The following is a 230,686-nucleotide window of genomic DNA, read 5'->3' as shown; positions in this document are numbered from 1 at the left end:
TGAGTAGTAGGTGGAGCGCGCCGCCGTGTCGCTCAGGACGTCGCCGTGCCGGAACGGCAGTGGTCCCTCATGCCAGTCAGGAGCTGTGGGAAAGGTGGCGTGGTAGATGGCGACGATGGCGGCTCTGGCCGGCCGTGTCATCGGTAGTAGGCCTCCACCTCGGGAAGGTCGAGGCGCACGATGTAGGTAGCCTCACCGGGCCGTTCGGGGTCGGTGATGAAGCGTACGCGTTCTCCGGTACGGATGGTCCGGAAACCCTCGGTGACGATGTCGGCATACATGAAGGTGTAATCGTCTCCGGTATCGACGTCGCGGACGACGTAGACGCCTGTGCGTCCGACGCTTCCGCTGCCGAACGGGCGTCGCTCGACGATGCGGCCGAGACGCTGCTGGGGGCGGGCGGATTCTCCGGTCATCCGAGATCCTCCACACAGCGGAAGCCGACGACGTTGCTGGCGCCCCGGCGGCGGTACAGCCCCTTGGAAGATGCGAGGACGGCGCGGAAGGGGTTGTCGTAGGAGCCGCCGCACATCACGATGTCGCCGGTCTCCTCGATGACGGTGGAGGTCAGCTCCCATATATTGCCGACCATCTGGCGGATTCCAAACGGCGACGTATTGTGCGGGTACGCGTCGACGGGCACGCGGGTCGCATCGCGAAGGCCGCCACGGTCGAGTTCTTCCTTCCATACCTCGTACGTGACCAGTGGCCGTCCGCTCCAGGTGTCGGCGCAGTTGACGGCGTCCAGGTCGACGTCATCGCCCCAGGGGAACAGGCGTCCGTCGTGGCCGCGGGCGGCGGCCTCCCATTCCAAAGAGGTGGGCAGGCGTTTCCCCTCGAAGCGTGCGAACGCGTATGCGTTCCACCAGTTGACGCAGACCGCCGGGTGATCCTCGTAAGCGGCGTTCTCGTAGTAGTCCGGTATGGCCAGCCGGTCCCGCCAGGGCTGATGGGTCTGCTCGGGCGGCATCTCCGGGTGATCCCACTGGCTGGATCCCTCGGGTTCGACGGCGGCGAGGAACCGCTTGTAGCGCCCCACGGTGACCGCGTGCCGGTCGAAGCGTACGGGCCTGTCGACGGTCCTGAGCATCAGGTGATGGCTCGGGCCGACCACATACGTTCCGGCTTCCAAGATGCAATCTTCGGCTCCGCTGTCGTGTCGGGACCGATAGTGCAGGAACGCGCGTGTCTGTTCCGACAGCAGCCGACCGGCGGCGCTGCGGTCGTGCCTGAGGTGTTCGGCGCTGAGCAGTTCCTGATAAGCGGAGTGACGGAACGCGATTCGTCCGTCGTCAACGGGCCGGAACAAGGCCCCTAACTTGAACGCCTCGAAGGTCAATTGATCACCCTCGAAGCAGTCGATGCCCAGGGCATTGAACACGTCGATCAGCGTGAATGTGGTGTGGCCCTGTAGCGCCGCGCCGCCGAAGTACTCGACGACACCGGGGAACTTCTCAGAGAGAGACGCGGCGGCCGTCACCCGTTCGAGGTGAGTCCACAACAGCTCAGGCAATGGCGCCGCCATGCCGAGCATGGCGGACAGACGCAGTTCGAGCGGCGAGCTGTCGGCTTCCCCCTCGCCGCGTTCGATGTCGTGCATGCGCAGGACCGAGAACCGCGGGATCTTCAGGGGGTCGACGCCCTGGGCATGCAGGTGCTGGACGAGTTTCTCCGACATCAGCGCCGATCCGTCGAGCAACCGGCGTACCTCGGGGGAATCTTCCAGGAACGACACGCGGGAACTCATGATGACCGCGGAGTCAGCAGACAAAATCTCTGACAGTTCGGCGAACAGGTCCAGGAACCCGGTCAGGGTGGTCTCGGATACGGCCTCGTCAATGCCGTCAAGCGCGCACACCACCGACCCGGAGCGGGCGAAGTAGTGAAAGACGTCGAAGACCCGTGATGTCTCGACCGCCATGCAGTCGGCGAGCGTACGGATGACGAAGTCTTCGAAGCTCTCGTCCTTGCGCTTGAGGCTCATATCGAAGTAGAAGCGGTAGCGCCGTACATTCGATTCGCGGCCGGCCGCGACCAGACGCTTGAGCAGCGTGCTCTTCCCGCTGCCCGAGCGGCCGACAACCAGGAGATTCCCGCCTGTCAAAGCCACCTCGGAGAGCAGATTCATCGCGTCGCCCAGGCGGGACAGCGTCATCTCGTTCGAGCGCTCGTCCGTGGTCAGCAGATCTGCTGAGAGCGGGAGACGCTCCTGCGCGGGTACGGCGTCGAGCGCCGGATGCGCTTCGGTCACCGTGTCGAGATGGGTTTCCAGGTCCACGACGGTGTCCATGAACCGGTCGTAGGTGACGACCCGATAGTCCTCGAACGCTTCGGCCTCTGCGTCTGTCTCGTCCACGACGAGGAATCGGGTGAGTTTGGGCAGCCGGGTCTGTAGCAGTTCTCCGCCCGTGCTCTCCAGCACCTGACGGAGTTCCCCGATACGCCGGGTCAACAGCAGCTCCACGTACTCGGTCCGCAGGCCGATCTCCCGACTGAACAACTGGTAGACCGTGTGTGCGGACAACTCGAAGCGCTTGGCCGGCCGGAAACCCAGCGTCAGATAGAGCCCCGCTAGAAACTCGGCCTTCTTCGCCACGAGCGGTGCGAGTCGGGGCACATCGCCGGTCAGTGCGGCGCTGCCCGTACCAGCGAACCAGACCAGGACATCGAGCAGCCGGCGTACGGCGGTCAGGCCGTCCTCTTCGGCGATCTCATAGCCGTCGTGCGCGGATCGGTTCCGCAGCCGCTGGATGTCGCCCAGCGCGTCGAGCACCGTGCCGCTGGAGATGTACGTACGACAGCCCTTGATCAGCTCACTGAGTGACTTCCCCGAAGGATCGCCGGGCACATCATGATGCCGCCACAGCTGCTTGAGGATCCGCTCGGTGATCTTCCCGACCCACGAGATCGCGTTCTCCGGGTAACCGTCCCCCAAGGACCGGATGGGGCGTTCGAAGTCCAGGCCGAGGTAGGTGGCGATCCGGGAATGATCGTCGAGCTCCGTCTTCAGACGGCTTAGCCGCTCGTCCAGTGCCGGGGTCATACTCGTGTCCCAAGAACGAAGGCGAAGCGATCCGGGAAGCTGAGGCGCTCCTCCTCGTGGCGCTGATCGATTTGCTCGATCCCGCGTTCTATCTGCTCATCGGTGAAGTTCGACAACAGCGACATGTATCGACTACGGACCATCGCCAGGTACTTCGTCTTGGTGAACGAAAGCGGAAACGACTCGTAGGTAAGTTCGGTCCGCAGGCCGTGCCTGCGCATGGCCGCCGCGACGTCCTCCGGATCTGGTTGGACCTGCTCAAAGAGTGCCAGGGCGTCGGCGAAAAGCGGATACTCGATGCTGACCGGGAGCATCACGACGAGCAGACGGCCCCCGTCCGCCAGTAACCCGGCAAGACCGTGCAGGACGCCTTGGCGGTCGTCTACGTGATGGATGGCCTCCTTGACCAGGATTACGTCGAGCCGGTCGTACGGCAGCCGAACGTCGCCGGATGCGATCTGTTCCGCAGACGCCTGCACCGGGAAATACGCATCTCCTGCGGGAAGCTGCTCCAGCATCTTCGCCGATGGATCGACGCACGCCACTCGGCCCGCGCGCTCGGCGAGACCTCGCGCGTACAGTCCAGTGCCACATCCGATGTCAGCCACTCGGTCATCGGTATCGACGCTGAGCCGGTCGACGATGCACTTGGTCATCCAGCGGATGAACTCAGGGCTGTATGCCCAGTTCTCGTCATATGTGTCCGCAAGCCGGTCGTAGTGAGCCCGCGTTTCACCCTGCACCGTGGGCAGCCCCTCCGCATTCCGACCGAACGTCCCACACACAGTAACCGCGCAGAGTGGACACCTCGTAACCCTGACCGCTCAAGGCCAGGAGGGAACCACAGCGGGGCGCAGACCACAGGTGGACGGCGACTGTTGACGCTGTTTTCGATCCGGGTGATGCTGGCCGGGTACGGCCAGGTCAAAGGATATTTCGCCTGGTCGCGGCGCCGGAGGTGGTTGGGATTCGTTTTGGGATCTTCTACGAGCACCAGTTGCCGCGGCCGTGGGAGGACGGGGCGGAGAGGCGGCTCTACCGGGACGCGCTCGAGCAGGTGGAGATCGCCGATCGGGTCGGGTTCGACTACGTCTGGGAGGTCGAGCACCACTTCCTCGAGGAGTACTCGCACTCCAGTGCCCCCGAGGTCTTCCTCGCCGCCGCCTCGCAGCGGACCAGGAACATCCGGCTCGGGCATGGGATCGTTCAGGTTCCGCCGCCCGTCAATCATCCGGCTCGGGTGGTGGAGCGGGTGGCGACGCTCGATCTCGTCTCCGACGGGCGGGTCGACCTCGGGACCGGGGAGGCCAGTTCGATGGCCGAGCTCGGCGGGTTCGGCGTGCCGCGGGGAGAGAAGCGTGCCATGTGGGAGGACGCCATGGAGGCGCTCGCCCGGATGTTCGTCGAAGAGCCCTTTGCCGGGTGGGATTCGAAGTATCTGCGGATGCCGCCCCGCAACGTGATCCCCAAATCCCTGCAGAAGCCGCATCCCCCCTTCTGGGTGGCCTGCTCGCGGCGCGAGACCATCCACTTCGCGGGGCGCAAGGGGATCGGGGCGTTGTCCTTCTCCTTCACCGAGCCGGAGGACGCCGGTGTCTGGGTGGAGGAGTACTACCGCCTGCTGGCATCCGAAGAATGCGTCCCCGCCGGCTTCGCGGTGAATCCGAACGTCGCGGTCGTGCTGCCGATGATGTGCCATGAGGACGAGGCCACGGCGATCGAGCGCGGCATCGACGGTGCGCACTTCTTCGGGTTCGCGCTCGCCCACTACTACGGGACCTCGCCCCATGAGCCCGGCCGTACGAGCGTCTGGGACGACTTCGTAAGCCATCGCGAGGCGCAGGGGTTCTCCCGGGAGGTCATCAGTGCCGACGACGCCCCGCTCGGGGTACGCGTCACGCGGCGGGGGACCGGGTCGCTGCGTGGTGCGATCGGTACGCCGGCGCAGGTCGCCGAGCTCGTCCGGCGGTACGAGGCGGTCGGGGTCGATCAGATCATCTTTGTGCTGCAGGCGGGGCCCAACAAGCACGAGCACATCTGCGAGAGCCTGGAGCTCTTCGGCGAACAGGTCATCCCGCGGTTCGCCGAGGGGCGGGAGGAGAAGGAGCGGGAAAAGGCGGAACGGCTGGCGCCCGCGGTCGAGGCGGCTCTGGCGCGCCGGGATCCGCCACGGCGGCAGGCCCCGTACCGCATCGACGAGGCCGCCGAACTGGCCCACGCCAGGCGTACCGTGCCCACCGGCGACAGGACACTCGGCGATCTCCTGACGGCCGGCCGTCAGGCTCTGCGGGCGAAAGGGCGGCGCGCGTTCGCGCGGTTCGTCTCCGCACGCTCCGATGACGAGCTCGAACGCGGGTTCGGGCCGGCCGCCCAGCGGGCCTTCTTCGCCGCCATGGTCCGCGCCTTCGACCCGGAGACGGCCATGGGGTTCAAGGGTGAGATCGAGTTCCGGCTCCGCCGTGCGGGCGTGGAGACGCCGTGGACCATCGAGATCACCGGGGACCGGGCGCGGGTACGGCCGGGCGCGGCCGAGGACGCGATCATCGGCATCCGCGGCGGTGTCGCGGACTTTCTCAGGCTGGTGGCCGGCGAGGCGCAGCCGCCCGCGCTCGTGCTCGAGGGCCGGCTGGAGATCGACGGAGATCTCGCGATCGCTCCGCGAATCGGGGAGATGTTCGGCGGCCCGTCGCCCTACTAGACCGTACGGCGAGGACGGATCCGGAAGGTCACCGACCGGCTCCGTAGTGCTCCGGTAAACCTTAAATCAGTAAATTTCGTGCCGAATCCTCAACTTCGTTGCCAACCGTTCACGCGATGACCGCGTCAGTTTCATGTACGCCGCAATGTTCGCGCGTACATGAAACGGGCAACGGAGGACACTGAATGCGAAAGTCGTTGATCACCGCTGGTCTTGCGGTGTCCATGCTCGTCGCCGGTTCGGCGTCGGCAGGCGCCGCGGCAGGCAGCGGCTGGCGGGTCACCTACGTGAGTCCCGAGACCGGCTACGACGACTTCGGCCTCTACGACGTCACCGCCACGAGTGCGAACGACGCGTGGGCCGTCGGGTCGACGCAGCAGGGCGGCGGCGGCGGAGGCGCTCTGGTGCGCTGGAACGGCAGCACCTGGAACGAGGTCACGGTTCCCGGCAGCACGGGTTCGTTCCTCAGCGTCGGCGGCTCGTCACCGAAGAACGTCTGGGTGATGGGCGTGACCGCCAACGGAGCCAGCGCCGCGTGGCACTGGAACGGCACCTCCTTCACGACCGCCTCCATCGGCGACTTCTTCACCTCGGACGTCGCCGTCCTGGGCCAGAAGAACGCCTGGGCCGTCGGGAACGCCGGGTCCGACGACGGTGCCGAGGGCAAGGCCCTGCACTGGGACGGCAGCACCTGGCAGAGCGTCGACACGCCGATGAGCGCGCGGAGGATCAGCGCGGTCTCGGCGAATGACATCTGGGCCGTGGGCGGGAACGACCAGCCCACCGCCATGCACTGGGACGGCACGGCCTGGACCATGTCGGACCTGCCGCAGGTCCCGATCCCCGAAGGGGAGAACGGCTTCTCCTACTTCAACGACGTCGTCGCCATCTCCTCCAGCAACGTCTGGGCGGTCGGGCGGCTCTACTGGGGCAGCGGTGAGGAGCTCCGCTCCGGGGAGCACAACCGGCCCGTGCTCATGCACTGGGACGGGCAGGCCTGGAGCCTGCAGCTCGGCCCCGAAGGAGACTTCCCGCTGAGCGCGGCCGCGGACGGCAACGGCGGCATCTGGTACTCCAGCATCAACAAGTCCTTCGTGCACATGGCCAAGGGCGGCAAGACCACGACCGTGCCCGTACCGACCGTCGACGGGCGTGAGGCGCCCGAGATCCGGCAGGTCGCCCACGTTCCGGGCGGCCCGACCATGCTGGCCGTCGGAGAGGTCGCACCCGCGCCCGGCGATGACGAGTCGTGGGATGCCATCGCCGAGCAGTACCGCTGACAGATCGGCCCCAAGGAGGACAACGATGCGAAGAACGTGGACGGCGTTCGCCGTGGCAGTGGCCACGGCGGCCGCGGTCGCCACGGTGGGCGGCGCCCAGGCGGAGCCCCGGACGAAGACTCCCAAGGCACCCACCTGGGGTGTCGCGCAGACCAACACCCTTCCGGGCGAGGACGGGATCAAGGCGATCACCGTCGCTCCGACCGGGAGCACATGGGCGGCCGGTTACCAGGCTGTGAGCGGCCACAGCGTCCCGCTCGTCCAGCACCTGCTGAGCGGGAAGTGGACCACCGTCAAGAGCCCGAGCAGCACGCTGGGTGAGATCAGCGCGCTGTCCGCGTCGTCGAGCAAGAGCGTCTGGGCGTTCGGCACCACCGACCCCGGCACGTTCGCCGCCCGTTGGAACGGCACGTCGTGGACCCGGTCCACGATGAGCACCGCCTACTACTACATCCAGGACGCCAGCGCCCTGAGCGCCTCCAACGTGTGGGCGGTCGGCGGCGACCAGACCAAGACCTCCTTCCACTGGACCGGTTCGAGCTGGAAGAAGGTCGCGCTCCCCGGTTCGGCCCGTTCGATCGCGGGTGTCTCCAGCACCCACGTGTACGCGGGCGGCACCTACAAGGGCCAGCCGGCCGTCATGCACTGGACCGGCTCGGCGTGGAAGGTCGCGGCCACGCCGAAGTTCACCCTTCCCCAGGCGGACGCCATGGGCGCGATCGACGACATATACGCGCCTTCGGCGAGCAACGTCTGGGCGTCCGGTGGCGTCGACTGGAGCTGCGGCGAGGACGGCGACAGCACCTGCACCCAGCCGGTCCTGCTGCACTGGAACGGCAAGAAGTGGTCCTCGATGACCTTCCCCGAGGGCTACGGCGCGTTCAACAAGATCACCGGTGACGGCGGCCTCGGCGTCTGGCTGCTGCGCGGCGGATGGGACCCGCAGCTCACGCACGTCGTCGGTGGTTCGGTCACCAACGTGACCGCACCGCGTCCGTCCGGCTACGACATCAACCTCACCACGCTGGCGAACCAGACCTCGACGGTCTGGGCGGGCGGCACCGCCTTCCCCGAGGGCGATCCGGACGACCCGACCGGCAACGGCCTGTACCTCCGTACCGGCTGATTTCCCACAACCTGCCAAAACAGGCCCGGTGCGCTCGTACCGGGCCTGTTTTGTGCCCAGCCGTCCCATGAGCGATGCTGTGAGCGTGTCAACGGAGACTCTCACCGGCGCCGAGCTGCGCCGCTTCCTGCACGGCCTGCCGGGCGTCGACCAGGTCGGTGCCGAGGAGCGGGCCGCACGCCTCGCCACGCGGTCGATCAAAAAGTCGGCCAAGGCGGAGGCGATCGACCTCGCCATCTCCATGGTGGACCTGACGACCCTCGAAGGCGCCGACACCCCGGGCAAGGTACGCGCACTGTGCGCGAAGGGAATGCACCCCGACCCGGGCGACGTGAGCGTGCCCAAGGTCGCCGCGATCTGCGTCTACTCCGACCTCGTCGCCGAGGCCGTACGCACGCTCGGGGACAGCGGTGTCGCGGTGGCCAGTGTCGCGACGGCCTTTCCCTCCGGGCGCTCGCCGCTGGAGGCCAAGCTCGCCGACACCCGGCAGGCCGTCCAGGACGGCGCGGCCGAGATCGACATGGTGATCGACCGGGGTGCCTTCCTGGCCGGCGACTACGACAAGGTCCACGATGAGATCGTCGCGACCAAGGCCGAGTGCGGCGAGGCGCATCTGAAGGTCATCCTGGAGACCGGCGAGCTGGTCACCTACGACAACGTACGCCGGGCGTCCTGGCTCGCCATGATGGCCGGGGCCGACTTCATCAAGACCTCCACGGGCAAGATGAGCCCGGCCGCGACGCCGCCGGTCACGCTGGTGATGCTGGAGGCCGTACGCGACTTCCGCGCCCGTACGGGCCGCCAGGTCGGCGTCAAGGCAGCGGGCGGTATCCGTACGACCAAGGACGCGATCAAGTACCTCGTGCTGGTCAACGAGACCGCCGGACCGGACTGGCTGACGCCCGAGTGGTTCCGGATCGGGGCGTCCTCGCTCCTCAACGACCTGCTGATGCAGCGTCGCAAGCTCACGACCGGCGTGTACGCGGGTCCCGACTACTTCACTCTGGACTGAGCCGATGTTCGAGTACGCGCCCGCGCCCGAGTCGCGCGAAATAGTCGACATCAAGCCCTCGTACGGCCTGTTCATCGACGGTGAGTTCGTCGACGCCGACAGGTCCTTCAAGACGGTCGACCCGGCGAGCGAGGAGGTTCTCGCCGAGATCGCCGAGGCAGACGCCGCGGACGTCGACCGTGCCGTCACCGCCGCCCGCAAGGCCTACGACGGTGTCTGGTCGCAGATGCCCGGCAGCGAGCGGGCCAAGTACATCTTCCGTATCGCCCGGATCATCCAGGAACGCTCGCGTGAGCTGGCGGTGCTGGAGTCGATCGACAACGGCAAGCCGATCCGCGAGTCGCGCGACGTCGACATCCCGCTCGTGGCCGCGCACTTCTTCTACTACGCCGGCTGGGCCGACAAGCTGGAGTACGCCGTACGTGACCCGCGGCCGCTCGGCGTGGCCGGCCAGGTCATCCCCTGGAACTTCCCGCTGCTGATGCTGGCCTGGAAGATCGCGCCGGCGCTCGCCTGCGGTAACACCGTCGTGCTCAAGCCCGCCGAGACGACACCGCTGACCGCGCTGGCCTTCGCGGAGATCTGCCGGCAGGCCGACCTGCCGCCCGGCGTGGTCAACATCGTCACCGGCGCCGGGGAGACCGGCCGGGCCCTGGTCGAGCACGAGGGCATCGACAAGGTCGCCTTCACCGGCTCGACCGACGTCGGGCGCCAGATCGCCCGCGCCGTCGCGGGCACGGACAAGCGCCTCACCCTCGAGCTCGGCGGCAAGGCCGCCAACGTGATCTTCGACGACGCCCCGCTCGACCAGGCCGTCGAGGGCATCGTCAACGGCATCTTCTTCAACCAGGGCCACGTGTGCTGCGCGGGGTCGCGGCTCCTGGTGCAGGAGTCCATCGCCGAGGAGCTCCTGGACCGCCTCAAGACCCGGATGGCGACCCTGCGAGTAGGCGACCCGCTGGACAAGAACACCGACGTCGGCGCGATCAACTCCGCCGAGCAGCTCGAGAAGATCCGGATGCTGTCGGAGGTCGGTGAGGAGGAGGGCGCGACCCGCTGGTCACCGCCGTGTGAGCTGCCCGACCGCGGCTTCTGGTTCGTGCCGACGATCTTCACCGATGTCGCCCAGTCGCACCGGATCGCCCGCGAGGAGATCTTCGGCCCGGTGCTGTCGGTGCTGACCTTCCGCACGCCACAGGAGGCCGTGGAGAAGGCCAACAACACCCCGTACGGCCTGTCCGCCGGTGTGTGGACCGAGAAGGGCTCGCGGATCCTGTGGATGGCGCAGCGGCTGCGCGCCGGGGTGGTGTGGGCCAACACCTTCAACAAGTTCGACCCGGCCTCGCCGTTCGGGGGATACAAGGAATCCGGCTTCGGGCGTGAGGGCGGACGTCACGGACTGGAGGCCTACCTGCGATGAGTGACCGGCTGAGTGTGCGCAAGACGTACAAGCTGTATGTCGGGGGAGCCTTCCCGCGATCGGAGTCCGGCAGGTCGTACACCGTGAACGATGCCAAGGGCGGTTTCCTCGCCAACGCCTCACGCGCCTCGCGCAAGGACGTACGCGACGCGGTCGTCGCCGCGCGCAAGGCCCAGTCCGGGTGGGCGGCCCGCACGCCGTACAACCGCGGCCAGATCCTCTACCGCGTCGCGGAGATGCTGGAGGGACGCCGCGAGCAGTTCACCGAGGAGCTGCGCTCCACCGGCCTGTCCAAGACCGCCGCACGCGCGGAGGTGGACGCCGCCGTCGACCGCTGGGTCTGGTACGCCGGGTGGGCGGACAAGATCGCGCAGGTCACCGGCACCGCCAACCCGGTCTCCGGGCCGTTCTTCAACTTCTCCACGCCGGAGCCGAGCGGCGTCATCGGCATCGTCGCCCCGGACGGCCCGCTGCTGGGTCTCGTGTCGGTGCTCGCCCCGGTGATCGCCGTGGGCAACACCGCCGTGCTGGTGGCCGCCGAGCCGTCCCCGCTGCCCGCGATCACGCTCGGTGAGGTGCTCGCCACCTCCGACCTGCCGGGTGGCGTCGTCAACATCCTCACCGGTCACCGCGCCGAGCTGGCGCCGTGGCTGGCCTCGCACATGGACGTCAACGGGCTCGACCTCACGGGGGTCTCCGGCGACCTCGCGACCGAGTGCGAACGGGCCGCCGCGGAGAACCTCAAACGGGTGCTCCGACCGGCTCAGTACGCGTGGACGGACGACCCTGGCACCATTCGGATGACCACATTCCTGGAAACAAAGACCGTCTGGCACCCGGTGGGCGTGTAGATCTTCGCCAATTGTGGAATAGATCCACCCGAAGCTGATCGAGCACGGGGGGATGGATCAGTGCCCACAAATACATTGACGCGTTCGACCGCCCGCCGTTCAACGGCGAGCACGAGCCGTACGAAGAGCGGCGCGGCCAAGAAGAAGGCCACACCTGCCAAGAAAACCACCAGCCGGACGGCTTCGGCGCGTAAGACCGCGCCGAAGACGAAGGCGACATCGCGGTCAACAACGGCCACGAAGTCGTCCGTCACTCCTGCGGCCGCGGCGACACGAGTGTCGTCCGCGGCCACGAAGGTGTCGTCCGCGGCGACCAAGATGACCGATGCGGCGAGCAAGGCGACGACCTCGGCGCAGGCGATGAACACCGCGATGAAGACGATGAACACCGCGACCAAGGCACTTGCCGTCGCGGCCGAGTCGCTCACCAAAGCGGCCAAGACCATCTCGGCCATCAAGCCACCGGCGGCGGCAGCGGCCAAGTCGGCCACGGCCGGCCGCAGCACCAGCCGTAGTACCACGGCCCGTAGGACGACCGCGGCGAAGAAGCCCGCCAAGTCCCGGACCACGGCGGCGAAGAAGACCACGACCAAGGCCAAGGCGACCGTGAAGAGGACGGCGTCGAAGGCCAAGTCGGCGGCCAAGCCGAAGGCTGCCGCCAAGCCGAGGGCCACCAAGCCCAAGGCGGCGCAGCCATCGTCGACCGGCACGGCCGTCGCTCGACCGTCGTCAGAGAGCGCCGGTGGCTTTCTGAACGGTCTCGTCGGCAGCAGGGGGCCGCTTTAGCCCCTGGTCAACACCGCCAACGCAGGCATTTCCGTCGTAGGCCGGGTCCAAGATGGGACCCGGTCGGGCGGATTGCCGATCTGCCACGGTCGATCTTCCACGACTCGGCCGCGGTGTGCGCCTTATGGGTGAGAGCTGCCACACTGTCCTCTTGAGGTGATCTGAACATGCAGGACAGTGAGATTCTCGGCCAGATCAACACCCTGGTGGACGAGGAGCACGCGCTCCGCGAACGCCTGCAACAGGGCGACCTGACCGCCAACGAGGAGCACCAGCGGCTGAAGAGCGTCGAGGAACAGCTCGACCAGTGCTGGGATCTCCTGCGCCAGCGGCGGGCCCGGCGCGACTACGGGGAGAACCCCGACGACGCGGCGTCCCGCCCTGCCGGTGAGGTCGAGGGCTACCTTCAGTAGCCCCGGCGATCAGTCGATCGGCCAGGTGTGGACCGGCGCGTTGGTGTGCATGTGCTCGATGTAGCGCTGCACCATCAGGCGTAGCGCCTCGGGCCGGTCACCGCCGATCGCATGGACCGTCCTGGCCTGCCAGGTGGCACCGTTGCGCCCGGCGATGCAGCGCTGCTCGATGATGCCGAGTAGCCGGTCGCGCACCACTCCGTCGACGCCCCACCGGTCGAGGCCGATGGCGGCCTGCGGCAGGAGCCGACGCAGCACCAGCTCGGTCACCGGGATCTCGCCGGCGCCGGGCCAGACCAGCATGGCGTCCATCCCGTCGCGCGCGCCGCGACGGAGGTTGTCGGCCGCGGAGGCGAACGACATGCCGCTCCACGGTGGCTCCTCCTCGTCGGCCAGGGCCCGGATGAGGCCGTAGTAGAACGCGCCGTTCGCCATGGTGTCGGCGACGGTCGGGCCGGCGGGCAGCACGCGGTTCTCCACCCGCAGGTGCGGCCGGCCCTGGGCGATGTCGTAGACGGGCCGGTTCCAGCGGTAGACGGTGCCGTTGTGCAAGGTGAGCTCGGCCAGGCTCGGCACCTCACCGCGCGCGAGCTGGTCCAGCGGGTCGTCCTCGTCGCACACCGGCAGCAGCGGCGAGAAGTACCGGGAGTTCTCCTCGAACAGGTCCAGGACCGAGGTGATCCAGCGTTCGCCGAACCACACGCGCGGCCGTACGCCCTGTTCCCGCAGCTCCTTCGCACGGGTGTCCGTGGCCTGCTCGAACAGCGGTATCCGGGTCTCGCGCCAGAGCTCGCGGCCGAACAGGAACGGTGAGTTCGCGGCGAGGGCGGCCTGGACGCCGGCGATCATCTGGGAGGCGTTCCAGTACGCGCCGAAGTCCTCGGGCCGTACCTGCAGGTGGTATTGGACGCTCGTGCACGCCGCCTCGGGCGAGATGCTGTCCGCGTGGGTCCGCAGCCGTTCGATCCCCTCGATGTCCAGGTGCATGTCCTCGCCCCCGCGTGCGGCAAGGATCTGCTCGTTCAGCAGCCGGTAGCGGGGGTTGGCGGACAGGGCCGACTCGGTGAGGTCGGCCTGACGCACGGTCGGCAGGATGCCCACCAGCATGAGCCGGGCGTCATGCCGGCGCGCACGCGCGTCCGCGTCGTTGAGCGCGTCGCGTACGGTCTGCTCGAGCGCACCGAGCGACTTGGCCGCCAGCGGGAACGGCGGAAGGTTCACCTCGATGTTGAACTGCGCCAGCTCGGTGGACCACTGCTCGTCGGAGATCGAGTCCAGAACGGCGGCATTGCGCATGGCCGGGCGGCCCGCGTCATCCACCAGGTTGAGCTCGATCTCCATCCCCATACTGGGCGGATCGGTCGCGAATCGTGAATCTCGCAGCAAAGCCGCGAATGCCTCAAGGCAGCGCTGCACCTTTTCGCGATACCGTCGCCGGTCCTCCGTGGAGACGGTGATCGCCGATACGTCCCTGCCCATACGCGCCTCCGGGATGTTGCTCTCACAGTGGCACGAATACCCGCAAATCTCCTAGGCCAAGACGGTGAGGATCACATCCCGGTCCGACGCGGCGTTCGCGATGAGTTTTCTGTGGCTGATGTGGCACTCTTTCAGCGCTTCGGCAATTATTCTCGCCTGCTGGGCGAGCCGTTCCTTGTCCTGTTCCGCCGCCTTGGTGGCCCGGCGCCGGTCACGCCACAGCTTGATCCAGATCGCGACGCCGACCAGGATCATCACGGCGGCCGGCACCGTGAGCATCGGGAGCCTGGCCACGATCGTGAGCACCAGGACCACGGCGCCGGTGATCGCCACGGCCAGTCCCTGTGACTCACCGGTACGGCTGATCGCGGCGGACCGGTCGATGGCCTCCAGGGCCTCCCCCAGCGCGGGCGCACCGTCCGGGCCGACAGGGAGGGCCTGACCGGACAGCCGTACGGTCACGGCGCCCGGCAGCGGGACCGACATCCTGCGGGCCAGGTCGTCGGCGATCGAGCGGATCCAGCGGCCGCCGACCCGCGCGGCCAGTGCGCGCGGCCCGCGGGCGGTCCGCTCGAACATGTCACCGCGCAGGAGGTCCAAGGTCGCGCCGGCGGGGGCGTCCCACGCCACGTGCCGCTCGGTGCTGCCCGTCTCGATGATCTGACGCAACTCGCGGGCGCGGGCCACCAGGTCCCGTTCGCCGAGGCTGCCCTCGTCGACGAGGGTGTTCAGCAGGTCGGCGAAGTCCGAGGCCGGCGCGGGCTCGAAGGGCCGCAGCGCCGCCTCCACGCGGGTCCGCAACACCGTCATACGCTCGGCCATGACGGGCGGTTCGGTCAGCGCGGTATCTCCCTGCAGCTCCCGCGGCAGTGACACCCGCGTCTTCCCGGCGGGGCCCGTGATGGCCTGCTGCCATCGGCCGAGCTCCCGGTCGGTGGCCTCGGGGGGCATCTCGTCGAGGAGCTCGGTCAGCCGCCGCTCGATGTGGTCGCGTCCCGGCTGGCCGAACGCGCCGTTGGCGCAGGCGATCCAGAGCTGCCGCTGCACGGCGGTCACCGTCGTGCCCAGAGACGGCAGCGACCGCGACAACCAGGGCACCGCCTCGTCGTGCCGCCCCGCCGTCGCCAGCCCGAGCGTGAGGAACAGCGTCGTACGGTCCTCGTCGCGGCTCACCGCCTCGGCGATGAACTTGTCCGCCGCCGCCTCATTGCCGCGTACGAGGGCGGACAGCGCCTCGGCGGCCGGGTTCAGCCAGTATCCGAGAGAGTCCTTCAGGTCCAGGGGCGGAGGGTCGGACGCGCCCTCGGCGAGCCCCATGAGGAGCCGGCGCGTACGGTGCCGCACGTCCGACTCACGGTCGAAGACCGCCAGCTCCAGCCGGATGTCGGAAAGCTCGACGAACGCGTCGAACGACGTCGCCAGCCGGTCGAGCCGGCGCTCGATCGTGCCCTGCACCTGTGACAGCTTCGACTGCAGCGCACGTGAGCGCTGCGCCGCATGGCTGCGGGCGGCCTCGACCTCGTCCTGAAGCTCTCTGATCCGGCGGTTCTGCCGGTAGTCGGTCCACCAGTCGTCGCTCATAGGCCCTTCCTCGCGTCGTTGCGGGACATATCGTCCCGGTTTATGCGACGTGAGGTGATCTACATGCGTTCCGGAGTGGTAACGCCCAGTAGATCCAGCCCCTTGGTGAGGGTATGCAACGTGAGCGCGCAGAGCGCGAGCCGCGACGCCTTCGTCTCCTCGTCCGACGCCTTCAGCACCGGGCAGTTCTCGTAGAACGTGGTGTAGGCGGAGGCGAGGTCGAACAGGTAGGCGCAGAGGCGGTGTGGCTCGGCGGCGTCCCCGGCGGCCTCCAGCGCACCGCCGAAGCCCAGCACGTGCAGCGCGAGCGCCCGCTCGGCGTCGTGGCCGATCGCGATCGGCCCGATGGCGTCCTCCGGAGTGAGGCCACCCCGCCGGAAGATCGAGCGGATCCGCGCCGCGGCGTACTGGAGGTACGGGCCGGTGTTGCCCCGGAAGGAGATCATCCGGTCGAAGTCGAAGATGTACTCGCTGTCGCGCGCCACCGACAGGTCGGCGTACTTGACCGCGCCGATGCCGACCGCCTCGACCACCTCGCGCCGGCTCACCTCGTCGAACGCCTCGTCGTGGGGTACGTCGTCGAACGCCGCGCCGGCCCGCTCGACGGCCTCGTCGAGCAGCTCGGTCAGCTTGATCGACTTGCCGCTACGGGTCCGGAAGATCTTCCCGTCGGCCCCGAGGACGTTGCCGATCTGGGCGTGCTCCGCGGCGACGTGCTCCGGCAGCCAGCCCGCCATCCGCGCCACCGCGAACACCATCTGGAAGTGCAGGGCCTGCTGCGAGCCGACGACGTAGATCATCCGGTCGGCGGTCAGCTTGTCGACCCGGTAGCGGATCGTGGCCAGGTCGGACGTGGAGTAGTTGTAGCCGCCGTCGCTCTTGCGGATGATCACCGGCAGCGGATCGCCGTCCCGGCCCGCGTAGCCGGGCGGGAAGACGCAGAGCGCGCCGTCGCTGATCACGGCGATGCCGTCCGCGCTCAGCTGGTCGGCGGTGTCGGCGAGCATGTCGTTGTAGAAGCTCTCACCGCGGATGTCGTCGTCGGTGAGCGTGACCCCGAGCCGGCCGTAGATCATGTGGAGGTAGACCTTCGACAGGTCGACCAGCCGTTCCCAGTGCCGCATCGTCTCGGGGTCGCCGGACTGCAGGCTCACCAGCCGCCGCCGTGACCGCTCGGTGAACGCCGGGTCGCCGTCGAACCTGGCCCGCGCCGTCTGGTAGAAGGCGTTGGGGTCGGTCTCCAGGAGCAGGCCCTCCTCGGAGTCCTCACCGACGTCGAGTAGGTGCTCGATCAGCATGCCGTACTGCGTGCCCCAGTCGCCGAGGTGGTTGTCGCGGACCACGTGGTGCCCGAGGAACTCCAGCACCCGCGCGATCGCGTCACCGACGATCGTCGTACGGAGATGCCCGACGTGCATCTCCTTGGCGACGTTGGGGGAGGAGTACTCCACGATCGTCGTACGCGGCGCGGCGACCGGCTCGACGGACAGCCGCTCGTCGCCGTGCATCAGCTGCGCCCGCCCGGCGATCCATTCGTTCCTCAGCGTCAGGTTGATGAAGCCGGGCCCGCTGATCTCCACGGTCTCGCACATGTCGGCGACGTCGAGGTGCTCGACGATCGCGGTCGCGATGTCGCGCGGCTTTCGGCCCAGCTTCTTGGCCAGTGGCAACGCCACGTTGGCCTGGAAGTCGGCGAACTGCGACGGCCGGATCACCGGATCCGCGTCGGGCTCCCCGAAGGCCGCACCCAGGGCGGCCTGGACACGAGCGGCGAGAACATGCTGCGGATCGGACATGAAGGGATTCCTCAGGAGTACGGCGTAGGCGACTCGGGCAGTGAAGTCGCGGAGTCCTTCAAAGCCTATCGGCGTAACCGCGCAGGGCCGACCTCATATCGCCCGGTCGGCCGCGTCCCGGCCGTGGGAAGGGCGGGACCACTCCGTACGTATGCGACAGACGTGACGGAACCGGCGGCAGGCTCCTTCGGCAAGTGAGGGCGACGGCGCGAGGACCAAGTGTCCGCCGATACCTGCCCTAGTCGCGGGTGCCGACCACGGTGAAGGAGAGGCCGGCGCGCTGGAGCCGCTCCAGCAGGGCGTCGCCCATCGCCTCGGCGGTGGTGACCTGTCCGGCGGTCTTGGGCAGGTCGTCATAGGCGAGGGACATGGCCGACTCGGCGAGCATCTTGGCGGTCTCGTCGTAGCCGGGGTCGCCGCCGCTGACCTTCGTGACGATCTTCTGGTCGCCCGCCTCGCCGATGAAGTGCACGCTGAACCAGCTCTTGGCACGCTTCTCGGCCGAGGGGCCGTCCCCGGGCTTCACCCGGCCGAGCAGCCAGCCGCGTACCGGCGGGATGCGGGTCGCGGTCATCAGGCCCGCCGCGCCGGCGACCAGCCCGGCCGCGGCCGGAAGGCGCTTCATCGCCACGAAGTGGCTGTAGGAGAAGTCGGGGCCGTACGCGTCGAGTGCCGCCGCCGAGCGCCGGACGATCTCAGGGTCGATGGTGGGCAGCGGCAGCGCCCAGACGCCCAGGCCGGAGTTGCGGTGCGGGCGGCCGGCCACCGCGCGGACGCGACGGTCCCGCAGCGAGGGCTCGGCCTTGCGGCGCCGCCGATGAGCGTCCTTGGTCTCGCCGCCGCGCGACAGCGCGTTGATCGCGGAGTGGTACGTCCCACCGGAGAACGTGGCGTCCACCCGCAGGTATCCGCGGACGTGCATCGGCAGGCCCGCGGGAAGCCGCTGGATCGTGAAGTAGACGCCCAGATCGTGCGGGATCGAGTCGAACCCGCACGCGTGCACGATCCGCGCGCCGGTCTCGACCGCGCGCTCGTGGTACTTGGTGTACATGAGGTCGACGAACTCCTGTTCGCCGGTCAGGTCGACGTAGTCCGTACCGGCCTCGGCGCAGGCCGCGACCAGCGGCTCGCCGTAGTGGAGGTACGGGCCGACCGTCGTCATGACGACGCGCGCCGACGAGGCGAGCTCGCGCAGGGAGTCCGGGTCGGTGACATCGGCCCGCAGCAGCGGCACGTCCACGCCGAGCCGGTCCCGCAGCGCCCCGAGCCGGTCCAGGTCGCGGCCGGCCAGCGCCCAGGTGCCCTCGGCGGGCATGTGCTCGGCCAGGTAGGCCGCGGTGAGCCCTCCGGTGAACCCGGTCGCGCCCATCAGCACCACGTCGTAGGACCGCTCCATGTGACCTCCCGTTGGTTACCGGTGAGTAAACCATGCGGGCCGCGGACTTGCCGTCAGGTCAGCGGGACTCCTCGCGGCGGGGGAGCCGATGCGGGCGGGTCGCCGCGATGCGCTCGCCGATCTGCTCGACGATCCGGCTCTCGGCCAGGTCGCGGGCCAGCACGCAGGCCGCGGCCACTCCGGGGGCGCGTGACGCGCCGTGGGCGATCACGACCGTGCCGTTCAGGCCGAGCAGCACCCCGCCGCCGTACGTCTCGGAGTCCAGCCGGTCGCGCAGGAGACGCAGACGCCGCCGCTGGAGCAGTGCGCCGAACTTGGCGCTGCGGCTGGCGGTCACCGCCTCGCGCATCTCGGCGACCACGAGCCGTACGGAGCCCTCGACCGTCTTGAGCGCGACATTGCCGGTGAACCCGTCGGTCACCACGACGTCCACCTTGCCGGCCAGCAGGTCCGAGCCCTCGACGTTCCCGGCGAAGTCCACGCCCTCCACGTCGCCGGTCAGCAGCTCGTGCGCTCGCCGGGTCAGCTTGTTGCCCTTGCCCGCCTCCTCGCCGATGCTCAGCAGCCCGACGCGTGGTGACTCGGTGCCCAGCAGGATGCGGGCGTACGCGGTGCCGAGCATCGCGAACTGCACGAGCATCTCCGGCTTGGCGTCGGCGGTGGCCCCCGCGTCCAGGAGCACCGTCGGGCGGGGCCGCGTCGGCAGCACGACGGCGATCGCGGGCCGCGTCACGCCGGGCTGGCCGCGCAGCCGCAGCCGGGACGTGGCGACGACGGCACCGGTCGACCCGGCCGACACCAGCGCCGACGCGTGTCCCCGCCGGATCAGCCGGCACGCGACGGCCACCGACGAACGCGGCCGGCGCAGGCCGGCCAGGGCGCCCTCATCCATGCCGACGACGTCCTCGGCGTTCACGACCGGGATCTCGTCGAGGGCCTCGTGCGCGGCGAGGATCTCGCGGATCCGCGCGGCATGGCCGACGAGTATGGGCCGTACCCCGTGCTCGCGTACGGCGGTGATCGTGCCGGCCACCACCTCGCCGGGCGCGTTGTCACCGCCCATCGCGTCCACGACGATGCGCTTGCTCGGGGCGCCGGTCCGCAGACTCATGCCGCCCCGTCCGATGGCTCGACGCTGCATTCGCGCAACGTACCGTGATCCCTGGTCCGGCCGTTCACCGGTCACGATCCTGACAGCCCTGGCCGAGGCAGTGGGTACGGACGACCTCGCGCCCGGCGACCGTGATCACGAACTCCTGGCGCGGATGTGCGGATCCGGCGTCGGAGGCGACCGCGTCCACCCGTACGGGCTCGTCACGTGTGGTACGGCCAAGGCACTGGACGCGGACGATGGAGATGGTGTCGGCCGACAGCGTCCGGCACTGCATGCCCTTCCTGATCGTGTAGCCGAGACCGTGCATCTCCTCCGTCGCGCCGCGGGCGGTCGCGTTCCGCAGCGAGCTCTCCGAGACCTTTCGTACCGGGTCGGTGCACGACGCGGTGGCGAGCGGCGGCAGGAGCAGCGGCACGAGCAGCAGGACCGCGCGCCTCCTCACAGCCGCTCGACCGCCTCGGCGACGACATCGGGCCGGTCGATCTGCACCAGGTGCCCGGTACGGGGCAGCACGACGTGTCCTCCGCGCGGGCTGAGCGCGGCGAGGTCCGCGTGCGCGCTCTTCCAGTCCTCGCCGTCGCCACGTACGTCGCCGAGTGCCGTGATCACCTGGAGCGGGACGTCCGGGAACGGCGCCGACTCCCGCAGGGCGAGAAGATCGGCGGCGGCCTGCCGGTACCCGGCGTTCTCGGCGAGGAGAGCGCCGAGCACGTGCGGCCGCGTGTAGACCGCCCGCACGAACTCCGGGGGCGCCACGTCGCCGGCCTCGGAGATCCTGCGCATCACCAGGCCGCGGATGCGCGGCCCCGCGAACCAGGCGATCCCGGTCAGACCCGCCGCCCGCCCGGCGAACCTGGCCGCGGGCGCGAGCCGGCTGAGCCGCCGGGCGTGCCGTGGCGCGTCCTGCTCGGCACTCGGATCGACCAGGACCATTCCGTACAGCAGGCCGGGGTACAGCCGTGCGAACGCCTCCGCGTGGAAGCCGGCGAGGGAGTGCGCGACCACGATCACCGGTGGCCCGGCCCAGCGGGCGAGTCCCGCGAGCCGGGCGGCCTCTTCGCGCAGGCCCGCCCGCCGGCGCGCCGGCGGGCTGCCGCCGAGGCCGGGCCGGTCGAAGGCGATGACCCGGTGACGGCCGCGGAGCCGCTCCATCACCGGAATCCAGTCGAACCACGCGCCGCCGAGTCCGGAGCTCAGCAGCACGGGAGGCGTGCCGGCCCCTTCTGAGACGGCGTGCAGGGTGTCCTCGCCGACGAGCACGAACTCGCCGGGAAGCTGGGCGTTCACGTTCTCGCGGCCTCCGTCGGAGGCCGCCCGGCCGATCGCCGTCCCGCGGGCGGCGCCGGGGGAGACGGCTTCGGACGGGTGCCGTGGGGACCGGGAGACGCCCGGTGCCCGGACTCGCGACGGGGGGACGGACGGTGGCGGTCGGCGTACAGCTGGCCGGCGATGACGAACAGCCAGAGCGACACCACCGCCACCTGGACACGCTCCATCACGCCGAGGAGGACGCCGAAGTACATCAGCGGCAGCGTCGCCAGGGCGGTGGCGGTCTCCGCCAGCAGAAGGAGCCAGCTCCATCGCGCGATCACCGGCCAGCGGCGGCTGCGCCGGGACGCGATGGTCAGCGCGATCAGGCTCACGATGCCCGCGGTCACCACGCACACGCTCGTCACGCTGTGGAACTGGTGGGCGAAGGAGACCTTTCCGGCGCGTTCGCGCAGTGCGCAGGTGGTGTCGGAGTTGGGCGCGCAGTCCATCGCGAACAGTGAGTCGGCGATCGAGAACACGCCGAAGACCACGAGCGCCAGCCAGCCCGCCAGCGCACAGCCGCGCGGTCGTACCCAGCGGAGCACGGTGACCACAACGGTGATCGTCAGGAGCCCGGAGACGAAGTCGCCGGCCGCGAACAGATAGTGGTGGGGCTGGTCGCTGGCGGAGAGTTCACTTACGTAGCCGTTGACCGGATCGAGGCCCGGGTTGAGGACGAACTGGAGCACCCAGGAGGCGTAGGCGACCCCCGCCAGGGCGGCAAGCAGCCACGCGAATGCCGGCACCGGCTCGCGTGAACCCCCCTGCGAGCTCACAGACTTGGTCTTCAAGGCTCCCCCCGCCCCGAGTCCAAGCATAGGTACCCAGGCGACGGTCGCGATGACCGCCCAGGGCCGTGACCTGCTTCGACGCGGGAGAGGGCGACCACAGAGCCCACACGGACAGGGCCGCACCACCGCACGGCGCCTAGGACACCGCTCGCCGTACGCGCCGGGGTCTCAGAACCCCTGGAAGATCTTTGTGAAGACTCCGGCGTCCTCGTCCAGGCCGCTGCACGTGTCACTGGTGACGCTCGTGGTGTCGGTGCAGGGCGTGTCGCGGGTCACCGACCACATCGACAGCCGTCCGAGGCCATGGGCGGTGGCCCACGTCATGACCTGGTCGGCATCGGTGGGGCGGAACTGCGCGCCGACCCCCGCGACGCCGATGATCGGCGTCAGGCCCATGCGCTGCCACACGTCGCCCTGGCGATAGAGACGCTGGAGCTGGCCGTGCGCGACGCCGGCGGAGGCGGTGACCGACTGCCCGGCACCGTCGGCCGGGACGAGGTTGACGATCGAGACCTGCACGCCGCCGTCGGCCGCCGAGCGCAAGGCGGCCAGGGCCTGCGCGGACAGCCCGGACCGATGCAGCGGAAGGGTGATCGACAGCGACCTGCCGCCATCGTCGCGCTGGACACGGGCGAGCGCCTCGGTCCTGCGCTGTACCGACGCGGTGTCGGCCAGCGCGCCGTCGGTGAGGTAGAAGTCCAGGCCCGCGGGATCGGTGGCGTCGATCGCCCTGCGGTACTGCTTGACCAGGTCACCGACCTTGCCGCAGCTCTGGGCGAGCTCGACTCCGTGCGGTCCGCCGAAGGACAGGACGACCTTGCCCGGGACGTCCTTGATCCGGTGGAGCGCGAACGCGGCGTCGACCGGGGACATTCCGCCCCAGGCGGCCGAGCATCCGCTGCCGGCCGAGACGAACCCCATCGTGAAGTCCTTCACGTGGGCCTCGGTCTTGGCCAGGTTCAGCGGCGGCCAGGCCAGCACGTCGGCGTACGGGGCGAACCCGATCCGCGGCCCGGGGGGCGCCGCCGGCGGTGTGGAAGCGCCGGAATCGCGAGGGGTGGGGGAGGGTGACGGCGTGCTCTCGCCGGCCTGGGGCCGGGTGGCCGATCCGCCCTCGATCGTTGCCTGATCGTCCGGTCTGCGCTGAGAGTTCGCCGATCGCCCGGCCGGTGTGCCGGGGTCGCTGGTGGCGGCGAACACCACGGCGCCGCCCGTCAGTGGTACGAGCAGGCCGGCCGAGACCAGCGCGATTCGGCGACTGACCCGGCGGGGGTGCCTCCGTTGCCGTTTACGGTGTCTACCCACGATCTCTCCACGTGGGGCGGCAGTCTCACCGTGGGGCCACAGTGAAATCTGTCGCGTAGCGGGATGTACCAACACAGTATGTCGCAGACCGCTTACCGAGATCACCCCTTTGGGGCGTGTCGAGCTGACACTTCTGGCCCGGCCGTGACGTTGACGGTTCAGTAGCCGACGGGCGTGCGTATCGATAAGCGCCCGCACGGGTATCAGATTCGTAAGAAACGGGAGATTCAGGGTTCAATGGGGTGGGGAGCGTGACGGCGCTGCGACCTGCGGCGCCGTAGTCGAGCTTGAGGAGGCGACACCAGGTACCAGCGAGTGTCCGTCCGTCCGTACGGGCGAGTGCGGTGCATCGCACGCTTTCCCTCGATTCAAAGGAGTAACAACACGTGACCTTGGTCAATGACGCGGCGCCGGCCGCTGTGCGATCCCCCGGCAGCCGATACCGCGCCTTCACGGCGAAACACCTGGACGAGCTCACCGCCCGCGCCGGGTTGACCGCCGAGCAACGCCTGGGCACAAGGGCCGTTGCCGCGGTTCTGCCGTTCCGTACGAACAGCTACGTCCTCGACGAGCTGATTGACTGGTCCGCGGCCCCCGACGACCCGATCTACCGGCTCGTCTTCCCCCAAGAGGACATGCTGCCCTCCGAGGACGTCGCGCAGCTGTCCGACCTGCTCCGCCGTGAGGCACCCAAGGCGGAGATCGAGGCCCTGGCCCACCAAGTACGGATGAAGCTCAACCCCCATCCGGCCGGTCAGCTGCAGCTCAACATCCCGAGCTTCCACGAGGAGCCGATGCCGGGCGTGCAGCACAAGTACCACGAGACCGTGCTGTTCTTCCCCAAGCAGGGACAGACCTGCCACGCCTACTGCACGTACTGCTTCCGCTGGGCGCAGTTCGTCGGCGAGCCCGACCTCAAGATGGCCGCCGACGACATCGAGCGTCTGAAGAGGTACCTGTCGAACCACCCCGAGGTCACCAGCGTCCTGTTCACCGGCGGCGACCCGATGATCATGAGCGAGACGGTGCTGCGGCGCTACATCGAGCCGTTGCTCGAGGTCGAGCAGCTCGAGTCGATCCGCATCGGCACCAAGGCCCTGGCGTACTGGCCGCAGCGCTGGGTGACCGACCCGGACGCCGACGACACCCTGCGGCTGTTCGAGCAGGTCGGCGAGGCCGGCAAGACGCTGGCGTTCATGGCCCACTTCACGCATCCGCGTGAGCTGGAGCCCGTCATGGTGTCCGAGGCGGTCCGCCGCATCCGCGACACCGGCGCCGTCATCCGCACCCAGGCGCCACTGATCCGCACGATCAACGACTCCCCGGAGATCTGGGAGACGATGTGGCGGCGCCAGCTCCGCATGGGCATGGTGCCGTACTACATGTTCGTGGAGCGTGACACAGGCCCGCAGGACTACTTCGCTGTGACGCTCGCGCGCGCCTACGAGGTCTTCCGTGACTCCTACAAAAACGTCTCCGGCCTCTGCCGTACGGTCCGCGGGCCCTCCATGTCCGCGACGCCGGGCAAGGTCTGCGTCGACGGCGTGGTCGAGGTCGGCGGCGAGAAGCTCTTCGTCCTGCACTTCATCCAGTGCCGTGACCCTGAGCTGGTGAACAAGCCGTTCTTCGCCAAGTACGACCCCGAAGCGGTGTGGCTCACCGACCTCAAGCCGGCCCTCGGCGCCGAGCGGTTTCCCTTCCAGGGCATGGCCATCGGCGGAGACACCTCGGCGCACGATCTCGCTGCCACCGGCCCGTCCGTGTGACCAGCACGGGCTCAACGAGCATCGCATCGGCTCTCGCCGGGCGATAGCGGACGCGAAGCGGAACGATTGCGCCGCGGTCCATCATGAGGTGGCCTGGGTCGGTGTGTGAACGGCGACCCAGGTCCTGATGTGACGGCGGCCGGCGTTTCCGGGGGTCCGGAGGTGACCACGGGGCCGGGACCCGGCCCGTACGTCGCATGAGCCCCGCGGGGTGCGCCGACGGGGCTTGGTTTCGGGGCCGTGCCCGACGAGGGTACGGCCCCGAGAACCTCAGAGCCTGTTCATCGCCCCACCGGCCCTAGCTTTCGTACTCCGGGACGATCTGGGCGCGGCCCAGCGTGTGCGACGTGATGTTGAAGCCGACCACGGCGGGTGCCGTGTCGTCGGACAGGCCCAGTGACTCGGTGTCCAGCGCGTGCACCGTGAAGACGTAGCGGTGCGGGGCGCCGGGCGGGGGTGCCGCACCGCCGAACTCCTTGTTGCCGTAGTCGTTGCGCGCGTGTACGGCTCCTTGCGGCAGGCCCTTGAAGGCGCCGCCGCCCGCACCGCCCGGCAGCTCGGTCACCGACGCCGGGATGTCGAACAGCACCCAGTGCCAGAAGCCGCTGCCGGTGGGCGCGTCGGGGTCATAGCAGGTGACGGCGAAGCTCTTGGTCTCGGCGGGGAAGCCCGACCAGCTGAGCTGCGGTGAGATGTTGCCGCCGCTGAAGCCCCAGTCGTTGAAGACCTGTGCGTCGGACAGCCGCGCGCCGTCCGCGACATCGTCGCTGGTCACCGTGAAGGATTGAACCTGGGGGAGAAAATCGTGCGGAAGGGGCGGCCTGCCGACCATGGCAACCTCCGGGGATCGTGGGTGTTCCGAAGCGCCCTGTCGCGGTGTCACGGGCCAGATGGCCGCCCGCCGGGCGCTCTCCTAAGTCCTATCAGGACCGGGTCCGCACCGTACGCCAGGCCCCTGACGGATCGGGGCGGTCGCGATGGTCAGTCGTGGTCCGATCCCATGACCAGTACGGCCACGAAGCGGTCGAGGAAGAGGCCGCACGCGACCGCGAGGGGGATCGCCACGAACACCGCGCCGGTCTGCACCGTCCGCCACAGCGCCGGGTCGCCGTTGCCGAGCCCGGCGGGCAGACCGGTGCTCACCGGCATCCGCGCGCCCGACCACACGAACGTCAGCGCGTACGTGAACTCCCCGGCGGCCAGCGTGAACGTCAGGACCACGACCGCCGCCACCCCGGGCAGCACCAGCGGCGTGACCACGCGGACGAACGCGCCGAGGCGGCTGTACCCGTCGACCATCGCCTGCTCCTCGATGTCCACCGGCACCGCACGCAGGAAGCCCGCGAGCAGCCACACCGACACCGGCACCGTGACGGTCGGATAGACCAGGACCAGCGACCAGACGGAGTCCGCCAGGCCGAGCGTCGCCACGACACGCGACAGCGACAGGAACAGCAGCGACGGCGGCACCAGGTAGACGAGCAGGATCGCGATCCCCGCCGGCGTGCCCCAGGACCGGTGCAGCCGGGTCAGCGCGTACGCCGCCGGCAACGCCAGCGCCAGCGTCACGACGACGACCAGGCCGCCCACGACCAGGGTGTTCACCACGAACGTCGTGAACGGCGTCGAGTGGAACAGCAGGCGGACATGCTCGGTGGTCGGCCCCGGCGCCGTACGCGCGGAGCCGCCGCCGTCATGCTCGAACGCGGAGATCAGGCCCCACAGGAACGGCGCCGCGCAGACCAGCGCCGCCGCGACCGCCACGGCGTAGACCGTCACGCGCACCACGACCTGCTGGGCGGCCGCCATCCGCCGCTGCCGCCCCATCTCACGCGCGGCCGTGCGTGCCGCCAGCCCGTTCACGGCCGATGCCCCATCCGCCGCATGACGCGAAGCACCACCATCACGCCGGCCAGGAACAGCGGGAACAGGAACAGGGCGATGGCGGCGCCGCTCCCGACGTCGCCACGGTCGACGCCGCGCAGGTACGCCAGGGCGGGCAGCACCTGCGTGGAGTCGCCGGGCCCACCGCCGGTGAGGACCCGCACGACGGCCATGTCGCCGACGGTGAAGGCCGCCGTGAACACCGCCGCCACCGCGGTCACCGGCAGCGTCAGCGGGAGAGTGACCCCGAAGAATCTCCGCCAAAAGCCCGCACCGTCGAGGTGGGCGGCGTCCCAGACACCGCGTGGGATCGCGGCGAGCCCGGCCATCACGATCACCGCGGCGAGCGGAGTCAGCCGCCAGACGTGCACCGCGACCACCGACACCATCGCCGACGGCGCACGCGCGAGCGGCGACTCCCCGCCGTGCAGCAGCGAGGCCTCCCGCAGGATCCGGTCCACCGGCGAACCGGCCGACCCGAGCAGCCACCGCCAGGAGATCGCCGACAGGGCGACGGGCGTCGTCCACGGCAGCAGGACGGCCGTGCGCACCGTACGGCGGAAGCGGAAGTCGGCGAGCAGCACGTTGGCCAGGACGGTGCCGAACACCACGACCAGGACGGTCGAGGCGGCGGTCAGCGCGAGAGTGTCGATGAGGGAGCGCCAGAAGACGTGGTCGCCGAAGACGACGCGGAAGTTGCGCAGCCCCGCGAACCGGTACGACGGTGCCTGACTGGTCGAGTGGGAGAACGCGAACGCCACCGTCAGCCCGAACGGCGCGACCACGAGCGCGGTCAGGTAGACGACCGAGGGCAGCAGGAACGCCCAGGCCAAGAAGCCCTCGCGGTCGGCGAGCCGCGCCTTCTGCCCGGTGCCCGCCTCACCCGCCCGCTCGTCCACGGCCACGCCCGTCAACCGCCGATCCGCACCGGCGCCGCACGGGTGCCGTACTCGGCGTCGAAGAAGCGCAGCCGGTCCGTCGGCACCGCGAACTCGTGCGTCTCGCCGACCGTCAGCGGTGTGATCACCGTCGCCGGCAGGCGGGCGATCACCCGCGTCTCCTGTCCGATCCTGGTGACCGTGCCGTAGACGTGCCGGTCGCCGGACAGGTACTCCATGCGCTCGATCCGCAGCGGCATCGTGACACGGGAGTCGTACGCGACGTTCTCGGCCGGCAGCAGATGCTCGGGCCGGAAACCGACGAGCCGGTCAACCCGCTGCACGAGGTTCATCGGCGGCGCCCCGACGAACGTCGCGACGAACGTGTCGGCCGGCTGGTCGTAGATGTCACGCGGCGTGCCGACCTGGCGCAGTCGCCCGGCATCCAGCACGGCGACGCGGTCGGCCAGTCCCATCGCCTCCTCCTGGTCGTGCGTCACGTAGATCGTGGCGGTGCCGATCTGCCGCTGGAAACGCTTCAGCTCATCGCGTGTGGTGGCGCGCAGCTTCGCGTCCAGTCCCGACAGCGGCTCGTCGAGCAGGAACACGGCCGGCTCGCGTACCAGGGCACGCGCCAGCGCGACGCGCTGGCGTTCACCCCCGGACAGCTGCCGGGGCCTGCGCGTCAGCAGGTCCGGGATGTCGAGCAGGTCCGCCGCCCAACGGACCTTGCGTTCCCGCAGATGGCGTGGCACGTGCTCGGCCTTCAGCGGGAACTCGATGTTGTCGTGGACGGTCTTGTGCGGATAGAGCGCGTACGACTGGAGCACCATCGCCACTCTGCGGGTCCTCGGCGGCAGCCCGTTGACGAGCTGCCCGCCGATGTAGACCTCACCCTCGGTCGGCCTCTCGAGGCCGGCGATGGTGCGGAGCAGCGTCGTCTTGCCGCACCCCGAGGGGCCGAGCAGGACGAGGTACTCCCCGTGGTTCGAGCTCAGATCGACGCCGTCGAGCGCGCGGACGCGCCTGTCGCGGGGCCCCTGGTACACCTTGACGAGACCTTTGGCCTCAACGGCCTTCGTGGCCGGCTCGTCGCGGCGCCTCACGGACGACTCGCCCGCCGGCGATGCCGGCCCCTGTGTTCGCCGGGCTCTTCGCCGGGCCGTTCGGTGGTCGGTCTCAACCCCTGCCTTCCTAGGAAGAGCGTCTACTTTGAAAGTAGATCGACATTGAGGGCTCATCTAGGGGCAGTTCGCCGCAGGCCTTCCAGTCGCGGGTTTTCTTTGGCCAAACGCGTCATTTCCGTGATGGGCACGCTACAGTCCGTGACCGTGCCGGACCAGGGTGAGCGTCCGGCCACCGACTCGCCCGGTCGGGACCCGCCGGGCCGCCGAAGCCGAGGAGAACAGCCCCCATGCGCCGAGTCACCGCCGCCACGGTCAGCACGGCTGCCGTCGCGAGCATTCTGGCGGTCGCCGCGGACGCCCACGCGGCCGTCACGACGCCCCTCACCGCCAGGAGACACGCGCCCTCGGTCGTCTTCAACATCCCCTCCGGCTCGCCCGAAGAGCAGAACGCCATCGGCTCCCACGTGGACGCGCTGGCCGCCGCGGTCCCCCGTGGAGGCCTGATCCGGATCGCGATCTACCGGTTCACCTCGCCAACGGCCGCGCAGACCCTCCTCGACGCCAGAAAGCGCGGCGTGCGCGTCCAGCTGGTGGTCGACGCGGGTGCGCGCGGCAGCGCGGCGTACCGCGGGCTCGCGAGGGCGCTCGGCACCGGCCGCCGCCGGTCGTCATGGGTGACGGCCTGCAAGAGGGGCTGCGTCGGCGACGGGGTCATGCACGACAAGTTCTTTCTGTTCTCTCGTACCGGATCGGCGCGCGACGTGGTCGTGCAGTCCTCGGCCAACCTGACCACGACCAACCGCGTGAACGCCTGGAACAACGCCGTCACACTCAGCGACGCGAGGCTCTACCGTGCCTACGGCCGTTATTTCGCGGCGCTGGCCGCCCGGCGTCACTACGCCTACCACGTGACCCGCAGCGGCGGCCGTACGCTCTACACGTTCCCGCGCGCCGGGCATGCGAAGAAGAGCGACACGCTCTACGGGCAGCTGGGCCACGTCGGCTGCGCCTCCCACACCGCGGTGCACATGACGGCCTTCTCCCTGACCCGCACCGACATCGCCCGGCGGCTGTGGTCGCTCGCCCACCAGGGCTGCGACGTGCGCGTCGTCTACACCAACCTCGGCCGCGCCGCCCGGAAGATCATCACGCGACGTGGAGGCCCGAGGCTGCTCAGCAGCCACTACAGCTATCTGGACCTGGACGCGGCCGGCGTGGTGGAGGCCTACGTCCACTCCAAATACGTCACCATCGGCGGCACCTACTCAGGGCACGACCGGCGGCTGGTCATCACCGGCAGCGCGAACCACACCGTCGCCGGGCTACGGCACAACGACGAGACGATGCTGGCGATCGAGAGCGCATCGGTGTACGGAGCGTATGAGACCAACTTCGCCGAGCTGTGGCGTACGGCGGCGAGCCGCTTCCCGCTCGGCGGTCACGTGGCCGAAAGATGACCTGACCGCCGAGCGTGCGGGGGACCTACTTGGCGTTCGCCTCGTTATAGGCGTCGACGACCGTCTGGGGGTCGCCGTCCATCACCATCGTGCCCTCGTCGATCCACAGGACCCGGTTGCACATCTCGAGAATGGAGTCGAGCTGGTGGGCGACCAGGAAGACGGCGCCCGCCTCGTTGCGCAGCTCGTCGATCTTCTTCGCGCTCTTGCGGCGGAACTTCGCGTCGCCGGTGGCCAGCGCCTCGTCGATGAGCAGCACGTCGTGGGACTTGGACGCGGCGATCGCGAACCGGAGCCGCGAGCCCATGCCGGAGGAGTAGGCCCGCATCGGAAGCTGGATGAAGCCCTCCTTGAGCCCGGCGAACTTCACGATCTCGTCGTACTTCGATTTGACCTGGTCGGGCGACATGCCCATGGCGAGGCAGCCGAGAACGATGTTGCGCTCGCCGGTCAGGTCGTTCATGAGGGCCGCGTTCACACCGAGCAGCGACGGCTGGCCGGACGTGTAGACGCCGCCGCTCTCCGGCGGCAGCAGACCGGCGATCGCTTTCAGCAGCGTCGACTTACCCGATCCGTTGGTGCCGATGACGCCGATCGCATCACCCTTGTACGCGACGAAGGACAGCCCGCGGATCGCGTGGACCTCCTTCATCGTCGGGCGGTGGTCGCGGCGCAGGACGCGAGAGAAGGCACTCGCCGCGTTGCCCTTACCGCCGGCGCCATACACCCGGTAGATGATGTGGAGATCGTCGACGACCACGATCGGCTCACGTGCCCGGTCGATCGTCACCGGAGGCGCGGAGTCCATGGGCTCCCCGGACACCTTGAACTTCTCCTTGACATCAGCCACGGCCGTACCTCTCCTCGGCGCGGAAGAAGAACCAGAACCCTACGAGGAACATCACGACGGCCCAGCCGATGCCGTAGTACCACAGGTGCATGGTCGACTCGTTCAGCGTCTGATGGACGTAGCCCCGATAGCTGTCCAGCAGCGCCAGGCGCGACAGCTCCACGTAGACGTAAGCGGGGTTGGCCTCGAGCACATGACCGATCCACGGGTGTTCGTGGATCTTGGAGGACTTCATCAGCCCGGAGAGGCTGTAGATGATGCCGGAGAAGTAGAGCCAGGTCCGCAGGAGGAAGGGCAGGAGCTGCTGGATGTCGCGGTTGAACGCGCCGATGCGGGCCAAGGTGAGGCTGATCCCGATGTTGAAGGTCAGCTGCATGATCAGCACCGGCACCAGCAGGAGCCAGTTGAACGTCAGCGGCTCACCGAAGCCCAGCACGATGACGAACAGCACGCACATCGAGATGAGCAGCTGCTGCAGCTCGATGAGGGTGTACGCCAGCGGAAGGCTCGCCCGCGGAAAGTGCAGGGCGCGGATCAGCGACAGGTTGTCGCCGACCGACTTGGCCCCGGAGTTCACCGACCGCTGGGTGAACGTGAAGACGAAGACCCCGCAGACCAGGAACGGGATGAACGTGTTGTGGGGCAGGCCGCGGCTCGTGTTGAGCAGCAGCCCGAAGATCAGGTAGTAGACCGCGGCGTTGAGCAGCGGTGTGAGAACCTGCCACACCTGGCCCAGCCGCGACTCGGTGTACATCGCGATGTTCTTGGCCGACGCGAACGCCCAGATGAAATGGCGACGCTGCCAAAGCTGACGGATGTACGAGCCCATTGGGGGGCGGGCGGCGCTCTGCTTGAGCCCGAATCCGGTGGCGAACTCGGCCAGCGAGGGATGCCCGTTCACCGAAGGGGGCTCCGCGATCGCATGTGCCGATCCACCACCCGAGGCTCCGAGCCGTTCCGGGTGACTCATGCGGATGAGCTTATTGCAGACACAGACCCGGCATCGACGTTCGGTGAGATGCATGACGAGAATGTGATCTTCCGCGTGATCCAGGACGGAACGGTGATAGTCGCGTTCTCGGCAGGCGGATGAGCGCTGACCTTGCCGGAACCCCGGACATATCTTGACCTCGACGGGGGATAGACGGTCGCATGCCCCTGTTGCAACGAGCAGGCCGACTCGACCAGCGCGCCTTCGACGCGGTGGCCGCGGCACGGCTGACCGGTTTCGAATACGTCCTTCCCCGTCTGTCCAAGGCGGCCGACCACTCGCTGTTGTGGATCGGCATCGCGGGCGGGCTCGCCGTGACGAGGCAGCCGCGACTGCGCCGCGCCGCGATGCGCGGAGTCTTCGCCCTCGGCCTGGCCAGCCCGATCGCCAACCTCGCGGGCAAGCAGATGTTCCGTCGCGGCCGCCCGCTGATCGAGCTGAGCGGCCTGCCGACGAGCATCGGCCGGGGCACCCTGATTCCGTCGGCGCGGGTCCGCTGGCGGCTGCCGACCTCCCCGTCCTTCCCGTCCGGGCATTCGGCGGCGGCCGCGGCCTTCGCCGGGGCGCTGGCGATGGAGGCGCCGAAGTCGGTCGCCGTGCCGGTGGCGGCGGCCGCCGCGGGAGTGGCCTTCTCCCGCGTCTACACCGGAGCGCACTATCCGGGTGACGTGCTCGCCGGCCTGGCGCTCGGCGCGGTCGCGGCGGCCACCACACGCATGGTGTGGCCCACACGCCCCGCGCCCGCCGCCGGTGTCTGGTCGATGCCGTCCGAGGCCGTCGCCGGCGTGTCCCCGGACGGGGCCGGCGTCGTCGTGGTGATCAACCAGGACGCGGGCGGCGGCGACGTCAGCCGTACCCTGCGTTCGGAGCTGCCGGCCGCGGAGATCGTCGATGCGGGCGAGGACCTGGGCAAGACCCTGCGGGACGCCGCGGACCGGGCGACCGTGCTCGGGGTGTGCGGTGGCGACGGCACGATCAACGCCGGGGCCGAGGTCGCGGTCGAGCGCAACGTGCCGCTGCTGGTGATCCCCGGCGGCACGCTGAACCACTTCTCCCGCGCGATCGGCCTGGAGACCGTCAAGGACGCGATCGAGGCGTACCGCTCGGGCGGCGTCCTGCGCGTGGATGTCGCCTGCGCGGGGGAGCGGCTGTTCCTCAACACGGCGAGCTTCGGCGCGTACACCGAGCTCGTCGACATGCGCACCCGGCTGGAGGGCCGCCTCGGCAAGTGGCCCGCACTGGCGGTGTCCGCGGTCCGCGTGCTGCGCCACACCGAGCCGACCGAGGTGAACATCGAAGGGCGGCGGCTGCGGGTGTGGTTCGCCTTCCTCGGCAACTGCCGCTACGGCTCGTACGGCGTCGCGCCGACCTGGCGGCGCCATCTCGCCGACGGTGTGGTCGACGTACGCCTGATCGGTGCGAAGCGGCACATCAGCAAGGCGCGCGCGGTCGCGGCGCTCCTGGTAGGGCACCTGCACCTGATGCCCGACTACAAGGCATGGCGCACCACCGGGCTGCGCGTCGAGGCCACCGAAGGCTCGCTGCGGTTCGCCTGTGACGGCGAGGTCCGCAGTACCGACGAGCCGATCATCATCACCAAGCAGCGTGCCGGCCTGGCCGTCTTCGGACCCGCACGGCTCGCCGAGCCCAGCAGGCGCCCCGTGCCCGAACCGGACACCGACCAAGCGCTCGGTCCCCGTTCCGACACGTTCTGACCAGTGCCTTCCGAGAGCGAGGGTTCGTAAGGGCCCGGCTCGGGTAAGGCGGCTCCAGGGGGACCGCGCGGCGGCCGCCCTATGCAAGGTGGAGCATTCCGGCGCTCGTCCCGCGAGGGAGGTCGATCAGGAACGCCAGCGCGTGGGGGCGCCTGAGAGGGCTACGCGAAAGGTGAGGTCTATGCACCGCGAGAGCGACAAGCAGGGTCCGGTCCGAGACCTGCGTAAGGAGACCGAAAGCCTGAGCAGGAGCGGAGTCGGCCGCACCAAGGAGAGCCGGCAAGGGGGCGGGGACACTCCGCCGGAGCGTCCGAGGACTCCACCGCGCGGCATGTCACCCGCCGACGTCGCGCGCCGTGCCGCGCTGACCCGGGCTCTACCGCCGGGTGAGTTCCCCGCCGACCGGGCACGCCTGCTCACCCACCTGAGGTCCCATCGGGCACCGGAGTCGGTCATCGACGCCGTCTCCGGGCTACCGGAGGGCAAGCAGTTCCAGACTCTGGGCGAGGTGGTACGCGCCATCGGCCTGCTCAGCGAACACTGAGATCCACATCGGAGCACGCCCCGGCGAGAGGTCTCGCCGGGGCTCGTGCGACGGCGTGCCGAGGCGTACCGTGACGAGCGTGGCACTCACCGAGGGTTCGCACGAGCTGGGTCCGGCGTCGGGAAGTCTCCTGGTCAAGACGGCACGGAGCGGCCTTGGCCGCCGTGCGGGTCACGACCTGACCCTGGAGGTCACCCGCTGGTCCGGACAGGCGTCCGTCGATCCCGCCGAGCCCGCGAACTCCGCCGTCGACGCCGAGATCGAGGTCGCCTCGATCGAGGTACGCGAGGGCACGGGCGGCGTGCTGGCCCTCACCGGCTCCGACCGGGACGAGATCGCGAAGATCATCCGCGAGAAGGTCCTGCGCACCTCCGCGCACCCGACGATCACCTTCCGGTCCACCCGCGTCCAGGGCACGCCCGAGGCGTTCACCGTCGAGGGCGATTTGACGATCATGGGCCGCACCGAGCCCGCCACCGTCCGCGGCCGGGTGTCCGGCGGCCGGCTGACGGGTGCGGCGACCGTCGTGCAGTCCCGCTGGGGCATCAAGCCCTACTCGGCGCTGTTCGGCCAGCTCAAGGTCGCCGACCCGGTCGAGATCGAGTTCGACCTGGAGCTGCCCGGCTGAGCCGGCGCCTCAGCGCGGGCGTTCGACGCGGGTCTCGTCCCAGACCGGCTCGGCGGACTCGTAGACCGACCCGTCCCCGCCGAACACCAGGAACCGGTCGAAGGACCTGGCGAACCACCGGTCGTGCGTGACGGCCAGCACCGTTCCCTCGTACGCCTCCAGGCCCTCCTGCAGCGCCTCGGCGCTGGCCAGGTCGAGGTTGTCGGTCGGCTCGTCGAGCAGCAGCAGGGTGCAGCCGCTCATCTCCAGCAGCAGGATCTGCAGCCGCGCCTGCTGGCCGCCGGACAACGTCTCGAACGGCTGGTCACCGCAGTACTGCAGCTCGTAGCGGGACAGCGCCGACATCGCCTCGTTGCGCAGCCGCGCGTGTTCGGTCATCAAGATCTCGGCCGGGGTACGGCCGCGCAGCTCCGGCCGGGCGTGGGTCTGCGCGAACAGCCCGGGCACGACCCGCGCGCCGAGCCGGGCCACGCCGGTGTGCGCGACGTCCTCCCCGGCGAGCAGCCGCAGGAAGTGGCTCTTGCCCGAACCGTTGGAGCCGAGCACCGCGACCCGCTCGCCGTACCAGACCTCGGTGTCGAACGGGCGCATCAGGCCCGTGAGCTCGAACTTCTCACAGATGACGGCGCGCTTGCCGGTGCGTCCGCCGCGTAGCCGCATCTTGAGGTTCTGGTCGCGCGGCGGGACCTCCGGCGGGCCCGCCTCCTCGAACCTGCGCAGCCGGGTCTGCGCCGCCTGGTAGCGGGAGGCCATGTCGGAGTTGTACTTGGCCTTCTGCTTGAACATCAGGACGAGGGCCTTGATCTTGGCGTGCTCCTCGTCCCAGCGGCGTCTCAGCTCCTCCAGGCGCTCGTTGCGGTCGCGCCGGGCCTGGGCGTAAGTCGCGAAGCCGCCGCCGTGCACCCAGACGTTGCCGGACTCGACCGTGACGATCTGCCGCGCGGCACGGGCCAGCAGCTCACGATCGTGGGAGACGAGCAGCACCGTCTTGGGCGTCTCGCGGAGTTTGTCCTCCAGCCACAGCTTGCCCGGCACGTCCAGGTAGTTGTCGGGCTCGTCGAGCAGCAGGACCTCGTCCGGGCCACGGAAGAGGGCCTCCAGCACGAGGCGTTTCTGCTCGCCGCCGGACAGCGTCTTCACGTCGCGCCAGCGGGTCTGGTCATAGGAGGTGCCGAGCGCGGCGACGCAGCAGGCGTCCCAGAGCACCTCGGCGTCATACCCGCCGGCGTCGCCCCAGTCGGCGAGTGCCTTGGCGTAGCTCAGCTGGGTGGGCTCGTCGTCGCGCTCCATCATGGCGAGCTCGGCGCGTTCGAGCCCGGCGGCGGCGTCGCGTACACGCCGCGGCGCGGTCGACACGAGCAGGTCGTGCACGGTCGACTCGTCGCGGATGTTGCCGATGAACTGCCGCATCACCCCGAGGCCGCCACTGCGCCCGACCGAGCCGGACTGTGGATCGAGGTCGCCGGCCACCAGGCGGAGGAGGGTCGTCTTGCCCGCGCCGTTGGGCCCGACCAGCGCCGCCACCATCCCGTCGGCGACCCGGAACGAGGCGTCGGAGAGCAGCACTCGTCCGTCCGGAAGAGCGTGATCGAGATGCGCGACTTCGACATGGCCCACGCCGGCCCAGTCTGGGCCATCGACCCCCGCCGCGCCAAAGCCGTTTTTCCGCCGGGCCACCGTGGTCGCAGGGCGGAGTCACCTACCGCGACGGCCGCTCTCACGGCCCGCCGAGGTCTCCGGGGTCAGCCGCCCTTGCCGAGGGTGTTCCAGCGCGACGGTGGCCACATGATCACGAAGGCCCGGCCGATCACGTTGTCCACCGGGACGGTGCCGTGGTTTCCGTCCTCGAGGTGGAAGCGGGAGTCCGCGGAGTCCGCGCGATGGTCGCCCATGACCCACAGGCGCCCGGCGGGCACGGTGATCGGCCCGAACGGCCGGTGGTCGTTCTCGTAGATGTACGGCTCGTCCAGCGGATGCCCGTCGACGATCACGCGTCCCTGCGCGTCGCAGCACCGCACCGTCTGGCCACCGACGGCGATGACCCGCTTGACCAGGTCCTTCTCGTTCGGCTGCGGGAGGCCGAACGCCCCGCCGACCCAGTTCAGCGCGCGCCGCACCGGGTTCGTCGGCTTGGCGAACGTCGCCTCGGGCTCCCAGGACGGCGGTGCGCGGAAGACCACGATGTCCCCGGGGCGGGGGTCGTGCAGCCGGTAGCCGACCTTCTCCACCAGGATCCGGTCGCCGGTACACCCGGCACAACCGTGCAGGGTGCGCTCCATCGACTCCGACGGGATGAAGAAGGCCTGGATGAGGAAGGTCTTGATCAGCAACGTCAGCACGAGCGCGACGCCGATCAGGATGGGCAGCTCGCGCAGGAAGGAGCGATTCCGCTTTTTGGGATTCTTCTCCGCCTGGGGCTCCGGCTCGGCCTGGGGTTCTGGCTCGGCCTGGGGCTCTGGCGTTGACTCGTCTGGCACCCCCGTACGGTAGACCGCCCGCCCATGTGTTGGGCATAAGGGGCTCGCCTGAGGCGGGTCGTCCACATGCGGTGCCGGGGGCCGGTACGCTCGGCAGCGTGAGTCGGGAAGGTGTCACTCCTCAGTCTGAAGACTTCTCCGCCTGGTACAACGAGGTCGTTATCCAGGCCGAGCTCGTCGACCGTGGCCCGGTGCGGGGCACCATGGTCATCCGGCCGTACGGCTACCGCATGTGGGAGCTGCTGCAGGCCGATCTCGACGGGCGCATCAAAGAGGGCGGGCACGACAACGCCGCGTTCCCGATGTTCATCCCGGAGTCCTACTTCAAGCGCGAGGCCGAGCACGTCGAGGGGTTCTCCCCCGAGCTGGCCGTCGTGACGATCGCCGGCGGCAAGGAGCTGGAGGAGCCGCTGGTCGTGCGGCCCACCTCCGAGACCGTCATCGGCGAGTACATGGCCAAGTGGATCGAGTCGCACCGCGACCTGCCGCTGCTGCTCAACCAGTGGGCCAACGTCGTGCGGTGGGAGCTGCGTCCGCGCATGTTCCTGCGCACCACCGAGTTCCTCTGGCAGGAGGGCCACACCGCGCACGCCGACGAGGACGACGCGATGCGCGAGACCATGTGGGCGCTGGACACCTACGCGGGCGTGGCGCGCGAGCTGGCTGCGATCCCGGTGATCGAGGGGGAGAAGACCCCGAGCGAGCGCTTCGCCGGCGCGGTGCGCACCTACACGATCGAGGGCATGATGCGGGACGGCCGGGCGCTCCAGTCCGGCACCTCGCACTACCTCGGCACCAACTTCGCCAAGGTCTTCGACATCACCTACCAGGACGAGGAGGGCAAGCTCGTCCACGCCCACACCACGTCCTGGGGCCTGTCCACCCGCATGCTCGGTGGCGTGATCATGACCCACGGCGACGACAAGGGCCTCGTGCTTCCGCCGCGGATCGCCCCGTACCAGGTGGTGATCGTGCCGATCGGGCGCGACGACGCCGCCGAGCGCACCGCCACGGCCGCCCACGACCTGGCCGGGCAGCTCAAACGGGCCGGGGTGCGCGTACGCGTGGACGACCGGCCGCAGCTCCGTCCGGGCTACAAGTTCAACGAGTGGGAGCTGCGCGGCGTCCCGATCCGGCTCGAGCTCGGCCCACGCGACCTCGACGGCGGCGTCGTCACGCTGGCCCGCCGCCTCGGCGACCAGGGCAAGGAGCAGATACCGCTGGACCAGGTGACCGAGCGGCTGCCCGGCATCCTGGAGGAGTTCCAGGCGTTCCTGTACGAGCGGGCGGAGCGTTTCCGCGACGAGCACATCGCCGACGTCGAGAGCTGGGACGGCTTCCCCGAGCAGGTCTCAACCGGCTGGGCGCGGGTGTTCCACTGCGGGCGCACCGACTGCGAGGACGCGATCAAGGCCGACACGGCCGCAACGCCGCGCTGCATCCCGATCGAGGGCCCGCAGGAACAGGGCACCTGCTTCCGCTGCGGCGAGCCGTCCGCCTACGGCAAGCGCATCCTGTTCGGCCGTTCCTACTAGGACCTGCCCCGAAGTCCTCGGCCCGGGCCGCGCCCGTTCTGGGCTGCGCGTTGTCTGGCCCCCACCCGGTCCGAGCCCCACCCGGTCCGGGCCGCGCCCCGTCCTGGGCCCCTCCCCGCCTGGGCTCCACCGGTCGTGGGGCCTATTCGTCTGGGGTCCGTCCGTCTGGGGTCCGTCCGTCTGGAGCCCACCCACCTGGGGTCCGTCCGTCTGGGGTCCGTCCGTCTGGAGCCCACCCGCCCGGGGGTGCCATCCCACTCTCATTGTCCAGCGAGAACAGCGGCGGGCGGAAGTAGAGCGGGGTTCTGTGGATAACCCCGGGCGGCGCCGCCCAGGCGTCATCCGTGCGCCGCCCAAGCGGCGCCACACGGCGACAGCGTGACCATGAGACAGGCGAAGGCTTACCACTCACCGCGGGCTGGGTGGCGGCCGGTAGGCCAGCCGTCCCTGGCGAGCGCGCCTGCGCGTCAGTAGCGGCTGGATGAACCACGCCCACGAGCTCAGAACGATGACGCCGGCGGCGGTGGCGCCCGCGACCCAGGAGGAGAAGTAGCCGCGTGCGGCGACCGCGACGGCGCTGGACATCGAGACGGTCAGCGCGCTCGCGCCCATGATCTCGTAGCGGTTCGCGCGGCTGACCACCACGTCCTTGCGGCCCGAGTGGAACAGCACCCGGTGCTGCGCGGCGGGCGCGATGAAGCAGATCGACGCGCACGCCGCCGTGACCAGTGAGACGTAATAAACCCAGCGTCCCGCGTGGCCGACGCGGCTGAAACCGTTGGAGAACGGCAGCGTCAGCAGGAACGCGAACAGGAACTGGACTCCGGTCGTGACGACGCGAAGACCCTGGAGCAACTCGATGAGCTCCCGGTCGAGACGCTGTTTCGGCGTCTCGCCTCGGTCCGGCTCCACGGCTGCTCCCGGGTCTTCGTCATCGTCCCGGGTGAGTACGGGGCGTCAGCTGGCGACCGCGAACTCCTCCAGGCTCTCGTCCGTGGCCTGCTCCGGTGCGGGCTCCGGCGCCGGGCGCACGGACTCGTACACCTTGACGGTCTCGTTTGCGATCCGTTCCCAGGAGTAGCGGGCGCGAACCCGGTCGGCACCGCCGATTCCGAGCGCCGCCAGGTGGGTCTCCTCGGCGAGCAGGCCGCGAATGCGGTGGGCCAGCTCCGCCGGGCGCCCAGGCTTGACGTACACGCCAGTGACGTCGTCGATCACGGTGTCGAGGTGGCCGCCGACGGCCGTGACGACGACCGGAGTGCCGCAGGCCATGGACTCGACCGGCACCCGGCCGAACGACTCGTACGAGGGCATGCTGACCGTCAGGTCCGCCGACCGGAGCAGGCCGGGGACATCGGAGGCCTCGACGCGGCCGAGGAAGGTGACGCGATCGGCCACTCCGGCCTCCTTGGCGGCGATCCGCAGCCGGTGGACGTCCTGGTCGCCGTCGAGCTCATCCGGCGACGGGCCGCCCGCCAGCACCAGTTCGGCGTCGGGGATGCGGGCCAGTGCCTGGATGACGGTCCGCACACCGTGTCCGGCGAGGTGTCCCGACAGCATCAGGATCCGGGGCGCCTCGCTCCGCGGCAGGAGGGCGCGGCCCTGCGGCTTGAACTTCTCGCTGTCCACACCGGAGGGCACGGCGGCGATCCGCGGCCGGGCGACACCGAGGCGTGCGAGCTCGGCGCTCTCGCTCTCGGTGGTCGCGATGAGCGCGGCGACGCCGCGTCCGATGGCCCGCTCCATCCGCAGGCGGGCCGGCGAGGTGTTCCCCTCGGCCCTGGCCTGGAGGGAGGCGAGCCCGTGGAAGCTCTGGACGATGGGGATGTCGAGGCCGTCGGCGGCCGAGAGCGCGGCCAGACCGCTCAGCCAGTGGTGTGCGTGGATCACGTCGGGACCCTGGTCGGCCAGGCGCTTGGCCAGCTTGTCGGCGAACTCCCGTATGTGCGGCAGGACCTCCTGCTCCGACATGGGCAGGGCGTTGCCGGCCGAGATGAACTCCACATTCACGCGGGGAGCGAGGCGGACCCGCTCACCCGAGCCGAGCCCGTCGCGGCGCGTGTAGACGGTGACCCGATGTCCCTGCCGGCCCAGTGCGCGGGCGAGTTCGGCGACGTGGACGCGGAGGCCCTCGTGGGAGGCGGATCCGGAGGCGACCGGGCTGATATGTGCGGAAACCATGGCTATGTTCATCGGGCTGACTCCTGAAAATCCCTGGGGTGGGGGTTCATGTGCGTGGCCGTGCGGCGGCGTGGTGTTCCTCGTCCGGCGAGACGAGGAAGGTCCACGGCGCGGCCAGCGCGGGAATATGAGCGCGTGCCCTCGTGACCGAAGAGCCGGGGTACGCGCTCCGCCGACGGGCGGCTGCCCGGTGCGGCGATGAAGGAGGAGTAGGCGTGCGTCAGCCCAGCGATGGCGATATGGCTGGAAGTACGCATGCACACCCTCCGGGATTCGAGAGCGGGTACGCCGCTCTCCCGTGGTGTGCCTGCGTCTTAGGCACGGTTACCTGCCTAAGTCTTTGCCTGTGCAGGGGGTATCTAAACCTGACTCCGCGATCTTGTACGGAAATCTTTTGCGAGGGCCGTCAGCCTGTTACCCGAAGCGCGAGCATCGACACGTCATCGCGCAGGTCACCGCCGCAGAACTCCAGCAGTGCGGCTTCGACCGCCATCGCCAGATCCGCGACGGGCCGGTCGGCGTGGGCGGCGAGGATCTCGATGAGGCGCTCGAGCCCGAACCTCACCTGAGCCGAGTCGGAGACCTCGGGCACTCCGTCGGAGTAGAGGAAGAGCGTGTCGCCCGGATCGAGGTCGAGGTGCTCCACGCCGACGCCGAAGTCGTCCTCGAAGAGCCCGAGCGGGATGCCGCCGCCGCTCGTCGTACGGATGAGGCCGTCGCGCCGGATCAGGATCGGCGGCGGGTGCCCGGCACTGCCGATGGTCATTGACAGGCCCTCCTCCCGCGGCTCGAGGTAGGCCATGACGGCGGTGACGAAGCGCTCATCGTCGATCAGAGCTTCGTTCATCATCGACAGGACCTCGGCGGGCTTGGGGTTCCACCGGGCGAGCAGCCGGATGCCGTGCTTGGCGCTCGCGGTCACGGCCGCGGCGTCCTCTCCCTTGCCGCACACGTCGCCGAGGACCAGGCCCCAGCCCGAACCGGTGCGGAAGACCTCGTAGAAGTCACCGCCGAAGCCGGTGTCGCGGGTGGCCGGATGGTGACGACCGGCCACCTCGGCGCCGGGGATCTGCGGCAGCTCGGGCGGCAGCAGCCCGGCCCGCAGCCGGTCGGCGACCATCGCGCGCCGCCGGTAACGCCGGCCGGCGCGGATGACCAGGGCGAGGTTGCGGGCGAGCCGCTCGACCAGGCCGAGGTCCATCAGATCGAACGGTCCCTGCTCGCCGGACACGGTGAGGGTCAGCGCGCCGTGGCACCGTTCTCCGTCGTCCAGGGGTACGCAGATGAGCGACGACGCCTCGATCAGGCCACAGACCGGCGGTCCGGCCGGGCTGGTGCCGAGGGCGTTCAGGTCATCGAGGTGCGCCTGGAGCACCGACCGGCCGGACGCGTGGACCAGGGCCGGCAGCGTGCCGGGCGCGGGGTCGAGGTCCTCGAGCATGCGGGCGACCTCGGTACTGCGCTCGTCGTCCGGGCCGATCACCATGTTGCGCGTCAGCAGGTCGTCGCGTACGAGGTCGATGAAGACCCAGTCGGCGAGCTCGGCGGCGAGAAGCCGCGCGCAGCGGCGTACGGCGACGGACTCGGTGAAGGACTCGTCGTCCAGCAGCATGCCCGTCGCGGTGGAGAGCACGTCCATGCGATGGACCACCGTGGCCACGGCGTCATCGGTCGCGGTGACCTGCTGGGGGAGGTCCTGTGCCGCGGGCTCGCGCGTCGAGGGCGCGGTGGCCGCGACCACGAGCGGATCGGGCTCCCCGGTCACCCAGATCCGGGCGAACGTCACGTCCACCTCGACCGGGCCGTGCCCGGAGAGCAGGCGCACACGGGAGCGCTGCCTGCGGCCGGAGTGGAACACGCCGGCCACGTGGGAGCCGACGGTCGCCCGGGTCGCCAGGTCGCAGAACATCGGGAACGGCTTGCCGGTGAGGTAGCCGGCCGAGGATCCGAGCAGGGCCCCGGCCTGCCGGTTGACCCGGCGTACGGTGCCGTCGCGCTCCAGCAGGAAGAGCGGCACCGGCGCGTCCTGGAAGACGGTGCGCAGCAGCCGCCGCTCACTGTCGGCCACATCGTTCTTCGCCTGGGCCGACGTCTGGGTCGCTCCGGTGGACCGGAGTGCCGCCACCGCCCGGTCGAGGTCGGCGAGGGCCGCCTCCAGCAGCGCGCCACGGTCGGCGTCGGGCAGCAAAGCGGCGCTGTGAAGCTCCCCGGCGCGAGCCTCCAAGGCGGCTGCCTCAGTGCGAAGGGACTCGGGGCGGAGAGATTGGGGTTCTTGCTGGTCGGAAATGCTGCCCTCCGGCTCGCAGGATCGAGGTGCGTCGGTCGGAATCCTCCACGGCTGTCCGTACTCTAACCGCCTGTCAGAGGCCCCGGCGAGGGTCTGACTAGCGGTGACCAAGGCCCTCCGCGCGGTGGCCGGAGACGATCCGCTGCGCGATGGCGGTCAGCTTGACGTGGCGGGTCTGGGAGATGCGCTTCAGCTCGTTGAACGCGGTGTCCGCGTCGCAGCCCATCGCGTGCATCAGCACGCCCTTGGCCTGGTCGACGACCGAGCGTGCCTCGACCGCCTGGCGCAGCTGCGTGGCGGTCCGGTGGGCGTCCTCGTAGAGCCGGGTGTTCGACATGGCGGCGCCGCCCTGCGCGGCGAGCAGCGCGCCCACGTCCAGCTCACGCCGGTCCAGAGCGCCAGGCGACACGCCGTACATCGTCAGCGTCACGATCACCGGGCCGGTGCGGTGGACGGTGTCGGCGAAGCATCGGACACCACGCTGAAGGGCCAGCGGGGTGTAGTCGGGCCAGCGCGTCTCGGCGAGGGTGTCGGCGCAGAAGACGGGGGTCTCGTCAGTGGCCACCTCGAAGGTGGGCCCGGCCCGGCGCGCACACTGGATCTCGCTGAGATAGGCCAGGTCGGGATGGGTGCCCACCTGGTCGATCGGCTCGGAGGTGCGGCCGGCGCTCCAGCGTACGGCGGTGGCGCCGACGCATCCCTGGACCGTATGCGTGGCCAGCTCGGTGACTCTCCGTAGTGCCACGGTCGCGGAGGCTTCGTGTACGAGGCCGAGGCGGGCGACCTGGGCGGCGAGTTCACTGCTGATCTGCGGTTCGAACCCCACGGGGTTCACCGTAGCCGCTGCTCACGGGGGGTTGGCAACAGTTGCCGCTTTCGCCCGGCAAAGCCCGGCATGTGGCCTGGCTCCGGTCGGGCGCCAGTGAGGATTTACGCCGCACCGAGTGAGGCGGGGATCCCCCCGGTAATGGGTGAGGCGCTGGAGAGCGCTGAGAACTCAGTGAACGGCCGAGGACTCGTCTCGGTCGGAGGTCAGATCTCCGATCGAGACGATGCCCACCAGCCTGCCGTCCTCGACGACGGGCAGCCGCCGGACGGCACTGTCGCGCATGAGCCGCAACGCGGTGCCGGTCTCGTCGTCCGGGCTGACCGTCACGATGCCCGCGCTGCAGACCTCGGCGAGGCGCGTGCCGGTCAGATCCCGTCCTTCGGCCACCGCGCGCACGACGATGTCGCGGTCGGTCAGCAGCCCGCAGAGCCTGCCATCCTGGATGACCAGGACTCCGCCGACCCCCTCATCGCGCATGAGTCGTGCCGCCTCGGTAAGCGGAGCGTCGAGTGGCAGCGAGGGCGGCTCAGGCGTCATGACCTCACGGACCTGTTTCGCCATGGCCGAACTCCCTTCACCCGACATGCGCCGCCTACCCAAGCGCGCGGGTCTTATTCGAGAACTCTCCTGCTACCTGTGTTAAAAGTCGAAAACCGATCCGGTCTTGTCGCGCATCACGCAGCTGTTCGGGAATTTCTTGGTGTACCGAACGGCCTGGCCCTGCCACTCGCCCTGAGCGGCCACGGTGACCGGTGCGTAGATCATGAAGCAGGCCCGCGGATTCGCGCCGGCCGGCATCTGCGCCAGGTCGCCGCGGGCCTTGGCGACGTCAGCACACGCCTCCGCGGCCTTCGGGTGGGTGCCACCCGCCGGGTCGCACTGGAGCGTCACCGTGCGCTCGGGCGAGGTGCCGGCGCTGGTGTGGAGCACCAGGCGAGACCCGCGCGAGGCAGGGTTCGCGTTGAAGAACGCGGTCGGCATCGAACGCGCGGCGCCCGGACGGACGGCCTTGCGATTCGACGTCTGGTTGGTGCTCAGGTCCTGGGGCTCCTGCGCGGAACGTCCCTGGGTACGACCGGTGCCCCTGGGTGCGGGCGCGGCACCCTGCGGTGCGTTGGTGCCCGGCGCCGTGGTGTCCGGTGCGGTGTTCCCCGGTGCGGTGCCACGCGGCCGGGTGGCCTGCTGTGCGGATTCTTGCAGGTCGGTCGCCTCCTTGAGGGCCGCTGCGGCCTCCGGCGGAAGCGCCGGGTCGTCGGCGTCGGCGAATCCGGCGTCGGCGCCGGTGCCCGGCCGTGAGACCGGCCTGCTGCGGGCGGGCCGGGCGGGCCGGGCGGGGCGGTTCTTCACGCCGCGTGCTCCGACGCCGCTGCGCGGTGCCCCCACCGCGCCGCGGTCCGGTGCGGTGTTCGCCTCCGGAGCGCGCCCCTGCTCCCCGTCGGGACCCATGTCGACCTTCACGTCGTTCTCGGGCCTGCCCTGCGTCTCGCCCGTCGGAGCGGACGCGTGCCTGCCGTGCGTCGCGTGCGTGGCGTGCCTGGCGTGACTCGTGTGCCCGCCGTGCGCGCGCGCCGGGATTGGTCGGTAATGGCCGCTTGCCACGGGCGGAGGCGCCGGTTTGGTATAGGCGTCGGCCGCGTGAACGGGAAGCACGATAGGAATGGCGGCGGCTATGGATGTAGCCAATATTCGTCGCATGTCGGTTTTTCCCCCCGAAAAAGACCGCCTGTTTCGGCGGAGTCTCAATCGCATACTGTAGCGCATCGATCTCTCTCGGTAATCATGAAGGCGCGCCGTTTGTGGAGGCCAGAGGGGACTTACGCCGATAGGATCGAGAACAATCCGTTCCATCAGCCCGCTACGCGCGCAGGGGAGCACGTTGTCCGAGCACGACTGGCAGACCACGGTGCTTGCCGAGCTCGGTGTCTCGCGATCTGGGTTGGTAACGCCTGATTCGGGCGGTGCCTCCGCGCCCACGGGCCGACACATGGCGCCACCCTCGGAATCGCTTCAGGAGCCGTCGCCGGCACCCGCGGTGCCCGCGCCGGCCGAGCAGTACGCGACGAGGGTGGATGAGGAATGGCGCGCCCAGCCCGCCTCGGCACAATCGGACGAACCGCGCGTGGAAAAGGACCGGCCGGCATCCGAACAATGGGGTGAACGGCCCTCTGCGCAATCACATGACGGCCCCTCCATTCCGGCCCCGTCCTCCGGCATCGAGCCGCCATCCGCGCAAGTACGCTCCGTACCGGCCACGCCTCGGGCGGAGTTCCCGCCGATATCCGAGCGGCGGGATCCGGGATGGAGCCCTCCCGAATGGGAGGCGCCCCCCGCGGAGCAGCAGGCGCCGCCGCAGGTGCCCGGCGAGGAGCAGGGCTGGCCGGTGCGGCCGGACCGGCAGGCGGACGTCGCCCCCAACCAGGCGTCCGCCTGGGAACTGGCCTCGCAGACGTCTTGGGGGCTCGTCGCCCAGGCGCCCTGGGGCACCGAGCCGCCCCCTGAAGGCGAGCCGGGCTTCCCGGAGGTACAGCAGCCCTGGGACCGTTCCGACGGTGAGGCCTGGCAGCGCATGCCCGAGCCGCAGGCACCGGCTCCTCAGCCGCCGGCGTCGTACCAGCCGCCGGCGCCACAGGACCTCGTCCGCCGGTCCACGCACGGCGACCCGCTCGTACGCCGCGTGTCCCGCGGTGTACGCCGGGCCGTGGGCGCGTCCGCGGCCGACGAAGTACGCCGGACCGCGGATGTCGAGCAGATCATCGGTCGCCCGGTGCCGTCCTGCCGGCAGATCGCCGTCACCAGCATCCGCGGCGGGGCGGGCAAGACCACGGTCGCCGGCCTGACCGGCACGGTCATCTCGCAGTACCGCAAGGACCGGGTGCTCGCGGTGGACGCCGACTCCGGTCTCGGGTCGCTTCCGTTGCGGCTCGGAGTCCGCACCGAGCGGTCGCTGCACGATCTGAACGCCGCCGGCCCGCGAAGCTTCGACGACGCGACGCGGTTCCTCGCCCGTACCGCCGAGGGACTGTGGGTGCTCTCGGGCACCGCGGGCGGCCACATCACCCACGAGCTCGACCTGGCCACGTTCAGGAGCGCCGCGGGCGGCATGAGCCGTTACTTCTCGGCCATGGTGATCGACTGCGGGGCCGGCCTGCTCCCGGAGCTGCAGCGTGGCATCCTCAGCGACGCCCATGCCCAGGTCCTGGTGACGCCCGGCACGGTCGACGGGGCGCTCAGCGCGCGCGGAGCCCTCGAGTGGCAGGCGCGTAACGGTTACCAGCACCTCCTGACCCGTACTGTGATCGCGTTCGTCACGCACACCCCGCACGTCGACGCCGACCTGACGCGCGCCGGGCAGCTGCTGAGCGGCGGGGGGATGCCGGTGGTACACATGCCGTACGACCGGCATCTGGCGACGGGAACGGCGGTAGAGTCCGCCCGGATCCGTCAGGAGACGAGAGCGGCGGCGATACGCGTCGCACTTGAGGCGTTCGCCCGCGCCACGAGTGTCTGACATCGATCGGACGGAGGAGGTCAGGGGCCTTGACCAGCGACATCATCGCCTTGGTACGCAACGAGCCGGACATCCCGACGGTCGTGGAAGGCATGATCGCCTTCGGTGAGTCGCTGCGGATGCGCCCGGCCGGTCCCGGCGCGATGCACCTCTACGACCCCGACGGACGGTTGCTGATCTCGATCGAGGCGCCGGAGCTCGTCCGGGTGCCCGGCGAGGTCGAGCGGCTTCTGGGCCCGCAGATGGCCGGCAAGGTACGCCCGCCGACGTGGTGGGTCGAGGTCCGCGCGGCACCGGGGATGCCCGAGGCCCGGCGCATCGCCCGCAAGTTCGCCGAGGACATCGTCCACTGGCAGGGCGGGGCCGTGTGGCCTCCGCCGCCCGAGGACGCGCTGTGAGCCATCCGGCCACCGACGCCCTGACGCCCAAGGCGATGGTGGTGCTCCAGGACCGCCCGGTGGTGCCGTTCACCACGTGGCTCGCCGAGGGCCTGCGGCTGTGCAGCGAGACCCGGCGCGGCCTGCAGGTCGTGACGCCGCCCGAGTCGCGGATCACGATGCCGCTCCGGCTCGTCCTGACCGGGCCGGACAGCCGCTGGGTCATCCGTGCCGACGGCGGCTACTACGACGGGCTCACCGGCGTACCCCTACAGTGGGACGGTGCCGCCTTCGTCGTCGATCCGGAGGCGCGCGCGTACGCACCGGGCTACACGACTCCTCCCACCGCCCCGATCGGGGCCCAGCTGACCGTGACCTTCCGGGTGCGGCACACGCCCGAGACCGCCATCGGCGGGGCGGCCGAGCAGATGTGCCGCTCGCTCACGGACATGCCGCCGAGCGGATGGGGCACCTCCGAGCCGGTGACCGGAGTGTGGCGCGTCGAGGACCTGGGCGAGATGTTCGGCTCGCGGGTGTCGGCGGCGGTCTGGCTGACCGTGGTGGGCGGCGGAGACGGGGGCCGTCCGGTGGTCGGCACGATGCTTCTGTCCCAGGTGGACGACGCCGCCGAGGAGGCGGTCACGCTGGTGATCGGCTACACCGATCCGCAGGAGACCCCGATCGCGTCGCTGCCGGCGATCATCGGCGCCCTCGCCGCGGAGTTTCCTCTCGTCTCCTGCTTCGCCCAGCTCAGCCCGGGCAACGCCGATCTCACCACCGGGCCGCGGTGGGTGGGACCGGCCGCGCCGATCGGCCTGGCCGTGAGCGGTTCCGCGCCGGGGCCGCCCGGAGTGGCCGGGCAGCGGATCGGCGAGGCGCGCTCGCCGACGATGTGGTACTCCCTCGGCGACGGGCGGAGACAGGACGGCTGGCAGCGCTACCAGCAGCTCACCGGCTACCTGCGGACGCAGGCGTCCTGAGACGGGGCGGGCGTCAGGCCGCGCGGACGACGCTCACTCGCGGCGCGTACTCCCGCAGCTGCTCGCGCAGCTGGCGGCGACCGCGGTGCAGACGGGACATCACCGTGCCGATGGGCGTGCCCATCATCGTGGCGATCTCCTTGTAGGGGTAGCCCTCGACGTCGGCGAGGTAGACGGCGGTACGGAACTCAGGGGCGAGTGCGCGCAGCGCCCTGACCACGTCGGAGTCGGGGAGGCGGTCGAGCGCCTCGTGTTCGGCGGAGCGCAGCCCGGTCGAGGTGTGGGACTCGGCACGGGCGAGCTGCCAGTCCTCGATCTCCTCCGTACCGGCGCGAAGGGGCTCACGCTGCCTCTTGCGGTAGGTGTTGATGAAGTTGTTGGTGAGGATGCGGTGCATCCACGCCTTGAGGTTCGTGCCCTCCTCGAACTGGTGGAAGTTCACGTACGCCTTGGCGAGGGTCTCCTGTACGAGATCCTCGGCGTCGGTGGGGTTACGCGTCATGCGCACCGCGCTGGCGTACAGCGGGTCGATGAGCGGCCGGACGTCGCGTTCGTAGCGCTCGTCATCCTGGCGGCCCGCTGTGGGTGCCGCTGTCGTCATTCTCGCTCCGTAGGGTGCTGAGCTGGGCGGGCCTTGACCCCCTGAGGGCCGGAATCTGGCCGGGCGGGGACCGGCAAGGCATGACTCCGGGCACAGCTCTTTTGGCTGCCGGGCTTCATCGCCCAAGAGGAAAATCGGACCTGGTCGCCGCCCAGGGGCCCCAGAGAACGGGCTGGGCTGGAGCGGCGCGTGACGGTCAGGCGCTTGTTGGATGTGAGTACACAGCGCTTGCCGCGGAGCCATGAGTCTAACGCGAGATCGTCACCGTGAAAAGTGGCTTTAGTCACGATCTGTGCTGACCGAGATCGCCCCGGTCATTCCGGTACTTCCACCACAAAGCCTACGTGAACTGGGAAGACATGAAAAGACCCGGCGTGGTCGTGTGGCCGTTGATGCGCCAGACGACCACGCCGGGTAGCGCGGTCAGCCGGGTGTCAGCCGAGCAGGCGCCTGATGGCGAGGGCCATCAAGCGGTTCCGGTCGGCCGGTGAGGCGACCTGCTCCAATCCGAAGCCGAAGAGCAGGGTGTCGGGTGTGGCGATGGCGGCGACGCCGAAGCCCTGGGCCCGATGGAAGTCCTTGACGTTGGCGGGACTGCCCGCCGGGGCGCCGGGGACGCTCCAGGGACCGAGACCCGCCTCGAACCCTTCGGCGTCGGAGGTGCCGCCGGCCGTCGTGACCTTGGTGTCGTCCACGAAGGCTCCGATGCCGCCGGAGGCCGGGTCGGTCACGTAACTGATCGAGACCTCCATCTTCTTGCCCGCGTACGCGGACAGGTCGAACGAGACCGGAACCCATCCGCCGGAGTTGCCGGTGAACCGGTTCCAGCTCCCGCTGGTGCCGGAGCCGCCGCACGGGGTACCGAGGGTCAGATAGTGCTTGAGCCACGGATGCATGGCGAGGAGGAAACCCGCATCGCACTCCGCCGGTACCCCGGTGTCGGATCTGCCGCCGAGATCGGGCAGCGTGGTCCAGTCGTCGGTCCCCGCGGTGTGCGCCTCGACGATGACGTTGTCGTAGCCCTCTTCCGTGTCGTAGGACAGCTGGGCGGCGAGCTTGGGCGCCTGCGCCGCGGTGACGCCGCTCAGGTCGATGGTGCGGGTCAGCCGCATGTACGAACTGTCGGCGTGCGGTCCGGCGGCGTACCAGGAGCCCTCCACCGGGTCGAACGGTCCGCCCTTGCTGGAGTACTCCCCGGCCGCCGAGCTCTTGAACTGCGGGAACTGCGCGACCGGCAGGTTGTCGCTGGTGACGTCGAAGTTGCCCGCCTCGTCCAGCGGGTTGGCGGCGCTCGCCAGGGGAGCGTTGACGCCGCTCAGCGGCGCGCCCGTCCCCGAGAACCCGGTCGGACCCTGCCGGACCACCCGGCTGTACGCGCCCAGGTAGTACTGCATGAAGTCGTCCGCGAACAGCTCACAGTCGTCGCGCAGGTTGATGGTGACCACGCACGGCCGCTCCGGGTGTCCCTTGAGGCCGTAGTAGATACCGCCGCCGTTCGAGCCGGCGAGGGGCCCGTCGTAGCCCGTGGTCTCGCCGGTGTAGATCAGCTTGCCGCCCTCGTTGAGGTAGTCACGTACGGCCAGGGTCGTGGCCACCTCACGGTCGGCGATCTGTGAGTCGGGGAAAGGCTGGCCGCCGACGGGGACGAACTCGTCGGCCGCGTCCTGGGTGAGGCGGTTGTCGCCGAGGTACCAGACCACTCCCTTGAAGTGACTCAGCACACCGAGGTCGTGCGGGGCGCCGTCGGCGTCGATGTCCCAGACCGCGGCCTTGACCTTGGCGGCCTTGAGCGCCTCGACGTACTGCTGGGCGTACTTCGGCGCGCTCGTGCCCGGCGGGTAGACCGGGTTCACGCCCTTGTAGTCCTCATCGGCGAGGACGAGGACCTTGGCGCCCTTCTGGTCGCGCACGGTGAAGGTGAACGGCTGGCTCACCTTGCCGCCCGCCACGAACCACGCCTGGACGCGGTCCTTCGGCCGCAGGCCACCGATGGTCCCGCGGTACTCACCGAAGTACTCCCGGCTGTCGCGGCCGTACCTCTCGCCGCCCTGCCACTCGTGGACGGAGGAGCTGTGCGCAGGTCCGCCGTTCACCCGGTAGCGCAACCGCTTGCCCGGCAGCGACCGGCGGATGACGGACGCGACGGGCTGGGACGAGCCGTAGGAGGCCGTGAACGCGTCGACGGCGAAGTCGGGCACGGTGCGGCCGACCGGCGAGACCGGATGAGCGGGGTCATGGGCCGACTTGGCCAGGTCGAGCAGGAGAGGGAGGTTCTTCTCGAACTCTTTTTGGATCAGCGTCTCGCTGTCCGGGAACGCGAACGTCTGGCCCGTGCTGGTGCCACAGTCGGCCAGCGTCCAGTCGTCGTCCGGGTCGCTGCCCACCGCCGTACGGCACGTCGACTGCTCGGGGGTGTACGTCAGGGTGCCCAGCACCGACTCGGCGTACCCGTCGGTCTCGCCGTTGGTGGTGTACAGCTGGGCGCCGAGTTCGGGGGTGTAGCCGGGAACGGCCGCGTGGTCGATGTCGCCGAGTATGGCCTCGTGGAGGACGTCGTCCGGGCTGCGGGTCAGCGTCTGCCAGCCCACGCCGTGCAGCAGCAGCTCGGCCGCCGAGTGCCAGTTGAGCATGAACTTCGGGCGGATCTTCTTGTAGAGCGCGACCTGCGCCTTGGTCTCGGGCTCGGAGCCGGCCGAGGGGCCGCGGTAGGTCTCGTCCGCGGTGTTGGCCGAGGATCCCTCGTTGTCATAGCCCCACTTGAAGGAGAAGTTGCGGTTCGGGTCGACGCCGTCGTTGGAGGTGATCTGGCCGTCACCGTCGTTGTCGCGCAGGTTCTTGCGCCAGAACCGGTTGCCGGGCGTGAACGTGTAGTCGTAGCCGTCGACGTTGACCACCGGGATGAACCACAGCTCATCGGTGTCGACGAGCTTGGTGACGTCGCGGTTCTTGCCGTAGTTGTCCAGGTAGTAGTGCAGGCTCCGGCGTACGGTCTCCGTCGCGATCCACTCGCGGGCGTGCTGGGTGCCCTGGTAGACGACGGCCGGCCGTGAGCCGGACCGCAGCGAGCGAGCGTTCTTGGTGACCTTGATCGCGGTGATCGGCTTGCCCTGGCCGGTCGTGCCGATGTCGACGGCCTGGGCGATGCCGGCGTGGGAGGCGGCCGCGTTCAGCATCTCCTCGCGGATGTTGCCGGGACCGCTGTAGGGCCGGAAGACGTTGTCGCCCTTGGCGGCGAGAGGGGTGGCGCGCTCGGCGGCGGTCTTGCCGCCGACGACCTGCAGCCGCAGATCCAGGCCCTGACTCTGCAGCCGGCGGGCCTGACGGCCGCCCATGAGGACCTCGACGTGGACCTTGTTCCCGGTGACCTTCCCGGTCTGGATGTCCTCGGAGTCGAGACCCGCACTGTGCAGTTCGCGGGTCTGGGCGAGCGGGATGTCACCGGCGTAGAGGTCGACGTGCTCACTGACCTTGGCGGGACGTGGGGGAGAGGCGGCGGCCGGCGCGGCGGCCAGCAGGCCGCCGATGAGGGCCATCGCGGCGAGGACGGAGGTGGACAGGCGCTTCATGGAGCCTCCGGAGTCTGGAGATCCCGTCGGGGTTCCGCAATGGTGTCCCAAGGTAAAGAGACCTTAAAGACGCCTGCCCGAAGTCGGTCGACCTGTTGTGGTCACGCCCGTTCGCCGGAGATGTGCAGTGGGCGGGAGGGAAGCCCGTGCCGCCAGGCCCTGTACGCGGCCGGTGGTGCGCCCTGTTCTGCACGTACGCGCGATCGTTGGTGGGAAACCCGAGCGCATATGCCGTGCGGTCTGTAGCGTCACCCTCACAGCGGGTGCGGGGGGCTGTGCGGAGCGCTCGCTCGGGGAGGTGTCCTTGATGACGAAGCGTCAACCTGCCGCCGCGGGCTCACCCCGGCTGCTCGACGAATATCTGCTCGGGCTCGCCCCCATGGCCGTGATCCTCACCAACGATCTCGGTCACGTCACCCACTGGAACCACGCCGCCACCGACATCTTCGGGCTGGCGCACGAAGACGCGGTCGGCCGCTCGCTGCGCACTCTGCTGCGCCTGCCGCAGGAGCACCGGGACGCCTTCGAGGCGGGCGGTTCCCGCATCCGTCACGTCTGGACGGGCGTCTTCCTCGTCACCCGCGCCGAGGACGGCCAGCTCCGCGAGGTCGCCTGGTGGGTCTATCCGCTGACCGGCCCGGACCGGGCGCGCGTGCTGGCGATCGCCGCCGACGCGCAGCGGCTGCGCGAGGGTGGTCCCGGTCTCGCACTCGGCGAGGTGCTCGTCTCGGCTCCGTCCCGTTCCCCCCTGACCAGCGAGAGCGGCGTACGCGTGCTGCGGGTGGAGCCGACCCTCGTGCCCCCGTCCGGCGCCGACGCGGACCTCCTCGGCCGGCGGCTGACCGAGATGCTGCCCGCCATGCCGCCCGGCGCCGCCGAGCCGATCGTCCGCCAGGTGCTGGGCCGCGGCTATCCGGCCGTCAACGTCAGCGTCACCGCGCGGCTGCCGTGCGCGGCCTACCTCGGCGCCCCGGCCCCGCCCGAGCAGCGGATCCTCGAGATCGAGGTGCCGCGCCGCGCCCCCGTACACGTGCGCTCGATCGACCGGTCGGCGGCGCAGGACCGTCTCGACTTCCTCAACGACGCGGGCACCCGCATCGTCGACACCCTCGACCCGGTGCAGACCGCGGCCGCGCTGTGCACCTCTCTCGTGCCGAGGTTCGCCGACTTCGCCGACGTGCAGCTCCTGGAGTCCATCGTCTCCGACCAGGAGCTCCCGCCGTTCACGCCGGACGAGTCGCCCACGACCGTACGCGTGGCGCTGAGCCACGACGACGCGTACGGCCGCTGGGACGACCTCGTTCCGCGAGGAGAGACGGTGCGGCTGCCGGCGGCCACGCCGTTCACCAAGAGCCTCATGACCGGGCGGAGCGTCAGCGTGCCCCGGGTCAGCGAGCGGTTCGCCCGGCAGCTGTCGGCCCGTTTCGCCGACCGTGACTTCCGGCCCCTGCTGCAAGGGCGGGCGCTGCTCGTCTCCCCGCTCATCGCGCGTGGCACCGCGTTAGGCAACCTCACGCTGCTGCGCCGCCCCGACCGGCCCGCGTTCGACGAGCTCGACGTCACGATGGTCGAGGAGCTGTGCCGCCGCGCGGCCGTGTGCGTCGACAACGGACGGCTCTACCGGCGCGAGAGCCGCGCGGCCAGGGAGCTGCAGAAGACCATGCTGCCCGACGCGCCGCCCGTCGTCGCCGGCGCGCAGATCTGCTACCGCTACGTTCCGGCCAACGAGGCCGTACGCGTCGGCGGTGACTGGTTCGACGCGATTCCGCTCCCCGGCGGCCGGCTGGCCCTCGTCGTCGGCGACGTCATGGGCCACGGACTGACCTCGGCCGCGATCATGGGGCAGTTCCGTACGGCGGTTCGCACCCTCGCGGCGCAGGACCTGCCCCCCGCGCAGTTGCTGCGCCAGCTCGACGACCTCGCCCGCAGGCTCGGCGACGACTACATCGCCACCTGCATCTACGTCGTGTACGACCCGGTGGCGCGGCGCTGCGAGGTGGCCAACGCCGGGCACCTGCCACCGGTCCTGGTCTCGCCGTTCGGCGACAGCGAGCTGCTGGACGTGCCCTCGGGCGCGCCGATCGGTGTCGGCGGGGTCGCGTTCGAGACGGCGGTGTTCGAGGTGGAGGACGAGAGCCAGTTCGTGCTCTGCACCGACGGTCTCGTCGAGCGCCGCGGCCAGGCCATCGACGTGGGCCTCGCCGAGCTGCGCGAATACCTCAGCGGGCCGCCGCAGCCGCTGGAGAGCGTGTGCGAGACCCTCATCGACGGATTCGGCCGGACCGGCCGCCGCGACGACGACATCGCGCTGCTCGCGGTGTGCTTCAAGGGCATCCCGAAGGACGACGTGTTCTCCTGGACCCTCGACGCGCAACCGGCCAATGTCCACGGCGCGCGTGAGCTGGCCCGCGAGACCCTGGCGACCTGGGGGCTGAGCGAGCTGTCGGAGACTGTAGAGCTCCTGGTGAGCGAGCTGGTCACCAATGCCGTGAGCCACGGGGCGGGCGACATCGGACTGCGGTTGATCCGGGCCGGCTCACTGCTCTGCGAGGTCCGGGACGAGGGGTATGAGCTCCCCACGCTGCGCGGCACGGACGTCACCGCCGAGAACGGCCGCGGCCTCCAACTCGTCACCGCCCTCGCCGAACGCTGGGGCGCACAACACACCCCGACCGGCAAGGTCGTCTGGTTCGAACAATCGATCTAGCCGTCGTCCAGCACCGCCCTGATCACGTGCCGGGCGTTGCACGCCATCGCGGGATTCGTCCTGCGGTAGTACGGCAGTGCGATCAGCGCCTGCGAGAGCGTACGCCCCCGGCCGCGGATCCAGGTCTCGTCGTCCACGACCAGAGCCTCGCGGAAGACCTCCCTCGCATCGCGGGGCAGCAGATTCCATGCCGGGAACAGATCGCAGGCCGGATCGCCCAGTCCCGTGCACCCGAAGTCGATCACTGAGGCCAGCCTGCCGCCGTCGACCAGCAGGTTTCCCGGCATCAGATCGGCATGCAGCCACACCGGCGGCCCATCCCAGTCCGGAGCCCGCAGCGCCTCCTCCCACACCGCGGCCGCGGCGTCGCAGTCGACGCCCTCCTGCGGGATCTCCCGCAGTTGCTTGATCGCCGCCCTGGTCTCCGCGTCGAGCGAGGCGACCGGCCCGCCTCGGTGTGCCTGCGGCGCGGCGGGCAGGGTGATGCTCCGCATCGCCGCCACGAACGCGGCCAGATCCTCGGCCAGCGGCACGGGCTCGCTCAGCGCGCCCGCTTCGGGATGCTCGCCCGCCAGCCACCGGTACACCGACCACGGCCATGGATACCCCAGGGCGGGCTCCCCGGCTCCGAGCACCTCGGGGATGCGCACGGGCAGATGGGGCGCGAGGCGGGGCAGCCACACCTGCTCCATCGACACATCCCCGGCGCCGCTCTGCACCAGCGGCAGCCGTACGACCATGTCGTCGCCCAGCCGGTACATGGCATTGACCGTGCCGCCGGACGGCCGGCGCTCCACCGCCAGCTCCGCCCACTGAGGGAACTGCCCGGCGACCAACCGCCGTACCAGGTCACCGTCAACGGGGTACATACCGGGATGCATCTGGCCCGCGCTCATGGACGCCATCCGAACACCGCACACCGACGGGCGTCAAAGGCGTTTCGCCCTAGCTGATCACTCGCGAGCGTTCGTTGTAGGTGCCGGTGAACTCCTGGCCGGACAGCTTCTGGATCTCCTGCATGATCTCGTCGACCAGGGCGCGGCGGCCCCGCGCGGCCGGCATGTCGGTGAACGCCTTGTAGTCGATCGGCGCGCCGAACGTCACGCCCGGGCGGATGATGCGTGGCAGCCGTGCCCCGACCGGCATGATCCGCTGGGTGTCTCTGACGGCGACCGGGACGACGTTCGCGTGGGCGTTCAGCGCGAGGAAGCCCACGCCCGTGTGCCCCCGGTAGAGCCGGCCGTCCTCCGACCGGGTGCCTTCGGGATAGATCGCGAAGGCACCGCCCTCATCGAGGGTCTTCAGCGCGGGGTCGAGGGCGGCGACGGCGGCGCGCTGCTCCGTACGCGGCACCGGGATGTGGCCCATGGCGCTGAGGAACGCGCCGAGGACACTGGCCACGCCGTGGCCCTCGAAGTATTCGGCCTTGGCCAGGAACGTGACGCGGCGGGGGACGACGAGCGGGATCAGCACGCTGTCCACGAACGACAGGTGGTTGCTGGCAAGGATGACCGGACCCTCGGCCGGTACGTTCTCCAGGCCTGTGACCACCGGCCGGAACACGATCCGCAGCAGCGGACGGACGATCCGGTACATGAACCAGTACAGCAACTGTGCCTCCCTGAACTCTCCGTAACTTTAGACCGTGTAGCTCGGGAGGTCGTCGTCGCTTTCGTCTAGAGGTCGTACTGGTACTGCCGCGTCTTGCGCAGGGGGCGGAATCCAAGCCGCTCGTTGACCGCGAGCATGTGGTCGTTGTCCTCGGCGTTGTCGGTCTCGATCTCCTCGACCGCCGGCCACTCGGCGCGCAGCCAGTCGAGCATCGCCGCCTTGACCCAGAGCCCGAGCCCGTTGCCGCGGTGCTCGGGCACCACGGCCGTGTCGAACTGGATCGCCCGGCTGCTGTCCCCGATCGGGATCACCAGCTCGGTGAATCCGGCGATCATGTCCCCGTGCAGTGCGGCGACGGTCAGCAGGGTGTCGCCGCGCTTCTCGACGACCTCGGCCATGTCGCGTACGCGGTCGGTGTCCCACTTGGTCGTGCCGTAGTCCATGTCGCCGGTGGGCATGTCGCCCATGGCGGACTTGGCGGCGGCGAAGGTCTGGGCGAGCTCGTTGGGCACGACGCCGAGCCAGCGGCTCAGGCGGTAGCCCGGATGCTCGGCGTGGACGATCTCATCCACGTCGCCGGCGTCGTGCACGCTGAGCAGGAGCAGGCTGAGGGAGAGGACGCAGGCGAAGCCCTTGGTCTCCAGGAACGCCACACCGGGGGTGTCGGAGGAGGCCTCGACGACGAGGCTGCGGCGTTCTTCCGCACGCGCGGCCCGCGCGACGGTGTCGAGCAGCCGTGACCCGATGCCACGGCGCCGGTGGTCCGGGTGGACGTCGACGGTGAACTGGCCGAGATGGTCGCGGCCCGGTCCGTCGAACAGCCGCAGCCTCGCGACCCCGGTGACCTCGTCACCCGACGTGGCCACCCAGAGCAGATGATGGCTGTCCAGGCCGGCCGTCGTGAGGCACCCGTGCACATGGTCGAGCGTGGGCGTCGGCTCCCCGGGGAGATCACGGGCGACCGACGCGGCGAGGACGTCGTGCCATGCCGCGACATCGCTATCCGAGATGTCATGCAGTTGCTGAACCCTGTCCAAGGAGGCTCCTCGAATGGTTGGCTCGCCTTCCCATGGACCGTACGCGCCACGGCGGTGACGCGTCTGTCATTCGAGGTAGCCGCCTGGGTGCGAAAGAATGGTTTTGACCGATATGCACCAGAGTTCCGTCATATTGATCATGATTCACCCCGAACAGATCACCCGGGCCCGAGCCTTCCGCGGCCGACACCGATGGCCCCTACGTCGCGCAGGGGACCGGCAGGGAGCGTCATCGCTGCGACCACTCCCCGGTGCGGCCCCACTCCTCGGCTGCCTCCATGAGGGCTGTGCCCGCACGGCGCCGCCGATAACCCTCCGTGACCGCGAGGAGGTTCACCCTGGCAAGGTTCCACGCGGCCGTCACCCTTGACGGCGTCGCCGGCCACGAGTTCCGTCTTGCGATCGCCTCGTTCCGTAGGACAGTTGACGTCATGCGCTGGTTATGGAGTCTGGGCGGGGTCCTGATCGCCGCCATCGTCATCGGCTGGCTGGCGAATCCGGCGGCGGGCTGGTTCGCCGGTGTCTTCGGCCTGGTGGCGGTGCTGTTCGCCTGGCGGGCAGGGGTGGCCGGCGACACGGCGCGGAGCTGGGCACGCGACCTGTACGGCTCGGGAGACCGTGAGGGTACGGACTACGCCTCGCTCATGGGCCGTCAGCTGGGGCGCCGCTCCCGCCGCCGTCGCCGTTGAGCCGCGCGCCCTGCCGGGCCGGGTCCGAGAGCACGTGGAGCAGGCCGATCAGCGTCGGGCCGTTGACGATCTCTCCGGCGTCGATCATGTCGCGGATGCCGGTCAGCGGCACCCACGCGATCCGCTCCGCCTCGGTGATGTCGGTCGGTGGCCCGATGTGCTCGGCCGTGTCGGCGCGGTAGAGGTGGTGGCGCGAGTCGACCGAGCCGCTGGAGGGCTGCGAGGTGACGATCGGCCGTAGCCGTCCCGGCCGCCAGCCGGTCTCCTCCTCCGTCTCACGTACGGCCGCCTCCTCGGGCGACTCGCCCTCCTCGATGCGGCCGCCCGGGATCTCCCAGCCCCACGTGTCGGTCACGTGCCGGTGCCGCCACATCAACAGGACGCGGTCGTGGTCGTCCAGCACCACGACGACCGCCACGGGCCGTGCCATCCGTACGACGTGCTGCTCGAACCGCCTGCCGTCGGGCAACTCGATGTCGACCAGGTCGAGGCTGAGCCACGAGCTCTCGTAGATGGCCCGTCGTCCGTGGACCGTCCATTTCATGCGGCGACTCCTCGCGTTGGGGTGCCTCGACCGTACGGCGTCCTTCGCGCCTGCACATACACGACCAAGACCCTCGACATATCTCCTTGGCCGCATGAGGCGCGCTTTCAGCCTCATCCGGCCAAGAGGCCGCAAATCTCTGCCGCCCGAAGCGTCGGGGGGTTTCCTTACCTGGAGTCCCTCGTACGTAACCCTCTGGAGTCGTTGTGGCGAGACGATTAGCGTGGTGGACAGGCGTGGTCTTACTCGGCGTGGCCGCCCTCTACGTCGGCACGTGGAGACTGTGGGCCCTGACCGTGCTCCTCTGGTCCCTGTACGAGCTGTGCTTCTGCCCGACCACCTGCGGCATCGCGACAGGTGGGGGAGCGGTGTGCCGCAACGCCACGCACGGGCGCCTGTTCGCCTGTACCCACGTCCCGGGCCACCAGCGGTCGAAGACGGACGCGCTGTGGCGGCCGACCGTACGTCACGAGCCCGGCTCCCGGCCCCGGCTCCCCCAGAGCGACGGCGCCCCGGCGGCGCATCGCCGGGCGCGGCTGACGCCGTCCCGCGCGTCCATCGCACCGCGTCAGCGCCTCATGGCCTACGCCGCCGTGATCGGCCTCGCCGTCACCGTCGTCCAGACCGCCGTGGGCCTGGCCGGGCCGTGGTGAGAAGTACGCCGGAACACCCTCACGTTCTCCGCTGTTCCGACGTCTACTCACCGAGGGGCCCGCAGGCCCGCCGGTATTTGATCGAAGGAGACGGACATGGCCAGGACCCACACCGTGATCGATTCACCCGTGGGCGGCTTGACCGTTGTCGCCGAGGACGGCTCGCTGACCGGGCTCTACTTCGAGGGCCACAAACGCGGCCCCGGCCCGGAGGCGCTCGGGACGCGAAGCGAGGAGTCCTTCGAGAAGACGCGACGCCAGCTGGATGAGTACTTCGCGGGCGAGCGTACGGAGTTCTCCCTCCCTCTCGCGCCACGGGGGAGCGAGTTCCAGCAGAAGGTGTGGATGCTGCTGCGGGAGATCCCTTTCGGGGAGACGCGCTCGTACGGCGAGCTGGCGATGGAACTGGGAGGCATGCCCCTGGCGAGAGCGGTCGGCGCCGCGAACGGCCGCAACCCTCTTTCGATCATCGTCCCGTGCCACCGGGTGGTGGGCTCGAACAACGACCTGACGGGCTTCGGCGGAGGCGTGGAACGCAAGCGGTTCCTGCTCGACCTGGAGCGGCCTGCGGTGAGCAGCACGGCGACGCTGTTCTGAAGCCACCAGGTCACCGGTCCTGCTTCACCGCGACTGCCGACATCACCGTCGACGGAGCACGTACGGATCTGTGGGGGCCGGGAGGTGAGATCCCTCCCGGCCACCCGACAGGCACTCCTCACATGGCACGGTCGATCAGGTACGCCGACGGTGCGCCGATCCCGTTGAACGCCTCGGTCGCGTAAACGAGCGTGTACGCACCCGTCTGCCAGATGGCCACCGCGTCCCCGACGTCCAGATCGCGCGAGAGCTCGACCCCGAACATGATGGTGTCCTGGCTGTCGCAGCTGGGGCCCGTGAGGTGTGTGGTCCGGGTGCTTGCCTGGCCACGCGAATCGGTTACCGGGTATCGGAGCGCGTTCGATGTCTCGAGCGACTCCATGAAGCCGTTGAAGGCACCGGCGTCCAGATGAACCCAGCGTGCTCCGTCGCGCTCGGCGACGCCGATGACGGAGGCGACCATGACGCCGGCGGGGGCGGCCAGGAACCGGCCCGGCTCGACTACGGTCCGCACCGGATAGGGGAGCTGGTCGAGCGCGTGGCCGATGCTCTTGCCGATCGCCGAGATCGAGGGCACCGCGGCGCCTTCGTACTGGACGGGGAACCCCCCGCCCATGTCCAGCATCTGGATCCGGACCCCGTCGTCGGCCAGAGCCCGCATGACGGCCGCGGCCTCGGCGATGGCCATCTCCCAGGCCGTCGTGTCCGTCATCTGGGAGCCGACGTGGAAGGTGATCCCGTAGGGAACGAGCCCCAAGGAGACCGCGTAGAGCATCAGCCGCGTGGCGTGGCCGGCGGGGACGCCGAACTTGCCCTCGCTCGGGACGGCGGACTGCGCCGCCCGGGTCTTCAGCCGCACGTAGACGCGACTGCCCGGTGCCAGCTCGGCCAGCTTCTCCGCTTCGCGTTCGGAGTCGAAGGCGAACCGGTCCACACCGGCGGCGAAGGCGCGGGCGACGTCGCCTGGCCGCTTCACCGGGTTGGAGAACAGCACCTCGCCGGCGTCGGCGGCGCTCGCGGCGATCCCCAGGTCGCGGAGCACGGCCAGCTCCCCGTAGGAGGCGACGACGAAGCCACCGCCGAGATCCCTGACCGTACGCAGAAGCCTGTCATCCGCGTTGCACTTCATGGCGAATTTGATTTCTGTCCCGCTGGGGAGCGCGAGCCGAAGGCGCTCGTACGCCTCGCTGACTGTGTGCAAGTCGAGTCCGAGAAAAGGGGTCTCATAGGAAAGGCCGAAGACCTTCGACCCGAAATGGTCTGCGAGGGAACTGCAGGGAGCAGGCTCAGGGCCGTCTGGCGTCCTGGCCGCGAGTGGTTTTCTCATCGATCCCTTGGTTCTGAAATGGATATATCGCTCACTTCGAGGGCCCGAGAGTGTGGTACGCCGGTCGGCATACCACACTCTCGCAGGCATTACCTGTCGGTGAACTAACGTTGATCCCATCACCTGTGGGTGATGGACGGAAGCGAGGCTAAGAATGCCTCATCATAATGTCAACTCAGGTTTGTGATGTCGATTGAGGTGCATGAAGATCTCCACGTCTCGTACGCCCTCAAGGCATCGGATCTCGTTGACCTTTTGCAGGAGATCCTCGTCGTCTGTGGCGAGGAGCAAGGCCATGACGTTGATTGATCCGCTGGTCACGGCTAACCGCTGAACACCGTCGACTGTTTCGATGGCTTTGGCCACCGTCTCGAAGGAGCCCCGGCATTTGATTCCGACGGTCGCCGCCCGTGGGAAGCCCAGTTGCTCGGGATCCACGAGGCAGGCGATCCGCAACACCCCGGCCTCTATCAGCCGTTGCACTCGTTGACGGACCGCCGCCTCGGACATATTGACAGATCGGCCCAGAAGGGCATACGACATGCGGCCATCTCGCGAGAGTAAAGCTATTATCCGACGCGATGTCTCATCCAGGTGCATAGCGATTACTGAGTCAGTGTACGAGCACGTTGCGGAACTGCCACGGGTCGGACGCGTCGATGTCCTCGGTGAAAAGACGCGAGCGTCCCATCAGCGGTGTCCAGTCCGTGAAGTGACCCTCGACGGGACCGAGGTAAGGAGTCTGCACGTCGAGGCAGCGGCGGTAGTCGATCTCGTCGGCCTCGACGATCCCGGCGTCGGGGTTCTCCCGTGCCCAGACCATCGCGGCGAGTACTGCGGAGGTCACCTGCAGGCCGGTCGCGTTCTGGTGGGGCGCGAGTTCACGCGTCTCGTCGTTCGACAACCGTGACCCGTACCAGTACGCGTTCCGGTCATGGCCGTACAGCAGCACGCCCAGTTCGTCGATGCCGCCGGTGATCTCGTCGACGTCAAGAATGGCGTGCTCGGTCGGCAGCGTGCCGGCGCTGCCGAGCAGTTCGTGCCACGACGCCATGGCGTCGTCGCACGGGTGGTACGCGTAGTGGCAGGTCGGGCGGTATTGCACCGTCTCTCCGTCGCGCACGGTGAAGTAGTCGGTGATCGAGATCGATTCATTGTGCGTCACGCACAGTCCGTACTGCGGGCCGAAGCTCGGGCACCACGTGCGGACGCGCGTGTCCGCTCCGGGCTGTTCCAGGAACAGCGCGGGAGCGAGCGGGTCCTCCTGCCGTCGCGCGGTCGGCGGCACCCACCGCTCATGCGTTCCCCAGCCCAGCTCCGCCGGTTGCAGCCCCTCGGCGATGAATCCCTCGACCGACCAGGTGTTCACGAAAGTGCCGATCTGACGGGGATGCTGTGAGCGCTGGGTGTCGCGCTCGGCAATGTGGATGCCTCGTACCCCGGCGTCCCGCATCAGCCGGGCCCAGTCCGATCGGTCGACCGGTGTCGTGTACTCCAGTCCGACCGCGTCCGCGACGTCGACCAACGCCTGCTTGACGAACCACGAGACCATTCCTGGATTCGCTCCGCACGCGGATACAGCGGTCCTTCCGCCGGGGCGGGCCCGTCGTTCGGCGAGCAGGGTCTCACGCAACGCGTAGTTGGTCCGCTGTGCCATCGGCAGGTCGGGATTGTCGTAGAGACCGGCCCACGGTTCGATGACGGTGTCCACGTAGAGCGCGCCCACCTCCCGCGCCAGGCGCATGATCGCGACCGAGGACGTGTCGACGGAAAGGTTGACGCAGAAGGCCGTACCGTTCTCCGTGGTGAGCAGCGGGCCCAGCACCTCACGGTGGTTCTGCTCGGTGAGTACGCAGTTGACCCGCTTGACGCCGTACTCCTTGAGCAGGTGATCGCCGTCACCGTTCGGGGCTATGACGGTGATCTGCGCGGGATCGACATCGAAGTGCCGCAGGATCAGCGGCAGTGTCCCGCGTCCGATCGAGCCGAAGCCGATCATGACGACCGGCCCGTCCAAGTGCCCGTAGTGCGCATGTGTCATCGGTCAAGGTCTCCTTCGAAGAAGTGGTTCAGGCCAGGGCGAAGTCACGCGGGGCCAGGTCGGTTCCGGTGCCGAGCAGCCACGGCGCATCCGGCGCGAAGCGTTCGACTGCGGCGCGGGGTCCTGGGGCGCCGTACTCCACGTACTCGAGCCGGCCGAGGTCGCCCGGGGCGACGCCCTCACCGAACTCTCCGAACGCACGGAAGTCGGCCTGCCCTCGCGCGATCTCGACAAGCCGTACGCCCTTCGCGCGCGGGTCGTCGAACGAGAAGTCCGCGGAACCGGCCGGCCTTCGGGTCCAGGTCGACAGCAGCACATCGTCGCCTTCGATCTCGGTCGTCAGCCAGCCGTCGCCCAGGAAGTACTCGCACCAGAGGTACTGGCCGTCGTCGGCGTGTACGGCACCGCGGATGACCTTTGGTTCGTTCCGAATACGCACCGTCGTGCCCGGCGGCAGCCCCTTGGCGAGGATCTGGTGACTGGCCGATGACATCGGTTCGTGCATGAGGTCCCTTCAGCGGAGTTTGAAGCGTGCTGGAATGGTCGTGGGGTCGTCGATCGCGTCGCAGACCAGGGCCCCCAGGGCCGGGCCGTGCTTGAAGCCGTGGCCCGAGTCGCCGCCGACGATCCAGATGCGCTCGTCGGCCGGGTGCGGGGCCAGGAGAAAGTCGTCGTCCGGCATTGCCGCGTACGCGCACGGCTCCCGGCGCGCGACGGGGGCTTTCGCCAGGTCGGGAAACCGGCGGCCCAGGTACGCCCGCAGGTCCTCAGGCAGCGCGAGATCCGGTTCCTCGGCCGGGTCGACCGTGACATCGGGGACTACTTTGACGTCCTGGGCATCGACGGCGGGAATCCCATAAGCACCGCGCCCATGATCGATCCATGCCGGCGCCGGGCCGGTCCGAGCCGCTCGAATGTAGTAGGCATCCTGCCTCACCGCCGTCGCGGATGTCAGATCGGGAAACACGGCCGGCAGCGAGGGACCGGGCGCCCAGATAGTGAGATCGGGCCGGAGCGACCGGCGGTCCAGCCTGACGCGGCCGCTCTCGTCCGGCTCCGCCACGCCGCGGGTGAGACGCACCCCTCGCCGAGACGCACTGTCGGCCAGCGCACGCAGCGCACGGGCCGCCAGCAGGACCCCGCCGGCAGGCTCCAGAACGGCGAAGTCGAGATCGACGGCACCGACCGAGAACCTCCGGGCGGCCTCGGCGGTGTCGATCCGCTCAACCGGTAGGTCCAGCTCGGTCAGACAGCGCAGGCTCGCGTGCAGATGACTGTGGTCGTCGCCACTGGACGCCAGATGCAGCACCCCGGTGGGCAGCAAGAACGAGCTTCCCGACTCCTGCTCGAGTTCCGTCCACAGCGTACGGGCGCGCCAGGCCAGAGCCGTGTAGAAGGGGTCGCCACCATGGGCCAGGCGCAGGATGCGGCTGGCCGCCGAGGACGGCCCGGCGGGCCGGGGCCAGTCCTGGTCGACGACCTGGACGGACCAGCCGCGGCCGGCGAGTTCGCGGGCGACGGACAGCCCGAAGACTCCCGCACCGACGACGAGCGCGTTCTTCATTGGATTCTCGAGCTCCTCAAGGGATGAGCAGCGTTCGAAGGGCGTGACCGTCGGCCAGCTCTTTCAGGGCTTCGTTGATCTCGGTGAGCGGCCGGCTGCCGGAGATCAGCGTGTCGAGGTCGAGCTCGCCGGCCATGTAGCGGTCGACGAGCCGGGGGAAGTCGCGCCGCGGATCGGTCGACCCGTAGTTCGAACCCAGGATCCGCTGGCCCGCGTCGACGAGGGCGAGCGGATCGAAGCGAGCCGTCTCTCCCGCCCGTGGCGCTCCGACGATCACTGCGGCGCCGCCCATGCCGATCGCGGCGATCGCCTGCTCGGTGGTCTCCACGTGTCCGATCGCGTCGATGACGTAGTCGAACCCGGCCGGCTGCAGATCGCGTAGCGCGGTCGCCGTGTCGGTCTGGGACACGTCCACGGTGTCGTGCGCGCCCAGTGCCTTCGCGATGGCCAGCTTGGCCGGGTTGACGTCGACGGCGACGATGCGGGCCGCCCCCGCGATGCGGGCGCCTTGGATGCACGACAGGCCCACTCCGCCACAGCCGATGACCGCGAGCTCGGCTCCGGCCGGCACCTGAGCGGTGTTCAGGACGGCGCCGACGCCGGTGGCGACCGCGCATCCGACGATCGCGACGACGTCGAGCGGCGCGTCCCGGCGGATCGGGATCGCCCCGGAGGCGGGCACCACGACCCGTTCGGCGAAGGCTGAGACGCCGAAGAAGTGATGGAGCCGATCGTCGCCCTTGTGCCATCGGCTGGTGCCGTCGTACAGGACGCCCTGGGCGAAGATCAGCTCGTCGGCGGGCTCGCACAACCACGGCCGCTGGGCGGCGCAGTGCCGGCAGCTCCCGCATACGGGGACCCAGGACAGGACGACGTGATCACCGACCTCCAGCCCGGCGACGCCCGCGCCGAGAGAGGTGACGATGCCCGCGCCCTCGTGGCCGAGCACCGCCGGCAGCGGGACCGGCCAGTGACCCTCGATCGCGTGAAGGTCGCTGCGGCACACCCCGGCCGCGACGATCTCGACTTCGACCTCTCCCGGGCCGGGCGGATCGAGCACGACCTCGGTCACGGTGACGGCCTGGTCCGGGTACAGGACGGCCGCTCGTACGGTGGGCCGGCTCATCGGGCACCGTCCACGGGCAGGGGTGGAGCCGCGACCTCGCCGGGCGTCTCGGGTTCCTCCTCGTCTTCGGGGAAGACGAAGATCGACCCGATGATCATCGCGGCGCCCACGAGTTGCCAGGCCCCCGGGTGCTCCCGAAGGAAGATCACGGCAATGAGCACGCCGAACACCGGCATCAGGTTGAGGATCATCGCGGCACGTCCCGCCGAGACACGCGCGATCGCGAAGTTGTACAGCAGGAAGCTGCACGCGTACGCGCCGACGCCGATGCCCGTTGCGACCAGCCACGACCACGCCGACTGGTGAAGAGGCGCCTTCTCCGCGCCCGTCACCCACTCGCCGACGGAGAACGGCAGGAAGAACAGGAATCCGGAGGCGAATTGGTAGGCCGTCATCGTCAGCGCGTCGACCTGGTCGGCGGTCCGCCGGGCCACCAGGACGTACACCGCGGCGCAGAAGATCCCGGACAGGACCAGCAGATCGCCGCCGAAGACGCCGGTGAACTCAGGCCGGGCGCCTTCCAGCACGAGTACCCCGGCCAGAGCGACGGCCAGGCCGGCGACGGAGCGTACGGCGAGACGTTCGCGCAGGAAGACCGCGGCCAGCACCACCACGAACCCGGACTCGAGCCCCGACAGCACGATCCCGTTGGACGCCGAGGTGTGGGTCAGGCCGAGGTTGACGAAGGCGTAGCACAGGCCCGGCTCCAGCGCGCCGAGCAGCACCAGCCGGCGCCACACGGCCGGCCGCCGGTGGCCTCGGATCAGTACCGCGGTCCACAGGACCACGCTGGCCCCGGCCAGCTCGACGGTCAGCAGCGTCATCGGCTGCCACGTGTCCAAGGCGTACTTGGTGAACGCCGCCGACCCGCCCCACAGCAGGGCGGCCAGGACGAGGGCCGGCGTACGGATCTTGTTGTTCATCCACAGACTCGCTGTTCAAGGTCGGCGGGCAGCGGCTCGAAGAACGCCCCCTCGGGCGCACCGACCGGTGTTCCCTCGGGCAGGAGCGCCAGGTCGTCCAGGCGTACCGGCCCGTCACAGCCCAGCGCGGACCACAGCCGCCCGGCGAACTCGGGCATGATCGGAAACGCCAGCTGGGCGAGCAGTTTCGCCGCCTGAGCCTCGGCCGCGATGCCCGCGAGCACCTCGGGTGAGCCCGGCCGGGTGAGAGCGGCCCGGCCGCCGCCGGCGGAGAACTCCCGCACCCTGGTGACCAGCTCGCGGAGCGTACGCGCCGCGCGCGGTGGCGAGAACTGCTCGGCGGTGTAGGCGCCCAGGCAGTCGGCCGCCAGTGTGGTCAGCCCGGTGACGAACCTGCGCTGGCTCGGAGTCGCGTACGCGAGGTCCGGGACGGTGTCACCGAGCCGGTGGAAGAGGTCGCCGAGCCATGCCTGCCAGCGGCTGACCAGCTCACCGTCCACGAGCTCCCGGAACCGGCCGAACGTGAAGTTGGTGCGCTCGAACTGCGGCCGGTCATGGGCGAGCACGAAGCGTACGACGTCGGCCGGGACCTGGGCGATCAGCGCCCCGCCCCAGACGGCGTGGCTTCTGCTCGTGGAGAACTTGTCGTTGTCGAGCAGGTAGAACTCATTGGTCAGCAGCGCGTGCGGGGCCCGCAGGGCGGAGTCATAGGCCATCATCAGCGCCGGGTACAGCAGCGTGTGGAAGTAGCCGTTGTCCCAGCCGAAGAACTGCACGACCTGCGAGGCGTTCCAGACCGCCCGCCAGTTCTGCGGGTCCTCACCGCGGGCCGCCAGGGTCTCGGCCACTTCGGCGAAGTATCCCGGCAGCATCTCGGCCCACACGAAGATCCGCTGGTCGTCGAAGCCCTCGACCGGAACGGGGACGCCCCAGTCCGACGGATGAGTGACGGGAATGTCGGGCAGGCCGCGAGCGAGCAGGTCCACGCACAGCGCCTCCAGCTGCGGGCTGAAGACCGCCTCGCGGTGGTAGTCGCGCAGCCGGTCGGCGTAGGCGGAGAGGGGGAAGACGAGACGGGTGAACTCACGACGGCCGGCCGGGCCGCCACACCGGTTGCAACGGGGCTCCACGAGGTCGACCACGGCGTTCGGCCGGGCACATACCTCGCACAGGTTGCCGTCACAGTCGTCATTGCCGCAGTACGGGCAGGTCCCCGTCACATGCGCGTCGGACAGGTAGCGGACGCAACGCTCGCAGTACAGGCACTCCTCGCTGCGGGTCTCCAGGCGGCCGTCGCGATAAAGCGTGAGGAAGAACTCGCCGACGATCTGCCGGTGAAGCTCGGAGTCACCGGGTCGCACATAGACATCGTGGGAGAAGTTCATCGCCGTGAACAGGTGGCTGATCTCGTCGTCGAACTCCTTGGCCATGGCCACGGCGTCCACCCCGAGCTCGGCGGCTTTGAACGGGACGTAACTCTGGTTGACGTCCGAGCCGATGATGTACATCGCCTCTTCGCCCGCGAGGCGACGGGCCCGCGCGTAGATGTCGGCCGTCGCATACGGTCCGGACAGGTGCCCCAGGTGCAGATCACCGTTGGGCGTCGGCGGGGAGCCGGACACGATATGTCTCACTATGAGTTCCTTCGTGCTAGAGGTCGACCGATCCCAGCTGTTCGGGCCAGTACACGTTGAGGAACACGAGCCGCTCGGAGGAGGTGCTCGCCAGGTCGTGGTGGCTGTTCCGTGGGACGAGCACCGCCTGCCCGGCGCGGACCGGTCGTTGCTCGTCCTCGATCGTCATCACGCCGCTGCCGGACAGGATGACGAAGAGCTCGTGCTCGTCATGGGAGTGCGGCTCGGTGCCGCCGCCGGGTTCGACGACCGAGCGGCCGACACCCCAGTCCGCCAAGTCCTCCCCACCATGCGGGTAGATCTGCTGAAAGAGAATTCCGTAGGCAGGAACCAACTGGTCATCACCCAGATCTCTCAGCAACACGGTTTCTCCAGCTCAGTAGTTGAATTCACGGCTGTTCTCCGCCTGCCGGGGCGGCCACGGGTTGTGGTATTTGGCGCAGTCGTCGATCGGCATCTCGTTGAACCAGCCGAAATCCGGGTCACCGGGCGGCGCCGGCTTAGTGCTGATGTACTCAAGGTGCAGCGCATTCCAGATGTCCTCAGGACGGTGCTCGGACAGCCGCGGTACACCGTCGGACATGACCTCGCGAGGTACCAGAACGTCAGGCTGATAGGTCGCGGAGAACAGGTCCGGGTCGATGAATCTGCTCCGGACACGTGTGCTTTCCCCCGCCGGACACGAGCCGGGCGGCGGATTGTGCCAGCTGCTGCTCAACCTGCCGGGATGATGGAACCCGCCGTTCCCGATCGACCGATGTGCGGTCAGCCGAACGAATTCCACTGCTTTTTCGTGGTCGTCGGCGAGACCGCGCAGCACGAGCGACCGGGCGTAATGTCCGGGCGAGACCACGGAGAACAGCAACCCACCGGGAACGCGCCGGTCGTGGTTACGCATCAGATGAGCGGAGGAGTAGAACAACTGAGTGCTGGCCTTGAACAGCCCGGGCCGTCCCTCGTTGTCCCGCAGCGGCACTGCCTCGGTGTACACACTGTCCGCAGCGATCCGGGGAACCTCGACCAGGTAGAGCCCGGCCAGCCGGAGGCTCAGCTCGACGAGCTCATCACCGGGCACGGCGTACGCCAGGCGCCGACTGTTGAAGACGATGAGAAACGCGCTCGTGTCACCGCGCTCGGCCCGGTCCTTCCATGCCATCCGGCCCTGTTGGATGACCGTTCGCAGGTGCTCCTCGCCCCGCTCGATGTCGTCGTCGTCCAGCCAGACGATGTCGAAACTCAGCCCTTTGGAGGCGTTCAGACCCCTGGCCTCCTTGGCGGCCAGGCGCGCGAAAAGGCACGGTTGAGAGCTGCCGAGCCATCGCAGGAGAGCCGCCTGCCGTTCCTCACGAGTGGCATGCGACTCCAGCAGAACCCGGTGCGCCTCGTCGATATCCGCGCCGAACGAGAAATCCTCAGGTAATTGCGGCAGTTTCCCCATCAGCTCGGCAACGGATGCATGCCTGACCACCGCCCGCTGGTCCAGCGCCATCTCTTCCTCTGTTAATGCGTAGTGCCGGGCCACCAACTGTTGCGTCCTGCGTCCCTATCGGAGTTTCGGAATGCTCTGAGCGATCGGCAAGAGAACCGATCTCTGGGGGAATGTTACGCAAGTGATCGTCGGTGATGCTGAGACTCAGGAAAAGCGGCCTGCGACCTCGTTCGATGTGGCGCGCTTGGTGGCCGGCCGGGTCTCCTAGCGGGTAAGCCGGAGGCTTAGGGCTGCTTCGGCCCGCTGCACGTACGGGCGGCAGTCCCGTCGCCGGCCCTTATGAAGCCGAGCCCGTCACGAAGCCATCCAGGTGACGATCCGAGAAGACACGATCACGACGCTCACCGAAGCCACACGGGACGAGCGAGCACAGGTGGACGCACATCGGGTGCACTCGACGGCGCGTTCTAGGTTTTGGGTGCCCCCGGCAGGATTCGAACCTGCGGCACACGGTTTAGGAATCCACAGGCGATCCGTCTGCTGGTCGGTCCCTGACCTGCGCCGGACCAACCTCCGCGGCCTACGAGGGGGACCGCCATCCCGCGTATATCCCGCGTGCCCGCTACCGCCCGTGTTGGATCTTGGTGTCCATCGCTCCAGGAGGTGGGCCGCCTGCAACAACTCGATACAGTGGGTTGATAGTGGGTCGATAGTGTGTGGCGAGGGGGTAGCGATGACTACGAGCAGCGCGGACTACCCGTCCGAACGTCCGGAGCGTGGTTCAGTGTCGCTCGATGAGCTGGCGCGGCGCAAGCACGTCCATCCGATCCGGTCTGCTGACGACCTGGCGCAGGACAACGTGTTCGACACTGACGAGGAGCTGGACGCTTTCCTCGAACATGTTCACGCGTCCCGTCACGCCGACCTAACCTGACTGCTCGTGGATCGCGTAGTCCTCGACACAGATGTCTCGTCCCTGAGCCTGAAGCGCCGGCTCCCCTCATCCGTCATGACCCGGCTCATCGGCAAACAGCCGTGCATCACGTTCGTCACGCTCGGCGAGCTAACCCAGTGGGCCGAACTTCGACAGTGGGGCCGACGCAACCGTGACGCCCTGGGTCACTGGCTCGACGGAGTGATCGTCCTTCCCTACAGCGATGACGTCGCCCGAACGTGGGGTCAGATCTCCGCGTACGCCATCCGTCGCGGCCGGCCCCGACCTGCCAATGACTCCTGGATCGCGGCCTGTGCTCTCTCCTACGGCCTGCCGCTGGCGACGCTCAACGTCAAGGACTTCGAAGACTTCGCCGAGCACGAGGGCCTGACACTGATCACTCGGTAGGCAGCGGGCGAGCCGTTCGCCAATTTCATGACTTCCTGCTTGCAAAGCATGCTGATCACAGCCGATACAGGCATTGACCTGCATGAGCATGTGTCCGCAAGCGACCGCTGTTGACCCTTGATCACCTTGGCTAATTGCACGCTAATTGCACGTTTGGGGTATGGCCAGGCGTCCTGTGGTCTGCGAGTAACTGAGCTCTGGGCGGGCCTGAACCGTTCTCTCAGCGGCGCTATGCCGCAGCAACCCTCCGCCGGGTCATCCCCTCCGTCGTCGTCCCACCCGATGGGGAGCGGGCCAGGCCTGGTCTGCTCGGCTTTGCCTGGGACGTCGGCGGAGGGGATGACCCGGCTTCCACCTCAACCACTGACAGACCTGAAGGCGCGCGTCGTGCTGGGCGATCCCCGAGTCTGAGGACCCCGCCGGAGGCATCTTCGCCGATCGCTTACATCCGGAGCGTTGCGGCAACACGGGTGACGGAAAACGGATTGCCGGTCGTTCGTCTTTAGAGAGAACGGCACGCCGCAACCTTCGTCACCGTATGTCAGCCGACGAGCACGCGCCCGCTCCCGGTGGGCTAACTCGGGGCGCGTCCGGGCAACCTGCGGATCACGGTTCCGGCGAGTGTTTCGACTTCGGAGATTCGCAGTCTGCGCGCAACCAGCACATACAGCACAGCTGCCCCCGCGCCTCCGACGGCCAGGGCGAGTACCGAAGTGATCAGTTGATAATAGAAAAGTTTGACGGCCAGTTCGTGGACTCCGAACGCGAACGCGAACGCGGGCACGGTCGCGATCGCGATCTTTAGGTGGGTGCGTACGATCTGCCGCCCCTCGAGTCCTGCCATGCGGCGGCGCAGGATGAGCGCGGCCATCAAACAGCCCGCCACCCAGGAGATGCCCAGTGCGATCGCGATGCCCTCGACGATCATGTCGGTGGGCAGTGTGGCGTAGCCGACCAGAGCGAGCGTGATGCTGATCACGATGTTGCCGATCGCGATCAGCGCCGGCGTGCGCGTGTCGGCCAGGGAGTAGAAGACCCGCAGAAGCATCTGGAAGATCGCGAACGGCACGAGCGTCAGTGCGAACGCCTGTACAACGTTGGCGATCATCAGGCCATCTGCCAGGCCGGTGGAGCCGTGGGCGAAGAACGCCGTGACGAGTTCTGGGCTGAGTGCGAACAGCAGCGCGGCGGACGGCACGATGATCACCGAGGACAGATTCAAGCCGGAGGTCATGTCTTGGCGGACCAGGTCGAAGCGGTTTTCGGAGGCGTTGCGGCTCATCCGGGGCAGTAGCGCAGTCATCACCGACACTCCGACGACCGCGTACGGGAGTTGGAAGAGCAGGTAGGCGTTGCTCCAAGGGGTGAGGCCGACGCCGTATCCCAGATGTTCCTTCTCGCCGCGGACGCCGGCGCGGATGGCGATGTTGGTGTTCACCACCAGGCCGATCTGCATGATGGCGACGTAGAGCAGGGTCCATAGCGCCATGCCGCCGACCGGCGCGAGTTCCTCGCGGCGGAAGTCGAACCGTGGCCGGTACCGGAAGCCGAGCTTGCGCAGGGAGGGCCACATCGCGATGGTCTGAACGACGATACCGAGGGTGGTGCCGCCGGCTAGCAGGATGATCTCGTGGTGGCTGATGCTCGTGGGGGTGACGCCGGGGCCCGCGATGAGCAGGAACGCGCCGCCGACGATGATGACGACGATGCTGTTGAGGACCGGGGTCCACATCGGCGCGGCGAAGCTGCCGCGGGCGTTGAGTGAGGCGCCGGCCAGTGCGCCGACGCCGTAGAAGAAGATCTGCGGCAGGAAGAACAGGGAGAAGATCACCGCGAGGTGGTGCTGGGCGGGCGTGAAGCCGCTTGCGAACAGGTCGACCAGCAGCGGCGCGCACAGCATCGAAACGCCGGTGAGCACAAGGAGACCGCCGAGCATGATGGTGAGCAGCCGCGCCTCGTACTCCTCGCCGTAGGAGCGGTCCCGTTCCAGCGCACGTACCAGCATCGGTACGTGAACGGCGGTCAAGATGCCGCCGAGTAGCAGGTCATAGATCTGGTTCGGGAAGGTGTTCGCGACGTTGTAGACGTCACCGAGCGGACCGGTGCCCAGTGCGATCACGATCACGGCGTTGCGGACAAAACCGAGTGCCCGGGAGGCGACGGTGCCCACCGCCATGACGGCACTGGACTTCAGCAGGCCGCCGCCACGTGTGTGTGACGTGTCGATCTCGGCGGTCTCAGCGCCGGGCTCCACCACCGGGATGTCAGGCAGCGTGGCCGCCACGTCGGGCGGGCCAGGCTCCAGGTCACTCAACGTTCCTCCGCTTGCTCGGGTCTGCGACGTACGACGCGAATACGATGCCGAGGAGAGTACGGCAATTGAGATGCCTCTTATGAGCAGCGCTACTTGCCCGTAGTTGTTTCGGGCCACAGCACTAACGCTGCAAGCAGATGACATTCCGCTACCTGGCGAGCAAGTGATGGCGAAGACCCTCCGCCATTCTTGACTGCCGTAAGAGCTCCAGTGATCCGGCGAGCGGCCCTGTCGTCCAGTGCCGACGCGAAGGACGAACGACGTGACTGACCGGCGGCACTGCGCCTGCTGAGCGCGGCGACGGAGAGCATCTATGGCGGGCTGTCGCCCGGCGGGCCGCCCGATCGGCACGGCCGGAGGGACCGGCGCCCACGCCGCACGCCCGTAGGGCGTGCCGGAGCGGGCGGCCTGCGGCGGCGCGCAGCGCCGCCGCCTTGATCCAATACAGCGGAATTCGGCAGAGTCTCGACAGCTGAGCCAATCGATCTGTAGTCCGGGTTCTGATCGCGCTGATTCCCTGACCTAAGGTTCCTCCATGAAACTGGCGGATGAGCGGCACATTGATATCCCAGCGTGTGCCAACGGTTTCAGGAACTTCGGCATCCTTGCTGAACTAGGCTGAAACAGCTCGCCGTGATTATCCAACTGCTCAGCCCGCCCCGCTGACAGGAAAGAGGCCGAAGCGCCCTTCTGCCGAACCGCTAAAATAGTGAGTCAATGCGCCAGTACGGATTGCCTCTGGAGGATCGCCGTTCTCGATGACGATGGCCTGGACAGGGAATTCGTTGAGTAGGTAGCTATAGAAATGCTCGACCACTCTAGGTGTGAGGACAAGGTCATCCCCATCGTCGGGCTGACGGTAGGTGATGACTGGCGAATCCAGCACGAGAAAGCCAGAATGACTCAGTTCGCGCTCCGCGCAGTATTGGGTTAGTGCCGTGGAGAACGCCGCGTGGAGAACTCCACGTATGCCCTTTCCTCGATCTGATCGCCAGCGCCCGCCTACGGAAAAGTCTCCGGTGGATTGGTCGTATGTGACCGATCCCGCAGATGGGACCTCCCAGGAGCCCAAAGTGTGTTGAAGGACGCTTTCAAAGTCGGCGATTGTCCTCGCCGGCAGGCCAGCCTGTGTAATGGCAACTGGCACCGACTCTTCGATGGCTATGCCTGCTCCAAAATCGTGGAGATCCTGGATTTGCCCGTGAATCGACAACTCCCTCTCCACGGAAGACCTGACTTGCGCCAACTCTTGGAGATTGCTGTGCAATGGAGCGAGGCGCTCGTCGAGCCGCGAGATCTGTGCCGCCATGGCCTCCAAACGGCTGCGGATGCTGTGTTCTGCTGCGTTGACTGCCTGCGACTGCTGCTCAAGATCACCGATGGTGTCGAGCAAGTCAGCGTGCAGCTCAGTGGTTTTAGTTTTTTCGGCCACGACGGCCAGATGCAGCTGTGTCGTCTCTTCAAGCTGATGGTCGGGAGCTTGATGCTCAAGATCTGCTCCGCAAAACGCGCATGGACCAGAACGGAAATAGCCAAGCAGGGTCCCGGCCTCGCTCACCATTTCAAGTCGCTCAAGATCCGACTCGTACTGCTGGCGTAGCAGGCCGAAGCGTTCAAGCAAGGCCTGCACCTCGGAAGCCCGTTGCCTGGTGTCTGCGACGGATGCGCCGAGCGCTCGGTGTTGTACTGTCAGATTGGCTCGCTCAGTGGCCAGGCCTCCGATGGCGGCTGACTCCGCCGTTAGTGACGCGTTCAAACGGTCCAACTGATCACGCAACTGCGTCTCGCTGGACTGGGCGTCCAACTTCTCCTTTAGATCCAAAATCAACTGATCGAGGAGTTCAGCCCTTCCCTCGCTTACTTTTTCCTCTACGGTGGATTTGGCCTGCTGGTTCGAGTCACCCTCACCGGTGAGCAGCAACTTAAAAATCGATTTCTCTACTGTCTCATGAATTTTTTGACCCGAAGAAAGGACTGGTGGCTGCCGGGCCATCATTCGGGTCTCGTTGATTAAGCTAAGGTGAGCAACATCCCGGAGGCTGAACGTACGGGCTTCACCCTTGGCGTTCTTGCGTACCCATTTGCCATCCAAGCCAAGTATGTCGAGCAGAAAGCGCGATAGATTGTTCCGGCTGTTGGCCTTGTGTGTGACCGAGAAATACTTGTCTGGTGTCTCGCTGGTAGCGTTTCGCAAGTCCCTGCGAAAAACGGCGACCTTGTTATTTTCCGTGGAACGCTGAAGGGTCAACACCTGTCCGTCAGACGCCTCTAGGCCGAGAAGGATTTGGGTATAGCCGCGGCCTTCGGGGATTTCCCGCAGCTTGGTGCCGCCGAACATGTAGTCCAGAGCGTCAACAATAAACGACTTACCCGTATCCGACGCACCGTAGATCACCGTAAGTCCGGGCGCGAAGTCGACCGTCGCAGGAGTCTTTTCACGCCCAGCGAAGGTGAGATGCAGCAACCTAAAACTAGGCATCAGCGCCCTCTGCGGCCGCACTCGCGGCGAAGCGGGTAGACCATCGCGCAGTGATTTGCTTCATTGCATCGCGAACGTCATTCCCATGCGTCGAGTACGTCGTAGTGATCCACTCCGCCCGCTCTACCAGTCGCTGGACGTACGAGGCCTCCAGTACATCGACGAAGCTGGATGCCTCCTCGGTGGCGACATAGAAGAAACCAGCGTCCGTAGTATGCAGGTCGGCCAGCCCGGCTCGGATGATGACCTGCAAGCCTTGCTCCATTAGTCGGCGGCGCATACCTAGTTCGCCGGGTCCAGCAGGCAATTCCGGATGGAGACTCGTCGGTCCTCCCAGTTCTGCACTATGAAGCATGGCATAGTCGAGATAAACTAACTGCGCTACGTCCAGACGTTCAGGAAACGCCTCCAACAAGAGGACAAGAGCGCGGACGCCCACCTCTACAGGGCTGTTAAGAGGGTTCATCGCGACTCTTCCTGACACCAAGTAAGATGGCCATCGTTCGCGAGCTGATGGCACAGTCCTTTGCGGTCGTTGGTGTCGACGAAGTTAGTGAGGATGTTGGCCTGCTGGAGCTGCATGTGCGTCGCAGCCTTCAGGACACTATTGAGCCGAGCGTAGCCGGTGCCGAAATCGTCCTGCTCGACCTCCACGACCCCGTCAAATATCTCCTTCTCCAGCTTCTCGTAAGTACCATCAGGAACATGGTCACGAGCGAAGACGCGGAGCGACTCGGCAGCATAGAAGGCTTCTCGCTGCCGCTGGAAGTGATCACCGGCCTTGTGATGGCGTTTCACATCCGGCCACGTGCGCATACCGTATTTCTCGACGTATACGTCAAGCAACTTGCGGACGTATTGAGTTTCTGACGGAGTTGTTTCCTCAGGTGGAGTGGGGGCTGCAGGACGGTCAGGTAGCTCGGTCCCGAACCGGAAGGCATGGTGACGTGTTGTAGCGTGGATTTCGAGGATATCGTCCAGATTGCCAGCTTTGAAGCATGAGAAGTCCGTCTCCTGGGCCAGCTGCTCGGCCTTGGTCAGAACGGTGGCATCGATGCCTGAAGTCAGCTTGCTTCCTGCCTTGTGCCAGGTAGCGAAGAATTGAGTCTTAAGCTTTGAGGGCTGAGCTAGGAGCTTTGTTAGTCCCGTACCAGTCTTGGGCGCGACGAAGACGTACCTGCGTGGCATAACGTAGTGTTTCAGTACTACGGCCACGAAGATCTTGAGCATCTCAGGATAGGCGTCGGCTGCCGTCAGAGCCTTCTCGTAATGCTTGCACTGGTAGCAGTCCCATAGGCCTTCGGCTCCTTGCTCGGTAAAGAAAGCGGCGACATCGGCTCCGCGGTCGTTCGCACCACCGAAGCGAGCCACGTCAACGTACGGCTCACCGAGAGCGCGAGCCCACTCATAAATGAACTCTTCCCACTCATCCGGTGAGAAGTGCTGCAGTCTCTGCTTTGGCCGAAGCGGACGGGCGAACTTCATGGGAGGGGACAAAAGCACTACCGGAGGCACGGCAGCGTCCGGGAGCGGCTCGAAGAGCGGCTCGGAGGGGTCGGGGTTCTCGACCGAACTTGTCATTCGCCCCCCATCAGTCCACCAATGCAGTCATATCAGCCCAAGCGGAAACCGGGAAGCCTGCATCATCCCAATTTTCGACGCCCAGGTCGGTGGGCCGGTTGTCATGAGAGGCCAACCTGTCACCCAATCCTCCCGCCCGTCCGGCACGCGCCGCGCGTCGCGACTCTCGGCGGGCTCTGTCCAGGAGCGCTCCGCATGTGCGTGACGGAACCTCCTACGCGCGCTGGTCGCCTGCACGCACAGCACTACTTGACAGGTCCTGGCCGACGCGAAGAAGTCGTGCGGCTGGGTGAGGGAGCCGGCAGCTTTCACACCGCCCCGCCAGTTCGTCGCCTTAAAGTCGAAGGCGTCCGCCGCAAGGGCCATGCGCGCCTCGGCAGGCAAGATCGTCCGGTGCACCGTCTGACAACTCGGCGGCCCGATAGTTGTCGCCTGACAGCTATGGAGTGGCCGCCGATCGCGCTGTGGTCGGGATTGAGTAGCGTGCAGGGCATGATCTCGAACGGCGCTGCGGGGCCTGCTGGGAACGAAGATGCGAACAGCTTCAGTGCTGAGGGCACGCTACAGACCGTGAGTCACGCAGGCTCTGTGGCGGGTATCGACACTGCGGATGCGCGGCTCTTGCGGATCGGGGAGAACGCGATCTTCCGGCTGCCTGGGCGGGTCGTCGCGCGGGTTGCTCGGACGTTGGCGTATGAGGTGGATGCGCGTAAAGAGGTTGCGGTAGCGCGTTGGCTGGAGTCCGAGGGGTATTCGGCTGTTCGGGCTTTGTCGATTGATCAGCCGGTTGTGGTGGATGGGCGGGTGGTGACGTTCTGGGAGGTGATCTCGGATGAGGACTCTTACGGTTCGACGGCTGAGGTTGCTTCGCTCTTGGTGCGCTTGCATCGGATGGAGCCGCCGCCGTCGCTTGGTCTGCCGGCGCTTCGGCCGTTCGCTCGTGCGGAGCTGCGTATTGATGTGGACAGGTGGCTCGGCTCCGATGATCGTGACTTCCTCCAGGAGAGGCTTGAGGAGCTGCGGGCGAAGTACGCCGATCTGAACTTCGCCCTGCCGCAAGGTGTGATTCACGGTGACGCGAGTGTCGGGAACGTTCTGCACGATCGTGAAGGCCGGCCGGTCGTGATTGATCTCGATGGGTTCGCGATTGGTCCGCGTGAATGGGATCTTGTGCTCACGGCGATGTACTACGACAGCTTCGGCTGGCACACCCGTGAAGAGTACGAGGCGTTCGTACGCGTCTACGGCTTCGATGTCATGGAGTGGCCGGGCTATTCGGTCCTGCGGGATGTCCGCGAGTTCCTGATGGTGACGTGGCTCAGCCAGAAGGCGCCTGGGGATGAGCGCGTGGCAACCGAGGTGCGAAAGCGCATTGTTGCGTTGCGGACCGGTGGAGCCAAGAAGGACTGGCAACCGTACTGATGGTCAGCTGGTTCCCGGCCGTGCCTGCTTCCAAAGTCCGAACTCGGTTGCCTGGTCGGTGAAGTCGCGTACGAGGGGTGTGGGGCCGATGCCGTCCAGGCCGGCGCTGAACTCGCGTACGTAGCTCACGCATCGCGCAGACTTGAGTTGCTCGCCCAGCCTGAGTGCGTTGAGCGCTACCTGGCACGCTTCTTCGGCGTCTCCGGCTCGTAGGTGGGCGTCGGCCAGGACCATCGTGGCGAAGAAGTCGCTTCGCTGGTAGGTGCCGTCTGCGCTACCGAGAGACTGAGTCGCGTACGCCGTGGCGTCTACCGGGCGGCCGAGGTCGCGGAAGCAGTGGCCGAACTCTGCGGCCAGCTCGGCTTCATCGAAGTAGCGGATCCACTCGGGGTCATCCTCCGGGTTCCGGCGTTCGAATGCCTTCACTGCCTCTGAGAGCGCGAGATCGCACCCGCGGGCGTCGCCGAGTCGTGCCAGCGCCCGTGCCTCCATGGCGTAGAAGTGGGCGCTCAGCGTTGGGGTGGCGGTCTTGGTGCCCACCTGGGCGGCGCGTGCGAGGTTGGCGGCTTCCTCGAAGCGTCCGATGAAGGTCGCCTGGTGGCTCATCGCGTCCAGGATGCTGCCGGCCAGGAGCCGGTTTCTGCCCGATTCGGCCAAAGCGAGTGCCTGGATGAAGTATCGCTGGGCTAGGCCGTGCAGGCCGCTGTCGTATGCCATCCATGCGGCGAGAAGGGTTGCCTCGGCGACTGCCGAGAACAGTTCTCCGCCGATTTCGTCGGTGAACTGGCCCGCCATCAACTGTGTGACGTCGGTCGCTAGGAACTGGATCAGTGCGTGCCGTGCATGTCCGCCGCCGAAGCGGTTGTCCATTTGGGAGAACATTTCGGTCGTGAGCTGGACGCGCTGCACGTCTGCTGCGCCGACGTCTCGGCCGTTGGAACTCGACGGTTCGATCGTCTTCGCCAGGAGCCATTTCAGGGACGCGTCGCTCCACGCCTGAACATCGACGCTGCCGTTAACGACGTGCCGCACATCTTTCAGGTCCGCGTTCCACAGACGTGTAGTGGTCTCCGCACGATCGGCTGATGAGGTGGGGAAGCCAAGGCCAAGGTCGGCGGGTATCGACTGGCCTGGGGCGAGATCCATGTCCGGCGGGCTCTGTGGGGCAAGGCCAAGAGTCATCCGCGCATGGCTGGGCATGTTCAGGCCCTCGGCGATGCGTTCCCAGGAGTCCAGAGCGGTGATGTTGCCGCGTCGACCATGGATGAGGTCGTTGATACGGCCTTGCCCCATGCCGGTTGCTGCGCCTAGCCGCGTCTGGCTGATCCCGTACTTTTGGGCGAAACCGAACAGGGGGCCTGCGGCTCGGTCCTGAAGTATCCGTTGAGTCGACTCGCGCCGCCACGCCTCATCGGGGATCTCGATGGGGTCGAAGGGCGATCGAGACACGGTCTGCTGGCCTTTCCTGCGCTGGCCTGGGCTTCGAATCCTATCCCCAACGGGGATAACCATCGGGAGTGTTTTGCGCACGGCGTGTGACAGATCGTATTCGTTATGAGTGACGAACAAGCCGTTGGGCAATGTCGGTCATGTGCTGGGCGCGGCTGGCGGCTGCGGTCTGTTCGGCGGGCCGTCCTGGTTCGAGCATCGGAGACCATCCCCACTGGTCCCGTCCGGACTAATTGCTGGCGGTGTCGGGGCACGGGTGAGGCTTCTCCGGCGGTCGTCCCGGTGACGATCGAGCCGAAAGCGTGTCCCGTGGTGCGGCGGCCGTGATGGAGGAGCCGCGCAAGGCGCTGTCCGTTCTCGCCGAGGCGGTTAAGACCGGGCGGCTGGTCCTCGGCCCCCCGACTGGTCCGAGGTGGAGATCGTTTCTGGCTGCGGCGGAGTCGGTGTCACAGGCACGTCGCTTTACCGAAAGCGCGCTTGCCAAGGTGGCTGAAACCGACGCTGACCATGTTGATGACGTGGTCCTGGTGGTCTCGGAGCTGATCACTAACGCCGTCCGCGAGGTCTCCAGGTTCAACCCCGCCCAGGGTGATGCAAGGCCGGTTCACCTGGGGGTCGCCGTCCATCCCCGGTGGACTCATCTGTTCGCGGTCGATACGGCCCCGGTCCTGCCTAAGGAAGCTCACAGGGGTCCGCTGGCGGGCTCGGGACGGGGCATCCCCATCATCAAGAGTCTCGCCGCGATGGTCTGGATCGAGCAAGCCAGGCAAGGCAAGACGATTCACGTCGTGATGACCCGTACCGGCGTTGAGCTGGCACCCCAGGACAGACAGGCCCTCAATCCCTGAACCGGTGCCACGACCTACCGCCGGCGGCATCTCCATATACGTCTCGGTCCTGAGTGTGCTGCGGCCATCACCGGAACCCCCCGAACCGGTGGAAGTGCCGCGGGGAAGCGGAGCCGCTCAGGACCGAGACCCCTCCCCTAATAGAAATTGGCGTACCGAGATGTCCCCTCACCCCCTCAACCGCCAGGACCTCGACGATGACGCACTGCTTCGACCACGCGAAGTCGCCGCCGTATTCGGTGTCCGTACGGCCACGATCGCCCGCTGGGCACGAGAAGGAAGACTTATCCCACTACGCACACCTGGCGGTCACCGGCGCTACCGCTCCATCGACGTCCGCAAAGTACTCCGCGGCACTGAGCCAGACGTAGACAGTGGTGAGCCGGACGAAGATGAGGACATGGTCCAGGACGCCGTACGGCTGTATGGGCAGGGCTGGAGTATCCGTCAGGTCGCCGACCGGTTCGAGTGCAGTTACGGCGTCATGCGCCGCATCCTCAACGGCCGCGTCACCCTCCGGACCCAAGGCGGCCTCCCACGGGCCTCTCGCTTCGGTGCGGAGATTTGACCTAGACACGGTGTACGCGGTGAGTAGTGGAGGGGTCGAGACTGTGGTGGTCTTCGTGACATCTGGGCTGGTGGAGCGTTAGCCTGCTTGTGCGGTCAAGCGCAAGAGCAGTCAGGCGGTCGTGATGGCAGACGTGGAGTTCCCTCTCCCGAAGTACGCGCGTGTGGTGACAGAGCTGCGCCGCCGTATCCAAGAGGGTGTCTACCGTCCTGGTGACATGCTCCCATCTGAGGCGCAGTTGGTCCGTGAGTTCGGGATCGGGCGCACCACGATCGTTCGGGCGTTGCAGATCTTGCAGAACGACGGCTGGATCACCCGTGAACACGGCCTGGGCTCGTACGCGAAAGCCCCGCCGGCCGCTGAGCGAAACTCCACCCGCCTCGGCCGCGCAGTCCTAGAACTGCCCGAGACGACCGACAACTTCTCCCTGCTACACGCCGGGCCGGCACCACTCCCCGCACCTGTCGCGAACCTGATCGGCACCGACGATGACACCGCGGTACTACGGCGGTGGGTGAGTCTGTACGAGGGCCGGCCGAGCGAGCTGGTCTCGTGCTGGTTCCCCTCCTCGGTCGCGGACGGAACCGACCTGGGCAAGCCTGATCCGCTGGCCGGTGGCATCCGCCAGCACCTCCAAGCGATCAATCACGCCCGTATCGATCACATCGTGGAACGTCTGTCCGCGCGGCTGCCTGAAGCCGGTGAAGCTGAGCTGTTGCAGATCGAGCCCACGGCGGCGGTGCTAGAAGTGGTCGCGACGGTGCGCGATGCCTCCGATGTGCTGTTGCTCATCGTCGCTGTCGTTCTGCCGGGTGACCTACACGAGCTTGAGGACTCCTACTCCGTCACGGACTGACCGTCGCCTGAGATGTGACCCACATCACTATACGATCACTTGTCCGGTCGAGTGATTGGGCATACTTTGAGATCAGTTGACCGGACAAGCGGTCATCCAAATAGGGAGTGGTGTTCATGGCACTTACCGGCGGCACGCGGTTCAAGGTCTCGATGGGCGAGGTGTTCCCCGCGGGCTGTGCTCTCGTTCCGGGCTCGATCACCGAGGCGCAGGACTATGACGAGCGGACGGGCCGGCGGTCTCCGGCCAAGGACAAGGTCACCGGTCAGCGCGTGTGGTCGTGCCGGGTGATCGACCTGGATCCGGAGCTGGACGGGCGTTCGCGTGAGGTCGCGGTCAAGATCCTCGCCGAGGTTCAGCCCGTTCCCCCGTCGGGGGAGATGTTCGCTCCGGTGGAGTTCGAGGGGTTGATGGTGACCCCGTACGCGAACGACAAGGGCCGGATGGCGTTCTCCTTCCGCGCCACCGCGATCGTCTCCCCTCGTGGTGGTAAGAACGCGGCGGGTCCTTCGGCCGGTAAGGCGGCTGCGTGATGGCGGCCGGTCGGATGTCTGCGCTGTCCCTGCCGATCGAGTCCCGCTCGGGCGCGGAGTTTCGCGCCTACGCCCGGCGTACTCCGGTCTTCACGCTGAGCGCGGGTCGGGTGCTGGTCTCCCTCACCCTGCCCGAGCGGCTGCGGGCCGAACACGTCCAGTTCGCTCGGATGCTGGCCGAACAGGCGACGGCGTACGCGATCGAGGTCGAGCGCCTGTACCGCAACGGTGGCGCGGCTCGGAGGGCGGCGTGATGAGTGGTGAGTCGAATGTGTCGGTCAACCTGGCGGACGGCGAGAAGCCGCAGGTGAACGTGTCGCTGTACCCCGATGGTGCGGCGCGGTTTGAGGCCAAGGTTCTGTCCAGCGGGGTGCCGCTGTTGAAGATCGAACACGGTTCCGCCGAGGTCCGGGTGTGGCCTCACGTGCCCACTCAGATCACCGGCAACGACGTCGCCACTGCTCGGCGGCTGGTCGCCTCGGCTACCGCCTACCTGGCCGAGGTCGAACGTATCCACGCCGAACGGGCTGCTACAGCCGCGTAACGGCAAGCGGGGCGGCCGGAAGCTCTCACCTTCCCGGCCGCCCCTTGGTCTTTCCCCTTGTGCATCGACCTGAGGAGACCCCTCGCATGTCTACCCGAAACAAGCGGCGGCGTTGCGTGGTCTGCCGCAAACCCCTCCCCGACGACTCCACCCGCGACAAGTGCCCACGCTTCTGCCAGCACCAGACGGTCCTGTTCCCACGGCGGCTCGCACTCCGCCTCGCCCGCACTCGTGGGGGTGGTCGGTGATGGGGGGCTGGGAGTTCCGCCGGTCCGCGCCCTCGGACAACGTCATGGTCCCGGCCACCTCGGATCCGTTCGAGTCCCCGAAGTGGGCGCCGCCGGTCTGGCACATGCCCCCGATGCTCGTGGTCATCGTCAACCTGGTCCGCGGCATCGTCGCCCTGGCCCTCGTTGTGATTCGCCACTGGGCCATCACGGCAACGGTCGCGGTCCTGGGCTGGTTGGCCTACGCGGCGGGCTGGCATGTCCTGGCGCTGCTGGCCGGCTGGGTCTCTCTCGGCCTCGGTACATGGGCGTGGTTCGGCTGGCCTTCGTTCCTTCGCCGGGTGCTGCGGCCGGCGCGTGCCCGCTGGCGGTACCTGATGGTGTATCGGCGAAACTGGCGGCCGGTGATGGTGATGTCCGGCCTGGCGTTCTACCGCAACGCCCGCGAGTACCTGCCTACGATCCTGCGGGTGGAGGTCACCAAGACCACCGACCGGGTCCTAGTCAAGATGCTCTCCGGGCAGGCTCCCTCGATTTGGGAAGACCACGTCGAAAACCTCGCGCACGGGTTCGGGTCGGTGACCTGCCGGATCCGTACGGCCAAGCGTCCGAACAGCCGGCTGCGGCGTAAGCGGGCCGGGCAGGACTGGCCGGGACATGTCTGGCTGGAACTGGTCCGCGATGACGCGCTGGGCAAGCCGTTGTCCGGGCTGCCGGTCGCGGCGGTCGAACATGACGTGGACCTGTCGCGGCTTCCGGTCGGGCGGCGTGAGGACTCCTCGCCGTGGCTGGTGCGGCTCCTCGGTACCCATCTGCTCATTGCGGGGGCGACCGGTGCGGGGAAGGGCTCGGTCCTGTGGAGCCTGGTGCGGGCGATGCTTCCGGCGATGCGGGCGGGCCTGGTCCAGGTGTGGGGGATCGATCCGAAGCGGATGGAGCTGGCGTTCGGGCGGGCCATCTTCAACCGTTACAGCGACGACACGAACGGCGGCATGGTCGAGCTGCTGGAGGCGGCCGTCACGGAGATGTCCAAACGAGCCGCTCGCTTCGGCGGGGTCACTCGCACGTTCCTTCCCACGTTGGCGGACCCGTTCATCGTGGTCATGGTCGATGAACTCGCCTTCCTCACGGCCTACTGCCCGGACCGTGATTTGAGGCGGCGGGCGCTGGCGGCGTTGTCGACGCTGACGTCTCAGGGCCGGTCGGTTGGTCTGTGTGTGGTGGGGGCGTTGCAGGACCCGCGCAAGGACGTCATCAACATCCGGAACCTGTTCCCCACAAGGATCGCACTGCGCCTGGATGAGTCCGAACAGGTCGACATGGTCCTCGGCGACGGCGCCTATGACCGCGGTGCACTGGCCGACCAGATCTCACCGCTCCCCGAGGTCGGCGCGGGCGTGGGTTACATCCGGCTAGAGGACACCCCGGATCCGGTGCGCGTCCGTGCCGGGTGGGTCTCCGATACAGATATCGCGGCGATGTCGGCCTACCTGGCGGAGGCCGCCTGATGACACCTCGAACACATCACCAGGAACCTGCCCCTGCACCGTGGCCGGCGGTGCTCCCCTCCTCGTGGGTGACGCATCTGACCTGCCCCACCTGCCATGCGCCCGATGCGTTGTTGGTCTTCGACGGTGTCGGCACCATCTGCGTCGAGTGCGGCGAGACCACCCAGACCTTGACCGTCGACGGAACGGAGGACGAATGACAGAACACGCGCCATCCGCACCGGGCAAGGTCCGTCCGCCGCTCGCGCGGGACCTGGTCAAGGCCGTCGCCATCGAACACGGCGTCTGCATCCGCCCCGTAGCGATGCGCCGCACCGACCTTTCAACCGGTGAGACCCAGATCGTGAACCTGCCGTGTGGGCACACGCTGGCGTCGGTGTGTCCGCCGTGTGCGGAACGGAAGCGGAAGATCCGGGCGACGCAATGCCGGGAGGGCTGGCATCTGGAAGACGAGCCGGTGATCGTGCGCGCGGACCCGGACGACGAACAGCGGTTCTGGATGGAAAAACGCGCCGAGGTCCAGGCCCACGCGGAGAAAACAGAAGCGGCAGGTCAGGATGCATCTGAGCTTCGTGAGCTGCTGGGGGAGATCAACGGCGAACTCACCCGGACGGGCGTGGTGGGCAGGATCCCGACCGAGGTCCCGGACCGTCCCAAGCGGTCCACCAAACGCCGCCAGGACGTCCCGGACCTGCCGCGTCGTCCCGTCTCGTCCCGGACGGTCGGCAAGGTCTACACCGCCCCGGACGGCAAGACCTTCCGTCCATCCCTGTTCGTGACCCTCACCCTCGACTCCTACGGGCGGGTGAAGACGGACGGGACACCCGTCGACCCGGCCACCTACGACTATCGGCGAGCCGCTCGGGACGCGCTGCACTTCTCCAAGCTGGTCGACCGGTTCGTACAGAACCTGCGGCGCTTCGTCGGCTATGACGTCCAGTACTTCGCCGCAGTCGAACCACAACGCCGCCTCGCCCCACACCTGCACATGGCGATCCGCGGCACCATCTCCCGAGCCGAACTGCGGCAGGTCGCGGCGGCGACTTACACCCAGGTGTGGTGGCCACCAACCGACACGGTGATCTACTCCGGGGCCCATCTGCCGTACTGGGACCACCGCGAACGGACCTACCTCGACCCGGACACCCACCAACCGCTGATGTCCTGGGAAGACGCTGTCGCGACCCTAGACGACGAGGAGGCCGAGCCATTGCACGTGGGACGGTTCGGACGGCAGATCGACGCCAAGGGCATCATGGCCGGCTCCCCGGACTCCAACCGGTGCATCGGCTACATCACCAAATACCTCATCAAAGACATCGCCGAATGCCACGAGCAAGGCACCCCGGCACAGACCGACCATGCAGACCGTCTCTTGGACGCGCTACGGCATGAGCCGTGCTCACCCGCGTGCGCGAACTGGCTCCGCTACGGCATCCAACCCAAAAGCGCCAAACCGGGGATGACTCCGGGCTACTGCAAGAACAAAGCACACCGCCGCGAATACCTAGGCTACGCAGGCCGGCGCGTCCTGGTCTCCCGCAAGTGGTCCGGCAAGACCATGGCCGACCACAAGGCGGACCGAAAGAACTGGGTCCTGGCCCGCCTCGCCGAGGCCGGTGTTTCGGCAACCGGACACCCCACCGAACCCGGCCGCTACGCCTGGGAACTCGCACCACCCGACCACCCCGACGTCGGACCCATCGAACAACGCCTCATGACCGCCATCGCCGAACGCCTCGAAATGCGCCGCCAACTTGACCAGGCCACCGCGAAGACAGATCTTTCGGCAACTCAGGAGGCGGCGTGAAAGGCGACGAGTTGATGACGGTAGATCAGATGCTCGTCGAGCTCGGCGGCGTCTCCCGGCGCACCTTCTACCGTTGGCGCGAAATCGGCCACGCCCCCGCCGGCCTCAAACTCCCCAATGGCGAGATCCGTGTATGGCGTAGCGAGTTCGCCTCCTGGCTTGAGAGCCTGCGGGAGGCGGCATGAAGTCGACCAATGTGCGGTTCTGGGACGTGCGCCGGAACAAGTCGAGCAAGACCGTTTCGTACGAGGTCCGATGGATCGTCGGCGGAAAGTCCAAGTCTCGTACGCGCCGGACCAAGGCCCTGGCCGAGAGCTTCCTGTCCGACCTTCGTCAGGCGGCCAGGCGTGGGGAAGCGTTCGATGTTGAGACCGGCTTGCCCACTTCCATGCTTCCCAAGGAAGTGCCGGTCACCTGGTACGAACTCGCCCGTGCTTACATCAAGGCCAAGTGGCCGTCTGCGGCGGGCGAGACCCGTAAGAGCACCCTCGACGCTCTGGCGACGGTCACCCCTGTGCTCGTCTCGACCACGCGAGGTGCCCCGGATGCGACGTTGCTCCGGCGGGCCTTGTTGCATTACGGGCTGAACCCGCCGCGGTGGGAGATCCCGGTTCCGGCCGAAGAGGCGGTGGCACTGAAGTGGCTCGCTGACCGGTCGCTCCTGGTCGCTGACCTCGCTGAGGCGGATGTCATCCGGTCGGCTCTCAACACCATCGCGGTTACGATGGCCGGTCGTCCGGCTGCGGCTACCACCGTTGCCCGTAAGCGTGCCGTGTTCTACAACGCGCTCAAGTACGCAGTGAAGGAACGCAAGCTCCTCGAAGCCAACCCCATCGACCAGGTGGACTGGAAAGCACCTGAGAAGACCGACCAGGTGGACCGGAGCGTGGTCGCCAATCCCGCCCAGGTACGGCAACTCCTCGCGTTCGTGACGTACGTCGGTCCGCTGGGCGGTCGTGGTACGCGTCTTCGCGCGATGTACGCCTGCATGTACTACGGAGGTCTTCGGCCATCGGAGGCGACGGGCCTACGGCGCCAAGACTGCGAACTGCCTGACCTCTGCGTCTGCGTCGGTGACTGCATTTGCGAGCTTCCCGTGTCAGCGTGGGGCCGGTTGACGCTGACCAAGTCACGGCCGGGGCCAGGCAGGCTCTATACCGACAGCGGACAGACCCACGATGACAAGGGCCTCAAGCGGCGACCGGTCGGTGAGAAGCGTGTGGTTCCCATCCCGCCCGAGTTGGTGCGCATCCTTATCTGGCACTTGGGGGAGTTCGGCACGGCAGACGACGGCCGGCTCTTTCATACCTCGACCGGTGGCACCGTCTCGGCTTCGGCGGTATGGCGGTTCTGGCGTTCCGCTCGCGTGCTCGGGTTCTCACCTGAGCAAGAGGCTTCGCTCCTCGTCGGTCGCCCGTACGATCTCCGGCACGCTTGCGCGACGCTGCTGCTCAACGCAGGTGTCCCGCCCAAGGAGGTCGCGCGTCGCCTGGGCCACAGCGTGGAGGTGCTGTGGAAGGTGTACGCGGGTTGCCTCGACGGTGACGAAGAACGGATCAACCGCATGATCGAGAAGGCGCTTGCCGCGTGAGAGGGACCGCGATGAGAGGGCTCCGGTTCATCCCGGAGCCTTTTCGGTTTTGCGGGTGCTCACCTGCGCAAACGCGCCGGTCTCATCCCACGTATATCCCGCGACCACCGGCTGAGGGCTGCTTTCGGTGGCATCTGGCTGCATACATGCGAAACCCCGGCGACCTGTGTTCATGCTGGTCAGCCGGGGTTTTCGGTGATCGTGTGGGTGCCCCCGGCAGGATTCGAACCTGCGGCACACGGTTTAGGAAACCGTTGCTCTATCCCCTGAGCTACGAGGGCTTGACGCTGATCAGAGCCTAGCGGAGACCGCCGAGCGTACAGGCCGCGTCATGATCATCGTACGTATATTGCACTGGCCCCGGTTCGTCCCTCGGACGGCCGTTGGCAGTACGACCCTAGGGTACGGCGTCGGTTCTGCCATCGTCCGCGGTCCGACACCCATGGGATCTAGACTGCCGATCGGCAGAGCCGAGTCCCGGCGCCGAGGATCTCGGCGGCAGGCTAGGAGGATCATGGAGCAAGGTTCCGTCCCCCCGCAGGATCGCCACCCAGCGGACGAAGCTCCACTATCGCCGACCCCCTCAGAATCCACTAGCGAGCTCGCTGAGCTCGCTGAGCGCATGAGGCTCGTGCCCGCCGCGGAACGGCCGGCCGTGCTGGTCGACCACTTCACGGCTCGCGCGTCGTCCGAGGGACTTGACTGGATCGCGGGCCTTGCCCGTAGCGCGGAGCAGTACGGGCTCAGCGTCCCGGAGATCCGGCGGGTCGCGACCGACCTCGCATGGAAGGCTCGCCTAGCAGGGCAGAGATATCCGGGAGCCTTGGAGTGGGGTGCGGCCCGTGGCCTGAGCGGTTCTCGAACGCAGCGCCTCGTCCTGGCGTACGTGCATGGTCAACGGCTCCGGTTCGACTACCGGTTTCGCGAGATTCTGGAGCGCTGCAACGAGTGGTTGTCGGAGTTCCACGACGACGCTCTGATCTTGGGTTTCGCGGCCTTCGGCGGGCTCGGCTCGCGGGCGCTGAACGGGCTTGACCTGTACAACAGGGCGATCCAGGCGCCGGATACCGACACAAAGAGCCGGCATGTGTGTTTGACCGCGATCTGGTTTGCTGACCACCTTGAAGAACAGCCGGACATACTCCTGAGTCTCTCCGACGAGATGATGGCTCGTGGTGAGAACGACGAGAACATCCACTACCGCCGTGCTGCCGCTCTGCGACGACTGGGTAAGTACGACGACGCACTCACAGAGATCGACCTTGCGATCGACCTCTTCGGCGTGGGGGACATGCTCGTCCACGAGCAGTATGCCCAAGAGCGCCGAACGATCATCCATACGCGTGACATGCGTCGGCAGGCAGCCGAAGCCGCAGTCCACATCGGTGACGAGATAGCCGCCAGGGTGGACGAGAGGATCGATCAGGCGTCTGCAGCTCTCGAAGAGAAGGTCAACGAGGCATCACGGCATCTGACCGAGCGGGTATCAGTCGCTCAGGAGCTGGTCTCCGAGGGCCTGCTGAAGATGGTCGAGGTGCTCGGGCTCTTCGTGACGTTGCTTGGCTTCCTGATCGGCTCCGGCACAGTGATCATCAAGGCTAAGACGTTCTCGGAGCGAGCCATCGCGATGAGCGTCGTTGTGGTTGGCGCGCTCCTGTTCTTCGGCCTCCTGAGGTTGGTCATGCATGTACGACGCCGGCCGTCATGACCCTGCGTCTCCAGTGACCTCGCGTCCTGTACGGAGGGTCTCCGGGGCGAGAGTTCGGACCTGCGGCATAGCCTGGGAGCACTACGAGAGGCCACAGACCGCACGCCTGCCGGGAAGCTGTTAACAGACCTGTCGGGGTCGCCCTGAGCTGCCGTTATGCTTGCACGGCCAGTCGCACCCATCTTCGTCAAGGTTGGGCATATGGAAGCGAATCCTAAGATTTTTTATCCAGACTTCATTAGTCCGCAGCGGACCATTGGTCGCCGGACCTTTGATTTCTCGCGCCAGGTTGCGGTCATGGCAATAATCAACCGGACGCCGGATTCGTTCCATGATCGCGGTCGTACTTTCGAGCTGTCGAACGCTATTACAGCGGTTGAGAACGCGATCGTTCATGAGGCGGATTGGCTCGACATCGGTGGGGTCCCGTTTGCGCCAGGGCCGGAGGTGACCGAACGCGAAGAGATCGATCGCGTCCTCCCTGTCGTGGAGGCGGCACGCGAACGCACCGACGCGGTCATCTCCGTTGAGACCTACCGTCCCGAAGTCGCGCGGGCGGTACTGGCGGCAGGCGCGGACGTGATCAACAACGTGACCGGCCTACACGACCTAGCCTTGGCGGACGTCGTCGCTGAAGCCGGCGGAGGCTTGATCATTACCCACAGCCTGGCGGCTCCGCGTACACCGTTGCCGCGTCCCGCCTACGAAGATGTCGCCGGAGAGGTCGCCGCATTCTTGCGCGAGCGGGCGGACGCAGCGATAAGCCGTGGTGTACCGGAAGATCGAATCATCCTCGACCCGGGCCACGACCTGAACAAGAACACGTACCACTCGTTGGAGCTGACCCGTCATCTACCCGAAATCACGGGGATCGGCTATCCGACGCTGGTAGCGGTGTCCAACAAGGATTTCATTGGCGAGACGCTCAACCGTCCGCAGGACGAACGTCTTCCGGGGACCATCGCGACTTTGGCTGTCTGCATCCTCCAGGGGGCGAGGATCGTCCGGGTTCACGATGTCGCCGAGATCGTCCCGTCTGTCCGGATGGTGGAGAGCATTTTGGGCTGGCGTCCGCCGGCCACCGCTCGTCACAACTTGGTGTAAGGCCACCTGGACGGACTTGACCTCTAACTGGGTCCTGCCAAAGCCCCCGAGCGTACGGCGTCGAGTCGCTGCCGGATGAAGCGGTCCTGCTGCTTTCCCCAGGTATCGGCCTTCGCCGCGTGCGTCGTCTGGCCGTGATGCTTGCGATACAGCCACGTGACCGCTGGGTCCTGGTACCCGTCGTAGACCTCGCTGAGGGCGATCAACAGGCCCACGTCTTGGGCCCGCGGTATGGCACTCCAGCCGCCAAAGGCCCGTACGACGTCGGTCGGCATGACGAGGCCGGCGCACGCCACCTGACATAGCCCCGTCTGCTCGTACAGCTTCCCGATCTGCCCGGCACGCACGATGCCGCACGGGTACCTGAGCGCGAACGGTACGCGGCGGCCCTCGATCAGGTCGTCGGCTTGTCCTACCACCCAACCGATCTCCGGATGGTCGTCGAAATCCTTGACGAGGGTGGCGAGCCCGTCGGGGAGAAGAACATCGTCGTAGTCGAGCACCGCCACGAGCTTCCCGCGGGCCCGAGTGAGCGCGATGTTCCGCGTCGTCGCCGTCCCCAGACGGGCACCGTTCGCCTCGTAGCGTGCTCCCGCAGCTAGATCCCGCGCGTTGGGCATGTCGCCGTCCTCCTGGACGAGCCACTCAATCTCCCAACCCGTAGGCAGGAGCTGCGCGGCGACACTGGTGGCGGCCTCGCGCAGGTACCCGGCAACCGGCTCGTAGACGGCAGTGATCACCGAGATCAACGGCATTGTTCGACCTTCCGGGGCACCAGCTCGTGAGCGCTCACGCCTTGTCTGCCTCGGTCCGCAGGTAGCGCATGAAGAGGAAACCGTCCTCCTCGAAGACGTTGCCGAGGCTCATCGGTAGATCCTCGATGAGCGGTCCGTTGACGATTCGCGGCCCGGTTCCCGCAACGATCCGCGGACTCAATGTCAGACACAGCTCATCGAGACGCCCGGCGGCTGCGATCTCGGCGAGCAATCGCGGACCGCCCTCGCTGAGCTGCCGAGTAAGCCCACGCTCTGCGAGCGCATCAAGCGCCTCGCCGATATCCGCGATGAGATCGCCACAGACGAGTACCTCGGCACGCTGCTCGGCCCTCTTCCGACGCTCCTCCGGCGCGCTTGCACACGTGATGAGAATCGGGCGCACGTAGGCGTCGGCGAACACCGGCGCATCAAAGTCAAGGTCCAACCGCGCGGACACGATCGCCAACGGAGGCGCCGGCGGACGCCCCCGCCGGATATCCCGCCACGAGTCCCGCGGAGGCATCGGCCCGTACCCCTCAACCCGAACCGTATTGGCTCCCACGATCACGACATCAGACAGTCCTCGCAGAAGCGAAAGCACCTGCTGGTCTGCTTCACTGCCGAGGTGGCTGACCTTCCCCTCGTACGACGCCGCACCATCCAGGCTCGTAACCATGTTCGCTCGAAGCCAGCGATCGGTCGGCGGATACGCGTACACGTTGGTGAGTTCTGTAACATCCACGAGCAGAACCGTAGCCTCAGCAAACGGATCAGGCGGCACCGCTACCGAACCGGCTATCCGTCAGGCTGCCCATCGCCGTCAGCGTCCCCAGGCCAGACACACCGTGCCACCGGGTCGCCGGCATCCAGGCTCCCGCATGTCGGCAACGACTCCATCAGCCCTGGCGGCGGCCCTTCCTTCGGGTAGTACACGCATGGCCCGTCGTTGAAAGACTGACGTAGCGCAGGGTCAGAACACTTCGCGATCCCACCGCTAGTTCCAGCGGAGACGGTCGCGGTTACCGTCGGGCTCGGCGGAGTCTCCGCGGGCGCTGGCTTGGCGAGAAACGCCACCCCAGTGGCAAGAGCGGCGCCTGCGACCGCGCCCCAGACACCCACTACCAGCGTTTTCGCCACGTTTCGCCTCCTGAAGGTCAGTGCATGATCGAGAGCATGACCCGGATTGCTATGAAAGCCACCACAAGCATGACGCCCGGCACGAGGGCCAGGAGCACCGTGACGGTACGAGAGCCTGCGCGGGGGCAGCAGCCGCTTGACCACTGCTCGATTCACGGCTCCTGCCTTGCGCTGGCGGGCGACAGGACTCGAACCCGCACTAGCAGCTTGGGAATCAAAGGAAACCGGCCCTCACCGGCCCCTGACCTTCGGCTGCGACGGTCCGCGAGTGACCCTTAGCGACCCCTGTTCACCCTCGCTAGTTGCACGCACCCAACCCGGTCCAGCTGGTCATTCGTGGCGCCAATGGGAGTCTGGTCGCCGCAGTGGCAGGACGACTGGGTCGAGGCCGATGGTGGCGTCGAGCGTCGGGACCCGTACTGCCCGGATGGTTGCGGCTCAGTAGCGGTGACATCGGCTAATAGTTGGATGCTCTCCGAGCACTCAGCAGCCAAATGGGCTCTTGACAGCGCCGAGCGCGGATGGGAGCTTCAGAGTGGAACGCTGGTATGTGTAGTGCGGCGCAGGTGTGAGGCCTGCGGTGACGTAGTACAGATATCAGCGGCAGATACTCTTCGCGAGAGGCAGTCTGTCGTGCCCGCTTTTCTGACTTCACTCATGGCGGCGTTTCCATGGCTCGCCAGTCTGTTAACCTGCTGCCTACTTGGCACCTACGTTATAGCCGTGTTGATTGCGTTGTTTCACCCGGACCCGAGGCGCCGGAGCGATGCCAGAGCAGTTCTCGATCGCCATGCTCTTACTGCGCTTCGGCGAAGGAATCGATGACCAGAATACGGGCTGGCGCCGACCCTAATGTGCCGTAACGAGGATCTCATGAATGGTAGTCCAAACGAATATATGGGGTCGGCAGGCCACCCCACGAGTACCAGTGTGCGCATCACTTGATTCACCACCCCCGACGATCAGCACTCCGTGGGGACAGCTGACGTAGTGGCCTGTTCATTACGAGTGAAGCTAAGCGTGTACCCAGGTGTCCAAATCTGACCACTGACCTGCTGGTCGCCCTCTACGCAGTCCTAGCTCATCCAGGATCGTCCAGAGCGGTTGTTAGCATCAGCGTTAGCAAATCCCCTGCGAGCCATCTTCGGACCTCCGGCGCCGACCTTCTAATCCGTAGCCTAGGGTGGGCCCACGCCGACGCCCGATGAGCGTGGGAGGGCGGTGGCCGACGGTCGGGATCGTGTCGAACAGCGGGATCGCCCCCAGGTCCCCGACCGACACGTGGCTGCTGCGCGAGGACAGGGTGTCGGGACGGTCGCGTCGTACGGGACACTCTGCGTTGAGCGGCCATACGCCGCCTGAGCCCCCGTCGCCGGAGGGGCTGTGGCCTCCACGCGTGCGTCGAGGTGCCGTGAGCCGCAGTCCGGGACTCATAGAATGTTCGGACCAGGAGGCGAATAGCCTGCGGGCCACTTGGTATCGCTGGTCTGGATCGCGCCGTCGAGATTCGCATCCGTAAGGTTCGCGTCCGCAAGATTCGCACCGGTCAGGTCCGCACCGGTCAGGTCCGCACCGGTCAGGTCCGCACCGGTCAGGTCCGCACCGGTCAGGTTCGCTTTGCGCAAGCATGTGCGGGTGAGCGTCGCACGAGAAAGGTTCGCGCCGTCCAGGTTGGCATCGATAAACTCCGCAATGACCAAGTTGGCCTGTAGAAGTTTCGCCTGAGGCAGAAATGCTTTGTTTAGGAACGCACCGGTCATGTTCGCGCCGCTCATATCTGCGTTATCGAGTCGCGCGCAGCTTAAATGTGCCCGGGTTAGCTCCGCGTCAGTCAAATTTGAGTCGGCGAGTTTCGTATTGGTTAGGTCCGCCTGATTAATCTTCGCGGCGCTCAGGTTCGCTCCGATCAAGCGAGCGTTGCGGAGGTTCAAAAATGCTAAGTCCGCGTAGGTCAGCTGCACGCCGGCCAAATTGATCTCACGAATGTCTCGCGCGGTGAATCGGCGACCAATGACGGTAACAGCTGCCTGGATATCGGCGTCAGGTGGTCTCGGTAGCGCTGCGCCGAGCGGCGTCTCAGCTGCCGCATGGAGCGCGGCGGCCGGCGAGTCAGCTGTGGCGTGTTCGCGGACGAACGCGGCGAGGACCTCCATTACCGTTGGATGGTCGCGAGCTGAGTCGATCGCGATGCGTTCGAGGGCATAGATCCCGCCGATACGGATTTCGAGATAGCGGGAGCCGAGCTGCTCTATGGCCTTAGTATACCGGTCAGTCACCTGACCCTGCTCGGCTAGCTCAGCGGTGCGCTGGGCGACTTTCTCGCTTTGTTGGAGCGTGCGCCGAGCTGTATCGGCGTTGCGTGCCGTGTAGTATACCGCGAGCAATGCGGCCAATCCCGTCGCAATCGCGAGAGCACGGCCGCGCACAGCGTTAAGCGCGTCTGCGAGATCTTTGCCGTTTAGGCCGTCCCTCCCGCCGACATGTACCCCGTCGACGTGCCGAAGCACCCAGCTGGCACCGGGGCCAAGGGTCCATGCCACGGCCATAGCGATAAGGACGAAGCCAGTGATGGCAGCGTATCTCATGATGCGGCGTGACAGTTGAAGGATGTCCATCATAAGTAGAGCTTACGGAGGGGAACGTCGCGAGGCAGACGGATCACGTGAATGTGCCTCCGTCTCGACGAACGCGGTGGGCGCGAGAAGAGTTCGTTTCCGCAGACCCCTATATGAAATTTCCGACCTCAGCTTCAGATCTCCCGCCATCTTGAGCTGTCAGGTTGAAAGCGGAAACTGCAAACCTGCGCTGACGTTAACCCGAAAGCATCGGTCCGGAGCGATCACGGGCACGAACGGTGTGACGGCAGCTTCGCGCGGGCGGCCACTCCGATACGCGGGGCTGGGGGTCGCGAGATCCCCGCTTCGTGCTCGCTCAGCCGACTCGGCTGGATGAAAGTGCCGCTTCGTCCCGAACTACCGGCGGGGCCATGGTCGGCGCTGGCTCGCCCTGCTCTCTCGTGAGGCGGCGTGAGATCGCGACAGGTGCTGTACGGCGGTGTTGCTGTACTTCTGTGCTGTACAGCAACACCACCGACCTGAAAAGAGAACCCGCCGAATCCGAGGACGAGCCGACCCGGAGCGCAGGGCCGGCAACGGCCTGAGCACCGGAAGCGGCGCGTCAGCCGATCGTCGCGACCACGAACGGCGAGCAACCACCCACGACGATCGTCACGGCCTGCACCATCTGATCCGTAGCAAGATCGAGGGTGTCCACAGCCGTCCAGGCTCATCCCCTGACCTGCGGGTGAGCCTCTGCGTCGTCCAGACCCGTCCACGGCGGTCCAGGATCGTTGTTAGCAAGGGCGTTAGCATCCCGCGTTCCACTCGCGTAGACCGGAACCATCAGCATTGTCTTCTCCGGACTAGATGCCCGTTCTCTGATCGGCTCGTGCGGTCGAGGGGATCGTCCTGCCGGCTGTCGTTGGTCCGGCTGAGATCGCCCTATCCTTGTTGGCCCTCAGCGCCGGGTGGAGCTGTACTTCGCGTCGCGCCGGTAGGCGTAGTAGATGAGCCCCTTGTGGAAGTCGGCCACCTTGTCGTACAGCGCGCGGGCTGGGGCGTTATCCAGCGTGTTCCAGTAAAGGCGTGGGAAGCCGTGCTCCTCGGCGTCCCTCGCCACCCACGTGATCATTGCCATTGCGATGCCCCGCCGCCGTACTTCCGGGTCCACGAACAGGTCCGCCAGATAACACCTCCCCCCGGACCCCCAGATGCCGGCGTGGAACACATAGTGCGCGATGCCGACCATCTTGCCGTCCAGCCGAGCGGCGATACCGCGTGTCTGCTCCCCGCCGAGCACGCGATGCCAGGTCTGCTCGTAACCCTCGTGGCCGACCTCGGTCCCGAAGTGAGCATGGTGACCACGAGCCAACACCTCCCAGCCGACGCGGTCAGATTCGCTCAGGGGGCTGATCTCCACCATGGCGGCCATCCTGTCCTACGGTCAGGTCAGCGGCGGGCGCGCATCAGAAAGCCGGTCAGCGTCGCATCGAACGGCGCCCTCAGCTTGGGAATCAAATGGAAACCGGCCCTCAGCGCCGCTGACCTGCGGACGTGACTGTCCGCGAGTGACCCCTATTGACCCCTGTTCACCCTGGCTAATTGCACGCTAGTTGCACGCTCCGAAGCAGCTCCACCTATATCTCTCACGGACCTCAGAAGGGGGCGTCACCATCGATCCTGCGTGGAACCCGACGGTAGTCCTGACCCTGGACCCGTTCGAGATCTTCGGCCCGCATCCAAACGTCGATGCCTTTCCACAGGACCTGTTCGCGCACGAGCCACGCCACGTGCCCGCGCCACCGGCCGTGCTTGTCGAGTCTCCAGGCCAAGAGGAACGCGTAGCGGCCTCGACCCTTGATGCGGACGACCGGCGCAAACCACACCTCTTCCCGCACCATTCGAACATACTGGCGAGTCGCCTCAAGCATCCCACCGCCGGCCGATGCGGTGCGACTACGGGCGCTTGTAGCCGCCTTGCCCGCAGGCGGGCGACGCCAAGGCCTTCTGTCGGACCCCGGTGCCATCATTGGGTGCGTGGCGCTGTTGCTGCGCCGCCAGATAAATGCGCTGACCAGCCCTCGTTGAATATGTAGCTTGGGCAGGTGGGTCGCGGCCACTGTCGACTGGGCGACACGCGATGCTGTCTTGGGCGAGACGAGGGGAGGACCAGTTGACGGAAGAAGCACCCTGCTACGACCAACACAGGTCGAGATTTGTCGCCCGTGCTCGTAGGCTCGACCCGTCACTACTCTCCGCTCTACGTATCGACGAGACGATGCTGGACGTTGGTGACGTCATAGTCACGCTCTGTGGAATCCTCATGGATTCCACAGACTCGCGACCTTGGACCAATCGCCTAGAAGAGTATTTCAAAGACGTGGATTCCGAGAGGGTTCAGTCAGGGCTCACGAAATCTACTTCCGGTGATGGTGGTCTCGCGCTTCGATCCTGGGCCGACGACATTAAACGCACTGGGTATAAGACCTACGCTCGTCGCCTTCTGGGGGCCGCGGAATATGACCGGCTGGAACGCGCCCTGAAACAAGACGCTGCTGTGGTGGCCCTGGCCGTTCGGCGTAGTGTGCGTGCGATCATGCCTTTCGTGGTTGCCTGGGAGGATGCCCTTAGTGTCATAACCCGGGAACAACTAGCTGCTGCAACAGAAATAGATCTTCTAGGCGTGAACATGGTGAAGCTGATCGTCGAGCTGGATGTTCTGCTGGGAGACAAGTTGCTCGCTACGTTGCCAATGGAGCTGACGAGCGCAACCGAAGAGGACCTTCTGGCCTGGCGATCAGAAGACTTTGCCCTCCTCGCTGAACAGTTTCGCGAACTGGCATCAAGGGCCTCGCTGCTACGAATCGAGCGGGCGAATTCTCCACTAGTGAGGAAAGTTAAGGGGGCGCGGGACGCGCTCGAATACTCGGCCGACGGGGTATCGCAGGCAGCGAACTCCCTCATTGAGCTGATCGATCGGCTTATGCGCGAGCGGTTCGAGCGCGAAACCGTCATCGAATGGATCGATGCGAATCTCCCCCATGACGCGACCCTCGTCTACATGGACGACAAAAATCAAAGACGCCCTACCAAGAGAGCCGAGGCACTCTGCCTCGTCTATGGCGGCGGCGCGGTGGCTAGCCTGGCCCCTGACGTAGATGGTGGAGCCACCCCTTCTTTCATTCATGACTTGCTCGCCCGAGCCATCGTTGCAGCTCGGGGAGATTTGCAGAAACTCAAGCATGCCGACGGCGATCTTCGTGATGACCGCGAGAAGCTGCTAGTGCTCCTGCCTGCGGTTGAAGGAGCACTTTTGCTCGGACTTCAGCTAGGGCTCATCGCCGACTACACCGATACGGCTAATGAGCAGGCATTGCCCGAAACGGCCTGAGTCGAATCACCATCCACGTGTCTTGCTTCGCCGCGTGGGACGCTGCTGATGGCCGCCCTCTCCTGATCCCGTGAGGCGAGAACCACCGTGATAGAGGACAAGCCGACCCGGACCGCAGGGCCGTTTACGGCCCGAGGACCGGAAGCGGCGCGTCAGCGATCGCCCCAACCACGAACGACCAGCAACCACCCACAGCGATCGTCACGGCCTGAATCGTCCGCGGCTGTCCGCTGACTTGCTGCTGAGCGGCTGCGAGTCCAGGTCCATCCACGACTGTCCAAGGCCGTAGTTGGCACTGGCATTAGCAAGATCCTCGCCACAACATCTGCGGCACACCAGCCCGGTGTGCTCGCCCGCGCGAACGGCGAGACGGTGTGGCAAGCAGCTTCGCGCGAGTGAGCACGTCGGCTCGCGGGGGCTGAGGACGCGAGACCCCCGCTTCCGGCTAGCTCAACCGGCCGGCAACTGCTCGATACCCCTGCTGATCTAACCTCAAGGTGATACGTGCACTACCTTGCATTGGCACGCATCTGAAATGCGACCGGGCTTGAACTGTCCGGCTGTGTCCTCACCAGTCCTCACCAGTCCTCGCCAGTCCACAGGTTCCACGCGCATATCTGTGCTGTCCTTGCCATGCACCCGCGCGACACGCCGAGCGGACGGACGCGCGCTAGGCGGGTATCGCGTTACTCTCGCACCCAAGCCCGACAGATCCTCAAAGACCTCTCGAATTTGGACGCTCGTCGACGGTGTCCGACTGAGGGAGGTGAGGATTAGTGACACTAAGTCAAAAACGCCCCAATCGGGGACGTCGGGTCTGGTGGGTGGTGGTGCCCGCCACGCTAACGGCCTTGGCTGCTCTAGCCCAGCTCGCCGAGGTCGTGGTGAATTTGTCTCGCTAAGGCAGGCACCCTCACCAGTGCACTCGGGTCAGTCCGGCACGTTGCCGGACTGGCCCGTTTCTCTTGCCGCACCCGTACGACTCATACGAGTCATACGACTTCGGTCACGAGTCACCATAGCTTCGACCCTCCCTGATCCGGAAACACATCCGTACGGTTTTCGTGAACATCCACGTTTTTGTGATCAGTACGGATACCCCGATCAGTACGGCTACCCGATCAGTACGGATACCCCGATCAGTACGGCTACCGTGTCCATCCTCGGTCGTAACGGTGGGCTGGTTTGCGCTCACCGGCACGCTGCACGTGGCCGACCGCCGTTGCGCCTTGTCGGCGCCTCGGTGATAGACCGGACTTTGCCTAACGGCTACCGGCAACCTCTACGTCCTTGGCGGCTGACCGGTTCGGGCCGGGTCGGCCCGCAGAGGCCGCACGCCCGGCCCGATGGCCGGTCGGTCGCCTGGCGGCGCGCGTAGCGGGACGCCTTTAAAGACGTACAGAAAAGTCTCATCCGGTCGCGTGTGTATGCTCCATGGCATGCGCTCTGAGCTGTGATTCGGTCGGTGGCGCAGGCGGCGTCTCGTCCATAGGCGGCCTGAGCAGCTACCCACTTCGGGGCCTTAGGGATGTCGTCCTAGCGAGGATTCGTCGCATGGCTCCGTAACTGCACCCGAACCGCTCGGCGACTTGGCGAATGCTCCAGCCCTGCTGATACAGGCGGGTCGCATCCTCCTCAAGCTGGCGTTGCTCGGCGCTGCTCGCGCCATCCTCAAGAAGGGCGCAGACATCTGACCATCGGTAGCGGCTGTGTCCGCCGGGTGTCAGCGTGACCGGCAGTCGACCAGATATGGCCCACTTCCTGACCGTTGCTGTGCGTACACCCAGTAATTCGGCTACCTCACGAGGCCTCAGCAGTTGGTCGGCGTACGGCTCCGGCGCGGGAGAGGAAGGCAAGGCGGACCAATCAGATCGGGCGGATGGGGAGTTGCGCGTGCGGGGGTCGGCACTTCATGCCGAGACGGGGCGCCGGCCTCGGACTCCGGCGCCCCGTTCGGGACAGTCGCTGCAACCTCGGCGGTCCTGCGGTAGCTCGGCCGTCCTCATGAGAGGTCATGGCTGCGCCGACATCTGGTCATCGGCTTGCTCTAGGTCTGCATCGCCGACCGGTCGGTTCTCCGCACAGGGGGATTCTTCGCATGGCGCTGGATCTGCCGCACGCTTGTCGGCTGGCTAGGGCGGTCGACCTCATGGCGGGTCGGCGGCTCACTGATCGGTTCCGCGGGGCATTGCTCGCTGAGGATTTGGGCAGCGGGCTGCGGATACTTGCTGATGAGGACCTTGAGCTGCGCTAACTCTGCAATCCAGCTCACGCCAGGACGCATCAGAGCGTCAACGGTCGCGTTGTACTCGCGTACGGCGCGTGCAAGCTCGTTCTCTTCGCTGTTCATCAGAACTGGGAGTGAAGGGGCGGTGTGACGACGTGTTTGATCGACTTGACCGCTGTCTCGATCTCGGTCGCGGCGCAGATGCGCTCGTTCCAGCTCCAGTACAGGGCAAGGTTCTCGGTCTCGTCGGGCATGATCTTGATGACTTCGGCAAGGTCATGGTGAGACTTCGGCAGGCTCGCCTTGACGCGCGTGGGGCTCAGCACTGCTGCGCTAAGACCCTCGGCCTGGCACGCTTCCGCCAAGCGTTTGGCGATGGTGTGGGGATCTTCGGATACGGCACTCGGGCTCATTTGGTGACTCTCCGCGTCGTTCACACTGCTTAGAGGTAGAGGATTCGGGGTTGGCGAAGACGGGGCCGGCGGCGATGGATCTACTCGCCTGGCCGGCCCCGGTCTGCGCAGTTGGTTAGAGGGGGATGGCTTGTTCGTTACGGACGACGAACGAGTCCCCTCGCATGACGATGTCGGCGGTCTCCACCGGGACATCGCTGTGATGGGTGCGCTGGATGTAGAAGACGGGTACGCCGCTGGGGGTCTTGAGTGCGTGGGCCTCGTCCGGGGTCGGCATCCGGGTTCGGATGTCCTCCCGGGTCTTCTTCACCGTGATGCCGATCTTGCTGAACCGCGTGATCACGTCCGGTTCGCCGCGCTCCCCTCCAGCGGGCGTCTCGATCTCAGTACCGCGGGTAATCGCAAGGGGCTCCCACTGCGTACTGATCATGACCGGCTCACCGTCCAGCGACCAGGAGTAGACGGCCTCGCTGCACATGTCGCCCGGCTCGATCTCCAGCCGTGCGGCGACTTCGGGTGTGGCCTGGACTTGGCGACGCTCCGCCTTGACGTCCAGCTCGATGCCGGTGGCCTCTTCCTCGCGGGAGTTCGGCGTGCCGGCCAGACCGTAGCGGCCTCCGGCGAACCTGAGCAGCTCCTTCGTCTCCCGGACGAAGACGCCCTTTCCCTGGTGCGCGTAGACAAGTCCCTCGCTGATGAGCTGCGAGATCGCAGCCTTCGCGGTCGGGACGGAGATGTCGAACTCCTCCCTTAGCTCGCGCTGAGACGGAAGCTGATCTCCGGGCTCATAGGTTCCGTCGCTGATCCGGTCGCGCAGCACATCTGCTACTTGCGCGTACCGAGGCTGTGTGATCGCCATCACTCTCCCTTCTATGCCTCCATAGTAGACCATCACTACTTAGTACGTTAACCTACTAAGTAGGTTCACCAAGCTGGAGGAGACAGGATGCGGAACATCCCCGTAGACACATCGGCACTCTCGTTCGTCTGCGTGGCAGCGCCTCGGCCCAAGCTGGTCGACCAGGACACGGGGGAGGTGAAGGTCGACCGGGACGGCCAGACCGTCTTTCAGGTCGGCCTGTCAGCCGCGAACGAGTCGGGCCGGGTCGAGCTGATCAACGTCGCGGTCTCCGGAGATCCCGGGGTGCAGATCGGCCAGATCGTGATGCCGATCAAACTGACGGCCTTTCCGTGGGAGCAGACCCGCAATGGCGTCACGCGTTCGGGTGTTGCCTACCGGGCGGACTCGGTGACCACGGCCATCCCAGCCGACCAGGCTGCGGCCTGAAGGGTCGGCTGTGAACAACACGACGATCGTCGTCGCGCTCGGCGCCCTGGCCGCTTCGGCGGCCGGGGGCTGGGCGTGGCGCCGGTGGCTGCCCCGGTCCTTCTGGTACCTCATCGAGTTCCCCGTCAAGGCCGCGCTCGTCTACCTGACGTGGTCACATGTCGCCTACGGCTGCGGCCTGACGCGCAAGCGGCGGCGCTGGCGTATCAGCCTGGACGCCGTACCGCTCGCGGGCTCGATGTCGCGGCCGGCCCGAGACGCAGCCGCCGTGGTGGTCGAGCGGCGACGCGTGCGAAGCGTCGTCATCGAGAAGGCTCCACCGCTGTGGGTGCTGTGGCCGACACGTCTGGGCTGGAGGGTCTGGGTCAAGCTCCTCGATGGCCAGGTCCCCGACGACTACGCGGACGTGGCCGAACGGCTGGCGCACGCATGGCGGGTCCACGCCGTACGAGTCATCAAGTCCAAACCGGGCCGGGTCCTGCTGCTGGCGACCATGCGTGATCCGCTGACCGTGGTCGATGTCGCGCCCGAGACAGGGGAACTGCTGACCGTACGGCCTGGGCGCCTGGAGAACGGGCAACCGTGGATCATCGACTTCCGGACCGTGCCCCACTGGCTGAACGCGGGGGCGACCCAGTCCGGGAAGTCCAACCTGGCCAACGCGATCATCAAGGGTCTCGCGCCACAGCCGATCGCCCTGGTCGGCTTCGACCTCAAGGGCGGCGTCGAGTTCACCCCGTACGCGCCACGTCTGTCGGCGCTGGCTACCACGCGCACGGAATGCGTCGGGCTCCTCGGTGACCTCGTTCAGGTCGTCATCGAACGGATGGCCCTCTGCCGTACGCACGGCGCGCGGAACATCTGGAAACTGTCCGAGCACCTGCGCCCGATGCCGGTCGTGGTCCTGGTGGACGAGGTCGCCGAGTTGTTCCTGATGGCGGACAAGAGCGAGAAGGAAGAGGTGTCCAGAGCCGCGACAGCACTCCTGCGAGTGGCACAGCTCGGCCGTGCCTTCGGCGTCTACCTGATCATCTGCGGTCAGCGCATCGGCTCGGACCTTGGTCCCGGTGTGACCGCGCTGCGCTCGCAGCTCTCCGGACGTATCTGCCACCGGGTGAATGACCCTGAGACGGCCAACATGACCCTCGGCGACATGGACCCCGCCGCGCTGGCGGCCGCCCGGCAGATTCCCGCCGAGATGCCCGGCGTCGCCGTCATCGCTGGCCAGGACGGTAGCTGGCACCGCGCCCGCTCGGTCTACGTGAGCGAGGAAGAGGCCGAACACGCCGCCCGGCGTTTCGCCCACCTCGCCCGGCCTTGGGCGGAATTGACCGTCGCATCGCTCCAGGGCAACGCCGAAGCCGCGTAGCCCCCACACCAACCGCACGGCGCAGCAACGCGCCAAGTCCCTACCCGACGCATGCCCGAACACGGGAGTTCACGTGACACAGGCCAAGATCATCAAGCTCCGTCCCGCCGTCCTCGACCGTCCCGTCCCGCGCGTCGCTCGTCCTGCTCGTCCCCCGTACGGCGAGGACGGTCCCGTCTCCGTCGAGTGGGAGGAAGGACGGGGCCTGTACGTCGTGGTCTGCAACCGCTGCATGGAGTGGCTGTACACCGAACGCTTCGAGCAGGCGCACGGCTGGGCCGACGAGCACCACTGCGACCCGGAGCTTGCCACGCTGCTCGCCGAAGTGCTCGGCCGGCGGGCCGCCTGATGCTGCCCCGCCTGGCAGGGACGGCCGCCGATTCCGGACCGGTGGTCGTCCTGGCCTCGATCGCCGCCGCTGGGTCGTTCACCCACATCCGGGAGACCGCCAACCAGCACGGGCAACACGGCTGGATGGCCTGGGCGATCGCCGTCTGTATCGACCTGACCTGCGTCATGGCCGCACGCGAACGGCAGCGCGACAAGCGCACCGAACGCCCCGTACGCGGGCTGTCCTGGCCGACGCTCGTCCTGGTCGGCGGGATCGTTCTGTCCCTGGCGGCGAACCTGGCGCAGGCCGAACCGACACCTTGGGGATGGCTGACCGCCGGCACGCCCGCGGGCGCGTTCCTCGTCGCCGTCTCGATGCTCGAACGCCGCTCGTCCGCCCGTGGCCCGGCTGTTGCCTCGTCCCCCGTCCCGCCGTCTTTCGGACGGCCGTCCCCGGCCCTGGCCTCCGTCCCGGACGAGCAGGACCGCCCGGACGACGCGGCGGACCAAGCGCCCTCGGATGACGCGGCCTCGTCCGCGGTCCATCCTGCGGCGGAACTGCTCGCCTTCGCCCGGCGCGTGGCCGACGAGCACCAGGACCGCCACGGACGGCCGATCACTCGCGATGCCCTCCGCGCCCGGCTCGGCATCTCCAACCAGCTTGCCTCCGACCTGCTCCGCCAGATCCGTACCGCCTGAGGAGAAACAGATGACCGCGCAGCCGATCGTCCCCGGCGACCTGTTCGCCCGTGCGCAGACTGTGGCCGGCCTCCGTGCCCTGGCCGACTTCCTGGAGAACAACCCCCGCGTCCCCGTTCGCGAGTTGGGAGGGGACTACACCGTCTTCGCACGTTGCGACGATGACGCGGCCGAGCGGGCCGAGATCGACAACATCGCCCGTCTGCTCGGCGAGACCGTCACCGACGAGACCGGACACGGCGGGCACTACGAGGTCCAGAAGACCTTCGGGCGCATCACCTACAGCGCCATTCACATTCCCGCTCGCCGTCGCGCCGCTCATGACGCGCTCATGAGCTACGCCCCGACCTTCCATGCCGCCTGATGAACACCGATCAGCGCCCCGCGTACGTCCCTCCCGTCGAGACCTATCAGTGCTGCCACTGCGGCGGGACCGGCCTCGACTCCTACGGCGAGACCTGCGGGCACTGCGAGGGCCTCGGCTTCTGCTGACGCTCTGCGCCCCCGGCGTGGCCACACAACCGCCAAGTCACGCGCCACGTCGGGGGCCATCCCCAACCGGTTCACAACGACGGGAGACCTGTTCATCTTGCCCGCTCCTGTTCCTTCACTGCTGACGCTCCGAGACATCGCCCGGCGAGCCTCCTCCCCGGAGTACCAGCGGTGGTCCGCCCAGATCCGACAGACCGGCGGATGCGCTCAGCCAATCCACCTTCGCGGCCACGTCGAACACCGCGACCCCCTGACTGGTGCCGTCCTGCACCGCTACTCCACCGACCGTGAGCCGGACGGCGTCCTGCGGCTGGCCTGCAAGACCCGCCGGGCATCGCGCTGCCCGTCATGCGCCGAGATCTACCGCGCCGACACGTACCAGCTCGTACGCGCGGGCCTGGTCGGCGGCAAGGGCGTGCCCGATTCCGTCACCGGCCACCCGGCGGTGTTCGCCACGCTGACCGCGCCGTCCTTCGGGCCGGTCCACGTACGACGGGCGCAGGACGGCAAAGTCCGCCCCTGTCGCCCTCGCCGCGGTCTTGGCCGCTGCCCGCACGGGCGACTCCAGTCGTGCACCGAGCGGCACAGCGCCGACGATCCCCGGCTCGGCGAACCGCTGTGCCCTGACTGCTACGACTATCCCGGCTCGGTGTTGTTCAACGCGCTCGCGCCTGAGCTGTGGCGACGCTTCACCCTCGCTCTCCGGCGCCACGTCGCCAAGTCGGCAGGGCTGACCGCCCGTGAGCTGCGGAACATCCTGACCGTCTCGTTCGCCAAGGTCGCCGAATACCAGCGGCGCGGCCTCGTCCACTTCCACGCCGTCATCCGCTTCGACGGCCCGGACGGCCCGACTACACCCCCGCCAGGGTGGGCCACCACCGAGGTCCTCGACCGGGCGGTCCATCACGCAGCCCAAGCGGTGACCGTGACCAGCCCTGCGGCTAGGTCATTCGCCGCGCGAGTCCTGACCTGGGGCGACCAGGTCGACGTACGACCGATCACCACGACTGGAGACCTCACCGACCAAGCCGTCGCCGGCTACATCGCCAAATACGCCACCAAGGCCGCAGAGTGCGTCGGCACTCTCGACCGGCGAGTACGCCCAACTGACGACCTGGACCGCCTCAACATCCGGGACCACGCGCGCCGGCTCATCGCCGAGTGCCAACGCCTCGGCGGCCTACCCGAGCTGGCAGACCTCCGCCTCGCCGAGTGGGCACACATGCTCGGCTTCCGCGGCCACTTCTCAACCAAGTCCCGCCGATACTCGACCACCCTCGGCGCGCTCCGTACGGCCCGGATCGTCCACAACCAGCGCGAACACCAGATCACGACCGGTCGGCTTCCCCTCTCCGAGGAGGACCAGGTCCTCGTCGTCGCCCACTGGCAGTACGCCGGACAGGGCCACACGCCCGGTGAGGCATTCCTGTCCGCCGCGATCAACGGCAAGCCGCTGCCACCCCTCGATCCGGTGGGGGAGAGCCATTGAGCGGGCGAGACGAGTTGATGACCGTTCCTCAGATCCTCGCAGAACTGGGCGGAATCTCCCGGCGCACTTTCTACCGGTGGCGCGAAATCGGCTGCGCCCCCGCTGGCATCCGGTTGCCCAACGGCGAGATCCGCGTCTGGCGCAGCGAGTTCACGTCCTGGCTCGAAAGCTTGCAGGAGGCCGCGTGACCACCACGTATGACGTCAAGTTCTGGACGGTCTACCGGAACAAGTCGAGCAAGACGCCGTCGTACGTCGCGCGCTGGCAAGTCGGTGGACGTCGGAAGACGAAGACGTACCGGACCAAGGCGCTCGCCGAGAACTTCCTTTCCGATCTCCGACAGGCGGCCAAACGCGGCGAGGCCTTCGATACGGAGACGTGCCTCCCCGAGTCGATGACCAAGGCCAAGAACGCCGCAACCTGGTTCGCGTTCGTACAGGCGTACACCGTCGCCAAGTGGCCTCACCTTGCCGCCAAAAGCCGGGACAGCATGACCGATGCGCTGGCGACGGTCACTCCGGCGTTGACCAAGGATGAGCCAGGTCGGCCTGACGCCGAAACGCTGCGAAAGGCGCTCCGGCGGTGTGCGCTCCTGCCCGAGGGCCGTCGCGCTGAGCTGGACGCCGAGATGAGTGCGGCGCTGCGCTGGCTGGAGCGTGCATCGCTGTCGGTGCGGGCGTTGGAAGACGCGCCTACGGTCCATGCTGCGCTGAGCGCCCTGTCTCTAAAGATGGACGGCAAGCGTGCGGCCACGACGACATATAGACGGAAACGCGCCGTCTTCTACAACGTCATCGAGTACGCCGTCGAGCTGGATGAACTCGATGACAACCCGCTCGACAAGATCAAGTCGAAGCGCCAGAGTCTGAAGATCGCCCAAGAGGTCGACAGACGTTGCGTGGTGAACCCGCAGCAGGCGAGGGAGTTGCTCACGGTCGTGACTTACTGCGGACGTACGCGCGGCTGGCAGATGAGGGCCTTGTTCGCCTGCATGTATTACGGCGGCATGCGCCCGGCGGAGGCCCTCGGACTGCGTGAAACGGACTGCTTCCTGCCTAACGAGGGCTGGGGGAGACTCACGCTTGAGCAGACTCGGCCGGAGGCGGGAAAGCAGTGGACCGATAGCGGAGAGGTCCATGATGACCGCGGCCTCAAGCACAGGGCGGACAAGGAAACGCGACTCGTACCGATCCCGCCGGAGTTGGTCGCGATCCTGCTGGCCCACATCGAGGCGAACGGAACGGCGCCGGACGGCCGGCTCTTCCGTACCTCTAAGGGACGGCCGTTCTCCGCTTCTGCGATCAACGGCGTGTGGGCTCACGCCCGTACGTTGGCATTCACTCCGGTGCAGGTGATCTCGCCGCTGGCCCAGACTCCGTACGACCTCCGGCACGCCGCGGTGTCGCTTTGGCTCAACGCCGGGGTACCTGCTCCTGAGGTGGCGGAGCGAGCGGGGCACAGCGTTGACGTGCTGCTCAAGGTGTATGCGAAGTGCGTAGACGGCCAGCGGGAGATCGCGAATCAGCGAATCGATGCGATGCTTACTGCCTGATTGACGTCTCCGTCTTCGACAGGCCATCAGCTCGTTTGAGGGCCTGTCGGCTTTGGGGCGTCAGTCCCGCCAGACACGCTGACCAGCTCATCTGTCAGACGGCTGGACTTACGACTTGCTAGCTGCGTGTGATTCACACTTTGTGAATCACACAGGATCTCAGAACAAGTCGTTTAATGCAGCATTAAACGTCGGCGTGTCGCGCCAGATTTGCTGTCAGTCGCCGCGAGAGACTGCGGGACGTAAGAGGGCGGCCCTTCGCTTTCAGGTCTCCAGCCATCAAAGGGCGATGGGCCGCCCATGACCAACCCTCGCAAGGAGGTCACATGCAAGAGAATTACGTATCGGTCCAGGGGTCAACCAGCGCCACGCTGGTTATCATCCTCATCATCGTGATCGTCCTGCGCCGGAGGCGGATGCCGGCTGTTGTCTGCCAGGCTGTACCCGGCCTGATTGGGGTCATCGCTACGACTGTCAGGTTGCGTCGCCTGGTGACCAGGCAGACGTTGCAGCAGTTGAGCTAACGTTCCACGTCGGCTGTCGGTGGTGGATTGCATCGCCGACAGCCGACTGCTTGATGGCGAGGCCCCGGCTCGCGGTCCTCGCTGTGCGAACCCACCGCGAGCTTTACTCATCGGACCCTGTACAGGCCTCGAAAACCGTCGCGACCCGCCGGTGTCGCGGTGTTCACCCGGGTATGGGCGCCGAAGGCTTAGTTTCTTAACATGCGGAAAGCACGCCCCCAGCGCATGGTCCCGCCAGAACCGGACGAGCCCGGCCCCACGGGGTCACCGTCCGGGACGGAGCCGAAGTATCCGCGGCCAAAGATCCTCGTCATCGATGCCCCCGAGGTCACGCCTGCGCTACAGGGACGCGGCTATGCCGCCAAGTCCGGATCCTTCGGTCAGCCACTCGCCGTGCCAAAGGAGGCGACGTACCTTCCGCTGTACAGCAGCTGGGACCTTCCCGACTACACCGAACAAGGGATCATCGTCGCCGACCTCGCTAGACCGGCTCTGAAGCCCACAGACGAGCCGTTCGAGCTGCCGGTTCCTGGAGTCAGGTCGATGTGGGCATCCGCGGGGAGCGGCGTTATCGACCCGCGCCCTGGCGCCATGCTGTATGTGCGGGACGCGATGGACCGCATCCACCAGCATGGCGGCGTCTTCATCATCTTCGCCGCCCCGTATTTCAATCCGCGCTACGTCATAAACGAGCGCGACCTTTACGGTCATCTATATGATTACGCTAGCAAGTCGGTCAACACCGACAACTGGAGTCTGCTGTCGGATCTGCGCTGGCTGTCTGTAAGCAACGACATCGGGCGGGAGATGGACGTCGCCGACAACGGAGTCGCGCGGGAACTCGCCATCGAAGGCTACTTTAGCGATGGCGAGTTTAATTGTGTGATCAAGCCGTCTGCATCGATCACTAACCGATGGGCCACCCTGGCAACGAGTAAATACGGCGATCCGGTCGCCGGCGTAATCGGCCCCGATCCAGAAGAAGAGCGCCAAGGCTGGATCTTTATTTTTCCTAAGATTAAACGGCGCGCCGATCTGGTGACCGAATTGGTTGACCGCGTTCTGCCAGCTCTCACGCCTCGTCTGTTTCCCCATGCAGAAGGAACCCGTTGGACGCGCCGACCCGAGTACGACCTGCTACGCGTGAGCGCGCTGAAGGACGAGATAGCCAAGATCGAAGAAACCACCCGGACCCGCGTCCGCGAACTCGAAGAGCAGATCGAGGCTGAACGTAGCCAGTATGGCTTCATGCACGACTTGATCACCGCCAGTGGCGATGACCTCGTACAGGCAGTGATCCAAGCGCTCAGGACAATGGGTTTCAAGGACGTCCGCGACGTTGATGCCGATGCTCAGACTGCGGGGGAGGTCGGCCCGCTTCGAGAGGACGTCCGGATCATGGACGCGGCTGTTCCTGTTCTTGTTGAGGTCAAGGGGATCACTGGGACGCCGAAGGAGGCGAATACGCTCCAGGTCGCCAAGTATCTCGCCCCTCGGATGCGTGAATGGGGTCGTACTGACATCCGTGGCTTGGCGATCGTCAACCATCAACGACACCTTCCGGCCCTGGATCGAGAACATCAGAACGTCTTCCAGGCCGACGTACTTACCAACGCCGAACAGCAGGGCTTCGCTGTGCTGACGACCTGGGACCTGTTCCGTCTGGTCCGCGGCTTCCTTGCTCATGGCTGGCGTCACGAAGAGGTCGCCGACCTGTTTGTGACCCCTGGCCGCCTGCGCCCCACACCGTCGCATTATCAGCTCATCGGCACCGTGGACGGATATTGGCCAAAGGTGTCCGCGCTTGGGCTGCGCCTGGAGTCGGGCGTACTGCGCGTCGGCGACCGCGTCGCCTACGAGCTGCCGGTCGACTTCATCGAGGAGAGCGTGACATCGCTACGCCTCGACGACCAGGCCATCGAAGAAGCGACCGCTGGCGACTATCCGGGTCTTATGACCACCCTTAGTAAACAGCAAGCCCGTGACGGCGTGCGGGTCTACCGAGTAGGAGCCCGAGCCTGAGTCAGGCTGCCGTTTAAGCGCCTTGCGGAGCACTGGTGATGGATACTGCGATGGCTGACCACTGACCTCGACAGACGTCACGATGGGTCATTGCACGGATTTGCGCGACTACCTACCTGTCAGCGGCGGTTGGATCCTGCTATAGGAAGTTTTGTATGAGGAGTTGGTAGGCGCCATTGCCCAATACTCCAACAACTATGTCCCCACAAATAGATGCCAACTTAGAGATTGCTTGCGTGAGGCCGGGTTTGTGAGGGTCTCGCTCGGCGACAGCATTGCTCATCACCCGTCTCGCCTCGACAAGCTCTGGGTCTGACCATGGAATCTCCGATGAGCGAAGCACATCTTTGATATAAGAGAGGACTTGCTCATCGGATAGCTGGACGTACTCTACTTTCTGTTGGTTTCCGGAAATGTCCCCTTCGGCGTAGCTGAAGATTCCTCCGTTGATATTAAAGGTTTGAGAGCGTGACCCTTTTCGGGAAGGGCGTGACATTCTCTTCCTTTCGGCGATACGCTGAGCCTCTGCCTCTGCGGAGGCCAGATGCCAGTCTCGTCCTGAGTCTGTGAGGCTTACCAGGTGCGGCGCCTGCTCTTCCGCAAGTTGCCACCACATTGCGGCCTCTAGTGCCCGGTCTATATCGCGGTCGAGATGATGGCTGCCTAGCCTCTCTCTGGTCGCCTCTATCGTTGCCTCGGGACCTTGGTCATAGAGTACGTCAATTAGCTCGTAGAGGGCCGCCGCTGCCCGCGGCTCGTCCTCTCCGTTGCTGCGCAACCACCTCTCATCGACTTGGGAGGTGATGATCTTTTTCTCTGGGTGTGAGCTGATTGAACTTCCGTCTGCGAAGGCTATCGCCTGCCTATTGCCATTGATTTTATATGTAGCAATCACTAGGTGATATCGGACGTCGAGAGTTGGGTCATTGCCGGGGGATCCTTGTTCCCGGCAATGTTTCGCGTGCTCGGTTTCTTCACAAGCCAGCGTATGGGCGACCACGCTGCTGGCGGGTACGGTCTTCCCTCTCGGTGCCTTGTTCACGGTCAGGCGCCGCCGCAAGATAATGAGTAGAAAACCATGAGCTGCCTCCGCTGTCGCGCCTCCGCTCATTGCGTAGACGATGCCTATGGAGGGGCCGGCGGCAAGTACAACAAATATTATGCGCCAGACAATAGAGGATACTGTGCAGAAGATAAGCAACCCGCAGACCACATAGCAGGCGATCCCGGATGCTATGCGTATAGCATCCTCCGATATTTCTGGGACGCGCGGCACGCACTTGATAAGATCAATGGCCTCGATTCGAGTGCTGGTAGGGCGAGGGTCTCTTCGTGGCACCTCTGCCGCCTTCCACGTGTCGCCGCGTCGGGTGCGTCGCATATGGGCACCAGCGCGACACTTTACATGAAGGGGGCAGGTTCTTCGCTAGAAAACGTGCAGGGGGAAGTGTTCTTGAATTTCGATCACGCATTAAATGTTTTGAAGGCATGTCCGCATTGCTGGAGCGGCCCTACCGCTAACCATCTGGGTCGAACAAGAGTTCGCGAGCCGGACCAATCTCGGTGATCGGCTAGCGAACGGAGGTCGAGGGGGCAGTCGGGCGCGTAGAGCGAAGGAGGAGCAACTGTCGGCTCTGGCGGCTCCGCCTGCTTCTGGGAAGTTGGGACACTCGGTGGCGGATCACGTGGGTATCGTGAACCTCCTGCCACACACAAAGCTTGCCGAGCAGCCGTACGGCGGCCAGGTCTCCGCACGTCTCGATGTGAGGCTTATCGGAGTTCTCTGGACTGTCCATGCGATGAGCGCGACATAGTCCGTCTTCCGGCAGCCACGAGCCACGCACCTCGCGATGCATGGCGTCCTGGCGGCGCGGAGGTGGTTCGCCCGTGGGTTCGTAAGGCAACCTGCCAAGCTCTTTATGGCGGCGATAAACACAAGCCACTTGCGCGGCATTTGTGCAGCGCTGCACAACATTTGTGCTATTTGGTAACGTCGCTTAACGTCTCCGGGTAGGTACCGCACCTACAGTCTTTGGGGAGGACATCATGTTTGTTCGTTGTACTCTTTGCCGTGGCTCCATTGGTCTTTGAGATGACGCTGAGCTTTACGGGCACACCGACGACGGACAGGAAATCTCGGCACATGTGGAATGCGACGCCGATGTGTTGGCGGTCGTTGGGGACAAGCCCCCGTTCGGCATCATCTTCGCGTAGTCCCGCACCGGACAGCACGCCGGTCCCGCGAGCTTATAGGCGCCCGAAATCCCCGGGACGACCCTAGTCGGGCTCCGGGGCTGCCTGCGGCAGTAGACGTTAACCTTCATCCCCGCACGGCCGCCGCTTCGCGGGCCGCGCATCTGTCGCGGAGGCACCCCGAGAGGCTGGCCGCCATCGGCGTTGCGGTCATTGCACGGATATTGCACGACCACCTACAAGCGGCTACCTCGGGTGGCACACGGCTGCATATGCCCGCTCGGGCTTCAGCGGCGTCAGTGCTGGTCATCAGACGATTCGGCTGGTCACGGCCTACGTGAGGCGGGTGGCGCCGAGAGCAAGATCCGCTTTAGGAAACCGTTGCTCTATCCCCTGAGCTACGAGGGCTTGACCTGCGAAGACATCTGACCGACCAGAGAGGTTAACCACTGCTGGCCCGCGTTCTCTGACTGGCCCTTGCTGGCCCGCGAACAGCCTAGCGCCCTGGGGGCTCCCGTATCGAATGGGAACGGCCCCCGACTCTGACATGAGCTCTGCACGGGGACGGTGCCCGCCGTCCACACCAACATCAGCAAGGCCGGGCGGGGGCCCCGACCGCCGCGGCTGGGTCCAGAGCGCTGTTATTTGTCGCATGCCGCCACTCTCTGACCGGTCAGCGGCTTGAGCTTCCGGGCAGATGACTACGCCACTGTTCTGGCCGAGAGTTCGACGATAGCCATCAGTTCCTCCCGGGTGGAGCCGGCGCTGGCCTGCACGGCGAGTCCTTGGCCGACGGTGGCGACGTAGCGGGCGAGAGTGCTGGGGCTCTGGTCGGCGCGAAGGCCGCCCTCGGCTTTCAGCTGTTCGAACCGGTGCTCCAGCGCATCTTGGGTGGCGCGGCGCAGAGCGGCCAACAGGTCGGTGACCTCATGCTCACCCTCGCGGCAGGCGGTGCCGCCCTGGATAGTGAGGCACCCCACGGGGCAGTCCGGCTCAGTGGCGCTCTCAATGACACCGGTCAGGAACTGACGGACGACCGACTCGACGTCGGGACAGGCGAGTGCCACCTGGACGACACGGCCGTTCAGCTCGGCGTACCGCCGCACAACACGCTCGAACAGCTCCTGCTTTGACCCGAACGCCTTGTACAGGCTCGGCGGATTGATCCCGATCGCGGCGGTGAGGTCAGCGACCGTCGTCGCCGTGTAGCCCTGCCGCCAGAACAGCTCGAGGGCGCGATCGACCGCTTCGTCGAGATCGAACGCCCGAGGCCGGCCCCGACTGCGCTTTCGCGACAAGGGGAACCCGTCGGCGGGCTTCTCCAGGTCAGGCGTGGTCATGGCGCCATCCTATCGCCGCCGCACCCCCACTGGACAAGGTTGGATAGTGAGCGCTACATTAACGGCATCGACTTTTGTATCGACAGCTACACAAACGAGGCGCTGGCGAGCAGGACAGCCAGGACGGCCCGGGCCTACATGGGACCGGACTGCCTCCGCGTTTCACGTAACAGACATGTCGTCTGCCCTGACCAGGGAGATCGAGCTGTCTGACCACCGACTTCGGGAGAGCACTGACGTGAGTAACTTCACCGGCAAGACCGCCCTGATCACCGGATCGACCTCGGGCATCGGCCGAGGCATCGCCGACAAGCTGGCCGGCTCCGGCGCCCGCGTCCTGATCACCGGCCGCGACGTCGAGCGCGGCAACGATGCCGTCGCTGAGATCCGGGCCGCCGGCGGTAAGGCCGACTTCATCGCCGCTGACCTGCACGATGCCACCAGCGCGAAGGCCCTGGCCGCCGAGGCGGTGGCTCTGGCCGGTGAGATCGACATTCTCGTCAACAACGCGGGCATCTTCATTCTCGGGCCGACCGCACAACTCACGGAGGACGACTTCGACGCGACGTACAACATCAACGTCAAGGCTCCGTACTTCCTGGTCGCGGCGCTGGCTCCGGCAATGGCCGAGCGCGGGCACGGCGCCATCATCAACATCACGACCGCTTTCGCGGAAAAGGGTGCGGTGGGTCCGGCGGTCTACGGCTCCTCCAAGGCGGCAGTGGGCCTGCTCACCAAGTCGTGGGCGGCCGAGTTCGGTCCCAGCGGTGTCCGGGTCAACGAGGTCAGCCCCGGCACGGTGCTCACCGAAGGTACGCAGCGGGTGTTCGGCGAGGCCGTCCACGATTTCTCCAAGGGGACTCCGGCGGACCGCGTCGGCACGCCGGGGGAAATTGCCGCTGCCGTGGTCTTCCTGGCCTCCGATGAGGCGTCTTACATCCACGGCGCGAGCCTCGCGGTCGACGGAGGAATGGCCATCTGATTCGCCTTTCAGGGCGATGGTCAGACCGGCCGGCCTGTCTCGACGGGCTAGCCGTTTCCCCGCTGAACGAGTCTCCGGGCCGGTTTTTCGGGCGGGCCGGGCTGGCGATGGCCAGGCTGTGCAAGACGGCCGGGAGCAAGAGCGAACTGATCTGATCGGCCGGCGAGGACGCAGGCCGCTCGAACCTGGGTCGCCGATCTGCAAACGCGCAACGTCCGCGTCAGTCGTCAGCCCGGCCCCGGTCGATCAGCTACTACCCGAACCAATTTGAGGTCGGTCAGACCAGAACGACAGTCTCGCCACGGCTCTAGTCGCCGCTGTTCAGGGCGGACTGCTCCGGAGCCGGGTACGCCGGTCCGCGCATCGCTGGAGGCGGCAATCGATCACATCGCGTACCTGCGCGAGGCGGTGGCGTCAGCCGCAACGCCATCGCCTGCCTCGCCCTCCCAGCAGCCAGCGTGATCCATGGCCGTTCGGCTGGGCATTCCAACTCCATCTAACAGCCGCCCAGAGCGGCGAGGAGACCATTATGAACACGACCAATCAAGTCACCCCGCAATCGGCGGGAGCTCTGACCTTCAGCCCCGACGGGGTCCTCTTCCTCGGCGACAACAAGCTCGGAGCCGTCTTCGCCTTCGAGACCGAACCCGGTCAGGCGCCCGCCTCGCTGGATCCCTTCCTCTTCGAGTCGATCGACGAGAAGATCGCCGCAACGCTGGGCGTAACGGCGAAAAGCCTGGTGTTCACCGGGATGGCCGTCCACCCGGTGACGCGCGAGCCATACCTGTCAGTCGGCGTACGCAACGGCGATCGCCTGGAGCCTGCGGTCGTGAGCGTCTCGCTCACCGGCGAGGTCCGCCCGTTCGACCTCTCAACGTCGAAAGTGACGGTGCACCGGCTGTCCGACGTTCCCGACGAGGGCAAGACCTTCAAGTCGAGGGCCGGCACTTTCCCAATGCCACCGGCGGCCTTCTTCGAGGAGAAGGCGCGCACGCCGCTACGATCCATGACGATCGTGGACCTGAAGTTCCACGCCGGAGACGTGTACGTCGCCGGCGTCTCGAACCAAGAGTTCTCCTCCACGCTGCGGCGGATCCCCTACCCGTTCACCGGGACCGCCAGCGAGACCCAGCTGGAGATCTACCACCTCGCCCACGGCACATACGAAACGCGTGCGCCGATCCGGGCCATGCAGTTCGCCACGATTGACGGCCAGGACACACTCATCGCCGCCTACGCCTGCAGCCCGCTGGTCACCATTGCGGTCTCAGAGCTGAAGCACGGCGCGAAGGTGAGGGGCAAGACGATCGGTGACATGGGCAACGGTCAACCCATCAGCATGGTCGCCTACCGTGACGGCGAGGGGGACAAACTGTTCGTCACCAATGCCGGCCGCGGCCCCATGGCGATCCCACTGGCCGGGATCGCCTCCGCAGAAGGCTTCACCCCCGCGAACCGGCCGACCGAGGGACCGATGCTGGACCAATCCCCCTATATGCCGGCCGGGCCGGTCGGCAAGCAGGTGCTGTTCGTCGGATCGTCGCTGCGGGCGGATCTGTTCAGTGACCGCTTCTTCGTCTCGCTGACCCGCTACGCGGATACCGGCGATCTGACGCTGGAGACCCTGATGGTCGCCCCGATGCCCGCACGACTGGACAAGATCTGGGTGGAGATGGATTTCCCGGGCACCCAGAGTGCGCACAAACTGCCGGCGTGAACGGCAGGTTCGAACCTTGCGCGCGCCAGAAATACGTATCAAGCCTTCCCCTGAGATGGCGATCCGCATCTCTCCGCAAGCTGCGGTCCTGCCCGCGAACACCCTGCGTTTCTACCTCTATTTTCCGAGACCAGCAGAGGCGCACTTCGACCGTGCCCACCTCTGGCTACTGAACGAGGAAGAACAGGAGGTGCATGACCCCTTCCTCGTCCTGTCGCAAGAGCTCTGGTCGGTTGACGGGCGCCGCCTGACGGTCCTGATGGAACCGGGAAGGATCAAACGCGGTCTTGGAGCGGACCCGTCTCACGAGCCGGCACTGGTCGTCGGACGGACCTACAGCCTTGTCGTCACGGCGCTCGGGCAAACAGCGCGCCATACCTTCCGCGTAAGCAATCCGGTCTTGGAGGCGATCGACGAGACCCACTGGCGCCTCGCCTCCCCGACAACGGGGAGCCTCGAATCCGTCGTCGTGCACTTCGGCAGGATCATGGACGCCGCCCTTTGCGAGGACGAGATCGCAGTCCTGACCCCTTCAGGAAAGGTCATTCAGACGCGCACGTCACTCGCACCGGACGGAACCACAGCGCGACTCACCCCGAACCACCCGTGGCCCGCCGGGAAGCACCGCCTCGTCGTCTCTGAACGTCTCGAAGACGTTTGCGGCAACAGGGTGGGCGAGGCCCTGGACCACGACCTGGGGACGGGCGGACCACCGCGAGCCGGAATGATCAACTTCACGACGCGCAGCATCATCGCGCCCCCATCTGCTCAGACGGTGAGCTGATGCTGCCGGGACGCGGAGAAGCGCAGCACCCAGTGGTCCATCCCGGCGATGACTGAGGACAGAGTAGGACACGCTACGTCAGAGGCAAGGCCAGGAGGCCGCGCGTCCAGTCGGCCGGCGCGCCGTGCGGCCTCGACGGCTGGTGGCGGTTCGTCACGGTGCACCATCACGGCTCGCCGTCGGGCGGGACGGCACGGCTTGCCATGGTCGTTGTCCCGCCGGGCAATGACCACCTGGTCGGCAACGACGGGGCGTGGACGGCGGAAGCGATTGGCCAGGCCGGCGGTACGCCCTACGCCCAACCTATTGCCGTGACGGTGACCCGCCGATGGCCGCACGGCTGACGCGATCCGGCCACTTTATTTTTTAATGTTGTGATCAATGCCAATGTATCTTTAGAGTGTCCATGATCAAGAAGGGGGACTCTAGGTGTCTGAAGGTAAATCCGAACTCCCGCCGTGGCAACAGATCATGGAAGGCGTCAATAGCTTCATCCTGAACTCGGTGCTGGGGCGAGAGGGTAGCGTTTTCATCGGCAACGCCTGGCAGGTTCTGCTGGAGAAGGCGCCGATCGAAAAGCGTAAGACCCGAGAAGGCTGGAAGCAGCCAGGATGGCAGCAGACTCCCGCAGGCCTTCCCGATTCGTGTAGATACATGCCAGAAACAACTGATCGTCAGGGTTATGTCACGAGCGGGCTCGAGAAGCTAACCCGAAACCCGGCCTTTTTTGGGGTATGCAACGACTTTGCGTGGGTCGTAACCAGCGCCCTAGTGACCAGGAGGTTCACCGGCAAGTACAGCAAGCAGGCGGCGCTCCTGCCATCGGGCACCCGCGTGGAAGTATTCGGCATCACCGGAATCCACCAGGACAAGCATTTGTTCACGGTCGTGAACCGCGCCAGGGACGGCGAGGAGAACGACTATAAGACGTGGGGCCCGGACTGCTATGTCATCGATCAGTGGTATGCGCTTCAGACGGCAACCCAGCCCGTCAAATTTCTGGTCGAAGGGCCATTCTACGATACGGAGTTCGTCGCTTGGTGGGATGCCACTGTGCCGGGCACCAGAATATCGAACGCGCCGAGCGGAAAGCCTCAATCCAATTCGTTCAAAGCAATGAACGAGTTCGTCGCAGGCGAGTTTTGATACCGTAGACGGCATTCATTACTCGCTGCCCGACGGCCTGCTGTTTATCGACCTCCATCTCGCGGAGCCGGTAAGCCAGAAATCCGGCGGACGTAGCGGACCTTCCAACGTCGGGCCGGTTGATGCGCCCCGAGCCGGACCGCCCCCGGTGCCGTTGTCCAAGGGACTCCGAACTCGACCGCCGGGTCTCTAGCCTCGATCGATGCCCTGCGGGTTGGCTTGGGGTCGTGCTGGAGCTCCGTTCAAGCAGGGTGTGTGCCGGTCTTGTCCGGTCCACGCCGAAGAACCCCCACGGACCTAGAAGCCCGTGCTCAGGGAGACTCCCTGGCGCTGCCGTACGACAGTTACCTGACGCCGGCCGCATGGGCGAGCACTCGGTCGAGTGAAGGTGGGGCGCGGTTGAGATCGACGGCATTGGCGAGCAGGTGCCCGTAGCGATGTTTTCGGCCCGAGCGGCTTCCGAGGAAGCGGTGCAGTTGGTCGTGTGTGCTCCGGCCGCGCTGGGCGGGCTGTCGTTGCAGGGTTCGGAACGACCTCAGCTCGCCCTCCTCCTCGATGATCCGCTCGACCTCGTCGGTGCCGAGAGCGCGGATCAACTCGTCTTCCAGATCGGCAGAGCACCGGAAGAAGCCGAGTTCCTCCATCTCCACCTGGGACCCCGGCCCGAGACCGGCCCGTTCGAGGCCGCGTCGGATGCAGCCCTCCTCGGCGGCGTCATACAGACCCGCCAGTCTGGCGCGCAGCCCTCGCGGACCATAGTGGTCGAGGAAATGGCCGATGTTCGTCGCGCCTTTCATGGCCAGAACGCGGACCCCTTCGGCGTCCAGGTCACGGCCGCGCCGGCGGGCCAGCGTCTCCAAGGCATACAGGTCGCTCAATCCTTCGACAAGGATGATGACCCCATAGGCGTCGGCATCACCGGCCATCGTCGTCGTTTTGCGCATCTCCGTGCCTCCTACCCGATGATTGTCCGACAGGACGGCGGATAACAAGCTACGGCGTTCGGCCGCGCTTGGCGCCGGGGCTCCGCCGCTCCCAGAGACCCTGCGAGCCGAAGCGCTCGGTTTCCGCTGGCGCAGGAGCACTCCGGACGTGGATCCGGTTCGCGTACGGTCCGAGCAAGGCCCTTCACCGGCGTGACATGGGCGTGCGTGTGCCGCATGGCCACGCGAGCGAGGCCGCGGCGTTCGATCGGTAACCAGGGTCGAAGGCAACGTGTGGCGCCTCCGGCGTCGGTATCCAAAGAGCTGGTCCGGGGCCTCCGTACGAGATCGGCCGGGCGAAGAGATGGCAACGGGACCCCGCCAGTTAGCGCCAATGACGACCCATTTCCCCGGGGGCCGTAAACGAACGAAAATTACAGGCTTTCCCGGTGTTATACGTCACAGCTCCCCACCCAAGCCACTTCTCAGCTGCGCAAAGAGCGCCACTCGGCGGCGATGTACGCGAAGGTCACTGATCCACACTTTCGTCTTATCAGGGGCTAAACAGGCTTCAAAGACCTATCACTGAGAATCGCAGGATAAGGCCGTATATGTGAGGTAGAGTCGACCTTCACCAATGATCACTGGTTGCTTTTGTTTGATCACCTTACGAACCGTACGGTGCGGCAATCCGTCCGTCCCCCGAGGTGGGCCGGGCCATCAGACGAGAACCAGGAGACGCCATGGCGCCGCGTCAACATGGGAGACAGACGGCGTACGGTCGCAGGCCGAACCCGAACCCGAACCCGATCGCCGGACTCTGGCGAGCCCTGGGCCTGACCGCCGCCTCAGCCGTCGTGTGGGGTCTCGCGCACGTCACAGTGGGCCGGCGTGCCGTGGGCTTCAGTCTCATGGGGCTGCTCGCGGTGCTGATCTTCGGCACTGCCACGGCGGCGCTGGCGTTCCAGGATCGTCTCAAGCAGATGGTCGTCCAGGGTTTCTGGCTGAACGTGTTCATCGCGGGCATTCTCGTGCTCGCGGCGGTATGGGCGTTAGTCGTCATCCGCTCGTTCCAGATCCTGCGACCCCCCGGCCTGCCGACCGCGATGCGGGTCACCTCCGGCGCGCTCGTGGTGATCATGGCGCTGATGGTCTGCACCCCACTCGTCTACGCGGCGAACGCGACGTACGTCCTGCGCGACACGCTCTCGAGCATCTTCCCCGGCGACGACAAGTCCGGTGCCAAGGTCAACGCGTCCAACCCCTGGAAGAACAAGCCGCGCGTCAACATCCTGCTGCTCGGCGGTGACGGCGGTAAGGACCGTACGGGCATCCGTACCGACAGCATGACCGTGGCCAGCATCGACACCAAGACCGGCAACACCGTCCTGCTCAGCCTGCCGCGGGCGCTCTACAAGTTCCAGGTGCCGCCACGGATGCGGTCGGTCTGGCCCAACGGCTACACCGGCGACTACGGGCCGAACGGCACCTGCCCGCTTGGCGCCTGCCTGCTCAACGAGCTCTACATCCAGGGTGAGAAGCGCCATCCCGAGCTCGAGCCGAACTACAAGGCGGGGCAGCGCGGTCCCCACCTCCTCGAGGACGTCATCGGCTACCTCACCGGGCTGACGCTCGATTACTACGTGCTGGTCAACCTCGACGGGTTCAAGGACATCGTGGACGCCATGGGAGGGGTACGGGTGAACGTGAAGTCGGCGAACGGCCACCCGCTCCCCATCGGCGGTGACGCGGATCGGGGCATCCCCGTGGCCGGTTACCTCAAGCCCGGCTGGCAGCACTTGGACGGCGAGCATGCCCTCTGGTACGGCCGGACTCGTCACGCCGATAGCGACTTCCGCCGGATGGACCGCCAGAAGTGTCTGATGAAGGACATCGCGGACCAGGCCGACCCGCAGAAGGTCGTCACCCACTTCGAGAAGCTGGCCCACGCCGCGAAGAAGACGATCTCCACCAACATTCCGGCCACGCTCCTGCCGGCTCTGGTGAAGCTGTCCGGCACGGTGAAGCACGGTGCCGACATCAGCAGCCTCTCGTACGACCCGGACAAGATGCCCGGCTTCCACACCAACCGTCCGGCCGATGGGGCGATGGTCCTGGTCATGCGCCGCGCGGCCGCCAGGGCCATCGCCGCGAGCACGAAGCCGCCGCCGAGTGCCGCCCCGAGCTCGACGCCGGCCACGCGCAGGAAGACGACGACCTCCGGCTCGGTCTCCCTGAAGAACGCCTGCTGAGGACGGCTTTTACCGGACCAGCCGGCCGAGCAGAGCCGAGGAGGTAGTGATCCCCACCGCCGCGGCGACCAGGAGCACGCCGATGTCGAGGAGCAGGTTGCCCGGCGTCCCGATGAGCAGGTGGCGCAGCGCGTCGACCTCGTACGACAGCGGGTTGATGTGGCTGATCACGCGCAGCCAGCGGGGCATGAGATCGACGGGGTACAGCGCGTTCGACCCGAAGAACAGCGGCATCGTGATCGCCTGGCCGATGCCCATCAGGCGGTCGCGGGACATGGCCAGGCCCGCGATGGTCATCGACAGGCACGAGAAGAACGCGGTGCCGAGCATCACGATCACGACGACGCCGAGCCAGCGCAGCGGGTTGAGCGTCAGCGTCACCCCGAGGATCGCCGACAGTACGAGGATGGCGACGGCCTGGGTGAGCGCCCGCATGCCCGCCGCGAACGCCTTTCCGGTGACGAGCGCGGCGCGCGGTGTGGGGGTGACCAGGAGCTTGGCCAGTACGCCCGCGTCGCGTTCCCAGATGATCTGGATCCCGTAGAAGATCGCGATGAAGAGCGTGGACTGCGCGAGGATCCCCGGTGCGAGGTAGTCCAGGTACGGGACCTTCCCGGTGGGGATGGCGCGCAGGCGGGAGAACGTCTCGCCGAAGATCAGCAGCCACAGGGCGGGCTGGATCGCGCGGGTGTAGAGCTCGGTCCGGTCGTGCCGGATCTTCTGGAGCTCGACGACGCACATCGCGACCACCCGCGCCGGCAGCAGGCGCCAGGTGATCCAGGACGGCGGGTCAGCCGAGCCGGCTGGCGGTACGGCGGGTACGGCGTGCGTCACGGAAGTCGTCTCCTGGTTCGTCGAGTTGGTCGCCGGTGTAGGTGCGGAACACCTCCTCGAGCGTGGCTCCGGGTTCGAGGTCGGACTTGAGATCGGCCGGCGTGCCCAGTGCCCTGATCCGCCCGCGGTGCATGAGCGCGATCCGGTTGCAGTACTGGTCGGCCTCGTCCATGTAGTGCGTGGTCACCAGGACGGTCATGCCGGTGGCACGGCGCACCTCCTGGATGCGCTCCCAGACGCTGTCACGCGCCACCGGGTCGAGCCCGATCGTCGGCTCGTCGAGGATGAGCAGCCGCGGTGCGCTGATCAGGGCCTGGGCCAGCTCGAGCCGGCGGATCATGCCACCTGAGTACGTCTGCGCGCGCCGCTCGGCCGCGTCCGCGAGACCCACGGAGGACAACACCTCGCGTACGCGCTCCCGCCGGGCGGACCGCGGGACGTCGAAGAGCCGGGCGAACAGCTCGACGTTCTCCCGGCCGGTCAGCGCGCCGTCCGCGGACAGCTGCTGCGGCAGGTAGCCGATGGTGCGGCGGACCGCCATCCGGTGGCGGGACACGTCACGCCCGAACACCTCGACCATCCCCGGACCGGCCGGAAGCAGGGTGGTGATCAGGCGGATCGTCGTGGTCTTGCCCGCGCCGTTCGGGCCGAGCAGCCCGAAGATCTCGCCCTCGACCACATCGAGATCGATGTCGTCCACGGCCACGGCACCGCCGAACGAGTGCCGCAGACCCCGGCAGACGACCGCGTACGTGGTGTTCTCGTCACTCATCTTCGACCCCCAGAGGTGTCATTCGGCCGAGCTTCGGCCGGCTCCTGCAGGCTGGTCAGCAGCCGCCCGAGCGCGGGCAGTGCGGCCGCGATCGCCGCCCGGTCCTCGGCCGGCAACTCCTGGATCCGTGTGCCGACCAGCCGCGCCCGGCGATCGCGCCAGTCCGCCATGTGCCGCTGCGCCGCGGGCGTGAGCTCCAGGCGTACGGCCCGGCGGTCCTCGGGATCGGTCTCGCGGCGCAGCATCCCGGCGGCGAGCAGCTGGTTGACCAGGGTGCTCACGGAGTTGTCGGCGAGACGCAGCTCACGCGCTGCGGCGGCGACGCTGATCCCGGGACGTCCGCCGACGACGGCCATCAGCTCCACCTGCGCGGGACGGAGCCGGGGCGGCACCTCTTCACGCAGCCGCCGCCGTACGAGCCGCCGCATGGCCGCGTTCACGGTCATGAGCTCGTCGGCCAGCCGTACCCCTTCATCGGTCACCAAATCAGATTACCTCTTAATAAGAGGTAATTAATAGACCTACTTCATCACCTGGTCAGAGGGGGTGATCGCCGACGGAAAGGGACGGCTGCGTCAGGCGGACTCGCGGACGATGAGCTTGGTCGGCAGGATGACGGGCTCGGTCGGCGGGTCGGCGGCGAGCAGCATCTGGACGATGCAGGCGGCGACCTCGACGACCGGCTGGCGGACGGTGGTGAGGGGCGGTTCGCTGAACCTGGCGAGGCCGATGTCGTCGAAGCCGGCCACCGCGACGTCATCGGGGACCCGCCGGCCCGCCGAACGCAGCGCGCCCAGTGCGCCGATCGCCATCAGGTCCGAGGCGGCGAAGACCGCGTCGATCCCGGGATCCTCGGCCAGCAGCAGCCGCATCGCGGCCGCCCCGGACTCGCGGGTGAAGTCGCCCGTCGCCACGAGTGGCGCGCGGCCCGCGTCGGCCAGTGCCGCCCGGTAGCCGTCGAGGCGGTCCTGCGCGGCGGTCATGTCCGGTGGGCCGCCGATGGTGGCGATGCGACGCCGGCCCAGGCCGATCAGGTGCTCCACGGCGTCTCGTGCGCCGCCGTGGTTGTCGCAGTCGCAGTACGGCACCGGCAGCGAGGACACCGGCCGCCCGTGGGAGACCATCGGCACCCGTGAGCGGCCCAGCGTCGCCGGCAGCGGGTCCGCGCCGTGCATCGACAGCAGGATCACCCCGTCGACGTGGCCGCCCGCGACGTACCTCTCCACCCGGGCGTGGCCGGCGGGGGACGAGGCCAGCATCAGGAGGACCTGCCGGTCGGCCGCCTCCAGCTCCTGGCTCACCGCGCGGATGGCGGCGGAGAAGAACGGGTCGTCGGAGAAGACCCGTGACGGCGGCTCGGAGACGACCAGGGCGATCGAGTCGGTGCGCTGGGTGACCAGGCTGCGGGCCGCGGAGTTCGGGATGTAACCGAGCTCCTCGACGGCCTGGATGACGGCGGCACGCACGCCGGGCTTGACGTTCGTGGCGCCGTTGACGACACGGGACACCGTGGCCCGCGACACCCCGGCCCGCGCCGCCACCGCTTCGAGTGTGGGTCGCCTCATGTGGTTCCGCCCCTGTCATGCGCCCGTTCCAGGAAAGACCTTACGAGATGACGGGACGCCCCCGGCCGGTCTGAGCCGGGGGCCGCGGCGCTCACTGGTCCGTCCACGACGCGATCAGCTCCCGCGCCTGGCGTGTGCGGGTCAGCAGGCGTTCGTCGGCGCGCAGTTCGGCGCCCGGGTCGCCGAGGTGGACGGGGAGCCGTTCGCGACGGTCGATGATCGCCTCCAGCGCGGGTACGACTGGCCGGGCGGCCGCTCCCATGGCGACCAGGGTCTTCAGTGCGTACGGCGCGCAGCAGTGGTCGTCGAGGTAGTCCGGCAGCACTCGAAGGAGCCTTTCGGCCATCGCCGGGCCGTCATGGCGCCAGATCAGAGGCGCCGTACGCACCTGCGCCGGGCCCGGCCGGTCGAAGAACCGGTGGAGCTGATCCGCCTGGCGTCCCGTCAGCCCGCCCCGGTCCAGCAGCAGGCCGAGCAGTTCGGGACCGATCGGGCACCGGCGGGGGTCGTACGGGAGAGCGCCGAGGTAGGTGTCGGCGTACGCCCGGTCGCCCGTGATGCGGACCAATGCGGGTACGGCGCCGTCGCCGAGCGATTCCAGCAGCGGCACCGCGGCGGCCGCCCTCGGGCCGATGTGCCCGAGCGCGCGTACGAGACCGGTGACGCGATGATCGTGACCGGGTTCGCCGATCGCCTGCCGGAGCAGCGCGACCAGGGCGGGTACGGCGGGTGTGGCCGCCGGGCCGAACCCCGCGACGCCGACCGCGGTAAGCAGTGCCGGGCAGATCCGTCCTGGTCCGCACCGTTCCGGGTGCCGGGCCGCCGCCGACAGCAACGCGTCGAGCAGAGGGTGACGGCCGGGCGCGGCGATGGCCTCGACCGCCTCACCCAGACCGTACGGCCAGGTACGCGGGGGATGGGCGAGGATCCGGCAGAGAGCGGGCAGGGAACGTACGTCGCCGATGCGGGCGAGGGCCGGTGCGGCATGGACGTCCGCCCCCGGTACGTCGAGGAGGTCGGCCAGCCGGTCGGCGGCGAGTTCGGAGGCGGCGAGGGACTCGCACAGGACCTCGGCCTCGCCGGCCGAAAAGTGCGCCGTGATGAACGGGGTGAGCAGGGCGGGTGCGGCACGCCACCGCCTCATTGACTCGCGGGCCAGATCGATCCCCGCCCGCCGTACGAGTGGTCGTGGGTCGCCGAGCAGGACCTCGACGTCGGGATCGGCGGGGAGCGCGAACAGCCGGTGCGCGGTGGGGGTGGCCGGTGACATGACCGGCTTCCGGTGGCTCATCGAGCCGGGCGGAGCTTGCCCTTTCTGTAGATCATGCCCAAATGATGAGCCGCGTCCGGGACGAGCGCAAGGGGTCGCGGCTCGAAGATCGGGCGATGGGAGTCCCGTCGCCGCCGAAAACCAGGGACGCCGCGCGGAAAGGGCCCGCCAGGCGGGCCCTTCCGGGGTGCCCGGTGTCAGCCGGCGGGTGTCAGGTACCCGTCCTCCGGGGCCGGGTCGGCCTCTTCGAGGTGTTCGGGGATGACCTTGGGGACGGTGCGGAGGGCGAACAGGGCGGCCAGGCCGGTCAGCGCGGAGAGCCCGGCGCTGCAGAGGACCGCGGTGTGCATCCCGTCCACGAACGCGTGCTGGGCGGCGCCGGTGACCTGCGTGGCGAGCCGTACGGGCAGGGTGGCGGCGATCTCGAGGGCGCCCCCGATCGAGTCACGGACACCGCGGTCGGCACCCGCGGGCAGACCCTCGGGGAGCCGGAGGCTGGTGCGGTACGCGGCGGTCAGGGCGCTGCCGAGTACGGCCAAGCCCAGGGCGCCGCCGAGCTCGGTGGCGGTCTCGGAGATCGCGGAGGCCGCGCCCGCCCGGTCCTTGGGCACCGAGGCCAGGATCGTGTCGCCGGTGACGGTCATCGCCATCCCGACGCCCAGGCCGCACGGGATCATCGCGAGCAGGAGCGTCCAGTAGTCCGACTCGGTGCCGGTCAGCGTGTACAGCGCGAACCCGACGGCGGAGATCGCCAGGCCGAGCGCGACGACACGGGCGCGGCCCATCAGGGTGATCAGCGGCGCGGCCAGCGCCGCTCCGCCGACCGCCGCCGCGACGCCGCCCGGCAGCCCGGCCAGGCCGGCCTGCAGCGGTGACCAGTGAAGGACGAGCTGGAAGTACTGGGAGAAGACCAGGGACTGCGCGACCAGCGCGAACATGGCGAACAGGTTCGCGCCGATCGACCCGGAGAACGCCGGGTTACGGAACAGCCGGATGTCGATGAGCGGCACGGACAGCCGGGACTGCCGCCACACGAACGCCGCCAGCCCGATGACGCCGATGACGAAGCCGACCCCGACCTTGGTCTCGGCGATGCCGCTGTGGCCGGCCTCGGTGATGGCGTAGACGACGCCCAGGACACCGATGATCGACAACGGCACACTCGGCACGTCGATGCGGCCGGGGCGGGGGTTGCGCGACTCGGGCAGCACGAACAGCCCGGCGACGAACACGACGGCCATGATCGGCACGTTGATGAGGAACACCGATCCCCACCAGAAGTGGTCCAGCAGGGCTCCGCCCATGATCGGTCCGAGCCCCACCCCGAGCGCGCCGATGCCGCTGCCGATGCCGACCGCCGTGGTGCGCTCCTTGGCGTCGGTGAACACGTTGCGGGTGAGCGACAGCGTGGACGGCATGATGGTCGCGCCGGCGATCCCGAGCAGGGCCCGCGCGGCGATCAGCATCTCCGGACTGGTGGCGTACGCGGTCAGCGCCGACGTGGCGGCGAACGCGGCGGTGCCGATGAGCAGCAGTTTCTTGCGGCCGATACGGTCGCCGATGCCGCCCATGGTGACGAGCAGCCCGGCGAGCGCGAAGCCGTACACGTCGGCGATCCACAGGATCTGCGTGCCGGACGGGCTCAGGTCGTCGATCAGGTTGGGGATGGCCAGGTGGAGCGCGGTCAGGTCGATGGAGAGGACGAGCACGGCCAGACACGAGATCGCGAGCGTCGCCCACTTGCGGGCGGTCCCGATGGGAGCGGAGGAGTCCATGCCGTGACATTCGCCGCCACCGCTGACCGCCTGCGCACCATCCGCTGACCGTGCCTGACGAGCCGTCAGCCGGGCGGGCCGGGCCTGCTCCACCGCCGAACCTGTCGGGTGAATCCGTCAGGAGGTCAGGGCCAGGTAGGCGAACGTGGCCAGCCAGTGGTCGCTGACGAAGCCCTGGCCCGTGACGTACGGGAGGCTCGCGTCCCTGTGGTGCCCGGCGGCCTCGCGCAGGGGTGCCGTACGCGCGTCGTCCTCGGGCAGGGCGCCGGCCAGCAGGCGGAACTGCCAGGCGCGGGAGAGGTTCAGACCGTACAGGTGCACCTGCTGGCCGTCGGCTCCGTCCTGCACGCCGGCCGGAGTGAACAGGGCACTGGGGAGGCCTTCGGCCAGGCCCGGCAGGAAGCCGGCGAGCCAGTCGGGGAAGTCGCGGGCCGGCAGGACGCGGCGCATCAGGTCCGCCTCGCACAGCGCCGGTGACAGGAAGTCCTGGCCGCTGGGTTCCCAGTCCGCCGGATAGTCGCGGTCGTCGCCGAACCAGTCCACCGCCCGCTTGCCGATCATGGCGACCAGCCGGTCACGGCCCAGCATGGTGCCGCTCTCGTGCAGGAGCGCCATCGCGAACGCGGTGTTGGAGTGGACACCGTGCCGGACCGGGGCCACGGCACGGTCCAGCCAGCCGACGGAGAGTTCCTCGATCGCCTCGGTGAGCGGGCTCAGCGCCGCCGCCCACGGGCGAGCGGCGGGGTCCGGGCAGGTCTCGCACGCGGCGGCCAGGGCGACCGCCCAGGCCCAGCCGTACGGACGCTCGAACGACGGGTTCGCCCGCAGGTGCGCCGCCTCGGCCTCGACCGCCGGTACGGTCAGCGTCGCGTCGAGTGTGTCGCGGATCTGGTCGGGATCGACCTCGTCCGGCAGCTCGCCCAGGAGCCGGACCAGCAGCCAGTGCATGTGGACGCACGAGTGCCAGTCGTAGGAACCGTGGAACGCGGGATGCAGCTCGCGGGGCCGGGACGCCTCGTCACGCCGGCGCACCACGTGCTGGGTGGCGTGCGGGAACTCTGTGGCGATGTTGCTCGCGGCCACACACGCGTAGCGCGCGGCCACCTCGGTGAGCGCGGTCATCGGCCACCTCCTCCGAAAGAAGGGTCAGAAAGCCAGGAAGTACATGAGTGCGACGTTGCACGCCAGGAGCGGGATCGCGGTGGGGATCTGGGCCTTGATCGGCCCGTACTTGTCCTTCATCTCCAGCAGCGCCGCCGGGACGATGTTGAAGTTGGCGGCCATCGGCGTGCACAGCGTGCCGCAGAACCCCGCCAGCATGCCGATCGCGAAGACCGCGGCCGCGTTGCCGCCGAAGTGCTGCACCAGCACGGGATACCCGATCGCGGCGGTCATGATCGGGAACGCCCCGAACGCGTTGCCCATGATGATGGTGAACAGCGCCATGCCGACGCAGTAGACGAGGACGCTGCCGATCAGCGAGTTGTCCGGGAGGACGTTCTTGGTGATCCGGCCGACCTGGTCGCCGACCCCGGCCGCGACGAACAACTGGCCGAGCGTGGCGAGCATCTGCGGGAGCACCGCGGCCCAGCCGATCGCCTCTAGCAGCCGCCGGCCCTCCTGCAGAGGCGCGAGAGGGGACTTCGGCCGCAGCATCACGAACGCGATGACGACCGCCAGGATCGAGGCGACGCCGAGGCCGATCAGGGTCTCGGAAGACTTCTCCAGCAGCGGCTCGTCACCGACGTGGATCTTGGCGAGGCCGACGGCGAAGATGATCACTACGACGGGGATCGTCAGCGCGGGGACGAAGAGCCGGTTGCCGAACCGGTCGGCGCCGCCCTCCTGCTCGGCCCGCGTCGGTCCGGGGGTTTCGCCCCGGCCGAGCTGACCGGTCGCGACCAGCAGCGCCATCACGATCACGGCCAGCCCCAGTACCCATGCCGGAGCGGTCTTGTGCACCACGAACGTGCTGTAGATGAAGGCGCCGCCGAGCAGCCCCCAGAACGCGCCGCTGCCATGCCGCCTGGCGTTGGTCGCGTCGGCGAAGGTCAGGGCCGCGACCGCGATGAAGATCGCGCCGCACAGCCAGTAGAACCACTCGACCTTGATCATCGACCGGCCTCCTGTGCCTCGGGCTCCGGCGGTCGCGTGATGAGACCCGCCTCCTTGGCCATCCGGTCGAGCCGGCGGTCCAGGAGGAAGAGACGCGTGCCGTGGATCGCGTACGCGCAGATCGCCGTCGGGATGGCCCACAGCGCGACGTTCAACGCGTCGAGCTTCAGGTGGTACGTCGTGTCGACGAAGCCGGTGATCAGCAGGATCGAGCCGATGGCGACGAAGATGTCCTCGCCGAAGAACTGCCCCACCGTGTCCGCGCTGGCCGAGTACGCCTTGACCTTCTCTCGCATGGCCTCGGGAAGCGCCCTGCCGAAGCGCCGCTCGGCGGCGCCTTCGGCCATCGGATAGATCAGCGGGCGGACCAGTGCCGCCGGCCCGTTGATCGTGGCCAGCCCCAGCGCCGAGCTGACCTGGCGGATGAGCTGGTAGAGGAGCAGCAGGCGGCCGGTGGTGAGGGCGGCGAGCCTGGAGATCAGCCGCCGGCCCTGCTCCTGGAGGCCGAAGCGTTCGATCAGGCCGATGACAGGCAGGACGAGGATGAACAGGGTGACCGACCGGCTCGTCGCGAAACCGTTGCCGAAGGCGTTGAGGATCTCCACCGGCGAGAGCTTGCCGAGGAATCCGGTGATGATGCCCGCGACCGTGACGACGACGAGGGGGTTGAGCCGTAGCGCGAATCCGATGACGACGAGCAGAACGCCGATGAGTACGAGCACGACCGCCCTCCTTCCCGAGTAGGGGACTAGGGGCAGACAGGGCGCAGCCGTTGCGGGTACGGTACGTATTGTTGAGCAATCCGGCAAGGGGGCAATATGGCGAAAGAGACCTCTTCTGTCGGACCGGATTCCGGCGATTCCGATGATGCGGAGGTGTCCGGCGAAGGCTCCACGGCAGGGTCCGAAACCCTGGGGTCGCGCCTGGCGGGGCTGTCCGGTGCGCGCGTCCTGCTCGACCGGACCAGCACGGTCTCCAAACTCGCGGACGCCCTGCGCACACAGATCATCGAAGGCGCCCTGCCGCCGGGCACCCAGCTCGCCGAGCACGCGGCCGCCGATGCGCTCGGCGTCTCACGCAACACGCTCCGCGAGGCGTTTCGGCTGCTCGCGCACGAACGCCTGGTGATCCACGAGCCGCACCGCGGCGTGTTCGTGCGCACCCTGGACGCCGACGACGTCCGTGACATCTACACCACGCGGCGGCTGGTCGAATGCGCCGCCGTGCTCGCCGGGGGAGCCGGGCGGGAGGCCGTGGCCGAGATCCGGGCGGCGGTGGACACCGCCGAGGTCGCGGCCACCGAAGAGCGCTGGAACGACGTGGGCACCGCCGACCTGAGGTTCCACTCGGCGATCGTCGCGCTGGCCGGCAGCCGCCGGCTGAACGACCTGATGCGCCGCATCCTCGCCGAGCTGCGGCTGGTCTTCCACGTGATGGACGACCCGCACCGCTTCCACGAGCCGTACGTCCGCCGCAACGCCGAGATCGTCACCCTCATCGAGCGGGGCCGCGGGACCGACGCCGCCGACGCGCTGACCGCCTACCTCGACGACGCCGAGGCCCAGCTCCTCGGCGGCATCGCCGAACGCGGCCGCACCGGCCCGTGACGATCAGCCGGCCTCGCTCTGTTCGATGAGCCGGCGCAGGGCGCCGACGTGGGCGACGAACGCCGGTCCGGTCGCGGTAGGCGGTGACCAGGGCGGCAATGCCCTGGATGATCGGTCAGGTGATGGCCAGGTCGGTACGGAACGGACGGCCCTGCAGGGTGCGCCAGACGTTCGCCGGCGTGAGCGGGATGTCGGCGTGCCGGACTCCGTACGGCTTCAGCGCGTCCACCACGGCGTTCACCACCGCCGGAGGTGAGCCGACCGTGGCCGACTCGCCGACGCCCTTGGCGCCGAGCGGATGGTGGGGTGAGGGGGTGACGGTCGCGCCCAGCTCCCACGACGGGCACTCCATCGAGGTCGGCAGCAGGTAGTCCATGAACGACGCGCCCAGATGGTTGCCGTCCTCGTCGAAGGCCATGACCTGCATCAGCGCCATGCCGATGCCGTCCGCGAGGCCGCCGTGCACCTGGCCTTCCACGATCATCGGGTTGATGCGGACGCCGCAGTCGTCCACCGCGATGATGCGCCGTACGGAGACCTTGCCCGTGCCGGCGTCGACGTCGACGACGCAGATGTAGGCGCCGTACGGGTAGGTGAGGTTCGGCGGGTTGTAGACCGTGGTCGCGTCGAGATGGCCCTCGACGCCCTCGGGCAGCTCCACGCTGCCGTGCGCGGCCATGGCGATCTCCTGGATCGTCACGCCGGAGTTCGGGTCGCCGCGCACGAACCAGCGTCCTTCGCTCCACTCCAGGTCACCGGGGTCGGCCTCGAGCATCGCCCCGGCGACGAGCCGGGCACGCTCCCGTACCTTCCGCGTCACGACGGCGGTCGCGGCTCCCGACACCGGGGTCGAGCGCGAGCCGTAGGTGCCGAGCCCGAACGGCGTCTGGTCGGTGTCGCCGTGCACCACCTCGACGTCGTCGGCCGGGATGCCGAGTTCCTCCGCGACGATCTGCGCGAACGTCGTCTCGTGGCCCTGCCCCTGGGTCTGCACCGAGATCCGCAGCACGGCCTTCCCGGTGGGGTGGACGCGCAGCTCGGCGCCGTCGGCCATGCCGAATCCCAGGATGTCCATGTGCTTGCGGGGGCCGGCGCCGACGGCCTCGGTGAAGAAGCTGATCCCGATGCCCATCAGCTCGCCTCGCGCCCGCTTTTCCGCCTGTTCCTTGCGGAGGGCCTCGTATCCCGCCATTTCCAGGGCGAGGCGGAGCGTCGTGGCGTAGTCGCCGGAGTCGTACTCCCAGCCCGTCGCGCAGGTGTAGGGGAACTGCTCGGGCTGGAGGAGATTCTTCATCCGCAGCTCGGCCGGGTCCACGTCCAGCTCGGCGGCGAGCAGGTCCATGAGGCGCTCGACGAGGTAGACCGCCTCGGTGATGCGGAACGAACAGGCGTACGCGACTCCGCCCGGCGCCTTGTTCGTGTAGACGCCGGTGACCTCGCAGTGCGCCGCCTGCATGTCGTAGGAGCCGGTGAAGACGTGGAAGAACCCGGCCGGGAACTTGGTCGGCTGCGCGGAGCCGTTGAACGCGCCATGGTCCGCGAGGGTCTTCACCCGTACGCCGAGGACCTTGCCGTCTCGCGTCGCCGCGATCGAGCCGCTCATGTGGTAGTCGCGGGCGAACGAGGTGGTCATGAGGTTCTCGGACCGGTCCTCCACCCACTTCACCGGCCTGCCGGTGAGGATGGAGCCGACGATCGAGCACACGTAGCCGGGATAGATGCCGACCTTGTTGCCGAACCCGCCGCCGATGTCGGGTGAGATCACCCGGATCTTGTGCTCGGGCAGGCCGGCGACCAGCGCGTACAGCGTGCGGTGCGCGTGCGGTGCCTGCGTCGTCGCCCAGACGGTCAGCTTTCCGGTGACCTTGTCCATGTCGGCGACGATGCCGCAGGTCTCCAGCGGTGCCGGGTGCACGCGGGGATAGAGCATGTCCTGGGACACGACGACGTCGGCCACGGCGAACACCTCCTCGGTACGCGCGCGGTCGCCGGCCTCCCAGTCGAAGATGTGGTTGTCCTTACGGCCCTCGAGGTCGTCACGGATCACCGGCGCGTCCTCGTCCATCGCCGTACGCGCGTCGGAGACCACGGGGAGGGGGTCGTAGTCGACGTCGATGAGCTCGAGCGCGTCGCGCGCGGAGTAGTGGTCCTCCGCGATGACGAACGCGACCTCCTGCCCCTGGAAGCGCACCTTGTCGGTGGCGAGCACGGCCTGGACGTCGTTGGACAGCGTCGGCATCCAGGCGAGGTTCATCGCTTCGAGGGTCTCGCCGGTGATCACGGCCTTGACCTTCGGGTGGGCCTCGGCGGCGCCCACGTCGATGGACCGGATCCTCGCGTGGGCGTGCGGGCTGTGCAGGATCGCGCCGTGCAGCATGCCCGGGAGCTTGATGTCGTCCACGTACTTTCCCCGGCCGCGGATGAACCTCGCGTCCTCCTTGCGCCGCATCGGGCCGAAGCCGTGGTGCCGGGGAGTCCCGGCCGTATGAGTCATGTGGCCTCCTGCGTCGGAAAAGTGACCAGGGTGCTGTGCTTGCCGATTCCCTCGCTTCGCTCGGTCATACGGTCACGTCCGGCTCCTGCAGGTCCCACGTGGTCGGATGCTCGGCGGCCCAGCGTACGGACCGCACGATGTTCTCGTAGCCGGTGCAGCGGCACAGCTGACCGGAGATCGCCACCCGGATCTCCTCGTCGGAGGGATCGGGGTTGTGGTCCAGCAGCCAGCGCGAGGTCATCAGCATGCCCGGGGTGCAGAAGCCGCATTGCAGGCCGTGGCACTCGGTGAACCCCTTCTGCACCGGATCGAGCTCACCGTCACGCTCCAGGTCCTCGACGGTGCGGACGTTCTTGCCGTCCGCCATGACCGCCAGCACGGTGCACGACTTCACCGGCACGCCGTCGAGCCACACGGCACAGACACCGCAGTTGGAGGTGTCGCAGCCCCAGTGGGTGCCGGTCAGGTCCAGATCGTCGCGCAGGAAGTGGACCAGCAGCAGCCGGGGCTCCACGTCACGCTCGTACTCCTCGCCGTTCACGGTGACCGTGATCTTCATGTCCGCGCTCTTTCCGCCGCACGCCGCAGCGCTCGTGTGGTGAGCTCGCCGGCGAGATGCCGTTTGTAGTCGGCCGGCCCGCGCTGGTCGGCCGACGGCTCGCAGTGCTCGGCCGCGATCCGCCCGGCCTGGGCGAAGGACTCGTCGTCGGCGGGGCGTCCGCGAAGGTAGTCCTCCGCCTCGGCGGCGACGAAGTGCCTGGCGCCCACGGCGGTCAGGCCGATGCCGACATCGGCGACCTTTCCGCCGTCCAGCCAGATGGCTGCCCCGGCCGCCGCGAGCGCCCAGTCGCCGGCCCGCCGGTCCACCTTCTCGTACGCGCTGCCGTGTCGTCCCCGCCCCCCGCCTGCCCCGGGTCTGATCGGCACCCGGAACTCCGTCAGCAGCTCACCGTCGCCGACCACCGTCTGGTACGGGCCGACGTGGAACTCGCGCAACGGCACCGTACGGCTGCCCTCGGCGTTCCGGATGACGGCCGACGCCCGTACCGCGGCGAACGCGGCGGACAGGTCCTCGGACGGATCGGCCTGGCAGAGCGACCCGCCGATGGTGCCGCGGTTGCGTACGAGCGGATCCGCGATGACGCGTTCGGCATCACCGAAGATCGGGAAATGCTCGGCGGCGAGAGGCGAGTCGAGCAGCTCCGCGTGGCGTACGAGCGCGCCCACGAGCAGCTCGTCGCGCTCGACGCGGATGTAGGACAGCTCACTGACGTCGTTGATGTCGATCAGGGCGTCCGGCGCGGCGAGCCGTAGCTTCATCATGGGCAACAGGCTGTGGCCCCCGGCGAGCACGCGCGCCTCGGGTCCGTACCTCGCGAGTAGCGCGAGCGCCTCCTCGACATCGGCCGCCCGCTCGTACTCGAAATGCGAGGGAACCTGCATGGCCCTCCCCAGGGATCTGTGCCACGGCAGCGTTCACCGCCGCGGGGCGCGTCGTCATGAGCTTCGCCCCTAGAGGGGCACACGCACAACATCCGGATAATCGATCCCTTAACAACCAGGCCACGGAGGGTTCACACTGACGTTCGTGACCCTGACGCAGCTGAGCGTTTTCGTGCTGGTCGCCCGGCTGGGCTCGGTGAAGGCGGCGGCACGCACCCTCGACGTGAGCGAGCCCGCGGTCTCGCAGGCACTCAGTGCCCTGCGTCAGCATCTCGGCGACCCGCTCGTCACCCGCGGCCCGTCGGGCATGACCCTCACCCCGGGCGGCACCCGGCTGCTGGGCATCGCCTCCCAGATGGTGGCGTTGGGTGCCGAGGCGGAGGCGACCGTACGCGCGGCGCAGGGAGCGCCGGAGCCGCTGCGGATCGTGGCCAGCAGCACCATCGCCGAGTTCGTCAGCGGCCCGCTCATCGACGCCTTCGTCACGAGGTCCGCCAGGAAGGTCGACGGCTCCGCCGGGGTGGCCGCCACCGACGAGATGGCCGTGCTCGTCGCGAACCGCCTGAGCGACCTCGCGCTCGGACCCCCCCTGCGTACGGACCCGAGCCTGGTCAGCGAGCCGGTCCTGCGGACGAAGCTGATCGTCGTCGGGTCCGGGCGCAGACCGCTGCGCAGTGACGTGATCTGGCTGGTCGACCCGGCCGGCACCGACGACGAGAGCGACACGGGCCGGCTGCTGAAGCGGTTGCGGGTGCCCGACTCCCGCATCCGTGTGTTCCCGAACCAGACGGCCGCCTGGACCGCCGCCGCGGACGGCGCCGGCGTCGCGCCCGCCTTCGCCCATCTCGTCGCCCCGCAGCTGCGGCGCGGTGACCTGGTCGTGGTGACCACGCCCGTCACTCCCGTGGCCGGCGCCTGGTACGCGACGACGCTCACGTCCGAGCGGCGGTCGGCGACGGCCGGGGCGTTCCGGCGTTTCCTCGGCACCCCGGAGGCCATGCACCTCATGCAGTCGGCGGGGACCGGCTCTCCGCCGTCACGGTTCCGCCCGCCGGTGTACGTGACGATCTGGAGTTGACGCCGCGGCGGCGCGCGGAGAGAGACTGACTTCATGGACTACGTGAAACTGGGTTCGACAGGGCTGGACGTGTCGCCGATCTGCGTGGGGTGCATGAGCTTCGGCGTGCCCGGCCGCGGCGGCCACCCCTGGTCGCTCGACGAGGAAGAGGCCCGCCCGCTCATCCGCGGCGCGCTCGAAGCCGGCATCAACTTCTTCGACACCGCGAACGTCTACTCCGACGGCACCAGCGAGGAGATCACCGGGCGGCTGCTGTGGGAGCACGCCCGGCGCGACGAGATCGTCCTGGCGACCAAGGTGCACGGCCGGATGCACAAGGGCCCGAACGGCGCGGGCCTGTCCCGTAAAGCGATCATGAGCGAGATCGACAACAGCCTGCGGCGGCTGGGCACGGACTACGTCGACCTCTACCAGATCCACCGCTGGGACCACCACACCCCGATCGAGGAGACCCTCGAAGCCCTGCATGACGTGGTGAAGGCGGGCAAGGCGCGCTACATCGGCGCGTCGTCGATGTACGCGTGGCAGTTCTCCAAGGCGCTCTACACGTCCGCGCAGCACGGCTGGACGCGATTCAGCACGATGCAGAACCACTACAACCTCCTCCACCGCGAGGAGGAGCGCGAGATGCTGCCGCTGTGCGCCGACCAGGGCATCGGCGTGATCCCGTGGAGCCCGCTGGCACGAGGCCGCCTCGCCCGCGACTGGGACGCGACCAGCGCCCGCAGCGAGACGGACGAGTTCGGCAAGTCCCTGTACCAGGAGGGCGACCGCAAGATCGTCGAAGCGGTGGCGCAGGTCGCCTCCTCCCGCGGCGTGGCGGCCGCTCACGTCGCCCTGGCCTGGGTCCTGCGCCACCCGTCCGTGGCCGCGCCCATCGTCGGCATGACGAAGGCCTCGCACCTCGACGACGCGGTGGCCGCCCTCACGCTGTCGTTGAGCGATGACGAGGTCGCCCGGATCGAGGAGCACTACACGCCGCGTTCGATCGTCGGGTTCCGCTGACCGACCCCCGGGTGTGGCCCCCCGCCGCGGTGTCATCAGCGGCGGGCGACCACGATCATCCGCCGGCTGTACGGGCACAGCGGGTCACCGTTCTCGTCGTGGCCGGTGACCTCGTCGAACCCGGCGTCCCGCAACCAGCCCCGCAGCTCGGTGAAGGTGAGCAGGCCGACGCCATCGCGAGCAGCCCGCCCGGCCTGAGCGCGCTGGCGCACCTCGGTCAGCACGTGGCGGTTGGTGTCGTCGTCGAAGTAGCCGAAGGCGGGGACACCTCCGGGTGCGACCAGAGCGCCCGCTGCCTCCGCTCTTAGCGACCGGTTTTCAGTCAGTGCCGTCGTCGGCGAAGGCCTTGACGCCGCGCGGCGTACCGAGCCCGGTCGGGCCGTCGTATCCGGTGCTCGCCGTGCACCGGTACGACGGGGCGCAGGAGCCGCCGCCGGAGGTGACGTCGTTGAGCGCGCCGGTGTGCTCGTACGGGAAGGATGCCGGGTACGAGCCCGGCGCCACCGGTCCGGCGAGGGCGTAGATGCCGGCGACGATCGGCGCCGAGGCGCTCGTACCGCCGACGACCAGCCAGCCGCCGGACCGGTACGAGTCGTAGACCGCCACGCCGGTGTTCGGGTCGGCGACGGCCGAGACGTCGGCGATGCTCCGCCGCGTACACCCGGTGCCCGCCTGCCACGAGGGCTTGGCGTCGTAGGAGGAGCAGCCGGAGCCCGCGCCGTTCCAGGCGGTCTCGCTCCAGCCGCGAGCGTTGGACGCCCTGGTCAGCGAGGTGCCGCCGACCGCCGTGACGTACCGGGAGGCGGCCGGGTACTCCACGCCGTACCCGTCGTCACCGGAGGCCACCGTGATGGCGACGCCGGGATGGTCGAAGTAGGAGGCGTCGGATCGGGCGTCGGTGGCGCGCTCGTCCGCCCCGTAGCTGTTGGAGACGTATCCGGCGCCGAGGGATACCGCCGTGCGGACCGCCGTACCGAGATCGCCCATGACCGGCCGGTTCGCCTCGAGGAGCAGGAGGTGGCAGGCCGGGCAGATCGCCGAGACCATGTCGAGGTCCAGTGACTCCTCCTCGGCCCATCCGGGGTCGGCGGCCGGCAGGTGGTGACCGCCGGTCTGGTCCACCTTCGTGAAGCAGCCGCCGGCGGTGGTGCAGGCGGGGAGCCCGTACCGGGACCGGTAGGTCGCCAGGTCGGCCTCGGCCTTCGGGTCGTCGTAGGCGGCGACGATCGCGACCGTCCGTCCCGACCCGCCCGCGGGCAGGGCGTAGGCGGTTCTCAGGTCGGACGCCCCGAGACCGGCGGGTGCGGCCTGCGGCCGCAGGCCGTGGGACGTATCGGTGCGGACGAGCGCGAGGCAGGCCATCTGGTCCTTGCGCGTCGGGACGGCGCAGGCTCGCCTGACCGGTACGGCGGCGGGGCCCGGGGCGGCGGTGGAGGGCGTGGCACGCACGAATAAGGGGAGCAGCATGAGGCACGTGACCGCCGTACATCGGGCGAAGGTGGTGGTAGGGGGTGACATCCTGCTCCCTTTCAGCGGGTGGGTGCCGCCTGACCTGTGGCACCACGGTCAGCGATGCGTCTCGCGGACGATAGGCAGGCCGTACGGGGAGGGCACGGCGTCTTTGCCTTCTCTTGACCGTACGGTCCGCATCTCACCTGGACCTAAGCGGCGAATGACCCGATTCTCTGGGAGCCCTCGCCGGTGGCTCTCCGCGGCCCGGGGGAGGGGCGGGGCGGCGCTGCTACGGTGCGGGGGTGGGGACGTCACAGCCTGTTCGGGGCACTCGGGTCCGCGGGACACGACAGGCCGAGGCGCTGGCCACCGCCCTCGAGAGCCTTGCCGGGTTCCGCAGCGCGCAGGACATCCATGCCGAGCTCCGCCGCCGGGGTGAACGCATCGGCCTGACGACCGTCTACCGCCATCTCATGGTGCTCAGCGAGGACGGCGCGGTCGACACGATCCGGGACGAGGACGGCGAGACGCTCTATCGCCGCTGTGCGAGCAGGGCCCACCATCACCATGTCACCTGCCGCTCGTGCGGGCGGAGCGTGGAGGTCGAAGGGCGCGCGGTGGAGCAGTGGGCCTCGCGCGTCGCGGCGGACGCCGGCTTCGTCGACGTGGATCACACGGTGGAGGTCTTCGGGGTGTGCCCCGATTGCGCTGCCGCTGCCGCTGCCGCTGCCGCTGCCGCTGCCGCTGCCGCTGCCGCTGGGGCTGGGGCTGGGGCTGGGGCGGCTGGGCGGCCTGCGGGCGAGTAGCTGAAAACGGTTTTCACTTTCGCTACAGTGGGCAATGTTCTCCACAGATGGCGACGCCCTGTGGCGATGCTCGCCCGTTCTCATCACACTGAGTAGTCGTTTACTCGAGCGCCGTGCCGGCGTGCCGGGAGGGACCGTGAAGATCGCTTTTGTCGGCAAAGGCGGCAGCGGGAAGACCACGCTGTCGTCCCTGTTCATCCGGCATCTGGTGGCCGCCGAGGCGCCGGTGGTCGCCATCGACGCCGACATCAACCAGCATCTCGGAGTCGCGCTGGGCCTCGACGAGGACGAGGCGGCGGCGATCCCCGCCATGGGCGAGCACCTGCTGGAGATCAAGACGTACCTGCGCGGCGCCAACCGGCGGATCTCCTCGCCGCGCGCGATGGTGAAGACGACTCCACCGGGCGCGGGCTCGAAGCTTCTGCGGCCGCGCGGCGACGATTTCATCCACTCTCGGCTCTCGGTCGACGTGGCCGGGGCGAGTCTGATGGCGACCGGGCCGTTCACCGATGAGGATCTCGGCGTGGCCTGCTATCACTCCAAGACCGGAGCGGTCGAGCTCTACCTCAACCATCTCGTCGACGGCCCGGGGGACTACGTCGTCGTCGACTGTACGGCGGGCGCGGAGTCCTTCGCCTCCGGCATGTTCACCCGCTTCGACCTGACGTTCCTGGTGGCCGAGCCCACGCGCAAGGGCGTCGCCGTCTATCGCCAGTGGGTCGAATACGCCAAGGACTACGACGTCGTGCTCCGGGTGGTCGGAAACAAGGTGCACGGCCTGGACGACGTGGCCTTCCTGCGCGAGCACGTCGGCGACGCGCTCCTGTGCTGCCTGGGGCAGTCGGCGGCGGTGCGCGGCCTGGAGCAGGGCCGCCCGTTCGACATCGAGGACCTGGACGAACACGACCGTGCCGCGCTGGCGACGCTCCGCACCGAGGTCGACGCGCAGCCGAAGGACTGGGAGAAGTTCACCCGGCAGGCGATCGAGTTCCACGTGAAGAACGCCCGAGCGTGGGCGAACGCCGCCGTAGGCGAAGACCTCGAGGCCCAGGTCGATCCCGGCTTCGCTCTCGGGGGAGCGTCACTCATGGCCGGGAGTTCGTAGCGCGCGTCCCCGGCGTCCGCTCACGGCGTCGGTCGGGGGTCGGTCTTGCGCGTCCCGAGGTAACGGTCGCCGCGTAAGGCGGTTTATGCCGTTGACCGGTTGAAACGCGGCCATGAACGGACACACGGAGGCGGTTGATTTCTCTGCACCCCTTATGGAAGATGAAAACCGTTACCGAAAGCGTGGTCGACCCGACGGGAGAACCCATGTCGCTGACCGTGTCCCCCCAACTCGTCCAGGAGGCCCAGCGCGGCGACGTCGACGACGCCGCGTTCATCGACTGCATCCGCGACTCCCTGCCGTACGCGTGGAAGGTCGTCACCGGCCTGATCGAGGACCTGAGGACCGGCGACGCGGAGTTCGCCGACAACCAGACCCCACCACCGGACGAGCAGGCACGCGGACAGCTCCTGCGCATGATGGCCAGCGACGCCATGCGCTCCGCGATAGAACGACACTTCGACGTCCGCCTGGCATTCCAGAACTGCCACCGCGCCGCCGCGTTCCGGCCTGACGCACGATCGGCCTACGAGGACTTCGTCACCACCCGCGCACAGATCCTCAACCAGTCACCCGAACTCGTCGACTGCTGACGAGACGCCGCCCGGACCGCCCCCCGAACCGGTCCGGGCACCACCACCGCACACCAGCCGGCGCCCGCATGGGACGAGCGGCGCCGGACTCCAGAACATGCGCCCGAACTGCCAACGCCCACCGATTCGCGGCGGAGACGGGACCTGACCCGGGCGACGGCGCGAGCCCGAGGAGGGCTCTGACCCCGACGATGAAGGCCCCGCCGCCCTGAACGCCCCGCCCGCAAGTGGATGAGAGTGGTGACGGAACTCGAACGCCGCCCCCACGGCGCCGATCCGTGGCCCTGGCACGCGGGGGCCTCGGCCCTCCCGCGCTGGGCTGCGCCGACCGCATCGCCGGGCTGGGGAGGACACGCGCGTCGGTCCCTCGGATGAGCGTGGCGGCAGAAGAGTGCGCAACCTGCACGAGCGGCGCGGGCCTAGGGCGTGTTTTGTGGATCTTGGTCGGTGAGTGTGGGTTGATGGCGTGTCATGGTGCGTCGTCATGAGTTGAGTGATGCCGCGTGGGCGCGGATCGAGCCGTTGTTGCCTGCTCATCCGCGTCAGGGCGGGCGGTGGCGGGATCACCGGCAGGTGGTCAACGGGATCGTGTGGAAGATCCGCACGGGCGCTGATTGGCGGGACATCCCGGAACGCTACGGGCCCTGGCAGACGGTCTATCAACGGTTCCGCCGCTGGTCAGCCGATGGGACCTGGGACCGCCTGCTCGAACACGTCCAGATCCGCGATGATGCGATCGGTGAGGTGGACATGACGGGTGTGTGCGTGGACTCCACCATCGTGCGCGCTCATCAGCATTCCGCAGGCGCCCGCAAAAAGGGGACCCTGCCGGGACGAACGGGCAGCAAGATCACCAAACGGACCGGGCGCTCGGACGATCCCGCGGCGGGCTGACCACCAAGATCCACCTGGCCTGTGACGGACGCGGCCTGCCGCTGTCCTTTGTCATCACGGGCGGCAACATCAACGACTGCACCCGCCTGATCCAGGTCATCGAAGCGATCCGGATCCCCCGCACCCACGCGGGGCGGCCGCGCGTCCGGCCGACCCACCTCATCGCCGACAAGGGCTATTCCACCAACAAGATCCGCATCTACCTGCGCCGCCGCCGGATCCCGCACACCATCCCCGAACGCCGTGACCAACTCGCCATCCGCGCCCGGCGTGGTTGGCGCCGCTGCGGCTTCGACAAGGAGACCTACCGGCGCCGCAACGTCGTCGAACGCTGCTTCGGCCACCTCAAACGCTTCCGCGGACTCGCCACTCGCTACGAAAAACTCGCCGCTCATTACCGGAGTGTGGTGACCATAGCCAGCCTCATCTTGTGGCTCAACCAAGATCCACAAAACAGGCCCTAGGGCGTGTCCTCAAAGCTGGCTGGGTTGGTCTGGTTTGATCTTGGTTTGTGGTGCGTAGGCATGAGTTGAGTGATGAGCAGTGGCAGGTGATTGAGCCGTTGCTGCCTGTTTCGGGTGCTGCTGGGCGTCCGCGGGTGGATGACCGGCGGGTGATCAATGGGATGTTGTTCAAGGCCAAGACCGGGGTGGCCTGGCGGGATCTGCCGGAGCGGTACGGGCCGTGGAAGACGGTCTACAACCGGTTTTGGCGCTGGTCTCGTAACGGCACGCTCACGATGCTGGTCTCTAAGGCGCAGGTGATCGCCGAGGCGATCGATGAACTGGACCGGGAGGTGTCGGTGGATTCCTCCATCGTGCGGGCCCATCAGCACGCCGCCGGAGCCCGTCGTCTGGCGGCCGGCCGCACAGGGGGCACAATCGCCGGTCGGGCAGGCCGAACCAGTTGATCATGCTATCGGCCGGTCCCGGGGCGGTGTCACGACAAAGATCCATCTTGCCTGTGATGGTCACGGTCGGCCCCTGTCGGTCGTGCTGACGGGCGGGAACGTCAATGACTGCACCATGTTCGAGCAGGTGATGGCCGGGATCTGCATCCGCCGTCACCCCGCGCAGCGGCCCGGGCGGCCTTGGCGGCGTCCGGTGCGGGTGATCGCCGATAAGGGTTACAGCTCCCGCGCGATCCGCGCCTACCTGCGCCGCCGTGGTATCGCTGCGACCATCCCCGAACGAGTCGACCAGCAAGCCGGCCGTCGGCGCCGCGGCTCACAAGGGGGCCGGCCACCCGCCTTCGACCCCCGCGTCTACCGCCGGCGCAACGTCGTCGAACGCTGCTTCAACCGGCTCAAGCAGTACCGCGCCATCGCCACCCGCTATGACAAGACCGCCCAGTCCTACCAAGGGATGATCGACCTGGCCACCCTGCTCATATGGCTTTGAGGACAGACCCTAGCGGTCCCCCTCCGCTGCCCGCCCTTCGCACTCGGCACCATCACCCGTCACCCGGCATTCGCGCCCGCGTCTCACCCCTCGGCCGCGCCTCGCATCTTGCGCCCCAAGTCCCGCGCTCCGCGCTCTCGGTCCGCACCCGCGCCCCGCACTCGGCGCCGGTAACCGGCGGTGCCTGTGCCGTGCGCCGTGCCGCGCGCCCCCGCGTCGGGTCGCGCACCCGCGTCGTGCATTCGCGCTCCGCACTCGGCACTGGCAACCGGCGGTGCCCGAACCCCCAGGTCTCGCACCCGCGTCCCGCACTCGGCACCGGCAGCCAGGGGTGTCGCGTCCCGATACCCTGCACCCGCGCCGGGTCCTGCACCCGCGCACCGCACTTGGCATCCTGCACCTGCACCGCACTCTGCGCCGCACCCGGCAGCCCACGCCGCATTCCGGGCCCCAAGCCCGGTACCCCGCGCCCCACACTCGCGCTCCGCATCGGCCCAGCACCAAGGCACCCGGCGCCCGCGCCTGCGCTCACGCCCACTGATTCGGCCGTGGGGCCGATGGACTTGCGCAGATCTGGCTACTCGAGGTGAGCGCGATGGTGTCAGCGTGAGGGGCTCCGCCGGTTGAGAGCGGTGGCGCACGGCTTGGCCCATCGTGTCGATATGCGGAGTTGCCACTCGGCCCTCGGCAGCGCCGGCCGATCACAGGCGTAGCGGGTTGGCGTCGCCTCGCTGAATGGGTGAGGTGGTAGCTCTCTGAGGAGTCGCGTGTCCGGGTAGTGGAGGCATCGTCGTGCGGGCGCGCGCGAGGTGAGGTGAGTGCAGTGTCGGGCTTTGGAAGCTGATGCGTGTCCTGGCCCGTTGGGCGACGCAACGGGAGTCGAGACACCCGCCTTCCGCGCCCGACTCTCCCGTGCCCGCGTCTGCTTACCAAGGATCCGTCGCTGCGGCTGCCGGCCGACCGGGATGGCGGAGGGACTCACCCGGATCGCACCGATCACGGAACCTCCGACGTACGGCGATCCCGGCGCGGTGGCTCTCCCTCGGCTCGCGTTCGGGGGCGTCGGGTCGGCGGTCGGGCCCGGGGGCTCGCGTCGAGTGGCGGTGGGGCTAGTAATCGGACACTTATTCATAAGTCAGGCATAGACCGACTGGGGTCGCGGCTTCTTATCTCACTCCGCCTGCGGGGCATCGTTACATGTGGTAGTTATGTGACTCTCCTGCGAGACATTGGGTCTCGTGAGGCCCCCTCATCCCACAGGTTTCAAATACCGTGATCTTTGGAGTTTCCGTGAGCAATCGCCTCCCGCGGGCTCGCCTCGGCCGTTCGGTTCCGTCGCATTCGCCGGTCGGTGGCTCGCGCAGTTTGACGGTGATGGCAGCCGGTGCGGCGGCCATCGCGCTACTCGTGACGGGCTGTGGTGGAAAGAGCAAGGACCACCCGGCATCGTCGTCCGGCGGGGCGCCGGCTGCAGGAAAGCTGCCGCAGGCGACGACGTTCGCGACCCTCAAGAACATCGCCAAGGACAGTGGCGCGGGCGCCGACGGCACCGTGGCGCACCCGACCACGGCGCTGCCCGTCTCCGCGACCCCCGGCGGTCCGCCCGTCGCGACGCTGCCCGCCAAGGAGCTGGGCGGCCCCACCTGGGTTCCGGTCGTGGAGACCAAACCGGGCTGGGACCGGGTGCTGCTGCCCAGCCGCCCGAACGGCTCTACCGGCTGGATCGCCAGCGACAAGGTGCAGAAGGCCAAGAGCCCCTACACGGTCAAGGTCGACACCTCCGCACGACGGCTTTCTCTCCTCAAGTCCGGGCGCTCGCTCGGCACTTGGACCGTCGCGGTGGGTGCCCCCAAGACGCCGACCCCGGCAGGACGTACGTTCATCCTCGCCTCGCTGGCTCCGTCGAAGCCGACGTACAGCCCGCTCATCCTTCCGGTCGGCGCGCATTCGGAGTCGCTCGACACGTTCGGAGGAGGGCCCGGCACCGTGGCGTTCCACGGCTGGCCCCAAAAGTCGGTGTTCGGTCAGGCGGTCACGCACGGCTGCGTACGTGTCCCGGCGGACGCGCTCAACCTGCTGGCCAAGGTTCCGCTCGGGACGCCGGTCACCATCTCGAACTAGCCCGGCCCGACTCGACGAACAGCCTTTCAGTTCCGGCTTCCTGGCTGGGAAGTCTTCACCCCCTAGGAGAGAAACCTCAATGCGTAAACACGTGAAATACGGGGCGATCCTCGGAGCCCTCGCGGCACCGGTGGCGGTCGCGGCCATCATCGTGCCGGCCTCGGCGACCGGCGGCGGCGCCGTCTCCTCGGCGTTCGGCCTCTCGGCCAACGGGCTGCTGAGCGTTCCGCAGACCCCCTCGGTTTCCTCGGCCTCACACCCGAACACCAAGAGCCTCCTCTCGCTGCCGGGCAACCCGCTGGTGCGGTTCTCGGTCCTGCGTACGAAGGCCGTGCCCGGTCACGCGGAGGCCAGCGTCGTCGACCTCAAGATCGCCAAGGCCGCGATCAGCCCCAAGGCGGTGCTGTCCGCGAAGCTGATCACGGCCCGCTGCGACGACGGTGCCGGCTCCTCCCGGCTGGTGGACGTACGGCTGGCAGGCCGGGCCATTCAGGCGGGCGCCTCCCCGAACAGCCGCATCACCGTGCCGATCGAGGGGCTCGGCGGCGTACAGGTGACGGTCAACAAGCAGGTCCGCAACCCCGATGGCGGCGTTACGGTCACCGCGCTCGAGCTGGCGGTCCAGGCGCTGGGCAAGAGCCAGGTGATCGACATCTCCTCCGCCACGTGCGCCAACGCTCCGGCGGCGCCCGGCGAGGCTCCCAAGCCGGTTCCGGTCCCCAGCGATCTCCCGGTCACGGGCTGACGCCCGTACGCGTCAACGGCTCGCGGTCCGGTACGCCCGGACCTCAGCGGCCGATCACGGCCCCCGCGTCGCAGCCGGCGCGGGGGCCTGTTCTTTCCCGGCGTCCGGAGTCACGAGGACGACTGTGAGTCCGTCTCTTCATGCTGATCGCGCTCGGTGAGGGGGAGGAGCACCTGGAATCGCGTGTCACCCGGCTCGGACCGCAGTCGCAGATCGCCTCGGTGCTTGTTGACGACGATCCGCCATGAGATGTCCAGGCCGAGCCCGGTGCCCTCGCCGACCGGCTTGGTCGTGAAGAACGGCTCGAAGATCCGCTGGCTGATCTCGGCCGGTACGCCCGGACCGTTGTCGCGGATCTCGACCATCGCGCACTCACCCTCGCGGCTGGTGGTGATGGTCAGCTTGCCGTTGCGGTTCATCGCGGCGACCGCGTTGTCGATGAGGTTCGTCCAGACCTGGTTGAGCTCGCCCGCGTACGCCGGGATCTCGGGCAGCGACCGGTCGTACTCCTTGACCACCTCGACATGGCTCAGCTTGCCCGTGAGCATGATCAACGTCGAGTCGATGCCGTCGTGCACGTCGATCCACTGGTACGGCGCCCGGTCCATCTGGGAGTACTGCTTGGCGGCGCTGAGCAGCGTCGAGATCCGCGTCGTGGCGTCCTCGATCTCGCCCATCAGGGACTCGGTCTCCACCGCGTACCCGAGCCAGCGAAGCGCGGCGTTCAAGAACCCCTCGCCGACCGCCTCGTGAACCTCTTCCAGGCTTTCCACCGTGATACCGGCCGGGACGAACAGCGCGGCGAGGTCCCATCCGTCCGTGACGTCGTGGTCGTCGAGCCAGTCGGAGATCTCGTCCTCGAGGTCGGAGGCCTGCATCGCGGTCAGCTTGGGAGCGCTGGAGACCTGCTTGACCAGCATCTCTTGTACGTCCACCAGCTTCTCGAGCAGGCTCGGCTCGATGTCGTTCCGCGCCAGGAGCGCGAGCTTGTGACGCATCCCCGCGACGCGCTCCCGCAGCGAGGAGGTCGCGCGGACGGCCGCTGCGGCCGGGTTGTTCAGCTCGTGGGTCAGGCCGGCGGACAGCGCGCCGAGGGCGAGCAGGCGTTCGCGCTGACCCACCACCGCGTCCGTGTTGCGGCGACCGAGGAACATGCCCTCCAGCAGATGGGCGGCCATCGGGAACCACTCGGTGAACCGCTCGCCGAACTCCGCGGCCGGCAGCGAGAGGAACTCCAGGTCGGTGACCGCGTGCACCGAGGCGGCGTACCGCTGGTCTCCGCGCATGCCCATGAGGAACTGCGTGGCTCCGCAGTACGCCCCGCGCTGGTCGGTGCGCACCATCTCCAGCTCGTCGCCGTGGACGGTGCGTGTCATCCGGAGCGTCCCGGACAGCAGGACGTAGAAGCAGGTCGCCGGATCGCCCTCACGCAGGATCGCCGTGTCGGCCGCGTACGGCTCGACCTCGCTCTTCTCGGCGACCCAGTCCAGCTGTTCGTCGTTCAGCTTTTCGAAGAGGAAGAGCGTACGCAGCTCGTCCCGCGACAACGTGCTCATCGCTCCTCCAGATACCGATGCACCAGTGTCACCGCCATGGCTCCTTCGCCGACCGCCGACGCGACCCGCTTGACCGACTGCGAACGTACGTCGCCCGCGACGAACACCCCCGGAATCGAGGACTCCAGGTACAACGGATCCCGGTCCAGGTTCCAGCCGGAGGGCCGCCTGCCCTCGGCCAGCAGATCGGGTCCGGTACGGACGAAGCCGTGGGGGTCACGGACGATCGCGTCGCCCAGCCAGTCCGTGTACGGGGCGGCGCCGATGAACACGAACAGGTGCCCGCACGAGACGGTTTCGACCTTGTTCGGGTCGCCCCCGCAGAGCGAGATGCGTTCGAGGTGTTCCTCGCCGTGTGCCTCGACGACGGTCGTGCCCTCGCGTACCTCGATGTTCTCGATGGCCCTGATCTGCTCGATCAGATAGTGCGACATCGACTGTTCGAGCGACTTGCCGCGGACGACGAGCGTGACCTTGCGGGCGTACCGGGAGAAGAAAACGGCGGCCTGACCTGCGGAGTTCGCCCCGCCGACGATGTAGACGTCCTCGTTGCTGCACGACTGAGCCTCGGTCGCCGCCGACCCGTAGTACACGCCGCGGCCCGTGAGCTGTCCGAGACCGGGGGCGTCGAGCGCCCGGTACGCGACGCCGCTCGCCAGCACCACGGAGTGCGCCGCGATCTCGGTGCCGTCGCTGAAGGTGATCACGCGGGCGGAGCCACGTGCTTCGAGGGCGACCGCGTCCCTGGCGGTGAGCACCTCGGCACCGAACTTGCGCGCCTGCCGCCTTGCCCGGTCGGTCAGCTGGCTCCCGGAAACACCGTCCGGAAAGCCCAGGTAGTTTTCGATCCGGGAGCTCTGCCCGGCCTGCCCGCCGGTCGCCTTGCGCTCGACCAGAACGGTCCGCAGTCCCTCCGACGCGCCGTACACCGCGGCGCCGAGCCCGGCCGGGCCGCCCCCGATGACGACGAGGTCGTAGAACTCGGCCGCCGGCTCGGTGGACAGGCCCACCACCGCGGCGATCTCCGCGCCGGTCGGAGCCCGCAGGGCCTTGCCGTCCGGCGTGATGACGACCGGAATGTCCTCCGGCCCCGCGCCCGCGGCATCGAGCAGCCGGCATCCCTCGGGTTCGTCCACCGAGTACCAGCGGTACGGCACCGAGTTGCGGGCCAGGAAGTCACGTATCTCATAGGTGGGTGCCGACCAGCGGTGGCCCACCACCTTGGTCTCCTCGACCGGCCGGTCCCCGACCGCTCGCCAGGTCTCGACCAGCGCGTCCACCACCGGATAGAGCTTCTCCTCCGGTGGGTCCCACGGCTTGAGCAGATAGTGGTCGACGTCCACGACGTTGATCGCCTGAATGGCGGCGTCGGTGTCCGCGTACGCGGTCAGCAGGGCGCGGCGTGCGTGCGGGAACAGGTCCATGGCCTGTTCGAGGAACGCGATACCGTCCATCTGCGGCATCCGGTAGTCCGCGAGCATCGCGGCGACGGTCTCCCCCCGCAGCTTGATCTCCCGCAACGCGTCGAGAGCGTCCGGTCCCGAGTCGGCTCGCACCACCCGGAAGTTCTGTCCGTACCGGCGTCTCAGGTCACGGGCGACCGCCCGGGACACCGACGGATCGTCATCCACGGTCAACAAGATCGGCATCCCCATAAGACGGAGTATCCCAGCCCAGGGGCGTTCCGACGAGAGTGGCCGTATGCCGGGTTCCGGACACTGCCTCCAGCCGGACCGGTGACCGGATCCGCCGGTGGCGCCGGTCGGTGACCGGCTCACCAGCCAGGAACGTGTCGTACGCGACGCCGCGTACGGTCCGGTGCCCGTGCCGGCACCCCGCGGAGGACGAGCGGGCTTATGCGAGAAGCGGAATCCGGGAGGTGACGTAAGGCTCACCTGGTGACCCGCCGGAGTTGCCGCACAACGGGACGTTCCTCGCTACGCTGCTCCGCGTGGATGGGCGACATACATGGAAATCGCGTGTAAATCCGACAGTTATGGTGCGCCGTCTGTGGGCCAGGTTCGAGGTCCTGCCATTCCGCTACGGACTGGGCATGGGAATCGTCGCGGCCGTGGTGGCCGCCCTGGTGATCGTGGGGTTCGTGACGCTGAACGGCGCCCCCCAGAAGAAGGAGGCCACGCCGCGTCCCGTGAGTAGCGGACCGGCCGAGGCGGCCGTGCCCCCGGCGCCGACCTGGGGCGGGTACGTCCCGCCGCGGCAGGCGAGGTCGACCACCGCCGTGGTGTCCCCGTCTCGCACCCAGGCGGCAGAGCCGACGTCGCCACGCCCGCGTCCGGCGCGTCCGTCCGTTCGCCCCTCACCTACGCAGACCTGCCCGGCGACTCTGAAGAAGTCCAAATGGGAGTGGGTCTACCAGATGTGCAAGCGCAAACAGAGCGGCTAGAAACCGTTACCGACCGTCACATGCGCGCCTCTGATCACGGCAGCACCTGTAGTACGGTCGAGCAGCGTCACGTAGTCGCCAGCCCCCGGAAGGATCCCCGTGCGAAGCCCTCGGCCGGCGGCGCTGATCGCGGCGATCATGGTGTTCGCGTCGTTGTCGGTGTCCGGTGCATCGGACCGGTCATCCGCCTCGCAGGCACCGTCGCCTAGCAGCGCCGAAGCTCTTCGTAAGCAGGCCGACAAGGCCGCGAACGAGCTGGCCAAGGCGACAAAGGCGTGGGAGGACCGCAGCAAGCAGCTGAGCGCCTCCGAGGAGAAGCTCAAGCAGACGCTCGCCGCCCTCGGAGCCGCGGACGCCCAGCTCAACCAGATCCGGGAGCCACTGGCGCGGCTGGCCGCCAACACGTACAAAGAGCCCGGCCTGCTCGGGATACCGGACCTGCTCGGCGATGACAACCCCGACCAGGCACTCGCCGCGGCGACCGACCTGACGCTCCTGTCCAACGAGCAGAAGACGCTCGTCGACAAGGCCGGCCAGCTGCGCAAGCAGCATGAGAGTCTCGCCGCCACCGCACAGGACCTGCAGTCACGGAACGCCATCGAACAGGCCCGCCTGCAACAGGAGGTCGGCGGCCTGAAGGCCCGTGCCGCCGCGCTCACCACGCAGCTGACCGCCGCGCTGAAGAAACTCGACCCGAACACGCGCCTGCGGCTCACCTGCCAGAAGAGCCTGGTCGCCGACGCACGCAAGTATCCGAACGGGCTGATCCCCTCGCGCTACCTGTGCCAGCTGCCGGAGCCGGGCCGCTCACTCCGCGCCGACGCCGCACTGGCGTTCTACAACCTGAACGCCGCGTACAAGCGCCGCTTCGGCACGCAGATGTGCCTCACCGACTCCTACCGCTCACTGGGAGAGCAGCAGCGGATCTACTCCCAGCGACCGGGGATGGCCGCCGTGCCGGGACACAGCAACCACGGCTACGGCACGGCCGTCGACCTGTGCGGCGGCGTGCAGAGTGAGGGATCGGCGCAGTTCAACTGGCTGCAGTCCAACTCCAAGCGCTATGAGTTCTTCCACCCGTCCTGGGCCTACAGCAGCCCGTTCGAGCCGTGGCACTGGGAGTACACCAAGGAGAACACCCCCACCAGCAGCGACTGACCCAGCCCGACCGGCACACGGCGTGGGATGACGACACGGTGCGCGGACGCGGGTGACGTCGCTGCTCACCGGGCGGCTGACTTCTGGACGGCTGCCTTTCCTGTCGGGGAGACCACCCCGACGCCTGAGTGACGCGGTCGCGGGTGGCCTGGCCTTGCGGTCTTCGGCTCGATGGGTGCGGGGTCGCCGGTCGTCGCGAATGCCCTTCCTGGGCAGGGCGGCCCACGCTGGCTGCGACGAGCTGGAAGGTGTGCCGGTTTCGGGCGTCACGCCTGATTGGTCTGGTGGCAAGTGGACGGCCCGGTGGTATTCGGCGGGAGAGCGTGGCGTTGCTGGTCACTGCGGGCGTTCCTCTCGGACAGGATCAATCCAGCCGCCTTAGTGACCCGGTCGCGGGCGGCCTGGCGGTATTCGGCCCGAGGCATGGACGCCGGTCGTCGTGGGTGCCTTTCCCCGGGCAGGGCACGCGACCGGCGAGTGCGACGGAACCGAACGAAGAGGCGTCCGTGCTTCGGCCCCGGCGCCAGCCGATTCATGGCGTGCTTGAGAACAGGTCCGGCCCTGCGGTACTGGGCTCGCGGGATGTGGCTGTGCAGCCTTTCCCCTGCGGTTCGGTCCGTCCCCTGCGGTTCGGTCCGCCGTGCCCGAGTCGGCCTTCCCGCGACCCCGGCCGGGGCGGGCGGGCCTTATCCCGACCCCTGCCCCTTGATCCCGGTCCGGGCCGGCCTTTGCCCGAGACCTTGGCGTCAGCTGGCCTGGCCCCGGGACCTCGACCCGGCCTGGCCTCGCGACCTCGCCCTACCCCTGGCCCCGGGACCTCGCCCTAACCCCTGGCCATAATCCGGCCCCGGCCCGCGGACCCGGTCCCGCCCGGGACCCTGACGTGGCTCGTGGTCCCTGCCCGCCTCAGCCCCCGCCCTGGTCGGCGTTAAGTCAGTTGCTCAGGATGGTCACCGACAGGCGTGAGTCGACTGATGCTCGGGCCAGGGCCGCGGCCTGTTCGCGGGTGGTTCGTAGCACGACGAGGGCGCCCTCGTCGGTGTCCGGGCCCGGTCTGGGGACGGCGACCACCGGCACCGCCGAGGCGACCGTCCGGGCCGGGAGGGGGCCCTCGCCTCGGGCGGCCAGGACGTCCACTCGGTCGCCGGTGTGCAGCAGGCGGGCGGCTGCGGCGTCGGCCAGGCGTACCGGTGCCGCGACCGCCGCGGCGTCGCGGGGGTCCAGCAGGCCGGAGGAGCGTAGCCGGGCGTCGGTGAGCGGCTCGCCGCGTCGTACCGGGCCCGACAGCGCGCGGCCCGTGGGCCGGTCCACGACGCCGGCCGGCACCGCCCCGGCCGGAAGGAGACGCACGGTCACGTCGTGTGGGCCGAGTACGGCGCCCGCCGCCAGGTCGCGGGCGGCCACCGGCACGCGTACCCCGTCCGTGTGTGGTCGGGTCGCGGCCAGGGCGAACGCGGCAGCGACCGCCACGAGCAGGGCGGCGAGCACTCGCCGATGGCGGCTTAACGCGGATTTCACGGCAGGTCGATCGGGAGCTTCAGCCCGTCGAGCGTGTGCGGGCACGGGCAGGAGCGCTCGGAGGGGAGTGCGGCGACGACCTCGCCGACCAGGTCGCGTAGGCGGTCGACGTTTTCGGAGAACACCCGCAGCACCTCCTCGTGCGTCACGCCCGAGCCCTCCTCGACCCCGGCGTCCAGGTCGGTGACCAGGCAGGCCGGGATGTAACAGAGCGCCAGCTCGCGGGCGAGCACGGCCTCGGGATGGCCGGTCATGCCGACCAGCGTCCACCCCTGGGCGGCGAACCAGCGCGACTCGGCGCGCGTGGAGAACCGCGGGCCCTCGATCACGACCAGGGTGCCGCCGTCGACCGGCTGCCAGCCCGCCGCCTGGGCGGACTCGAGCGTGGTCTGCCGCCCGACCGGGCAGTAGGGGTCGGAGAACGACACATGCACGGCACCGTCGTCGTAGTAGGTCTGCTCGCGGCCGCTCGTGCGGTCGACCACCTGGCCCGGGATGGCGAGCGTGCCGGGGCCGTACGCGGGCGTGAGGGATCCGACCGCGCTCGGCGCCACCACCTGCCGTACACCGACGGACCGGAGCGCCCACAGGTTGGCGCGATAGGGGATCTTGTGGGGCGGGAAGCGGTGGTCGCGGCCGTGCCGGGGGAGGAAGGCCACCCGGCGTCCGGCGCCCCGGTGACCGGCCGGCAGGGTCCCGATCGAGATGGGGTCACTGGGCGGGCCGTAGGGAGTGGACACCTCGACCTCCTCGACGTCGTCGAGGAAGGAGTAGAAGCCGGAGCCACCGATCACACCGATCTCTGCATGCATGAGCGGGACCCTAGCCGCCCGCGGAGGCGGTCCGCGACATCGGCTCCCTGCCCTGTGGACAACTCCCCGAGACGAGATGCTGGACGACTCGCGACATATCTTGACGCCCCCCATAAACGCGTAATATCTTCTCGGAAACAGAGAGACAATCGCGTCGAGTGGATCGACGTGCCGAGGACACGTACCGGAGGACATGGAATGACCAGCCGACTGGCCCGGCTACCCGCCGGCCGCCGTACGAAGTGGCTCGTCCTGATCGCCTGGCTGATCCTGCTCATGGTGGGAGGCTCACTCGCCGGCAAATTGCAGGGCGTGACGCAGAACAACGCCGACGCCTACCTGCCCGGCAGCGCCGAGGCCACCCGGGTCATCAAGCTCCAGGACGAGGTGCACAAGGAAGACGCGATACTCGCCGTCGTCTCGTACGAGCGGCGGAGCGGCATCACCCCGGCCGACCGGGCGTTCGCCCAGACCGCCGTGGCGAAGCTCGCCGGGATGCCCCACGCCGGCCAGGTCGTCGGGCCGCTGGTCTCCAAGGACGGTCAGGCGATGCAGGTCTTCGTGCCCATCGAGGGCGACGGGGACGTCACGCTCAAGGCCGTCGACACCCTGCACAAGACCGTCGAGCGCGGCCCGCCGGCCGGCCTCGACGTCCGCGTCACCGGCCCTGCCGGAGGCCTGGCCGACCTGGTCAAGGTGTTCGGCAGCATCGACGGCCCGCTCCTGCTCGTCACGCTCGGCGCGGTGATCCTGGTGCTGCTGCTGACGTACCGCAGCCCGTTCCTCTGGTTCGTCCCGCTGATCTCCGCCGTCTCCGCGTACGCGCTCTCGCAGGGCGTCGTGTACGGCCTGGCGAGGGCCGGGCTCACGGTGAGCGGCCAGAGCGCCGGCATCCTGGCCGTCCTCGTACTCGGCGCCGGCACGGACTACGCATTGTTGATCATCGCGAGGTACCGCGAGGAACTGCACCGGCACGAGGACAAGCACGAGGCCATGGAGCTCGCGCTGCGCCGCGCCGGCCCCGCCGTCCTCGCGAGCGGCGCGACCGTCACGATCGGCCTGTTGTGCCTGCTCATCGCCGAACTCAACTCCACGCGGGGCCTGGGCCCGGTCGGCGCGGCCGGCATCGTCTGCGCGATCTTCGCCATGACCACCCTGCTTCCCGCCCTGCTGGTCGCGCTGCCACGCGGGGTGTTCTGGCCGGTCGTGCCCCGCTACGACGCGCGCCACGCCGACGAGCCCGGCGCGCTGGAGAAGGAGCACGGCGTCTGGGCCCGCGCCGCGCGGTTCGTCAGCGCGCGGCCACGCGTCGTGTGGGTGGGCACCGCGATCCTGCTCGGTGTGCTGACGCTCGGCCTCACGTCCCTGCGGACCGGGCCGGTCTCGAACGCCGGTCAGTTCGTCGGCACGCCCGGCTCCGTCGTCGGCGAGAGGGCCATCGCGCGGCACTTCCCGGCCGGCACCGGCAGCCCGGCCGTGGTGATCGGCCCGAACGTGCCCGCGCTACGTGACACGATCAAACGTACGCCGGGCGTGGCCGACGTCGGCGAACCCGTCACCGGCGGCGGTTACGCGCAGTACGAGGCCACGCTGTCGAGTGCGGCCGATACCAAGGCCGCCCGCGACACCGTCGACCGGCTACGGAACGCGGTGCACCCGCTGGGCGCCAAGGTCGGCGGCGCCACCGCGATCAACGTCGACACCCAGCGTGCCGCCGTGCACGACAACAAGGTGATCATCCCGCTCGTGCTCGGCGTGGTGCTGGTGATCCTGGTCCTGCTCCTGCGGGCGCTGGTCGCACCGCTCCTGCTGATGCTGACCGTGGTGCTGTCGTTCGCCGCCTCGCTGGGCGTCTGCGGGCTGGTCTTCACACATCTGTTCGGCTTCGAGGGCGCCGATTCGGGGTTCCCGCTGACGATCTTCATCTTCCTGGTCGCGCTGGGGGTCGACTACAACATCTTCCTGATGACCCGCGTACGCGAGGAGTCACGGCGGCTGGGCACCCGGCGTGGGGTGCTGCGCGGGCTGACCGTCACGGGCGGTGTGATCACCTCGGCCGGACTGGCGCTGGCCGCGACGTTCGCGGCGCTCGCGACCCTGCCGCTGACCGGGCTCGTGGAGATGGCGTTCGCGGTGGCGTTCGGCGTGCTTCTCGACACCCTGATCGTGCGGTCGCTGCTCGTACCGGCGCTGGCGTACGACATCGGCGCGCGCATCTGGTGGCCCGGACGCCTCGGGGCCGCGGAAGACACCGGGGCCGAGCCGCGGGTACGCGAGCCGATCGGCTGACAGGTCAGGAGAGCGGGTCCGGCGGGTGGATGATCCCCGGGCCCGCCGTGGCGTCGGGACGCCTCAGGCGACCTTCTCCGAAGACCCGCTCGAGGACTTGGAGGAGGACTCGGACTTCGACTCCTTCTTGGCCTCGCTCTTGGTCTCGGTCTTCGCGTCGTCCTTCTTCGCGGGCTCCTTGGGCGTGGACGTGGTCGTCGCACTCGCGCTCTTGCGGCTGTCGGTGCGGTAGAAGCCTGATCCACGGAACACGATCGCGGCGGGAGAGAAGATCTTGCGCAGACGCCCACCACACGCGGGGCACTCCGTCAGCGCGTCATCGCTGAACTTCTGCACGACCTCCAGCGGCTCGCCGCATTCCGTGCAAGCGTACTGATACGTCGGCACGAGATCCTCCTTGCTGCACAGACCCACAGGGGGCTGGCACTCTCACTTAGTGACTGCTAAGTGTACGGGGCGCCGGATCATTCCCGGGCCGGGACCATCAGTCCCCGCGCTCGCCGTACCAACCGGCCAGCTTGCCGCGCCTGCTCACCGCGCGCAACCGGCGTTCGGTCACGCCACGTACGTCGCTCGTGGTCACGACCAGCAGTTTGTCCCGGGCCTGCAATCGCGTGCTGGGACCCGGCACGAAGCTCTTACCGTCCCTGACCACCAGCATGATCGCCGCTCCCTGCGGCAGCCGCAGTTCGAAGATCTCCACCCCGTCGAGCCGTGAGTCGGGAGGGATCTGGATGTCCAGAAGCTCCGCGTGCAGTTCCTCCAGTGGCGCGGCCTCGACGTCGATGTCGCGGCTGCCCCCGGCGATCGTCAGCTTCAGTGCCCGTGCGACCCAGGGGAGCGTCGGCCCCTGCAGCAGGGTGAACACGACCACGATGATGAACACCTGCGCGAACAGCTCGTCCGCGTTGTGCAGGCCCGCCGTCATCGCCACCGTGGTGAGAACGATCGGCACCGCCCCGCGCAGGCCTGCCCACGACAGGAGGCCCTTCTCGCGCCACGAGAAGCCGAAGAACGGCAGGGAGAGCAGTACCGACAGCGGTCTGGCCACGAACACCAGCACCAGCCCGCACACCACCGCCGGCGCGATCTGCGCCGGGAGCTCGGAGGGCGAGGCCAGCAGGCCGAGCATGATGAACAGCCCGATCTGGGCGAGCCAGGCCAGTCCCTCGGCGAAGCCGCGCGTGGCCGGGCGGTGCGGCAGCGGGCTGTTGCCCAGCACGAGCGCGGAGATGTACGTCGCGAGGAACCCGCTGCCGTGCAGCATCGAGGCCGCGCCGTAGGAGCCGAGCACGAGGGCCAGCACCGCGATCGGGTACAAACCCGACGCCGGCAGCGCCAGGCGGCGAAGCGCGAACGCGCCGAGCCACCCGATGAGCAGCCCGGCAACGGCGCCGATGGCGAGCTCGGCCACGAGCTCGCCTGCCATGCCGAGCACGGTGGGGGAGTGCTCCTCCGTCAGCGCGAGCACCAGGATGATCACCGGGGCGTCGTTGAACCCCGACTCGGCCTCCAGAGCACCCGACAGCCGCGGTGGCAGCGGGAGCCGCCGCAGCACCGAGAAGACGGCCGCGGCGTCCGTCGGCGCCAGCACCGCGCCCAGCAGCGCGGCGATGCGCCAGTCGGCGCCGATCAGCCAGTGCGCGGCGACGGCGACGGTCGCGATGCTGACCGCGCTGCCGACGATGGACAGCGAGATCGCGGCCGGCACGCCCGCGCGTACCTCGGACCAGCGGGTCGTGATGCCGCCCTCGGCCAGGATGAGGACCAGCGCGGCCAGCCCCAGGGTCTCCGCGACCAGGGGGTCATCGAACTGGATGCCGAACCCGGACTCGCCGAGGATCAGCCCCAGCGCCAGGTAGAGGAGCAGGCTGGGCAGCCCACTGCGATGCGCCAGGCGCACCGCCACGATGGCGGTGATGATCACGGCCGAGCCGAGCAGCAGCCAGAGGTCGAGCTTCACCTGCCACCCCCTCATCGTCGTGCTCACAGGCCGCGCCGTCATACGGGCTCGACCCTGGAGATCTACCCGCCGGATATGCCTACCGGTGCCGGACCACCGGATCGATCCCGTTGACCACGTTGCGCACCGGCCGCCCCTCGATGGCCGCCCTCACGTTGTCCAGGACCGTCGTGATGATGTTGAGCTGTGCCTGCCGCGTGGCGCCCGCGGTGTGCGGTGACAGCAGGACGTCGTCGTGGTTCCGCAGCGGGTGGTCGACGGGCAGCGGCTCACGTTCGTACACGTCGAGCGCCGCGCCGGCCAGTTTTCCGCTCTCCAGCGCGGCGAGCACGGCCTCGTCGGGTGCGATCCCGCCGCGTGCGACGCTCACCAGCAGTGAGCGGGCCGGCATGAGCGCGAGCCGCCCGGTGTCCAGCAGACCGATGGTCTCCGGGGTGCGCGGCAGGCAGACGACGACCACGTCGGACGTGGTGAGCAGCTCGTCGAGCTCCTTGAACACCCCGTGTGGGTGGCGCCGCCTCGACCAGTACGCCGTCCGGCAGCCGATCGCGTCGAACAGCCGCATGACCTCCGTGCCGATCGCGCCCATGCCGAGGACGCCCACCCGGCGGCCGCCCAGCTCGTCCGAGCCGTGCGCGGCCGTCTCCATCTGCGGCCACTCGCCCGCGCGCATCCGCCGGTCCGCCCACGTGATGCTCCGGGACAGGTCGAGCGTCGCCGCCAGCGCCCACTCGGCCACCGACCGCGCGTTGGCGCCGGCCGCGTTGGCCAGCGGCACACCCGCGGCGGTGAGCGCGTCGAGATCGCAGGAGTCCACCCCCACCGAGGGCATCTGCACGAACGCCAGGTCCGGCGCCGCGGCCACGGCCGCCGCGTCGATCGCGAGCGCGCCGGTGTAGTCGCCGATGACCAGGTCCGCCTCGGCGAGCGCCGCGTGCAGTCCGCTCGCATCCCGTTCGGCGGGCATGCTGACCTCGGCGTCCAGCCCGCCGAAGACGCCGCGGATCATGTCCTCGCCCAGCGGCAGGAGGGCGAGCAGCCGCCAGGGTGTGCCGCTCATGAAGGGGATCCGGTCATTCGGGGGGCTCCTCGGCTTCGTGTGACCAGCTTGCCGCGAGAGGCGGTGGGGGATCAATGCCGATTCTTCTGTCCCGGAGTGATCTTCGACATGGCGTTCGGATGTGATCAAAGCCTCTTCCGTTCAGGAGAGGCGCGTGATACCTCGCGTGGGCGTGGCGACCACGCGAACTGGCCGGTCGTGCGGCTCGGCCGGGACCGACTCGAGCAACTCCGAGTCGTACACCGGCGCGACCGTGAGGATGCCGGGATCGAGGCGGGCCAGCACCCGGTCGTACGATCCGCCGCCCCGTCCCAGGCGGGTCCCCGTCGTCGCGGAGACCGCCAGAGCGGGCACGATGACCAGATCGGCACCGCGTACCGTCGCCGGGCCCCGCGTCGGCTCCACCGGCTCGAGAAGGCCGTACGGTCCGTGCGTGAGTGAGTCGGGCCCCTCGTAGGAGGCCCAGTCCAGGTCGCCGCCGGGCAGGAGCTTGGGCACGAGGACGTACGTCCCGCGTTTCCACAGTGCGAACAGCAGGCTGAGAGTGCCCGGCTCGGTGCCGATCGAGACGTAGGCGGCGACGGTGCCGGCCATCTCGGCCTCGGGCATCGTGAGCAGGGTGTCGCGCAGCAGGCGCGCGGCGGCGGCGCGCTCGTCGTCGGTCAGCCGGGCACGCGCGGCCAGCAGTCCCGCGCGCAGCGCGGCCTTGTCACTGTCTTCGGCGATGTCGCGCACCGTCTCATTCTCCCGCGACCGCGGACCGGAAAGCCCCGCCGGGCATCGCGCCCGGGTGGACGCGGTCCGCGGATCACGGCCCACCTGAGGCTAGGGTCTTCCCATGGCCGACCACGTACCCGTAACCAAGGCGGTCGTCCCCGCGGCCGGCCTTGGAACGCGCTTCCTGCCCGCCACCAAGGCGACACCCAAGGAAATGCTGCCGATCGTCGACAAACCGGCGATCCAATACGTCGTCGAGGAGGCCGTCAACGCCGGCCTCCACGACCTCCTCCTCGTCACCGGGCGCGGCAAGCGCCCGATCGAGGACCACTTCGACCGCGCCTACGAGCTCGAGGAGGCGCTCCGCGCCAAGGACGACCCCGAGCGGCTGGCGGCCGTACGCGAGTCCGCCGAGCTCGGCATCGTCCACTACGTACGCCAGGGCGAGCCGAAGGGCCTCGGGCACGCCGTCCACTGCGCCCACCAGCACGTCGGCAACGAGCCGTTCGCCGTCCTCCTCGGCGACGACCTCATCGACGCGCGCGACCCGCTGCTCCAGCGCATGCTGGAGGTCCGCGACCAGTTCGGCGGCAGCGTCGTCGCGCTGATGGAGGTCGAGCCCGAGCAGGTGTCGCTGTACGGCTGCGCCGCGATCGAGCCCACCGGCGAGGACGACGTCGTCAAGGTCACCAACCTGGTCGAGAAGCCGGTCCCGGGCGAGGCGCCCAGCCGGTGGATCATCATCGGCCGCTACGTCTGCGACCCCGCCGTCTTCGACGTCCTGGAGAAGACCCCGCCGGGACGCGGCGGCGAGATCCAGCTCACCGACGCGCTGATGACCCTCGCCCAGCGTGACCGCTCCCAGGGCGGCCCGGTGCACGGCGTGCTGTTCCGCGGCCGCCGTTACGACACCGGCAACAAGCTGGACTACCTGCGCACGGTGGTCCAGTTCGCCGCCGACCGGCCCGACCTGGCGGCCGAGTTCCTGCCCTGGCTGCGTGAGTTCGTGGCCAAACACGACGAAGACTGATCATGAAGACCGTCGACGAACATCTGGCGGACATCCTGGCGGCGACGCGAGAGCTCGCGCCGCTGGAGCTCGCGCTGCTCGAGGCGGTGAACGGTGTGCTGGCCGAGCCGGCCACCGCGCCGGTCGACCTGCCGCCTTTCGACAACTCCGCCATGGACGGGTACGCGGTGGTCGCCGCCGACGTCGCCGGCGCGTCCGAGCACGCGCCGGTGACCCTGTCGGTCATCGGCGACATCGCCGCGGGCGACCAGGAGGCGCACGGCATCCGGCCCGGCATCTGCGTCCGGATCATGACCGGAGCGCCGGTTCCGGCCGGCGCCGACGCGATCGTGCCGGTCGAGTGGACCGACGGCGGCACCGCCAAGGTGACGATCCGGCGGGCCGCCACCGCCGGAAACTACGTACGCCGCAGCGGCGAGGACGTCACCGTGGGGCAGACCGTACTGCCGGAGGGCACCCGTCTCGGCGCCGCCCAGATCGGCATGCTGGCCGCGATCGGCAGGTCCCGCGTCCTCGTACGCCCACGGCCACGCGTGGTCGTCCTCTCCACCGGCAGCGAGCTCGTCGAGCCCGGCTCACCGGTGGGGCCGGGCCAGATCTGGGACGCGAACGGCTTCGCGCTCACCGCGGCCGCCACCGAGGCCGGCGGCGTCGGCTTCCGCCAGGGCGTGATCGGGGACGAGGACCCGGGGCGCGTGCTGTCCGCCATCGAGGAACAGCTCGGCTTCGCCGACCTGGTCATCACCTCCGGCGGCGTCAGCATGGGCGCACGCGACGTGGTCAAGGAGGTGCTGTCCGGCCTCGGCACGATGAGGTTCGACAAGGTCGCGATGCGGCCGGGCAAACCGCAGGGCTTCGGCCTCCTCGACGACCACACTCCGGTGTTCACCCTGCCCGGCAACCCGGTCAGCGCCTACGTGTCCTTCCAGGTCTTCGTACGGCCCGCGCTGCGTGCCCTGCAGGGCCTGCCGCCCGACCCGCTGCCCACGGTCGTCGCCCGGGTCACCGAGCCGGTGAGATCGCCGCCGGGGTTGCGCCACTTCCTGCGCGGCGCGCTGGAGTACCGCGACGGGGTCTACCACGTGAGCCCGGCCGAGGGTCAGGGGTCGCACCAGATCTTCTCGCTGGCCTCGTCCAACTGCCTGATCGTGGTGTCGGAGGACGTCACCTCGCTCGCGACGGGAGACCCGGTGGACGTCATGATGCTGCCATGACCGCGCCTGGGGAGTTCTCCCACCTCGACGAGGCCGGCGCGGCCCGCATGGTCGACGTCTCCGCCAAGGAGGTGTCGGCGCGTACGGCGACGGCGACCGGCTTCGTACGCCTGTCGGCCTCGTGCGTCGCGACCCTGCGCGCCGGGAACGTTCCCAAGGGCGACGCGCTGGCGGTGGCCCGCATCGCGGGGATCCAGTCGGCCAAGCGCACGCCGGACCTCATCCCGCTCTGCCATCCGATCGCGATCCACGGCGTGAAGGTGGATCTGACCGTACGCGACGAGGGCGTGCACATCGAGGCCCAGGTGCGCACCGCGGACCGTACCGGCGTCGAGATGGAGGCGCTCACCTGCGTCTCGGTGGCCGCCCTCGCCCTGATCGACATGGTCAAGGCCGTCGACCCGGCCGCCGTCATCACCGACGTACGCGTGGAGGAGAAGACCGGCGGCAAGACCGGTCTGTGGCGGCGGCCCTCTTCGCTGGAGGACACATGATCCGGGCCCTGGCGGTCACCGTGTCGAACCGCGCGTCGGCCGGTGTCTATGAGGACACCTCCGGGCCGATACTCGTCTCACGGCTGCGTGAGCTCGGTTTCTCGGTGGACGAACCCGTCGTGATCCCCGACGGGTCGCGGGTGGAGGAGGTCCTTCGGGACGCGGTCGCCGGAGGTTTTCAGGTGGTCGTGACGAGCGGCGGCACCGGGCTCACGCCGATGGACCTGACCCCGGAGATGACCCGGCGCGTGATCGAGTACGAGGTGCCCGGGATCGCCGAGGCGATCCGCCTGACCAACCGGGACAAGGTGCCGACGGCGGTCCTGTCCCGCGGCCTCGCGGGCGTGGCCGGCCGCACGCTGATCGTCAACCTCCCCGGCTCACGCGGGGGAGTCAAGGACGGCATGGACGTTCTGGCGGGCGTCCTGCGGCACGCGGTCGACCAGATCGCCGGCGGCGACCACCCGCGTACACCCTGACCGAGCCCTTCCACGGCAGGCCGGGTTCGGCCTGGGATGGCGCAGGACGGTTTCGCGGGGAATCATGGAGGGGTGGATCGCATGAGGGGTTGGCCCGCCACACTGGCCGAGGGCCCCGTGGGACTCCGGCCGTTGCGCCTGCGTGACGCCTCCATCTGGCGTGAGGTACGCATCCGCAACGCCGAATGGCTGCGTCCCTGGGAGCCGACCAACCCGGAGACGCCGCTGTTCCGCACCGGCATCGGCCCGTACCTCGGAATGGCCCAGACGATGCGCCGTGAGGCACGCCAGGGGCTCGCACTGCCCTGGGTGGTCACCTACGAGGGCGACTTCGTCGGACAGCTGACCATCGGCGCGATCGTGTGGGGCTCCGCACGGTCCGCGCAGATCGGCTACTGGGTCGACAAGATGGTCGCCGGGCGGGGCGTGATGCCGACCGCCGTGGCCCTCGCCATCGACCACTGTTTCTTCAACGTCGGCCTCCATCGGGTCGAGGCGAACATCCGTCCGGAGAACACCGCGTCGCGTCGTGTCGTGGAGAAGCTCGGTTTCCGCGAGGAGGGCGTCCGGCAGCGTCATCTGCACATCGACGGGGCCTGGCGAGATCACATTTGCTACGCCCTGACCACCGAGGATGTACCCGGTGGCCTGATGTCCCGCTGGCGGGCGAGCACACGGCAGGCTTTCCCCCGCTGACCCGGCGAATCGCAAAAGCTTGGCAAGCTGATGTTTATGTACGGCCCTATCTCGCGACACACCGCCCCGAATGCTCGTCAACCACTGACTGTGGGTCTTAGCGTGCGGGACGTGAGCGCGCGCGTATCCAAGGTCGACGCGGGCCTGGATGCGGCTGGGGGGAGGACTGATGAGCAGTGCAGTCCTCTATCTGGCGATCGTAGCGGTGTGGGGCATCGTCCTGGTGCCGATGTGGCTACGCCGCGATGGCGAGGGCATCGGCCGGCTGCTGCACCGCCGGCAGGAGACCGCCGATGATGCCGTCGTCGACGAGGACGAGGACGATGACGCGTTCGAGGAGCCTGGTGAGGGGGAGTACGCGGAGCCTGCTCAGGCGCCTCCTGCGGCCGGGCGCGTGGAGTCTGGGCGGGGTGAGCGCGGGCGTGTGGAGTCCGGGCGGGGTGAGTCTGGGCGGGTGGAGTCGGTGCGTCGGCGCCGCGTCACCCGCGGCGCCGTCATCGCACGCCGCCGCCGCCGTACGCTGGGCCTGAGCCTCCTGACCCTGACCGCGATCGCCGTGACGGCGTTCCAGGTCGCGCCGTGGTGGTTCGTGATCCCCCCGGTCGTACTGCTGGGCGGACACCTGTCGCTGCTGCGCGTCGCGGTGAGCATGGACCACGCCCGCCGCGCCGAACGCCGCCGCGTCAACGCCATCCGCGCCGCCCAGGCGCGCCACATCCGAGCGGAACGCGAGGCCCAGGAGGCGGCAGAGGCGGCGACCCGTACGGCCGAGGTGATCGAACTCCCCGGCTGGCAGGAGGAGGAGGTCTACGACCAGTACACCGACCTCCGCGCCGTCGGCGACTGAGAGGGACGTGGGCCTGGACCCCGGCGACGAGGTCCAGGCGCACGAGGAGTCCTCAATGTTTGCTAGCCTTACTGCGTCCTTGGGGCTGTAGCGCAGTCCGGTAGCGCACCTCGTTCGCATCGAGGGGGTCAGGGGTTCGAATCCCCTCAGCTCCACAGTGTTGGCCCGGGGGGGCGACCCCCCGGAACCCCCCGATGTGGGGGGCTTCGCCCCCCACGCCCCCCGCGGGCTGGGGTCGGGTAGAGAGCTTTTTGGTTCAACCAGTTGGTCTCTTGAAGTGATTGCAGAGGGTCTGTCGCTGTGTAGCGGTCAGGCCCTTCTTGCTATCGGGAGACGAACTCAGCCGATCCGTGCTCAATCCTTGGGGTGGGTTCGGTCGCGGGTTCGCAGGGTGGTGTGCTTGCGCAGGATGCGGCGCATGGCGCCGTAGCTGTAGTCTCCGCTACTTGTCGGATGCTCCAGCCTTGGTCGTACAGTCGGGCGGCGTCTGTGGCCAACTCTTGTTCGGCCTCGCTGGGTGTCGCCTTGCCGGCGAGTAAGCGGCTGATGTCGGCTTTGCTGTAGCGGCGGTGGCCGCCGGGCGTACGGAGTGGTGTCAGCTTCCCTTCGCTGGCCCATCGGGCGATCGTGGCTGTGCGGACGCCGATCAGTTCTGCCAGCTCGCGGGGCCTGAGCAGGTCACCGGTATCGGAATAGTGATTGGGCATGGGACGACCTTGATCGTTCGAGGTTGGTGAGGGGCCCGGCCCTGAGGCGCTCCGCTTCCCCGTGGCCGCCGCGGGATTCGGGGGGTTCCGGCGATGGCCACAGCGCGCTCAGGGCCGGGAGTCTTGGGTTCCGCTCGTCACATCCGCATGGCCGAGGGCTGTGTAATCGTCGGGGCATCACACTTGGTGCCGGGGTTGTCCACAAGAGCCCAGACGGTTTTGCCGCCCTGGTCCTCCAATCGCCAGCCCCAGTCTTTGGAACATGCTTCGACCAGTAGGAGGCCGCGTCCGTCCACTCGGTCGAAGGATCGGCGCTGGCGGTCGGGAGCTGCTTCGCTGCCGTCGGAGACCTCGATCATCACGGTGTCGTCGCGGCGGGACAGGGTGAGGTGGAAGACCTGTCCGATTTTCATCGCGTTGGTGACGAGTTCCGCGGTGATGATCAGTGCGTTGTCGGCTAAGTCGCTCATTTTCCATTCGGCGAGTGCGAGGCGCATCAAGATGCGTGCCTGCTCGGCTGCGATCGGGTGCGGCGGGAGAGGGAAACGGAACGAACCGGATGGCCAGGTCATTGATGGCACCCACCGGCGTCCGCTCTTGACCGGGCCGCACGAAGGGCGTGCGCGGTGATCTGTGCCGTACCCACCAGATCACTCACCGGGTGAGCACACGCCCAGCTCACACCCCAGGTAGAGAAGCTCTCGCCGCAATGCTGAGCAGAGCATGCGCGGGGGGCGCTGGCATGCTGGTTAGGCGGTGATGTCGTGTCCGTGGCCATGGGTCGATGGAACTCCCCAGCGAGTGCCACCGACAGATGACATCCGATGACATCTGACGGACGGGACGAGATGCCAACAGCGATCACGATCACGGGCACCCGCGGGACCCAACATCGGCAACCGGCCGAGTATGAGGAGGTGTTCGCCGACTACCTGGCCCCATTCGCGGGAAGCCGCACTCGCTTTTACGTCGGTGGTGCGAGTGGCATTGATTCGCTGGCCTTGCTGTGGCTAACGCAGCACACCTCATCAGGAGTCACCGTCGCCGTTCCGGGCACCGTCTCCATGCAGCCCGAGGACGCCCGTGAGGCCATCGCCACTGCGCGCGACAGAGGTCGACTCACCGAGTTGGTCGAGCTTGGCCATGATGGGCATCCCTCCGCCGAGGCGTACCACTTCCGGAACCGGTGGATGGTGGACCGAAGCGAGTTCGTCATCGCGTTCCCCCATGGCGACGATCGGACCCGAGGCACCTGGTACACAGCCGAGTACGCGGCTGGACATGGCAAGCCCCGGCTCATTGTCCCGATTTGATCAACGGTCACATGCTGTACTGGCCCGGTGACAGGATCAGGGCGGAAGTCGGGCGCGCAAATCATGCGCGCTCTACGACAGCGCCGGGGTTGGTCCTTACTCGACGAAGCCAAGGCCCTGCGGGAGGCCGCCCGCCGACGCCGCATGCCGACGATCGCGGCAGGCAGCTTGATCACCATCAAGCGGACCATCGCGCGCTGGGAGAACGATGCGGTCCGTCCTGCTGAGCGCTATCAACTTCTCCTCGCCGAGGTTTTCGCCGAATACCACGGATCGATCCTGCTCGGCCCAGGTTCTGACTTCGATCAGCTCATGACCGCCTTTGCGCACTACGAGATCACTGCCCAGCGGATCTCAGAACTCCGGGATCTCACCGCGGCCACGTTGACGCGGGGGAGTGCCGGCCTGCTCGCCTACCTCAGCCCCGCCCTGAACACCGAGCTGGCGAGGGCTCTCGCCGATCCACGCAGTGCCGATGACGATCTGGCCGCGAGGCTCGCCGCCGCAGTGGCGGATCTCAACAGCCGTGTTGGGGTCGTCCCGTTCGTACGTCTTCAGATCGGCCTGGCGCCGATAACGGAAGTGTGCCGAGGCCTGCTCGCCGATGGGGTACCTCGAGAAGTCCGCCATCAGTTCCTCGCAGTCGCCACCACGGCCTATACGCTCGCCGCGCGTCTGGCCTTTGAAAGCTACGACGACGCCTCGTCGGCCGACTACTACGCCGAGGCTCTATCCGCAGCCGGCCACCTGCCCGACCTATGGCACCGCGCTGCCGTGCGGACCAGCCAGGCCATGGTCACGCTGTACACGACCGGGAACCTCCCCAAAGCCCAAACCATCGCCGACGCGGCGGTCCATGACGCACGCCAGGGCAGCAGCGCCCGCGTTCGCTCCCGAGCCTTCGCCCTCCAGGCCGAGATGACCGCACGAGCCGCCAACGCCCGTCGAGCCTTTGCTGCCCTCCACAACGCGTGGCACGAGATCGACCACGCGAGCGACCAGGACACGGCACCAGGAGCGTTCGACGCGGGACGGCTCCACGGCTTCGAGGGAGTGTGCCAGCTCTATGCCGGCGACCCCGCCAAGGCCGAGCGCCAGTTCGCCGACTCGGCAACCACCCTCACCCGGCCACGCGACGCCGTACAGCGCGGCATCGTCCGCACCGACCAGGCCAAAGCCCGCATCCTGCTCGCCGCACCGGAGGCCGCGACCGCCCTCCTACATGAGTGCATTGACCTGTCGACCGGCACACGTGGACGAGTGCCCGCCCAACGCATCCGCGAAGCCCGCCTCGCCCTCACTCTATGGCGCAGCGAGCGCTTCGTGACCGAGCTGGATGACCACATCCACACCGCGTCAATCGCAGGCGCCTAGCTGGGCATGCTCAAGACCGCGCGGGCAGAGATCCGCATCCATGACGTTCCGCCGCTGTTCAAGCTGTATGTCCTCAACAATGAGGAAGCCTTCTTCGGCTTCTACTCGATAAGGCAACATGACGTGCAGATCAAGGGCACCGCACATCCCATGTTCGACCTGATGGGGAAGGAAGCCAGCTTGTTCCGCTACACCACCCGGGACGGCTCACCGGTCAGCGCCCAGTACGTCGCACAGGCCCGTCAGTGGTTCACCACCGTGTGGGAGACGATCAGCCGGGAGTTCACCGGATGACCCACCCTGACACCGCCCTGGCCGACGTCATGAACCGTAGCCGGTACCTGCTGTTCGACTTCGACGGCCCCATCTGCGGCATCTTCGCCGGCCTGCCCGCCCATCGATCGCGGCCGATCTGCGCGAGCTGTGGCCGCCGTGGCGTCGACATCCCACCCGAGGCCACCGTCTCAGGCGATCCGTTCGACGTCTCGCGCTACGCAGCGAGCACCACCCCAGACCTGACCCAAGCCGTAGCCGACGAGCTACGGACGATGGAGCTACGCGCCGTAGAGGTCGCCGACGACACGCCGCAGGCTCGCCAGGTGATCGAGGCCGCCCACCAAGCAGGCCGGGCCATCGCCGCCGTGAGCAACAACTCACGCGAAGCCGTGACCCGCTATCTCACCACCGCGGGACTCGCGCCGATGTTCACCAAGATCATCGGCCGCACAGAACCAGACCCCGACCTACTCAAGCCGAACCCGTACCTGATCACCCGTGCGGTGAAGGAACTGGGCGCGGACCCTACCGAGTGCGTTCTGATCGGCGACTCACTCAGCGACATCGACGGAGCCGGCAACGCGGGCGTCTTCAACGTCGGCTACACCAACAAGCCCGGCAAGCTAGAACGCTTCACAACAGCCGGGGCCGACGCGGTCATCACCAGCATGGGAGAACTCCTCCCACACCTGGCCGAATGACAGGCCGCTAGCTACTGACCAACCGGCAGCGCCCGCTCTCCAAGACCCAAACGAGATGGCAGACAGCTCGGCCCGCTCGACGCCCGCTCATGATCGGTGAGGACTTTCTCTACGTCTATGAACCATTGACAGCCGTAGAAATACCTCACTACCAGATCACCCGCTCTCATGCTGCGCGAATCTCGCCCCGTGACCAGAGCGTCGGGCCAAACGGCTCCGCGGTCGACAAAATCGAGCCCTGACCCGCATGCCACGGCATCGGCGCATGGCAGCCACGAGGAGAACGGGATAGGAATAGGCGCAACGGTGGACGCCGTGACGATCGCTGCGGGTGGTTGCGCACTCCACGGGTCGGGGCGATCGGCTGACGCGCCGCTTCCGTTATCGGGAGCCCGCGCTCCCCTGCATGTGGCGGTACGAATTTTCCAGTTTCTGGATTATTTACCCCACTTGCACTAACGGCCAAAAGGCTAATAACGATAGGCAAAAGCGGCGGATGTGAACACCCATAACCTTCGGACGCACGCGGTGCCGTATCGGTTCCGTCGATGGATGCCGACATCGTGTTGGGCCTGGCTTGGTCGACATTAATATCTCCGGGTTCGAGGAAAGATCATAATCAGTCGTCACAAATCCACGATTGGGACGGACCGGCTATCCCAGCAACGTACTGGTGGGATGTAAGCGCAGCGAGGATACCGGGCAATACTGGACCGCTATGCGTTATTCGACACACAACGCAACCTGTCGGGGGCGGTGAGGATGTGGATGCGAGCGTAGAAATTTGGGCGCGGGGCGTGAGATCTTGATCTCTCCGTGGTTCGCTGATCACCACGATGGGGAGCATCGTGGCGACATGGTCCTTCCTGGTTTCGGGTTACCGAATTCCTCGCTACATGCGAGAACATAATGCTCAGCGGGCGGTGAGAGAGTGCTCAACGAGTCCGACCGATGGCGCCGGAGATGGTCCGCTGGGCGGATATGCCGAAAATAGGCGTAGAATAACTTCCAGTCCGGATCAACGATAGGAGCATGCGTGAGCGAATATAAGAGCGAAATTCGCCAGAGTGATATCGACAACCTAGAGGAGAAGGTTGCGCGTTCCAACTACCGGAAGTACTTGAAGCGAGTCGTGCTAAGCAAGGTTCGAGGATTCACGGACCGCGAGGTTTCTTTCGACTTTCCGGTCACGGCGCTCATTGGCCCGAACGGTGGCGGCAAGACAACGATTCTTGGTGCCGCAGGTCTTATCTATGCAGAAGTACCACCTCGTCGGTTTTTTGCCAAAAGTGGCAAGTATGACAGCAGCATGAAGGACTGGTCCGTCGAATACGAGTTGATCGACCGCGACATAAACGCCAGAATCTCTGTGTCGCGTGTCGCAAGCTTCAAGCAGGCGAAATGGAACCGCACGGCCGTCGACCGCCAGGTGCTGATCTTCGGCGTTGAGAGGACGGTGCCAGCTACAGAGCGTCGCGACCTTGTGAAGGCTGCTGGTGGGACGTTTGTCGCGGCGGCAGAGGTGGCTTTGTCGCCAGAGGTCAGCGCGCACGTTGCCAAGATATTGGGCAGGCCGATCGAAGGTTACAATCGCCTGTCGGTCGATAAGGCAGGTAGGGTCACACTGTTTGCAGGAAGCACTCCTCGTGGAGACCAGTACTCCGAGTTCCATTTCGGGGCTGGAGAAGCCAGCATCATCCGGATCGTGACCGCCATAGAAGAAACCGAGATCGGCTCCTTGATTCTTATCGAAGAGATCGAGAACGGTCTGCACCCAGTTGCGACCCGCCGTATCGTTGAGTATCTCATTGACGTAGCGGCCCGGAAATCATGCCAGGTCATCTTTACGACGCACTCAAATGACGCGCTTGCGCCATTGCCTGCGCGTGCTATCTGGGCAGCGTACTCTGGTGAGGTTTTGCAGGGCAAGCTCGATATCGCGGCTCTACGAACGATTACCGGACAGATTGATGCCAAGTTGGCTATCTTCGTAGAAGACTCCTTTGCTCAGCTGGTGATCGAGGCTGCCTTGCGATCCTACGGTGACATAGAAATTAATGCCATCAAGATCCACGCGATGGGTGGCGCCGCCCCGGCAATGAAGGTTAACGAGCAACACAACGTCGACCCGACTTCGTCCTTCCCGTCAATATGTCTACTAGATGGGGACCAGGCGTCCTCGGCGAATGCAGAAAAGAGCGTATTTGTACTGCCGGGTCAGGCAAGTCCAGAGGCCCATGTGTTTGCTCAAGTCTATAATCGGCTCGACTCGGTAGCGGCTAAGCTCACGGTCTCGATGCAGCTGCCGACTTCTCGTCAAGAGCAGGTAAAACGCGTCGTCCGTGAGCGGGCACTCACCAATCGCGATAAGCACGTAATCTGGGAGCAGATCGGAGAGGATCTCGACTTCACGGCGGGCTTCATCGTCTCGACTTCCTTCCTCTCGATTTGGGCGCAGGAGTACCCGGATGAGGTGCGGAAGCTGGTGGACCAGTTCAGCGACCTCGTTCCCAAGCGCTAGAACCTCATGCCGGATTTGCGTCGATCGGCTCGGCTTAGCAATCTGTGTGGCCAGGAATCAGCGCGGTTGGCGCACTGTAAAGCCGCACCGACGGTTCCTTATGAAGATGACTGGCAAGTTCGTGCGCCGCTGTCGTTCAAGGAGTCGTCTGAGGCCATCAAATACTTAGTGTCCCGAGGCGTGTATTCGCCGGGCACAATCAGGTCGAGGCGCGCATTCTCGTGAAAGTCGTTCATGGCGTTCACGTACTCACGTCGAGCCTGCACCCACTCCTCCCGGCCAGAGCCCTTGATTAGCCCTCGCGCAAGCTGCTCCATACGCCAGAGTGCCTTATTGACCCTACGGTGTGCCTCAACCGTCGCTTTCCCGCCGATTAAGCTCACTACCTCAGAGGACAGGCCGCGCTTGGTTTCGGCCTCCGCGAGCAGTGGTAAACCCTCATCTCTTGACAGTGCCAGAGCCTGATCATCAAGCCCCACACTTGCGGCAACTCGCCGAGTAAGCGTGCTCATGTACTTGGCGTCGCTAAGATAACGGGCGTAGCTCTCAAGCTTCCTTTCCGTCCAATGCCCAGAGATGTCACGTCGGTAGCGTGTGCGCTCACCCAAGAAACTAACTAGATATGACGAGAATGCCCCCAACGCGACGCCCAGCAAAGTAAACAACTGAGTGGTCATTCGCGCTCCAGGTAATTTGATGTATCTCTAGGAGAATCTATCTCATCGTCCCTCTTCAGGACGGTTGCCGCGGGGTGGCTGCCGCCGTTCGGGTTAGGGGCGGTCGTTGCCCCGCGGCTTCCACTCTCAGCCCGTTTCGGCCCTGCGCTCCGGGTCCGCTTGCCCTCCGATTGGCGGCGTACTGTGGTCGGCGTGGATGAGGCGGAGGCGAGTGGCCAGGCGTGGAGGGATGAGGTTCGGCGTCGGGTGACGGTCGAGCAGGACCGAGTGGCTCTCGCGCAGCTTGTCGATTGGGACGCCGATCCGTTCGAGGTTGAGTTGTATGAGTTGGCTTCCGAGCTGCAGGAGTTCTTGATCGACCAAGCTCAGCGTTTGCGAGCCGGCCAGTACGAGCGTCACGTACGTCGGCTCAGACAGCGCCGAGCACACCGAGACTGCTAACGCCTTTGCTAACAACGTCCTTGGGCCGCCCTGGACGATGGTGGACGACTCAGCCTTAAACAGCCAGGTCAAAGGACTGATCTGGATGACGCTGGATACCGCTCGCCTCACTCGTAATGAATAGTCCCGCAGTCAAATCCAGCACTGTCGGCCTGCTGAGAAGCTGGTGCCAAGCGTTTGAGACCCCTACCTCCGCCACCTCAGCCATCGCCGCCGACGGGTTGGTCGGTCGATCTCCGTAGGGTGCAGCACTTTGCGGCACTCGTCGGCGAACCGGTCGATCGCTGCTTGCATCTCGTACTGATCTCGCCGGGCGTATTGCATCTGATTCTGAACCAGGGCCATGCGCTCCCGCCCCCCAGCGATGTCCGCGATCCAGGCCCGCAGCCGTCCGGCTATTTCCTCGACGGCGACGGAGGCGGACTCGGCGTCATAGGCGACCGCGTACGGGCCTTCGACGATTACGGCACCGACCGCCCGCGCCACGGCGACACGCTGCTCGTCAAGCTCTTGCAGCCGGGAAAGCACGGAAGCTTGATCGAAGTCATCATCGAGAAAGGCATCCAAGAGTGAGCTTGCGAGGTCTCTTCGCGCGAGGAGAGCAGTCGCGCAAGCACTGTAGACCTGCCGCCGAGCCCTCCTTTCTTCGACGGAGGTTTGCGCTTGGCTAGTGATCTTGGCGGCACCTCGCGGCCCCCAGGCTCCGACAGCGGTTCCAAGGAGCGTTCCGACTACGCCGGTGAGGCCGAGCAACGTTGCTGAGTCCACTCACGCATTTTCCCATCATTGGGATGAGCGCTACAGCGTCTCTGTTTGTCGAGGTCATCCAGCCCACCGTACGCGCCGCGGTCAGCGCAACGAGCACGGGGAGGGTGGGATTGGTCGCGACTCGTGCGACGGCCTCGAGCCGCGCTTATGAAGATGCGTTCGCCGCTGCGCCTCATGTGACGCTGACAGCCAGTGCGATCGCCCATTTAACTGAGAGCGTCCGGGCGGTTCCGCTGACTCGCAAGCTGGCTTTGGACGATCTCTGGGCTAGTCGGGATCGTCCTGACCTGGGGCATTGCTCCCTCAGTGTGCTGGCTGGCAAGGAGGTGGAACATGGAAAGAAGCTCGACAGGGCGGATCGTTGAGGTCGTTCTGAGGCTCGTTGAGCGGATCCTCGAGTGCATCGACGGCACCGCCTGATGGATGCAGGGCATCACGCCGGCCGGATTCGCGACCTGAGCGGGTGTGAGGCCCTGCCCGTTTGAGCAGAGAGCACCTCCACAGGGAGTGGAGCTCAGCTGTGCTTACACGCTACTAAGTGGTCGGCGCTCAAAGTGTGTCATGCGGCCTACTACGACGAGCAGGTCACAACCAGCCGCCGCGCCCGTTGCATGTCCATCAGGGGCGGACGATTACGGTTACTCCAGGGAATTCGTAGAGAATGCAACGCCCACCGCAGGTGTCGGGGGCGCCGGGAGCGACTTTCCGCGGCGCGATCGAAGTCTGTCACAGCGTTAGCCCTGGCGATCAAGTGTCTCCACCGACGACTCGTATTGCTCGCGGGATATGCGTGGGATGGCCAGAGGCGCTTGATCGGATACGGGGCTTTAGACGCAGGTCAGCGAGGGGGCTGAGGTCACGATCGCCAGCCCTCTGTAAATCCGTGGGCTTTGGCCAAGCAGGCCCGACCACCGCCGCCGTCCAACACGGAAGTACAGCACCGCCGCCGTACGACCCCTCTCGGCTGCTTCTCCCGGAACACGCCTGGCCTCGGCAAGCATGCCGATGACTTGGGGACGCGTAGTTCGCATCGAGGGGGTCAGGGGTTCGAATCCCCTCAGCCGCACAGTGTTGGCTCGGGGGGCGCCCCCCGCGGGTTGGGGGTTGGGGGTTGGGTGAAGAGCTTTTCGGTTCATCCAGCTGGTGTCTTGAAATGATGCAGAGGGTCTGTCGCTGTGTGGCGGTCAGGCCCTTCTTGCTGTCGAGGGGACGATCTCAGCAGATCCGGTGCTCAAGGTCTTCCGCCGCGGGTTGACAGGGTGGTGTGCTTGCGCAGGATGCGGCGCATGGCGCCGTAGTTGTAGTCGAATTTGTCGGCTACCTGGCGGATGCTCCAGCCCTGGTCGTACAGACGGGCGGCATCCTCGGCCAACTGGTGCTCAACCTGGTCAGGCGCTGCGTCCTTGGTCAGCAAGCGCTTGATCTCCTGTCGGCCGTGGCGGCGATGGCCGCCCGGCGTACGACGCGCAGCGTCAGCCACCGCGCCAGACATGCCGCTACAACGGTTTGAGTGCTGCCGCGGCGCTTCCGGTCCTCGCTTCGCTGTGGTCCGGGCCACCTTGCCACCCGGCTCCTCAATATGACGCCGAACAGCAGAAACATCGACGACCACACTGCCAGCTTGACTCAGGGAACTGCCGCCCGACTTCCGTTCCTCGGGCCGTGGCCGGCCCTGTGGTCCGGGTCCGGTTTGCCTCCCGGACGCTGGGTTTCTGTGACAGATGGCCGAGTTGTGTGAATGGTTCCGGCGCACTGAAGCGCGGTAGCGGGGTGTGCGGACGCAGGGTGCTGTCAGGTTAGGTCGGCCGTTGAGTGTGCTCCTTGGGCGCGCAGCCAGGCGGCGAGGTCGTGGGCTCCAGTGCGTAGCGCGGCGTCCAGCGGGGTGAGGTCGTCGTAGCCGATCCAGTTGATATCTCCACCCCGGTCGAGGAAGAACTGTGCGGACTCTCTTTGTCCGCCGTGACAGGAAGACCACAGGCCGTGGGTGATTTCCTCGGCGTTCGGCGGTTCCCTGTCAGCGGTGAAATGGGCGGTCACCCGGTCCATTAGGCCGAGCGTCGCTGATTCCCACAAGGTTGTAGTGGCGCCGCGTTCGATTAGCCGGCGGGCGGCGTTCCATTGGCCGAACGCGCATGCGTCAGTGATCGCGGTTCCACCAGTGCCGATGCATGACCCGGGCGCTTCGATGTCGGCGCCGGCGTCCAGAAGGGCGTCCAGGACCGGGACGTCGTCGCTGCTGGCCGCCCAGTGGAGTGGGGTTTCGGTATGGCCGCCCTCGAACGGGGCGTTCAGTTCGGCGCCCGCCGCGACCAGGACCGCGACGGATCCGGGGCCGTTGGGGTAGTGGCCGGGCCAGTCGGCCACCACATGTAGCAGCGTCCGCGACATGCCGCCCTCATCGCCGAGCCGGGCTATCGCCAGCTTCGGGTGCTCCTCCAGCAGCCGCCGTAGCTCTTGAACATCGCCCTGGTGAATCGCTCGGGTGGCCGCTGCCGCGGCCGGCTCCTCGGTCTCCAGATAAGCCATGACCTCATCCTCCCTGCGCCCGGCCCAAGCCCCGCCGGCTGGTCTCGGCCGAGCCGAGTAACAGGGAGTGTCGTGGAGGGTTACCGGGACGTCCAGACGCCGCCTGCTGGGCTACAAGCTCGGCACGCTGGTCGACTCGTTCAATCTGGCGGATGGGACGCCGGACGGCCTTTCCGCAGCAGGCCAGTGGGCCTAGCCCGGCGGTTCTGGCAGGTCGGAGAATACGATCACCTGAGGCTGGGAGTCCGCCCACGCGCGTAGCTCCGGGCCGATCGGGCCGTACAGCTCCGCCGAGACCATCTCTGCACACTCCGCAACGTGTTCTAGCAGTGCTGCCGCGCTTTCCTGGTGGGCAAGAGCCGCCGCCGTGTCGGTGTACTCCTCAAGCGCCACGTAGCCGTCGCCGGCTTGGAACAGCCGGAACGTTAACGTGCCCTGCTCATCCTTCGCCTGCTCGCGCAGTGCGTTCGCTGCTTGCTCGAAGTCGGCGGCTCGGTCGTCGCGGGGTTCGAAGCGAGCGCGTACGAAGATGCTCATCGGACCACGCTAGCCGCGGCGCGAGGTTCAGCTGATTCCGGTGCCATGCATGCCGCCGTCATAATGAGTTGTTCTGAAGTGGCGGTGTGGAGAGTTCATCATCGCGGCATCTGCGCGAGTACAGGACCTTTCTGGCTTGGGAACGCCGTCTGGAGCGAACCGCGCTGCTGGCACTGGGCTTTCGTTCAGGCTATCCAGCTAACGGCGAACAGCGAAGCCACGCAAGACCGGGCGGCGGTGCCAGTTCGGGTTTCTTCCGCCCGTACGAATGCTTATCCCCGCGGCGAGGGATCAGCATTGCACTGCTCTGATATTTGTCGTCGAAAGAGTGCCTTCTTCAAGCTGTGGAGGGACGAGACGGGCGTATGCTCAGCACCGGAGGTAGGCCGTGACAAGTTTGCGCAACGCCGTACAAGCGTCGAACCGGCTCGATGATCGAGTCCTGGGACGGTGGCTACACAATCGGACACCATTGCCCCTGGCGATCGTGTCCACGATCGCTGCAGTCGTCTTCGCGGTACTGGCTGCCATCCTTACCGGGAATGTCTGGATCCTCGGAATCGTACTCATGGTCTCGGCCTCAGCTTGGTTTGCGCGGGCCCGTCGCCGCACCACGCGCAGCTAGGTCAGGTCAGCGGAGAAGCCACGCGAAGCTCCATGGGCGCATCGACGATGTAGTGGTCTCGCACGTCTACAGCGAGTCGTACGTCGGCCGGACCACGGCCGAGCGCGGAGCCGACGACAAAGTGCTCCTGCACCTGATGCGGCGTGGCTCCTGGCGCTTCGCCCGGTCCGACGGGCGGGGCGAGGACATCACTGTTCCTGCCGGGTCCTTCATCGTGCGCCACGACGGGCCGCCGTCGTTGTTCGATGTGGAGTCCGGCGCGACAGCGGAGGTGATGATCCTGCCTGCCTCGCTCATCCAGCCACTCCTCGGCGGCAGCCAGCAGATCGTCGGGTCGGCCCACTCAGCCGAGATGCGCGTGCTAATGGCGCACGCTCACATGGTCGGCGAGACCGCGTGCGACCTCACCGCCGCGGGCGTGCAGAGCGCCCGCGATGCCCTTATCGAGCTTGTCAAGGGGGCCGTGAGGCGGGAGTTCGATGACGCCGAACCTCGACTGGCGCCCGCGCTGGCCCGCGCGGCGATGGAGATCGCCGACGGCCGCCTCACCGATCCCGGACTCTCGCCGGCGTCACTGGCACACCAGCTCCACGTCTCCGTACGCACATTGCATCGGGCGTTCGTGACGGCCGGGGAGCCGGTAGGGGCCTACATCCGCCGCAGACGGCTTGAGCGGGCCAGAATGGAGCTGGCCGCGCCCGTACGCCGGCCGGGCATCGCGGAAGTCGCCGCCCGCTGGCAGTTCGCCGACAGCAGCCACTTCATCCGCGCATTCAAGAACCATTACGGGCAGACGCCCGCCGATTTCGTCCGCGCGAATGGAACGAGCAAGGGAACCAAGTGACTGTGGCCCCGGTCGCACTACACGATGGGCGGCTGAACGGGGCCTTGATGATCGAGATGCCGCCTGAATAGACCGTCGCCTCTATGGTGGACCGATGGCGTCGGTAAAGCAGGTCCAAGTCACCTTCGACTGCGCGGAGCCTGAGCGCGTCGCTCGTTTCTGGTGTGAGGTGCTGGGGTACGTCGTACCGCCGCCACCTGAGGGGTTCGCCACCTGGGACGATTTCGATCGCGGGCTGCCGCCTGAGCGTCAGGGTTCGGCGTTCGCGTGCGTTGATCCTTCAGGCGTGGGCCCGCGGCTGTTCTTCCAGCGGGTTCCCGAAGGCAAGGTGGTCAAGAATCGGGTGCATCTTGACGTGCGGGTCGGCACCGGGCTCGTGGGTGAGGAACGCGTGGCCGCGCTTGAGGCCGAATGCGCGCGACTGGTCACTCTCGGCGCGGAACGCGTACGACTGCTGCGTGCCGATGGCTACGACGAGTCGTGCCTCTTGATGCAGGACATCGAGGGCAACGAGTTCTGTCTCGACTGAGTGGCCGCCGGTGGGGAGATCGTGACCGAGGACGAGACGCGGTCGCTCACCGCCAGGTGGCGGACGTCCTGGGGTGGAGATCCGATCGCCCATGAGCTGCGTGACCGTCATGCGGATCGCTGGGTTCGGTTTCACAGCCTTCCCAAGTCCAAGCGGTATGCCGAGACGGAAGAGGAGTACGAGGTCGTCCTCGATCGTCATCACCGCGTTCTCTCCGAGCTGGGGCCTGGGGACCTTAACTATGTGATCGCCGGATACTTCGAGGACGCGCGCGTCGGCGGCTCGCACGACCCCCGGACTCATCCGGGTGCGGTGCCCTGGCTGAGGATCGAGCCCGGTGATCGCACGTTCTTCGACATACCGCTGACGCTCTATGTCAGCGAGACCTCGCTCGACCGGACGACTTTGGATCCGCTGCTGCGGCGCGTGGCCGACGACGAGCTCGGCTACGTGATCATCGCTCCTCTGGACCTCAGATGGCTCTATCACCCTTACGACGGGGGAGCCGACGTCATCGCTCCAACCGCCGGTGACCGCGACATCCTGAAGAACCGTCACGCGAACTGGATGTCCGCGCACCCAGCCGGACTGTAGATCCGGGGCCTGTGCGGACTGTTCGGCCGGTGACGCAACGGGTCTCATTTCACGGAAAGCGGTCCGGCCTTTCGGCGAACTATGGGTGTCAGTCGTTCGCGTCTGCCAGGAAGGCACCCGTATGACAGAGACAGGCACGTGACCGCCGACGTGGGCGAGAGGGTGACGGACGCCGAGCTCGTCGTCCGGTTCCAGCGAGATCCGGAACAGTTCACCGCCGTCTACGACCGGTATTTCCGCGATATCTATCGGTACGTGGCCGGGCGTCTGGACGTCGACACGGCCGACGATCTCGCCGCCGAGACGTTCCTCGTGGCGTTCGGTCAGCGCGACCGGTTCGATCCCGGACGCGGCAACCTCCGCGCCTGGCTGTTCGGCATCGCCACGAACATGGTGGCCCGGCATCGCCGGAAGGAAGCCAGGCACTACCGGGCGCTGGCTCGTACGGCGCCTGATTCCGCGGCCGAGGCCGACAGTCACGAGAACCGGGTCGTCGCCGCGGTCGCCGCCGAGCGTATGCAGCCACAGCTGGCGAAGGCTCTGGCCGCGCTGTCGCAGGGCGAGCGCGATGTCCTGCTCCTCGTGGCCCTGAGCCAGCTCAGCCACCAGGAGGTGGCCGAGGCACTCGGGATCTCCTTCGGCACGGTCGGCTCCCGGCTCAGCCGGGCCCGCAAAAAGCTCCACAAAGGATTCGACCAGGAGGCAGTCAATGGATGACCTGCAGATGCTGAGCACCCTGCTGACCAAGCCCGACCCGGCCACGGAGGTGATCGACCGCGGCCGGCACCAGCTGCAGAACGCGGCGCGCGGACCGGTACGCAGGCGCAGGGTCTCTCGGCCGTTGGTCGGCCTCGGCCTGGTCGGCGCGGCCGCGGCGACGGCCGCGATCGTTGTCGTCTCGGGCGGCGCACAGCCCACCGCCAACCCGAACGGCCCGCCCGCCGCGGCCGGCCTCTCCGGGCGGCAGGTCCTGCTCGCGGCCGCCACCACCGCGGAGTCCAGGCCGGTGGGCTCCGGCACCTACTGGCACGTAAAGACGATCTCCGAGATGCGGAACCACCAGCGTTCCAGTTATGTGGAGCTGTGGACCCGGCGCGACGGGCGGGAGTACTACGGGCTGAAGGACGGCACGGCGGTCAGGAGTCACGGAGCGACGGAGGCGTTCTCGATGCCTGGCGCCACGTGGACCTTCGCGCAGATCCAGCAGCTGCCGACCGGCCCCGGCGCGCTGAAGGCGAAGATCGCCGGTGTCGTCGAGGCTTGGCGGCTCCCGAAGAAACTCGAGCTCTCCAAGGAGGGTAAGGACGACGCGGTCTTCGACACGCTGATCAGTCTGCTGTCCCGGATACCCGCCCCGCCGAAGGTACGCGCCGCCGCTTTTCGTGCGATCGCCTCCTTTTCCAACGTCAAGGACCTCGGCACGGTCACCGGCGGCCGGGCGCTGCAGATCTCCTTCGCAGGAGGCGTCAACAAGATGGTCATCGATCCGAAGACGTCCCTGGTGAAGAGCTGGAGCATCATCGCCGGCCACGGCCAGGCGCAGTACGACACCACCGGGTCGGTCCTCACGGCCGAGTGGACCAACACCCTGCCCAGGATCGTCCCGATGCCCAAGTAAAAGCCGCGGACAGCCGGAGACCTGCACCGGGCATCCCGTGCCCGCGCCGGGACGGCGCACAGGATGCCCGGTCGGCCGTTGAGGCTCGTCAGGTATAGACCTCGAGGTCTATTCCGCTACCGGCCAGGTAGCAGTCCCAGCTCTGTACATAACCGAACCTCGTCTGCGTGTGGTAGAGGCCTGCTCCGACCTCGTTGCATGCGACGCTGCTCAAGACGTTGGTCCCTGAGAATCGCTGGTAGAAATGCCCCGTCAGGGCGCTGGCGGGTGTCGAAAGGACGACCGTTCCAGTGATGGCCGCCCCAGCCGTGACGAGGGCTGCGATTCCACGCTTGATATCCACTGCTGAATCTCCTTGGGGAACTACTCGAACAGATCGTCAGATCGGCCTGAATGGCAGTGAGTCACTTTGCCAAGAGTCGATGTCAGACCTCTGTCACATCGCTGCCGAGCGCCCTCCGGAGACGAGAGGGCTCACGCTACCGAGTGGCCGGACCAGCAGGACCGTCAGGGCGAGGCCGGCGTTCGTCGTTCTGCCACCGCGTGAGTAGAGCGAGCACTTCGCCGGCCACCCCGTCCGGGTCCTCGTAGACCGGGGTGTGCCCGGTGTCCAGCAGTCGCAGCCGTGCGCCGGGGATGCCCGCGGCCAGTTCCCGTGCCTGGTCCGGTGTTCTGGTCGGATCGTGCCGTCCGTGCAGCACGGTGACCGGGCAGTCCAGCCTGGCCAGTCCCGGAGTCAGGTCCAGGTCCCGCTGACTGCGCAACGCGTCCAGTGCCGCCTGCGGGGGGACCGTGGCCGCGTATTCGAGCATTTCGTCGCGGAAGGCCGGGTCGAGAGCCGTGGCGAACGACCGGTCCAGCACCCGGGCGTGCAACCGCGCACCCCAGTCGGTGGCCAGCGCGGTCAGGATGGCGTCCACATCGCCGTGGCCGCGCATGTGCGCGCCGGTGTCGACCAGCAGCAGACCGGCCACCAGCTCGGCGTGTCCGGCCGCCATCCGCAGTGCGATGGCACCGCCCGTGGAATGCCCGATGACCATGACCGGGGCGTCATATCGCCGCGTGATCCGCGCGGCGAGCCGGTCGGCGACCGTGCCGAGGTCCCAGGGGCCGGGATCGGTCATCCAGGACACCGCGTCGAATTCGACCTGCCCGGCCAGCCGTTGTTCCAGCGGCCGGAATACGGCGGGCGCGCACAGCGTGCCGGGAATCGCGAACACCACCGGCCGTCGCGCGGCCCGCTCACCGTCTCGGGTCGGCATCGCCCCTCCTCGCGCCGACCTTACCGGTGCCCGCCGCAGGACAGGCGGGGCCCGCTCGCCTGAATCACGCCGCGATGACCGCATGATCGACCAAGGCGCTGGTCGGCTGACACGCCCTTACCGGCCTCGCCTCTGGAGCCGCCGAGGGCGGAGCCCACATCGCCCGTCAGGTCACCCTGCCCGGCGACGGCCCGACCGGTGTCTTCCTCAATGAGAACGGCGGTACCTACCCCTGGTGACGGCATGGAGCAACGTACGACGGCAGGGGTGGCGGTGATGAAAGACGGGCGTATTGTCGGGGCGAGTACGGCCGAAGGGATCTTCGGCGACCCGGTCCATCTCCCTACCGCGAATCCGGCCGCCACCCCCGGCAGGAGGCCGCGGGCCGACACCGACCCGGACGCAGGCGACTGGAGGAGCAGACATGAGTGCCCAGGCCACCGGAATCGACGCGGACCAATTCGCTCGTGCGTGGCACGACTGGCACCGCGAGCACGAAGCGCGGCGGGCTGGCCGGCATGGCTTCCTCGCGATCACCGGCCTGCACTGGCTGGACGGCGAACCGGCGCGTTTCGAGGACGCGCCGGGTGCCTGGTCCAGCGGGCCGGACGGTGTGGTCGTCGCCTTGGATGACGGCGAGGAGCTTTTCGTGGACGGCTCGCCGGTACGCGGGGAGCATCGCTTCGGCGTGCTGCCGGAACGCGAGGGCGTCAACGCCGTCTGGGGTGACGCGGTGATCGAGGTGGCCAAGCGCGGCGGGTACGACATCGTGAGGCCGCGGCACCCGGACCATCCGCTGCGGACCGGCTATCGCGGCACTCCCGCCTACGCGCCCGATCCGCGCTGGCTCACGACGGGCCGCTATGTCGCGTTCGACGAGCCGCGGCCGACCACGGTCGGCGCCGTGGTCGACGGGCTGCAGCACGTCTACGACGCGCCGGGCCGGATCGACTTCGAGCTGGACGGCCGCGCACTGAGCCTCACCGCGTTCGGCGGCGGGGCGTCCGGCAGCCTGTTCGTACTGTTCACCGACGCGACCGCCGGCGTCACCACCTATGCCGCGAGCCGGGACCTGCGCGTCGAGGCGCCTGATGCCGACGGCAAGGTGACCATCGACTTCAACCGGGCCGTCAACCTGCCGTGCGCCTACACCGAGTTCGCCACGTGCCCGCTGCCGCCCGCCGAGAACCGGTTGCCGATCGCGGTCGAGGCGGGCGAGAAGATGCCTGCGACCGCGGCCGAGTCGCCTCAGTAGCCGAGGAGCATCAGTCAGTCGCCTACGCGGGAAAGCGTGGGCGATGAACAATCGGCAATTGTTGGGTGACATTCACCGCCGACCAGGCAAGTCCGTGCGACCATTCCGCACCTCTTCAAGGACGACCGCCGTCGCTCGCTGCGACCGATCCATGGTTATCGGTCGCTTCGGCCGCCGTTCAGTTTGATTTGAGCCAAAGAGGACTTGGCACACATACCTTTCGGGCCGTCTGTCTAGATATTGGCGGTTACGGGAGGTTTGTTCATGTCGGATATTTCTCGTAGAGGTTTCCTCGGCGCGGCCGCGGCGGTCACCGGCGCCGGGGTGGCCGGTGCGGCGCTGCCCGCCGGCGACGCGGAGGCCTCCCCTGGACCGTCCGCGAAGCGTCCTCGGCACAAGGACATCCGGGACGTCAGGCACGTGGTGATCCTGATGCAGGAGAACCGCAGCTTCGACCACTACTTCGGCTCTCTCCGCGGCGTCCGCGGCTTCGGCGACCGCTCGACCATCACGCTGCCCGGCGGGCTGTCGGTGTTCCAGCAGCCGACGACGCCTCCCGGCACCCCCGTCAAGACCACTCAGTACCCGTGGCACCTGAGCGCGGCCGCCGTGTCGGCCTACCCGGCCGGCCACCAGCCGCCCAGCTCGGAGGTCGGTGCGCAGGGGTACGGGGGGACGTCGCACAGCTGGGACGACCAGCACGGCGCCTGGTTCGGCGGCCTGATGAACGGCTGGGTGTACGCCAAGGGCGGCCTGACGACGCTCGGCTATCTCGACCGGACGGACATCCCGTTCCACTACGCCCTCGCCGACGCTTACACGATCGGCGACGCGTACCACTGCTCCGTGCTCAGCGCCACCGGCCCGAACCGTACGTACCTGTGGAGCGGCACGATCGATGCCCAGAAGAAGTTCAGCGACTTCGTGGCCTTCAACGGCGGTGACGAGCTGGGCAAGAAGCTGCTCTGGGAGACGTACGCGGAGACACTGCAGAGGGCTGGCGTGACGTGGAAGGTCTACCAAGGTGAGGACGACTACGGAGACAACGGCCTGGAGTACTTCGCCAACTTCGCCCGGTACGACCCCGCTCAGGGCGGCACGCCCGCTCCCGGCAACGTCTTGTACGACAACGGCGTCGCCAACGTCCCCGAGCCGCTGACCGGCCTGAGCGCGAACGCCGACAACCTCGCCAACGCGATCAGGGCCGACGTGAGGGCGGGCACGTTGCCGCAGGTGTCCTGGGTCGTCACCGACCAGGCGTTCTCCGAGCACCCGGACGGCGCGCCGAACGACGGCGCGTACTACGTGAACAGCGTCCTGGAGGCGCTCAACACCGATCCGGACCTCTTCAACTCGACCCTCGTGGTCATCGACTACGACGAGAACGACGGCCAGTTCGACCACGTGCCGCCGCCGGTGCCGGCACCAGGGACGAAGGATGAGTTCTATCTGGAGGCGTCCGGCCCCCTCGCGAGTGCCGGTCTCACCGAGCCGATGCCCGTCGGGCTCGGCTTCCGCGTTCCGCTGATCCTGATCTCGCCGTGGACGCGGGGCGGCTGGGTGACCTCGGAGGTCTCCGACCACACCTCGGTGATCCAGTTCATCGAGAAGTGGACCGCGGCGCTCGGCACACCGGCGATCAGCCCGAACATCAGCGCCTGGCGGCGCAGCGTCTGCGGCGACCTGACCGGCGCCTTCGACTTCACCTCACCGGTCTTCGGCCTGCCGAAGCTGCCCAGGACCACGGTCATCGGCGACCCCGCGGGCGGCCCGTACAACCCGCCGGTCACGACCAACGAGATGCCGGAACAGGAGCCGGGCACCAAGAGGGCGCGGCCGCTGCCGTACCAGCCCAACGCGAACCTGGTCGGGTTCGCCTTCGGCGGCGACGGTGCGGTCGAGGCGAAGCTGTCGTTCAGTAACAACGGGGCGCACGTCCGCAAGGCCAGCCACTTCGCCGTCTACGACAACGCCGCTCCGCCCCGGTCACTCGCCGACTATCCGGCGAAGTACCCGGGGCAGTACACGGTCGCCCCGTCGCACACGACCGGGAACGAGACCGTGCCCGGTGCGGTCCAGATCGGCGACGACCGCAAGTACGACCTGACGGTCGTGGGCCCGAACCGTTTCCTGAGGCACTTCACCGGTGACCTCAACGCCGCCGGTAAGGACGTACAGGTGGAGGCGGCGTACCACCAGAATGGTCACGGCTCCAGGCCCAAGCTCACGCTCACCCTCACCAACAACGGCACGAGGGCCGTGACGTTCACGATCGCGTCGAACAACTATTCCAAGGACCGCGCGAAGACCTACCGCGTGCCCGCACACGGCCACGCGACGCACTCGGTGGACCCGCTCGCGTCCGGCCACGGATGGTACGACCTGACGGCCACGATCAACGGGGACGGCTCCTGGTCCCGGCACTACGTCGGCCACCTCGAAGACGGCACGGACAGCATCACCGGCTGACCGGCGGGCCCGCCACCCGATCGTCACCTGGATCGCGCCGTACCGTTCCGCGATCCAGGCGACGATCATCGAGGAACCCCCTAACGGCCGGATATTTCCCGAATGTGACTGGTGTGTGGCAACAACGCATCCCTATAGTGGGCGCATGCCCACTATGTCGCCGGAGCCGGCGCGCCCGTCCGAACCCGTCCTCCACCAGCATCGGCGGGTGGCCGAGTCGTTCGGAGTGGACGCCGGTCGCTACGACCGGACCCGGCCCCCCTATCCCGACGCGTTGGTGGAGCGGATCGTCGCCCCCGGCCTGGACGTGCTCGACGTCGGCTGCGGTACCGGCATCGTCGCCCGGCAGTTCCAGGCCGCCGGGTGCACGGTGCTCGGCGTCGAGCCCGACGCGCGGATGGCCGACTTCGCACGGCGCGGCGGGGTCGAGGTCGAGGTGGCGACGTTCGAAGCCTGGGACCCGGCCGGCCGGGACTTCGGCGCGGTCGTCGCCGGTACGGCCTGGCACTGGGTGGACCCGGTAGCGGGAGCGGCCAAGGCGGCGCAGGTGCTGCGGCCCGGCGGCCGGCTGGCGGTGTTCGGGCATGCGTTCCAGCTTCCGCCCGAGTTGCTGGAGGCCCTCGGCGCGGTCTACCGGCGGGTGGTGCCCGACTCGCCGTTCAATGTCCAGTCGATGAGGCAGGCGCTGGACGGATACCAGGAGCTGTACGCCAGGTTCGGGGACAGGATCCGCGAGGTGGACGGGTTCACCGACCCGGAGCAGTGGCGATTCGACTGGGAGCGGTTCTACACCCGCGATGAATGGCTGGACCAGATGCCGACCCATGGCTCCCTCACCCAGCTCCCGCCGGACCAGCTGGCGGAGGTGTTCGACGGCGTCGGGGCCGCCATCGACGCGATGGGGGGCGGCTTCACCCTGCCCTACGCCACGATGGCGATCACCGCGGTCCGTACCAGCGCCACCTGACGGGCTCGGCGGCCCCGTTCCGAGCCGCGCCGCCGGACCGTGGCCAGTGTCAAGATCGCGTTTGGCCTGGTCAGGACGCTTCTAGCTGAGACGGGCATCACACTCTCCTGGGGATTCAAGTGGAGATGTTCGCTGTTGGAGACCTGTGTCGGGATAACCGGGGACCAGCTCCCCGGTTGTGCGACACGATCTTCAACGGGGGGTATCGGGGTGAGCAGTACGCGTACGGCACGGCCGCCGCATGCCCAGGAGTGTGCCGCTCCCTGCCGGAGGGCGGACGCGTCCCGTAACCATGAGCGCATTCTGATCGCGGCTCGCGCCGTCTTCGTCGAGGACGGGCCCGAGGGTTCGCTCGACGAGGTCGCGCGGCGCGCGGGGGTCGGCAACGCCACCCTCTACCGCCACTTCGGCGACCGTGAGGATCTCATCCGCTCGGTCGCCACCCACGTCATCGCGCAGGTCGCGGATGACGCCGAGAGCGCGCTCGCCGAGGAGGACGACCCGTTCGAGGCGCTTCGGCGCTGTCTTCGCGCCGCCGCCTCCTACGGCATCGGAGCGGTGCTGCACGCGGTGCGCGGGCGGTTCGCCATGGACGAGGCGTTCTTCGCCGTACGCAGCCGGGGCACCGCCGTCTTCGAAGAGATCATGCGACAGGCGCGGGAGAGCGGGCAGCTCCGTCCCGACGTGACGCTCGATGACATCTGGGGCATGCTCGCCCAGCTCACCCGGCCGCCGCCGTGCGGCGACCGTACCGGCTTCGATGCCCGTGCCGCCCGGTACGTGGAGTTGTTCCTCGCCGGTCTGCGCGCTCCCGCGCCGTACGAACTGCCGCCCGCGTCAAGCGATCCGCCGTCCGCCTCTCCCGAACCCGCACGTCGGCGCTGACCGAAGCGACGAACGACCCACTGACCTTTGATTTCGTTTTCGAACGCTGGAGATATCTTCCGTAATGTCGACAACCGCACCGACCGTCCAAAGGAACGCCGTCACAGCCGCACAGGCGGCGGTGTCCCGGCGATGGACGGCTCTTCTCTTCATCGCCCTTGCCCAGCTGATGGTCGTGCTCGACGCGACCGTCGTGAACATCGCCCTGCCGTCCGCGCAGCGAGCACTGCACATCTCCGACGGTAACCGCCAGTGGGTGATCACCGCTTACACACTGGTCTTCGGCGGACTCCTTCTGTTCGGTGGCCGTATCGCCGACCTCGTGGGCCGCAAGCGCACGTTCCTGATCGGCCTGGTCGGCTTCGCCGGTGCCTCCGCGCTCGGTGGAGCGGCGGCCAACACGGGCATGCTGCTCGGCGCCCGTGCGCTCCAGGGCGCGTTCGGCGCCCTGCTCGCGCCGTCGGCGCTCTCGCTGCTCGCCACCATGTTCACCGAGCCACGGGAGCGGGCCAAGGCGTTCGGCATCTACGGCGCGATCTCGGGCGGCGGCAGCGCCGTCGGCCTGATCCTCGGCGGGGTGCTGACCGAGTACCTCAACTGGCGCTGGGCGCTTTACGTGAACGTCCCGATCGCCGTCCTCGCCTTCTTCGGTGCTCTCGCGTTCGTCCACGTCCACGTGCCCGCAGGCGGCAAGAACCGCGCCCGCCTGGACATCCCCGGCGTCATCCTGGTCACCTCTGGCCTTGTGTCGCTCGTGTACGGCTTCACACGCGCCGAGTCGGAGGGCTGGGGCGAGCACGGCGTGATCGGCCTGTTCGTCGCCGCGGGTGTGCTGCTCGCCGCGTTCGTCGTCGTCGAGTCCCTGACGCGGGCGCCGTTGCTGCCGATGCGCGTGGTCCTGGACCGGAACCGCGGCGGCGCGTACCTCTCGGTCGGCCTGGCCGTGATCGCCATGTTCGGCCTCTTCCTCTTCCTGACGTACTACATGCAGATCGTCAAGGGATACTCCCCGGTCAGGAGCGGCCTGGCCTTCCTCCCGTTCACGGCCGGCATCGTCACCGGCTCCACGCAGATCGCGGCGCGGCTGATGCACCGTGTCCCGGCACGGGCCCTGATGGTGCCCGGACTGCTCGTCGCCGCCATCGGGATGGGGCTGCTCACCCAGCTCAAGGTGGACAGCTCGTTCGTCGGCCTCATCCTGCCCGCCGAGATCCTCATCAGCCTGGGGCTCGGCTCCACGATGATGCCCGCGATGAACATCGCGACCACGGACGTCGCCCCGCAGGACGCGGGCGTGGCATCGGCGCTGGTCAACACCGCACAGCAGGTCGGTGGCTCGATCGGCACCGCACTGCTCAACACCATCGCCGCCACGGCCACGACGATGTACATCGTCACGCACGCCCACGGTGGCACCTCGCCGCTGCTCGTGGCGACGGGCCAGGTGCACGGCTTCACGGTCGCCATCTGGTGGGGCGTAGGGATCCTCCTGCTGGCTGCCATCGTCGTGGCGGCACTGATCAACGGCAAGAAGGGGAAGCGCTCGCCGGCGAAGTCGGCGGAGGAGCCGGCGCGGGTCCGGGCACCGCAGACCCGGGAGTACGCCTCCGCGGGCGCGCACGCGGGACCGCGGCACAACGGCCGGGCCGCCGAGGACTTCAACGTCGAAACGGCGCCGGCCGACGCCTCCGCCGGCATCGCCGTAAGCGGCCGCATTCGCGGCGCAGGGGGCGCACCACTGCCCGGCGCCATCATCACGCTGGTCGAGCTCGGCGGACGCCAGCTCGGCCGGGTCACGACAAGGGGCGACGGGTCGTACGAGCTGGCCGTTCCCGTCGCGGGCTCCTACGTGCTCATCGTGGCGGCCGACGGCCATCAGCCGCAGGCGGCCACGATCACGGTCGGCGACGAACCACTCGGCTACGACCTGGCGCTGTCCGGCACCTCCGGCCTGACCGGTGTCGTCCGCGGCGCCGCGACCGGTGACCCGGTCGCCGCGGCCACGGTCGTCGTGACCGATCAGCGCGGTGAGGTCGTCGCCTCCACCGAGACGGACCGGGACGGCAGGTTCGCCGTCGGCGAGCTGGTCTCCGGCACCGTCACCCTGGTCGTCAGCGCGGACGGTCACCGGCCACGCGCCGTACCCGTCAAGGTGAGCGGACAGGGCACCACAGAGCAGGACGTGGAGCTCCGGGCCGGCGGCCGGGTGAAGGGCACCGTACGCGCCGGGGCGCAGAACATGCCGCTGGGCGATGCGCGGGTCGCTCTGGTCAACTCCGCGGGCGACACGGTCGCCGTCACCACGACCGGATCCGACGGCGGGTACGCCTTCACCGACCTGGACAAGGGGGAGTACACGGTGACCGCCAGCGTCTACCAGCCCGCCACGACCACGATGACCGTCGACGGCACGGACCAGGCAATGGTCGATCTAAGGCTCGGTCATCCTGGCGAATGACCGCGTGGCCGCGGTCGCAAGGCCGGGGATTGCCAATGATGGGGTGCCGGGATCGGGAGTTCTCACCGGTACGGATCCGGCGTACGGACCTTATCTTGGCAGCTCCCCTCCGGAAGGAACGCAGCCGTCATGGTCAAGCCAGGGAGCCGGTCCGGCCCAGCGCCTCGGTGGTGTTCCTGCCGTGTCCCGGATGAGCCCGGTCCGGGCGTCGGCCGGAGGCAGGTACTCGGCGGGCTGACCGCCGCGGGCGCGCTGGCCCTCGCGGGCTGGCCGCGCCCGGCCGAGGCGGCGGCGAAGGGCGCCGACCGGTCGGTGACCATCACCGTCATGGGCACCTCCGACATCCACAGCCACGCGGTCGACTGGGACTACTACAACGACGCCGCGTACAGCGACAGTGCCGGGAACGTCGTCGGCCTCGCGCGGGTGTCGAGCCTGGTGAGGCAGATCCGCGCCGACCGCGGGCGGGAACACACGCTGCTGTTCGACGCGGGGGACACGATCCAGGGCACCCCGCTGGGCTTCTACTACGCCACGGTGGAGCCGATCACGACGACCGGTCAGATCCACCCGATGGCGCGGCAGATGAACGCCATCGGCTTCGACGCCGTGGCGCTGGGCAACCATGAGTTCAACTACGGCCTCCCGTTCCTGAACAAGTGGATCAGCCAGATGGACGCGCCGGTGCTGGGCGCCAACGCCGTACACACGGGTACGGATCGGCCGGCGTTCCGCCCGTACATCATCAAGACGATGCGCGTGCCGGGCCATCCGCCGATCAGGGTCGGTCTGCTGGGCCTGACCAATCCGGGCGTCGCGATCTGGGACAAGGCCAATGTCTCCGGCAAGCTGGACTTCCTGGACCTGGTCGAGACCGCCAAGAAGTGGGTTCCGATCATCCGCGCCCGTGGCGTCGACGTCATGGTCGTCAGCGCGCACGCCGGCGACAGCGGTCTGTCGTCCTACACCGGCGACATCCCGGTGGAGAACGCCTCGGCCATGGTGGCCCAGCAGGTCCCCGGGATCGACGCCATCCTCTTCGGCCACGCGCACATCGACGTCGCCGAGCGGTTCGTCACCAACGAGATCACCGGCGAGACCGTGGTCATGAGCGAGCCGAAGTGCTGGGGCGAGCGACTGTCGGTCTTCGACCTCACGCTGACCCGGGACCGCGGCCACTGGAAGGTCACCGGCAGGTCCGCGACGACGGTGAACACCAACACGGTGCAGGAGGACCCTGCTCTCGTCGCAGTCGTCAGGAAGGAGCACGACGCGGTGGTCGCGTACGTCAACCAGGATGTCGCCACCTCCACCGAGACGATGTCCGCGGCGGAGTCCTGCTGGAAGGACACCGCGATCCTCGACTACGTCAACGTGGTGCAGACCGCGAAGGTCAAGGAGGCCATCGCGGGGACCGCCAACGCGTCGCTGCCGGTGGTCTCCATCGCCGCGCCGTTCAACCGTGCCGCCACCTTTCCGGCCGGGCAGGTGACGATCAAGGACATCGCCGGGCTCTACATCTACGACAACACGCTCCTGGGCAGCATCCTGACCGGTTCGCAGATCAAGGCGTACCTGGAGTACTCGGCGCGGTACTTCGAGCAGGTCGCCGCGGACGCCCCGGTCGATCCGGCGTCGTGGACCAACGCCCACGACCTTCCCGACTACAACTACGACCAGTTCTCCGGCGTCACGTACGACATCGACATCGCCAAGGCCGAGGGCGCACGGATCGTCAACCTCGCCTACGACGGTACGGCGGTCACCGACGACCAGCGGTTCGTGGTCGCGGTGAACAACTACCGCCAGTCCGGCGGCGGTGGCTTCCCGCACATCGCCACCGCCCCGGTCGTCTACAACGCCCAGGTCGCGATCCGGGAGGCGATCGTCGCGTACGCCTCCGCGGCCAAGACCATCGACCCCGCCACCTTCCACGTGGAGAACTGGAAGCTGGTACGGGACGGCGTACCGGTCTTCTGAACCGGCGGATGTCCACGGCGGGTCGTGCCTACCATGGGACTACGAACGGGGCGGACTGATCTGCTTAGTCATCGTCATCGTCGATCCCCTCGTAGGGGTCGACAAAGAGCGCGCGATATTCCCCAGGGGAAAGCTGACGATTGCGCCAGAAGGAATGCCACTCGGGGGGTCCGGAGGTTCGGTCCGTCTCAGCGGCAAGTTCGGCAGCTACCATCTCACCTTCGTCGCTGCCGAACAGACCTCGTCGCGTGGAGGCTGTTTCAATCTCCGCGGTAATCAGTTGTCGCGCTTCTTTTACGTCGGCGACCCGGATTCCGGCTTTGCCGGCGCGTTCGATTCGGGGATCGGCTGACCCGTCGATGGTAATCACGAGTCGTACGGTCTTTGTAACGTTCGTCGCAATGGCCGCGCCGTGCTCGACGGCCAGGTCGACAAGCTCGACCAGGGGGCCTTCGGCATCGTTCTGGGCGTAGCCGATCGGCAAGATGCGCCAGCCCTTGAGCGGTCCGTTGCGCTTTGAACGGTCGTTGGCAGCCGCTTCCTCCAGGTCACGTATGAGGTGAGTGGCGGCGAGGCTCTTTGCGGCGCGCTGCAACTCCCGTAGCTCCGTCGCCGTGACCGTGCCGTCTGCTTCTGCTCTCGCCCTCGCTTCGGCCAGGAACTGATCGTGGACGCGACGTGCGGTCGTCTGGGTCAGTCCCGCTCTGGCGGCGACGATGGCAAGTCGTTCCGCCTCCTCGCCGACGATCTTGCCGTCGGCGAGGGCATGGGCGAGAAGCGCCCGGTAGCCGGCGAGTCCATCAGGCCGTGGCGCGGGTGGCATGGCCATGAGCGGAAGGCGCGCAGTCAGGGTCGCCAGCCACCCCTCGCTACCGTGTCTGAGCTGTCCAGGACGCGGCGCGACAAGTCCTGTCGGCGGGACGGCCGGCAGCGGGGCGGGGCCGGGCCCATGCCAGGACAGTCGTTGGGGTGCCTGGCCGATGAAGGCAGCCAGCATGAGTGCGGTCGCTCGGGCGTCCCCGAGGGCAGTGTGCTGGGCGGGCGGCCACTCTCCTGCGATCAGCGTGGCGATGTCGGGAAGGCGATAGGTGTAGCGGTCAAGGTGGAAACGGGCGGCCACCATGGTGCACAGCCCGGGGATGCCTTGTGGGCGCAGGCGCATGCGCCCGAACTCGGCGGCGAGGAAACGCTGTTCGTAGTCCAGATTGTGGCCCACCACGATTGCGTCGCCTATCCGGTGCAAGACGTCGCCGGCCACTTGCGAAAAGGTTGGAGCGCCGGAGACGTGTACGTCGGTGATTCCGTGATAGACGTCGTTGTGGATGGAGCACTCAGGCGAGACGAGCGTGGAGTATTCGTCGAGGACTTCGCCGTCACCTCGCATCCGCACGATGGCGATCTCGCAGATCCGAGCTCCGCGCTCGGGGTGGAGTCCCGTGGTCTCCACGTCGAGAACTGCGAAGATCAGGCGCTGAGGGTCAACACCTTCTCCTCTGGTGAGGGCACCATAGGTGAACAACGAACTCTCCTGTGGCCTTTCATGGATCGTTACCGGTCCGGCTTTCGACGTGGATGTGGAACTCCGAAACGAAGACCGCGTCACCGTATTCTGCTGATACGTAAGTTGCCTGGTCGACGTCAACTGGCGTTGGGCGGCAGGCTTGCGGCGGCGGTGTTGTTTTGAAGTATTGGCTGCGTTCGCAGTCACACTGATGATCATCAGAGTCAGACGGAACATGACTTTGAACATCATCATGGTGATAGTGATCATCGCCGAGATGAGCATCATGATCAGGCTGATGACCGCACCCATCACACGTGGCCCTTCCTGCAGACCGGAACCGTTGCGTAGGTAGACGTCTCGGATGCCTCGCCGGTTGGCAAATCGCGTCGCGGTCCCGTGACATCCCACCGTGGAGGCAGCAGTGGTGGGGCTGACGACCTACCGACTACCGATTCTTCGCGGCTCCGCAGGCGCCCTCATCGCGTGCGTGGTGTCGGATACTGGCCAGCCCTCGCGGTTGCCCGAGAGCATTGTGGGCCGAATGGCCGACTCCCCTGAAGGACCTCTTGATCGGTTCGTCCTGTCCAGCGCCGGGTTCGAGCGGAGGTTGCGCGCGGTGCGGCCCGGGCAATGGGCGTGGCCGACTCCCTGTACGGAATGGAACGTGCGCCGGCTGGTCAACCACATGACCCGGGGAAACCTCAACTACGTGGGCCTGCTGCAGGGCGGTACGAGTGAGGAGTTCCTGCGCCTACGGGACGCTGACGCGCTGGGCACGGACCCCGTCGGCGCGTACGCCCGGTCCGCCGAGGAGTGCGCCGAGGCGTTCGCCGCGCCCGGCGCCCTGGAGCGGATCCTCGACTACCCGCTGGGGAAGGTGGCCGGGCGGCAGGCGCTCGCGGTGAGAACCACGGACGCCACCGTCCACACGTGGGATCTCGCGCGGGCCATCGGTGTCGACGACGTCCTCGACGCCGGACTCGTCACGTGGATCGACGACCACCTCGAGGACATCTACGCCGGACTGGCCGAGACTCCCGTCGCCGTCGACACGACCCACCGGTTCTTCGCCGCTCCGGAAGGGGTACTCGCGGCGGACGCGTCGCGGCAGGACCGGCTGCTGCGGCGGATGGGCAGGACACCGGCACAGGGCCGCTGAGGCCTGGATTACCGGTGCCGGGCAGTGCCGGGAGCGGATGCCCGCATCGGCGAGTAAAGCGGGCAAAAGAGGCAAAAATGTAGATCATGATGGACCGACCGCCTCCCGGCGATGAGCCGCCCGTGGACCCAGGTGCCGCGACCTACGATCTTCCGTTGGTGAACGGGGGTGCCTGAGGGGGTCGACTACGCCTTCGGGAGGCCGAGCATGGCCGCCCTCAAGTCCGCCGGCGTCAAGTTCGTCTGCCGGTACCTGTCGCACAGCCCCAGCAAGAACCTCACCGGGCAGGAGGCGCGCAAGCTCACCGACGCCGGGATCTGGATCGTCGTCGTCTGGGAGACCACGGCCAAGCGGGCGCTCGACGGGCGCGCGGCCGGGGCGGCCGACGCGGCCGACGCGCGTGCGCAGGCGAACGCCTGTGGGATGCCCACCGGGCGGCCCGTCTACTTCGCCGTCGACTGGGACGCCTCTTCCGGGCAGCAGGGCGCGATCAACAACTACCTCGACGGCGCCGCGAGCGTGCTCGGCAGGGAACAGGTGGGGATCTACGGCGGCTACGGGCCGGTGAAGCGGGCCCTGGACGGCGGTCACGCCGTGTGGGGATGGCAGACCTATGCCTGGTCCGGTGGCAAGTGGGCCGGTGGCGCGCAGCTTCAGCAGTACTCCAACGGCCACACCCTCGGTGGCGTCGGCGTCGACTACGACCGGGCCACGAAGGACGACTACGGCCAGTGGCGCATCGGTGCCACGCCAGAAGGAGAGGACGACGTGGCTCTGGTCTCCAGCCTCGGCACGGACGGCACGCAGGTCATCGACGCCGGCACGACCACCGACGTCAAGTTCACCATCGAGTACACCGACAAGCACGGGCTGCACGGCGAGGACGGCGCGTCCGTGGTGATCGCGCCGGCGGCGTACTGGGTGACCGCCGACGCGATCTTCGAGCTGCACGGTCTCGTCCCCGGCACGACGCTCGACGTGTCCTGGACGCGGGTCACCGACGACGGGACCTTCATCGACGACGCGTGGCGCCTCACCTACATCGCCGACGAGACCGGGGTGATCCGGGACCAGCTCGGCGGTCAGTTCGGCGTCGACGCCACCAACCGGCTACGGCTGCGCGTCTACAACGACGGCGAGGAGCCGGTGACCGTCCAGGGCTGCCTGGCCAAGGCCACCCTTCTCAAATATTGATCGGCGCTCAGTCCCAGGCCACGCGCAGCACGGTCGTGGCCGCCAGCGGGTCCTCACCGCGGTGGGTCGCGAGGACGCCTTCGCCCTCCGGGGTGTTCGCGTAGACCGGCTCTCCGGCCGACACCCAGGTGTTCCACGCCGTGGCGAAGGCCGTCGCGCGGCCGCGGTTCTGGCCCAGCGCCGCCGGGACCGCGTGGTACACCACGCCGTCCGCCACGGCCGTACCCGCGAGCCATGCGCGCGCCCGTGCCCGTACGGGAGCGGGCCGCAGCACGTACCGCGAGACCAGGTAGCGCGGCGAGGCGATGGGGGAGAGCACCTCGTCCAGGGCGAGGGCGAACCGCCGCGACGTCTCGGCGTCGACATCGGCGAGCGAAAGACGGTACGACCCATCCGGCTCGACGCGGGTCACCACACCCTCGGCTCCCCGCGGTGACAGCCCGGACGCCCGCAGCCCGTCCGCGACGGCACAGGCGAACCACAGGAGCGGCGGGTCACCGACGGCGCCTGCGAGCAGCCGCCCGGCCCGCCGCAGCGTACGGTCGCGGCGTACGGCCAGGGCGCCGCCGGCGAGGAGCAGAGGGCCGCCCAGCAGGACAGAGACCCAGGTCAGGACGGCCAGTGCCGAAAAAAGGACCCCGGCACCGATCAGCGTGGAGACCACGCGGGCACCGGCCGGCGGGGACGGTACCGGCTGGGCGCAGGCGGCGGCGGGGACCACCGCGGGCGGCTCCGACGGACCGGCCGGAACGAAGGTGGGCGTGAGAGTACGGACCGGTCGTACCCGGAGAGTGTGCACGAGCTCGTCGCGGAAGCCGGTGCCGAGCCGCCACGCCGTACGGGTCTCCTCGCGTGCCGCCGCACGCTCGCCCATCGCGACGTTCACCGCGTCCAGGCTCGCGACCGGCGGCGGGGCGTACGGCGAGAACGCGGCGTCCACGTGCGCCACGCCCGACACGATCTCCCCATCCGGAGCGGCGGCCAGATACCCCCGATGCTTGCGGACGAACCGCTGCCAGTCCGCGGAGCCCTTGGGGTGCCGGTCCGTGACGCAGACGACCGTCCAGACGTTCGCCACCTTCTCCGGCCAGGACGGGTCGAGCCGCAGCGCCCGCCCGCGCGTCTGCACGACGGACGTCGTGGTCGCGGCCGCGGTGAGGTCGACCAGCACGTTGACGCCGCGCGCGTCCCAGCCCTCGCCCAGGAGCGCGCGGGTGCCGACCAGAACCCGGCAGCGTCCCTCCTCGAAGAACGCCGTGACCAGGGCGACCCACGTACGCGGCGACCAGGGGCCGCCGATCACGCAGAGCCCGTCGTCGAAGGTGATCGACAGCTCCGGCCGCCCGGCCCAGGCCACGAACGCCCGTGCCGTGTCCGGCCCGGCGGCGACGGTCTTTCCGGTGACGAGCATCGGGTCGAGCGCGCGGGTACGTTCGTCGGCGACGAGGTTGCCGAGGACCAGCCAGGCCGAGCCGGCCTCCGGCTCGAGCACCCCGCGCAGGAGCGCGGGCAGGCGGACACCCGCGCGTTCGTGGTCGCACAGCACGAGGGCGCGCAGCCGCTCCCCGAGCGCGGTGTCCTCGGCGGCGGTGATCTCCACGGTCGCGTACGTCTTGGCGGCGCTGCGGGCCAGCACCCGGTCCACCGGGGACTGCGCCGCCCTGATCCCGCGCCGGGTGAGCCGGTAGCCGACCGCGGGCAGCGCACGCCGGATCGCCTCCCGCAAGCCGTCGTCGGTGAGCGCATGGGTCACATAGTCATCGAGAAGCTCGACCCAGTCCTCGGCGGACGGGGCGTGCCGGTGCTCCTCGCGCAGCCGGGCACCGGCCGGCAGGTCGAGCAGCCCGGCGTGGTGCATGCGCAGCGCCGCCGCGGCGAGCCGTGGCTCGTCCTTCTCGATCCGCACCCAGGGGACCGTGCGGGTGGTGAACCTGGCGTCCAGCCAGGTCAGAAAGTCGGTCGAGGTGACGAGGCCGGTGGTCAGCTCGGCGAAGCGCTCGGCCTCGCCCGCGATGTGGCCGGCCTCGACGGCGGTGGGCGGGGTGAGCCAGGCCAGTTCGGCGAAGGGCGCCAGGTGCCCCTCACGTACGAGCGCCGGGATCGACGCGCCGAGGATCGGGCTGCCGAACAGCGTGTCGACCAGCCCCGCCTCGGCGGGTGAGAGCGACTCCGGCGGCGTCCCGGTGAGCCCGAGGACGAGCGCACCGGGCAGCCGGTCGAGGACCTCGGCGACCAGCCGGCCCCACACGTCGAGCAGGTGGTGGCATTCGTCCAGCACCAGAGTGAGCGGCCCGGCGCCGGCCAGCCGGTCGATGAGCTCCCGTCCGTTCGCGTGCAACCGCCGCATCGGGCTGCGGGTGTGTCCCTCCACGTCGGTCTCCGTCTCCGGATCGAAGATCGCGAGCGACTGGTAGGTGAGCACCGTGACGTCCGCGGCGAGGGACCGGTCGGCGCCCGCCGTCGTGGTCGCGGGGGTGAAGCCTCGCCAGTGCGCGATCCACTGGTCCTGGATCGCGGTGTTCGGCACGAGGACGACGGTCCGGCGGTCCAGGCGCCGGGCGGCCTCCAGGCCGATGAGGGTCTTGCCGGCTCCTGGCGGCAGCACCACCCATGCCCGCCGCCGGCCCTCCGCCCACGCCGCCGCGAGCCGGTCGAGGGCCGTCACCTGATAGGGCCGGAGCATTCCTGGCCAGCATGTGAGGGAGAAACCGGCGGTCATCGCGCCATGATGGCACCCGCACGGAGACCGGCCTCTCGTGCCGCGAACGCCACGGACCGCAGATGGCTCCCCGCGGTCACGAAACGGTGGGCAGAAGATGACAAAAAACCAGGTGGGGAGCAGTGACACTTTCGCGTCAGTGGAGCATATGACGGCCTCCACAGAACACCCGCTATTGTCACCGTCCGTGCCAGTCCGTTCACTTCGCGATCCGGACGGTTCTTTTACGCGTCTCGTACAAGTTGAGAACCTATGCTCCCAATCCGGGACAGAGGAGTGCATATGGGGCAGAGTGTGGGCGCCTCCGCCGGGGACGACCAGGACGACGAGCCTGGTCATGAGCCGGGGGGTTCGCTCTGGCATGCCCTCGGCCTGACCGCCGCCTCGGCGGTCATCTGGGGTGTCGCCCATCTGGTGGCCGGCCGCCGTGTCGCCGGCCTCCTCCTCATGGCCCTGCTCGCCCTCCTGCTCGGCGGCGCCATCGTCGTCGTGCTGGACTTCCGCGACGATCTCCAGCAGGTCGCCGTCCAGCGCGACTGGCTGGCCGGCATCACCATCGGCATCCTCGTGCTGGCGCTCCTGTGGGCCGCCATCGTGGTCCGGTCCTACCTGGTCGTCCGGCCGCGCGGACTGGGCGGCGCGTCGAGGGTGCTCGCCGTCGGCATGGTCCTCGTGCTCGTCATGGGAGTGTGCACGCCGCTCGTGTGGGCGGCCCGCGACACCTACACGCTGCGCGACACGATCGGCACGATCTTCCACGGCGACGACGCGGCGCCCCCTGCGGTCGTCAACGTCGCGGACCCGTGGCAGGACAAGCCGCGCGTCAACATCCTGCTGCTGGGCGGGGACGGCGCAGGCGACCGCGTCGGGATCCGTACCGACAGCATGACGGTCGCGAGCATCGACACCAAGACCGGCGACACCGTCCTGATCAGCCTGCCGCGCAACCTGCAGCACTTCACGGTGATCCCGCGGCTGCGCAAGCGGTGGCCGTACGGGTTCACGGGAGTGTCGCCCGGCGACGAGGGCCTGCTGAACGAGCTGTTCCAGGACGGCGAGGACGACAAGTCGCTCGTACCCGGCTTCGACAAGGGGCGACGCGGGCCCGAGCTGGTGCGCGAGGAGATCTCCTACCTCATCGGCCAGCCCATCGACTACTACGTCCTGGTCAACCTGTTCGGTTTCGCCGACATCATCGACGCGATGGGCGGGGTCAAGGTCCACATCGCCCAGGACATCCCCTACGGCGGCCCCGAGGACGGAAGCGCGCCCACGGGAGTACTGAAGGCCGGAAACCGGAAGCTGAAAGGCAAACAGGCCCTGTGGTTCGGACGCTCGCGCACGTCGAGCAGCGACTTCGTCCGGATGGGCCGGCAGAAGTGCCTGATGAAGGACGTCGCCGAACAGGCCGACCCGCAGAAGGTGCTGACGAGCTTCCAGAAGCTGGCCAAGGCGGCGAAGAAGACGATCTCCACGAACATCCCTGCGTCGATGCTGCCGCCACTGGTCAAGCTGTCCGGGACGATGAAGCAGGGCGCCCAGGTGAGCAGCCTGATGTACGTGCCGCCGCAGTTCCATGTCGTCCGGCCGGACGTCGCGGTGATGCGGCAGGCGGCGGCCAAGGCGATCGCGGCCAGCGAGAGCGCGGGACAGACGCCACCGCCCAGTCCGGGAGCGTCGGCCGATCCTGGGGCTTCGGCGGACCCGAGTGGGAGCGCCGACCCTTCCGGGAGTCCGTCGGCAAGTCCTGACCAGCGGAAGAGCAAGGCGGTCTCGTTGGCGACGGCCTGCGGGTGAAAGGCCCTTTTGAATTATGTGCCGACCCCTTGGTAGTCCTTTGGTGTTTCTTTTCAACGGGATTCACGCAAGGACTGGTCCTTACCGGGCAATCGAGGCAGGTGGGGTCATACGTGCGGTAGGATCCACCAGTCATTGCCTAGGGTTGCTGACCGCGTCTATTCGAACACTTTGCACACCGCACTGTGTGGCAGGCCGTCCTCATCGGGGGCGTGAAGCGCCGCCACGAGCAGAGGATCAGGAGACTTCATGGCACCACGTCAGTATGGAGGCCGGGCGGTGAACGGCCGCGAGCCGATCCCGGTCGCCGGACTCTGGCGTGCCCTGGGACTCACGGTGGCATCGTCGTTCGTGTGGGGTGTCGCGCACGTCACGGCGGGCCGGCGTGCCGTGGGCTTCAGTCTCATGGGGCTGCTGGCGGTGCTGATCTTCGGCACTGCCACGGCGGCGCTGGCGTTCCAGGATCGTCTCAAGCAGATGGTCGTCCAGGGTTTCTGGCTGAATGTGATCATCGCGGGCATTCTCGTGCTCGCGGTGGTGTGGGCGTTGATCGTCATTCGCTCGTTCCAGATCCTGCGGCCTCCCGGTCTGCCGACCGCGATGCGGGTCACCTCCGGCGCGCTCGTGGTGATCATGGCGCTGATGGTGTGCACGCCACTGGTGTACGCGGCGAACGCGACGTACGTCCTGCGGGACACGCTCTCGAGCATCTTCTCCGGTGACAAGGGCGGCGCCGCGGTGAACGCGTCCGACCCGTGGAAGAACAGGCCGCGCGTCAACATCCTGCTGCTCGGCGGTGACGGCGGTAAGGACCGTAAGGGCATCCGAACCGACAGCATGACGGTCGCCAGCATCGACACCAAGACCGGCAACACCGTCCTGCTCAGCCTGCCGCGGAGCCTGCAGAAGTTCCCCGTGCCGCCGAACCTGCGGTCCAAGTGGCCCTACGGCTACACCGGCGACGCCCCGGACCCCCAGCACCCCGGCAGCGTGGGACTGCTCAACGAGCTGTACATCCAGGGCGAGGACCACCCCGAGCTCGTACCCGGCGGATACCCGAGGGGCAGACGCGGCCCGCACATGGTCGAGAACGTCATCGGCTACCTGCTCGGCCTCAAGATCGACTATTACGTCCTGGTCAACCTCGACGGGTTCAAGGACATCGTCAACGCCATGGGCGGCGTCACGGTGCACGTCGAAAAGGACCTGCCGATCGGCGGTGAGATCGTCAACGGCGTCCAGACGCGTCCGCCGACAGGCGTTCTCAGGGCCGGTACGCACCACCTGGACGGTGAGAAGGCCCTCTGGTACGGCCGCTCCCGCGACGCCGACGACGACTTCCACCGCATGGACCGGCAGAAGTGCCTGATGAAGGACATCGCGGACCAAGCCGACCCGCAGAAGGTCGTCGCCAACTTCCAGAAGCTGGCCAACGCCGCCAAGAGCACCATCTCCACCAACATCCCGGCGGCACTCCTGCCCGCCCTGGTCAAACTGTCCGGCACGGTCAAGCACGGCGCCGACATCCAGAGCCTGCCGTTCAACCCCGGCAAGCTGCCCGGTTTCCACGTGTACGAGCCGGTGCTGAGTGTCATGCACAGGGCGACCCAAAGGGCCATCGCCAAGAGCGTGGCTCCGCCACCGCCGCCCGCGGCGAGCACCCCGGCCGCGACACCCACCACGAGGCGTACCACCACCAGCGCCAGCAGGAAACCGGCGACCGGTACCGCCGGCGGCCAGTCGCTGAAGAACATCTGTAAATAGAGGCGTCACGGTCACCCGGCCGGGCGGGGCAGAATGTCTGAATGACCGGTAACCTCCCGGCCGGCCGTCCTCTGCGCCGCCGCGTGCTGGTCGCGATCGTCGGCGTGGCCGCCGCGGCGGTCGTGCTGTTCGCGATCCCGCTGGCGGTCGTCCTGCAACGGCTGTACCGCGACGAGACGATCGTGTCCCTAGAACGCGACGCGACCCGCATCTCGGCCGCCGTCCCCGACTCGATCGCGCAGCACCCGAAGCCGGTGCCGCTCGTCACCCGCATGTCGCGGCGCCTGAGCGTCGGCGTCTACACCCTGCAAGGCCGGCGCGTCACCGGCCGCGGGCCGGGGAACTCGCCGGTCGCCGGCCGAGCGGGTGACGGCCACGTCCACGAGGCGGTCGAGCACGGCCTGCTGACCGTGTCCGCGCCGGTGCCCTCCGACGAGTCCATCGTCGCGGTGATCCGGGTGGCGACGCCGTACGACGACGTCACCGCCAGGGCCGAGCGGTCCTGGCTCCTCATGGCGGGACTCGCCGTTCTCGTCATCGGACTGGCCGCGGTGGTCGCGCGGCGTCAGGCGGTACGCCTCGCCGCCCCGCTCGAACGGCTGACCACGGACGCGCAGGCCCTCGGCGACGGCGACTTCAGCATCCGGGCGCGGACGGTCGGCGTCCGGGAGGCCGACGCCGCGAGCCGTGCCCTGGAGGCGACCGCCCGGCGGCTCGGTGACGTCCTCGACCGGGAGCGTGCCTTCAGCGCGCACGTGTCCCACCAGCTGCGCACTCCGCTGACCGGCCTGCTGCTGGGGCTGGAGGCGGGCCTGGAGGAGGACGATCAACGAGCGGTGATCCGCACCGCCCTGGAGCGCGGCGAGCATCTTCAAGAGATCATCGAGGATCTGGTCCGGCTCTCGCGTGGCAGCGCCGGTGACCGTGGCGTCCTCGACGTGACCGCCCTGCTCGACGAGGTCCGGGCCCGTACGGACGTGGACGTGCGCGTCCCGGACAGGTTGCCGGAGGTACGCGCCTCGCTCACCGCCGTACGCCAGATCCTGCACGTCCTGCTGGACAACGCGGTCACCCACGGCCGCCCGCCGGTCACGGTGTCCGTGATCGACCTCGGCAACGGCCTGGCCATCGACGTCACGGACACGGGACCGGGGATCCCCGACGGCACGGACGTCTTCCGCGCTCCCGCGGACGGCCATGGCATCGGGCTCGCCCTCGCTCGCTCACTTGCCGAAGCGGAGGGGGGACGCCTCATTATCCGGCGTTCTTCACCCCCTACGTTTAGCGTTCTTTTGCCAGCGGGTGGATACGGTAGCCGCGATTAGTCATCGGCCCGGCCCGTTCACCCCCCTCTCGCCGCGTCGCGTTCATACCGATAGCCGCGCCCGCGCAAGGTGGTGATATGCGCATATGCCCCGAGCTTCCGCCGCAGAGCGGAGACGTGCACGTCAAGAGTCTTGGTCGGGCCGAACCAGTTCTCGTCCCAGACCTCGTCCATGAGCTGCTCGCGGGTGACGACCTCGCCCGCACGCGTCACCAGCGCCGTCAGCAGGTCGAACTCCTTCGGCCGCAGCGGCACCTCGGCCTCGCCCGCGTGTACCCGGCGCGCCGGCACGTCGAGCCGGACCTGGCCCACCGTGAGGACGTTCTCACCCGGCGGCGCGCCCTGGCGCCGCAGATGGGCGCGCAGCCGCGCGACGAGCTCGGTCAGCCGGAACGGCTTGGTGAGATAGTCGTCGGCCCCGGCGTCCAGCGCCACCACGACCTCGAACTCCTCGGTACGGGCGGTGAGCACGACGATCACGGCCTGGGGCAGGACGGCGCGCAGCCGGCGGCACAGGTCGACACCCTCGATGTCGGGCAGCCCGAGGTCGAGAAGGACGAGATCCGGCGGATCCGCACGCGCGTGCGCCAGCCCGTCCTGCCCGTCACGGGCCAGGCTCACCTCGTAGCCGGTCGCGGACAGGGCCTTGAGTAGCTCCGAGCCGATGACGGCGTCATCCTCCACGATCAAGATGTGTTCACGCGGCACGTCTCTGATCCTAAGGATCCCCCCAAAACGACCATTCATTGATCCCAGCGCACGCGGAAGCGGCGCTCAGGGAAAGGCCGAGGGGTTCTCTACATGACAGACGTCAGCGTGGTCGTCATCGTCTACAACGATGCCGACCGGCTGCCGGGCGCGGTGCGCTCCGCGCTCGACCAGTCCCACCGCAACGTCGAAGTGGTGATCGTCAACGACGCCAGCACCGACGCGACGGCAGGAGTGGCCAACGCGCTCGCCGCGGCGGAGCCCGAACGCGTACGGGTGATCCACCGGGCGGAGAACTCCGGCGGCTGCGGGCAGCCGCGCAACGACGGCATCGCCGCGGCGTACGGCACGTACCTGATGTTCCTCGACAGCGACGACACGCTCGACCAGCACGCCTGCCGCAACCTGGTCGCCGCGGCCGAGGAGAACGAGGCCGAGCTCGTCTCCGGTTGCTGCTGGCGCGTCTTTCCGGACAAGCGTGAGGAACGCGCCTGGTACCGCGGCGTCTACCGCGAGCGCGGCGTGTACGCGTCGGTGCGTGAGCACCCGCAGCTGCTGTACGACACGTTGTCGACCAACAAGCTGTACCGCCGTGACTTCCTCGACCGCGAGGGCCTGCGCTTCGTCGAACGCCTGCACTACGAGGACCTGCTGTTCAGCACGCAGGCCTACCTCGCCGCGAGGAAGATCGCGATCATTCCGCACCGTGTCTACAACTGGATGATCTACGAGAACGCCGAGACCCTCTCGATCACCAACCAGCGCGCCGAACTGCGCAACTTCTCCGACCGGCTGGAGATCTTCCGCCGCATCGACGCGGTGTACGCGCGCTACGGCGCCGATGACCTCAAGCTGTCCAAGGACGTCAAGTTCCTCAACCACGACCTGCTGCTGTACGTCCGGGGGCTGCGCAGCCGCGACCGGTGCTACCGCGAGGCGTTCCTCGCCCTGGCGCGCGAGTACATGGCCACGCTCGACCCTCGCGCGTACGAGGAGGCGCACGAGCTCCCGGCGATCATCGGGTTCATGGTCGCCAAGGGCGACCACGAGGGCGCCATCACCGCCGCGGACTACGTGGGAAAGGGCGGGGTCGGCAAGCCACGGCTGACCGCGCCGCTCGTCGAACGCGAGGGCCGGATCTACTGGTCCGCCGACCATCTCGACACCGCGGAGGGGCGCCGTATTCTCGACGTCACCGAGCTCGGCATCCACTCGCTGCCGCTCAAGTCGCTCAACCCGGGGGGCCGGGTCACCCGGATGGAGCGTTCCGGGCGCGTGCTCAGGCTGGCCGGGGACGTCGTCAACCCGCTGAACCGCATCGGCCGGGACGCCACATTAGGCGCGCGCCTGGAGTTTCGCGACCGCAGCCGTACCGGCCGGTTCTTCGCGGTGCCCGCCGAGGTGGAGTACGCGGACGGCAGGCTCCGCTGGAGCGCCGAGGTCGAACCGGGCCGCGACGTACGCCCGCTCGGCTTCGTCGACCAGAGCTGGGGCCTGCGGCTCCGGCTGAAGGCCGGCGACGACACTTTGGTCATCCGGCTGTTCGCGAACGACCCGTTGGAGCTGTCGGTGCCGGTACGGCCACGCCTGACGCGCCTGGCCGGCGACCACTTCGAGGCCTACGTCCCCGAGAACGGTGAGATGGCCTTCCGTCTCGTCGCGCACGGCCGCGCCGGCCGCGTCACACTCGCCGCGCTGCGCAGGCTCACCGCCTCCGGCCGGGGACGGCGCTGGTGGACCGCGCTGCTGCGTGCCGAGCGCCGGTGGAAGTCGGTCTTCACCCGGCGCGCCACCAAGCTCGCCGTCTACAACAAGCTGCTCATCCGCCTGCCGATCCGTCGCGAGACGATCGTGTTCGAGAGCCACCTCGGCAAGCAGTACTCCGACAACCCCAAGTACATCTACGAGGAGCTCCGCGCGTCCGGTGCCGGCCACACCGCCATCTGGTCCTACGCCAAGAGCACGGCAGGCTTCCCGAAGGACGCCAAGTTGGTCCGCCGGGGCTCCTGGCCTTACTACCTCGCGCTCGCACGAGCCGGCTTCTGGGTGGACAACCAGGGACTCCCGCGTGAAGCGGTCAAACGCCCGCAGACCACCTACATCCAGACCTGGCACGGGTCGGCGTACAAGCGGATGGGCTTCGACGAGCCGGGGGTCAAACGGAGCACGAAGGTCCAGCGCGCCCGTTTCCAGCGCACCGTCGACCGCTACGACGCCTTCCTGATCCGGTCCGAGCACGACGCGAAGACCCTGGCCAAGGGGCTGGGCGTCCGCGCCGAGCTGATCCGCAGCGGCTATCCGCGCAACGACGCGCTCATCAACGGCGGCGACACCACCGGCCTCGCCGCGGAGCTCGGGCTCCCCGGCGACGACCGCAAGGTGGTGCTGTACGCGCCGACGTTCCGTACCGGCCCGAAGGGCAAGGCGCAGAAGCGTTTCGAGATCCCGTTCGACCTGGAGGAGTTCGCCGAGGAGCTCGGTGAGACCCATCTGCTGCTGGTGCGGCCGCACTACCTCAACGTGGCGGTGATCCCGCCGAGCCTGAGCGGTGTCGTCCGTGACGTGGGCGCCGTGCACGACGTCACGTCACTGCTCCTGCTCACCGACGCACTCGTCACCGACTACTCGTCGCTCATGTTCGACTACGCGCTGCTCGACCGGCCCATGGTGTTCTTCGCCCCCGACCTGGAGGACTACGCCCGCACCCGTGGCACGTACTTCGACCTCCGGCAGGAGGCGCCCGGCCCGGTCGTCGCCGGCCCCGACGACCTGTTCGCCGCGCTCGCCGACCTGGACGGCCTCGCCACGACGTACGCGAAACACCGGCGTGGGTTCGTCGAGCGCTACGGGGAGTACGACCGGGGCACAGCCGCGAAGCAGATCGTCGACCGGTTCTTCACGGGGGATCACGATGCGTGACATCTTCATCGTCTGCAACAACTTCGAGGAGCTCGGCGGCCTGCAGCGATGGGTGCACCACGTCGCGCGGCTGTTCGCCGACCGCGGTCACCGGGTGCGCGTGATCGGCGTGACGCACGCCGACGAACCCCACGACCACGGGCGTGACCTCCCGTACGACCTGACCGTGCTGCACGACTCCCCGCCGCCGCCCCGGCGGAAGGGACGGCTGCGCGGCATACGGCGCGGTTCCGTCCAGCGGAAGGGCGCGGCCACGCTGAGCCGGATGTTCCGCGCCGCACGGCCGGGCGGCGTCATCATCGCGGCCCAGGTGTGGGCCATGGAGTGGGTCGCGCTCGCCGACACGGCGGGCATGCCCGTCATCGGCATGAGCCACGAGTCGTACCAGGCGACCAGGGCCTCCTCGCGCTACGAGCGGGTCAAGCGCTACTTCGCCGGCGCCCACCGCTTTCTCGTACTCAGCACCGAGGACGCCGACTCCTGGGCCCGCGATGACATGTCCAACGCCGACTTCATGCCCAACCCGCTGCACGTGACCCCGTCGGCCTACCCCGACCTGTCCCAGCCGGTGGTCGAGCTGCTCGGCCGGCTGTCCTTCGAGAAGGGGCAGGACATGATGCTGGAGGCGTGGGCGGAGGTGACGGGACGGTTCCCGGACTGGCGGCTGCGGCTGTACGGGTCCGGGCCCGACGAGGAGGCGCTGCACCGTCAGGCCGACGAGCTGGGCCTGACCGAGACCGTGGAGTTCGCCGGGACGACCTCCGACGTCGAGGGCGCGCTGACGCAGGCGTCGGTCTTCGCGCTGTCCTCGCGGGTGGAGGGCTTCCCGATGTCGGTCATGGAGGCGATGGCGTACGGGCTGCCGACGGTGGCCTTCGACTGCGCCCCGGGCGTACGGGAGCTGATCACGCACGAGTCGGACGGGCTGATCGTGCAGCCGGGCAACACGATGGAGTTCGCCGGCGAGCTCGGGCGGCTGATGGGCGACGAGGGCCTGCGCGCCAAGCTGGGCGGGCAGGCGCGCTCCTCGGTGCAGCGCTTCTCCGCCGACATGGTCATCGATCGCTGGGAGCGGATGTTCGACCTGGTCGACCGGTGATCCCGCTCACGGCCGGCGGACCCTGAGGCGGCTGCGGGGCCGGGTGCGCTCCCACGTACACGGCTCGACGTCCTTGGGCTCCTCCATCGCCCGGATGGCCAGGCTCGTCAGGCTGATCAGGAGTGCCCCGGCAGTGTCGGTGTCCAGGAGCACGGTCACCCAGTCGTCGTCGGGCCGGACCACCACCTGCCCGCTCTCGACGAGCACCTTGTCGAGGCGCTGGACGAAAGGACGGGTGAGCCGGAGGTCGGCCTCCTCGCCGGTGTGCAGATGCAGGATCTGGCCACCGTGGAAGCTGAAGCTCCGACCGGTACCACAGGAGGGACGACTGGCCTCCAGCCCCGGCCATGTCGTCAGCTGCGCGGCCACCCGCTCGCCCGCGCTCCGGCTCTTCGGGGAGCCCGTCACGGCAATAGCATTGCGTGCCGGCCGCTTTCCTCATAAGAGCCCGCATCCCAATTGTTATGAATGGACTTCGTCATTTTTCGCCTCGTGGTCACCACGGCGACGCCCGAATATGGCCTTCGTCGTGGTCAGGGCCCTCTGGCAGGGGGTGACCAGGGACGAGGCCGTACGGTAGATGGATGATCTCTCGTACCGATGTCGAAGCGGCCCGCCTCCGCGTGGGCTCGCGGGTCCGCACAACTCCGGTGTTCGAGGCCGACGGTCTGTGGCTGAAGCTCGAGCAGTTGCAGCACACGGGCTCGTTCAAGGCGCGGGGCGCCTTCAACCGGGTGCTCGCGGCGGTCGAGCACGGCGGCCTCCCGCCGGCGGGCGTCGTGGCCGCGTCGGGGGGGAACGCGGGCCTGGCCGTCGCCCACGTGGCGCGTGAGCTGGGTACACCGGCCGAGGTGTACGTCCCGGAGACGGCACCGGCGGTCAAGGTGGCCCGGCTGCGAGCACTCGGCGCCTCCGTCCGGCAGGTCGGCCGCGAGTACGCCGAGGCGTATGAGGCCGCGACGAAACGCGCCGCCGACAGCGGGGCGCTGTTCTGTCACCCGTACGACCAGCCGGAGGTGTGCGCGGGCCAGGGCACACTGGCGCTGGAGCTGGAGGAGCAGACCGGGGGAGTCGACACCGTGCTGGTGGCGGTCGGCGGCGGGGGCCTGATGGCGGGCATCGCCGCGGCCCTGGAGGGCCGTGCACGCGTCGTCGCGGTCGAGCCGGAGGGCTGCCCGTCGTTCCACGCCGCCCTGGCCGCCGGGAAGCCGGTCGACGCCGAGGTGTCGGGCGTGGCGGCCGACTCCCTGGGCGCCCGCCGGACGGGCGAGATCCCCTTCGCGGTGGCCCACCGCACGGGCGTGACGTCCCTGCTGGTCGGCGACGAGGACGTGATCGCCGCCCGCCGCGCTCTGTGGGAGCGTCACCGCATCGCCATCGAACACGGCACCGCCGCGGCCTACGCCGCCCTGCTCACGGGAGCGTACGAACCCACCGAGGGCGAACGCGTCGCCATCATCTGCTGCGGCGCCAACACCGACCCCTCGGACCTCGCCCACTAGCCCGACCCCGGGCGGTGGCCATGACAGCCTTCTGACATGCCCAACGCAGAGAACAGCGGTCCCTGGTTCGTTCCTCCCGCCGGGGGTTTCACGGCCAAGGATCTCGATCACATCCCGCGGTTACCGCGGCACGCGCAGCTGATCGATGGCGGTTTGGTCTTCGCAAGCCCGCAGAGCAACATCCACATGATGACGGTTTCGCTGCTGACCGACGGAATACGCCGAGTCGTTCCATCTGATCTACGCGTACGCCGTCAGATGACGGTCACCCTGTCCAGTCGGCAGCGACCGGAACCTGATGTGATGGTCGTCTGGGCGGAAGCCATCTCCGGAATGGACCAGAACGACTTTCAGCCGGCTGACATGGTTCTGGCGGTCGAGGTCGTGTCGCCGGACTCGGAGGTTCGGGATCGGGAGCGGAAGCCACAGCTCTATGCCGCAGCCGGGATCCCGCACTTCTGGCGAGTGGAGAACACGGGGGGACGGCCCACCGTCTACGTGTACGAGCTTGATCCGGCGACCAGGGCCTACACGCTCACCGGGATCCACCACGACCTGCTGAAGCTCACCGTTCCGTTCGACATCGACCTGACCGAGATCGACGAGATCTAGATGTACTGACCACGGAGGTTGGTGACGGCGACACGGTGCGATGATCTTGAAATAGGTGAGGGCCTTCTGGCTCGGTGTGGATTGCGACATCTGCACCGGCGACCAGAAAGGCCCTCATGCCGCACCGTAACGCACCCCTGAGTGAGACCGGACGCCTTCGCCTGGCCCGCTGTGTCGTGGAGGACGGCTGGCCGCTACGGCGGGCCGCTGAACGCTTCCAGGTCTCGGTCACGACCGCCCAGCGGTGGGCAAGCCGCTACCGCACCCACGGTGAGGCCGGGATGGCCGACCGTTCCAGCCGCCCACACACCAGCCCACGGCGTACCCCGACCCGGACCGAGCGGCGGATCATCAAGGTCCGGGTGGCGCGGCGGTGGGGACCGGCGCGGATCGCCGGCCTGCTGCATCTGAACCCGGCCACTGTGCACCGGGTCCTGGTGCGCTACCGGCTCAACCGGCTGGCCTGGACCGACCGGGCGACCGGCCGGGTGATCCGCCGCTACGAACACCAAGCACCGGGCGACCTGGTCCACGTCGACATCAAGAAACTCGGCAACATCCCCGACGGCGGCGGACACAAGACCCTAGGCCGCCAGGCGGGGCGTAAGACCCGCTCCGGCGCCGGGTACAGCTACATCCATACCGCCGTCGATGACCACTCCCGCCTGGCCTACAGCGAAATCCTCACCGACGAGAAGAAACACACCGCCGCCGCGTTCTGGACCCGCGCCCAGGCCTTCTTCACCTCCTGCGGCATCACCGTCCAACGCGTCCTGACCGACAACGGCGCCTGCTACAAATCCCACCCCTGGCGCGACGTCCTGGCCACCGCCGGCATCGTCCACAAACGCACCCGCCCCTACCGGCCCCAGACCAACGGCAAGGTCGAACGCCTCAACCGCACCCTGCTGGAGGAATGGGCCTACGCCCGCCCCTACCGATCAGAGACCGAACGACGCCAAGCCTTCCCCGACTGGCTGCACGCCTACAACCACCACCGCGGACACACCGCACTGAACGGCCAACCACCCGCCAGCCGCATCCCCAACCTCACGGGACAGAACATCTAGAGCCAGTCGCGCTTCTTGAAGATGGCGTACAGGGCCAGTGCGGTGGCGATGAGGATGCCGAGGCTGACGACGAAGCCCCAGTGCTTCTGGTAACCGGGGTAAGGGACGTTCTGGCCGTAGAAGCCCGTCACCGCCGTCGGTACCGCGATGATCGCCGCCCAGCCGGTGAGCTTCTTCATCACCTGGTTGAGGTGGTTGCCCTGGATGGCGATCCGGCTCTCCTGCAGGCTCGTCACGACGTCGCGCAGGCTCTCGGTCCACTCCGTCGCGCGTAGCACGTGGTCGTAGACGTCCTGGAAGTACGGTGTCATCTCCTCCGGGACGACCTCCAGGTCGCGGCGGAGCAGGGTGTTGACCACCTCGCGCATCGGCAGGACGACCCGGCGCAGCAGAGTCAGGCTCTTGCGGAGGCGGTAGCTGCGGTACTGCGTGTCCCTGGTGGGCACCTCGTCGGCGAAGAGGCGCTCCTCCAGCCCGTCGATCGCGCCGTCCAGCGACTGCACGGCATCGAAGTGCCCATCGACGATGAGGTCGATCAGCCCGTGCAGCAGGTACGCGACGCCGTACTTCGCCAGGTCCGGGGAGTCGTCCCACTGCTTCAGCAGCGCGTCGACGTCGAACTCCTCGTCGCCGCGTACGGTCACGAGTGCGCGCTCGGTGATGAACGCCGAGATCTCGTGGGTCGCGAGTGCGCCGCTCTCGTCGGTCAGGCGTACGGCGTAGGCGTTGAGGAACAGGTGGCCCTGGTAGTGGTCGAGCTTGGGGCGTTCGTGGTGGCTGATCGCGTCCTCGACCGCGAGCGGGTCCAGGCCGAACTCCTCGCTGATCACCTGCAGGCCCTCGGCGTTCGGGTCGCACAGGTCCAGCCACACGATCGTGTCGGGTTCGGCCAGGTAGTCGCTGATCCGTGCGGCCGGGAAGCCCTCCTTCTCCAGCTTTCCACCGCGCCAGACGCGGGTGCGGGCGTTCAGATCCATGAGTCGAACCACATCCGGGCATGCCAGGCGTCGTACGGGATGATCTTCCCGGTGAGCACCGGATACAGGAAGTAGAAGTTGGCCAGCACGATCAGAACGTACGCCCCGGCGGCGGCGGCACCCAGCATCCGCCGGGCCGGCAGCGCGTCGGCCGGGCCGACGATCATCCCCATCACCAGCACGATCGACAGCACCATGAAGGGCAGCATCGGGGTGGCGTAGAACAGGAACATCGTGCGGTGGCCGAAACCGAAGTAGAACCACGGCACCCAGCCGGCCAGGAAGCCGGCGACGATCGCGCCCGCGCGCCAGTCGCGCTGGACCAGCCACCAGCCGACCATCACCAGCAGCGTGACGATCGAGACCCACCAGATCGCGGGCGTGCCGATGCTCAGCACCTCGCGTGAGCACTTGGCGGCGCCGCAGCCCGAGGGCTCGGTGTAGAAGAAGGCCACCGGGCGTTTGAGCACCATCCAGTTCCACGGCCAGGACTGGTAGCTGTGCTTGACCGTGAGCGTCGTGTGGAAGTGCCACATCTGCCGGTGGTACTCCAGCAGCTTCGGCATCGCCTGGACGAACGTGGAGATCGGGTTGCCGGCGGTCTTGGGGTGGTTCCAGCCGCCCGCGTTGAAGATCCAGCCGCTCCACCAGGCGATATAGGTGATGCCGCTCAGTACGACGAGGGACAGGAACGCCGGGATCGCGTCGAGCGCGAACCCTCCGGCGTACGGCTGGCGCACTCCCGCCGCGCGGCGCGCGCCGATATCCCAGATCAGGGCCATCAAGCCGAACGCGGCGATGTAGTACATCCCGGTCCACTTGGTGGCGACGGCCGTGCCCAGGCACAGGCCCGCCGCGATGCGCCACCAGTGCATGACGAACGGGCCGAGGTCGCTCTCGTTGCCGGTCTCGCCGATCTTGCGTGCGAGCGCCGCGCGGGTGCGGTCACGGTCGATCACCAGGCAGGCGAACCCGGCCAGGATCCAGAACATCACGAAGATGTCCAGGATCGCGGTGCGGCTCGTCACCAGGTGCATGCCGTCCACCGCGAGCAGCAGCCCGGCGGCGGAGCCGAGCAGGGTCGACCGGGTCATCCGGCGTGCCACCCGGGCGAGGATCAGCACCGACAGTGTGCCGATCAGCGCCGCCGAGAACCGCCAGCCGAACGGCGTCATGTGGAACATCCACTCGCCGATGGCGATCAGCCACTTTCCGGCCGGCGGGTGGGCGACGAAGCTGCCACCGTCGGTCCAGATGTGGGTGTTCCGCGGGTGCTGGAGTAGGAGCTGGTCGGCCTTCTTGGTCGTGTTGTGCTCGTACCCGAACTTCAGCAGCGCATAGGCGTCTTTGGCGTAGTACGTCTCGTCGAAGATCACGGCACGTGGCTTGGAGAGGTCCCAGAACCTCAGCACGCCCGCGAACAGCGTCACGGCGAGCGGGGCGAGCCACCCCACCAGCCGGTTGCCCGGGATCGCCGGCGCCATCCACTGGCGCAGCGATGGTGGGCGCTTTCCGCGCTGGAACGGGGATGCCGTTGGTTCGAACCCTGTCATCGCCACCACCCCGACATCGTACGGGGGGAAACCAGGCCGATCGTGCACTTCGTGCTGCCTGCTCTCACAAGACTCGGTACCACCGGAGGTACGTGCCGTGGATGTGGTCGAAGATGGGGGTTGTGCAAACCACTGGGACGCTGACGCTGGCCGCCGCGCCGATCGGCCGTGCGGAGGACGCATCCGTACGCCTTCGCACCGCACTCGGCGCGGCCGACATCATAGCCGCGGAGGACACGCGCCGGCTGCGGCGTCTCACCTCCGACCTGGGCGTCAGTCCCACCGCGCGGATCGTGTCCTACTACGACGCGAACGAGCGGGCACGCGCCGCCGAGCTGCTGGAGCAGCTGCGCGACGGCCACGACGTGCTCGTCATCACCGACGCGGGCCTGCCCGGCGTCTCCGATCCCGGCTACCGGCTCGTCACCGCGGCGATCGAGGCCGAGGTGCCGGTCACCGTGCTGCCCGGCCCCTCCGCGGTCACGACCGCCCTGGTCATCTCGGGGCTGCCCAGCGACCGCTTCTGCTTCGAGGGCTTCCTGCCGCGCAAGGCCGGTGAGCGCTCGGCGCGCCTGGCCGCCCTCGCCGCCGAGCCCCGCACGATGATCTTCTTCGAGGCTCCGCACCGCCTGACCGCGGCCCTGGAGGCGATGGCGGCCGCGCTCGGGCGGGACCGGCCGGCCGCCGTGTGCCGTGAGCTGACCAAGACCTATGAGGAGGTACGCCGCGGTCCGCTCGGTGAGCTGGCCGAGTGGTCGGCCGGGGGCGTACGCGGTGAGATCACGGTCGTGGTCGGGGGAGCCCCGGACCGCGCCGGCGAGGCGGACCTCGGCGAGCTGGCCGGAGAGGTCGAGCGACGGGTCACGGATGGCGCACTGAGAAAACAGGCGATCGCGGAGGTTGCGCGGGAGCATCATGTGCCGAAAAGGGAACTTTATGACGCAGTGATCGCGCGGAAAACCATGCGATGACGATGATTTGACGCAAGCTTTACGCAGCTCAGGGGGCCACAGAAGGCTACTAATGGGGAAAACTCAGGGCGTGACGTAATCCGGTTCGCCCGGGGGTGACAGGTAATGCACGAATCCATGATCTCGCGTGAGACGTGGAAATACGAGTGCCTCGGCTGCCTGCACGAGTGGCAGGAGGAGTTCGAGGTCGGTCGCTCCTCCGACGGGCACGGCGGTGATGTCGTCGTCTACAGCCGCATGGGCCAGCGATGCATCTCGCCCTGGGCCGAGCTGTTCTGCCCCCGGTGCGGCGGCTACGACGTCAAGACCCTGCCCACCGGCTGGGCCGAGGTGGCCGTGCTGCCGCGGCATCGCTACGCCGAGCTAGAGATGATCTTCCGTCTCCGCCGGCTCCACGCGTACTAGGCCGTACCTCTTGACCGCGGCCAGGTGACCACAGCGGTGAGACCTGGCGCTCAACGGGTCAGGTTCAGGGTCGCGATCAGGTCCTCGTGCAGTTCGAACCACACCCGGTGGCACGAGTCCCGGTCGGTGCCCGTGATCCACGCCGGCTCCGTGCTCGCCTGGTTCAGTGCGACGGCGAAGAGCTGGTGGTACCCGGCGAACCGGGCCAGGTGCGTGGTCAGGCGCGCCTCTAGTGCGGCCAGCGCGTGGGCGGGCGCTTCGAGCGTGGTGATCGTGGCGGTGAGGGTCACCGGTTGTTCGCCGATGCCCATCTCGGCAAGCTGCCAGGCCGTGCAGGCCGCGCCCACCACATCGTTGAGCGGCAAGAAATCCTGGTAGATGTCCTCTACCGCCAGGCGGGCGCCCGCGGCGTCGAGTTCGGTCGCCAGGAGTCGCTCGCCCTGCTGCTTGCCGGCCTCGGTCAGAGACCAGCCGCCGTCACCGGCGAAGGAAGAGCGGGCGACCCATCCGCGGGCCTGTGCGTCCAGCAGGTGCTCGGCCGTCTCGGCCTCGGGCAGCCCGGTCCGTCCGGCGATGCGCGCGGCGGTGGCGTAGCCGAGGGTACGCGCGGCGTGCAGGACCAGAACGTCGGCCCGGGTCGTTCGGCTCATCAGGCTGTCTCCTCATCAGCGGCGGTCACGGTGCCGCCGGTGCCGTCCACGAGCACACGCCGCCCGTCGGCGAGCACCGTCATGGCGCCCTCGGCGGCCAGGACCGCCGGGATGGCGAACTCGCGTGCCACGATCGCGGCGTGCGCGAGCATGCCTCCGATCTCCGTGACCACCGCGGCCGCGCGGGCCAGTAGCGGTGTCCAGGCCGGAGAGGTCGTGCGGCAGACCAGTACGTCCCCGGCGGTGAAGCGGCCGAAGTCGTCCAGTCCGGCGATCAGCCGCACCCGGCCGGCGGCGGTGCCAGGGCCGGCCGCCGTCCCGGCCACCAGCACCTGCCCGGCAGCCGTCACCGGCCGTGCCGCAGTGTGCGGTGTGGTCGTGATCGGGCGGGCCTGTAGCACCCACACCTTCCCGCCCGCGATGGCCCATTCGATGTCCTGCGGACAGCCGAACAGGTCCTCGATCCGCCGGGCGGCCTCGGCCAGATCGAGTGCCTGCCACGCCGTCAGGGCCCCGGCACCGCGCGAGCTGGTCACCACGTCCCTGCCGAGGGTCCAGCGTTCGGGCGTGACCGCGCCGTCCGCGAGCCTGTCTCCGAGCCCTGTGGTCGCCTCGATCACCACCTGCTCGGCGCCGGTGACCGGGTGCCGGGTGAACGCCACCCCGGCCGCCTCGGGATCGACCATGACCTGCACGATCACCGGCACCAGTTCCCGCGCCGGGTGAACGGTCCGTGCCGCATAGGCGGTGGCCTCCCTGCTGCTGCCCGAGGCCGCCGTGCGCCGCACCGCCTCGGCCACCCGCGCCGGCGTGGTCGCGTTCAGGGTCGTGTGCAGCTGGCCCGCGAACGACGCCTCGGACCCGTCCTCGCCCAGCGCGGAGGACCGCACCGCGAACGGCCCGCGACCCAGTCTCCGCAGGGCCGGCGCCAGCTCGTGCTCCCAGCCCTCAGCGCGCGGGTCGTCGATGACGAACCCGTCAGGCACCGCGAAGCCCGCGCGCAGCAGGCGCCCGAGGTGCGTGGCCTTGGCCCCGCACCGTGCGTGGGCGTCGGCCAGCGGCACCAACACGGGTCAGGACTCCGTGGTCGGGTGGCCGACGCGGGCCAGCACACGGTTCAGGCGTTGCTGGGCGGCCTGCGCCGAGCCCAGGTCGAGCGCGTCCGCGATCTGCGGCCACGTCATCCCCGCTCCACGCGCCGCGAACAACAGTCCGGTCTCGAGCTGTTCGAGCTCCACGCGCGCTGACGCCAGCAGGCGCAGCCCTGCGGCCGGCACCTTGGGATCAATGCCGGGTTCGCGCGCGGCCCAGGCGGCGAACCGCACGAGGTCGGCATCTGAGGCGGGCCGGTCCGGATGCTGCCACGGCCTGCGTTCGAGGCCTGCGGCGCCGGCGGCGCCCAAGACCTCACGGGCCTGGTCGAGGTCGGCGGCGTGGTGCTGATCGTTGCTGGCCATGCGACCACCTCAAGCCCTCAACGTCATGTTGTCAACATGGCGTTGAGGGTGGAAGCCACTAGACGGGCCTCAGGACGCGGCGACCGCATCCTTGGTGGGCGACTCTCCCGGTGAGGTCTTCTCCTCCGGCTCGTCGCCGGACGCGGACCGCCCGGACGTGCGGCCGCGCCACCGGAACGCCTTGCCGAGCTTGGCCCGCGGCTCGCGCGAGAAGGTGATCGCGGCGGCGAGGCAGGCCAGCGGCACCGTGGGCAGGACGTAGCGGTAGTCGAACTCGGCCGTGGCCGGGGGCACCAGCAGCAGTCCCGTCGCGGTGATCCAGGGCAGGAACCCCTCCCCGCCCCAGCGCCGCCACATCGGGATCATCCCGGCCAGGCCGACGATGAGGATCCCGCCCAGCATCGTGCCGGGAAGGTGGACGAACCTCTGGTAGCCGCGGATCGACTCGGCGTACGGGTCGATGATGCGGGTGCGCGCGTTGCCGTCCTCGTAGGTGTGCGCCTCGGAGGACGCCGTACGGTCGCGGCTCATGCGCCAGCTCGGCAGCGCCGCGGACTTCGCGCCGAACTGGTACATGTCGTAGGTCGCCTTGTCCGGGAAGACCGAACGGTGCCACTTGAAGGTGTAGAGGAAGTCCTTGGCCACGACGCGGGCGTAGTCCAGCGGCTGGGCCAGGATGGCGCGCTTGGCGAAGTCGCTGGCGAGCTGGTTCTGGTAGTCGGTGAACCTCGCCGCCGGGATCCGGTGGAACGGGGAGTTGCGGTCCCAGATGGCGTCCTGGGAGAAGGTCAGCGGAGTGTGTGAGGTCTTGCTGTCCTTGCAGAGCGGGTACTCCGAGACCGGCGGCTTCATCTTGTTGCAGTCGGCGAACTCCGTGACCCGCGCGTACAGGAACACACCGCTGCTCGTCGTCATCCCCGGCTTGCCGTACCAGGACCAGAACCAGCCCGCGTACGCGCCCAGCGGCAGCGCGCACAGCGCGACCGTGGCGACCAGCACCCGCCAGTTGAGCCGCTGGATCAGCAGGTAGACGACGACGGCGACCAGCACGGGCTCGCCGACGGTGCGGGTCAGCGTCATCAGCCCGAGGAGCAGCCCGACGACCCCGCCGATCTTCCAGGTGATGGCCTTGCCGTGCCACAACAGGATCGTGACCACCGACACGAGCAGGAACTCGAACATGATGTCGGACAGGATCAGGTGCTCGAGCTGGATCTGGTACGCGTCATACAGCAGCGGCACCGTCGCCAGAGAGGCTCCCCAGCCGGGCAGGCGGGACCTTCTGCGCAGCACGGCGTAGATCATCACGGCCCCGGCCAGGCCCATCAGGTGTTGCAGGCCCGCGACCAGGGCGAAGCTGTGGAACGGCCGGAGGATGTACAGCAGGAACGAGTAGCCGTCCGGCCGGATCGGATGCGGGTACGGCGACATCGCGACGTGGAGGTAGTCGAACGAGTCGTTGAACCACGACGCCGGGCGGTACCCCAGCATGGCGAGCATCCGGAGCAGCGTGCCGCCGGCGAGCACGACGGCGAACGTCTTGTGACGGCGGATGACGGCGATGGTGGACGAGAGAAGACCGAATGAGACGAACCCGACACGGCGGGCGTGTGTGGTCTCCGCGTCGGCGTCCGCGTCGACGGGTGTGACCTGGGATTCGTCCTCAGCAGACTGCTCGGGCGGCCCGTCGGGTGGCGCACCCGTAACGGCGGACTCGCCGTTGCGTTCTCCCGCGGTTGTCAAGTCCGACCGACCTCTCTGGACAGCACAGCCCTTATCCTGTATCCCCCAGCCTGCCGTCAGCCGGGTGCTTCATGCGGAGTCAAAGGTTGCGGCTTTGCAACACGTAGCCGCTTGCCGGCGGGCATCATGGGTAACACACGCCACTTGTCGGAACATTGACGAGGTTAGTCGAAACCCCCAAAGCATGTGGCAGAGGGGTAATGGAGGACACGACGTGGAACTCTCCGTGGTGATGCCTTGCCTGAACGAGGCTGAGACCGTAGAGACCTGTGTGCGGAAGGCCCTGGCTTCGTTCGCTGAGCACGGTGTCGACGGCGAGGTCATCATCGCCGACAACGGCAGCACCGATGGGAGCCAGCAGCTCGCCCGCGAAGCGAGGGCCCGCGTCGTGCCGGTGACCGACAAGGGGTACGGCAACGCGCTGATGGGCGGCATCCGTGCCGCCCGCGGCACCTATGTCGTCATGGGCGATGCCGACGACAGCTACGACTTCACCAACCTGATGCCGTTCCTGACCGAGTTGCGGGACGGCGCCGACCTGGTCATGGGCAACCGGTTCAAGGGGGGCATCGCGCCCGGCGCCATGCCGGCGCTGCACCGCTACCTCGGCAACCCGGTCCTCAGCTTCGTCGGCCGGCTGTTCTTCCGCAGCAAGATCGGTGACTTCCACTGCGGGCTGCGCGGATTCCGCCGCGAGTCGATCCTGCGGCTCGGCCTGCAGACCGGCGGCATGGAGTTCGCCAGCGAGATGGTGGTCCGCTGCACGCTCGCCAAGTACGACATCCGCGAGGTGCCCACCACACTGTCGCCGGACGGCCGCACCCGCGCGCCGCACCTCAGCACGTGGCGTGACGGCTGGCGCCACCTGCGCTTCCTCATGCTGTACAGCCCGCGCTGGCTGTTCCTGATCCCGGGCCTGCTCCTCATGACCCTCGGCCTGGTCGGCAGCGTCGCGCTGTCCGCGGGCCCGATCCACGTCGGCGACATCGCCTTCGACGTCGACACCCTCGTCGGCACCTCGGCGATGCTGGTGATCGGCTTCCAGGCCGTCCTGTTCGCGTTGCTGACCAAGGTCTATGCCATGGAGGAGGGATTCCTGCCCCATGACAAGAGGGTGCAGCGGATCGTCGACTCCTGGAGCCTCGAGCGCGGCCTCGTCATCGGCGGCCTGCTCGCGCTCGCCGGCCTCGTCGGGCTGGTGGCCTCGCTCGTCCACTGGCAGGGACACAGCTTCGGCCAGCTGAACCCGCGCGACTCGCTCCGCATCGTGATGCCGGCCGCCACCGCGCTGATCATGAGCTTCCAGATCATGTTCGCGTCGCTGTTCGTCAGCATCCTCGCCATCCGGCGCCGTTCCCACCCGCCGGTCACCGACCCGGCCGAGGAGGCCGCCGACGTCGTCGACGCCGCGGTCGTACGGGTCGCCGGCGAGGCCAAGACCCTCAAGCTCACGGCCGCCGAGGGCACGACCATCACGGCCGCCGAGGACGAGGACGCGCGGGACGAGAGCAAGGACGCGGCCGAGACCGTCTGACACCGCGTGCGAGGGGGCCCCGGCGAACGCCGGGGCCCTTTCTTCTTTCTCCGGGCCCGATGTAATCGGGCGTCCCGCCGGAGGGACTTCTTCGCGTCGCCCCGAATCGACCGAAGGACACAGGCGTGATCGATCCCGTCGAACGATTCACGGTCCTCTATGACCGCCATTATCGGAGCGTGCTGGGCTACGTCCTGCTGCGTGCCGAGCAGGACGCCGCGGAGGACGTGGTCAGCGAGACGTTCCTTGTGGCCTGGAGACGGCTGGACGACCTGCCGGACCCGGTGCTGCCGTGGCTGCTCGGCGTGGCGCGGAACCTGGTCTACAAGCAGTACCACTCCGGACGCCGCCGGCAGGTGCTGGCCGACCGGATCACCGCGGCCACGACGACGGACGACCTGGCCGGTCCCGACGTCGCCGAGCGTGTCGTGGAACGCGACGCGGCGAAGGCGGCGCTGTCGGCGCTGACCGAGAAGGACGTCGAGGCCATCGTGCTGACGACCTGGTACGGCCTGTCGCCCCGCGAGGCGGCACGGGTCATCGGATGTACGGCGACGACCTTCACCGTACGGGTGCACCGAGCCCGCAAGCGGCTCGTGAAGACGCTGCACGCCTATGCCGCGCCATCGGCTCCGGCGGACCGCGGCCGGCGCGTCGCCATGGCACGAGAGGAGACCCGATGACCCCTCAGCACGCGAAGGCGGGAGCCGAGATGGACCCCTCGAACACACTCGCGGCCGAGGTCGGCCGCATGGCCGAGGACGCGTATCGGCGCCGGCGCAACGCGGACATCGCGCACATCACCGCCGAGGCCCGCGCGCCCCGCCACAGCGACCGTAAGGTCACGCCCGTACGTCACCGGCGAGCGTTGCTGCTCCTCGCCGGCACCGCCGCGGTCGCGATCGGCCTGGGAGCGACGGCGTACGCCGTCGGCGGCCGGACGCCGCGGCCGGCCGGCCCGCCGCAGGCCGCGATAGAGAACGCGGCGGTGGTCCAGGAACTGAACCGCGCCGCGAGCGTGGTGGAGAAGGGGCATGACGTACGGCCGCTCCCGCACCAGTGGCTGTACGTGAAGACGGTGTTCGCGGACTCGGGGCCCGGGACCAAGGCCGTCCGGCAGCCGCCCCTGGAGACCTGGACCCGTTTCGACGGCCGCAGGTTCGCGTCGATGGCTCACGTCCTCAGCCCGTCACGGCTGAACTTCATCACCATCGACCCGTCGAAGGAGGGCGACGACCGTACGCCGGCTCAGGAGTACGCCGACCTCAGGGCCATGCCGGCCGACCCGGACGCGCTTCTCGCGCAGATCCAGCACAAGGTCGACACCGTCGACCGGCCGCGCGAGGTGAAGCTGGGCGCCCCCTGGACCGACGAGGATCGCGACGACTGGACGTTCCGGCACCTCACGGCCATCTTGGACACCGAGGTGCCCGTGCCGCACCGGTTGCAGGCGGCGGTCTACCGTGCCGCGGCGAAGATCCCAGGGGTGCGCACCGAGCAGAACGTCGTGGACGCCATGGGCCGGCACGGCCTTGCCGTCGGCCGCGAGTCCGTACGGGTGGGCCTCCTCAGCCAGATCATCCTCGATCCGCACTCGTACCGTTATCTGGGCACCCGCACCGTGGTCACCCGGACCGTGCCGTGGGTGCGGCCGACGCGTTCGGTCCGCGGGTACGTCGGGGGAGGCAAGCACCCGGGAACGCGGCTCATGCCACCGCCGTCGAGCGCGCCGCCGTCCGATCCCGTAGGCAACGTGCAGTCGAAGGCGCGCGCCGCCTACGCCGTGACGGACCAGGCCGGACGGCGTTCCTAGGTCCTGCCCAGGCGCCGGGCGGCGCAGCGGCGACCCCCACGAAGCCGGGCCTTCTCACGAGAAGGCCCGGTTTCTCGTGAGAAAGAGGCATAGCGAAGGCGGTTCGCAAGCGTCTGAAGGGGCGGGTACCCGAGATCCAGAAATTCCGGCCGAGCGTGCAGCGGTTCCGGCGTCGCGCCCGTCCCTCTAGCGAGGAGGCACGAACGCCTTCTGAAGGCGGGAACCCGAATTGGCCGAAGAGCGAAGTAAGGGTGTGTGCCGTGACGAATCTGATTGGTGGTCTCGATGCTGAAAGCTCTGCTCGGGCAACTCGCAGAACTCCTGGATCCTGACGCGGACCTGCACGCCGGTGACGACAGTCACGCGCTCGATGAGTACTACGACAATGAATGAGGCATGGTGACCACGCGATTCACGATGGACGACGTCCGGTCCACGTACAAGGGCCGTGACGCCTGGTGGACGGTCCTGCTCGTCGACCCGCTCGCCGGCCGGCTCGTGAAGATCACCGCGAACCGCACGTCGCTGAGCCCCAACGGCCTGTCGAGCGGGGCGCTCGTGCTCGGGCTGGGAGCGGCCTGGTGCTTCTGGGAGGCCGACTGGAGGTGGCTCGTCGCCGGAGCCGTGCTCTACCACCTGAGCTTCGTCCTCGACTGCATGGACGGGAAGGTCGCCCGGCTCAAGGGGACCGGCACGGTGTTCGGCAGCTGGCTCGACTACGTCTTCGACCGCGTACGGGTCCTGATCTGCGCGGTCGCGCTGACGGCCGGCCAGTTCGAGGCCACCGGCCGCCCGATCTACCTGGGGCTGGGAATCGGGGTCGTCTTCCTGGACATGCTCCGCTACCTGGACGCACTGAAGGTGGCCGCCGCACGTCGGGAGATGCGCGCCCGGCTACGGGAGGCCCGCGGGCCGATGGCCGACGAACGGCTCATCCAGCAGGTGCTGCCCATCCACCCCGACGAGGCGGACCAGGACATGCATCAGCCGGCTCCCTCGGCGCCGGTGGTCGACCTTCATCAGGGTTTCCGTACGCGCTTCCCGTGGTACCTGCGGATCCGCGACTGGCTGGCCCAGCGCCGGGTCCGTGCGCACCTGGTCAGCGGGATCGAGTTCCAGATGGCCGTGTTCATCATCGGCCCGCTGTGCGACGCGATCATTCCGGTGACGGTCACGGCGGGCCTGCTCATGCTGGTCTTCGAGATCGCGATCATCTACAAGTTGTGGCTGTCGACAAGGGACTTCGCCCTCGCGATGGCCGAGGCCGAAGCGGCTCGCGTCGCGGCCTGAACCGGCGTGCCGGGCGGGCGGATCGGATATCGGCGTGAGGCATGAGGGCGCGGCCTCTAGTCTTAGGGGCATGTCCAGCCGCCACATCCTGACCGCGCCCGCCTGGCCGTACGCCAACGGGCCCCGCCACATCGGGCACGTCTCCGGCTTCGCGCTGCCCTGCGACATGTTCAGTCGCTACCAGCGGATGGCAGGAAACAAGGTCCTGATGGTCAGCGGCACCGACGAGCACGGCACGCCCATCCAGGTGCAGGCCGACAAGGAGGGCGTGAGCGCCCGCGAGCTCGCCGACCGCTACAACAAGGTGATCGGCCAGGACCTCCACGGCCTCGGCATGTCCTATGACCTGTTCACCCGGACGACGACGCGCAACCACTACGGCGTCGCCCAGGAGATCTTCAAGGGCCTGCACGCCAACGGCTACGTCTTCGAGAAGACCACGATGGGCGCGATCTCGCCGTCCACCGGCCGTACGCTGCCCGACCGCTACATCGAGGGCACCTGCCCGATCTGCGGGTACGACAGTGCGCGCGGCGACCAGTGTGACAACTGCGGCAACCAGCTCGACCCGATCGACCTGATCAACCCCCGGAGCCGCATCAACGGCGAGGCGCCGGAGTTCGTCGAGACCGAGCACTTCTTCCTCGACCTGCCGGCCTTTTCCGAGACTCTCGGCTCCTGGCTGCAGAGCAAGGAGGGGCTGTGGCGGCCGAACGTCTACAAGTTCACCCGCAACCTCCTCGATGACATGCAGCCGCGGCCGATCAGCCGCGACCTCGACTGGGGCGTGCCGGTGCCGCTGCCGGGCTGGATCGACCGGCCCGACAAGCGGCTCTACGTCTGGTTCGACGCCGTCATCGGCTACCTGTCCGCCTCCGTCGAGTGGGCCAAGCGCTCCGGTGACCCGGACGCGTGGCGCGCGTGGTGGCAGAACCCCGACGCCGAGTCCTACTACTTCATGGGCAAGGACAACATCGTCTTCCACTCGGAGATCTGGCCGGCGATGCTGCTCGGCTACAACGGGGAGGGCGACAAGGGCGGCCGGCCGAATTCGCTCGGCAAGCTGGACCTGCCCAACGAGATCGTCTCCTCGGAGTTCCTGACGATGGAGGGACGCAAGTTCTCCTCGTCACGGCAGGTCGTGATCTACGTACGCGACTTCCTGGAGCGCTACGACGTCGACGCGCTGCGCTACTACATCGCGGTGGCCGGCCCGGAGAACCAGGACACCGACTTCACCTGGTCGGAGTTCGTCCGCCGCAACAACGACGAGCTCGTCGCCGCGTGGGGAAACCTGGTCAACCGGTCGGTCTCGTTCGCGGCCAAGAACATCGGGGAGATCCCGGCCGCGGGCGACCTGACCGACCGCGATCGGGCGATCATGGAGCGCTCGCGCAAGGCCTTCGACGCGGTCGGCGCGGAGCTGTCGCGGTCGCGGTTCAAGAACGCCGTCAGCGAGACCATGCGGACCATCGCCGAGGCCAACAAGTACCTGTCCGACGAGGCGCCGTGGAAGCTCCGCACCGAGGACCCGGAGCGGATGAAGACCATCCTGCACGTCGCGCTGCAGCTCATCGACGACGCCAAGTCGCTGATGACGCCGTTCCTGCCGAACTCCTCCGACAAGGTGCACAAGATGCTCGGTGGCGAGGGCGAGTGGAGCGGCATGCCGGAGATCCAGGATGTCGACGAGGAGGGCGGCACCGGCTACCAGGTGCTGACCGGCGCGTACGACACGGCGGCGCGCTGGGAGTCCCAGCCGATCACCCCTGGTGTCCCGCTCGCACCGCCGAAACCGCTCTTCACCAAGCTCGACCCCTCGGTCGTCGACGAGGAGCTGGCCCGGCTCGAGCAGACGTGAGCGAACGAAGTGAGTGAACCGATAAGCACAGCAGCGTTGCTCGCTTGGCCGACGAAGGAGGTCTCGTGAGCAGCAAGGAGCGGGAGGCGGCGCCGCCGCCTCCCGAGCCGCTGCCGGCCGAGGTCTTCGACAGCCACTGCCACCTCGACATCATCAAGACCCCGGTCCCGGAGGTCCTGGCCGCCGGGCAGGCCGTCGGCATCCGCCGGGCGGTGACCGTCGGGTACGACCTGGCCTCGTCACGGTGGTGCGCCGAGGCGGCCGCCGCGCATGACGACGTCTACGCCGCGGTCGCGATCCACCCGAACGACGCGGGCAACGCCACCGACGAGGTCCTGGACGAGATCGCCTCGCTCGCCGCCCTGCCGCACGTACGGGCCGTCGGGGAGACCGGGCTCGACTACTACCGCGACTGGGCGGAGGCCGGCGACCAGCACCGGTCGTTCCGCGCGCACATCGACATCGCCAAGCGCACCGGCAAGGCCCTGGTCATCCACGACCGCGACGCCCACGACGACGTGCTGCGCATCCTGGCCGAGGAGGGCCCGCCGGACAAGGTGGTGTTCCACTGCTTCTCCGGGGACCGGGAGATGGCCAAGATCTGCGCCGACCGCGGCTATGTCATGAGCTTCGCGGGCAACGTCACCTTCAAGAACGCCGGCGACCTGCGCGAGGCGGCCGAGGTCGCGCCTACGGAGCTCCTGCTGGTGGAGACCGACGCTCCCTACCTCACGCCGATGCCGTACCGCGGGCGGCCGAACGCGCCCTACCTCGTGCCGCTGACCGCCCGCTGCCTCGCGGAGGTCAAGAACATCGACCTCGGTGAGCTGTGCGCCACGATCAGCCGGACCGGAGAGCGCGTCTTCGGCCCCTGGTGACCGCCGGCCGCCTCCGCCGTACCCGTGTGAGCAACAGTGCGGCGGTGCCGACCAGAACCGCCGCCGCTCCGGCCACCGCTGTCGACCTGATGTCGTCACCGGTGAACGGCAGCCAGCCTCGCCGAGGACCCGAGAGCGCGGCCCGGTGCCGCGTACCGGCGCTGCGGGCGACCGGACGGCGGGCGGTTCGACCATGGTGGCGGTAGCGGGCGGACCCGTGACGGGCGTGGCGGCCGGACCCGTGACGGGCGTGGCGGCCGGATCCATGAGACCGGTGCCCGCCGGAGGATCCGGACCAGGAGGAGCCGTGCCCGTCGTCGTCGGTGTCCAGGGCGACCGAACCGTCGCCGTCCGACTCGGCGGACGACGACGGGCCCCCGCCGGTTCCGTCGTCGAGGTCCGGAGTGGTGGCCGGTGGCCTCGGTCCGAGGATGCGGAACGTCACGGCGGTGGATCCCGTGGTGGCCCTCATCCGGCCCGGCCCGGCTCGGCCTGCCGTCTCCGCCGTCCTCGCGTGGTGCCCATCCGTTCCGGCCTGCGCTCCGACCGGCAGGGAAAATGCCGGCAAAAGAGCGACTCCGGCTCCTAAGGGGAGTAGCACCGACAAGCGATG

General features: G+C 68.0%; 209 protein-coding genes, 2 tRNA genes and 1 pseudogene (1 of these 212 only partly in view). 108 read left to right on the top strand and 104 right to left on the bottom strand.

Annotation, left to right across the window (positions count from 1 at the left end):
* The 4 genes from FB559_RS08050 to FB559_RS08035 all read right to left on the bottom strand — a co-directional run.
* Positions 1 to 141: the 5' end (the start) of a hypothetical protein gene (locus FB559_RS08050; protein WP_141954901.1), read on the bottom strand. It extends 1,089 nt beyond the left edge of the window; the window shows 141 of its 1,230 coding nt (coding positions 1-141); it begins with the start codon at positions 139 to 141; its stop codon lies beyond the left edge, outside the window.
* Positions 138 to 416 carry a hypothetical protein gene (locus tag FB559_RS08045; protein ID WP_141954898.1) on the bottom strand — a complete coding sequence of 93 codons (279 nt, stop codon included), beginning with the start codon at positions 414 to 416 and terminating at the stop codon, positions 138 to 140. The genes FB559_RS08050 and FB559_RS08045 overlap by 4 nt, the downstream gene beginning before the upstream one ends.
* Complete coding sequence (locus tag FB559_RS08040) at positions 413 to 2,773, bottom strand: SUMF1/EgtB/PvdO family nonheme iron enzyme (RefSeq protein WP_221639923.1); 2,361 nt, start codon at positions 2,771 to 2,773, stop codon at positions 413 to 415. The genes FB559_RS08045 and FB559_RS08040 overlap by 4 nt, the downstream gene beginning before the upstream one ends.
* Before the next feature lie 266 nt (positions 2,774 to 3,039).
* Positions 3,040 to 3,786 carry a class I SAM-dependent methyltransferase gene (locus FB559_RS08035; RefSeq protein ID WP_221639922.1) on the bottom strand — a complete coding sequence of 249 codons (747 nt, stop codon included), beginning with the start codon at positions 3,784 to 3,786 and terminating at the stop codon, positions 3,040 to 3,042.
* Positions 3,787 to 4,040: 254 nt separating this feature from the next.
* On the opposite strand from FB559_RS08035, the gene FB559_RS08030 reads away from it, so the two are divergent.
* The 6 genes from FB559_RS08030 to FB559_RS08005 all read left to right on the top strand — a co-directional run bounded on the left by FB559_RS08030 (position 4,041) and on the right by FB559_RS08005 (position 11,430).
* Positions 4,041 to 5,741 (top strand): LLM class flavin-dependent oxidoreductase, encoded by a 1,701-nt coding sequence (locus FB559_RS08030; protein WP_221639921.1) that lies wholly within the window; start codon positions 4,041 to 4,043, stop codon positions 5,739 to 5,741.
* Positions 5,742 to 5,926: 185 nt separating this feature from the next.
* The gene (locus FB559_RS08025) at positions 5,927 to 7,021 is read left to right on the top strand and encodes a hypothetical protein (protein WP_141954892.1); all 1,095 of its coding nucleotides are present in this window, start codon (positions 5,927 to 5,929) and stop codon (positions 7,019 to 7,021) included.
* Between the two features lie 25 nt (positions 7,022 to 7,046).
* The gene (locus FB559_RS08020) at positions 7,047 to 8,147 is read left to right on the top strand and encodes a hypothetical protein (protein ID WP_141954890.1); all 1,101 of its coding nucleotides are present in this window, start codon (positions 7,047 to 7,049) and stop codon (positions 8,145 to 8,147) included.
* Between the two features lie 85 nt (positions 8,148 to 8,232).
* Positions 8,233 to 9,159 carry a deoxyribose-phosphate aldolase gene (gene deoC / locus FB559_RS08015; RefSeq protein WP_246121414.1) on the top strand — a complete coding sequence of 309 codons (927 nt, stop codon included), beginning with the start codon at positions 8,233 to 8,235 and terminating at the stop codon, positions 9,157 to 9,159.
* Positions 9,160 to 9,163: 4 nt separating this feature from the next.
* On the top strand, positions 9,164 to 10,579 hold the full coding sequence (locus tag FB559_RS08010; protein ID WP_141954886.1) for an aldehyde dehydrogenase family protein: 1,416 nt from the start codon (positions 9,164 to 9,166) through the stop codon (positions 10,577 to 10,579).
* Complete coding sequence (locus tag FB559_RS08005) at positions 10,576 to 11,430, top strand: aldehyde dehydrogenase family protein (RefSeq protein ID WP_141954884.1); 855 nt, start codon at positions 10,576 to 10,578, stop codon at positions 11,428 to 11,430. The genes FB559_RS08010 and FB559_RS08005 overlap by 4 nt, the downstream gene beginning before the upstream one ends.
* On the opposite strand, the gene FB559_RS08000 is transcribed toward FB559_RS08005, so the two are convergent.
* The gene (locus FB559_RS08000) at positions 11,343 to 12,140 is read right to left on the bottom strand and encodes a hypothetical protein (protein ID WP_141954882.1); all 798 of its coding nucleotides are present in this window, start codon (positions 12,138 to 12,140) and stop codon (positions 11,343 to 11,345) included. The genes FB559_RS08005 and FB559_RS08000 overlap by 88 nt on opposite strands.
* Before the next feature lie 243 nt (positions 12,141 to 12,383).
* Between FB559_RS08000 and FB559_RS07995 the strand changes: the two genes are divergently transcribed.
* The gene (locus FB559_RS07995; protein WP_141954880.1) at positions 12,384 to 12,629 is read left to right on the top strand and encodes a DUF2630 family protein; all 246 of its coding nucleotides are present in this window, start codon (positions 12,384 to 12,386) and stop codon (positions 12,627 to 12,629) included.
* A 9-nt stretch (positions 12,630 to 12,638) separates the two neighbouring features.
* Here the strand turns inward: FB559_RS07995 and FB559_RS07990 are convergent, their stop codons facing one another.
* The 9 genes from FB559_RS07990 to FB559_RS07950 all read right to left on the bottom strand — a co-directional run bounded on the left by FB559_RS07990 (position 12,639) and on the right by FB559_RS07950 (position 23,402).
* Positions 12,639 to 13,970: a glutamate-cysteine ligase family protein gene (locus FB559_RS07990; RefSeq protein WP_246121412.1), complete on the bottom strand. Its 1,332-nt coding sequence runs from the start codon at positions 13,968 to 13,970 to the stop codon at positions 12,639 to 12,641.
* Between the two features lie 189 nt (positions 13,971 to 14,159).
* On the bottom strand, positions 14,160 to 15,689 hold the full coding sequence (locus tag FB559_RS07985) for a hypothetical protein (protein ID WP_141954876.1): 1,530 nt from the start codon (positions 15,687 to 15,689) through the stop codon (positions 14,160 to 14,162).
* 59 nt (positions 15,690 to 15,748) lie between these two features.
* Positions 15,749 to 17,485: an arginine--tRNA ligase gene (gene argS / locus FB559_RS07980; protein ID WP_141954874.1), complete on the bottom strand. Its 1,737-nt coding sequence runs from the start codon at positions 17,483 to 17,485 to the stop codon at positions 15,749 to 15,751.
* Positions 17,486 to 17,723: 238 nt separating this feature from the next.
* Positions 17,724 to 18,881, bottom strand: a complete 1,158-nt coding sequence (locus tag FB559_RS07975; protein ID WP_141954872.1) for a saccharopine dehydrogenase family protein — start codon at positions 18,879 to 18,881, stop codon at positions 17,724 to 17,726.
* A 58-nt stretch (positions 18,882 to 18,939) separates the two neighbouring features.
* Entirely contained in the window at positions 18,940 to 20,022 is a 1,083-nt protein-coding gene (gene plsX, locus FB559_RS07970) for a phosphate acyltransferase PlsX (RefSeq protein WP_425455055.1), read from the bottom strand.
* A 34-nt stretch (positions 20,023 to 20,056) separates the two neighbouring features.
* Entirely contained in the window at positions 20,057 to 20,437 is a 381-nt protein-coding gene (locus tag FB559_RS07965) for a hypothetical protein (protein ID WP_141954870.1), read from the bottom strand.
* Positions 20,434 to 21,282, bottom strand: a complete 849-nt coding sequence (locus FB559_RS07960; protein WP_246121410.1) for an alpha/beta fold hydrolase — start codon at positions 21,280 to 21,282, stop codon at positions 20,434 to 20,436. The genes FB559_RS07965 and FB559_RS07960 overlap by 4 nt, the downstream gene beginning before the upstream one ends.
* Positions 21,279 to 22,097, bottom strand: coding sequence for a DUF998 domain-containing protein (locus FB559_RS07955; RefSeq protein WP_185792093.1), 819 nt, complete (start codon positions 22,095 to 22,097; stop codon positions 21,279 to 21,281). Before FB559_RS07955 ends, FB559_RS07960 begins: the two co-directional genes overlap by 4 nt.
* Before the next feature lie 168 nt (positions 22,098 to 22,265).
* Positions 22,266 to 23,402: a glycoside hydrolase family 18 protein gene (locus FB559_RS07950; protein WP_141954866.1), complete on the bottom strand. Its 1,137-nt coding sequence runs from the start codon at positions 23,400 to 23,402 to the stop codon at positions 22,266 to 22,268.
* Between the two features lie 386 nt (positions 23,403 to 23,788).
* Here FB559_RS07950 and FB559_RS07945 point away from each other — a divergent pair, with 386 nt between their 5' ends.
* Entirely contained in the window at positions 23,789 to 25,168 is a 1,380-nt protein-coding gene (locus tag FB559_RS07945; protein ID WP_141954864.1) for a KamA family radical SAM protein, read from the top strand.
* A 298-nt stretch (positions 25,169 to 25,466) separates the two neighbouring features.
* Here FB559_RS07945 and FB559_RS07940 read toward each other — a convergent pair whose 3' ends face one another.
* The 4 genes from FB559_RS07940 to FB559_RS07925 all read right to left on the bottom strand — a co-directional run bounded on the left by FB559_RS07940 (position 25,467) and on the right by FB559_RS07925 (position 29,036).
* Entirely contained in the window at positions 25,467 to 26,000 is a 534-nt protein-coding gene (locus FB559_RS07940; RefSeq protein ID WP_141954862.1) for a YbhB/YbcL family Raf kinase inhibitor-like protein, read from the bottom strand.
* A gap of 149 nt (positions 26,001 to 26,149) precedes the next feature.
* Positions 26,150 to 27,031, bottom strand: coding sequence for a carbohydrate ABC transporter permease (locus tag FB559_RS07935; RefSeq protein WP_221639920.1), 882 nt, complete (start codon positions 27,029 to 27,031; stop codon positions 26,150 to 26,152).
* On the bottom strand, positions 27,028 to 27,957 hold the full coding sequence (locus tag FB559_RS07930) for a carbohydrate ABC transporter permease (protein ID WP_141961561.1): 930 nt from the start codon (positions 27,955 to 27,957) through the stop codon (positions 27,028 to 27,030). The genes FB559_RS07935 and FB559_RS07930 overlap by 4 nt, the downstream gene beginning before the upstream one ends.
* 5 nt (positions 27,958 to 27,962) lie before the next feature.
* Complete coding sequence (locus tag FB559_RS07925) at positions 27,963 to 29,036, bottom strand: ABC transporter ATP-binding protein (RefSeq protein WP_221639918.1); 1,074 nt, start codon at positions 29,034 to 29,036, stop codon at positions 27,963 to 27,965.
* Positions 29,037 to 29,344: 308 nt separating this feature from the next.
* Between FB559_RS07925 and FB559_RS07920 the strand changes: the two genes are divergently transcribed.
* The gene (locus FB559_RS07920; RefSeq protein ID WP_141954858.1) at positions 29,345 to 30,514 is read left to right on the top strand and encodes a phospholipase D-like domain-containing protein; all 1,170 of its coding nucleotides are present in this window, start codon (positions 29,345 to 29,347) and stop codon (positions 30,512 to 30,514) included.
* A gap of 25 nt (positions 30,515 to 30,539) precedes the next feature.
* Here FB559_RS07920 and FB559_RS07915 read toward each other — a convergent pair whose 3' ends face one another.
* Entirely contained in the window at positions 30,540 to 31,322 is a 783-nt protein-coding gene (locus FB559_RS07915; RefSeq protein ID WP_141961560.1) for an ABC transporter ATP-binding protein, read from the bottom strand.
* A 34-nt stretch (positions 31,323 to 31,356) separates the two neighbouring features.
* Positions 31,357 to 32,334 carry an ABC transporter permease gene (locus FB559_RS07910; RefSeq protein ID WP_141954856.1) on the bottom strand — a complete coding sequence of 326 codons (978 nt, stop codon included), beginning with the start codon at positions 32,332 to 32,334 and terminating at the stop codon, positions 31,357 to 31,359.
* 182 nt (positions 32,335 to 32,516) lie between these two features.
* Between FB559_RS07910 and FB559_RS07905 the strand changes: the two genes are divergently transcribed.
* From FB559_RS07905 to FB559_RS07895, 3 genes are all read left to right on the top strand, one after another.
* Positions 32,517 to 34,070: a bifunctional phosphatase PAP2/diacylglycerol kinase family protein gene (locus FB559_RS07905; protein WP_141954854.1), complete on the top strand. Its 1,554-nt coding sequence runs from the start codon at positions 32,517 to 32,519 to the stop codon at positions 34,068 to 34,070.
* A 181-nt stretch (positions 34,071 to 34,251) separates the two neighbouring features.
* Entirely contained in the window at positions 34,252 to 34,614 is a 363-nt protein-coding gene (locus FB559_RS07900; protein WP_141954852.1) for a DUF2795 domain-containing protein, read from the top strand.
* 79 nt (positions 34,615 to 34,693) lie between these two features.
* Positions 34,694 to 35,242: a YceI family protein gene (locus FB559_RS07895; protein WP_141954850.1), complete on the top strand. Its 549-nt coding sequence runs from the start codon at positions 34,694 to 34,696 to the stop codon at positions 35,240 to 35,242.
* A 9-nt stretch (positions 35,243 to 35,251) separates the two neighbouring features.
* Here the strand turns inward: FB559_RS07895 and FB559_RS07890 are convergent, their stop codons facing one another.
* Positions 35,252 to 36,859, bottom strand: coding sequence for an ABC-F family ATP-binding cassette domain-containing protein (locus FB559_RS07890; protein WP_141954848.1), 1,608 nt, complete (start codon positions 36,857 to 36,859; stop codon positions 35,252 to 35,254).
* 125 nt (positions 36,860 to 36,984) lie between these two features.
* On the bottom strand, positions 36,985 to 37,719 hold the full coding sequence (gene lepB / locus FB559_RS07885; protein WP_141954846.1) for a signal peptidase I: 735 nt from the start codon (positions 37,717 to 37,719) through the stop codon (positions 36,985 to 36,987).
* A 98-nt stretch (positions 37,720 to 37,817) separates the two neighbouring features.
* Between lepB and proS the strand changes: the two genes are divergently transcribed.
* Complete coding sequence (gene proS, locus FB559_RS07880; RefSeq protein WP_141954844.1) at positions 37,818 to 39,254, top strand: proline--tRNA ligase; 1,437 nt, start codon at positions 37,818 to 37,820, stop codon at positions 39,252 to 39,254.
* Between the two features lie 408 nt (positions 39,255 to 39,662).
* Here proS and FB559_RS07875 read toward each other — a convergent pair whose 3' ends face one another.
* From FB559_RS07875 to FB559_RS07850, 6 genes are all read right to left on the bottom strand, one after another.
* Positions 39,663 to 40,166: a DUF6328 family protein gene (locus FB559_RS07875; RefSeq protein WP_141954841.1), complete on the bottom strand. Its 504-nt coding sequence runs from the start codon at positions 40,164 to 40,166 to the stop codon at positions 39,663 to 39,665.
* 45 nt (positions 40,167 to 40,211) lie between these two features.
* Positions 40,212 to 41,435, bottom strand: a complete 1,224-nt coding sequence (locus FB559_RS07870; RefSeq protein ID WP_185792091.1) for a glycosyltransferase — start codon at positions 41,433 to 41,435, stop codon at positions 40,212 to 40,214.
* A 406-nt stretch (positions 41,436 to 41,841) separates the two neighbouring features.
* On the bottom strand, positions 41,842 to 43,659 hold the full coding sequence (locus tag FB559_RS07865; protein ID WP_246121409.1) for a SpoIIE family protein phosphatase: 1,818 nt from the start codon (positions 43,657 to 43,659) through the stop codon (positions 41,842 to 41,844).
* Between the two features lie 160 nt (positions 43,660 to 43,819).
* Complete coding sequence (locus FB559_RS07860; RefSeq protein WP_141954837.1) at positions 43,820 to 44,548, bottom strand: ANTAR domain-containing protein; 729 nt, start codon at positions 44,546 to 44,548, stop codon at positions 43,820 to 43,822.
* Positions 44,549 to 44,719: 171 nt separating this feature from the next.
* Positions 44,720 to 45,112: a CBS domain-containing protein gene (locus FB559_RS07855; RefSeq protein WP_141954835.1), complete on the bottom strand. Its 393-nt coding sequence runs from the start codon at positions 45,110 to 45,112 to the stop codon at positions 44,720 to 44,722.
* Between the two features lie 78 nt (positions 45,113 to 45,190).
* Positions 45,191 to 45,997, bottom strand: coding sequence for an SSI family serine proteinase inhibitor (locus FB559_RS07850; RefSeq protein WP_141954833.1), 807 nt, complete (start codon positions 45,995 to 45,997; stop codon positions 45,191 to 45,193).
* A gap of 907 nt (positions 45,998 to 46,904) precedes the next feature.
* Here FB559_RS07850 and FB559_RS07845 point away from each other — a divergent pair.
* Genes FB559_RS07845 through FB559_RS07835 form a run of 3 tightly spaced genes read left to right on the top strand, consistent with a single transcriptional unit; the run spans position 46,905 to position 49,416 of the window.
* A complete protein-coding gene (locus FB559_RS07845) occupies positions 46,905 to 48,059 on the top strand; it encodes a MinD/ParA family ATP-binding protein (protein ID WP_185792090.1) in 1,155 nt (384 codons plus the stop codon).
* Positions 48,060 to 48,088: 29 nt separating this feature from the next.
* Positions 48,089 to 48,457, top strand: coding sequence for a hypothetical protein (locus FB559_RS07840; RefSeq protein ID WP_141954829.1), 369 nt, complete (start codon positions 48,089 to 48,091; stop codon positions 48,455 to 48,457).
* Positions 48,454 to 49,416: a DUF6177 family protein gene (locus FB559_RS07835; protein WP_141954827.1), complete on the top strand. Its 963-nt coding sequence runs from the start codon at positions 48,454 to 48,456 to the stop codon at positions 49,414 to 49,416. The genes FB559_RS07840 and FB559_RS07835 overlap by 4 nt, the downstream gene beginning before the upstream one ends.
* 13 nt (positions 49,417 to 49,429) lie before the next feature.
* Here FB559_RS07835 and FB559_RS07830 read toward each other — a convergent pair whose 3' ends face one another.
* Together FB559_RS07830 and FB559_RS07825 are read right to left on the bottom strand one after the other, a co-directional pair.
* Entirely contained in the window at positions 49,430 to 50,017 is a 588-nt protein-coding gene (locus FB559_RS07830; RefSeq protein ID WP_141954825.1) for a sigma-70 family RNA polymerase sigma factor, read from the bottom strand.
* Positions 50,018 to 50,451: 434 nt separating this feature from the next.
* Positions 50,452 to 53,583 carry a M14 family metallopeptidase gene (locus tag FB559_RS07825; RefSeq protein WP_141954823.1) on the bottom strand — a complete coding sequence of 1,044 codons (3,132 nt, stop codon included), beginning with the start codon at positions 53,581 to 53,583 and terminating at the stop codon, positions 50,452 to 50,454.
* A gap of 307 nt (positions 53,584 to 53,890) precedes the next feature.
* Here FB559_RS07825 and FB559_RS07820 point away from each other — a divergent pair, with 307 nt between their 5' ends.
* Complete coding sequence (locus tag FB559_RS07820) at positions 53,891 to 56,290, top strand: ATP-binding SpoIIE family protein phosphatase (RefSeq protein WP_141954821.1); 2,400 nt, start codon at positions 53,891 to 53,893, stop codon at positions 56,288 to 56,290.
* Here FB559_RS07820 and FB559_RS07815 read toward each other — a convergent pair.
* The 4 genes from FB559_RS07815 to FB559_RS46615 form a co-directional block, all read right to left on the bottom strand.
* On the bottom strand, positions 56,287 to 57,186 hold the full coding sequence (locus FB559_RS07815) for an aminoglycoside phosphotransferase family protein (RefSeq protein WP_141954819.1): 900 nt from the start codon (positions 57,184 to 57,186) through the stop codon (positions 56,287 to 56,289). The two genes, FB559_RS07820 and FB559_RS07815, sit on opposite strands and share 4 nt — an antisense overlap.
* A gap of 49 nt (positions 57,187 to 57,235) precedes the next feature.
* Entirely contained in the window at positions 57,236 to 57,901 is a 666-nt protein-coding gene (locus tag FB559_RS07810) for a lysophospholipid acyltransferase family protein (protein ID WP_141954817.1), read from the bottom strand.
* Positions 57,902 to 57,966: 65 nt separating this feature from the next.
* A complete protein-coding gene (locus FB559_RS07805; RefSeq protein ID WP_141954815.1) occupies positions 57,967 to 58,938 on the bottom strand; it encodes a GNAT family N-acetyltransferase in 972 nt (323 codons plus the stop codon).
* Between the two features lie 229 nt (positions 58,939 to 59,167).
* Positions 59,168 to 59,275, bottom strand: a complete 108-nt coding sequence (locus FB559_RS46615; RefSeq protein WP_185792089.1) for a GNAT family N-acetyltransferase — start codon at positions 59,273 to 59,275, stop codon at positions 59,168 to 59,170.
* On the opposite strand from FB559_RS46615, the gene FB559_RS07795 reads away from it, so the two are divergent.
* Positions 59,256 to 59,627, top strand: a complete 372-nt coding sequence (locus tag FB559_RS07795) for a hypothetical protein (RefSeq protein ID WP_185792635.1) — start codon at positions 59,256 to 59,258, stop codon at positions 59,625 to 59,627. The two genes, FB559_RS46615 and FB559_RS07795, sit on opposite strands and share 20 nt — an antisense overlap.
* Here the strand turns inward: FB559_RS07795 and FB559_RS07790 are convergent.
* A complete protein-coding gene (locus FB559_RS07790) occupies positions 59,581 to 60,171 on the bottom strand; it encodes an NUDIX hydrolase (RefSeq protein ID WP_141954809.1) in 591 nt (196 codons plus the stop codon). The two genes, FB559_RS07795 and FB559_RS07790, sit on opposite strands and share 47 nt — an antisense overlap.
* Positions 60,172 to 60,407: 236 nt before the next feature.
* Between FB559_RS07790 and FB559_RS07785 the strand changes: the two genes are divergently transcribed.
* Positions 60,408 to 60,824: a hypothetical protein gene (locus FB559_RS07785; RefSeq protein WP_141954807.1), complete on the top strand. Its 417-nt coding sequence runs from the start codon at positions 60,408 to 60,410 to the stop codon at positions 60,822 to 60,824.
* A gap of 96 nt (positions 60,825 to 60,920) precedes the next feature.
* On the top strand, positions 60,921 to 61,421 hold the full coding sequence (locus FB559_RS07780) for a methylated-DNA--[protein]-cysteine S-methyltransferase (RefSeq protein ID WP_141954805.1): 501 nt from the start codon (positions 60,921 to 60,923) through the stop codon (positions 61,419 to 61,421).
* A 118-nt stretch (positions 61,422 to 61,539) separates the two neighbouring features.
* On the opposite strand, the gene FB559_RS07775 is transcribed toward FB559_RS07780, so the two are convergent.
* The 10 genes from FB559_RS07775 to FB559_RS07730 form a co-directional block, all read right to left on the bottom strand.
* On the bottom strand, positions 61,540 to 62,748 hold the full coding sequence (locus tag FB559_RS07775; RefSeq protein WP_246121407.1) for a type III PLP-dependent enzyme: 1,209 nt from the start codon (positions 62,746 to 62,748) through the stop codon (positions 61,540 to 61,542).
* Between the two features lie 162 nt (positions 62,749 to 62,910).
* Positions 62,911 to 63,348, bottom strand: a complete 438-nt coding sequence (locus tag FB559_RS07770; RefSeq protein ID WP_141954802.1) for an Lrp/AsnC family transcriptional regulator — start codon at positions 63,346 to 63,348, stop codon at positions 62,911 to 62,913.
* A gap of 13 nt (positions 63,349 to 63,361) precedes the next feature.
* Positions 63,362 to 64,789 (bottom strand): homospermidine synthase, encoded by a 1,428-nt coding sequence (locus FB559_RS07765; protein ID WP_141954800.1) that lies wholly within the window; start codon positions 64,787 to 64,789, stop codon positions 63,362 to 63,364.
* A gap of 28 nt (positions 64,790 to 64,817) precedes the next feature.
* Positions 64,818 to 65,282: a DUF4178 domain-containing protein gene (locus FB559_RS07760; protein ID WP_185792087.1), complete on the bottom strand. Its 465-nt coding sequence runs from the start codon at positions 65,280 to 65,282 to the stop codon at positions 64,818 to 64,820.
* 21 nt (positions 65,283 to 65,303) lie between these two features.
* A complete protein-coding gene (locus tag FB559_RS07755; RefSeq protein WP_141954796.1) occupies positions 65,304 to 66,353 on the bottom strand; it encodes an FAD-dependent oxidoreductase in 1,050 nt (349 codons plus the stop codon).
* 16 nt (positions 66,354 to 66,369) lie between these two features.
* Positions 66,370 to 67,479 (bottom strand): zinc-binding dehydrogenase, encoded by a 1,110-nt coding sequence (locus FB559_RS07750; RefSeq protein WP_141954794.1) that lies wholly within the window; start codon positions 67,477 to 67,479, stop codon positions 66,370 to 66,372.
* Complete coding sequence (locus FB559_RS07745; RefSeq protein WP_141954792.1) at positions 67,476 to 68,402, bottom strand: DMT family transporter; 927 nt, start codon at positions 68,400 to 68,402, stop codon at positions 67,476 to 67,478. The genes FB559_RS07750 and FB559_RS07745 overlap by 4 nt, the downstream gene beginning before the upstream one ends.
* Positions 68,399 to 70,036: a methionine--tRNA ligase gene (locus tag FB559_RS07740; RefSeq protein ID WP_185792086.1), complete on the bottom strand. Its 1,638-nt coding sequence runs from the start codon at positions 70,034 to 70,036 to the stop codon at positions 68,399 to 68,401. Before FB559_RS07740 ends, FB559_RS07745 begins: the two co-directional genes overlap by 4 nt.
* A 16-nt stretch (positions 70,037 to 70,052) precedes the next feature.
* The gene (locus tag FB559_RS07735; RefSeq protein ID WP_185792085.1) at positions 70,053 to 70,313 is read right to left on the bottom strand and encodes a cupin domain-containing protein; all 261 of its coding nucleotides are present in this window, start codon (positions 70,311 to 70,313) and stop codon (positions 70,053 to 70,055) included.
* Positions 70,314 to 70,412: 99 nt separating this feature from the next.
* Positions 70,413 to 71,525, bottom strand: a complete 1,113-nt coding sequence (locus tag FB559_RS07730) for a hypothetical protein (RefSeq protein ID WP_141954786.1) — start codon at positions 71,523 to 71,525, stop codon at positions 70,413 to 70,415.
* 673 nt (positions 71,526 to 72,198) lie between these two features.
* Between FB559_RS07730 and FB559_RS07725 the strand changes: the two genes are divergently transcribed.
* Together FB559_RS07725 and FB559_RS07720 are read left to right on the top strand one after the other, a co-directional pair.
* Positions 72,199 to 72,399 (top strand): hypothetical protein, encoded by a 201-nt coding sequence (locus FB559_RS07725; RefSeq protein ID WP_141954784.1) that lies wholly within the window; start codon positions 72,199 to 72,201, stop codon positions 72,397 to 72,399.
* 6 nt (positions 72,400 to 72,405) lie between these two features.
* A complete protein-coding gene (locus FB559_RS07720) occupies positions 72,406 to 72,807 on the top strand; it encodes a type II toxin-antitoxin system VapC family toxin (RefSeq protein WP_141954781.1) in 402 nt (133 codons plus the stop codon).
* Between the two features lie 574 nt (positions 72,808 to 73,381).
* Here the strand turns inward: FB559_RS07720 and murJ are convergent.
* The 4 genes from murJ to FB559_RS07700 form a co-directional block, all read right to left on the bottom strand.
* Positions 73,382 to 75,472 (bottom strand): murein biosynthesis integral membrane protein MurJ, encoded by a 2,091-nt coding sequence (murJ, locus tag FB559_RS07715; RefSeq protein WP_246121405.1) that lies wholly within the window; start codon positions 75,470 to 75,472, stop codon positions 73,382 to 73,384.
* A gap of 298 nt (positions 75,473 to 75,770) precedes the next feature.
* Positions 75,771 to 77,585 (bottom strand): AAA family ATPase, encoded by a 1,815-nt coding sequence (locus FB559_RS07710; protein WP_185792084.1) that lies wholly within the window; start codon positions 77,583 to 77,585, stop codon positions 75,771 to 75,773.
* 7 nt (positions 77,586 to 77,592) lie between these two features.
* Positions 77,593 to 78,066: an ABC-three component system middle component 2 gene (locus FB559_RS07705; protein WP_141954777.1), complete on the bottom strand. Its 474-nt coding sequence runs from the start codon at positions 78,064 to 78,066 to the stop codon at positions 77,593 to 77,595.
* Positions 78,063 to 79,181: an ABC-three component system protein gene (locus tag FB559_RS07700; RefSeq protein WP_141954775.1), complete on the bottom strand. Its 1,119-nt coding sequence runs from the start codon at positions 79,179 to 79,181 to the stop codon at positions 78,063 to 78,065. The genes FB559_RS07705 and FB559_RS07700 overlap by 4 nt, the downstream gene beginning before the upstream one ends.
* Positions 79,182 to 79,673: 492 nt before the next feature.
* Here FB559_RS07700 and FB559_RS07695 point away from each other — a divergent pair, with 492 nt between their 5' ends.
* The gene (locus FB559_RS07695; RefSeq protein WP_141954773.1) at positions 79,674 to 80,603 is read left to right on the top strand and encodes an aminoglycoside phosphotransferase family protein; all 930 of its coding nucleotides are present in this window, start codon (positions 79,674 to 79,676) and stop codon (positions 80,601 to 80,603) included.
* A 3-nt stretch (positions 80,604 to 80,606) separates the two neighbouring features.
* On the opposite strand, the gene FB559_RS07690 is transcribed toward FB559_RS07695, so the two are convergent.
* A complete protein-coding gene (locus FB559_RS07690; RefSeq protein ID WP_221639917.1) occupies positions 80,607 to 82,172 on the bottom strand; it encodes a helix-turn-helix domain-containing protein in 1,566 nt (521 codons plus the stop codon).
* 206 nt (positions 82,173 to 82,378) lie between these two features.
* Between FB559_RS07690 and FB559_RS07685 the strand changes: the two genes are divergently transcribed.
* The 11 genes from FB559_RS07685 to FB559_RS07640 all read left to right on the top strand — a co-directional run bounded on the left by FB559_RS07685 (position 82,379) and on the right by FB559_RS07640 (position 90,537).
* Positions 82,379 to 82,900, top strand: coding sequence for an ATP-binding protein (locus FB559_RS07685; RefSeq protein ID WP_246122404.1), 522 nt, complete (start codon positions 82,379 to 82,381; stop codon positions 82,898 to 82,900).
* Between the two features lie 160 nt (positions 82,901 to 83,060).
* The gene (locus FB559_RS46435) at positions 83,061 to 83,468 is read left to right on the top strand and encodes a helix-turn-helix domain-containing protein (protein ID WP_141954769.1); all 408 of its coding nucleotides are present in this window, start codon (positions 83,061 to 83,063) and stop codon (positions 83,466 to 83,468) included.
* 166 nt (positions 83,469 to 83,634) lie between these two features.
* Complete coding sequence (locus tag FB559_RS07675) at positions 83,635 to 84,324, top strand: GntR family transcriptional regulator (RefSeq protein ID WP_246121404.1); 690 nt, start codon at positions 83,635 to 83,637, stop codon at positions 84,322 to 84,324.
* A 116-nt stretch (positions 84,325 to 84,440) separates the two neighbouring features.
* The gene (locus FB559_RS07670) at positions 84,441 to 84,857 is read left to right on the top strand and encodes a transcriptional regulator (protein WP_141954765.1); all 417 of its coding nucleotides are present in this window, start codon (positions 84,441 to 84,443) and stop codon (positions 84,855 to 84,857) included.
* Positions 84,858 to 84,871: 14 nt separating this feature from the next.
* Entirely contained in the window at positions 84,872 to 85,111 is a 240-nt protein-coding gene (locus FB559_RS07665) for a hypothetical protein (RefSeq protein ID WP_141954763.1), read from the top strand.
* Positions 85,112 to 85,128: 17 nt separating this feature from the next.
* The gene (locus FB559_RS07660; RefSeq protein ID WP_141954761.1) at positions 85,129 to 85,401 is read left to right on the top strand and encodes a hypothetical protein; all 273 of its coding nucleotides are present in this window, start codon (positions 85,129 to 85,131) and stop codon (positions 85,399 to 85,401) included.
* Positions 85,402 to 85,648: 247 nt separating this feature from the next.
* Positions 85,649 to 87,136 carry an FtsK/SpoIIIE domain-containing protein gene (locus tag FB559_RS07655; protein ID WP_246121403.1) on the top strand — a complete coding sequence of 496 codons (1,488 nt, stop codon included), beginning with the start codon at positions 85,649 to 85,651 and terminating at the stop codon, positions 87,134 to 87,136.
* Between the two features lie 68 nt (positions 87,137 to 87,204).
* Complete coding sequence (locus tag FB559_RS46105; RefSeq protein ID WP_281286233.1) at positions 87,205 to 87,336, top strand: YheV family putative zinc ribbon protein; 132 nt, start codon at positions 87,205 to 87,207, stop codon at positions 87,334 to 87,336.
* Positions 87,333 to 88,946, top strand: a complete 1,614-nt coding sequence (locus FB559_RS07650; protein WP_141954759.1) for a replication initiator — start codon at positions 87,333 to 87,335, stop codon at positions 88,944 to 88,946. Before FB559_RS46105 ends, FB559_RS07650 begins: the two co-directional genes overlap by 4 nt.
* Positions 88,947 to 88,960: 14 nt before the next feature.
* Complete coding sequence (locus tag FB559_RS07645; protein ID WP_141961555.1) at positions 88,961 to 89,131, top strand: helix-turn-helix transcriptional regulator; 171 nt, start codon at positions 88,961 to 88,963, stop codon at positions 89,129 to 89,131.
* Positions 89,128 to 90,537, top strand: a complete 1,410-nt coding sequence (locus FB559_RS07640; protein WP_141954757.1) for a tyrosine-type recombinase/integrase — start codon at positions 89,128 to 89,130, stop codon at positions 90,535 to 90,537. The genes FB559_RS07645 and FB559_RS07640 overlap by 4 nt, the downstream gene beginning before the upstream one ends.
* Before the next feature lie 208 nt (positions 90,538 to 90,745).
* On the opposite strand, the gene FB559_RS07635 is transcribed toward FB559_RS07640, so the two are convergent.
* A tRNA-Arg gene (locus tag FB559_RS07635) sits at positions 90,746 to 90,818 on the bottom strand.
* 341 nt (positions 90,819 to 91,159) lie between these two features.
* On the opposite strand from FB559_RS07635, the gene FB559_RS07630 reads away from it, so the two are divergent.
* Both FB559_RS07630 and folP read left to right on the top strand, forming a co-directional pair.
* Complete coding sequence (locus FB559_RS07630) at positions 91,160 to 92,245, top strand: hypothetical protein (protein ID WP_141954755.1); 1,086 nt, start codon at positions 91,160 to 91,162, stop codon at positions 92,243 to 92,245.
* Positions 92,246 to 92,446: 201 nt separating this feature from the next.
* Entirely contained in the window at positions 92,447 to 93,349 is a 903-nt protein-coding gene (folP, locus tag FB559_RS07625; protein WP_141954753.1) for a dihydropteroate synthase, read from the top strand.
* Positions 93,350 to 93,372: 23 nt separating this feature from the next.
* Here folP and FB559_RS07620 read toward each other — a convergent pair whose 3' ends face one another.
* The 5 genes from FB559_RS07620 to FB559_RS07600 all read right to left on the bottom strand — a co-directional run bounded on the left by FB559_RS07620 (position 93,373) and on the right by FB559_RS07600 (position 99,700).
* Positions 93,373 to 94,104 carry a glycosyltransferase gene (locus tag FB559_RS07620; RefSeq protein ID WP_141954751.1) on the bottom strand — a complete coding sequence of 244 codons (732 nt, stop codon included), beginning with the start codon at positions 94,102 to 94,104 and terminating at the stop codon, positions 93,373 to 93,375.
* A gap of 34 nt (positions 94,105 to 94,138) precedes the next feature.
* Positions 94,139 to 94,846 (bottom strand): pyrimidine reductase family protein, encoded by a 708-nt coding sequence (locus FB559_RS07615; RefSeq protein WP_246121402.1) that lies wholly within the window; start codon positions 94,844 to 94,846, stop codon positions 94,139 to 94,141.
* 1,825 nt (positions 94,847 to 96,671) lie between these two features.
* The gene (locus FB559_RS07610; protein ID WP_141954749.1) at positions 96,672 to 97,859 is read right to left on the bottom strand and encodes a pentapeptide repeat-containing protein; all 1,188 of its coding nucleotides are present in this window, start codon (positions 97,857 to 97,859) and stop codon (positions 96,672 to 96,674) included.
* 898 nt (positions 97,860 to 98,757) lie between these two features.
* Positions 98,758 to 99,222, bottom strand: a complete 465-nt coding sequence (locus FB559_RS07605; protein WP_141954747.1) for a GNAT family N-acetyltransferase — start codon at positions 99,220 to 99,222, stop codon at positions 98,758 to 98,760.
* Positions 99,223 to 99,454: 232 nt separating this feature from the next.
* The gene (locus tag FB559_RS07600) at positions 99,455 to 99,700 is read right to left on the bottom strand and encodes a hypothetical protein (RefSeq protein ID WP_141954744.1); all 246 of its coding nucleotides are present in this window, start codon (positions 99,698 to 99,700) and stop codon (positions 99,455 to 99,457) included.
* Positions 99,701 to 100,077: 377 nt separating this feature from the next.
* On the opposite strand from FB559_RS07600, the gene FB559_RS07595 reads away from it, so the two are divergent.
* Positions 100,078 to 101,190 (top strand): hypothetical protein, encoded by a 1,113-nt coding sequence (locus FB559_RS07595; RefSeq protein ID WP_185792083.1) that lies wholly within the window; start codon positions 100,078 to 100,080, stop codon positions 101,188 to 101,190.
* A gap of 1,505 nt (positions 101,191 to 102,695) precedes the next feature.
* On the opposite strand, the gene FB559_RS46430 is transcribed toward FB559_RS07595, so the two are convergent.
* The 4 genes from FB559_RS46430 to FB559_RS07575 all read right to left on the bottom strand — a co-directional run bounded on the left by FB559_RS46430 (position 102,696) and on the right by FB559_RS07575 (position 104,689).
* Positions 102,696 to 103,046: a helix-turn-helix domain-containing protein gene (locus FB559_RS46430; RefSeq protein ID WP_141954739.1), complete on the bottom strand. Its 351-nt coding sequence runs from the start codon at positions 103,044 to 103,046 to the stop codon at positions 102,696 to 102,698.
* A gap of 191 nt (positions 103,047 to 103,237) precedes the next feature.
* A complete protein-coding gene (locus FB559_RS07585) occupies positions 103,238 to 103,540 on the bottom strand; it encodes a hypothetical protein (RefSeq protein ID WP_141954737.1) in 303 nt (100 codons plus the stop codon).
* Positions 103,540 to 103,830 carry a hypothetical protein gene (locus tag FB559_RS07580; RefSeq protein ID WP_141954735.1) on the bottom strand — a complete coding sequence of 97 codons (291 nt, stop codon included), beginning with the start codon at positions 103,828 to 103,830 and terminating at the stop codon, positions 103,540 to 103,542. Before FB559_RS07580 ends, FB559_RS07585 begins: the two co-directional genes overlap by 1 nt.
* 115 nt (positions 103,831 to 103,945) lie before the next feature.
* Positions 103,946 to 104,689 (bottom strand): GntR family transcriptional regulator, encoded by a 744-nt coding sequence (locus FB559_RS07575; protein WP_185792082.1) that lies wholly within the window; start codon positions 104,687 to 104,689, stop codon positions 103,946 to 103,948.
* Between the two features lie 87 nt (positions 104,690 to 104,776).
* Between FB559_RS07575 and FB559_RS07570 the strand changes: the two genes are divergently transcribed.
* The 11 genes from FB559_RS07570 to FB559_RS07525 all read left to right on the top strand — a co-directional run bounded on the left by FB559_RS07570 (position 104,777) and on the right by FB559_RS07525 (position 113,595).
* Positions 104,777 to 105,118, top strand: a complete 342-nt coding sequence (locus FB559_RS07570) for an SCO3933 family regulatory protein (RefSeq protein WP_141954730.1) — start codon at positions 104,777 to 104,779, stop codon at positions 105,116 to 105,118.
* 10 nt (positions 105,119 to 105,128) lie between these two features.
* Positions 105,129 to 106,487, top strand: coding sequence for an FtsK/SpoIIIE domain-containing protein (locus FB559_RS07565; RefSeq protein WP_141954727.1), 1,359 nt, complete (start codon positions 105,129 to 105,131; stop codon positions 106,485 to 106,487).
* A gap of 73 nt (positions 106,488 to 106,560) precedes the next feature.
* Positions 106,561 to 106,836 carry a hypothetical protein gene (locus FB559_RS07560; protein ID WP_141954725.1) on the top strand — a complete coding sequence of 92 codons (276 nt, stop codon included), beginning with the start codon at positions 106,561 to 106,563 and terminating at the stop codon, positions 106,834 to 106,836.
* Positions 106,837 to 106,838: 2 nt separating this feature from the next.
* Complete coding sequence (locus FB559_RS07555) at positions 106,839 to 107,516, top strand: DUF2637 domain-containing protein (protein WP_425455109.1); 678 nt, start codon at positions 106,839 to 106,841, stop codon at positions 107,514 to 107,516.
* Positions 107,517 to 107,526: 10 nt separating this feature from the next.
* Positions 107,527 to 107,880 (top strand): hypothetical protein, encoded by a 354-nt coding sequence (locus FB559_RS07550; protein ID WP_141954721.1) that lies wholly within the window; start codon positions 107,527 to 107,529, stop codon positions 107,878 to 107,880.
* Positions 107,880 to 108,008: a hypothetical protein gene (locus FB559_RS46100; RefSeq protein WP_281286231.1), complete on the top strand. Its 129-nt coding sequence runs from the start codon at positions 107,880 to 107,882 to the stop codon at positions 108,006 to 108,008. The genes FB559_RS07550 and FB559_RS46100 overlap by 1 nt, the downstream gene beginning before the upstream one ends.
* Positions 108,009 to 108,105: 97 nt before the next feature.
* The gene (locus FB559_RS07545; RefSeq protein WP_141954718.1) at positions 108,106 to 109,497 is read left to right on the top strand and encodes a replication initiator; all 1,392 of its coding nucleotides are present in this window, start codon (positions 108,106 to 108,108) and stop codon (positions 109,495 to 109,497) included.
* Entirely contained in the window at positions 109,494 to 109,685 is a 192-nt protein-coding gene (locus FB559_RS07540; protein ID WP_221639915.1) for a helix-turn-helix transcriptional regulator, read from the top strand. The genes FB559_RS07545 and FB559_RS07540 overlap by 4 nt, the downstream gene beginning before the upstream one ends.
* Entirely contained in the window at positions 109,682 to 111,049 is a 1,368-nt protein-coding gene (locus tag FB559_RS07535) for a tyrosine-type recombinase/integrase (protein WP_141954716.1), read from the top strand. The genes FB559_RS07540 and FB559_RS07535 overlap by 4 nt, the downstream gene beginning before the upstream one ends.
* A gap of 326 nt (positions 111,050 to 111,375) precedes the next feature.
* On the top strand, positions 111,376 to 111,573 hold the full coding sequence (locus FB559_RS07530) for a hypothetical protein (RefSeq protein ID WP_141954713.1): 198 nt from the start codon (positions 111,376 to 111,378) through the stop codon (positions 111,571 to 111,573).
* A 201-nt stretch (positions 111,574 to 111,774) separates the two neighbouring features.
* The gene (locus FB559_RS07525; protein WP_141954711.1) at positions 111,775 to 113,595 is read left to right on the top strand and encodes a hypothetical protein; all 1,821 of its coding nucleotides are present in this window, start codon (positions 111,775 to 111,777) and stop codon (positions 113,593 to 113,595) included.
* 139 nt (positions 113,596 to 113,734) lie between these two features.
* Here the strand turns inward: FB559_RS07525 and FB559_RS07520 are convergent, their stop codons facing one another.
* Together FB559_RS07520 and FB559_RS07515 are read right to left on the bottom strand one after the other, a co-directional pair.
* Positions 113,735 to 114,871 carry a hypothetical protein gene (locus FB559_RS07520; protein WP_141954708.1) on the bottom strand — a complete coding sequence of 379 codons (1,137 nt, stop codon included), beginning with the start codon at positions 114,869 to 114,871 and terminating at the stop codon, positions 113,735 to 113,737.
* A gap of 1,618 nt (positions 114,872 to 116,489) precedes the next feature.
* Complete coding sequence (locus FB559_RS07515) at positions 116,490 to 117,128, bottom strand: TetR/AcrR family transcriptional regulator (protein ID WP_141954706.1); 639 nt, start codon at positions 117,126 to 117,128, stop codon at positions 116,490 to 116,492.
* A 238-nt stretch (positions 117,129 to 117,366) separates the two neighbouring features.
* Between FB559_RS07515 and FB559_RS07510 the strand changes: the two genes are divergently transcribed.
* From FB559_RS07510 to FB559_RS07495, 4 genes are all read left to right on the top strand, one after another.
* Complete coding sequence (locus tag FB559_RS07510; protein WP_221639914.1) at positions 117,367 to 118,110, top strand: SDR family NAD(P)-dependent oxidoreductase; 744 nt, start codon at positions 117,367 to 117,369, stop codon at positions 118,108 to 118,110.
* A 529-nt stretch (positions 118,111 to 118,639) separates the two neighbouring features.
* Complete coding sequence (locus tag FB559_RS07505) at positions 118,640 to 119,827, top strand: hypothetical protein (RefSeq protein ID WP_141954702.1); 1,188 nt, start codon at positions 118,640 to 118,642, stop codon at positions 119,825 to 119,827.
* Between the two features lie 55 nt (positions 119,828 to 119,882).
* On the top strand, positions 119,883 to 120,611 hold the full coding sequence (locus tag FB559_RS07500; protein WP_141954699.1) for a hypothetical protein: 729 nt from the start codon (positions 119,883 to 119,885) through the stop codon (positions 120,609 to 120,611).
* A gap of 429 nt (positions 120,612 to 121,040) precedes the next feature.
* Entirely contained in the window at positions 121,041 to 121,757 is a 717-nt protein-coding gene (locus FB559_RS07495) for a hypothetical protein (protein ID WP_141954697.1), read from the top strand.
* Positions 121,758 to 122,101: 344 nt separating this feature from the next.
* Here the strand turns inward: FB559_RS07495 and FB559_RS07490 are convergent, their stop codons facing one another.
* Positions 122,102 to 122,701, bottom strand: a complete 600-nt coding sequence (locus tag FB559_RS07490; protein ID WP_141954694.1) for a TOPRIM nucleotidyl transferase/hydrolase domain-containing protein — start codon at positions 122,699 to 122,701, stop codon at positions 122,102 to 122,104.
* Between the two features lie 722 nt (positions 122,702 to 123,423).
* Here FB559_RS07490 and FB559_RS07485 point away from each other — a divergent pair.
* Positions 123,424 to 124,932 carry an LCP family protein gene (locus tag FB559_RS07485; RefSeq protein ID WP_141954692.1) on the top strand — a complete coding sequence of 503 codons (1,509 nt, stop codon included), beginning with the start codon at positions 123,424 to 123,426 and terminating at the stop codon, positions 124,930 to 124,932.
* 9 nt (positions 124,933 to 124,941) lie between these two features.
* Here the strand turns inward: FB559_RS07485 and FB559_RS07480 are convergent, their stop codons facing one another.
* The 9 genes from FB559_RS07480 to FB559_RS07440 form a co-directional block, all read right to left on the bottom strand.
* The gene (locus FB559_RS07480; protein ID WP_221639913.1) at positions 124,942 to 125,766 is read right to left on the bottom strand and encodes an ABC transporter permease; all 825 of its coding nucleotides are present in this window, start codon (positions 125,764 to 125,766) and stop codon (positions 124,942 to 124,944) included.
* Positions 125,723 to 126,538 carry an ABC transporter ATP-binding protein gene (locus FB559_RS07475; RefSeq protein WP_141954690.1) on the bottom strand — a complete coding sequence of 272 codons (816 nt, stop codon included), beginning with the start codon at positions 126,536 to 126,538 and terminating at the stop codon, positions 125,723 to 125,725. Before FB559_RS07475 ends, FB559_RS07480 begins: the two co-directional genes overlap by 44 nt.
* Entirely contained in the window at positions 126,535 to 127,020 is a 486-nt protein-coding gene (locus FB559_RS07470) for a MarR family winged helix-turn-helix transcriptional regulator (RefSeq protein WP_221639912.1), read from the bottom strand. The genes FB559_RS07475 and FB559_RS07470 overlap by 4 nt, the downstream gene beginning before the upstream one ends.
* 93 nt (positions 127,021 to 127,113) lie before the next feature.
* Entirely contained in the window at positions 127,114 to 128,103 is a 990-nt protein-coding gene (locus FB559_RS07465) for a LacI family DNA-binding transcriptional regulator (RefSeq protein WP_141954688.1), read from the bottom strand.
* A 91-nt stretch (positions 128,104 to 128,194) separates the two neighbouring features.
* The gene (locus FB559_RS07460) at positions 128,195 to 129,394 is read right to left on the bottom strand and encodes a hypothetical protein (RefSeq protein WP_141954686.1); all 1,200 of its coding nucleotides are present in this window, start codon (positions 129,392 to 129,394) and stop codon (positions 128,195 to 128,197) included.
* A 176-nt stretch (positions 129,395 to 129,570) separates the two neighbouring features.
* Positions 129,571 to 131,148: an MFS transporter gene (locus FB559_RS07455; protein WP_141954684.1), complete on the bottom strand. Its 1,578-nt coding sequence runs from the start codon at positions 131,146 to 131,148 to the stop codon at positions 129,571 to 129,573.
* Positions 131,149 to 131,265: 117 nt separating this feature from the next.
* Positions 131,266 to 132,270, bottom strand: a complete 1,005-nt coding sequence (locus FB559_RS07450; protein WP_141954682.1) for a DUF2891 domain-containing protein — start codon at positions 132,268 to 132,270, stop codon at positions 131,266 to 131,268.
* Between the two features lie 24 nt (positions 132,271 to 132,294).
* Positions 132,295 to 133,263, bottom strand: a complete 969-nt coding sequence (locus FB559_RS07445) for a DUF979 domain-containing protein (protein ID WP_141954679.1) — start codon at positions 133,261 to 133,263, stop codon at positions 132,295 to 132,297.
* Positions 133,260 to 133,985, bottom strand: coding sequence for a DUF969 domain-containing protein (locus tag FB559_RS07440; protein WP_141954677.1), 726 nt, complete (start codon positions 133,983 to 133,985; stop codon positions 133,260 to 133,262). The genes FB559_RS07445 and FB559_RS07440 overlap by 4 nt, the downstream gene beginning before the upstream one ends.
* A 153-nt stretch (positions 133,986 to 134,138) precedes the next feature.
* Between FB559_RS07440 and FB559_RS07435 the strand changes: the two genes are divergently transcribed.
* Positions 134,139 to 134,870 carry a GntR family transcriptional regulator gene (locus tag FB559_RS07435; RefSeq protein ID WP_246121401.1) on the top strand — a complete coding sequence of 244 codons (732 nt, stop codon included), beginning with the start codon at positions 134,139 to 134,141 and terminating at the stop codon, positions 134,868 to 134,870.
* Positions 134,871 to 134,985: 115 nt separating this feature from the next.
* On the opposite strand, the gene FB559_RS07430 is transcribed toward FB559_RS07435, so the two are convergent.
* The 3 genes from FB559_RS07430 to FB559_RS07420 all read right to left on the bottom strand — a co-directional run bounded on the left by FB559_RS07430 (position 134,986) and on the right by FB559_RS07420 (position 138,807).
* Positions 134,986 to 137,364 carry an aerobic carbon-monoxide dehydrogenase large subunit gene (locus FB559_RS07430; RefSeq protein ID WP_141954672.1) on the bottom strand — a complete coding sequence of 793 codons (2,379 nt, stop codon included), beginning with the start codon at positions 137,362 to 137,364 and terminating at the stop codon, positions 134,986 to 134,988.
* A 64-nt stretch (positions 137,365 to 137,428) separates the two neighbouring features.
* Positions 137,429 to 137,923: a (2Fe-2S)-binding protein gene (locus FB559_RS07425; protein ID WP_141954670.1), complete on the bottom strand. Its 495-nt coding sequence runs from the start codon at positions 137,921 to 137,923 to the stop codon at positions 137,429 to 137,431.
* Complete coding sequence (locus FB559_RS07420) at positions 137,920 to 138,807, bottom strand: FAD binding domain-containing protein (protein ID WP_141954667.1); 888 nt, start codon at positions 138,805 to 138,807, stop codon at positions 137,920 to 137,922. Before FB559_RS07420 ends, FB559_RS07425 begins: the two co-directional genes overlap by 4 nt.
* 145 nt (positions 138,808 to 138,952) lie before the next feature.
* Between FB559_RS07420 and FB559_RS07415 the strand changes: the two genes are divergently transcribed.
* Positions 138,953 to 139,885 (top strand): LysR family transcriptional regulator, encoded by a 933-nt coding sequence (locus tag FB559_RS07415; protein WP_141954665.1) that lies wholly within the window; start codon positions 138,953 to 138,955, stop codon positions 139,883 to 139,885.
* A 33-nt stretch (positions 139,886 to 139,918) separates the two neighbouring features.
* Positions 139,919 to 140,890 (top strand): aldo/keto reductase, encoded by a 972-nt coding sequence (locus FB559_RS07410; RefSeq protein WP_141954663.1) that lies wholly within the window; start codon positions 139,919 to 139,921, stop codon positions 140,888 to 140,890.
* A gap of 35 nt (positions 140,891 to 140,925) precedes the next feature.
* Here FB559_RS07410 and FB559_RS07405 read toward each other — a convergent pair whose 3' ends face one another.
* On the bottom strand, positions 140,926 to 141,114 hold the full coding sequence (locus tag FB559_RS07405) for a hypothetical protein (protein WP_141954661.1): 189 nt from the start codon (positions 141,112 to 141,114) through the stop codon (positions 140,926 to 140,928).
* Positions 141,115 to 141,208: 94 nt separating this feature from the next.
* Positions 141,209 to 142,339, bottom strand: coding sequence for a S53 family peptidase (locus FB559_RS07400; RefSeq protein ID WP_246121400.1), 1,131 nt, complete (start codon positions 142,337 to 142,339; stop codon positions 141,209 to 141,211).
* A gap of 305 nt (positions 142,340 to 142,644) precedes the next feature.
* On the opposite strand from FB559_RS07400, the gene FB559_RS07395 reads away from it, so the two are divergent.
* The 7 genes and pseudogenes from FB559_RS07395 (at position 142,645) to FB559_RS07365 (ending at position 150,006) form a co-directional block, all read left to right on the top strand.
* Positions 142,645 to 143,148, top strand: a complete 504-nt coding sequence (locus FB559_RS07395) for a Fur family transcriptional regulator (RefSeq protein WP_141954658.1) — start codon at positions 142,645 to 142,647, stop codon at positions 143,146 to 143,148.
* Positions 143,149 to 143,284: 136 nt separating this feature from the next.
* On the top strand, positions 143,285 to 144,253 hold the full coding sequence (locus FB559_RS07390; protein ID WP_185792080.1) for an ATP-binding protein: 969 nt from the start codon (positions 143,285 to 143,287) through the stop codon (positions 144,251 to 144,253).
* 206 nt (positions 144,254 to 144,459) lie between these two features.
* Positions 144,460 to 144,846, top strand: a complete 387-nt coding sequence (locus FB559_RS07385) for an SCO5389 family protein (protein ID WP_141954653.1) — start codon at positions 144,460 to 144,462, stop codon at positions 144,844 to 144,846.
* Between the two features lie 471 nt (positions 144,847 to 145,317).
* Positions 145,318 to 146,204 (top strand): annotated as a pseudogene (locus FB559_RS07380) (IS5 family transposase).
* A 47-nt stretch (positions 146,205 to 146,251) separates the two neighbouring features.
* A protein-coding gene (locus FB559_RS07375) for an IS5 family transposase (RefSeq protein WP_425455054.1) occupies positions 146,252 to 147,140 on the top strand; the annotation gives its coding sequence in 2 pieces (ribosomal slippage) (positions 146,252 to 146,646 and positions 146,645 to 147,140; 891 coding nt in all).
* A gap of 1,374 nt (positions 147,141 to 148,514) precedes the next feature.
* Positions 148,515 to 149,261 carry a L,D-transpeptidase family protein gene (locus FB559_RS07370; RefSeq protein WP_141954650.1) on the top strand — a complete coding sequence of 249 codons (747 nt, stop codon included), beginning with the start codon at positions 148,515 to 148,517 and terminating at the stop codon, positions 149,259 to 149,261.
* A 79-nt stretch (positions 149,262 to 149,340) separates the two neighbouring features.
* Complete coding sequence (locus FB559_RS07365; RefSeq protein WP_141954648.1) at positions 149,341 to 150,006, top strand: choice-of-anchor P family protein; 666 nt, start codon at positions 149,341 to 149,343, stop codon at positions 150,004 to 150,006.
* Between the two features lie 110 nt (positions 150,007 to 150,116).
* On the opposite strand, the gene FB559_RS07360 is transcribed toward FB559_RS07365, so the two are convergent.
* Both FB559_RS07360 and FB559_RS07355 read right to left on the bottom strand, forming a co-directional pair.
* A complete protein-coding gene (locus FB559_RS07360) occupies positions 150,117 to 151,562 on the bottom strand; it encodes an ATP-binding protein (protein ID WP_141954645.1) in 1,446 nt (481 codons plus the stop codon).
* Complete coding sequence (locus FB559_RS07355; protein WP_246121398.1) at positions 151,559 to 153,193, bottom strand: NAD(P)/FAD-dependent oxidoreductase; 1,635 nt, start codon at positions 153,191 to 153,193, stop codon at positions 151,559 to 151,561. Before FB559_RS07355 ends, FB559_RS07360 begins: the two co-directional genes overlap by 4 nt.
* 365 nt (positions 153,194 to 153,558) lie before the next feature.
* Here FB559_RS07355 and FB559_RS43705 point away from each other — a divergent pair, with 365 nt between their 5' ends.
* Positions 153,559 to 153,966: a hypothetical protein gene (locus FB559_RS43705; RefSeq protein ID WP_185792078.1), complete on the top strand. Its 408-nt coding sequence runs from the start codon at positions 153,559 to 153,561 to the stop codon at positions 153,964 to 153,966.
* Positions 153,967 to 154,065: 99 nt separating this feature from the next.
* Positions 154,066 to 155,124, top strand: a complete 1,059-nt coding sequence (locus FB559_RS07350; RefSeq protein WP_141954639.1) for a M15 family metallopeptidase — start codon at positions 154,066 to 154,068, stop codon at positions 155,122 to 155,124.
* 933 nt (positions 155,125 to 156,057) lie between these two features.
* Here FB559_RS07350 and FB559_RS07345 read toward each other — a convergent pair.
* Both FB559_RS07345 and FB559_RS07340 read right to left on the bottom strand, forming a co-directional pair.
* On the bottom strand, positions 156,058 to 156,642 hold the full coding sequence (locus FB559_RS07345) for an SAF domain-containing protein (RefSeq protein WP_141954637.1): 585 nt from the start codon (positions 156,640 to 156,642) through the stop codon (positions 156,058 to 156,060).
* The gene (locus FB559_RS07340) at positions 156,639 to 157,454 is read right to left on the bottom strand and encodes an S-methyl-5'-thioadenosine phosphorylase (protein WP_141954634.1); all 816 of its coding nucleotides are present in this window, start codon (positions 157,452 to 157,454) and stop codon (positions 156,639 to 156,641) included. Before FB559_RS07340 ends, FB559_RS07345 begins: the two co-directional genes overlap by 4 nt.
* Positions 157,455 to 157,652: 198 nt before the next feature.
* On the opposite strand from FB559_RS07340, the gene FB559_RS07335 reads away from it, so the two are divergent.
* The gene (locus FB559_RS07335) at positions 157,653 to 159,743 is read left to right on the top strand and encodes an MMPL family transporter (RefSeq protein WP_141954631.1); all 2,091 of its coding nucleotides are present in this window, start codon (positions 157,653 to 157,655) and stop codon (positions 159,741 to 159,743) included.
* 63 nt (positions 159,744 to 159,806) lie between these two features.
* Here FB559_RS07335 and FB559_RS07330 read toward each other — a convergent pair whose 3' ends face one another.
* The 4 genes from FB559_RS07330 to FB559_RS07315 all read right to left on the bottom strand — a co-directional run bounded on the left by FB559_RS07330 (position 159,807) and on the right by FB559_RS07315 (position 163,501).
* The gene (locus tag FB559_RS07330) at positions 159,807 to 160,130 is read right to left on the bottom strand and encodes an FmdB family zinc ribbon protein (protein WP_141954629.1); all 324 of its coding nucleotides are present in this window, start codon (positions 160,128 to 160,130) and stop codon (positions 159,807 to 159,809) included.
* Between the two features lie 97 nt (positions 160,131 to 160,227).
* Entirely contained in the window at positions 160,228 to 161,706 is a 1,479-nt protein-coding gene (locus FB559_RS07325; protein ID WP_141954626.1) for a potassium/proton antiporter, read from the bottom strand.
* A gap of 79 nt (positions 161,707 to 161,785) precedes the next feature.
* Positions 161,786 to 162,766 carry an NAD(P)-dependent oxidoreductase gene (locus FB559_RS07320; RefSeq protein WP_141954624.1) on the bottom strand — a complete coding sequence of 327 codons (981 nt, stop codon included), beginning with the start codon at positions 162,764 to 162,766 and terminating at the stop codon, positions 161,786 to 161,788.
* A gap of 141 nt (positions 162,767 to 162,907) precedes the next feature.
* Positions 162,908 to 163,501, bottom strand: coding sequence for a 5-formyltetrahydrofolate cyclo-ligase (locus FB559_RS07315; protein WP_246121397.1), 594 nt, complete (start codon positions 163,499 to 163,501; stop codon positions 162,908 to 162,910).
* 103 nt (positions 163,502 to 163,604) lie between these two features.
* On the opposite strand from FB559_RS07315, the gene galU reads away from it, so the two are divergent.
* From galU to FB559_RS07280, 7 genes are all read left to right on the top strand, one after another.
* Positions 163,605 to 164,513 (top strand): UTP--glucose-1-phosphate uridylyltransferase GalU, encoded by a 909-nt coding sequence (galU, locus tag FB559_RS07310; RefSeq protein WP_141954622.1) that lies wholly within the window; start codon positions 163,605 to 163,607, stop codon positions 164,511 to 164,513.
* 2 nt (positions 164,514 to 164,515) lie between these two features.
* Entirely contained in the window at positions 164,516 to 165,727 is a 1,212-nt protein-coding gene (gene glp / locus FB559_RS07305; protein WP_141954620.1) for a molybdotransferase-like divisome protein Glp, read from the top strand.
* Positions 165,724 to 166,221 (top strand): cyclic pyranopterin monophosphate synthase MoaC, encoded by a 498-nt coding sequence (moaC, locus tag FB559_RS07300; RefSeq protein WP_141954617.1) that lies wholly within the window; start codon positions 165,724 to 165,726, stop codon positions 166,219 to 166,221. The genes glp and moaC overlap by 4 nt, the downstream gene beginning before the upstream one ends.
* The gene (locus FB559_RS07295) at positions 166,218 to 166,700 is read left to right on the top strand and encodes a MogA/MoaB family molybdenum cofactor biosynthesis protein (protein ID WP_141954615.1); all 483 of its coding nucleotides are present in this window, start codon (positions 166,218 to 166,220) and stop codon (positions 166,698 to 166,700) included. The genes moaC and FB559_RS07295 overlap by 4 nt, the downstream gene beginning before the upstream one ends.
* 81 nt (positions 166,701 to 166,781) lie before the next feature.
* Positions 166,782 to 167,396: a GNAT family N-acetyltransferase gene (locus FB559_RS07290; protein ID WP_141954613.1), complete on the top strand. Its 615-nt coding sequence runs from the start codon at positions 166,782 to 166,784 to the stop codon at positions 167,394 to 167,396.
* Between the two features lie 169 nt (positions 167,397 to 167,565).
* A complete protein-coding gene (gene sepX / locus FB559_RS07285) occupies positions 167,566 to 168,243 on the top strand; it encodes a divisome protein SepX/GlpR (RefSeq protein WP_141954611.1) in 678 nt (225 codons plus the stop codon).
* Between the two features lie 81 nt (positions 168,244 to 168,324).
* Positions 168,325 to 168,398: transfer RNA gene (locus tag FB559_RS07280), tRNA-Ala, on the top strand.
* A gap of 168 nt (positions 168,399 to 168,566) precedes the next feature.
* Here FB559_RS07280 and FB559_RS46095 read toward each other — a convergent pair.
* Positions 168,567 to 168,950: a MerR family transcriptional regulator gene (locus tag FB559_RS46095; RefSeq protein WP_141954609.1), complete on the bottom strand. Its 384-nt coding sequence runs from the start codon at positions 168,948 to 168,950 to the stop codon at positions 168,567 to 168,569.
* Positions 168,951 to 169,087: 137 nt separating this feature from the next.
* Positions 169,088 to 169,522 carry an ATP-binding protein gene (locus tag FB559_RS07270; RefSeq protein ID WP_141954607.1) on the bottom strand — a complete coding sequence of 145 codons (435 nt, stop codon included), beginning with the start codon at positions 169,520 to 169,522 and terminating at the stop codon, positions 169,088 to 169,090.
* A 252-nt stretch (positions 169,523 to 169,774) separates the two neighbouring features.
* Between FB559_RS07270 and FB559_RS07265 the strand changes: the two genes are divergently transcribed.
* The 5 genes from FB559_RS07265 to FB559_RS07245 all read left to right on the top strand — a co-directional run bounded on the left by FB559_RS07265 (position 169,775) and on the right by FB559_RS07245 (position 175,135).
* The gene (locus tag FB559_RS07265; protein ID WP_221639910.1) at positions 169,775 to 170,263 is read left to right on the top strand and encodes a DNA-processing protein DprA; all 489 of its coding nucleotides are present in this window, start codon (positions 169,775 to 169,777) and stop codon (positions 170,261 to 170,263) included.
* 63 nt (positions 170,264 to 170,326) lie between these two features.
* A complete protein-coding gene (locus FB559_RS07260; RefSeq protein ID WP_141954605.1) occupies positions 170,327 to 171,637 on the top strand; it encodes an NsdA family TPR-like regulatory protein in 1,311 nt (436 codons plus the stop codon).
* 6 nt (positions 171,638 to 171,643) lie between these two features.
* Positions 171,644 to 171,931 (top strand): hypothetical protein, encoded by a 288-nt coding sequence (locus FB559_RS07255; protein WP_141954603.1) that lies wholly within the window; start codon positions 171,644 to 171,646, stop codon positions 171,929 to 171,931.
* Positions 171,928 to 172,614 carry an HAD family hydrolase gene (locus FB559_RS07250; protein ID WP_221639908.1) on the top strand — a complete coding sequence of 229 codons (687 nt, stop codon included), beginning with the start codon at positions 171,928 to 171,930 and terminating at the stop codon, positions 172,612 to 172,614. The genes FB559_RS07255 and FB559_RS07250 overlap by 4 nt, the downstream gene beginning before the upstream one ends.
* A gap of 1,036 nt (positions 172,615 to 173,650) precedes the next feature.
* The gene (locus FB559_RS07245) at positions 173,651 to 175,135 is read left to right on the top strand and encodes an ATP-dependent nuclease (RefSeq protein ID WP_141954600.1); all 1,485 of its coding nucleotides are present in this window, start codon (positions 173,651 to 173,653) and stop codon (positions 175,133 to 175,135) included.
* A gap of 98 nt (positions 175,136 to 175,233) precedes the next feature.
* On the opposite strand, the gene FB559_RS07240 is transcribed toward FB559_RS07245, so the two are convergent.
* Together FB559_RS07240 and FB559_RS43700 are read right to left on the bottom strand one after the other, a co-directional pair.
* A complete protein-coding gene (locus tag FB559_RS07240) occupies positions 175,234 to 175,812 on the bottom strand; it encodes a hypothetical protein (protein WP_141954598.1) in 579 nt (192 codons plus the stop codon).
* A gap of 126 nt (positions 175,813 to 175,938) precedes the next feature.
* On the bottom strand, positions 175,939 to 176,364 hold the full coding sequence (locus FB559_RS43700) for a hypothetical protein (protein ID WP_185792077.1): 426 nt from the start codon (positions 176,362 to 176,364) through the stop codon (positions 175,939 to 175,941).
* 132 nt (positions 176,365 to 176,496) lie between these two features.
* On the opposite strand from FB559_RS43700, the gene FB559_RS07230 reads away from it, so the two are divergent.
* On the top strand, positions 176,497 to 176,826 hold the full coding sequence (locus tag FB559_RS07230; RefSeq protein ID WP_141954593.1) for a hypothetical protein: 330 nt from the start codon (positions 176,497 to 176,499) through the stop codon (positions 176,824 to 176,826).
* Between the two features lie 1,426 nt (positions 176,827 to 178,252).
* Here the strand turns inward: FB559_RS07230 and FB559_RS07220 are convergent.
* The 3 genes from FB559_RS07220 to FB559_RS07210 all read right to left on the bottom strand — a co-directional run bounded on the left by FB559_RS07220 (position 178,253) and on the right by FB559_RS07210 (position 180,084).
* Positions 178,253 to 178,633 (bottom strand): helix-turn-helix domain-containing protein, encoded by a 381-nt coding sequence (locus FB559_RS07220; RefSeq protein WP_141954589.1) that lies wholly within the window; start codon positions 178,631 to 178,633, stop codon positions 178,253 to 178,255.
* Positions 178,634 to 178,812: 179 nt separating this feature from the next.
* Positions 178,813 to 179,547 (bottom strand): ankyrin repeat domain-containing protein, encoded by a 735-nt coding sequence (locus FB559_RS07215; RefSeq protein ID WP_141954587.1) that lies wholly within the window; start codon positions 179,545 to 179,547, stop codon positions 178,813 to 178,815.
* A gap of 192 nt (positions 179,548 to 179,739) precedes the next feature.
* Positions 179,740 to 180,084: a putative quinol monooxygenase gene (locus FB559_RS07210; protein ID WP_141954585.1), complete on the bottom strand. Its 345-nt coding sequence runs from the start codon at positions 180,082 to 180,084 to the stop codon at positions 179,740 to 179,742.
* 746 nt (positions 180,085 to 180,830) lie between these two features.
* Here FB559_RS07210 and FB559_RS07205 point away from each other — a divergent pair.
* From FB559_RS07205 to FB559_RS07185, 5 genes are all read left to right on the top strand, one after another.
* On the top strand, positions 180,831 to 181,553 hold the full coding sequence (locus tag FB559_RS07205) for a helix-turn-helix domain-containing protein (protein ID WP_221639907.1): 723 nt from the start codon (positions 180,831 to 180,833) through the stop codon (positions 181,551 to 181,553).
* A gap of 94 nt (positions 181,554 to 181,647) precedes the next feature.
* Positions 181,648 to 182,082, top strand: a complete 435-nt coding sequence (locus tag FB559_RS07200; RefSeq protein WP_141954582.1) for a VOC family protein — start codon at positions 181,648 to 181,650, stop codon at positions 182,080 to 182,082.
* 21 nt (positions 182,083 to 182,103) lie between these two features.
* Positions 182,104 to 182,676, top strand: coding sequence for a DUF3885 domain-containing protein (locus FB559_RS07195; RefSeq protein ID WP_221639906.1), 573 nt, complete (start codon positions 182,104 to 182,106; stop codon positions 182,674 to 182,676).
* Between the two features lie 138 nt (positions 182,677 to 182,814).
* Entirely contained in the window at positions 182,815 to 183,393 is a 579-nt protein-coding gene (locus FB559_RS07190) for an RNA polymerase sigma factor (protein WP_246121396.1), read from the top strand.
* Positions 183,386 to 184,294, top strand: coding sequence for a CU044_5270 family protein (locus FB559_RS07185; RefSeq protein ID WP_141954577.1), 909 nt, complete (start codon positions 183,386 to 183,388; stop codon positions 184,292 to 184,294). The genes FB559_RS07190 and FB559_RS07185 overlap by 8 nt, the downstream gene beginning before the upstream one ends.
* Before the next feature lie 88 nt (positions 184,295 to 184,382).
* Here the strand turns inward: FB559_RS07185 and FB559_RS07180 are convergent, their stop codons facing one another.
* Together FB559_RS07180 and FB559_RS07175 are read right to left on the bottom strand one after the other, a co-directional pair.
* Entirely contained in the window at positions 184,383 to 184,637 is a 255-nt protein-coding gene (locus FB559_RS07180; RefSeq protein WP_141954575.1) for a hypothetical protein, read from the bottom strand.
* 136 nt (positions 184,638 to 184,773) lie between these two features.
* Positions 184,774 to 185,556 (bottom strand): alpha/beta fold hydrolase, encoded by a 783-nt coding sequence (locus FB559_RS07175; protein ID WP_221639905.1) that lies wholly within the window; start codon positions 185,554 to 185,556, stop codon positions 184,774 to 184,776.
* 424 nt (positions 185,557 to 185,980) lie between these two features.
* Between FB559_RS07175 and FB559_RS07170 the strand changes: the two genes are divergently transcribed.
* From FB559_RS07170 to FB559_RS07145, 6 genes are all read left to right on the top strand, one after another.
* A complete protein-coding gene (locus tag FB559_RS07170) occupies positions 185,981 to 186,811 on the top strand; it encodes a DUF1684 domain-containing protein (RefSeq protein WP_141954573.1) in 831 nt (276 codons plus the stop codon).
* Between the two features lie 264 nt (positions 186,812 to 187,075).
* Positions 187,076 to 189,280, top strand: a complete 2,205-nt coding sequence (locus FB559_RS07165) for a phosphocholine-specific phospholipase C (RefSeq protein WP_141954571.1) — start codon at positions 187,076 to 187,078, stop codon at positions 189,278 to 189,280.
* Positions 189,281 to 189,425: 145 nt separating this feature from the next.
* Positions 189,426 to 190,247, top strand: a complete 822-nt coding sequence (locus FB559_RS07160; protein WP_141954568.1) for a class I SAM-dependent methyltransferase — start codon at positions 189,426 to 189,428, stop codon at positions 190,245 to 190,247.
* 210 nt (positions 190,248 to 190,457) lie between these two features.
* Positions 190,458 to 191,132, top strand: a complete 675-nt coding sequence (locus FB559_RS07155; RefSeq protein ID WP_141954566.1) for a TetR/AcrR family transcriptional regulator — start codon at positions 190,458 to 190,460, stop codon at positions 191,130 to 191,132.
* A gap of 64 nt (positions 191,133 to 191,196) precedes the next feature.
* Positions 191,197 to 193,590, top strand: coding sequence for an MFS transporter (locus FB559_RS07150; RefSeq protein WP_141954563.1), 2,394 nt, complete (start codon positions 191,197 to 191,199; stop codon positions 193,588 to 193,590).
* A gap of 129 nt (positions 193,591 to 193,719) precedes the next feature.
* Positions 193,720 to 195,570: a bifunctional metallophosphatase/5'-nucleotidase gene (locus FB559_RS07145; protein ID WP_141954561.1), complete on the top strand. Its 1,851-nt coding sequence runs from the start codon at positions 193,720 to 193,722 to the stop codon at positions 195,568 to 195,570.
* 64 nt (positions 195,571 to 195,634) lie between these two features.
* On the opposite strand, the gene FB559_RS07140 is transcribed toward FB559_RS07145, so the two are convergent.
* A complete protein-coding gene (locus tag FB559_RS07140; protein WP_141954559.1) occupies positions 195,635 to 197,383 on the bottom strand; it encodes a 3'-5' exonuclease in 1,749 nt (582 codons plus the stop codon).
* Between the two features lie 232 nt (positions 197,384 to 197,615).
* Here FB559_RS07140 and FB559_RS07135 point away from each other — a divergent pair, with 232 nt between their 5' ends.
* Entirely contained in the window at positions 197,616 to 198,233 is a 618-nt protein-coding gene (locus FB559_RS07135) for a TIGR03086 family metal-binding protein (protein WP_141954557.1), read from the top strand.
* A gap of 207 nt (positions 198,234 to 198,440) precedes the next feature.
* On the top strand, positions 198,441 to 199,427 hold the full coding sequence (locus tag FB559_RS07130) for a glycoside hydrolase domain-containing protein (RefSeq protein WP_141954555.1): 987 nt from the start codon (positions 198,441 to 198,443) through the stop codon (positions 199,425 to 199,427).
* Positions 199,428 to 199,434: 7 nt separating this feature from the next.
* Here the strand turns inward: FB559_RS07130 and FB559_RS07125 are convergent, their stop codons facing one another.
* Positions 199,435 to 202,110 carry a DEAD/DEAH box helicase family protein gene (locus FB559_RS07125; protein WP_246121395.1) on the bottom strand — a complete coding sequence of 892 codons (2,676 nt, stop codon included), beginning with the start codon at positions 202,108 to 202,110 and terminating at the stop codon, positions 199,435 to 199,437.
* 318 nt (positions 202,111 to 202,428) lie between these two features.
* On the opposite strand from FB559_RS07125, the gene FB559_RS07120 reads away from it, so the two are divergent.
* The 3 genes from FB559_RS07120 to FB559_RS07110 all read left to right on the top strand — a co-directional run bounded on the left by FB559_RS07120 (position 202,429) and on the right by FB559_RS07110 (position 207,032).
* A complete protein-coding gene (locus tag FB559_RS07120; protein ID WP_185792076.1) occupies positions 202,429 to 203,943 on the top strand; it encodes an LCP family protein in 1,515 nt (504 codons plus the stop codon).
* Positions 203,944 to 204,192: 249 nt separating this feature from the next.
* Positions 204,193 to 205,707, top strand: a complete 1,515-nt coding sequence (locus FB559_RS07115) for an LCP family protein (protein ID WP_141954548.1) — start codon at positions 204,193 to 204,195, stop codon at positions 205,705 to 205,707.
* 41 nt (positions 205,708 to 205,748) lie between these two features.
* Positions 205,749 to 207,032 (top strand): sensor histidine kinase, encoded by a 1,284-nt coding sequence (locus FB559_RS07110; protein ID WP_141954546.1) that lies wholly within the window; start codon positions 205,749 to 205,751, stop codon positions 207,030 to 207,032.
* 17 nt (positions 207,033 to 207,049) lie between these two features.
* Here the strand turns inward: FB559_RS07110 and FB559_RS07105 are convergent, their stop codons facing one another.
* Positions 207,050 to 207,721 (bottom strand): response regulator transcription factor, encoded by a 672-nt coding sequence (locus FB559_RS07105; RefSeq protein WP_425455108.1) that lies wholly within the window; start codon positions 207,719 to 207,721, stop codon positions 207,050 to 207,052.
* A 111-nt stretch (positions 207,722 to 207,832) separates the two neighbouring features.
* Between FB559_RS07105 and FB559_RS07100 the strand changes: the two genes are divergently transcribed.
* Together FB559_RS07100 and FB559_RS07095 are read left to right on the top strand one after the other, a co-directional pair.
* The gene (locus tag FB559_RS07100) at positions 207,833 to 210,658 is read left to right on the top strand and encodes a bifunctional glycosyltransferase/CDP-glycerol:glycerophosphate glycerophosphotransferase (protein WP_141954542.1); all 2,826 of its coding nucleotides are present in this window, start codon (positions 207,833 to 207,835) and stop codon (positions 210,656 to 210,658) included.
* Entirely contained in the window at positions 210,651 to 211,757 is a 1,107-nt protein-coding gene (locus FB559_RS07095) for a glycosyltransferase (RefSeq protein ID WP_141954540.1), read from the top strand. Before FB559_RS07100 ends, FB559_RS07095 begins: the two co-directional genes overlap by 8 nt.
* Positions 211,758 to 211,763: 6 nt before the next feature.
* On the opposite strand, the gene FB559_RS07090 is transcribed toward FB559_RS07095, so the two are convergent.
* Positions 211,764 to 212,165 carry a luciferase domain-containing protein gene (locus FB559_RS07090; RefSeq protein ID WP_141954538.1) on the bottom strand — a complete coding sequence of 134 codons (402 nt, stop codon included), beginning with the start codon at positions 212,163 to 212,165 and terminating at the stop codon, positions 211,764 to 211,766.
* 176 nt (positions 212,166 to 212,341) lie between these two features.
* Between FB559_RS07090 and FB559_RS07085 the strand changes: the two genes are divergently transcribed.
* The 3 genes from FB559_RS07085 to FB559_RS07075 all read left to right on the top strand — a co-directional run bounded on the left by FB559_RS07085 (position 212,342) and on the right by FB559_RS07075 (position 214,941).
* The gene (locus FB559_RS07085; protein WP_141954536.1) at positions 212,342 to 213,259 is read left to right on the top strand and encodes a threonine/serine dehydratase; all 918 of its coding nucleotides are present in this window, start codon (positions 212,342 to 212,344) and stop codon (positions 213,257 to 213,259) included.
* Positions 213,260 to 213,295: 36 nt separating this feature from the next.
* Entirely contained in the window at positions 213,296 to 213,871 is a 576-nt protein-coding gene (locus FB559_RS07080) for a Uma2 family endonuclease (RefSeq protein ID WP_141954534.1), read from the top strand.
* A 116-nt stretch (positions 213,872 to 213,987) separates the two neighbouring features.
* On the top strand, positions 213,988 to 214,941 hold the full coding sequence (locus FB559_RS07075; protein ID WP_141954532.1) for an IS481 family transposase: 954 nt from the start codon (positions 213,988 to 213,990) through the stop codon (positions 214,939 to 214,941).
* Here the strand turns inward: FB559_RS07075 and FB559_RS07070 are convergent.
* Positions 214,938 to 215,918, bottom strand: a complete 981-nt coding sequence (locus tag FB559_RS07070; protein ID WP_141954530.1) for a magnesium transporter CorA family protein — start codon at positions 215,916 to 215,918, stop codon at positions 214,938 to 214,940. The two genes, FB559_RS07075 and FB559_RS07070, sit on opposite strands and share 4 nt — an antisense overlap.
* Positions 215,909 to 217,471: a dolichyl-phosphate-mannose--protein mannosyltransferase gene (locus tag FB559_RS07065; RefSeq protein WP_141961543.1), complete on the bottom strand. Its 1,563-nt coding sequence runs from the start codon at positions 217,469 to 217,471 to the stop codon at positions 215,909 to 215,911. Before FB559_RS07065 ends, FB559_RS07070 begins: the two co-directional genes overlap by 10 nt.
* A gap of 122 nt (positions 217,472 to 217,593) precedes the next feature.
* Here FB559_RS07065 and rsmI point away from each other — a divergent pair, with 122 nt between their 5' ends.
* Together rsmI and FB559_RS07055 are read left to right on the top strand one after the other, a co-directional pair.
* A complete protein-coding gene (rsmI, locus tag FB559_RS07060) occupies positions 217,594 to 218,442 on the top strand; it encodes a 16S rRNA (cytidine(1402)-2'-O)-methyltransferase (protein ID WP_141954528.1) in 849 nt (282 codons plus the stop codon).
* Positions 218,443 to 218,547: 105 nt separating this feature from the next.
* A complete protein-coding gene (locus FB559_RS07055; protein WP_141954526.1) occupies positions 218,548 to 218,847 on the top strand; it encodes a hypothetical protein in 300 nt (99 codons plus the stop codon).
* Positions 218,848 to 218,897: 50 nt separating this feature from the next.
* Here the strand turns inward: FB559_RS07055 and FB559_RS07050 are convergent, their stop codons facing one another.
* From FB559_RS07050 to FB559_RS07035, 4 genes are all read right to left on the bottom strand, one after another.
* Positions 218,898 to 219,497: a hypothetical protein gene (locus FB559_RS07050; protein ID WP_141954523.1), complete on the bottom strand. Its 600-nt coding sequence runs from the start codon at positions 219,495 to 219,497 to the stop codon at positions 218,898 to 218,900.
* Complete coding sequence (locus FB559_RS07045) at positions 219,497 to 220,567, bottom strand: PEP/pyruvate-binding domain-containing protein (RefSeq protein ID WP_141954521.1); 1,071 nt, start codon at positions 220,565 to 220,567, stop codon at positions 219,497 to 219,499. The genes FB559_RS07050 and FB559_RS07045 overlap by 1 nt, the downstream gene beginning before the upstream one ends.
* Before the next feature lie 3 nt (positions 220,568 to 220,570).
* The gene (locus FB559_RS07040) at positions 220,571 to 220,954 is read right to left on the bottom strand and encodes a hypothetical protein (protein ID WP_141954519.1); all 384 of its coding nucleotides are present in this window, start codon (positions 220,952 to 220,954) and stop codon (positions 220,571 to 220,573) included.
* A gap of 69 nt (positions 220,955 to 221,023) precedes the next feature.
* On the bottom strand, positions 221,024 to 222,697 hold the full coding sequence (locus FB559_RS07035; protein WP_246121394.1) for a hypothetical protein: 1,674 nt from the start codon (positions 222,695 to 222,697) through the stop codon (positions 221,024 to 221,026).
* Positions 222,698 to 222,968: 271 nt separating this feature from the next.
* Here FB559_RS07035 and FB559_RS07030 point away from each other — a divergent pair, with 271 nt between their 5' ends.
* The 6 genes from FB559_RS07030 (at position 222,969) to FB559_RS07005 (ending at position 230,073) form a co-directional block, all read left to right on the top strand.
* On the top strand, positions 222,969 to 224,231 hold the full coding sequence (locus FB559_RS07030) for a glycosyltransferase family 2 protein (RefSeq protein WP_425455053.1): 1,263 nt from the start codon (positions 222,969 to 222,971) through the stop codon (positions 224,229 to 224,231).
* Between the two features lie 125 nt (positions 224,232 to 224,356).
* A complete protein-coding gene (locus FB559_RS07025) occupies positions 224,357 to 224,914 on the top strand; it encodes an RNA polymerase sigma factor (RefSeq protein WP_141954517.1) in 558 nt (185 codons plus the stop codon).
* The gene (locus tag FB559_RS07020; RefSeq protein ID WP_141954514.1) at positions 224,911 to 226,044 is read left to right on the top strand and encodes a CU044_5270 family protein; all 1,134 of its coding nucleotides are present in this window, start codon (positions 224,911 to 224,913) and stop codon (positions 226,042 to 226,044) included. The genes FB559_RS07025 and FB559_RS07020 overlap by 4 nt, the downstream gene beginning before the upstream one ends.
* A 396-nt stretch (positions 226,045 to 226,440) precedes the next feature.
* Complete coding sequence (locus FB559_RS07015; RefSeq protein ID WP_141954512.1) at positions 226,441 to 227,334, top strand: CDP-alcohol phosphatidyltransferase family protein; 894 nt, start codon at positions 226,441 to 226,443, stop codon at positions 227,332 to 227,334.
* Positions 227,335 to 227,404: 70 nt separating this feature from the next.
* Positions 227,405 to 229,195, top strand: coding sequence for a methionine--tRNA ligase (metG, locus tag FB559_RS07010; protein WP_141954510.1), 1,791 nt, complete (start codon positions 227,405 to 227,407; stop codon positions 229,193 to 229,195).
* Positions 229,196 to 229,260: 65 nt separating this feature from the next.
* The gene (locus FB559_RS07005) at positions 229,261 to 230,073 is read left to right on the top strand and encodes a TatD family hydrolase (protein ID WP_141954508.1); all 813 of its coding nucleotides are present in this window, start codon (positions 229,261 to 229,263) and stop codon (positions 230,071 to 230,073) included.
* Positions 230,074 to 230,686 lie beyond the last annotated feature (613 nt).

It is taken from the genome of Actinoallomurus bryophytorum, from assembly GCF_006716425.1.
Lineage (GTDB): Bacteria > Actinomycetota > Actinomycetes > Streptosporangiales > Streptosporangiaceae > Actinoallomurus > Actinoallomurus bryophytorum.
Note: the sequence above shows the minus strand (reverse complement) of the source record. Positions and strands in the feature narration are given on the sequence as shown.

What these genes read in the sequence shown, in the direction of transcription:
- FB559_RS07135 (WP_141954557.1), top strand. Translation starts at nt 197,616, where the DNA reads ATGGCCGACTCCCCTGAAGGACCTCTTGATCGGTTCGTCCTGTCCAGC.
- FB559_RS07340 (WP_141954634.1), bottom strand. Translation starts at nt 157,454, where the DNA reads ATGCATGCAGAGATCGGTGTGATCGGTGGCTCCGGCTTCTACTCCTTC.
- FB559_RS07855 (WP_141954835.1), bottom strand. Translation starts at nt 45,112, where the DNA reads ATGGCGAAACAGGTCCGTGAGGTCATGACGCCTGAGCCGCCCTCGCTG.
- FB559_RS07455 (WP_141954684.1), bottom strand. Translation starts at nt 131,148, where the DNA reads ATGGACTCCTCCGCTCCCATCGGGACCGCCCGCAAGTGGGCGACGCTC.
- FB559_RS46435 (WP_141954769.1), top strand. Translation starts at nt 83,061, where the DNA reads ATGTCCCCTCACCCCCTCAACCGCCAGGACCTCGACGATGACGCACTG.
- galU (WP_141954622.1), top strand. Translation starts at nt 163,605, where the DNA reads ATGGCCGACCACGTACCCGTAACCAAGGCGGTCGTCCCCGCGGCCGGC.
- FB559_RS07200 (WP_141954582.1), top strand. Translation starts at nt 181,648, where the DNA reads ATGGCGTCGGTAAAGCAGGTCCAAGTCACCTTCGACTGCGCGGAGCCT.
- FB559_RS07700 (WP_141954775.1), bottom strand. Translation starts at nt 79,181, where the DNA reads ATGACAAGTTCGGTCGAGAACCCCGACCCCTCCGAGCCGCTCTTCGAG.
- FB559_RS07505 (WP_141954702.1), top strand. Translation starts at nt 118,640, where the DNA reads ATGAACACGACCAATCAAGTCACCCCGCAATCGGCGGGAGCTCTGACC.
- sepX (WP_141954611.1), top strand. Translation starts at nt 167,566, where the DNA reads ATGAGCAGTGCAGTCCTCTATCTGGCGATCGTAGCGGTGTGGGGCATC.
- FB559_RS07100 (WP_141954542.1), top strand. Translation starts at nt 207,833, where the DNA reads ATGACAGACGTCAGCGTGGTCGTCATCGTCTACAACGATGCCGACCGG.
- FB559_RS07490 (WP_141954694.1), bottom strand. Translation starts at nt 122,701, where the DNA reads ATGCGCAAAACGACGACGATGGCCGGTGATGCCGACGCCTATGGGGTC.
- FB559_RS07110 (WP_141954546.1), top strand. Translation starts at nt 205,749, where the DNA reads ATGACCGGTAACCTCCCGGCCGGCCGTCCTCTGCGCCGCCGCGTGCTG.
- FB559_RS07985 (WP_141954876.1), bottom strand. Translation starts at nt 15,689, where the DNA reads ATGAGCGACGACTGGTGGACCGACTACCGGCAGAACCGCCGGATCAGA.
- metG (WP_141954510.1), top strand. Translation starts at nt 227,405, where the DNA reads ATGTCCAGCCGCCACATCCTGACCGCGCCCGCCTGGCCGTACGCCAAC.
- FB559_RS07050 (WP_141954523.1), bottom strand. Translation starts at nt 219,497, where the DNA reads ATGAGCCGAACGACCCGGGCCGACGTTCTGGTCCTGCACGCCGCGCGT.
- FB559_RS07020 (WP_141954514.1), top strand. Translation starts at nt 224,911, where the DNA reads ATGACCCCTCAGCACGCGAAGGCGGGAGCCGAGATGGACCCCTCGAAC.
- FB559_RS07210 (WP_141954585.1), bottom strand. Translation starts at nt 180,084, where the DNA reads ATGAGCATCTTCGTACGCGCTCGCTTCGAACCCCGCGACGACCGAGCC.
- FB559_RS07570 (WP_141954730.1), top strand. Translation starts at nt 104,777, where the DNA reads ATGCGGAACATCCCCGTAGACACATCGGCACTCTCGTTCGTCTGCGTG.
- FB559_RS07140 (WP_141954559.1), bottom strand. Translation starts at nt 197,383, where the DNA reads ATGGGTGCGGTCATCAGCCTGATCATGATGCTCATCTCGGCGATGATC.
- FB559_RS07825 (WP_141954823.1), bottom strand. Translation starts at nt 53,583, where the DNA reads ATGAAGCGCCTGTCCACCTCCGTCCTCGCCGCGATGGCCCTCATCGGC.
- FB559_RS07670 (WP_141954765.1), top strand. Translation starts at nt 84,441, where the DNA reads ATGGCACTTACCGGCGGCACGCGGTTCAAGGTCTCGATGGGCGAGGTG.
- FB559_RS07160 (WP_141954568.1), top strand. Translation starts at nt 189,426, where the DNA reads ATGCCCACTATGTCGCCGGAGCCGGCGCGCCCGTCCGAACCCGTCCTC.
- FB559_RS07475 (WP_141954690.1), bottom strand. Translation starts at nt 126,538, where the DNA reads ATGAGTGACGAGAACACCACGTACGCGGTCGTCTGCCGGGGTCTGCGG.
- FB559_RS08020 (WP_141954890.1), top strand. Translation starts at nt 7,047, where the DNA reads ATGCGAAGAACGTGGACGGCGTTCGCCGTGGCAGTGGCCACGGCGGCC.
- FB559_RS07665 (WP_141954763.1), top strand. Translation starts at nt 84,872, where the DNA reads ATGTCTGCGCTGTCCCTGCCGATCGAGTCCCGCTCGGGCGCGGAGTTT.
- FB559_RS07215 (WP_141954587.1), bottom strand. Translation starts at nt 179,547, where the DNA reads ATGGCTTATCTGGAGACCGAGGAGCCGGCCGCGGCAGCGGCCACCCGA.
- FB559_RS07640 (WP_141954757.1), top strand. Translation starts at nt 89,128, where the DNA reads ATGAAGTCGACCAATGTGCGGTTCTGGGACGTGCGCCGGAACAAGTCG.
- FB559_RS07015 (WP_141954512.1), top strand. Translation starts at nt 226,441, where the DNA reads ATGGTGACCACGCGATTCACGATGGACGACGTCCGGTCCACGTACAAG.
- FB559_RS07145 (WP_141954561.1), top strand. Translation starts at nt 193,720, where the DNA reads ATGGTCAAGCCAGGGAGCCGGTCCGGCCCAGCGCCTCGGTGGTGTTCC.
- FB559_RS07910 (WP_141954856.1), bottom strand. Translation starts at nt 32,334, where the DNA reads ATGAGTCACCCGGAACGGCTCGGAGCCTCGGGTGGTGGATCGGCACAT.
- FB559_RS07750 (WP_141954794.1), bottom strand. Translation starts at nt 67,479, where the DNA reads ATGAGCCGGCCCACCGTACGAGCGGCCGTCCTGTACCCGGACCAGGCC.
- folP (WP_141954753.1), top strand. Translation starts at nt 92,447, where the DNA reads ATGGAAGCGAATCCTAAGATTTTTTATCCAGACTTCATTAGTCCGCAG.
- FB559_RS46100 (WP_281286231.1), top strand. Translation starts at nt 107,880, where the DNA reads ATGAACACCGATCAGCGCCCCGCGTACGTCCCTCCCGTCGAGACCTAT.
- FB559_RS07365 (WP_141954648.1), top strand. Translation starts at nt 149,341, where the DNA reads ATGCGTAAACACGTGAAATACGGGGCGATCCTCGGAGCCCTCGCGGCA.
- FB559_RS07575 (WP_185792082.1), bottom strand. Translation starts at nt 104,689, where the DNA reads ATGGCGATCACACAGCCTCGGTACGCGCAAGTAGCAGATGTGCTGCGC.
- FB559_RS08045 (WP_141954898.1), bottom strand. Translation starts at nt 416, where the DNA reads ATGACCGGAGAATCCGCCCGCCCCCAGCAGCGTCTCGGCCGCATCGTC.
- FB559_RS07460 (WP_141954686.1), bottom strand. Translation starts at nt 129,394, where the DNA reads ATGAGCCACCGGAAGCCGGTCATGTCACCGGCCACCCCCACCGCGCAC.
- FB559_RS07170 (WP_141954573.1), top strand. Translation starts at nt 185,981, where the DNA reads ATGAGTGCCCAGGCCACCGGAATCGACGCGGACCAATTCGCTCGTGCG.
- FB559_RS07500 (WP_141954699.1), top strand. Translation starts at nt 119,883, where the DNA reads ATGGCGATCCGCATCTCTCCGCAAGCTGCGGTCCTGCCCGCGAACACC.
- FB559_RS07595 (WP_185792083.1), top strand. Translation starts at nt 100,078, where the DNA reads ATGCTGGACGTTGGTGACGTCATAGTCACGCTCTGTGGAATCCTCATG.
- FB559_RS07525 (WP_141954711.1), top strand. Translation starts at nt 111,775, where the DNA reads ATGCGGAAAGCACGCCCCCAGCGCATGGTCCCGCCAGAACCGGACGAG.
- glp (WP_141954620.1), top strand. Translation starts at nt 164,516, where the DNA reads ATGAAGACCGTCGACGAACATCTGGCGGACATCCTGGCGGCGACGCGA.
- FB559_RS07240 (WP_141954598.1), bottom strand. Translation starts at nt 175,812, where the DNA reads ATGACCACTCAGTTGTTTACTTTGCTGGGCGTCGCGTTGGGGGCATTC.
- FB559_RS07290 (WP_141954613.1), top strand. Translation starts at nt 166,782, where the DNA reads ATGAGGGGTTGGCCCGCCACACTGGCCGAGGGCCCCGTGGGACTCCGG.
- FB559_RS07465 (WP_141954688.1), bottom strand. Translation starts at nt 128,103, where the DNA reads ATGAGGCGACCCACACTCGAAGCGGTGGCGGCGCGGGCCGGGGTGTCG.
- FB559_RS07055 (WP_141954526.1), top strand. Translation starts at nt 218,548, where the DNA reads ATGCACGAATCCATGATCTCGCGTGAGACGTGGAAATACGAGTGCCTC.
- FB559_RS07705 (WP_141954777.1), bottom strand. Translation starts at nt 78,066, where the DNA reads ATGAACCCTCTTAACAGCCCTGTAGAGGTGGGCGTCCGCGCTCTTGTC.
- FB559_RS07515 (WP_141954706.1), bottom strand. Translation starts at nt 117,128, where the DNA reads ATGACCACGCCTGACCTGGAGAAGCCCGCCGACGGGTTCCCCTTGTCG.
- FB559_RS07450 (WP_141954682.1), bottom strand. Translation starts at nt 132,270, where the DNA reads ATGACCGCGCTCACCGAGGTGGCCGCGCGCTACGCGTGTGTGGCCGCG.
- FB559_RS07605 (WP_141954747.1), bottom strand. Translation starts at nt 99,222, where the DNA reads ATGGTGGAGATCAGCCCCCTGAGCGAATCTGACCGCGTCGGCTGGGAG.
- FB559_RS07260 (WP_141954605.1), top strand. Translation starts at nt 170,327, where the DNA reads ATGCGCGCTCTACGACAGCGCCGGGGTTGGTCCTTACTCGACGAAGCC.
- FB559_RS07485 (WP_141954692.1), top strand. Translation starts at nt 123,424, where the DNA reads ATGGCGCCGCGTCAACATGGGAGACAGACGGCGTACGGTCGCAGGCCG.
- plsX (WP_425455055.1), bottom strand. Translation starts at nt 20,022, where the DNA reads ATGCAGCGTCGAGCCATCGGACGGGGCGGCATGAGTCTGCGGACCGGC.
- FB559_RS07445 (WP_141954679.1), bottom strand. Translation starts at nt 133,263, where the DNA reads ATGATCAAGGTCGAGTGGTTCTACTGGCTGTGCGGCGCGATCTTCATC.
- FB559_RS07850 (WP_141954833.1), bottom strand. Translation starts at nt 45,997, where the DNA reads ATGGGTCCCGACGGGGAGCAGGGGCGCGCTCCGGAGGCGAACACCGCA.
- FB559_RS07815 (WP_141954819.1), bottom strand. Translation starts at nt 57,186, where the DNA reads ATGAGCGCGGGCCAGATGCATCCCGGTATGTACCCCGTTGACGGTGAC.
- FB559_RS07175 (WP_221639905.1), bottom strand. Translation starts at nt 185,556, where the DNA reads ATGCCGACCCGAGACGGTGAGCGGGCCGCGCGACGGCCGGTGGTGTTC.
- FB559_RS07410 (WP_141954663.1), top strand. Translation starts at nt 139,919, where the DNA reads ATGGACTACGTGAAACTGGGTTCGACAGGGCTGGACGTGTCGCCGATC.
- FB559_RS08010 (WP_141954886.1), top strand. Translation starts at nt 9,164, where the DNA reads ATGTTCGAGTACGCGCCCGCGCCCGAGTCGCGCGAAATAGTCGACATC.
- FB559_RS08025 (WP_141954892.1), top strand. Translation starts at nt 5,927, where the DNA reads ATGCGAAAGTCGTTGATCACCGCTGGTCTTGCGGTGTCCATGCTCGTC.
- FB559_RS07185 (WP_141954577.1), top strand. Translation starts at nt 183,386, where the DNA reads ATGGATGACCTGCAGATGCTGAGCACCCTGCTGACCAAGCCCGACCCG.
- FB559_RS07075 (WP_141954532.1), top strand. Translation starts at nt 213,988, where the DNA reads ATGCCGCACCGTAACGCACCCCTGAGTGAGACCGGACGCCTTCGCCTG.
- FB559_RS07905 (WP_141954854.1), top strand. Translation starts at nt 32,517, where the DNA reads ATGCCCCTGTTGCAACGAGCAGGCCGACTCGACCAGCGCGCCTTCGAC.
- FB559_RS07915 (WP_141961560.1), bottom strand. Translation starts at nt 31,322, where the DNA reads ATGGACTCCGCGCCTCCGGTGACGATCGACCGGGCACGTGAGCCGATC.
- FB559_RS07580 (WP_141954735.1), bottom strand. Translation starts at nt 103,830, where the DNA reads ATGAGCCCGAGTGCCGTATCCGAAGATCCCCACACCATCGCCAAACGC.
- FB559_RS07765 (WP_141954800.1), bottom strand. Translation starts at nt 64,789, where the DNA reads ATGACACATGCGCACTACGGGCACTTGGACGGGCCGGTCGTCATGATC.
- FB559_RS07125 (WP_246121395.1), bottom strand. Translation starts at nt 202,110, where the DNA reads ATGCTCCGGCCCTATCAGGTGACGGCCCTCGACCGGCTCGCGGCGGCG.
- moaC (WP_141954617.1), top strand. Translation starts at nt 165,724, where the DNA reads ATGACCGCGCCTGGGGAGTTCTCCCACCTCGACGAGGCCGGCGCGGCC.
- FB559_RS07775 (WP_246121407.1), bottom strand. Translation starts at nt 62,748, where the DNA reads ATGAGAAAACCACTCGCGGCCAGGACGCCAGACGGCCCTGAGCCTGCT.
- FB559_RS07745 (WP_141954792.1), bottom strand. Translation starts at nt 68,402, where the DNA reads ATGAACAACAAGATCCGTACGCCGGCCCTCGTCCTGGCCGCCCTGCTG.
- FB559_RS07610 (WP_141954749.1), bottom strand. Translation starts at nt 97,859, where the DNA reads ATGATGGACATCCTTCAACTGTCACGCCGCATCATGAGATACGCTGCC.
- argS (WP_141954874.1), bottom strand. Translation starts at nt 17,485, where the DNA reads ATGTCCGATCCGCAGCATGTTCTCGCCGCTCGTGTCCAGGCCGCCCTG.
- FB559_RS07990 (WP_246121412.1), bottom strand. Translation starts at nt 13,970, where the DNA reads ATGGAGATCGAGCTCAACCTGGTGGATGACGCGGGCCGCCCGGCCATG.
- FB559_RS07790 (WP_141954809.1), bottom strand. Translation starts at nt 60,171, where the DNA reads ATGAAATGGACGGTCCACGGACGACGGGCCATCTACGAGAGCTCGTGG.
- FB559_RS07065 (WP_141961543.1), bottom strand. Translation starts at nt 217,471, where the DNA reads ATGACAGGGTTCGAACCAACGGCATCCCCGTTCCAGCGCGGAAAGCGC.
- FB559_RS07130 (WP_141954555.1), top strand. Translation starts at nt 198,441, where the DNA reads ATGGCCGCCCTCAAGTCCGCCGGCGTCAAGTTCGTCTGCCGGTACCTG.
- FB559_RS07920 (WP_141954858.1), top strand. Translation starts at nt 29,345, where the DNA reads ATGCGCCGAGTCACCGCCGCCACGGTCAGCACGGCTGCCGTCGCGAGC.
- FB559_RS07360 (WP_141954645.1), bottom strand. Translation starts at nt 151,562, where the DNA reads ATGAGCACGTTGTCGCGGGACGAGCTGCGTACGCTCTTCCTCTTCGAA.
- FB559_RS07250 (WP_221639908.1), top strand. Translation starts at nt 171,928, where the DNA reads ATGACCCACCCTGACACCGCCCTGGCCGACGTCATGAACCGTAGCCGG.
- FB559_RS07165 (WP_141954571.1), top strand. Translation starts at nt 187,076, where the DNA reads ATGTCGGATATTTCTCGTAGAGGTTTCCTCGGCGCGGCCGCGGCGGTC.
- FB559_RS07080 (WP_141954534.1), top strand. Translation starts at nt 213,296, where the DNA reads ATGCCCAACGCAGAGAACAGCGGTCCCTGGTTCGTTCCTCCCGCCGGG.
- FB559_RS07650 (WP_141954759.1), top strand. Translation starts at nt 87,333, where the DNA reads ATGACAGAACACGCGCCATCCGCACCGGGCAAGGTCCGTCCGCCGCTC.
- FB559_RS07620 (WP_141954751.1), bottom strand. Translation starts at nt 94,104, where the DNA reads ATGCCGTTGATCTCGGTGATCACTGCCGTCTACGAGCCGGTTGCCGGG.
- FB559_RS07265 (WP_221639910.1), top strand. Translation starts at nt 169,775, where the DNA reads ATGACATCTGACGGACGGGACGAGATGCCAACAGCGATCACGATCACG.
- FB559_RS07120 (WP_185792076.1), top strand. Translation starts at nt 202,429, where the DNA reads ATGGGGCAGAGTGTGGGCGCCTCCGCCGGGGACGACCAGGACGACGAG.
- FB559_RS07430 (WP_141954672.1), bottom strand. Translation starts at nt 137,364, where the DNA reads ATGACTCATACGGCCGGGACTCCCCGGCACCACGGCTTCGGCCCGATG.
- FB559_RS07900 (WP_141954852.1), top strand. Translation starts at nt 34,252, where the DNA reads ATGCACCGCGAGAGCGACAAGCAGGGTCCGGTCCGAGACCTGCGTAAG.
- FB559_RS07975 (WP_141954872.1), bottom strand. Translation starts at nt 18,881, where the DNA reads ATGGAGCGGTCCTACGACGTGGTGCTGATGGGCGCGACCGGGTTCACC.
- FB559_RS07095 (WP_141954540.1), top strand. Translation starts at nt 210,651, where the DNA reads ATGCGTGACATCTTCATCGTCTGCAACAACTTCGAGGAGCTCGGCGGC.
- FB559_RS07425 (WP_141954670.1), bottom strand. Translation starts at nt 137,923, where the DNA reads ATGAAGATCACGGTCACCGTGAACGGCGAGGAGTACGAGCGTGACGTG.
- FB559_RS07295 (WP_141954615.1), top strand. Translation starts at nt 166,218, where the DNA reads ATGATCCGGGCCCTGGCGGTCACCGTGTCGAACCGCGCGTCGGCCGGT.
- FB559_RS07755 (WP_141954796.1), bottom strand. Translation starts at nt 66,353, where the DNA reads ATGAAGAACGCGCTCGTCGTCGGTGCGGGAGTCTTCGGGCTGTCCGTC.
- FB559_RS07730 (WP_141954786.1), bottom strand. Translation starts at nt 71,525, where the DNA reads ATGGCGCTGGACCAGCGGGCGGTGGTCAGGCATGCATCCGTTGCCGAG.
- FB559_RS07695 (WP_141954773.1), top strand. Translation starts at nt 79,674, where the DNA reads ATGATCTCGAACGGCGCTGCGGGGCCTGCTGGGAACGAAGATGCGAAC.
- FB559_RS07770 (WP_141954802.1), bottom strand. Translation starts at nt 63,348, where the DNA reads ATGCACCTGGATGAGACATCGCGTCGGATAATAGCTTTACTCTCGCGA.
- FB559_RS07725 (WP_141954784.1), top strand. Translation starts at nt 72,199, where the DNA reads ATGACTACGAGCAGCGCGGACTACCCGTCCGAACGTCCGGAGCGTGGT.
- FB559_RS07335 (WP_141954631.1), top strand. Translation starts at nt 157,653, where the DNA reads ATGACCAGCCGACTGGCCCGGCTACCCGCCGGCCGCCGTACGAAGTGG.
- FB559_RS07550 (WP_141954721.1), top strand. Translation starts at nt 107,527, where the DNA reads ATGACCGCGCAGCCGATCGTCCCCGGCGACCTGTTCGCCCGTGCGCAG.
- FB559_RS07085 (WP_141954536.1), top strand. Translation starts at nt 212,342, where the DNA reads ATGATCTCTCGTACCGATGTCGAAGCGGCCCGCCTCCGCGTGGGCTCG.
- FB559_RS07870 (WP_185792091.1), bottom strand. Translation starts at nt 41,435, where the DNA reads ATGGTTTCCGCACATATCAGCCCGGTCGCCTCCGGATCCGCCTCCCAC.
- FB559_RS07940 (WP_141954862.1), bottom strand. Translation starts at nt 26,000, where the DNA reads ATGGTCGGCAGGCCGCCCCTTCCGCACGATTTTCTCCCCCAGGTTCAA.
- FB559_RS07600 (WP_141954744.1), bottom strand. Translation starts at nt 99,700, where the DNA reads ATGGTGCGGGAAGAGGTGTGGTTTGCGCCGGTCGTCCGCATCAAGGGT.
- FB559_RS07780 (WP_141954805.1), top strand. Translation starts at nt 60,921, where the DNA reads ATGGCCAGGACCCACACCGTGATCGATTCACCCGTGGGCGGCTTGACC.
- FB559_RS07420 (WP_141954667.1), bottom strand. Translation starts at nt 138,807, where the DNA reads ATGCAGGTTCCCTCGCATTTCGAGTACGAGCGGGCGGCCGATGTCGAG.
- FB559_RS08005 (WP_141954884.1), top strand. Translation starts at nt 10,576, where the DNA reads ATGAGTGACCGGCTGAGTGTGCGCAAGACGTACAAGCTGTATGTCGGG.
- FB559_RS43705 (WP_185792078.1), top strand. Translation starts at nt 153,559, where the DNA reads ATGGTGCGCCGTCTGTGGGCCAGGTTCGAGGTCCTGCCATTCCGCTAC.
- FB559_RS46095 (WP_141954609.1), bottom strand. Translation starts at nt 168,950, where the DNA reads ATGCCCAATCACTATTCCGATACCGGTGACCTGCTCAGGCCCCGCGAG.
- FB559_RS07370 (WP_141954650.1), top strand. Translation starts at nt 148,515, where the DNA reads ATGGCAGCCGGTGCGGCGGCCATCGCGCTACTCGTGACGGGCTGTGGT.
- FB559_RS07685 (WP_246122404.1), top strand. Translation starts at nt 82,379, where the DNA reads ATGGAGGAGCCGCGCAAGGCGCTGTCCGTTCTCGCCGAGGCGGTTAAG.
- FB559_RS07760 (WP_185792087.1), bottom strand. Translation starts at nt 65,282, where the DNA reads ATGTCATCGGCCAGTCACCAGATCCTCGCCAAGGGGCTGCCGCCGGGC.
- FB559_RS07320 (WP_141954624.1), bottom strand. Translation starts at nt 162,766, where the DNA reads ATGAGCGGCACACCCTGGCGGCTGCTCGCCCTCCTGCCGCTGGGCGAG.
- FB559_RS07040 (WP_141954519.1), bottom strand. Translation starts at nt 220,954, where the DNA reads ATGGCCAGCAACGATCAGCACCACGCCGCCGACCTCGACCAGGCCCGT.
- FB559_RS07255 (WP_141954603.1), top strand. Translation starts at nt 171,644, where the DNA reads ATGCTCAAGACCGCGCGGGCAGAGATCCGCATCCATGACGTTCCGCCG.
- FB559_RS07830 (WP_141954825.1), bottom strand. Translation starts at nt 50,017, where the DNA reads ATGACGACAGCGGCACCCACAGCGGGCCGCCAGGATGACGAGCGCTAC.
- FB559_RS07150 (WP_141954563.1), top strand. Translation starts at nt 191,197, where the DNA reads ATGTCGACAACCGCACCGACCGTCCAAAGGAACGCCGTCACAGCCGCA.
- FB559_RS07070 (WP_141954530.1), bottom strand. Translation starts at nt 215,918, where the DNA reads ATGGATCTGAACGCCCGCACCCGCGTCTGGCGCGGTGGAAAGCTGGAG.
- FB559_RS07385 (WP_141954653.1), top strand. Translation starts at nt 144,460, where the DNA reads ATGTCGCTGACCGTGTCCCCCCAACTCGTCCAGGAGGCCCAGCGCGGC.
- FB559_RS07270 (WP_141954607.1), bottom strand. Translation starts at nt 169,522, where the DNA reads ATGACCTGGCCATCCGGTTCGTTCCGTTTCCCTCTCCCGCCGCACCCG.
- FB559_RS07995 (WP_141954880.1), top strand. Translation starts at nt 12,384, where the DNA reads ATGCAGGACAGTGAGATTCTCGGCCAGATCAACACCCTGGTGGACGAG.
- FB559_RS07655 (WP_246121403.1), top strand. Translation starts at nt 85,649, where the DNA reads ATGGGGGGCTGGGAGTTCCGCCGGTCCGCGCCCTCGGACAACGTCATG.
- FB559_RS07530 (WP_141954713.1), top strand. Translation starts at nt 111,376, where the DNA reads ATGCAAGAGAATTACGTATCGGTCCAGGGGTCAACCAGCGCCACGCTG.
- FB559_RS07630 (WP_141954755.1), top strand. Translation starts at nt 91,160, where the DNA reads ATGAGGCTCGTGCCCGCCGCGGAACGGCCGGCCGTGCTGGTCGACCAC.
- FB559_RS07585 (WP_141954737.1), bottom strand. Translation starts at nt 103,540, where the DNA reads ATGAACAGCGAAGAGAACGAGCTTGCACGCGCCGTACGCGAGTACAAC.
- FB559_RS07115 (WP_141954548.1), top strand. Translation starts at nt 204,193, where the DNA reads ATGGCACCACGTCAGTATGGAGGCCGGGCGGTGAACGGCCGCGAGCCG.
- FB559_RS07645 (WP_141961555.1), top strand. Translation starts at nt 88,961, where the DNA reads ATGACGGTAGATCAGATGCTCGTCGAGCTCGGCGGCGTCTCCCGGCGC.
- FB559_RS07820 (WP_141954821.1), top strand. Translation starts at nt 53,891, where the DNA reads ATGACGAAGCGTCAACCTGCCGCCGCGGGCTCACCCCGGCTGCTCGAC.